Annotated in this window: 186 protein-coding genes, 2 pseudogenes and 1 riboswitch (1 of these 189 running past the window's edge); of the genes and pseudogenes, 67 read left to right on the top strand and 121 right to left on the bottom strand. The window is 43.3% G+C overall.

Annotated elements, in window-relative coordinates; all coding sequences use genetic code 11:
- Together BHV73_RS13745 and BHV73_RS13750 are read left to right on the top strand one after the other, a co-directional pair.
- Positions 1-497 carry the 3' portion of an indolepyruvate oxidoreductase subunit beta gene (locus tag BHV73_RS13745; RefSeq protein ID WP_009120647.1) on the top strand. 85 nt of this gene lie to the left of the window's left edge, so the window shows 497 of its 582 coding nt (coding positions 86-582); the start codon falls outside the window, past its left edge; its stop codon occupies positions 495-497.
- 18 nt (positions 498-515) lie between these two features.
- A complete protein-coding gene (locus BHV73_RS13750; protein ID WP_022217720.1) occupies positions 516-1823 on the top strand; it encodes a phenylacetate--CoA ligase family protein in 1308 nt (435 codons plus the stop codon).
- A 466-nt stretch (positions 1824-2289) separates the two neighbouring features.
- Here BHV73_RS13750 and rplT read toward each other — a convergent pair.
- The 16 genes and pseudogenes from rplT to BHV73_RS13830 form a co-directional block, all read right to left on the bottom strand.
- Positions 2290-2610, bottom strand: a pseudogene (rplT, locus tag BHV73_RS13755) (50S ribosomal protein L20); the annotation flags it as partial.
- Between the two features lie 80 nt (positions 2611-2690).
- Positions 2691-2888 (bottom strand): 50S ribosomal protein L35, encoded by a 198-nt coding sequence (rpmI, locus tag BHV73_RS13760; protein ID WP_009120644.1) that lies wholly within the window; start codon positions 2886-2888, stop codon positions 2691-2693.
- 35 nt (positions 2889-2923) lie between these two features.
- The gene (gene infC / locus BHV73_RS13765; RefSeq protein ID WP_087413032.1) at positions 2924-3526 is read right to left on the bottom strand and encodes a translation initiation factor IF-3; all 603 of its coding nucleotides are present in this window, start codon (positions 3524-3526) and stop codon (positions 2924-2926) included.
- Positions 3527-3644: 118 nt separating this feature from the next.
- Positions 3645-5585 (bottom strand): threonine--tRNA ligase, encoded by a 1941-nt coding sequence (thrS, locus tag BHV73_RS13770; RefSeq protein WP_022217719.1) that lies wholly within the window; start codon positions 5583-5585, stop codon positions 3645-3647.
- A 79-nt stretch (positions 5586-5664) separates the two neighbouring features.
- Positions 5665-7710 carry a tetratricopeptide repeat protein gene (locus BHV73_RS13775; protein WP_009120641.1) on the bottom strand — a complete coding sequence of 682 codons (2046 nt, stop codon included), beginning with the start codon at positions 7708-7710 and terminating at the stop codon, positions 5665-5667.
- 117 nt (positions 7711-7827) lie between these two features.
- The gene (def, locus tag BHV73_RS13780) at positions 7828-8382 is read right to left on the bottom strand and encodes a peptide deformylase (RefSeq protein ID WP_009120640.1); all 555 of its coding nucleotides are present in this window, start codon (positions 8380-8382) and stop codon (positions 7828-7830) included.
- Positions 8383-8426: 44 nt separating this feature from the next.
- Positions 8427-8852, bottom strand: a complete 426-nt coding sequence (gene ruvX / locus BHV73_RS13785) for a Holliday junction resolvase RuvX (protein WP_005654996.1) — start codon at positions 8850-8852, stop codon at positions 8427-8429.
- Between the two features lie 146 nt (positions 8853-8998).
- Positions 8999-9964: a PCMD domain-containing protein gene (locus BHV73_RS13790; protein ID WP_286738603.1), complete on the bottom strand. Its 966-nt coding sequence runs from the start codon at positions 9962-9964 to the stop codon at positions 8999-9001.
- Positions 9965-9987: 23 nt separating this feature from the next.
- Positions 9988-11094 carry a cholesterol-responsive sulfotransferase gene (locus tag BHV73_RS13795; protein WP_009120638.1) on the bottom strand — a complete coding sequence of 369 codons (1107 nt, stop codon included), beginning with the start codon at positions 11092-11094 and terminating at the stop codon, positions 9988-9990.
- Between the two features lie 98 nt (positions 11095-11192).
- A complete protein-coding gene (gene cysN / locus BHV73_RS13800; RefSeq protein ID WP_009120637.1) occupies positions 11193-12653 on the bottom strand; it encodes a sulfate adenylyltransferase subunit CysN in 1461 nt (486 codons plus the stop codon).
- A 32-nt stretch (positions 12654-12685) separates the two neighbouring features.
- Positions 12686-13597, bottom strand: a complete 912-nt coding sequence (gene cysD, locus BHV73_RS13805) for a sulfate adenylyltransferase subunit CysD (RefSeq protein WP_022217715.1) — start codon at positions 13595-13597, stop codon at positions 12686-12688.
- 6 nt (positions 13598-13603) lie between these two features.
- Positions 13604-14212: an adenylyl-sulfate kinase gene (gene cysC / locus BHV73_RS13810; protein ID WP_009120635.1), complete on the bottom strand. Its 609-nt coding sequence runs from the start codon at positions 14210-14212 to the stop codon at positions 13604-13606.
- A 7-nt stretch (positions 14213-14219) separates the two neighbouring features.
- Positions 14220-15773, bottom strand: coding sequence for an SLC13 family permease (locus BHV73_RS13815; RefSeq protein ID WP_009120634.1), 1554 nt, complete (start codon positions 15771-15773; stop codon positions 14220-14222).
- 16 nt (positions 15774-15789) lie between these two features.
- Entirely contained in the window at positions 15790-16605 is an 816-nt protein-coding gene (gene cysQ, locus BHV73_RS13820) for a 3'(2'),5'-bisphosphate nucleotidase CysQ (protein ID WP_286738607.1), read from the bottom strand.
- Between the two features lie 248 nt (positions 16606-16853).
- Positions 16854-17357, bottom strand: coding sequence for an SPOR domain-containing protein (locus BHV73_RS13825; protein ID WP_009120632.1), 504 nt, complete (start codon positions 17355-17357; stop codon positions 16854-16856).
- A gap of 49 nt (positions 17358-17406) precedes the next feature.
- Positions 17407-17859 carry a lipocalin-like domain-containing protein gene (locus tag BHV73_RS13830; protein WP_195500769.1) on the bottom strand — a complete coding sequence of 151 codons (453 nt, stop codon included), beginning with the start codon at positions 17857-17859 and terminating at the stop codon, positions 17407-17409.
- Positions 17860-18059: 200 nt separating this feature from the next.
- Between BHV73_RS13830 and BHV73_RS13835 the strand changes: the two genes are divergently transcribed.
- Genes BHV73_RS13835 through BHV73_RS13845 form a run of 3 tightly spaced genes read left to right on the top strand, consistent with a single transcriptional unit; the run spans position 18060 to position 18928 of the window.
- Positions 18060-18269: a YtxH domain-containing protein gene (locus BHV73_RS13835; protein ID WP_039950201.1), complete on the top strand. Its 210-nt coding sequence runs from the start codon at positions 18060-18062 to the stop codon at positions 18267-18269.
- 29 nt (positions 18270-18298) lie between these two features.
- Positions 18299-18661 (top strand): phage holin family protein, encoded by a 363-nt coding sequence (locus BHV73_RS13840; protein ID WP_118467861.1) that lies wholly within the window; start codon positions 18299-18301, stop codon positions 18659-18661.
- A 6-nt stretch (positions 18662-18667) separates the two neighbouring features.
- Entirely contained in the window at positions 18668-18928 is a 261-nt protein-coding gene (locus BHV73_RS13845) for a hypothetical protein (protein ID WP_009120627.1), read from the top strand.
- Positions 18929-19039: 111 nt separating this feature from the next.
- On the opposite strand, the gene BHV73_RS13850 is transcribed toward BHV73_RS13845, so the two are convergent.
- From BHV73_RS13850 to BHV73_RS13970, 25 genes are all read right to left on the bottom strand, one after another.
- The gene (locus BHV73_RS13850) at positions 19040-19141 is read right to left on the bottom strand and encodes a smalltalk protein (RefSeq protein ID WP_022217707.1); all 102 of its coding nucleotides are present in this window, start codon (positions 19139-19141) and stop codon (positions 19040-19042) included.
- Positions 19142-19208: 67 nt separating this feature from the next.
- Positions 19209-19697: an HU family DNA-binding protein gene (locus BHV73_RS13855; RefSeq protein ID WP_009120625.1), complete on the bottom strand. Its 489-nt coding sequence runs from the start codon at positions 19695-19697 to the stop codon at positions 19209-19211.
- A gap of 185 nt (positions 19698-19882) precedes the next feature.
- Entirely contained in the window at positions 19883-21082 is a 1200-nt protein-coding gene (locus BHV73_RS13860) for an ATP-binding protein (RefSeq protein ID WP_195500770.1), read from the bottom strand.
- 180 nt (positions 21083-21262) lie between these two features.
- A complete protein-coding gene (locus BHV73_RS13865) occupies positions 21263-21484 on the bottom strand; it encodes a hypothetical protein (RefSeq protein WP_009120622.1) in 222 nt (73 codons plus the stop codon).
- 14 nt (positions 21485-21498) lie between these two features.
- Positions 21499-22308 (bottom strand): glycosyltransferase family 2 protein, encoded by an 810-nt coding sequence (locus tag BHV73_RS13870; RefSeq protein ID WP_286738610.1) that lies wholly within the window; start codon positions 22306-22308, stop codon positions 21499-21501.
- A 71-nt stretch (positions 22309-22379) separates the two neighbouring features.
- On the bottom strand, positions 22380-23459 hold the full coding sequence (locus BHV73_RS13875; protein ID WP_087413042.1) for an EpsG family protein: 1080 nt from the start codon (positions 23457-23459) through the stop codon (positions 22380-22382).
- A 12-nt stretch (positions 23460-23471) separates the two neighbouring features.
- Entirely contained in the window at positions 23472-24659 is a 1188-nt protein-coding gene (locus BHV73_RS13880; protein ID WP_196052351.1) for a glycosyltransferase family 4 protein, read from the bottom strand.
- Positions 24646-25692: a hypothetical protein gene (locus BHV73_RS13885; protein WP_286738611.1), complete on the bottom strand. Its 1047-nt coding sequence runs from the start codon at positions 25690-25692 to the stop codon at positions 24646-24648. Before BHV73_RS13885 ends, BHV73_RS13880 begins: the two co-directional genes overlap by 14 nt.
- 1 nt (position 25693) lies before the next feature.
- On the bottom strand, positions 25694-26545 hold the full coding sequence (locus BHV73_RS13890; RefSeq protein ID WP_087413045.1) for a LicD family protein: 852 nt from the start codon (positions 26543-26545) through the stop codon (positions 25694-25696).
- A 17-nt stretch (positions 26546-26562) separates the two neighbouring features.
- A complete protein-coding gene (locus BHV73_RS13895; protein WP_286738612.1) occupies positions 26563-28086 on the bottom strand; it encodes a lipopolysaccharide biosynthesis protein in 1524 nt (507 codons plus the stop codon).
- Between the two features lie 33 nt (positions 28087-28119).
- A complete protein-coding gene (gene pseI, locus BHV73_RS13900; protein ID WP_087413047.1) occupies positions 28120-29133 on the bottom strand; it encodes a pseudaminic acid synthase in 1014 nt (337 codons plus the stop codon).
- 6 nt (positions 29134-29139) lie between these two features.
- Positions 29140-30279, bottom strand: coding sequence for an ATP-grasp domain-containing protein (locus tag BHV73_RS13905; RefSeq protein WP_286738614.1), 1140 nt, complete (start codon positions 30277-30279; stop codon positions 29140-29142).
- Between the two features lie 2 nt (positions 30280-30281).
- Entirely contained in the window at positions 30282-31223 is a 942-nt protein-coding gene (locus tag BHV73_RS13910; protein WP_286738615.1) for a hypothetical protein, read from the bottom strand.
- Positions 31210-32211, bottom strand: coding sequence for a hypothetical protein (locus BHV73_RS13915; protein WP_286738617.1), 1002 nt, complete (start codon positions 32209-32211; stop codon positions 31210-31212). Before BHV73_RS13915 ends, BHV73_RS13910 begins: the two co-directional genes overlap by 14 nt.
- Entirely contained in the window at positions 32198-32881 is a 684-nt protein-coding gene (pseF, locus tag BHV73_RS13920) for a pseudaminic acid cytidylyltransferase (RefSeq protein ID WP_286738619.1), read from the bottom strand. Before pseF ends, BHV73_RS13915 begins: the two co-directional genes overlap by 14 nt.
- Positions 32878-34041 carry a UDP-4-amino-4,6-dideoxy-N-acetyl-beta-L-altrosamine transaminase gene (gene pseC / locus BHV73_RS13925; RefSeq protein ID WP_286738621.1) on the bottom strand — a complete coding sequence of 388 codons (1164 nt, stop codon included), beginning with the start codon at positions 34039-34041 and terminating at the stop codon, positions 32878-32880. The genes pseF and pseC overlap by 4 nt, the downstream gene beginning before the upstream one ends.
- Entirely contained in the window at positions 34038-35060 is a 1023-nt protein-coding gene (pseB, locus tag BHV73_RS13930) for a UDP-N-acetylglucosamine 4,6-dehydratase (inverting) (RefSeq protein ID WP_087413052.1), read from the bottom strand. Before pseB ends, pseC begins: the two co-directional genes overlap by 4 nt.
- 45 nt (positions 35061-35105) lie before the next feature.
- Positions 35106-36107 (bottom strand): glycosyltransferase family 2 protein, encoded by a 1002-nt coding sequence (locus BHV73_RS13935; protein ID WP_087413053.1) that lies wholly within the window; start codon positions 36105-36107, stop codon positions 35106-35108.
- 103 nt (positions 36108-36210) lie between these two features.
- Positions 36211-37551 carry a Gfo/Idh/MocA family oxidoreductase gene (locus tag BHV73_RS13940; protein WP_286738624.1) on the bottom strand — a complete coding sequence of 447 codons (1341 nt, stop codon included), beginning with the start codon at positions 37549-37551 and terminating at the stop codon, positions 36211-36213.
- Between the two features lie 14 nt (positions 37552-37565).
- The gene (locus BHV73_RS13945; RefSeq protein ID WP_195621939.1) at positions 37566-38603 is read right to left on the bottom strand and encodes a pyridoxal-phosphate-dependent aminotransferase family protein; all 1038 of its coding nucleotides are present in this window, start codon (positions 38601-38603) and stop codon (positions 37566-37568) included.
- 32 nt (positions 38604-38635) lie between these two features.
- The gene (locus BHV73_RS13950) at positions 38636-39358 is read right to left on the bottom strand and encodes a phosphocholine cytidylyltransferase family protein (RefSeq protein WP_195621940.1); all 723 of its coding nucleotides are present in this window, start codon (positions 39356-39358) and stop codon (positions 38636-38638) included.
- Entirely contained in the window at positions 39351-40631 is a 1281-nt protein-coding gene (locus BHV73_RS13955; RefSeq protein WP_195621941.1) for a DUF5690 family protein, read from the bottom strand. The genes BHV73_RS13950 and BHV73_RS13955 overlap by 8 nt, the downstream gene beginning before the upstream one ends.
- 31 nt (positions 40632-40662) lie before the next feature.
- Positions 40663-41298, bottom strand: coding sequence for a sugar transferase (locus tag BHV73_RS13960; RefSeq protein ID WP_009120610.1), 636 nt, complete (start codon positions 41296-41298; stop codon positions 40663-40665).
- 53 nt (positions 41299-41351) lie between these two features.
- Entirely contained in the window at positions 41352-41813 is a 462-nt protein-coding gene (locus BHV73_RS13965; protein WP_022217688.1) for a UpxZ family transcription anti-terminator antagonist, read from the bottom strand.
- 49 nt (positions 41814-41862) lie between these two features.
- Complete coding sequence (locus BHV73_RS13970) at positions 41863-42465, bottom strand: UpxY family transcription antiterminator (RefSeq protein WP_229116312.1); 603 nt, start codon at positions 42463-42465, stop codon at positions 41863-41865.
- Between the two features lie 815 nt (positions 42466-43280).
- Here BHV73_RS13970 and BHV73_RS13975 point away from each other — a divergent pair.
- The 3 genes from BHV73_RS13975 (at position 43281) to BHV73_RS13985 (ending at position 44822) form a co-directional block, all read left to right on the top strand.
- Entirely contained in the window at positions 43281-43475 is a 195-nt protein-coding gene (locus tag BHV73_RS13975) for a hypothetical protein (protein ID WP_009120607.1), read from the top strand.
- Positions 43476-43661: 186 nt separating this feature from the next.
- Positions 43662-44012 (top strand): SH3 beta-barrel fold-containing protein, encoded by a 351-nt coding sequence (locus BHV73_RS13980; protein WP_370762356.1) that lies wholly within the window; start codon positions 43662-43664, stop codon positions 44010-44012.
- A gap of 30 nt (positions 44013-44042) precedes the next feature.
- Entirely contained in the window at positions 44043-44822 is a 780-nt protein-coding gene (locus tag BHV73_RS13985) for a DUF4373 domain-containing protein (RefSeq protein ID WP_195622065.1), read from the top strand.
- A 137-nt stretch (positions 44823-44959) separates the two neighbouring features.
- On the opposite strand, the gene BHV73_RS13990 is transcribed toward BHV73_RS13985, so the two are convergent.
- Positions 44960-45934: a type I phosphomannose isomerase catalytic subunit gene (locus BHV73_RS13990; protein ID WP_087413059.1), complete on the bottom strand. Its 975-nt coding sequence runs from the start codon at positions 45932-45934 to the stop codon at positions 44960-44962.
- A 201-nt stretch (positions 45935-46135) separates the two neighbouring features.
- Here BHV73_RS13990 and BHV73_RS13995 point away from each other — a divergent pair, with 201 nt between their 5' ends.
- From BHV73_RS13995 to BHV73_RS14060, 14 genes are all read left to right on the top strand, one after another.
- Positions 46136-47233 carry an aldose epimerase family protein gene (locus BHV73_RS13995; RefSeq protein WP_087425816.1) on the top strand — a complete coding sequence of 366 codons (1098 nt, stop codon included), beginning with the start codon at positions 46136-46138 and terminating at the stop codon, positions 47231-47233.
- A gap of 52 nt (positions 47234-47285) precedes the next feature.
- The gene (locus tag BHV73_RS14000) at positions 47286-48596 is read left to right on the top strand and encodes an MFS transporter (protein ID WP_195622067.1); all 1311 of its coding nucleotides are present in this window, start codon (positions 47286-47288) and stop codon (positions 48594-48596) included.
- A gap of 47 nt (positions 48597-48643) precedes the next feature.
- Positions 48644-49798, top strand: a complete 1155-nt coding sequence (gene galK, locus BHV73_RS14005; protein WP_087413060.1) for a galactokinase — start codon at positions 48644-48646, stop codon at positions 49796-49798.
- 559 nt (positions 49799-50357) lie between these two features.
- On the top strand, positions 50358-52367 hold the full coding sequence (locus BHV73_RS14010) for a transketolase family protein (protein ID WP_039950197.1): 2010 nt from the start codon (positions 50358-50360) through the stop codon (positions 52365-52367).
- A gap of 88 nt (positions 52368-52455) precedes the next feature.
- Positions 52456-52893, top strand: a complete 438-nt coding sequence (gene rpiB, locus BHV73_RS14015; RefSeq protein ID WP_039950196.1) for a ribose 5-phosphate isomerase B — start codon at positions 52456-52458, stop codon at positions 52891-52893.
- A gap of 409 nt (positions 52894-53302) precedes the next feature.
- Positions 53303-55777: a glycosyl hydrolase 115 family protein gene (locus tag BHV73_RS14020; RefSeq protein WP_195622069.1), complete on the top strand. Its 2475-nt coding sequence runs from the start codon at positions 53303-53305 to the stop codon at positions 55775-55777.
- A gap of 44 nt (positions 55778-55821) precedes the next feature.
- A complete protein-coding gene (locus BHV73_RS14025) occupies positions 55822-58626 on the top strand; it encodes a glycoside hydrolase family 98 domain-containing protein (RefSeq protein ID WP_195622071.1) in 2805 nt (934 codons plus the stop codon).
- Between the two features lie 117 nt (positions 58627-58743).
- Positions 58744-60147 carry a glycoside hydrolase family 28 protein gene (locus tag BHV73_RS14030; RefSeq protein WP_087425749.1) on the top strand — a complete coding sequence of 468 codons (1404 nt, stop codon included), beginning with the start codon at positions 58744-58746 and terminating at the stop codon, positions 60145-60147.
- Between the two features lie 171 nt (positions 60148-60318).
- Positions 60319-60594: a tetratricopeptide repeat protein gene (locus tag BHV73_RS14035; protein WP_009120597.1), complete on the top strand. Its 276-nt coding sequence runs from the start codon at positions 60319-60321 to the stop codon at positions 60592-60594.
- Between the two features lie 17 nt (positions 60595-60611).
- Entirely contained in the window at positions 60612-60839 is a 228-nt protein-coding gene (locus tag BHV73_RS14040) for a 4Fe-4S dicluster domain-containing protein (protein ID WP_009120596.1), read from the top strand.
- Between the two features lie 11 nt (positions 60840-60850).
- On the top strand, positions 60851-61936 hold the full coding sequence (locus BHV73_RS14045; protein WP_009120595.1) for a 3-methyl-2-oxobutanoate dehydrogenase subunit VorB: 1086 nt from the start codon (positions 60851-60853) through the stop codon (positions 61934-61936).
- A 61-nt stretch (positions 61937-61997) separates the two neighbouring features.
- Complete coding sequence (locus tag BHV73_RS14050) at positions 61998-62171, top strand: hypothetical protein (protein ID WP_009120594.1); 174 nt, start codon at positions 61998-62000, stop codon at positions 62169-62171.
- A gap of 12 nt (positions 62172-62183) precedes the next feature.
- Entirely contained in the window at positions 62184-62945 is a 762-nt protein-coding gene (locus BHV73_RS14055; RefSeq protein WP_009120593.1) for a thiamine pyrophosphate-dependent enzyme, read from the top strand.
- A gap of 22 nt (positions 62946-62967) precedes the next feature.
- Positions 62968-63510 carry a 2-oxoacid:ferredoxin oxidoreductase subunit gamma family protein gene (locus BHV73_RS14060; protein ID WP_009120592.1) on the top strand — a complete coding sequence of 181 codons (543 nt, stop codon included), beginning with the start codon at positions 62968-62970 and terminating at the stop codon, positions 63508-63510.
- A 118-nt stretch (positions 63511-63628) separates the two neighbouring features.
- Here BHV73_RS14060 and BHV73_RS14065 read toward each other — a convergent pair whose 3' ends face one another.
- The 5 genes from BHV73_RS14065 to BHV73_RS14085 all read right to left on the bottom strand — a co-directional run bounded on the left by BHV73_RS14065 (position 63629) and on the right by BHV73_RS14085 (position 68833).
- The gene (locus BHV73_RS14065) at positions 63629-64597 is read right to left on the bottom strand and encodes a hypothetical protein (protein ID WP_087413064.1); all 969 of its coding nucleotides are present in this window, start codon (positions 64595-64597) and stop codon (positions 63629-63631) included.
- Between the two features lie 14 nt (positions 64598-64611).
- Positions 64612-65373: a hypothetical protein gene (locus BHV73_RS14070; RefSeq protein WP_022217794.1), complete on the bottom strand. Its 762-nt coding sequence runs from the start codon at positions 65371-65373 to the stop codon at positions 64612-64614.
- A 34-nt stretch (positions 65374-65407) separates the two neighbouring features.
- Entirely contained in the window at positions 65408-66145 is a 738-nt protein-coding gene (locus tag BHV73_RS14075; protein ID WP_009120589.1) for a hypothetical protein, read from the bottom strand.
- Positions 66146-66173: 28 nt separating this feature from the next.
- Positions 66174-66827 carry a response regulator gene (locus BHV73_RS14080; protein WP_286738636.1) on the bottom strand — a complete coding sequence of 218 codons (654 nt, stop codon included), beginning with the start codon at positions 66825-66827 and terminating at the stop codon, positions 66174-66176.
- A gap of 104 nt (positions 66828-66931) precedes the next feature.
- A complete protein-coding gene (locus BHV73_RS14085; protein ID WP_087413065.1) occupies positions 66932-68833 on the bottom strand; it encodes a tetratricopeptide repeat-containing sensor histidine kinase in 1902 nt (633 codons plus the stop codon).
- Between the two features lie 185 nt (positions 68834-69018).
- Here BHV73_RS14085 and BHV73_RS14090 point away from each other — a divergent pair, with 185 nt between their 5' ends.
- Together BHV73_RS14090 and BHV73_RS14095 are read left to right on the top strand one after the other, a co-directional pair.
- Entirely contained in the window at positions 69019-71103 is a 2085-nt protein-coding gene (locus BHV73_RS14090; RefSeq protein ID WP_022217798.1) for a putative porin, read from the top strand.
- Positions 71104-71117: 14 nt separating this feature from the next.
- The gene (locus BHV73_RS14095; protein ID WP_087413066.1) at positions 71118-71933 is read left to right on the top strand and encodes a transporter substrate-binding domain-containing protein; all 816 of its coding nucleotides are present in this window, start codon (positions 71118-71120) and stop codon (positions 71931-71933) included.
- A 74-nt stretch (positions 71934-72007) separates the two neighbouring features.
- On the opposite strand, the gene BHV73_RS14100 is transcribed toward BHV73_RS14095, so the two are convergent.
- Entirely contained in the window at positions 72008-73939 is a 1932-nt protein-coding gene (locus BHV73_RS14100; RefSeq protein WP_087413067.1) for an NAD(+) synthase, read from the bottom strand.
- Between the two features lie 194 nt (positions 73940-74133).
- Here BHV73_RS14100 and BHV73_RS14105 point away from each other — a divergent pair, with 194 nt between their 5' ends.
- Together BHV73_RS14105 and BHV73_RS14110 are read left to right on the top strand one after the other, a co-directional pair.
- Positions 74134-74568 carry a Fur family transcriptional regulator gene (locus tag BHV73_RS14105; protein ID WP_087413068.1) on the top strand — a complete coding sequence of 145 codons (435 nt, stop codon included), beginning with the start codon at positions 74134-74136 and terminating at the stop codon, positions 74566-74568.
- A 26-nt stretch (positions 74569-74594) separates the two neighbouring features.
- A complete protein-coding gene (locus BHV73_RS14110) occupies positions 74595-75152 on the top strand; it encodes an NADH peroxidase (protein ID WP_009120582.1) in 558 nt (185 codons plus the stop codon).
- Positions 75153-75303: 151 nt separating this feature from the next.
- Here BHV73_RS14110 and BHV73_RS14115 read toward each other — a convergent pair whose 3' ends face one another.
- Both BHV73_RS14115 and BHV73_RS14120 read right to left on the bottom strand, forming a co-directional pair.
- Entirely contained in the window at positions 75304-76968 is a 1665-nt protein-coding gene (locus tag BHV73_RS14115) for an OmpP1/FadL family transporter (RefSeq protein ID WP_009120581.1), read from the bottom strand.
- Positions 76969-77000: 32 nt separating this feature from the next.
- Positions 77001-78338 (bottom strand): hypothetical protein, encoded by a 1338-nt coding sequence (locus BHV73_RS14120; protein ID WP_164470635.1) that lies wholly within the window; start codon positions 78336-78338, stop codon positions 77001-77003.
- A 204-nt stretch (positions 78339-78542) separates the two neighbouring features.
- Between BHV73_RS14120 and prmA the strand changes: the two genes are divergently transcribed.
- Positions 78543-79385, top strand: coding sequence for a 50S ribosomal protein L11 methyltransferase (gene prmA / locus BHV73_RS14125; RefSeq protein ID WP_087413070.1), 843 nt, complete (start codon positions 78543-78545; stop codon positions 79383-79385).
- Between the two features lie 124 nt (positions 79386-79509).
- Here the strand turns inward: prmA and BHV73_RS14130 are convergent, their stop codons facing one another.
- The 6 genes from BHV73_RS14130 to BHV73_RS14155 form a co-directional block, all read right to left on the bottom strand.
- A complete protein-coding gene (locus BHV73_RS14130; protein WP_087413071.1) occupies positions 79510-80379 on the bottom strand; it encodes a glycoside hydrolase family 25 protein in 870 nt (289 codons plus the stop codon).
- A gap of 126 nt (positions 80380-80505) precedes the next feature.
- Complete coding sequence (locus BHV73_RS14135; RefSeq protein ID WP_009120576.1) at positions 80506-82152, bottom strand: diphosphate--fructose-6-phosphate 1-phosphotransferase; 1647 nt, start codon at positions 82150-82152, stop codon at positions 80506-80508.
- A gap of 137 nt (positions 82153-82289) precedes the next feature.
- Entirely contained in the window at positions 82290-85046 is a 2757-nt protein-coding gene (locus BHV73_RS14140) for a DEAD/DEAH box helicase (RefSeq protein ID WP_087413072.1), read from the bottom strand.
- A 178-nt stretch (positions 85047-85224) separates the two neighbouring features.
- Positions 85225-86604, bottom strand: a complete 1380-nt coding sequence (locus BHV73_RS14145) for an efflux transporter outer membrane subunit (protein WP_087413073.1) — start codon at positions 86602-86604, stop codon at positions 85225-85227.
- A 35-nt stretch (positions 86605-86639) separates the two neighbouring features.
- Positions 86640-89750: an efflux RND transporter permease subunit gene (locus BHV73_RS14150; protein ID WP_009120574.1), complete on the bottom strand. Its 3111-nt coding sequence runs from the start codon at positions 89748-89750 to the stop codon at positions 86640-86642.
- A gap of 7 nt (positions 89751-89757) precedes the next feature.
- Positions 89758-91008, bottom strand: a complete 1251-nt coding sequence (locus BHV73_RS14155) for an efflux RND transporter periplasmic adaptor subunit (RefSeq protein WP_009120573.1) — start codon at positions 91006-91008, stop codon at positions 89758-89760.
- A 303-nt stretch (positions 91009-91311) separates the two neighbouring features.
- Between BHV73_RS14155 and BHV73_RS14160 the strand changes: the two genes are divergently transcribed.
- The 3 genes from BHV73_RS14160 to BHV73_RS14170 are packed head-to-tail and all read left to right on the top strand — an operon-like array spanning position 91312 to position 93011.
- Positions 91312-91581 (top strand): hypothetical protein, encoded by a 270-nt coding sequence (locus tag BHV73_RS14160; RefSeq protein WP_009120572.1) that lies wholly within the window; start codon positions 91312-91314, stop codon positions 91579-91581.
- 5 nt (positions 91582-91586) lie between these two features.
- Positions 91587-92141, top strand: a complete 555-nt coding sequence (locus tag BHV73_RS14165; protein WP_009120571.1) for a 1-acyl-sn-glycerol-3-phosphate acyltransferase — start codon at positions 91587-91589, stop codon at positions 92139-92141.
- A gap of 30 nt (positions 92142-92171) precedes the next feature.
- Entirely contained in the window at positions 92172-93011 is an 840-nt protein-coding gene (locus BHV73_RS14170) for an amidohydrolase (RefSeq protein WP_087413074.1), read from the top strand.
- Here BHV73_RS14170 and BHV73_RS14175 read toward each other — a convergent pair.
- Positions 92983-93684, bottom strand: coding sequence for an SIMPL domain-containing protein (locus BHV73_RS14175; protein WP_009120569.1), 702 nt, complete (start codon positions 93682-93684; stop codon positions 92983-92985). The two genes, BHV73_RS14170 and BHV73_RS14175, sit on opposite strands and share 29 nt — an antisense overlap.
- Before the next feature lie 631 nt (positions 93685-94315).
- Between BHV73_RS14175 and nagA the strand changes: the two genes are divergently transcribed.
- The 7 genes from nagA (at position 94316) to BHV73_RS14210 (ending at position 104081) form a co-directional block, all read left to right on the top strand.
- On the top strand, positions 94316-95482 hold the full coding sequence (nagA, locus tag BHV73_RS14180; RefSeq protein WP_009120568.1) for an N-acetylglucosamine-6-phosphate deacetylase: 1167 nt from the start codon (positions 94316-94318) through the stop codon (positions 95480-95482).
- A 101-nt stretch (positions 95483-95583) separates the two neighbouring features.
- Positions 95584-97575, top strand: a complete 1992-nt coding sequence (locus BHV73_RS14185) for a glucosamine-6-phosphate deaminase (protein WP_009120567.1) — start codon at positions 95584-95586, stop codon at positions 97573-97575.
- 89 nt (positions 97576-97664) lie between these two features.
- Positions 97665-100592, top strand: coding sequence for a golvesin C-terminal-like domain-containing protein (locus BHV73_RS14190; protein ID WP_195621687.1), 2928 nt, complete (start codon positions 97665-97667; stop codon positions 100590-100592).
- A 117-nt stretch (positions 100593-100709) separates the two neighbouring features.
- Positions 100710-101033, top strand: a complete 324-nt coding sequence (locus BHV73_RS14195; RefSeq protein WP_009120564.1) for a DUF8442 family protein — start codon at positions 100710-100712, stop codon at positions 101031-101033.
- Positions 101030-101242 carry a sulfurtransferase TusA family protein gene (locus BHV73_RS14200; RefSeq protein WP_009120563.1) on the top strand — a complete coding sequence of 71 codons (213 nt, stop codon included), beginning with the start codon at positions 101030-101032 and terminating at the stop codon, positions 101240-101242. The genes BHV73_RS14195 and BHV73_RS14200 overlap by 4 nt, the downstream gene beginning before the upstream one ends.
- A 26-nt stretch (positions 101243-101268) precedes the next feature.
- The gene (locus BHV73_RS14205) at positions 101269-103074 is read left to right on the top strand and encodes a YgiQ family radical SAM protein (protein WP_009120562.1); all 1806 of its coding nucleotides are present in this window, start codon (positions 101269-101271) and stop codon (positions 103072-103074) included.
- A gap of 374 nt (positions 103075-103448) precedes the next feature.
- Positions 103449-104081, top strand: coding sequence for an HU family DNA-binding protein (locus tag BHV73_RS14210; protein WP_009120560.1), 633 nt, complete (start codon positions 103449-103451; stop codon positions 104079-104081).
- A 1-nt stretch (position 104082) separates the two neighbouring features.
- Here BHV73_RS14210 and mfd read toward each other — a convergent pair whose 3' ends face one another.
- Positions 104083-107469: a transcription-repair coupling factor gene (mfd, locus tag BHV73_RS14215; RefSeq protein WP_039950187.1), complete on the bottom strand. Its 3387-nt coding sequence runs from the start codon at positions 107467-107469 to the stop codon at positions 104083-104085.
- A gap of 109 nt (positions 107470-107578) precedes the next feature.
- Between mfd and BHV73_RS14220 the strand changes: the two genes are divergently transcribed.
- The 13 genes from BHV73_RS14220 (at position 107579) to BHV73_RS14280 (ending at position 119680) form a co-directional block, all read left to right on the top strand.
- Positions 107579-108331: a polyprenol monophosphomannose synthase gene (locus BHV73_RS14220; RefSeq protein WP_009120558.1), complete on the top strand. Its 753-nt coding sequence runs from the start codon at positions 107579-107581 to the stop codon at positions 108329-108331.
- Between the two features lie 4 nt (positions 108332-108335).
- Positions 108336-109697 (top strand): dihydroorotase, encoded by a 1362-nt coding sequence (locus BHV73_RS14225; protein WP_087413077.1) that lies wholly within the window; start codon positions 108336-108338, stop codon positions 109695-109697.
- 437 nt (positions 109698-110134) lie between these two features.
- Entirely contained in the window at positions 110135-111028 is an 894-nt protein-coding gene (locus BHV73_RS14230) for a vitamin B12 dependent-methionine synthase activation domain-containing protein (RefSeq protein ID WP_087413440.1), read from the top strand.
- Between the two features lie 69 nt (positions 111029-111097).
- Positions 111098-111583: an RNA polymerase sigma factor gene (locus BHV73_RS14235; protein WP_087425725.1), complete on the top strand. Its 486-nt coding sequence runs from the start codon at positions 111098-111100 to the stop codon at positions 111581-111583.
- Positions 111584-111586: 3 nt separating this feature from the next.
- Positions 111587-112213, top strand: a complete 627-nt coding sequence (locus tag BHV73_RS14240; protein WP_087413442.1) for a GtrA domain-containing protein — start codon at positions 111587-111589, stop codon at positions 112211-112213.
- Positions 112201-113430 (top strand): metallophosphoesterase, encoded by a 1230-nt coding sequence (locus BHV73_RS14245; protein ID WP_281960718.1) that lies wholly within the window; start codon positions 112201-112203, stop codon positions 113428-113430. Before BHV73_RS14240 ends, BHV73_RS14245 begins: the two co-directional genes overlap by 13 nt.
- Before the next feature lie 47 nt (positions 113431-113477).
- Positions 113478-114239, top strand: a complete 762-nt coding sequence (locus tag BHV73_RS14250; protein WP_009120551.1) for a lysophospholipid acyltransferase family protein — start codon at positions 113478-113480, stop codon at positions 114237-114239.
- A 92-nt stretch (positions 114240-114331) separates the two neighbouring features.
- The gene (locus BHV73_RS14255; protein ID WP_143269499.1) at positions 114332-114511 is read left to right on the top strand and encodes a hypothetical protein; all 180 of its coding nucleotides are present in this window, start codon (positions 114332-114334) and stop codon (positions 114509-114511) included.
- A 341-nt stretch (positions 114512-114852) separates the two neighbouring features.
- Positions 114853-115068 carry a hypothetical protein gene (locus BHV73_RS14260; RefSeq protein ID WP_087413445.1) on the top strand — a complete coding sequence of 72 codons (216 nt, stop codon included), beginning with the start codon at positions 114853-114855 and terminating at the stop codon, positions 115066-115068.
- Positions 115069-115099: 31 nt separating this feature from the next.
- Positions 115100-116647: a hypothetical protein gene (locus tag BHV73_RS14265; protein ID WP_286738653.1), complete on the top strand. Its 1548-nt coding sequence runs from the start codon at positions 115100-115102 to the stop codon at positions 116645-116647.
- 99 nt (positions 116648-116746) lie between these two features.
- Entirely contained in the window at positions 116747-117025 is a 279-nt protein-coding gene (locus BHV73_RS14270) for a PqqD family protein (protein WP_009120546.1), read from the top strand.
- A 266-nt stretch (positions 117026-117291) separates the two neighbouring features.
- Entirely contained in the window at positions 117292-118599 is a 1308-nt protein-coding gene (locus BHV73_RS14275) for an AAA family ATPase (protein ID WP_087413448.1), read from the top strand.
- A complete protein-coding gene (locus BHV73_RS14280) occupies positions 118586-119680 on the top strand; it encodes an RloB family protein (RefSeq protein ID WP_087413449.1) in 1095 nt (364 codons plus the stop codon). The genes BHV73_RS14275 and BHV73_RS14280 overlap by 14 nt, the downstream gene beginning before the upstream one ends.
- Here BHV73_RS14280 and BHV73_RS14285 read toward each other — a convergent pair.
- The 6 genes from BHV73_RS14285 to BHV73_RS14310 all read right to left on the bottom strand — a co-directional run bounded on the left by BHV73_RS14285 (position 119635) and on the right by BHV73_RS14310 (position 127107).
- A complete protein-coding gene (locus tag BHV73_RS14285; RefSeq protein WP_241148722.1) occupies positions 119635-121305 on the bottom strand; it encodes an ABC transporter ATP-binding protein in 1671 nt (556 codons plus the stop codon). The two genes, BHV73_RS14280 and BHV73_RS14285, sit on opposite strands and share 46 nt — an antisense overlap.
- Positions 121306-121315: 10 nt before the next feature.
- Positions 121316-121756: a S24/S26 family peptidase gene (locus BHV73_RS14290; protein ID WP_087413450.1), complete on the bottom strand. Its 441-nt coding sequence runs from the start codon at positions 121754-121756 to the stop codon at positions 121316-121318.
- Between the two features lie 191 nt (positions 121757-121947).
- On the bottom strand, positions 121948-123702 hold the full coding sequence (locus tag BHV73_RS14295) for a hypothetical protein (RefSeq protein ID WP_143269501.1): 1755 nt from the start codon (positions 123700-123702) through the stop codon (positions 121948-121950).
- Between the two features lie 48 nt (positions 123703-123750).
- Positions 123751-125157: an undecaprenyl-phosphate glucose phosphotransferase gene (locus BHV73_RS14300; protein WP_087413452.1), complete on the bottom strand. Its 1407-nt coding sequence runs from the start codon at positions 125155-125157 to the stop codon at positions 123751-123753.
- A 97-nt stretch (positions 125158-125254) separates the two neighbouring features.
- Positions 125255-126325 carry a nucleotidyltransferase family protein gene (locus tag BHV73_RS14305; protein ID WP_087413453.1) on the bottom strand — a complete coding sequence of 357 codons (1071 nt, stop codon included), beginning with the start codon at positions 126323-126325 and terminating at the stop codon, positions 125255-125257.
- An 11-nt stretch (positions 126326-126336) separates the two neighbouring features.
- On the bottom strand, positions 126337-127107 hold the full coding sequence (locus BHV73_RS14310; protein ID WP_087413454.1) for a glycosyltransferase family 2 protein: 771 nt from the start codon (positions 127105-127107) through the stop codon (positions 126337-126339).
- A 482-nt stretch (positions 127108-127589) separates the two neighbouring features.
- Between BHV73_RS14310 and BHV73_RS14315 the strand changes: the two genes are divergently transcribed.
- On the top strand, positions 127590-129713 hold the full coding sequence (locus BHV73_RS14315) for a VapE domain-containing protein (RefSeq protein ID WP_286738660.1): 2124 nt from the start codon (positions 127590-127592) through the stop codon (positions 129711-129713).
- 246 nt (positions 129714-129959) lie between these two features.
- Here the strand turns inward: BHV73_RS14315 and BHV73_RS14320 are convergent, their stop codons facing one another.
- A complete protein-coding gene (locus BHV73_RS14320) occupies positions 129960-130202 on the bottom strand; it encodes a DUF4248 domain-containing protein (RefSeq protein WP_087413486.1) in 243 nt (80 codons plus the stop codon).
- Between the two features lie 189 nt (positions 130203-130391).
- Here BHV73_RS14320 and BHV73_RS14325 point away from each other — a divergent pair, with 189 nt between their 5' ends.
- The 3 genes from BHV73_RS14325 to BHV73_RS14335 all read left to right on the top strand — a co-directional run bounded on the left by BHV73_RS14325 (position 130392) and on the right by BHV73_RS14335 (position 131541).
- Positions 130392-130925, top strand: coding sequence for an HU family DNA-binding protein (locus BHV73_RS14325; protein ID WP_022219746.1), 534 nt, complete (start codon positions 130392-130394; stop codon positions 130923-130925).
- A gap of 63 nt (positions 130926-130988) precedes the next feature.
- Positions 130989-131093 (top strand): smalltalk protein, encoded by a 105-nt coding sequence (locus BHV73_RS14330; RefSeq protein WP_022219745.1) that lies wholly within the window; start codon positions 130989-130991, stop codon positions 131091-131093.
- Between the two features lie 4 nt (positions 131094-131097).
- On the top strand, positions 131098-131541 hold the full coding sequence (locus BHV73_RS14335) for an N-acetylmuramoyl-L-alanine amidase (protein WP_087413455.1): 444 nt from the start codon (positions 131098-131100) through the stop codon (positions 131539-131541).
- Positions 131542-131548: 7 nt separating this feature from the next.
- On the opposite strand, the gene BHV73_RS14340 is transcribed toward BHV73_RS14335, so the two are convergent.
- The 29 genes from BHV73_RS14340 to BHV73_RS14480 form a co-directional block, all read right to left on the bottom strand.
- Positions 131549-132676: an SDR family oxidoreductase gene (locus tag BHV73_RS14340; protein WP_087413456.1), complete on the bottom strand. Its 1128-nt coding sequence runs from the start codon at positions 132674-132676 to the stop codon at positions 131549-131551.
- Positions 132652-133074, bottom strand: a complete 423-nt coding sequence (locus BHV73_RS14345) for an NUDIX domain-containing protein (RefSeq protein ID WP_162609580.1) — start codon at positions 133072-133074, stop codon at positions 132652-132654. The genes BHV73_RS14340 and BHV73_RS14345 overlap by 25 nt, the downstream gene beginning before the upstream one ends.
- Positions 133067-135766 (bottom strand): amidohydrolase family protein, encoded by a 2700-nt coding sequence (locus BHV73_RS14350; RefSeq protein ID WP_087413458.1) that lies wholly within the window; start codon positions 135764-135766, stop codon positions 133067-133069. Before BHV73_RS14350 ends, BHV73_RS14345 begins: the two co-directional genes overlap by 8 nt.
- A gap of 60 nt (positions 135767-135826) precedes the next feature.
- Positions 135827-138787 carry a hypothetical protein gene (locus BHV73_RS14355; RefSeq protein WP_087413459.1) on the bottom strand — a complete coding sequence of 987 codons (2961 nt, stop codon included), beginning with the start codon at positions 138785-138787 and terminating at the stop codon, positions 135827-135829.
- Between the two features lie 4 nt (positions 138788-138791).
- A complete protein-coding gene (locus BHV73_RS14360) occupies positions 138792-139469 on the bottom strand; it encodes a hypothetical protein (protein ID WP_087413460.1) in 678 nt (225 codons plus the stop codon).
- Positions 139470-139500: 31 nt separating this feature from the next.
- Positions 139501-140550, bottom strand: coding sequence for an acyltransferase family protein (locus tag BHV73_RS14365; protein ID WP_087413461.1), 1050 nt, complete (start codon positions 140548-140550; stop codon positions 139501-139503).
- Between the two features lie 11 nt (positions 140551-140561).
- The gene (locus BHV73_RS14370) at positions 140562-141467 is read right to left on the bottom strand and encodes a glycosyltransferase family 2 protein (protein ID WP_087413462.1); all 906 of its coding nucleotides are present in this window, start codon (positions 141465-141467) and stop codon (positions 140562-140564) included.
- A gap of 289 nt (positions 141468-141756) precedes the next feature.
- Positions 141757-142320 carry an LbetaH domain-containing protein gene (locus BHV73_RS14375; RefSeq protein ID WP_239419884.1) on the bottom strand — a complete coding sequence of 188 codons (564 nt, stop codon included), beginning with the start codon at positions 142318-142320 and terminating at the stop codon, positions 141757-141759.
- Positions 142321-142332: 12 nt separating this feature from the next.
- A complete protein-coding gene (locus BHV73_RS14380) occupies positions 142333-143433 on the bottom strand; it encodes a glycosyltransferase (RefSeq protein WP_087413463.1) in 1101 nt (366 codons plus the stop codon).
- Positions 143434-143680: 247 nt separating this feature from the next.
- Positions 143681-144091: a hypothetical protein gene (locus BHV73_RS14385; protein ID WP_286738667.1), complete on the bottom strand. Its 411-nt coding sequence runs from the start codon at positions 144089-144091 to the stop codon at positions 143681-143683.
- Positions 144092-144490: 399 nt separating this feature from the next.
- On the bottom strand, positions 144491-144625 hold the full coding sequence (locus BHV73_RS14390) for a transposase domain-containing protein (protein WP_143269502.1): 135 nt from the start codon (positions 144623-144625) through the stop codon (positions 144491-144493).
- A gap of 602 nt (positions 144626-145227) precedes the next feature.
- Positions 145228-146337, bottom strand: a complete 1110-nt coding sequence (locus BHV73_RS14395; protein ID WP_286738669.1) for a glycosyltransferase — start codon at positions 146335-146337, stop codon at positions 145228-145230.
- Between the two features lie 59 nt (positions 146338-146396).
- Positions 146397-147455: a glycosyltransferase gene (locus BHV73_RS14400; protein ID WP_241148725.1), complete on the bottom strand. Its 1059-nt coding sequence runs from the start codon at positions 147453-147455 to the stop codon at positions 146397-146399.
- 17 nt (positions 147456-147472) lie between these two features.
- Positions 147473-148417: an acyltransferase family protein gene (locus tag BHV73_RS14405; protein ID WP_087413466.1), complete on the bottom strand. Its 945-nt coding sequence runs from the start codon at positions 148415-148417 to the stop codon at positions 147473-147475.
- A gap of 33 nt (positions 148418-148450) precedes the next feature.
- Positions 148451-149605: a glycosyltransferase gene (locus BHV73_RS14410; RefSeq protein ID WP_087413467.1), complete on the bottom strand. Its 1155-nt coding sequence runs from the start codon at positions 149603-149605 to the stop codon at positions 148451-148453.
- Positions 149606-149612: 7 nt separating this feature from the next.
- Positions 149613-150890: an O-antigen polymerase gene (locus BHV73_RS14415; protein WP_239419879.1), complete on the bottom strand. Its 1278-nt coding sequence runs from the start codon at positions 150888-150890 to the stop codon at positions 149613-149615.
- Positions 150891-151003: 113 nt separating this feature from the next.
- Complete coding sequence (locus BHV73_RS14420; protein ID WP_087413488.1) at positions 151004-152533, bottom strand: lipopolysaccharide biosynthesis protein; 1530 nt, start codon at positions 152531-152533, stop codon at positions 151004-151006.
- Between the two features lie 50 nt (positions 152534-152583).
- Entirely contained in the window at positions 152584-154419 is a 1836-nt protein-coding gene (locus BHV73_RS14425; protein ID WP_087413469.1) for a DUF2264 domain-containing protein, read from the bottom strand.
- A 6-nt stretch (positions 154420-154425) separates the two neighbouring features.
- Positions 154426-155574 carry a Coenzyme F420 hydrogenase/dehydrogenase, beta subunit C-terminal domain gene (locus tag BHV73_RS14430; protein ID WP_087413470.1) on the bottom strand — a complete coding sequence of 383 codons (1149 nt, stop codon included), beginning with the start codon at positions 155572-155574 and terminating at the stop codon, positions 154426-154428.
- A gap of 44 nt (positions 155575-155618) precedes the next feature.
- On the bottom strand, positions 155619-156884 hold the full coding sequence (locus tag BHV73_RS14435; protein ID WP_286738674.1) for a nucleotide sugar dehydrogenase: 1266 nt from the start codon (positions 156882-156884) through the stop codon (positions 155619-155621).
- A gap of 26 nt (positions 156885-156910) precedes the next feature.
- Complete coding sequence (gene gmd, locus BHV73_RS14440; RefSeq protein WP_087413472.1) at positions 156911-157975, bottom strand: GDP-mannose 4,6-dehydratase; 1065 nt, start codon at positions 157973-157975, stop codon at positions 156911-156913.
- 13 nt (positions 157976-157988) lie between these two features.
- Positions 157989-160421, bottom strand: a complete 2433-nt coding sequence (locus tag BHV73_RS14445; RefSeq protein WP_087425704.1) for a GumC family protein — start codon at positions 160419-160421, stop codon at positions 157989-157991.
- Between the two features lie 13 nt (positions 160422-160434).
- Entirely contained in the window at positions 160435-161229 is a 795-nt protein-coding gene (locus BHV73_RS14450; protein ID WP_087425703.1) for a polysaccharide biosynthesis/export family protein, read from the bottom strand.
- Between the two features lie 39 nt (positions 161230-161268).
- Positions 161269-161694: a BT0820 family HAD-type phosphatase gene (locus BHV73_RS14455; protein WP_129618941.1), complete on the bottom strand. Its 426-nt coding sequence runs from the start codon at positions 161692-161694 to the stop codon at positions 161269-161271.
- Between the two features lie 6 nt (positions 161695-161700).
- Positions 161701-162570, bottom strand: coding sequence for a hypothetical protein (locus BHV73_RS14460; protein ID WP_286738676.1), 870 nt, complete (start codon positions 162568-162570; stop codon positions 161701-161703).
- Between the two features lie 26 nt (positions 162571-162596).
- Positions 162597-163175, bottom strand: a complete 579-nt coding sequence (locus BHV73_RS14465) for a helix-turn-helix transcriptional regulator (RefSeq protein ID WP_286738678.1) — start codon at positions 163173-163175, stop codon at positions 162597-162599.
- 27 nt (positions 163176-163202) lie between these two features.
- Positions 163203-163745 (bottom strand): UpxY family transcription antiterminator, encoded by a 543-nt coding sequence (locus BHV73_RS14470; RefSeq protein WP_087413477.1) that lies wholly within the window; start codon positions 163743-163745, stop codon positions 163203-163205.
- A 564-nt stretch (positions 163746-164309) separates the two neighbouring features.
- Entirely contained in the window at positions 164310-165224 is a 915-nt protein-coding gene (locus BHV73_RS14475) for a tyrosine-type recombinase/integrase (RefSeq protein ID WP_022219718.1), read from the bottom strand.
- Between the two features lie 70 nt (positions 165225-165294).
- The gene (locus BHV73_RS14480) at positions 165295-166047 is read right to left on the bottom strand and encodes a DUF4369 domain-containing protein (RefSeq protein WP_009120537.1); all 753 of its coding nucleotides are present in this window, start codon (positions 166045-166047) and stop codon (positions 165295-165297) included.
- A 132-nt stretch (positions 166048-166179) separates the two neighbouring features.
- Here BHV73_RS14480 and BHV73_RS14485 point away from each other — a divergent pair, with 132 nt between their 5' ends.
- The 5 genes from BHV73_RS14485 to BHV73_RS14505 all read left to right on the top strand — a co-directional run bounded on the left by BHV73_RS14485 (position 166180) and on the right by BHV73_RS14505 (position 172797).
- On the top strand, positions 166180-167412 hold the full coding sequence (locus BHV73_RS14485; RefSeq protein ID WP_009120536.1) for an anaerobic sulfatase-maturation protein: 1233 nt from the start codon (positions 166180-166182) through the stop codon (positions 167410-167412).
- Positions 167413-167446: 34 nt separating this feature from the next.
- A complete protein-coding gene (locus tag BHV73_RS14490; protein ID WP_286738683.1) occupies positions 167447-169606 on the top strand; it encodes a S46 family peptidase in 2160 nt (719 codons plus the stop codon).
- Positions 169607-169746: 140 nt separating this feature from the next.
- Positions 169747-171918 (top strand): S46 family peptidase, encoded by a 2172-nt coding sequence (locus BHV73_RS14495; protein WP_286738685.1) that lies wholly within the window; start codon positions 169747-169749, stop codon positions 171916-171918.
- A 103-nt stretch (positions 171919-172021) separates the two neighbouring features.
- Complete coding sequence (gene trxA / locus BHV73_RS14500) at positions 172022-172318, top strand: thioredoxin (protein WP_009120533.1); 297 nt, start codon at positions 172022-172024, stop codon at positions 172316-172318.
- Between the two features lie 8 nt (positions 172319-172326).
- Complete coding sequence (locus tag BHV73_RS14505; RefSeq protein ID WP_009120532.1) at positions 172327-172797, top strand: thioredoxin family protein; 471 nt, start codon at positions 172327-172329, stop codon at positions 172795-172797.
- A 133-nt stretch (positions 172798-172930) separates the two neighbouring features.
- Here the strand turns inward: BHV73_RS14505 and BHV73_RS14510 are convergent, their stop codons facing one another.
- The 6 genes from BHV73_RS14510 to BHV73_RS14535 form a co-directional block, all read right to left on the bottom strand.
- Entirely contained in the window at positions 172931-173782 is an 852-nt protein-coding gene (locus tag BHV73_RS14510) for a histidinol-phosphatase (protein WP_148359969.1), read from the bottom strand.
- A gap of 481 nt (positions 173783-174263) precedes the next feature.
- Positions 174264-176153 carry an ABC-F family ATP-binding cassette domain-containing protein gene (locus tag BHV73_RS14515; protein WP_286738686.1) on the bottom strand — a complete coding sequence of 630 codons (1890 nt, stop codon included), beginning with the start codon at positions 176151-176153 and terminating at the stop codon, positions 174264-174266.
- A 78-nt stretch (positions 176154-176231) separates the two neighbouring features.
- On the bottom strand, positions 176232-177041 hold the full coding sequence (locus BHV73_RS14520) for a DUF3805 domain-containing protein (RefSeq protein ID WP_286738687.1): 810 nt from the start codon (positions 177039-177041) through the stop codon (positions 176232-176234).
- Positions 177042-177300: 259 nt separating this feature from the next.
- Positions 177301-179271 carry a SusD/RagB family nutrient-binding outer membrane lipoprotein gene (locus BHV73_RS14525; protein WP_022219697.1) on the bottom strand — a complete coding sequence of 657 codons (1971 nt, stop codon included), beginning with the start codon at positions 179269-179271 and terminating at the stop codon, positions 177301-177303.
- Between the two features lie 24 nt (positions 179272-179295).
- On the bottom strand, positions 179296-182493 hold the full coding sequence (locus BHV73_RS14530; protein ID WP_022219696.1) for a SusC/RagA family TonB-linked outer membrane protein: 3198 nt from the start codon (positions 182491-182493) through the stop codon (positions 179296-179298).
- A 399-nt stretch (positions 182494-182892) separates the two neighbouring features.
- Positions 182893-184095, bottom strand: a complete 1203-nt coding sequence (locus tag BHV73_RS14535) for a hypothetical protein (protein ID WP_195621884.1) — start codon at positions 184093-184095, stop codon at positions 182893-182895.
- Positions 184096-184287: 192 nt separating this feature from the next.
- On the opposite strand from BHV73_RS14535, the gene phoB reads away from it, so the two are divergent.
- The 4 genes from phoB to BHV73_RS14555 all read left to right on the top strand — a co-directional run bounded on the left by phoB (position 184288) and on the right by BHV73_RS14555 (position 188995).
- Complete coding sequence (gene phoB, locus BHV73_RS14540) at positions 184288-184977, top strand: two-component system response regulator PhoB (RefSeq protein WP_087413701.1); 690 nt, start codon at positions 184288-184290, stop codon at positions 184975-184977.
- On the top strand, positions 184952-186748 hold the full coding sequence (phoR, locus tag BHV73_RS14545) for a two-component system sensor histidine kinase PhoR (RefSeq protein ID WP_009120524.1): 1797 nt from the start codon (positions 184952-184954) through the stop codon (positions 186746-186748). Before phoB ends, phoR begins: the two co-directional genes overlap by 26 nt.
- 34 nt (positions 186749-186782) lie before the next feature.
- Positions 186783-186991: riboswitch (cobalamin riboswitch) on the top strand.
- Positions 186992-187266: 275 nt separating this feature from the next.
- Positions 187267-188640 carry a tryptophanase TnaA gene (gene tnaA / locus BHV73_RS14550; RefSeq protein WP_087413700.1) on the top strand — a complete coding sequence of 458 codons (1374 nt, stop codon included), beginning with the start codon at positions 187267-187269 and terminating at the stop codon, positions 188638-188640.
- Positions 188641-188695: 55 nt separating this feature from the next.
- Positions 188696-188995: a GNAT family N-acetyltransferase gene (locus BHV73_RS14555; protein WP_009120522.1), complete on the top strand. Its 300-nt coding sequence runs from the start codon at positions 188696-188698 to the stop codon at positions 188993-188995.
- A 4-nt stretch (positions 188996-188999) separates the two neighbouring features.
- Here the strand turns inward: BHV73_RS14555 and BHV73_RS14560 are convergent, their stop codons facing one another.
- From BHV73_RS14560 to mutY, 4 genes are all read right to left on the bottom strand, one after another.
- Positions 189000-189629 carry a 4'-phosphopantetheinyl transferase family protein gene (locus BHV73_RS14560; RefSeq protein ID WP_087413699.1) on the bottom strand — a complete coding sequence of 210 codons (630 nt, stop codon included), beginning with the start codon at positions 189627-189629 and terminating at the stop codon, positions 189000-189002.
- A complete protein-coding gene (gene gldE / locus BHV73_RS14565; RefSeq protein ID WP_087413698.1) occupies positions 189629-190981 on the bottom strand; it encodes a gliding motility-associated protein GldE in 1353 nt (450 codons plus the stop codon). Before gldE ends, BHV73_RS14560 begins: the two co-directional genes overlap by 1 nt.
- A 23-nt stretch (positions 190982-191004) precedes the next feature.
- Positions 191005-191460: a single-stranded DNA-binding protein gene (locus tag BHV73_RS14570; protein WP_009120519.1), complete on the bottom strand. Its 456-nt coding sequence runs from the start codon at positions 191458-191460 to the stop codon at positions 191005-191007.
- A 72-nt stretch (positions 191461-191532) separates the two neighbouring features.
- Complete coding sequence (gene mutY, locus BHV73_RS14575; RefSeq protein WP_087413697.1) at positions 191533-192585, bottom strand: A/G-specific adenine glycosylase; 1053 nt, start codon at positions 192583-192585, stop codon at positions 191533-191535.
- A 185-nt stretch (positions 192586-192770) separates the two neighbouring features.
- Between mutY and BHV73_RS14580 the strand changes: the two genes are divergently transcribed.
- Together BHV73_RS14580 and BHV73_RS14585 are read left to right on the top strand one after the other, a co-directional pair.
- Entirely contained in the window at positions 192771-193046 is a 276-nt protein-coding gene (locus BHV73_RS14580) for an HU family DNA-binding protein (RefSeq protein ID WP_004290360.1), read from the top strand.
- Positions 193047-193353: 307 nt separating this feature from the next.
- Entirely contained in the window at positions 193354-194928 is a 1575-nt protein-coding gene (locus tag BHV73_RS14585) for an Rne/Rng family ribonuclease (RefSeq protein ID WP_022219685.1), read from the top strand.
- Between the two features lie 47 nt (positions 194929-194975).
- Here BHV73_RS14585 and BHV73_RS14590 read toward each other — a convergent pair whose 3' ends face one another.
- The 7 genes from BHV73_RS14590 to BHV73_RS14620 form a co-directional block, all read right to left on the bottom strand.
- Entirely contained in the window at positions 194976-196148 is a 1173-nt protein-coding gene (locus BHV73_RS14590) for an iron-containing alcohol dehydrogenase (protein ID WP_087413696.1), read from the bottom strand.
- 10 nt (positions 196149-196158) lie between these two features.
- Complete coding sequence (locus tag BHV73_RS14595) at positions 196159-197091, bottom strand: phosphoinositol dihydroceramide synthase (RefSeq protein WP_087413703.1); 933 nt, start codon at positions 197089-197091, stop codon at positions 196159-196161.
- A complete protein-coding gene (locus tag BHV73_RS14600; RefSeq protein WP_009120513.1) occupies positions 197091-197741 on the bottom strand; it encodes a CDP-alcohol phosphatidyltransferase family protein in 651 nt (216 codons plus the stop codon). The genes BHV73_RS14595 and BHV73_RS14600 overlap by 1 nt, the downstream gene beginning before the upstream one ends.
- Positions 197742-197752: 11 nt before the next feature.
- Complete coding sequence (locus BHV73_RS14605) at positions 197753-198259, bottom strand: GtrA family protein (protein ID WP_009120512.1); 507 nt, start codon at positions 198257-198259, stop codon at positions 197753-197755.
- Positions 198244-198717, bottom strand: coding sequence for a phosphatidylglycerophosphatase A family protein (locus BHV73_RS14610; protein ID WP_009120511.1), 474 nt, complete (start codon positions 198715-198717; stop codon positions 198244-198246). Before BHV73_RS14610 ends, BHV73_RS14605 begins: the two co-directional genes overlap by 16 nt.
- A 146-nt stretch (positions 198718-198863) precedes the next feature.
- Entirely contained in the window at positions 198864-200153 is a 1290-nt protein-coding gene (locus BHV73_RS14615; protein ID WP_022219682.1) for an inositol-3-phosphate synthase, read from the bottom strand.
- A gap of 107 nt (positions 200154-200260) precedes the next feature.
- Entirely contained in the window at positions 200261-202798 is a 2538-nt protein-coding gene (locus BHV73_RS14620; protein WP_087413695.1) for a DUF5686 and carboxypeptidase-like regulatory domain-containing protein, read from the bottom strand.
- A gap of 178 nt (positions 202799-202976) precedes the next feature.
- Here BHV73_RS14620 and aspT point away from each other — a divergent pair, with 178 nt between their 5' ends.
- Both aspT and aspD read left to right on the top strand, forming a co-directional pair.
- A complete protein-coding gene (aspT, locus tag BHV73_RS14625) occupies positions 202977-204671 on the top strand; it encodes an aspartate-alanine antiporter (protein WP_087413694.1) in 1695 nt (564 codons plus the stop codon).
- Between the two features lie 516 nt (positions 204672-205187).
- Entirely contained in the window at positions 205188-206807 is a 1620-nt protein-coding gene (gene aspD, locus BHV73_RS14630) for an aspartate 4-decarboxylase (RefSeq protein ID WP_087413693.1), read from the top strand.
- Between the two features lie 80 nt (positions 206808-206887).
- Here the strand turns inward: aspD and BHV73_RS14635 are convergent, their stop codons facing one another.
- The 10 genes and pseudogenes from BHV73_RS14635 to BHV73_RS14680 form a co-directional block, all read right to left on the bottom strand.
- Entirely contained in the window at positions 206888-208201 is a 1314-nt protein-coding gene (locus BHV73_RS14635; RefSeq protein ID WP_087413692.1) for a sensor histidine kinase, read from the bottom strand.
- A 167-nt stretch (positions 208202-208368) separates the two neighbouring features.
- Entirely contained in the window at positions 208369-209727 is a 1359-nt protein-coding gene (locus BHV73_RS14640; RefSeq protein ID WP_087413691.1) for a sigma-54-dependent transcriptional regulator, read from the bottom strand.
- 118 nt (positions 209728-209845) lie between these two features.
- The gene (locus BHV73_RS14645) at positions 209846-211333 is read right to left on the bottom strand and encodes a TolC family protein (RefSeq protein WP_009120504.1); all 1488 of its coding nucleotides are present in this window, start codon (positions 211331-211333) and stop codon (positions 209846-209848) included.
- Between the two features lie 346 nt (positions 211334-211679).
- Positions 211680-212828 carry a bifunctional histidinol-phosphatase/imidazoleglycerol-phosphate dehydratase HisB gene (hisB, locus tag BHV73_RS14650; protein WP_087413690.1) on the bottom strand — a complete coding sequence of 383 codons (1149 nt, stop codon included), beginning with the start codon at positions 212826-212828 and terminating at the stop codon, positions 211680-211682.
- A 10-nt stretch (positions 212829-212838) separates the two neighbouring features.
- Positions 212839-213879, bottom strand: a complete 1041-nt coding sequence (hisC, locus tag BHV73_RS14655) for a histidinol-phosphate transaminase (RefSeq protein ID WP_087413689.1) — start codon at positions 213877-213879, stop codon at positions 212839-212841.
- Between the two features lie 70 nt (positions 213880-213949).
- Complete coding sequence (hisD, locus tag BHV73_RS14660; RefSeq protein WP_087413688.1) at positions 213950-215242, bottom strand: histidinol dehydrogenase; 1293 nt, start codon at positions 215240-215242, stop codon at positions 213950-213952.
- Positions 215243-215253: 11 nt separating this feature from the next.
- Positions 215254-216105, bottom strand: coding sequence for an ATP phosphoribosyltransferase (hisG, locus tag BHV73_RS14665; RefSeq protein WP_009120499.1), 852 nt, complete (start codon positions 216103-216105; stop codon positions 215254-215256).
- Positions 216106-216360: 255 nt separating this feature from the next.
- The gene (locus tag BHV73_RS14670; protein ID WP_087413702.1) at positions 216361-216852 is read right to left on the bottom strand and encodes a PaaI family thioesterase; all 492 of its coding nucleotides are present in this window, start codon (positions 216850-216852) and stop codon (positions 216361-216363) included.
- Between the two features lie 22 nt (positions 216853-216874).
- Positions 216875-218320, bottom strand: a complete 1446-nt coding sequence (locus tag BHV73_RS14675) for an RHS repeat protein (protein ID WP_087413687.1) — start codon at positions 218318-218320, stop codon at positions 216875-216877.
- A gap of 155 nt (positions 218321-218475) precedes the next feature.
- Positions 218476-218585, bottom strand: a pseudogene (locus BHV73_RS14680) (MFS transporter); the annotation flags it as partial.

Below are 218585 nucleotides of genomic sequence, written 5' to 3' on the forward strand. Positions count from 1 at the left end.
ACGGGTTATACATGAAACAAGCCGAAGTACACGGAATGAGCCAGCGAGGCGGCGACGTACAGTCCAACCTTCGCATCAGCGACCGCCCCATCGCTTCCGACCTCATCCCTACGGGCAAATGCGACCTTATCATATCCCTGGAACCGATGGAAGCGTTGCGTTATCTCCCCTACCTCAGTCCCGAAGGTTGGCTGGTAACCAACGAGGCTCCTTTCATCAATATTCCCCGCTATCCTGCCGAAGAAGCGCTCAAGGCCGAACTTGACAAGCTTCCTCACAAGATTGTGCTGAACGTAAACGAAGTAGCCAAAGAAACAGGTTCTCCCCGCGTAGCCAACATCGTGTTGCTGGGAGCTACCATTCCGTTCCTCGGCATTGATTACCAGAAAGTACAAGACAGCATTCGCGACATCTTCCAGCGTAAAGGCGAAGCTATTGTAGAATTGAACCTCAAAGCGCTGGCTGCCGGTAAGGAAATCGCAGAAAACCTGATGTAAATCCAAATTTCAATAACCATGAACGACAAATACTGGGAAGAAGAGATAGAAACCATGCCGCGTGAGAAGTTGCGTGAACTGCAACTTCAGCGGCTTAAAAAGACAATCGGTATTGCTGCAAATTCTCCCTATTACAAACAAGTATTTCAAGAACACGGTATTACGGCGGACAGTATCCGGTCGGTAGAAGATATCCGGAAAATCCCGTTCACCACCAAAGCGGACATGCGCGCCAACTATCCTTTCGGACTTGTGGCAGGTAATATGCACGAAGACGGCGTACGCATCCACTCTTCCAGCGGAACCACAGGTACCCCTACCGTCATTGTCCATTCCCGGCACGACCTGGACTCTTGGGCGAATCTCGTGGCACGCTGCCTGTACACAGTCGGCATCCGTAAAACCGATGTGTTCCAAAACAGCTCCGGATACGGTATGTTTACCGGCGGATTAGGTTTTCAATACGGAGCCGAACGCCTCGGGGCGCTGACCGTACCCGCAGCGGCCGGTAACAGCAAGCGGCAAATCAAATTCATCATGGATTTCAAAACCACCGCCCTGCATGCCATCCCCAGCTATGCCATACGTTTGGCGGAAGTATTTCAGGAAGAAGGTATCGACCCGGCATCGACCACACTGAAGACGCTTGTCATCGGAGCCGAACCGCATACGGACGAACAACGCAAGAAGATTGAACGGATATTAGGCGTCAAAGCTTATAACAGTTTCGGAATGACCGAGATGAACGGCCCCGGCGTCGCCTTTGAGTGTGCCGAACAAAACGGCATGCACTTCTGGGAAGACTGCTATCTGGTTGAAATCATCAATCCCGAAACCGGCGAACCCGTTCCCGACGGCGAAATCGGGGAATTGGTACTGACCACCCTCGACCGTGAAATGATGCCGCTGATACGCTACCGCACACGCGACCTCACCCGCATACTTCCCGGCAAATGCCCTTGCGGACGTACACACCTTCGTATCGACCGTATCAAAGGCCGCAGTGACGATATGTTTATCATCAAGGGCGTCAACATCTTCCCCATGCAGGTGGAAAAGGTATTGGTACAGTTCCCCGAACTGGGCAGCAACTACCTCATTACTTTGGAAACCATCAACAATCAGGATGAAATGATTGTAGAAGTGGAACTCAGCGATTTATCTACAGACAACTATATAGAACTGGAGAAAATACGCAAAGCCATCTCCCGTCAGCTGAAAGATGAAATCCTTGTCACTCCTAAAGTGAAACTCGTCAAGAAAGGCTCCCTGCCTCAAAGCGAAGGAAAAGCCGTCAGAGTAAAAGACTTACGAGACAATAAATAACATTTTGCCAATACTTTCCGCGTTATTATACTACAATATTAACAATGCGGAAAGTACCGCGGCAAAAGCAAAAAAAGAAAGAGGAACGGTAGTCAACCAAGATTACCGTTCCTCTTTTATAGAAAGCCGCACCGATGATGTGATGAAACTCCGTATGACATGATTTGAGTGCCCGTCCTCTTTGTAATCCACCGACTCAAGAGTTACCCCGAAGGGCGTGGCCCGCCATTAAGAACTGAAGCTTGTCTCGGTATTTCATTAAAATTGATGAGTTTCCCGATCCAATCAATGCGGCTATTTTTTCTACTTCAAAGGTAGTGAGTTTCTATGAAAGAAACAAGAAAAACAAGAAAATTGTTTGCCTGCATCCAATGTTTTCACACTTCCTCACTATCGCTAAAAACAAAAAGCGCCGATTACGTAGTTGTAATCAGCGCCTTGCAGCTTTTTTATTCTTTACCTCAGCTTATGCAGCTTTTGCTTTAGCAACAATAGCTTTGAAAGCTTCCGGGTGATTCATTGCTAAATCAGCCAAAACTTTACGGTTGATTTCAATACCGGCTTTGTGCAGAGCGCCCATCAGTTTAGAATAAGACATACCTTCCAGACGTGCGGCAGCGTTGATACGTTGAATCCACAAAGCGCGGAAGTTTCTTTTCTTATTCTTACGGTCACGGAACGCATAAGTCAAACCTTTTTCCCAAGTATTCTTGGCAACGGTCCAAACGTTCTTTCTTGCACCAAAGTAACCTCTGGTCAATTTCAAAATTTTCTTTCTTCTTGCTTGTTAGCGCCAATGCTTCACGCAGCGGACTTAAAGCTAATGCATTCGGTTAATAACTTTAATAATACTTCGTACGCTTTTGGTTACTTCATAGCTAAGAGTTCCTTAACCTGGCTTACATCTGTCGGGCTGACAAGTGTAGAGTAACACAGATTTCTCTTTTGCTTCTTGGTTTTCTTAGTCAGAATGTGACTGTGAAAAGCGTGCTTTCTTTTGATTTTACCTGTTCCGGTAAGAGTAAATCTCTTTTTAGAACCGGAGTTAGTCTTCATCTTTGGCATCTTAACGCACTATACCTGCGGCGTTGCTCATTTCTTTAGTCTTCGCTTTGTTTTTCAGCCGGAGCGTTCTTCGGAGCCTCTGCGGGTTTCGGTGCGGCAGGCTTCTTGGGAGCGGCGCTCTTCTTGGGAGAAAGCTGAATAGTCATTCTCTTTCCTTCCAGAATCGGCATCTGATCTACTTTCGCATAGTCTTCCAAATCATTGGCGAAACGCAGCAATAAAACTTCGCCTTGTTCCTTGAATAAGATAGAACGGCCTTTAAAGAACACGTATGCCTTTACCTTGTCGCCATCTTCCAGAAATCCTTTGGCGTGTTTCAGTTTGAAGTTATAGTCATGGTCGTCTGTCTGAGGACCGAAACGTATTTCCTTCACATTGACTTTAACCTGCTTCGCCTTTTGTTCCTTCTGACGCTTCTTTAACTGATAAAGAAATTTAGAGTAATCAATAATACGACAAACAGGGGGTTGTGCATTTGGAGAAATCTCTACGAGATCCGCTTCCATTTCCTCGGCTATCTTCAAAGCCTGCGCTATCGGATATACTTTTGGTTCCACTTCGTCGCCCACAATGCGGACTTCTTTGGCACGGATTTGCTCATTAATCCGATGTTGCCCTTTTAAGCTGTCATTCTTCATTAAATAACGTTTACTTCCAGTTTGTTTCTTGTTTATTACTACCAAATTATTTTTTGTTAAGTAAAAGCTGTCTTTAGAACATCGTATGTATGCTATGCTTTTACAATTGGGCGCAAAGTTACCATTTATTTATCATATTTTGAACTTCTTCGTTCACTTTTTTAGCAAAATCTTCAAATTTCATGGTTCCTTGGTCGCCTTCGCCTTGTTTGCGGACGGAAACCTCTCTGTTTTCAGCCTCTTTCTCGCCTACAATCAGCATGTACGGAATACGTTTCATTTCGTTATCGCGAATCTTACGTCCGATTTTTTCGTTACGTTCATCCACGATGGCGCGAACATCGTATCTCTTCAGATAGTCTTTCACTTCCTGGGCATAGTCATTGAATTTCTCGCTGATAGGCAGGATGGCTACCTGGTCGGGTGTCAGCCACAACGGGAATTTACCGGCGGTATGCTCGATGAGTACAGCCACGAAGCGTTCCATAGAACCAAACGGAGCACGGTGAATCATTACCGGACGGTGCTTCTGGTTGTCAGCTCCCGTATATTCCAGCTGGAAGCGTTCGGGCAGGTTGTAATCCACCTGGATAGTACCCAACTGCCAACGGCGGCCGATAGCATCTTTCACCATAAAGTCCAGTTTGGGACCGTAGAAAGCGGCTTCACCGTATTCCACCTTGGCCTTCAATCCCTTTTCTTCGCAAGCCTCGATAATAGCCTGTTCCGCCTTTTCCCAGTTTTCATCGCTACCGATATACTTTTCGCGGTTCACCTTGTCGCGCAGAGAAATCTGCGCTTCAAAGTTCTCGAAGTGCATAGACTGGAATACGATTGAGATAATATCCATTACACGCAGGAATTCGTCCTTCACCTGGTCGGGACGGCAGAAGATGTGCGCATCGTCTTGCGTAAAGCTGCGTACACGGGTCAGCCCGTGAAGCTCGCCGCTCTGCTCGTAACGGCAAACCGTACCGAACTCAGCCAGACGCAAAGGCAGGTCCTTATAAGAACGGGGCGAGTTCTTGTAAATCATACAGTGATGAGGACAGTTCATCGGTTTGAGGAAGTACTCCTCACCCTCTTCCGGCGTATGGATAGGCTGGAACGAATCCTTACCGTATTTGGCATAGTGTCCGGAAGTGATATAGAGCAATTTGTTGCCGATAGGCGGACACATTACTTCCTGATAGTCGTAACGAGCCTGAATGCGACGCAAGAACTCCTGCAAACGGATACGCAGTGCGGCGCCCTTCGGCAGCCACATCGGCAGACCCTTACCTACCGTATCGGAGAACATGAACAAGTCCATTTCCTTGCCGATTTTACGGTGGTCGCGTTTCTTGGCCTCTTCCAGCAATACGAGATATTCATCCAGCATTTTCTTTTTCGGGAAAGTGATGCCGTAGATACGGGTCATCATTTTGCGGTCTTCCTGTCCGCGCCAGTATGCGCCGGCAACGGAAGTCAGTTTGATGGCTTTGATAGGTGCGGTAGTCATCAGGTGAGGACCACGGCACAGGTCGGTAAACGCGCCTTGCGTATAGGTGGTGATGTGACCGTCTTCCAGCTCCGAAATCAGCTCGCATTTATAAGTTTCGCCACGGTCGCCGAACATCTTCAAAGCATCTGTCTTTGAGATGCTCTCTCTGACAACCGCCTCTTTTCTGGCAACCAGCTCGGCCATTTTCTTTTCGATGGCGGGCAGGTCGGCTTCCTTGATGGCAGCTTCTCCCGGGTCTACGTCATAATAGAAACCATTCTCGATGGCCGGACCGATACCGAACTGAATGCCCGGATACAGTTCTTGCAGGGCTTCCGCCAGCAAGTGGGCGCTGGTATGCCAGAAGGCATGCTTACCCTGCTCGTCTTCCCATTTGTAGAGAACCACTTCGGCGTCTTCATTGATAGGACGCCCCAAATCATAAATTTCTCCGTTCACGCCGCAAGCCAGCACATCCTGTGCCAAGCGCGAACTAATGCTTTCTGCTATTTGCAGTCCTGTTACTCCCTCGTTGTATTCGCGAACGGAGCCGTCTGGAAATGTTATCTTTATCATAATGTTATGTATAGTTCAAATTTTAGAACGCAAAAATAGCTAATTCTTTATTGATATTCTATTTTTTAGCAAAAAAATGTTATTGCTGCGTATTCGTAAATCGCTTGATAATATTGTAAGCGGAAACGATACCCCGCTCTCCGGCCTTGCTCAAGTCCGAAATGCCCTGCCTGTTGTTACCCAGGAAGATATGCGTCAGCCCGCGATTGAAATACGCTTCGGCGAAGTCGGGATTCAGTTCGATTGCCTTATCGTAATCAGCCAGCGCCGCACGATAGTCTTTCAGCATGGACGATACATTGCCGCGGTTATAATAACCGTAAACGAAGTCCGGAGCCAACCGGATGACGTGATCCAAATCATTCTTCACGATATCGTAATCCATCGCTGTCACTTCCGCCTTCTTCACCTCTTGCGCACCGGAAACAGCTCCCTCGCTCATGCCGGCTTCCGCTTTCTTGTACTCCAACTGCTTGTAGCGTACCAAAGCACGCATAAAGTACGCCGGGAAGAAAGTATCATCCAGCAGGATACTCTGCGTGAAGTCGTCTATGGAGCTCGCAAAGTCCTGCACCAGATAGAAATCCAGTCCGCGCATAAAACGTTTCCCGGCATTCTTGCCGTCCGCCACGATATCCGATGTATGGGCGTCTATCAACGCGAAGTGGAAACGCACCTGCTCTTCCGTCAGCGGAGACTCCATATTGGTGATACGCAATGGCTTGGGGAGCATCTTCGAGTGATTGAGCTCGTCGATGTATTTATGATAATGCACCATACGTTTCACATCACTCAGTTTTTCATAATAAGTCAGCGCATACATAGGCTCGAGCTTGATAGTCACGTTACGGTCTTGCACACGTCCGCGATAATCGCTCTTGTAACGCTGGTCGGCTTCCGAATCATCCGCAATCACAATCTTGCGGTAGTTCTCCATGTTCTTGTCGGACTTCTTACGGGTTTTGCCGTTATCTTGTCCGGAATTACCGTCCGTATTATCCGCCACATCCTTGTCATTGCCGCCGGTCGTCACACCGTTGCGCTTGTCGAGTTGCATCTTCATGACTTTGAACTCGTCCTGCTCGGCTCCCTTACGGTCGCCAATCTTCTTGCGGGCTTCGGCACGGTGATAGTAACCCGCCATAAAGTTGGGGTATTCGTCTATCACTTTGGAGTAATCGCTGATAGCGCCGCGATAATCGCCCGTCTGCGCACGCAACAAGCCACGGTTGAAAGCGGCCATCATATTGTCCGGTTCCATCTTCAGCACAAAATCGAAGTCTTCTATCGCACGGTTATCGTCGCCTACCTGCGCACGCAGCAAACCACGGTTATAGTGTCCGAGGAAGTTGTTGGGGTCAATGTCCAGCGCCAGGTCATAGTCGCTCATCGCGCCTCTCAGATTGTTCTGGTGGAAACGCGCCAAGGCACGGTTAATGTAGTTGCCCGAATTGCGCGCGCTCAAATGTATCGCCTGATCCAAATCGTTTTCGGCTTCCTTGTACTTGGATTGCTGAAGCCGGACAATGGCACGCGCGGCCCAACCGTCAGGGTCGTAACGGTCCATGTCGATAGCCGTATCAAAATCTTTCAGGGCCTGTATCGTATCGTTCTGCTTGAGGTTGACCTCACCGCGCATCAGGTACGCACGCGTATAGCGGGGCGCTATGGTCAGCAGCTTGCCCAAGTCCTCTTTGGCGGAATTGAAATCCTCTTTCTGCATGTGGCAAAGGGAAAGGTTATGCCAAAGCACCACATTCTCCGGGTCGTACTTCAAAGCCGTCCTGTAATCCTCTATCGCACCGTCGAACTTATCCTGACGGATACGCGCCAACCCCCTTATCTGATAAGCGCCTACAACAAAAGGATTGCGCTGGATAGCCAAATCGCAATCCGCTTCCGCCCCTTGGAAGTCGTCCAGATTGATTTTGGCCAGCGCACGGAAGAAATAAGGCTCGTATAAATAAGGCTTCGCATTGATTACCTGATTGAAATATTGGATAGAAAGCACGTAGTCCTCGAAATACAATGCGTTCCGGGCAATGGTCATCACCCGTTCCGTATTGATTTGCGCATATAACAACGTGGGCAATAACAGAATTGCCAGCAATATCTTTTTTATCATCTTGTCTTATAAATGCTTGTAAACAAAACAAAAGTAACGTTTATTCATTTACATATCAGGATATGCGGAAGACTTTTTATATTTTTTGAGCCTTTTATACCTTATTATATGGTTTGCTTACTTAATGGTTTTCACTTTATAAGAGCAGCGCGCCTTACCTTTCAGCATGGCATTCAGCTTTCCCTTTATCATCTGCTTGCGCAAGGGTGAGATATGGTCGATGAACATCTTTCCGTCCAGATGATCGAACTCGTGCTGCATCACACGCGCCAGATAACCTTCTACCACCTCGTCATGCTCCACCAAATCCTCATCCAGATATTTCACACGTATTTTGTTACCTCTTTTCACCGACTCATGGATACCGGGCAGGCTCAGGCAACCTTCTTCCATAGACACCTCTTCGCCCGATACTTCCAGAATATGCGCGTTGATATACGCTTTGCGGAACCCTTTATATTCGGGATAATCTTCCGACAACACATCCAGGTCTACCACCACCACACGAATCGGCAAACCGATTTGCGGAGCCGCCAGTCCCACGCCGTCGGCATGGTCCATTGTTTCAAACATATTCTGAATCAGTTCTTTCAAGTTCGGATAATCAGGAGTAATATCCTCTGCCACTTTTCTCAATACGGGTTGTCCGTATACATAAACAGGTAAAATCATTTCTTTAATTATGAATTATCAATTATGAATTATTGTCTATACACTTATAAAGAAGAGAAACGTCTGTTCTCCAAATAAGTTTGCAGGATAATAGTCGCGCTGATTTCGTCCACCAACGCCTTGTTCTGCCTGTCTTTCTTTTTCAGTCCGGCTTCCAGCATGGTACGGTGCGCCAGAACCGAGGTGAAACGCTCGTCCACATACTCTACCGGCATATCGGGCAACCTTTTTTGCAGGGAACGCACGAACGGTTCTATCCGTTTCATATTCTCGGATGCCTCGTTGTTCATCTGCTTAGGCAATCCGACGAGAATCCGCTCCACCGGCTCTTTGGCCACATAATCCATGATAAAGGCGAGCAGTTCGTGGGTAGGCACGGTGGTAAGCCCGTTGGCAATCATTTGCAACGTGTCGCTGACGGCTATGCCCGTACGTTTTTTACCGTAATCAATAGCTATTATTCTACTCATAATGGGCTACAAAATTACGATTTATATTTGAACTCTTTTTCATACGTATCAAAAAAGATTTTGCCTATGGTGAAAATCTCATTTGATGTACATCAAACAAGTTTCGCGCCATAGGCAAAATCAGATATGCCGGTATAGGAATGAAATCAATATACCAGCTTCACATTATCCACATAAAACGAGTTGCCCGGAGAACCTATGTATGCCCCGCCGTGGCTGGATGTAAACTGTAACTGGATATGGGTGGGGATATCGTCTTCCGTGCCCCATGCCACTTCTTTGATAGGCACGCTCTCGCCCTTACTGTTCACGGCATAGCGTTCCTGTACCTGCAGGCGCATCATGTGCGCTTTGTATTCGGGATTGCCCGTGATGTCGCCGTACATGATGGAGTAAGTGGCATTATTGCGCCAGTCGTCCGTCGTAGTGTAATAACGCACCACCGCCGTACCCACACGTTTGGCGTAGATATTTCCGTCCTTGTCTTCCCAGCGTTTCTGCAAAAAGAGATTCATTTCGGGGAAGTCCTTTCCTTCCACATCGGTTATCTTGCTGAAACCGGTGGCATGGACACGCTTTTCACGGTCGGACATCTTCACCTTATAGTCAAATTGAACGGCAATCGGCTTCTTGGTGAACGGAATACCGGAGTTCAGTATCTTTTGCGGGTTCTTCGTTCCCTTGATAGGCTCGTGCACGTCGCCGAGGAAAATGGAACCGGCCGCCAATACCGTAATATCCACGATGCCCAGCACCTTTACACTTTCCATGCGGGTATCCAAACGGGCGCAAAAGCCGTCACCGCGCTTCTCCGGAAACACCGAAGTATTGGTTTTGGTGATACCGGCCACACGCGCCATTACGTTGGAAGTAGCCCAGGGCGAACCACCCATGTTCTTATACGGCTTATTCTCGCGGATAGTTGCCGTGGGGCCGATAGCGTACACATTCTTGGTGGCGCCACCGATAATTCCCGACTCTTTAATTTGACGGTCAATCCATTGATCCATATTTCCGAAAGGAATCATCTCAACCTTATGCTGCGCCGATACCGCTACACTGAAGAGCATTACGGACAGCAAACTCAACAAACAAAATCTTTTACGAATCATTTCTTTATTCTCCTACAAATCAATTAAAGTTCATAATTCCACTGTTTCAGCGCAAAGTCCCAGTTGTCCTGAACCAGTTGCACCGTACGGTCGTCATATTTATATTTATTCTTCTTATAGCCTTTCTTACCGCCTACATACTGTTCAATGGCAGCACGGGCATCCGCAAAACCGGGGATGGACAACGCGTCGTAGATGTGTTCCGTCATTCCCATCGCATCGGCTTCAAAATCTTCGAACTTCACTTCAATCAGATTACCCGCCGGGATACTTGCCTTGTCCGCTTCGTACTTATGGTAAAGCTTGGCGTAGACAGACAAAATATTCCGCTCCAACTCCGCCGGAGTAATATCCTGGAGCTTCAACGGCTGGATGGTATTCGTGAAGAAACTGCGCGTACTTTCAAATACCGTGTAAGGATTACGCATCAGGTAGATGAACTTGGCGTTGGGGAACATCTTCACCAATTCCTTCACACGTCCGGTATGCGGCGGGTTCTTGCTGAGGAACTGCGTGCCATGCGTATTCCACAAGGAAATCTTGATGAGCTTGGTAAACGTCTCCTCAAATACTTTCAACTCCGCCTCGCTTATATCGTCGAACAACAGATATTTGTCGGCATACTCCTGCTGGTGTTTGGGCAGGAACCAGAAGTTATAATAAGTATAAGGCATCATGTTTGCCAACGCGAACTCCTCTTCCTGCGGCAAGTCCACAGCCAACTCCATATTGTCCGTAGGACGCTTGTCGGGCATCAGCCAGCTCATATTCTTCTTGAAGAAAGGCTGCCCCCACATCATCAGATGCGGAAATACGGTCTGATAAGTTGTGTTATAGCCGAAATGCTTGTCACAAGAGAACACATTATGCACGAAAGTTGTTCCGCTGCGCCAGTGACCGAGGATAAATACTGGGTCGTGTTCCAGCGGTTTGTCCGCCAACAGCTTCTCGTAGCGTTTGTCCTGCAAAGGAGCCAATGTGGAAAGCAGGCGGCAAACGGCTTTCGTCAGCCGGTATTTGCCCTTGTATGCGGCATCTATCTCACGCCCTTTCGTAATGGCATTGAAAGTTTTCCAGTCTGCACCGACAAGCGTATTGATCGGCAGTTTGTTGAATTCTAATAAACCCATTCTTGTTTAATTGAGAATTGAGAATTGAAAATCGGGAAATAGCCTTTCGGACTAATGCGATAATTCCTATCCAACTCTTATTTGTTAATGTTTAATTTTCATTTCTTAATCATCACTGCTATTCCCTGACGCTCCAGTTCCTTGGCGGCTTTCTCTATGGCCTCGTAATGCTCGGGAGCGATTCCCAGTTTCGGCAAGTCAAGAACGGGAAGTTCTTCGGAGATATGCATGTCCTTATCTTCCACACGGTCGATAATCATACCTACGGCGCTGGTATTATTGGTTATCGGGTCTATCAGGATGAAAGAGCCGGTGGCTTTGTTGGCTTGGTAAGGGTCGAAGAACAGCTCTTTGGCGGTGGTCAACACTACGCGGGCAATTTGGTTCAACTGCATCGGTAGGGTCTCTTTCGTCAACCGGCCGTTCTCGAGGGAGAGTTTCTCCATGGTATTGACATCTACTTTATACCTGATGTTGTCAATACGCGTACGGCTCAAATTGGTGGTTTGCTTGATGAAGAAAGATTTGTTCACATCCATCGGCTCCTCGTCCATCCATACCACCATGGCTTCGAAGTTACGCTCCATCATCGGAAGATTGTCGGGGTGCACCAGCATTTCTCCGCGCGAAACGTCGATTTCGTCTTCCAGCGTCAGCGTAACGGACTGCGGCGGGAAAGCGTAATCCAATTCTCCTTCGTACGTAACGATGCTCTTGACATGCGATTTCTTTCCGGACGGTAAAGCCATCACCTCGTCTCCCTTGCGAATGATACCCGAAGCCACCTTGCCGCAGAAGCCGCGGAAGTCGAGGTTGGGGCGCAGCACATACTGCACGGGGAAACGGAAATCCTTCAGGTTATGGTCGTTATCGATGTGTACGGTTTCAAGGAAGTCGAGCAAAGACGTACCGTTATACCAGGGGGTACGCTCCGATTTCTCCACCACGTTGTCACCGTCAAGCGCAGAAAGCGGAATGCAGGTCACATCGGGAATACCCAGCGGAGCGATAAACTTCTTGTATTCGCCTACAATCTCATTGAAGCGTTCTTCGGAGAAGTCCACCAAGTCCATTTTATTAACGGCAAGCACCACATGCTTGATACCCAGCAGAGACACAAGGAAAGTGTGACGGCGTGTCTGCGTAATGACACCCGTGCGGGCGTCTACCAGAATAATCGCCAGGTTGGCGGTAGAGCCGCCGGTAATCATGTTGCGCGTATACTGTTCGTGTCCCGGAGTGTCGGCAATGATGAATTTACGATTATTGGTGGAGAAATAGCGGTAAGCCACGTCGATAGTGATACCCTGCTCCCGCTCCGCCTTCAAGCCGTCCAGCAACAAGGCGTAGTCGATGTGGTCACCGGCATTACCCATACGCTTGCTGTCACGCTCCAACGCATCCAACTGGTCTTCGTACAATTTCTTACTATCGAACAACAGACGGCCGATAAGTGTGGACTTTCCGTCATCCACCGAGCCGGCAGTAAGGAATCTCAATAAGTCTTTCTGTTCGTCCTTATCAAGGAAAGCCTTTATATCAAGTCTTGAATCATTCATTTCTTAATTCTCAATTTTTAATTCTTAATTTCCTAAAAATATCCCTCACGCTTCTTCTGCTCCATACTCGCTTCCTGGTCGAAGTCGATAACGCGGGTGGTACGCTCGCTCTTGGTGGTGGTCATCATCTCTTCCACAATCTTCTCGATGGTGTCGGCGCCGCTTTCCACAGCTCCGGTCAGCGGCCAGCAGCCCAACGTACGGAAACGCACCATACGCATCTCAATCTTTTCACGGTATTGCTCCGGCAGACGTTCGTCATCAGCCATAATCAGGTTACCGTCAATCTCTACGCAAGGACGCTCCTTGGCAAAGTACAAAGGTACGATGGGAATATTCTCCAGACGAATATATTGCCAGATATCCAGCTCCGTCCAGTTGCTCAACGGGAACACGCGGATGCTCTCTCCTTTATGGACACGCGCATTATAGATGTCCCACAACTCGGGGCGCTGGTTCTTCGGGTCCCACTGATGGAATTTGTCACGGAAAGAGAAGATACGTTCCTTCGCACGCGACTTCTCCTCGTCACGACGGGCGCCGCCGAAAGCCGCATCGAATTTATACTTATCCAACGCATGCAGCAGGGCTTGCGTCTTCATCAAGTCAGTATGTACCTTACTGCCATGCGTAAAAGGGCCTACACCGGCTTCGAAAGCTTCCGTATTACTCTCTACAATCAGGTTCCAGCCATATTTCCTGGCATACTCGTCACGGAATTGAATCATCTCCTTGAACTTCCACTTAGAGTCGATATGCATCAACGGGAAAGGAACTTTACCCGGAGCAAAAGCCTTTTCGGCCAGACGTACCATAACCGATGAGTCCTTACCGATACTATACAGCATCACCGGATTCTCAAATTCCGCAGCCACTTCGCGGATAATATGAATAGACTCTGCTTCGAGTTCTTTCAAATGGCTCAGTTTATATTCTTCTTTCATTATATATTATTTCTTCTGAATTCTCGGTAAAATTAATTCCAGTAACTTATTGACGGATTCTTCCAGGCTCAATGCGGATGTATCCAGCGTCAACGCCGGATGCGCGGGAGCCTCGAAGGGGGCGGAAATACCCGTGAAGTTCTTAATCTCGCCGCGGCGCGCCTTTGCATACAGGCCTTTCACATCCCTGCGTTCGCATTCCTCAATGGGCGTGCTGACGTACACTTCCAGAAAATCATCCTTTCCGATAATATTCGCCGCCATTTCACGGATGTCGTTACTGGGACTGATAAAAGCCGCAATCGTTATAATGCCCGTATCTACAAACAGCTTGGACACTTCGGCTATACGGCGGATATTCTCTATACGGTCGGCTTCCGTAAATCCCAAATTGTTATTGATACCGCTGCGGATGTTGTCTCCGTCCAAAATGCGGCAGAGCAATCCGCGTTTATGCAACTCACGCTCCAAAGCGATGGCTATCGTACTCTTGCCCGAACCGCTCAGTCCGGTAAACCAAATCATCACGCTGCGCTGCTTCAAGAGTTCTTCCTTGTCCTCGCGTGCCAGCATACGGTCGAAGATAGGATAAATATTATTGTTATTGTCAGTCATAATTCAATTAAAACGGCCAAATTAAGGGAATGAGAAAGATGGATATAAGGAAAGTGATAATGTTCAGCGGAAGTCCGATACGGACAAAATCCGTGAACTTATAATTACCGATACCCTGTACTATCAAATTGGTCTGATAACCGATAGGCGTCGAGAAGCTTGCCGATGCAGCCATACAGATAACCACGAAGAAAGGCATCGGGCTTACTCCCAGCTGTGACGAGATGGAAAGAGCCAACGGGAAAGCAAGCGCGGCGGCGGCATTATTCGTTATCAACTCGGTAAACAGGTTCGTAATGATGAATACGGCGGCCAGCAACACCTGAGGGCCGTAATGCTCCGTCAGGCCGATGATGTACTTAGCCACAGCGTCCGCCACACCGGAATTTACCATAGCCTTGCTGATAGCAAAAGCGCAGGCAATCGTTATCAGAATATCCCATGATATATATTTGGTATATTTACGGGCCGGGAAGATTTTCGTCCACGCCATTATAATGGTCGTAACGGACACGAAGAAGAACATATCCAGCTTAATATCCGGAAAAGCCTCTTTCACCGCAGGCAGTTCGCCCACCGTAGCTCCCGTAATCATCAGAATCAGCAAAGCGAGCGCAAACCAGCGTTTACCCTTGCTCGCAACAGGTTCCGTATCCTTGCCGTTGGCAAGCATCACGAAGACGGAAGACTCTCCCCAGGTCTGCACAAAGGAATCGTCAGCCATGACAACCACCGTATCGCCTTCCCTGAAATATTCATTTTCCAAATCCTGCGTATAACTCTGACCGTTACGCTTTATCTCTTTCACTTCAGCGCCATAATGGCGTTTAAAGTTGAAATCTTTCAACTTCTTGTTGATACCCGGGAAGCGAGGTCCCAAAACGGCCTCTACCCGATGCAGGTCGCTATGTTCTTCCGGCTCGTCATCCAGTTTCACCGCATCTTTACGAACATCCGGCAATAACCTGGAAGAGAACAGAAACAAATAGACAATACCGGCTACCGCAATAAAAATCCCCACTTTTCCAAGCTCAAACATCGTAAATCCCTCATAACCGGCTTCCAGTATCATGCCATGCACGACCAAGTTTGTGGAAGTCCCGATCAACGTACAGATACCGCCCAAAATCGTTACATACGAAAGAGGAATCAGGAATTTGGTAGCCGGAAGTTTTACCGACTCGGCCCAACGCTTTATAATCGGAGCAAAAATTACAACGACAGGAGTATTGTTCAGAAAAGCCGAGATAAAGGAGATTGTCGGCAACATGCGGAGTTGCGCCTTGAAAACGGTGGTTTTACCTTGCGGAAGCAGTTTCTTGATAAGTTGTCCCAATGCACCGGACTGGCGAATACCCTCGCTGACCAGAAAAAGCATGGCTACCGTAATCATGCCCTTATTGCTAAATCCTTCCAGCATCTCTTTAGGTGTCAGGATTCCTGCGCAAAGGAACAATACCACCACCGAGAAAAGCACCATTCCCGGACGCATCTTGTCCAGAATCAAGGCTATCACCATGCCCAGCAGCGCTAAAAGCACAAATATGATTTCAAACGTCATATATACGAGTCGTTATTTAATTACGCCCGGGCTCTACTATAAACCAGGGGTTCAACAAATCTTCTTTATTATACCGCAACGGTTCTTCTTTTCCGGCTTGATACACTTCCATCCCTGCGGCACGTGCAATGGCATGCCCCGCCACCGTATCCCACTCCATTGTCGGAGCAAAACGGGGATATACATCTGCTTTACCTTCCGCCACCAAGCATATTTTAATGGAGCTTCCGCTGGAAATCAATTCCACATCCGAATGACAACGCTTCATCTCTTCAATGTAGTCTTCAGTCTCGGGAGACAGATGTGAACGGGATGCCACAATCACAAATTTATCGCGGCTATCCTTTATCGGCAAACGAACGGCTTTCGCCGTTAATTCTTCCAGCGACGCCCCGCCGCGGGCTGTTACATCCGAAAGCTTGTAAGCGCCCAAAGTCTCTTCGGCAAAATAAAGCTCTTTCTTTACCGGAAGATATATAATTCCCATTACCGGAACGGAATTACGTACCAAAGCGATATTGACGGTAAACTCGCCATTCCGCTTGATAAACTCTTTCGTACCGTCCAGAGGGTCTACAATCCACAAAGTCGTCCATGCGCATCGTTCCGTATAGGGCAAATGCTTTCCCTCTTCGCTCAATAACGGATAAGGTGTATTCTGCAGATAACCGGCAATAGTCGCGTGCGCTTTTTTATCAGCAATCGTCAAAGGGGAATTATCCGCTTTCTTTTCTATTTGAAAATCTGATGCCGGATCGTTATAAATAGAGAGGATATCTTTGCCGGCACAGAGTGCTGCATCAATCGCGTCAAGTATATATTGTCGTTCCATATTGTATTCTAAAAATATACAAGGTGCAAAATTAAAAACTTTTTTACCGCCAAAAGTTTTTAATTTTGTTTTATAACTTCTTTTAAACGAAAAAGAGAGATTTATAAGTACTTTTCACAATCACTAAAAATAGAGTTTTCATAATCATTTCCAACAGATTATGAAAAAGGCAGTAACTTCCCAGTTACCGCCCTATCTTGAAAGGAGGGAAATACCCCTTTCTTATGAATTACCAAAAAGAATTCAAATTAATTAATGCGATACAGCAGCCAAGCACCCTGGAAATCCTGACGGTTAGGGTATTTAGCCTTGAAAGCGTCACGAGCGCTGGCAGCAGAATTCCTGTCTGCGTATGTGCTTACAATCACGCGATACATGGCAGCATCCGCATTAAATGCAATGACCGCATTATAACCTTCCTTATCCAAGAAGTTTTTCAGGTTCTCCGCATTGGCTTTCACGCCGAAGCTACCGCATACCACACTATAATCTTTCAGTCCGTCAACACCTGACACTACCGTCACCTTTTCCTGACGTATCGTACCCACAGGTGCACTTTCCACCACTTTAGCTTCTACCGGAGCGCTAACCACAGGAGCAACTTCCTCTACCGGCGCGGTAGTCTGCGGCTCTGCCAGTTCCTGCTGTTTAGCCTTTTCGTATGCTTTCTTGTAAGCGCTTTCACTTGATTTACAAGAAGAGAATGCCAGTACCATACATACTCCCATTCCTAACACTGCCAATTTTTTCATCTTTTCTTTTTATTTTTTGTTAGTAACTATGTCTATTCTCAAATTACACTCAATATTTACGAAAAACGTATTTCGTTCCTTCATAGTTCAATCGCATCTTCTTATTCGTCAGCTCTTCCACCTTGAACGTCCTCTCACCGGTGTCTCCCCAGCCAAAGAATTTCTTATAACTTGCCGAATTCACCAACTCTTCATGCGCAGCCTCGTTTCCGGAACTGTTATCCGGCCACAAAGTTATAGAAATTTCATCATCTTTCAACTTATAATAACCATAAAAAGATTCATAGTTTCCACTTTCATTCATACAATACGCCAGAAAGCTGCCTTTTTGAAAACCATAAAAGATACTGTCCACTTTCTGCACTTCACCATCGGGATACTGATATTCGCGCAACTGCCATTTTCCTACCCAGTCGGAACCGCCGTCATTCATACAAGACGCCAATCCCAGCACCGCACACATCAAAAGCAATAGTATTGTCCCGTTCAGCAATTTTTTCATATATCTCTTTTTTATTTAGAGAACAAAAGTACGCCGAACCGCTTATCTTATGGCCTCTAATGCCGTTAAATATAATTAAAATGTATATTTTGTCGTTTTTCATGGTACAGATTTCTAAAAAACAAGAATCCATGAACAATCATTCAAAATATTTTGTTAGCTTTGTCATATCAGACCTAATAAAAGAAAGGAGTATTATTATGAAAGGATTAAATGTTTTAGCAGCTTTTTTGGGTGGTGCAGCGGTAGGTGCAGCCATCGGTATTTTGTTTGCCCCGGAAAAAGGTGAAGATACACGTCACAAGATTGCGGAAATTCTCCGCAAGAAAGGCATCCGGTTGAACCGTAATGAAATGGAAAACCTCGTTGATGAGATTGCCGCAGAAATTAAAGGCGAAGCAAACGACTGATTCAAACCACATTTCAAAACAAAGCCACTATGTTCGCAGACGACAACAGCATTGAGAATATCCAGCAGTTATTTTTCGATTTCAAGAAATATCTGGAACTACAAAAGAAATATACCCAACTGGAAGTAGCGGAGAAATTAACCATATTACTCTCAACGCTCATACTCGTATTGTTGGTCGTCATTCTCGGCATGGTGGCTTTGTTCTATCTCTCCTTCACCCTGGCCTATATATTAGACCCCATAGTAGGCGGATTAATGGTAAGTTTCGCCATGATAAGTTGTTTCCACATCTTATTGATTGTGCTAATCGTTGTATTCCGCAAGAAAATCATTATTAATCCAATGACCAAATTCATTGCAGGATTATTCATAGATAACAATAAGAACTAAAATATCATGAATATGAATGATACCGTCCAAACAGAGATTCTCACACTGGAAGACCTTCAGCAACAAAAGGCCGAAGCATTAGAGGAATTGCGCGCCCAACAGCAAATTATGGCCGATACCGCCCGGAACCTGTTTGCTCCGATTGCTCCCGCTGCGGACAAAGGAACAGCTATCATGCGTGCGTTTAATACCGGCATGGCCGTATTCGACGGAGTTATGCTTGGAGTAAAGCTGATGAGAAAAGTCAGAAAAATATTCAGACGCTGAAAATCAACCGGCCTATAAAATTATAAATGAGGATGCTCAAAACTCTGCCTGACATATCATGTCTGTCATTCAAAGTCTTAACGCACCCCCATTTTCATTATCAGGTGGACTTTATATAGCCATCACTTGCCCGCCAATCACGCCTGCAATGGCACTTGCCACCGCAATAATCACTTTCAGAATCTTATCCCAAACCGATACTTTGATACTCATTATCTTTTGATTTTAATTATTACTTTATCTTTCATCGCAAATCGTAATTTATAAACCACAACTTGGCTTATCCTAACGGATTTTCCTCTTCTCCGCTATCCGGGCCGCCATTACCATTACCGGAAGAATTATCATCGGCGGTTGTGCCTTTCCACTTCTCAAACTCCACTCCCTGTATCAATGCACGAGTAGTGCCAATAGCAGCCGGACGCGTATATTCCGGAGTAAACTGACAACGTAACGCCGTCACCTGATTCGGATTTACATCTTCCGCTTTCTCCGTTCCCTTACCACGTGTACGGGCTTTCATCGTAAATGTACCCAAACCGTTCAAACGTACCGTACGGCTATTCAGCAGGTGCATCCGCATTGTCGACATCAAATTACGGATTACATTCTGTACATCACCCGGCGTCAGTGAGGACTTCTCGGCAATACTTTCCGCCAGCGACTGCGTATCCACCGCTTTTCCCACTTTTTTCAAACTCAAGTGCCATGTTTTAATACCGGCTTTCGTCGCCAGTTGCGACTGTCTTGCATAATAAAATAGAGGCATACTATCTCTCCTTTACATTTTTAATTAAACTTCATTTTAATTCTTGTTTCGTTGATCAACAGTGCAAAGGTGATGATATATACGGGTATAAACAAAGAAAACAGCCTATGCGGGGCTGTTTTCTGAGAATGATCTATAATACGTTCATTTTCTTATGGTTATATCTTTCCGATTTTACAGTTCATCTAATACACCATTCCCACTATCCACAAAGGTAACTTCTTCCCCGTAGCAAATTCTATATTATCGGCAAGAATAAAGGAATCCGGCAGATCGGCTATTTGCTTAAAAGTCTTATCCGCTCCACCCACCTCGAAAATATATTTATGGTCGACTACAAAGTCCCCCTGCGCCTTTCCATACTCCACCTCATGATTTACGGACAATTGATTCACCGCAAACGTCTCCCGTACCGTACCAATCTGCACCGGTGCCGAAGCTACAGCATAAAGCAAGTTCGGATTCTGGAGATATATTTTATCCGGTTTTTGCATTTTCTTGACAGAAGTCAAATCAGAATACAACAGTGTAAGTAACTCCGCCCTATTCAAATTTTGCAGATAAGTGATAACTGAATTCCGGGTCAGCCCTATCATGCCTGCCAATTTCGTAATATCCACCTCATAAGGCACGGACGATGCAAGTACACCCAGCAAAGCTTTCAGCTTCCTTATATATGCAGGATCCACACCACACAACAGAGGCATCTCTTGTTCAAGAATGAAATTCACCACATTCTCAATGTTCATGTAATAATCCTCGCGATTGCCGGTAAAGAAAGGATAATATCCCTCACACAGATATTCATTGAACATTTGCACCGGCCGGCATTGTGCATTCACATCCTGACAGATACTTCCGGCATTCTCCAGCACTTCCGGCAACGTCATCACCGGAAAGCGGATATTCTTATAAAACATCAGGTATTCGCGGAATGACAATCCGTACATGTTATATGCCAGACATCTTCTTGAAAGGTCTGCATCGGCATTCAATATGTTGAGTAGCGACGAGCCGCTAAACACCACCTGCAGCGACGGGTACAAATCATAGATTTCTTTCAATTCCTTGCTCCAAGTGGGATATTTATGCACCTCATCCAAAAACAAATGCTTACCGCCTTGAAGATAAAACTTTTCCGCTAACTCCAATAGTGTATGATTACTGAAATAAATACTATCAAGTGTACAGTAAAGTGCTATTCGGCTTCCCGGCGGATAGTTTAGTTTGATATATTGCAACATCAATGTTGTTTTTCCCACACCGCGAGAACCCCGAATGGCAATCAGACGATTATTCCAATGAATCTTATTCATCAATTCTCTTATAATATCGGTGCTTGTCTGCACCAACATTCTTTCTTGTTTTAAAAACAGACTATCCATAACTGAAATTGATTTTGTTACAAATATAGCAATTTGTTTAGAGCAGAAAGCAAATTATAGGGAAATTTGTTTAGAGCAGAAAGCAAAACACCGTAAAATTCATACCACAAAAACAGCCGAAATCACTTTAAAAGTAATTCCGGCTGCGCCTAAAACAAAGTAACCGCTGTTACCTGTCGTTTATTCAACTTTCTTTTTACGAACTATCAATGGAGCCCCCAGTTCTTCACGCTCTACCACTTCAAGAAAACCATTTTGTTCCAGTTCGAACAAGGCAGGATATACGCGTAATTTGTCAGCATTAGAATTCTTCAAAATAGAGTCAACCTCAATAGCATCAGAAAAAGAATTGATATAATCTATGATTTTCTGCGTGTCAATAGCTTTGTAATTATCATTCATACAGTAAGTAATTTCTATCTAATCAATTTCGTATATATAATTGCTCGCAAAGAATTAGGTATTAATCTAATAGAGAAACGGACAAACAGATTTTGCATGAACTCAGAAAAAGAAATAAAATGCATTTGTCTCATCTTTTGTAAAAAATGCAATTCACTTATCACATATCTCCATCCTCCTCTTCTTCTAAACATTTCCGGAGAAAAGCGGAAATACAGCAAGCTTTCCTGAATATTATAAAACTTAGCCCCATTCATCAACATGCGTATCCATAAATAGTAATCTTCAAATAAAGGAAAATGTTGATATCCACCGGCAGCCAATACCGCACTCTTTCGAAACATCACAACCGGATGATTTATAGGATTACGGCGTTTTGCAAATTGTCTTATATCATCAGGCAACTCCGGCAACTTTCTTACAGATTTTACTTCCGAAATATCATCTTCAAATTCATCAATCCAAGCTCCAACCACGTCTATATCTAAATACTTTTCAAAAACAGCCAATTGTTTCTCAAAACGATCCGGTTTAGCAATATCATCTGTATCCATTCGAGCTACAATGTCATAAGAACAATGTTTAAGACCTTCATTCAAGGCTTTTCCCAAACCTTGATTGGTTGGCAAAGGGATAATTTTAAGGGTTGGATACTTTGCAGAATATTCTGATATTATATCATTCAAATCACTACCTAAAGGACCATCTTCTACTAAAATTACCTCGTCAGGACATGTAGTTTGTGTAAATATACTATCCAAACTTTTGCAAAAAGCAGAATAGGACTCTTTATAATATACAGAAAGAAGTACTGAAAACCGCATCTACAGATATTGATATATAATTTCCCATGGAACAACCTATAATATTACCCTAATAATAAAATTATAGAATATTAGAATATAAACTGGTATGGTATATAATAACCTGTTTCTTTTGTCAATTCCCTCCAAAACATCAATATACCATATAATACAGCAAATAAGAAAAAACAAAAACGCCATTTTGAGATACGAACTTTACTCATCAAAGCCGGTACTAAAAATATATTTGCTATATAACAAACACTGGCTAATCGCTGAGATAAAGCTCCAAAAGAATTAAAAACTAAAAAAGAAACTATACCTACAAACAGCATATTAGAAAGGAAGAATCTTTTCCTATCAGTAAAACTAAATAAGGAAATGAAGCATATGAAAATATTAAAAAATAATCCTATAGAAAACGTAACTTCATTCAATTCTCCTTCATGCCCTCCACTGAGATAAAAAGCAAGCCGATTATCTGTACCAACAAGTGGTACCAACAACCGATCAAATATTTGAAGAATGACATCTGGATATTTTGCTATAAAAAAAGAAAAAATTAAGACTAATATATATATGTATATAGGATATCTTTTTGAAGAACAGCAAATAGGAATAATCAGTAGAAAAGTTAAGCTCAATACATGAAATAAAGCACCTAAAACAAGCAAAAAAATAGCACTAACCTTTTTACTTTCCAGCCAATAATGACATGCATTCCAAACAAATGCTGCCATTACCCCATGGCGAATTACATTAAAATTAAACGATAAAAAGAATAAAGCTACATACAAAAAAAAAGATAAAGACAAATTACTTGAAAAATATGGGAATACTTTCTTAAAGTTCAGAATTATAATAATTAACAAAAGGAAAGATAAGATTTCAAATGGTGCATGTAAATATCGCAGTATAGCAGAAAGTATTACATAACCAGGTTCTAAAAGAAGAAAATCAGAAGTAGTAAGTTCTGTAATATCAGATGTATTCTGAAAATGCATTACATAAGTAAAATAATCCGCACCTATACCATCTCTAAAAACAACCAAAATAGTTAGAAATAATAAAAAGCAAAAAAGAAGATATTCTCCGAGTTTCCTAAACTTACCATCTTGACAAAGTAAGGATGCAAGAACACCTTCTATCAGTAAATATATATATATATACATAAAAAAATATTCTTATATAGAATGAAATAATTTTGAATAGGCAAAAATCATTTTCTCTTTAGTAAACTTCTGTTCAAACAGACTCTTTGACCGTTCTCCCATTCCAATTAAGTCAACATTCTTTTCCAATAAATCAAGTAAAAGTAAAGATAGTTTCTGATAATCAGGTGGTATCAAATAGCCACTTTTCCCATCTTCAATCATTTCAGGAATTCCAGCAACTTGAGTAGATATGATAGGAAGAGAACAGCGCATTGCCTCAAGAATAGAAATAGGCAAACCTTCATCCTTACTTAATAAAATAAATACATCTGCAGTCAATAAATAAGAGGTTACATCCGCTACACTACCAACAAACTTAACCTCTGTATGTATATTCTTACGACTAAAATTCTCTAATTCATTTCTAACATTTCCGTCTCCAACTAATGTTAATGAATATCTTTTCTGTAAATCATTAGGTAAAGATGCTAATGCTTGAAGAATACCCATTTGATTTTTTCTGTCGCAAAGAGTTCCGACACAAACTAATTGAATAATAGAAGATTTAATATCTCTATCCTTCTTAATAAATGGCTTTGTTTCCAACCCATTATAAACAAAAAATGTTTTATCAAAAGGAAATTCTGGATACAATTCTCCAAATTTCTTACGCGGATAATCTGCAACGAATCCCACTCTATCGATACGCGAAAACGTGTAACGTTCTAAATATCTAAATAATGGTCGTAACCATACAACATTCAATAAAGGAAATGTCTCAAAAAACATTCCCCATATATCTCCACTGGAATGTAATGATAGCAAGATAGCCTCTTTACCTTTTTTTTTCCTTCTTAAATATGCATAACAAGTAAAAAACTCATGAAAATAAACTATATCAACAACTCGATTTTCTTTTTTATATTTATTTACTATATAAACATGGTTCTTCAAATATAAAATATAGAGCAACAGCAATGAGCCTACAGTGGTTCTTTTAGCCATTGAAAAAATACGTGTTCGTAATGTTTCCTTACTTTCAACTTTTCCAAAGTTATAATTCGTGCTCCACGCTTTATAATCCCCTTTAGAAATAATATTCATATCCACATTTAAATCCGAGAAGCTATCAGCTGAACACTTCAAACCACTAAGAAATTTAGAAGCACCATTAGGAGCTTCTAACCAGCCAGAGTATACAATATCAACCTTTTTCATTACAAAATTCTTTTAATAACAATTCTGTTGACTTGATCTCTGAAATTCCCCAATATTTTTCCACAACCTCTCTCTGAGAATCTTTTATTTCAAGCCGATATTCAGAAAAAGCATTTTCTATTTCTTGTGTCTCTTCCATCTCAGTTTCAATTTCTTGATTTTGATTACGTACATTTTTAATGCGTTTTTCTTCCATAGTTGAATTTGCAATATAATTTACAGATTGCGAAAAAATATAATGAGGACGATTTAAATAGATGCAATATCCAATATGTGTACCTACCGCATTAGAAATAGTCATATCTGCTAACTTTATCAAACTTTTCAACCTTGAAAGGAAGCACACATCAAAGCGATTCCCCGCAGTTACTATAACACAATTACTATTTCGATATAATGAAACTATTTCTTCATTCAAAGCATCCAACCAGTATAGCGATACCAATACCGTATCAAAATCATTACGTTTAGAATTAATAAAAGTAATAAACTCCTGAATATCATAATCAGCTGTTACATTTTTTATCGAATGAGAAGGAAACACTAATAAAGTCTTTCCTATTTTAGCTTTCATGTGTTTTAGCTCTTCCTCATTAAGAAAATCTTTAGCATAATGAATATAAGGCCCTATTTTTATTATAGGAAGCCCTATTCCACCTTGCAATAAAAATTTCTTTCGATTCTCTGAAAATGTAATTATTCTAGAAATTTTCCATAAACGCTCATTTTTAGGTATTACAGAACCTAAAAAGACCCCATGTTCAATATAAGCATCTAAATCTCCCTTATAATGCATATATTCTTTTAAAGCATTAGATATACCATAATAATTATTATCCGTAACTTTATCATTTGGATAATATGGCAGGGGAGTTGCTAAAGAAGAATAATCAAAAAGATTCAATCCACTCCTTTTTTCTATTTCTTTCTTATAAATATGCCCATTTTTTATTTTTATAAGGCTATTCATCAAAAATATTAGAAACTCGGAACGAATAATCAAACTACGGATAGTATCTAAAAATATTTTCATGTCACACTATATCTCCACTTTTCCAATAAAGTATTTCTTTATGATTACAAGGTTTAAAAGGTTCTATTCCAATATGATGAGTACACCTCATATTTTCAGGCGGCAATTGCATATAGTCTCCAAAATACTCTCTCAAATAAGCGTCATAATTATTGGGGATAAAAAAAGTATATCCTTCAAAGACATGTTCCTTTAAAGGAAACACAAAATGTTTAGAAAACTGAAATGTTTCATTAATCTCCATTCTATAGGCTAACTTTGATGCCCCTAAATAATCTGAATGAAATAATTTATTGAAAAATTGATGTATAGGTAGATTCAGTAAAGAAATAATTTTTCTATTTATTCGTCCGATTGTCTGTTGAATCAATGATTTTATAGGAGAGTGTAATTCTGAATAATTGGTACCATGCAAAAATAATTTCAAATTTCTTTGCATAAAAGGGTATCGAATATAATCCATTGGGAATATATCAATAAAAATACCTTTATGACAATTTAAACGAGCAACATTTTGTTCTTCATAGGTGCTGTATTTATCCCTTAATTTAGTGATATACAACGGATACTTTTTATCCGTCTTTCTTGTCTGTAAAAAGACATCATCGGGAAGTTCTTGTTGTGCAATTTCTATAAATTTTTCATAATCATCACTCAACATAGCAACATCAATATCATCATCCCATGGAATAAATCCATTATGTCTAATTGCTCCGATTAAGGTTCCACCATCCAACCAATACTTAAGATTATTCTTACGACAAATGTCGTCAAAAACACGAAGTAACTTTAACATTACTAACTTAGCTTGTCCTAGTTCATCACAACCTTCTTCTCTATTATCTAATATCATAATATATTATAAATAAACTACATATTTTTTTTACGTTTTATTAGACTGTATAAAAGCCCCTTTTCATTTCTTGTTAAGCCCAATAACAAAACTGTTATTCCTAAAAACAGGATAAATAACCCTGTAGTGACAAATAGTTTCATCCACCCCTCATCCATATATAAAGCAACATAAATAGGTAATGGCAATGTTATAACTGTAACTACAAATATTTTAACAACAACTTTCACAAAATACTCCCATAAAGGTAATCTGATCAGATTTACCATATAAATTGGTCTCACTACAGAACAGACAAAATTTAATATCGCTTTAAGAGCTAACGCAGTCCATGCATCACAACCAACTTTTAATAAAAAATAAGCTAAAGGAATATTGAATAATTTTATGATAGACATTAAAAGTTGATGATTCCTCAAATTACCTGTTGCATAGACAGAAATCCATAAAGGTGCCGAATAAGAGTCAACAAGTGAATACAATACAACAAAAAAGATAAATAAAGAAGTATCAGTAGGTACCTCACCTAACCATAGATGCAAAACAAAATCAACATTTAATAAGACTGGTACAGATACTAAAAATAATAAATAGTAAGAAATCTTCGATGTTGAATAAATTAAGTTTAAAAAATAGATTCTATCCCCCTTTGCATAAGTTTTGATTATCTGTGGTTCAAATGCTTGCGTAAAACTATGCAAAAATGCATTTAATTGTCCATTAACACTGTTAGCTATACCTAATGCAGCATTAGCAACTACCCCGACAAATATATTAAAAAATATAACTATTGATTGAGTTATTCCAACATCAACAGCACTTACCAGTAAGCTCCAGCCTGAGTATTTTATCATTTTAGCCAGCAAAGAAGAATCCCAACAAAAATGATAATTACATTCTTGAAACGTTCGTTTACAATGCCAATAGTACCACAATAGAATTAACAGTCCCACTAAAAAAGTAAGAAAGGAATATAAAATCAATTTATCAAAAGATAAATTGATTAATAAATATAGTGTCCCTAACTTTAATAGCACTTCTATAATACTGGTATAAGCAAAAAAATTCATTTGCTCATGTGCAATAATAGAAGAATGATATGGAGTCTTTATAATACTTACAACAAATGAAAATATTGCAAATTGATACGCCCAATTGGCTGCAAACAAACGACCATCCGGCAACACAATTTTGGTATTAAGAAACCATAACCCTACTGTCTCTGATAATATAAAAATAATAACAGCAAGAATCCAATGGGTATTAATACTCATAGAAAAGGTCTTTTTCAGCCTTTCCTTATCATTTAAACCTAAATCATATGCTAAAAACCTATATGTCGCATTTGTCAATGCACTTTGTAAAAATGAAAAAAGGACAACAACACTTCCTATTACATTATAAACACCATAATCCTCTATTCCTAATGTTCTAAGTACAACTCTTGATGTGTATAGGCCTACACACATCACTATAATCATTCTTAAAAACAAGAAAAAAGTATTCTTTGCGACCCGTTTAGTGTTTTCTGAATTATCCATTTAATTATCCTATTTTTCTTGCTAGTGTATTCTTTAACTAATGTAACTTTGCAAGAAACGGCTTCCTTTCTCTAAATCTTGATTCACTTGCTTACCTAATACTTCCTTCAAATATTTGGGGGGTAATCCAAATCCCGGCCTTACAGAACGTACATTTTGTTCAGTAATAAGCTCCCCTTCTTTCATATTTTCTGCTACATATAAAGAACGGCAAAATTCTCTACCAGACCTCATTTTATCTGTCAATTCATAAGAAACCATACCAATTGACGCCTCTGCCATTCGCACATCTTTAACCATTTGGGTAAACTCCTGTTCATTCATTGAAAAAGATGCATCAGGTCCCCCTATTTCACGATTAACAATAAAATGCTTCTCAATCATTGTTGCTCCCATCGTAACAGCTACAATAGGAGAAACGCTACCAATGGTATGATCTGATAACCCTGATTGTACGTGAAAACGCTCAGATAAATTTTTAATCATACACAGGTTAGCTTCTTCGACAGGTGCAGGATACGAAGACGTACATTTCAATAAGGTTATATCATTATTACCAACTGAACGGCAAGTATCAACTGCCAATTGTATATCATCCATTGTTGCTATACCAGTAGATATAACAACAGGCTTCATTTTACTCGCAACATATTCTATCAAGGGCGTATCGGTAATTTCAAATGAAGCTATCTTATAAATCGGATTATTCAATGATTCAAGAAAATCGACAGCTGTTTTATCAAAAGGCGATGAAAAACAAATTAATCCTTCTTCTTTAGCTACATGAAATAATTCTTCATGCCATTCCCAAGGTGTATAAGCTTCCTGATATAAATCATATAGAAATTTTCCATCCCATATAGTACCCTGTTTTATCTTAAAGTCTTCTGCATGGCAATTTAAAGTTATTGTATCAGCAGTATATGTTTGCAACTTTATAGCATCTGCACCTGCCCTTTTAGCAGCCTTTATTGTTTCTATCGCAATTTTTTTCTGACCATTGTGGTTTGCAGACATCTCTGCAATAAGCATACATCTATTTTTCATTTTCTCTTATTTTATCATTCTCAATATTTCTTCCATTTTCCCCATCGTATCTGTTTGAAGAATTATATATCCTAAACGATCCAATGAACTCATAATTACCGCATCCGAATACGGTTTTATATCGTATCTAACAACAGCCAAAGAATATGATGACTTTACAAAATTGACACAACGTTCATAATTCAATGTATTAAGAAATTGTATAGCTGAACATTTATGGTATTTATGAACAATATCAATAGGCATACCTAATGAACAATTTATTAGATTTCCCAACATATCTACACCTGTAGAAAGAGGTACTAAATCTGATGTAATATAATCTCCACCCAGGCGACAGGCGATTTCTATTATATAAGCACCAGTATCATTCAATTTAACTTCTGTATGAGAAGGACAATTGTCCAATCCGATTAACTTGATAGCATTTAAAACTGTATCAGCAATGAGTTTATATTCCTGTTCGCTTATCCGTGCAGGTTCTATATGTGTATCTTCGACAAAATACCCCTGTTTCTCACCTATTACCATTTTTTCTGTTATCGCAACAATACTTGTTTCATTATTTTGGGTAAAAGTTTCTACACTGAATTCACGTCCTACTATAAAGTCTTCTATTAAAACTTGATGATGACGAGAATATAACATAGCATTTTCAAAAGCCTTTCGTAATTCCTCCATACCATTCACCAACTGAACTCCTCGACTGGCAGAGGAATCTACCGGTTTCACAACATAAGGGAAATCACAAAAAGAGCTCAATTCTGTACTTTGATTACATAAATAAAAAGAAGGTGTCAGGATTTGATTTTCTCGGAATAATTTTCTTTGAAGATACTTATTTGTACAAATAGAAGCAACATTTGATGACATTGCAGGCAAGCCAAATTCTTCAGATATAGATGCTACAATATTAACAGGGGCATCGGAAGTCGTAAGAATGCCATCAATATCAAGCTCCAAAGCGTATTGCTTCAGCATATCTAAATCCATTGTACTTACAACTAACGCTCTATCTGCATACTGCATACCAACAGCAGAAGCATTCATATCTGCAACAATCGTATAGACACCTAACGATTTAGCTTTCTCTATTATTGGAAGCTGCATTTCACCAGCTCCTAGAATCAGAAGTTTTTTTTTCATATTTACCTTATTGCTAAATTAATTATGGAACATATACGATATGCAAAATCTTCATCAACACGAAAATCATTGAATAAATTGATTATTCTATTTGATTCTTGTTCTGCTTCTCTCATATGTACACCTTTAAAAAGCATAGATACTGAAGGAAAATTTTTCCCTACAAATAAATTCTCATCAAATATTTTATTAATCACATAGTCGCGATTATCTACTTCAATCATGAAACGCCAATTTGCATAGTCTAAATCCCATTGCAATTCTGTGGGCAAATACTCATAATAAATATTATTGATGATTTCTTTATGCGCTATTGTATCTTGAATTAAATTATCAATTTTAGACAAATAAGTATAAGCGTCTTCGTTTAACGGACTGGGATCAAGCCAAGGAACATTTTCCCAACTATATTTTTTATCTGATAGTAAACATTCTTTTAAATAAATATCTTGCTCGTTTTGAAATTCTTTATCATACTCCCAATCATAATGCTTATATTGAAATCTCTCATTTATTATTCCCCAGCCACCATAAGATAATTCTACATATTTAGCATATCCTGTACTGTACAATTCTAAATCAACATAAGGAGCTAAATCTTCTCTTAAATCAGGAATACATAAACACCTATCATCGATGATACAGAAGGCACTATCTACAGATTTTAACTCTGCATAAAATTGTTCATTATTAAAAGCCTTACCATACGCATTAACAAATAGAACACCACTATAACTACCATTTTTTACCCTTCTTAGGCATTCTCTTATATTCATTGCATGCGTCTTGTCAATGTCTATAAAGTCAAATTCGACTTCAGCCTTCATAAAAGATAAAGGTACTACCGGACACACGTTAGCAGGTAATAAAAAAGGCTTATCAAAATGATTACTCTTCAAAAAATTACATAATACTGTTGATGCCCTATTTTCAAAAACCCTCATGAGTAAATTGCTTTATTGCAGTCATTATTTTATCAAAACCTCTCCCTATTTCAGATGATTTAAAAGAAGACAAATATTTTTCTCTTTCATTTATATCAACCAAAGAAGATATTTTTTGATTTATTTCTGTACATAAGTTTGAAGAATCCCAATAATATATTGTATCAAAAAAGCCCAAATCCTTTAACCCTCGTAAATCTTCTTTTTGATTATCCACTACTTGAATAGGGATAGTGGGTACTCCAATTGCAGCCAACTCAAATATAGTTTGACCGCCCGCAGATACCACTACATCTGATAACATAAATAAGCTTTTGATTTCTGAAGCATTCAATGATTTATATATATGAATATTATCAAACTGCGAGGTAAACGTCTTTGTACCTGGTCCAAGTATTACATGAATGTTTTGAACATGATAGACACTTGCTATACTTTCTGCAATATCCCGGGAGAGTTCTCTAATATCAGTTCCTCCCATTATAATAGTAATATTTTTCAAAGCACGAAAAGAGTACGTATCATTACTAGTAAATTCCTTACGAAGTATAGAATAATCAAGCCCTAACAATAAAATATTTTTCAAACCAATATTATGTTTATGCTTCCCTGTAACCTCTACATTAGGTGTCCAATCAATAATTAGAGCATGGTTATAACTACGTCGTTTGTAATCATCAATAATTATAAAAAAGTTGGTTAATTGTTGGCTATAATCCACAACCTCTTGGGTTGCAGAAATAGAATCCATAAAAATAATCTCATTAAAGTTTATAAATGACAGTAACTTAACATTTTCTTTCCAATGAAGAAGTTGATAAGTTCGTCCAGCCAATATCTGAGAGCACTCCTCATCTGTGTCTATTATGAAACAAGGTTCATATTCGTACGAAATGAATTGATCATAAAAAGACAAACATCTGTATAAATGTCCCATGCCTACTTGTTTGCTACATTCTGTTACAATATAAACTTTAGCCTTTTGCATGAAGCATCTTATATTTTAATTCTGCTAATTTCCAATCTTTCTCTGTATCTATATCCTGTACTTCCAGTTCAGAAAGCTCATACATTGCAGTACTACTACTAAAGATTTCTTTTTCTTTCAAAAACGAAACAACTTTCATCCAATAAAATAAGCCAGCATCATGATACATAGGCTTTAAATCCTGAGAACGGGTGTGTATATACTGCTGTTCGCGCATCACCAAATTTCCATCTACTACATGTAAGGCCCTTTGTATAGGATATGAATAACGTAATACAGGTACTAACGACTCACGATTGCTTGATATAAAAATTTTAAAACTATCTTGTAAAGAAGAGGCAGATAAAAAAGGGGCGGTTGGCAATAAACAACAAAAATTATCAAAAGAAACAGTATACTTTAATAATACTTCTTCTATGACATTTTCCATAGTAGCATGGTCATCAGCAGTCTCTATACTACGCATAAATGGTACTTTAGCACCATATTTACAAGCAATCTCTGCAATCTCCACATCATCGGTAGAAACCATCACCTCATCAAATAATCCGCTTCGTAAAGCAGCCTCTATGGAATATGCAATAATAGGTTTGCCCATAAAAGACTTGATATTTTTTCGTGGAATGCGCTTACTCCCACCACGAGCAGGAATAATGGCTAAATTTTTCATCTCTGAATAAATTCAATTACTTTATTAATCACATATTCCTGCTCCTCATCCGTCAATGTAGGATACATCGGCAAACTAAGACAATGTTCATAATACTCCTCAACTATCGGTAAATCTCCTTTCTTATTACCTAAATGCTGATAGTATGGCATAAGGTGAAGAGGCACATAATGTACTTGGGCATAAATATTATTTTCATGCAAATAGTTATATAGGCCTAAACGGTCTTCCACCTGAATAACATACAAATGATAAGCATGATAAATATTATCTGCACTATAAGGAGTAGTAATACCTCTAATTTTTGAAAAAGCTTCATTATACCTGTCAACGAGTTGATGACGACGATTTAATCCCTCTTGAGCACGTCCCAATTGAGAAATACCTAAAGCAGCTTGAAAATCGGTAAGACGATAATTATACCCTAACTCTTGCATTTCGTAATACCAGCCACCATGATGTTCGTGAAGCTTATCATCATCTTTGGTTATGCCATGAGTACGATACAAGCAAAGCTTATCATATAACTCCTTATCATTGGTTGTTATCATACCTCCTTCACCAGTTGCAATATGCTTTACCGGATGGAAAGAGAAAACCGCACAATCTGCGAAATTACCATTTCCACAATATTGTTTTTCTCCTTTACTGTCAATGAAAAATCCTCCGGGAGCATGACAAGCATCCTCCATAATCCATAAACCGTACTCATCGGCAAGTTTTCTAAAAGCCTCCAAATCCAAAGGATAGCCTGCAAAATCAACAGGAACAATACCCTTATAAGTTCCTTTGGGAGCTGCTTTCAACATTGCTTCCAACTTATTGATATCCATCAGGTATGTATCCTTATCAATATCACAAAAAACAACATCACCGCCACAATAACGAATGCAATTAGCACTGGCTGCAAAAGTCATGGGAGTTACTATCACTTTATCTCCCGGTTGTACGTTCAATGCCGTAGCTGCAAGGTGAAGTCCAGAAGTAGCATTATTCACAGCTACAGCAAACTTTGCACCAACATATTCAGCAAACTTTATTTCAAACTCTTTTATTTTAGGCCCTTGAGTTAAGTAATCGGACTTCAGCGTTTGGATAACTGCCTGAATATCGTCATCTGTAATATATTGACGTCCATAAGGGATAGATTTATCTATCATTTTACTTCAAAATTAGGATCTACAAACCTTTTAATATTCTCACGCATAGATTCTACTGTTTCCCATTCTGTATTGTTATCCGAACTATAATGAAAGCCCTCCGGAACAGGGACAGCATGATGATGTTCTATAAATTCTTCACGTGTATGCTTGAAGGAAACAGAAGGAAGAATCACATAATACTTACCTAAATCAATCGTATCCAACGCATCCGTCACGGTTATCATTTCTTCATGCAGTTTTTCACCCGGCCGAATGCCAACCTCCACTTGAGGTAAATTGGGAGCAATGGCTATCGCCACATCCTTAATATGATATGAAGGAATTTTAGGAATAAATATTTCACCACCTAAATGATGTCCTATAGCATACATCACTAAATTAACACCCGCCTGAAGAGATATATTAAAACGAGTCATACGCATGTCTGTAATAGGTAATTCTTTAGCTCCGCTATCCCGTTTATTAATAAAAAACGGAATTACAGAACCACGAGACCCCATAACATTTCCATAACGGACTACCGAAAAGCGAACATCCTTTGAACCGCTGATATTATTAGCTGCAGTAAACAATTTATCTGAAGTCAACTTAGTCGCACCATACAGATTGATAGGTGCACAAGCTTTATCCGTAGAAAGTGCCACTACATGGTGGACGCCGGTAGCCAAAGCCGCTTTTATCACATTTTGAGCACCATGTACATTCGTTTTAATACATTCTTCCGGATTATATTCAGCCGTATCCACTTGTTTTATGGCAGCAGCATGAATAATTACGTCTACTCCTTCGCAAGCTCGAGTTAAGCGTTCCAAATCGCGTACGTCACCTATGAAATAACGCATCTGTGGATACTTTACTTCCGGATACTTTTGCTTGAGCTCGAACTGTTTGAGTTCATCTCTCGAATAAATTATGATTTTTTTTACTTGTGGATAGTCACGAAGAATAGTTTCCACAAACTTCTTACCGAAAGAACCTGTTCCTCCAGTTATTAATACAGATTTGTTATTAAGCATTATAATGAAAATTAGTTAAGACAAATACAATTAATAAAAACTCCCCTATTCGTTATATGTAATATATTTACGGTGTGGATAATTAATCTTTCGATAAATAGATAATAGCCCATTAGCAACTGAAAGCATGTTTAGAGAAGCAAGTAATACAAATATTTTCGTAATATTAGAAGGATAATACTTTACCACAGTCCAAAAAGAGATATCCGAATAATGCTGATTATATTTTTTCTGCAAACGACCACCACTATAACAAAGAAGTCTCTGCCAATTTCTCATTCTCAATAGTAATAATTCCCTATATAAAGTCTGAGACAGCCCAACATCTGTATAAAAATTCAATAGATTCTTTTCCACTAATAGTATATCAGATAACGATTTACGAGAAACAGAAGAACTGTATGAATTCGGATTATAACAAACATAGTGTACAAAAGCTAATGGTAAATATACCACCTTATCTGCATAATAGAATAGTTTATGAGAAACTAATTCATCCTCTCCCATATCTATGCCAGGTATAAATCTAATATTATTATCTTTATAAAGATTATGTCGAACTAATTTATTCCACACAGCTACCATAGCATTAGTTAGAAGAGCTTCAACGTACTCTCTTTTAAATTTGGGAACATAATCCGCACTATAAACTTCTTTTTCTGGATAATTTATATAACAATCTGCCACTACAATATCTGCATTTTCCTCTATAGCTTTTGAATACATTTTTTCAAGCATATCAGGTTCACAATAATCATCACTGTCAATATGAAGAATATAATCACCCGTAGCAGCACTCATTCCTGTATTACGAACTGCGGCCAACCCGCAATTTTGTTTATGGTAAAGCAATTTAAAACTGATAGTACCAGTATAATCCGCTATAAGCTTTTCTACAATTTTCATACTATCATCTGGTGTACAATCATTTACAATTATACATTCCACTCCCTCTGTATAAGTTTGATTCATTATAGAACGTACGCAACGCTCTACAAATTTTTCAACTTTATAAACAGGAATAATAATAGATATATTCATCATCATATTTTATTAAGTATACACAGTAATCAACATAATAAACTCAAATATCCTGATCATTAAGCTATTATTTTAGATTATCATATTTTCAAACAGCTTTACAGTCTTTTTAAAATAATGTAATGTGCTCTCCATTACGAAAGCATTCAATCACACCCGCACTGGCTACCATTTCAGATGTTGTCAATCTGTGAGAAGTAAGAATACGCTTGTTTATGCAAGATATGAACTCCTGCAGCTCATAACGAAGCCCCTCACCCGCATATGAATAGAAATACTTTCTGTTCATGTTTATATCCTCATAGCGAAGCTCGAAATAATCAGTTTTCCACCAGGGAGCCGGAACATAAGCGTAACCGCGGGTACCGGAAATAACCAGATTGCCTTCCGTCTTCACTCCTAACCCTATCTTAAACGAAGCCACGGCAGAAGAGTACTGCAAAATCCCTTTGGTGTAAATATCAACACCACCTCTGAATGAGGAAAAGAACATGAGATCCTTATAGCCGGTACCAAGAAATTTAAATATCGGCAATAAAACAAAGGAGATATTCTCCGTCACACTTCCTCCGGCTTGAGAAGGGTCCATTTCACGAAGCCCCTCCTGTCGGAGTGTAGACAGGGAAGCGTCAATATCGACAATCGTACCTATCAGACCGGATTTTATCAGGCTTATCAAATGATTGAAAGCCGGAAAATGGGCCGTCTTGTTTGCTTCCATCAATGTAAGATACCGTTCACGCGCGAGTTCTATGAGAGAAACAGCTTCTGTTGAAACTAAAGTTAACGGCGTTTCACATAAGACATGCTTATCATTCTCCAACAGCCATTTCACATAAGAATAATGCGTCAGGTGAGGAGAAGCCACATAAACGGCATCGACACTATTCAGAAACTCTTCCGGTTCAACAGTGGAAACCGGTATGGAATATGTATCGGCAAATGCATCGGCTTCCGTCGGATTGGCAGGATTGTAAACAGCCGTAACCCGAACACCGTTTACATGTTGTACCTCCGGGAAAAAACGGTTAGCAATACGACCTGTACCGATAATACCCAGGCGGACAATATCTTCATTACGAAGTTGGGTACTTGAAATACCCTCTGTTCTTTCCAGATACACAACCTCGCAGTATTCCTTTAGATAATCAAAATGTCCTTCCCAATCCGAGCCTATGGCAAATATGTCGACATTATATCTCTGTATGTCGTCAATCTTTTGACCAAGATATTCCTCTATGATTATCTCATCGGCAAGCCCGGTTTTACGCACATTTTCAATACGCTCCATTACATTGTTGCGTACATTCAGCTTGCCGCGATCCAAATCAAAATTATCGGTAGTTACCCCTACTATCAGATAATCGCCCAAAGCTTTGGCACGCCGGAGCAGATTGATGTGTCCCTGATGCAACAGGTCATAAGTGCCGTATGTAATCACACGTTTCATCTATCACAAACTATCTAAAGTAATTCCACCTGATGAATTGTTTCCGCCAAAGCAGCAAGAGACTTCTCATCCTGAATTCCCAAATGGGAAACTCGAAAATAGCCGGGAGTTCCCCCAGGCATTATATAGATGCCTTTTTCCATCATCTTTTCAAAAAGGATATCACCATTTCTTTTTACAAAAAAACCGGTAATGCAATTGGAAGGGGTTTCTGCCGGTACTTCCCAGCCATACTTTTTACACAGACCTCTGAAATATAAAGCCCGTCCCCGGACAGTGGAGATTATCGCATCAACACCGCATGCCACATCCCTCTTCAAGCGTTCATGCAATTGTAAAAAGAGGGTAGTAGCCGGACTATAAGGAGTCTGGCCACGCTGAAGATTGTTCAGGTTCTCTTCAAAATCAAAATAATATCCGTTAGCATTGAAAGAAACGGAAGACAATTTATCAGACAGTATTACAAAAGAAAGGCCGGGAGCTATATTCAGACCTTTCTGGCTGCTGGTTATACAAATGTCAATACCCAATTCAGCCATATTTAAAGGGTCTGCTAAAAAAGAACTGATGGCGTCAACAACAAGAGACACATTATATTTTTTACAGAGGACAGATATCTTTTCCAAATCAAACAACTGTCCTGTAGATGTTTCGTGATGCTGGCAAAGAAATATTTCCGGTCGTTCCGATGCAACTTTTTTTTCCAAATCCTCATAATCGATATCTTTAGCGAAGGGAATCTTATATAAGGTAGAAGAAAGGTTATAATAATCACATATGTTTTTCCAACGATCACCGAAAGAACCGCCGGATATAATAAAAATTTTCTTATAGCGGGAAACGTAATTAGCAACGACAGCATCCATTGCTCCTGTACCCGAAGCGGTATAAAAGATAACCTTACCGGTCGGACAGCCTATCAGGTGCAAAAGCATTTGTTCTGAAGATTTCACTACTGCAGAAAAAGCTGCCGTACGCATATAAGGTATAGGCCGGGATGCTATCAAGGAAATTTCAGGCTCTATATTGCCCGGAAAAACAAATGATTCCATAATTTATAATTAATTAGAATAATCTACAAGACCTACCGACAGTAAGGAAAAACGTATTGTTCCGCATAAAGAAGGTCGCTCTCGTCATCTATCTCATACCACTTCAAACCGGGAACATTCAATACATAAACAGGAGATACGGAACGTGACATACGAAGAAGTTCGTATTCATAACCCAGTTTGGGCTGTTCGGAAAGGATGACCTCGTAATCCCTGCACATCTTGTCATAGAAAGCATGGGATAGCTTATGAATACCCACAAGCTCACCTTTCACATCAACATCATCTTTATTGACAGAACAGTTGGTGAGAGTATGCTCCGAATCGTATTCCACATAATACTGGTCCTGAAACTTGGTTACAGGAGTTATCAGCATCACATCTGAAAATGCACAGTCAAGCAGACTGCGGATCGCCTTCGGTTCAAATATCAGATCGGATTCAAGTAACAGAAAATCATCGTCACCTAAAACCTCACGCGTATTATAAAGCGTATACATGCTGTTCGTTTCAGCATAAAGAGGACTGAAACAAGTTTCTATCATCGGATAATCCTTCTTCAGCTCCTCGTATACCTCACATCGATATCCCGTACCGATAACAATACGGGTGATTCCGCAAGAAAGAAGAACTTCTATACTGCGTAATATCATCGGCTTATCGCCGATGGAAACAAAACCTTTGGGAACAAGGTCGGTATAGTGACCAAAGCGGGTACCCATGCCCGCGGCCATTATCATTGCCGTCTTAATCATTTGTATGAGGTGTCAGGTCTATAGAATTGAGTTGTTTACGGAAATAACGGTAAATCAGAATAATGGTCAGGACAGATATGGCGCCTACAACGATAGAGGTACGGATAACCATCGAAGTCCAGGACACGTCCCAATCACTGAAATTCTTCACCAGAAAAACCACGGTAGTACCCAGATAGCCGAAAGAATCGGCAAGGTATATCAGGAAGACGGTGGTACTTACCACTTTCAAGGAAGCAATCAACCGTTCGACCAGATAAGTAAAGGGGATATATCCCATATAAAGTCCCAAGCCGGTAAGGATCATCCAGGGAATGGAAGATATGTATCCCCAAACATAAAGCAGGGTGGCAAATATCATCAATACTCCCCCAAGCAAGGTTATCACATAGATGATATTCAAGGCAAGCCTGTTATTGCGGACAAAGACTATGAGCGACATGAGCAGAAGCACAAAAAAGGCTATGGGAATCTCTGTCTGGGTAAAAACGAAAGCACCGTTCACATGAAGCTCGCTCCAAATGTCGGCAGCGAAAGAATCACGAAGTTCACGAAAGACTGTCAGCGCACCGTAAAAAAGAATCAGAAGGCAGATACCACCGAAAAAACGGCGGAGAAAAAGACGACGTTCCGCACCGTTCATAGGAAGACGTTGCGAGCGGAGCTTGATATCCATTGCAGTGGGAGCGGGCACCTGATTCAAAAGGTAGACACACAGAAGCATGAACGGAAAGCAGACAGCACCGGTTACAAAAGGCATCCAATACTCGGTGACGGGAAAAGCGTCGAGGATGAACTGCCCCATAGTCTTGACAAGACCCGAAGAGATAATCAACGCGACACTCAAACCCACATTCAGCACCTCACTGATACGCCGACCCTCAATGTAACTGAACAGAACACCCCAAACCATACCGAGGGGAAGACCGCTCAGAAAAATCGAAAAAACTTTCAGATACGGAGGCAAAACGGCAAAACCCAAAAGCGCAAGCTCGGAAAAGCTCATCATACCGATGATGTAATAAATGCGCTGGTGGGACTTCATTCCGGGAAGCAGACGAACGCCTATGAACTTGGACAGTGCATAACCGATTATCTCGAAAAGGACATAAAGAATCTTGATGTCAAAGCCCCACAATGTTTCACCGGAATACAAACCGACTGTGAAAGGTTTGCGAAAGGCATAGGCACAGGTATAAACCAGAAATATCAAAATACTGGCATACAAGGCCAAAACATAAAGAGGAGAACGGGAAAGGTAACGCTTAAGCATCAAAATTATATTTCAAAATAGATTTATTGATTCAGAACTTTTTTCCGAACGCAATATTCATAAACGTCATAAAAAGTATCTTGGTATCAAAGCCCCAGGAACGATGCTCCAAATAGAATAAATCATAACGCAAACGACGGATCATTTTTTCCAAAGTATCGGTATAGCCATTGTAAAGTGTAGCATACGAAGTGACTCCCGGACGAATCTGGAATAAATAACGATAACGGGGATCTACCTCCATAATCTGGTCTATAAAGAACTTACGTTCGGGACGGGGGCCGATAAAGGCCATATCACCGCAGAATACATTCCAAAGCTGGGGAAGTTCGTCCAGATGATGGTCACGAAGAAACCTGCCGACTTTCGTCATACGAGGGTCTTCAGCACCGGCATAGAGGGCAGGGCCATACTTCTCCGCGTCCAACTTCATGCTGCGGAACTTATAGATATTAAAGGGACGACCGAATCTGCCGATACGCTCCTGCTTGAAAATAGCAGGACCACCATCTTCACGTTTCACGGCAATATAGCAAATCAAAAACAGAGGAGAAAAAACAATAAGCGCGCCAAGGGCAAGAAAACAATCACCTATACGCTTCACATTGCGCTCGAAAGCATTCATTCCGTCGGGAATGAAATGGTCATCTTTCTCAATTGGTTCCATAAAATAAAAAGTCTTAGTTTAGATAGTCGAATAGTTTAGGTTGATGAGTGAAATTATTCTATCACTTCATAGGGGTATTGGTTTTCTTCAAAGCTCTTTAGCTCTTCTATTATATCCACTTGCTCCAAAGTCAAATCCGCCTTATTCCAAGTGGCAATAATGTCATGAGCTTGCCTTGCCAGTTCTTCATCATAAACTTCGCTATAACAATAGACAAGAAGTTGAACTTTGAGCAAAGATGCAGGCAGTTTAGGAAGAACTTCCCAACTACGGTCCAATACCTGCTGAATGTATTGCTGCTTATGACCATTATCATAAATGGTAGCGGCAAAAGCAGCTAAAAGACCGAGGCAAAGCTCAGCTTCAGACTCTACAGTCTTGCCGCGAGTGCCATAAAGCTCCAGTGCCTGCTCGTAAACTTCACGGTTCAAACGTGTAAATTCGTCTACATAGATAGGGCTCCCGTCAAGCCCGTAAGTGAGAAGACGATGGGCTAAGGAAAATAATGAATCCATTGATTTGTGAATTATGATTTGTGAATTATAATACTTAGAAAAAAGAGAATTACTCTTTTATGGGTTCTACCAGAGAAGGCGGAATAAAGGTAGTAGCTACGGCCATGACACCCTCAATATTAACTACTACACGACGGTCATGGCGAATACGGACAAACTCGCCGATTACTCCCTCAAAGACACCACCGGTAATACGTACTTTCTGCCCCTTAACCAAATGCAATTCGGCCGGCTCTACATAAAGAACCGCTTCGTCACAATTGCCTGCCACCAGAATAAAACTACGCATTTGCGCCTCGGGAATTACAACCGGACGGCAATGCTCGCGATTCATAATAAAACGTATAGGCATAGACGGTTCGAGTTTATCTTTCAAAACATCTATACGCTTACGGGTGGAGTAAACAAAAACGAGATTGTGAATAGCCGGAAGCAGTTTACGGACGCGTTTCCCCGATTTCATGATATATTCATAGCGCATCGGAATGAAGTTCTCAATATTCTCGGCATCCAGAATTGCTTTCAACGCTAATTCGCGGCTATAAGAAACACGAATCGCAAACCAACATTTATCTACGTCATTTTCAGTAGATAATTGTCTACCGGGTTTACATTGTATCTCAGAAGATTTATTTGCTGATAAACGGGGCATTAATCTGTGATAATCGCAAGATTGGGAATAACATGAAGCCTTGTGAAAAGGGTGTTCTTTAGGGACACCGGAGTAGCGTAGTACCTACCGGTCAAGTCATGTAATGCAGTTATTTCCAATAGTTTAGTTAGCATCCATATTGTTTTAGAACTTCCTACCATCACGGAAAAAGAAGTAGAAAAACAGTTATGTTAGTTATTAGCTTACAAAAAGCTGAAAACGAATAGTCTAAAAAGAAAAAGCATCTTTTAGACGTTCGTTTAAAAGACACTCTTTTTAGGGGGATTTTTTAAAGCATTATTTATATAAATAATAAAGTAATAATGAGGTCTTTTTAAGTGTAGATAATAAACTGGTTTAAAGATATTTATCTAAATAAGAACTTCTATTGGGAAATATTCTTATTAAACATTTTGCCCGTTTGAGAAATAGGTTGTATCTTTGTGCACAATAAACGAACGTCTAAAAAACACTTCCCCCTTCCAGGTATAGTAAATTAATTACCAGCCCATTACCTCTCCACACGCCTCTACCAAAGAAAATACATAACTCAATTTGTTTGTGTATATCACCGATAAAAACTACTTTCGGCCTCGATTATTTTTTCATCATTAATTATCATAGGGCATAAAAACAAAGAAGACGATGAAAAAAGCTATAGAGAACAACAAACTAAAAAAAACAAAAGTGTAAGTAAAGCATTTAGTAAATCAACAATAAATCAAGGCATTAAGAAAAAGCGGGGAGCCAAGCCCGGTGCTCCCATCACAGGTATAAAAGAACATCGGGAAATCATTGAAAAAGCCTTTCTGGAAATGTATCTGAAAGAATATTTGGAAGTGGCTCCCACAGCCGGAATAACCACTTTAGCAAAGTTCCTTTTTGAGAAAAAACTATTCTTAACCAAGAGTAATAAACCCATAGCAACCAATACTATCAGAGGCGAACTTACCGATTTGCTAAAGGATATGAACTGCGCAAATCCCAGAGGAAAACAGAACAAGAAATAAGTAAAAAAACGCCCGTAATTAATGATGAACAACCTATCAGGAAAGGCTCTACCTTTGCCAACTATTAGTAAGGATTAAGCCACACTGCAAGGATGCTGTTTCTTCCTCAAGAGAAGCAGCATCTTTCTTTTTTCCACTACTTGAACCCCACTGAATATTACCTGTTTTTTAAATCTACAAAATTAAATGATGATGAACCGAAAAAAGCCTGCTTCACTTCACGAAGCCATTCGTAATCTATGGAAAATCCGTATCATGCTGGAAAAGAATTACACGGAAAACTGCGCCACATGGATGGCAAAACGTATTGAAAGTCTCATAGACCACATGCAATACGGACATGCGCTCATTGCCTATCATAGGCAGGACGGAACATTCAGACTCGTCAGGGCAACACTGCTTCCCTACAAAAACATGTTCAGACAAGACTATGACATCGCAAGAGTTACAACTACCATTGCATATTGGGATATCGAACAACAAGCATGGAGAACTTTCCAACTTGAGAATTTCCTTGAATGGAGCCCCGTATGTTGATTATTAATCACTCAAAAATTAAAACAAACTATGGCAATGAATTATGGGGGAATCATGTATTTCCCATTGACTGTGAATTTCTTTGATGACGCACCGATAGAACTCGTAGAAGCCAAATGCGGACTGGCAGGAATTACTGCCGTAATAAAACTACTGTGCAAGATGTACAAAGAGAAAGGCTATTATCTGTTGTGGGACAAAGAGCAATGCACGCTCTTTGCCCATAAAACAGGCATTGAAGAAACAAACATGGAAAAGATAATCTGTATCCTCATAGACAAAGGATTTTTTGACCGTAAGTATTACGAAGAACAATACGTGCTGACGTCCGCCACCATCCAAAGGGTATGGCTGGAAGCTACCAAACGAAGAAAAAGGGACTTGAACACCCTACCCTATTTATTGGAAAGCTGCATACAGGACGAAGAAAACAGTATACCAAACAAAGAATATTGCATGCAGCCTGCAAACATTTCATCCCAAAATGCAGACATTTCCGAACAAAGTAAAGTAAAGCAAATAAAAGCAGAAACAGAAGAAGGGAGTTCCGACGAGCATTCTCTTCTGCCTGTACCGGGATATGCCTACAACAAGCAAACGCATAATTATGACGGATTGATATTCACCCTACGGCAAATGAAAATCACAAAAAACGAAGAAGTGAATGCCATTTTGCGCCTGTCCGACTATGGAAGGCTGAAAGGTTACGTATGGCAAGTGATACACAACACGCGCTGGAGTGAAATTGTAGCCAAGGGGAAATACCTCATCGCCGCATTAGTCAAAGAGAAGAAAAAGACAGGGAATTAATATCCGGAAATTAAAGAAAAAACAGCAAAAAAATGAAGTTAACATCATTGGCCGCATGATGTTAACTTCATTGCAACTACGATGTTAACTAACTGCATGGCACACAGTTAACTTCATCGCAGCAATACTATCAACTCTTACACGTAAGTCTCAAGCAGTTTCACTCTCCCGCCTTCCGGCACGATTGTTACTTCCTGAACAGCAGCAGGCAAAAGCACCGTTTCCCCCGCACGCAGAGTTATTTCGTTCTGATTGTCATCCGTCAGACGGCAAGAGCCTTCCACGCAAATAAAGATAACGAATGAGTCCAGTTCCGAATAGTCACAAGTGATTTCTTCCGTCATATCATATACGGAAGTAGTGAAGTAAGGACTTGCTACCATTTCAACGGGCTCATTCTGGATACGCTCGTATTCCGTACGGAAATCGTCTTGCACATCGGAAAAATTAATGGCATCCATCGCCTGGCTGGTATGCAAATCACGGGATTTACCATCCTTATCTTTGCGATTGTAATCGAAGATGCGATAAGTTATATCGGAAGTCTGTTGAATTTCCGCAACAAATGCTCCGGCTCCGATACCATGTACGCGACCGGCAGGTACATAAAACACATCCCCCGGTTCTATTGTGCAAGTCTGAAGTACTTCGGCAAACGTTCCGTTGTGCACTCTGTCTTTATACTCCTTCGGAGTTATCTCCTCGGAAAAGCCGGAAATCAGTTTCGCGCCTTTGTCCGCGGCAATCACATACCACATCTCGTTTTTACCGAAACTGTTATGACGCTTCTTGGCAAGTTCGTCACCCGGATGCACCTGAATGGATAAATCCAATTTGGCATCAATAAATTTTATCAATAGCGGGAATTTACTTCCAAACCGCGCATAGTTTGCTTCACCCACCAACTCGTCTTTATATTTACGAACCATTTCGGGCAAAGTATACCCTTTGTCCGCACCATTGGCTACTACCGATTCACTACCTTCTACCGCTGAAACTTCCCAACTCTCGCCTACATTCGGCAGAGTTTCATCCAAGTGTTTGAATGGGATAATCTTGTCGCCACCCCAAAGTGTCTGTTTCAGGATAGGCTCAAATTTTAGAGGATACATTCGTTGTTTTTAATTAGTACAATTCAATACTGTTACAATACTTTTTCAGATTAACGCGACAAACATACAAAAAATATCAATTTGTATTCTAATTGTTAAACGCTAAACTTTCATAAAATGTTCTCTACATTTCTTCTCAATTACTTGGGGGAACAAAAGAATTTCTCTTTATTTGCAAGAAAATTAAATAATACCATGAATATGATAGACACTGCTCCAACAGAAAGTAATTTGTCCGGTTTGGACAGAAAAAACTTTCAGAAGAATATAAACAGCAAGAAAACAGATTTATATATCCTCAAAAACGCTTTGGGCATGGAAGTGGCGGTAACCAACTACGGTTGTGCAATTCTTTCGATTATGGTGCCCGACAAAAACGGAAAATATGCCAATGTTATTTTAGGCCATGACAGTATAGAGCATGTAGTCAACAGTCCCGAACCTTTCTTAAGTACCACGGTAGGCCGTTACGGTAACCGAATTGCCAATGGAAAATTCACTTTATACGGCGAGGAGCATCAATTGACCGTTAACAACGGCCCCAATTCGCTGCACGGCGGACCAACCGGCTTTCACGCCCGTGTATGGGATGCGGTTCAGCCCAATGAATCGACCGTCATTTTCAATTACACATCCGCCGACGGCGAAGAGGGCTTTCCCGGAACTTTGGAAGTAGAAATGACCTATCGTCTGGAAGATGAGACAAACGCCCTGGTTATAGAATACCGGGCTACAACCGATAAAGCTACTGTTGTTAATTTAACCAATCACGGTTTCTTCAACCTCGCAGGTATTTCCAACCCCTCGCCTACCGTTCTGAATAACATCCTCACTATCAACGCCGATTTTTACGTTCCTATTGATGAAGTGTCCATTCCCACCGGAGAGATTCTGAAAGTGGAAGGTACTCCTATGGATTTCCGTACTCCTCACGCCATCGGCGAGCGTATTGATGATAAATTCCAACAATTGGTAAACGGAGCCGGATATGACCATTGCTATGTATTGAATAAAACGGAAAGTGGTGAATTAAGCCTCGCCGCCACTTGCACAGAGCCCGTAAGCGGACGTACGATGGAAGTGTATACCACAGAAAACGGCGTGCAGCTCTATACAGGAAACTGGCTGGGTGGATTTGCAGGCGCTCATGGAGCAACTTTCCCCGCAAGAAGCGCCGTGTGCTTTGAAGCGCAATGTTTCCCCGATACTCCCAACAAGGCGCATTTCCCATCGGCAGTATTGCTTCCCGGAGACGAATATCAGCAAATTACCATCTATAAATTCGGTGTACAAGAATAGCGCATCAATGAAATAACTAACCTAATTATAAACTTATAAATTTTTCAAAACCATGACACAACAAAAACAGAACGGGAACATCGTTGCCATCATCGTAATGATTTTCTTGTTTGGTATGATTTCATTCGTAACAAACCTGGCTTCACCAATGGGTGACATTTTGAAATTTCAATTTGGCGTACCCAACTGGATGGGCACTCTCGGTGTATTTGCCAACTTCATCGCCTATGCTGTAATGGGATATCCGGCAGGCAATATGCTGCAAAAAATGGGATATAAGAAAACGGCTCTCATTGCCATTACGATAGGATTCATAGGAGTAGGTATCCAGACGCTTTCCGGTGTGGCCGGCAGCTTCGGTATTTACTTGTTGGGAGCATTCATTGCAGGTTTTTCCATGTGTTTGCTCAATACGGTAGTAAACCCTATGCTTAACTCCCTTGGCGGCGGTGGAAACAAAGGCAACCAGCTTATCCAGCTCGGCGGCTCATTCAACTCATTGGCAGGAACTTCCGTAATCATCCTGACCGGTATTCTGATACCTTCCATTACCAATGCCAAAATCAGCGACGTATTCCCTCTGATGTACGCAGCTTTGGCTATATTCGCATTCGCATTCATCGTTATCTTCTTCTCCACCATACCTGAAAAAGAAAAAGCAGAGGTAAAAACCGATTCCACTCATTCTCAATACGGACCTCTGTCATTCCGCCACTTCATATTCGGCGCCATCGGTATCTTTGTTTATGTGGGAATAGAGGTGGGAGTACCCAACGTATTGAACAAATGGTTACAAAATCCGGATTTGGATGTATTGGGTGTAAATGGAGCAGGAGCAGAAGCCATTGCAGGTTCCGTTACCGCTACATACTGGTTGCTGATGTTGGTAGGCCGTCTTATCGGCGCAAGTATCGGTAGCAAGATTTCAGCCAAAGCGATGTTGGGAACAGCTTCTGCCATAGGAATTATCCTGGTTATCTCCGCCATGTTCGCGCCAACAGACTCAATGGTAAATATGCCGGTATTCAAGAACAGTTCCGAAGGAATGTTCGGACTCGTACATGTGCCTGTCAATGCGATGTTCCTTGCGTTAGTCGGACTTTGTACATCCATCATGTGGGGTGGAATCTTCAACCTTGCCGTAGAAGGATTAGGTAAATATACGGAAAAAGCTTCCGGAATCTTCATGGTTCTTGTTTGCGGCGGTGGTATCCTGCCTCTATTGCAAAACGCCATTGTTGACTGGAATGACGGAATCGGCTACCTCACAAGTTATTGGCTGATTGTAGTGGCCCTCGCCTATCTGCTTTATTATGCACTGATAGGTTGCAAGAACGTAAACAAGGATATTAAAGTTGATTGATAGATAAATACAGGTAATTAGATTTATTCACCTTAAAAAACAATATCATGGATATAGAATACGTAAGAAGCCGTTTCATCAAGCATTTTGACGGAACAACAGGAGCTGTTTATGCTTCTCCGGGTCGCATCAACTTAATCGGTGAGCATACCGACTATAACGGTGGTTTTGTATTCCCCGGAGCAATCGACAAAGGTATGATTGCAGAAGTGAAACCCAATGGCACAAACACAGTCAAAGCTTATTCCATCGATTTGAAAGATTATGTGGAATTCGGTCTGAACGAAGAAGACGCTCCCCGCGCCAGCTGGGCAAGATATATTTTCGGTGTATGCCGCGAAATGATTAAACGCGGTGTAGAAGTGAAAGGATTCAATACCGCTTTTGCAGGCGATGTGCCTTTGGGTGCAGGTATGTCCTCTTCCGCTGCATTGGAAAGTACTTATGCTTATGCATTGAACGACCTGTTCGGCGACAATAAAATCGACAAATTCGAATTGGCTAAAATAGGTCAGGCTACGGAACACAACTACTGCGGCGTTAACTGTGGCATCATGGACCAGTTTGCTTCCGTATTCGGTAAAAAAGGCAGCCTTATCCGTCTGGATTGCCGCTCGCTGGAATATCAGTACTTCCCGTTCGAGCCGAAAGGCTACCGCTTGGTACTGGTAGATTCCGTAGTAAAACACGAACTTGCTTCGTCCGCATACAATAAGCGCCGCCAAAGCTGCGAGGCTGCCGTTGCCGCTATCCAGAAAAAACACCCGCATGTGGAATTCCTGCGTGACTGCAACATGGAAATGCTCGAAGAAGCCAAAGCCGAAATCAGCGCGGAAGACTTTATGCGCGCAGAATACGTGATTGAAGAAATCCAACGCGTGCTCGATGTTTGCGATGCTTTGGAAAAAGGCGATTACGAAACGGTAGGCCAGAAGATGTACGAAACACATCATGGCATGAGTAAGCTGTATGAAGTAAGCTGCGAAGAACTCGACTTCCTGAATGACCTTGCTTTTGATTGCGGCGTAACCGGTTCGCGTGTTATGGGCGGCGGCTTCGGCGGTTGCACCATTAACCTCGTTAAAGAAGAACTGTACAGCACCTTTATCGAAAGAGCCAAAGAGGAATTCAAGAAGAAATTCAACAGAAGCCCGAAGGTTTACGATGTCGTAATCAGCGACGGTGCACGCAGATTAGAATAAACAAATCAAAAAACGATAAAGCGATAGGGTGATAAAGTGGTTTTCCACAGTATCACCCTATTTTTGTCGCTTGCATCTATCCTGCTACCTTATCACTATACGCCCTTTTTTATGCAGTGCAACAGTTTCCAAAGAGCGTACCCCACATTTTAACAATAAAACGTTGATGTAAATAACAAGCGGAAAGTTATTGTACATCCGCCGGGAGCACAAGCCCGAAAGGCCGTAGGAAAAATTATTACTTCCTTACGGATAACAGGCCTTAATTCCTTTTAAAACCCCGGCAAAGTGAAATCAGTACCTCTCAAAGAGATAAAAATCAATAAAGAAGTTCTGAAAATAAAACTCCCCGCCCAATCGGTTGTTACCCTTGAGTTACAGTAAATCAACCGCAAAGACTTATTGTAATTAAAACAAGAAGCGGGTGACGGGTGCAAGAAAAAAGAGCGACTTTCTATGTTGCGGATTAGACATAAAGAGTTATCTTTGTCCTGTTAAAATTAACAAGCAAGAAATCAACCCGCTTAAAGAGTATTCAAATTATAATTATTTTAATAATATGAACGACAAGAAACTTATGAACCTTGCAGCGGACAACATCCGTATCCTTGCTGCTTCTATGGTCGAAAAAGCCAACTCCGGACATCCCGGTGGCGCTATGGGTGGTGCCGACTTTGTGAATGTACTCTTCTCCGAGTTCTTAGTATACGATCCTGAGAACCCCGCCTGGGAAGGTCGCGACCGCTTCTTCCTTGACCCGGGACACATGTCACCGATGCTTTATTCCACATTGGCGCTGGCAGGCAAGTTCACGCTGGATGAGCTGAAAGAGTTCCGTCAATGGGGCAGTCCCACTCCGGGACATCCCGAACGCGACATCATGCGCGGCATTGAAAACACTTCCGGCCCGTTGGGACAAGGACACACCTTTGCCGTCGGAGCAGCCATCGCCGCCAAGTTCATGAAGGCTCGTTTTGAAGAAGTAATGAACCAGACTATTTACGCATATATCTCCGACGGTGGTATTCAGGAAGAAATTTCACAGGGCGCAGGCCGTATTGCCGGTGCGCTGGGTCTGGACAACCTCATCATGTTTTATGACGCCAACGACATCCAGCTTTCCACCGAAACGAAAGATGTAACCATCGAAGATACCGCCAAGAAATACGAGGCATGGGGCTGGAAAGTCATCAAAATCGACGGTAACGACGCAGATGCCATCCGCGGTGCACTCAACGAGGCTAAAGCCGAGGCAGAGCGTCCTACACTGATTATCGGCCATACCGTTATGGGTAAAGGCGCGCGCAAGGCGGACGGCAGCAGCTATGAAGCCAACTGCGCTACCCACGGCGCTCCTTTGGGCGGTGACGCTTACGTAAACACAATCAAGAATCTGGGTGGTAACCCGGAAAATCCGTTCACAGTCTTCCCGGAAGTGGCCGAACTTTACGCTAAACGCGCTGCCGAATTGAAGAGCATCATGGCAGAGAAATATGCAGTCAAAGCCGCATGGGCAAAAGCCAATCCTGAAAAGGCGGCCAAACTGGAACTGTTCTTCTCCGGCAAGGCTCCCGAAGTGAACTGGGCTGCTATCGAACAGAAAGCCAACGTGGCTACACGTGCCGCATCGGCCACCGTGCTCGGCGCTCTTGCCACTCAGGTAGAGAACATGGTTGTCGCTTCCGCCGACTTATCCAACTCCGACAAGACCGACGGTTTCTTGAAAAAGACTCACGCCTTCAAGAAAGGCGATTTCAGCGGCGCATTCTTCCAGGCAGGCGTATCGGAACTGACAATGGCATGCTGCTGTATCGGTATGGCGCTGCACGGCGGTATCATCCCCGCTTGCGGAACGTTCTTCGTATTCTCCGACTATATGAAGCCTGCCGTACGTATGGCTGCCCTGATGGAAATTCCCGTAAAATTCATCTGGACACACGACGCATTCCGCGTAGGAGAAGACGGTCCTACTCACGAACCGGTAGAACAGGAAGCCCAAATCCGCCTGATGGAAAAACTGAAGAACCACAAGGGACATAACTCTATGTTGGTACTTCGTCCCGCCGATGCGGAAGAAACAACCGTAGCATGGAAACTCGCAATGGATAATATGTCTACTCCGACAGCTTTGATATTCTCCCGCCAAAACATCGTCAACCTGCCCGCAGGCAACGATTACAGTCAGGCGGCCAAAGGCGCTTACATCGTAGCAGGCTCGGACGAGAATCCGGACATCACCCTCGTCGCTTCAGGTTCCGAAGTGGCTACGCTGGTGGCAGGTGCGGAACTGCTGCGTAAAGACGGTATCAAACTGCGTATCGTATCCGCTCCGTCCGAAGGACTGTTCCGCAGTCAGGCTCCGGGCTATCAGGAAAGCATTATTCCGGCAGACGCAAAAGTATTCGGTCTGACCGCCGGCCTGCCCGTTACGCTGGAAGGCTTGGTAGGTGCACACGGTAAGGTTTGGGGACTGGAATCGTTCGGTTTCTCCGCTCCTTACAAAGTATTGGACGAAAAACTGGGCTTTACGGCAGAGAACGTATACAAGCAGGTAAAAGCAATGATTTAATAAACAGGCGATAAAACGGTAAGGTGATAAAACGATGGAACTGTCACCTGCCGTTTTATCACTTATCACTCTATCACTTTATTTTTATATGAAAACTATTGGACTTTGTTCCGACCACGCCGGATTCGAACTGAAAGAGTACGTTCGCGGTTGGCTGGAAGTAAAAGGCTGGCCTTACAAAGATTACGGAACCTACTCCGCCGAGAGTTGCGATTATCCCGACTTCGCCCACCAATTGGCACAAGCTGTCGAGGCAGGCGAATGTTATCCGGGAATTGCCATCTGCGGTAGCGGAAACGGCATCAACATGACACTCAACAAACATCAAGGCGTTCGTGCCGCCCTTTGCTGGACTGCGGAAATCGCTCATCTGGCACGCCAGCATAATGATGCCAATGTCCTTGTCATGCCGGGTCGTTTCATCGGCACGGAAGAGGCGGATATGATTATGACCGAATTCTTCAACACCGCGTTTGAGGGCGGACGTCACCAACGGAGAATAGACAAGATACCGGTACAAGGATAATCTCCGGAATAAGGGAAGCCCTTAACCTGTTATTTTCATCTCGCGAGACGGAATTATTCATCCCGTGAAATGAAAAAAATCATCCTGTGAGACGATTTATTTCCTCTCACAGGATGATTTTTTTCATCTTAGGGGACGGATTTCCTATCATTCTTAAATCATAATAAAGTCTTCTGAATCCCTAAGATTTACCGATAGAAAGATTTTTATATCAATAATGTATATCCAAAGATTGTTTTCTGTAAAAGGAAAAGTAATGTAACATATAAAACACGATATGGAACATCAGGAATACCTGTTGTTACGTACAATCATGGAATAGAATCAAATAATTCACTGTTTATGCCGAGGATGGCTTACCTTTGCCATTAGAAAAACGAATCGTGATTAACCATTTTACTTGTAAACCATGAAAAATTTTTTTTTATCATTCTGTCTCTCATTCATCAGCCTTATGGCTTTCTCGGCAGACCGATTTATAGTATTTAAACCGACCGGCGACTGTTTCCCGTTAGCAACCGATGGAAAGCCTTGTCCCATTATCATCGATGCTGATGAAGACCCGGGAGTAAAAATGGCCGTAGACAACCTGCAACAGGATATCTTCAGCGTATGCGGAACTAAACCCGAGATTAGTACACACGTAAATAGCCGATATGCCGTTTTAGTCGGAACATACCGGTCTCCGCTGATACAACGCCTTTTGTCTTCCGGCAAATTAAATAAAAAAGAATTGGAAGGCAAGAGAGAAAAGTATCTCCTGCAGACCGTATCTTCTCCTTGCGACGGAGTGGAAAAAGCACTTGTCATTGCCGGCAGCGACAAACGCGGAGCTATCTACGGCATTTACGAACTATCCGGACAAATAGGCGTATCCCCCTGGTATTGGTGGGCGGACGTACCTGTACACAAACACAAACATATCTATATAAAACCGGGTATATATACAGACGGTGAACCTAAAGTAGAGTACCGTGGTATTTTCATTAACGACGAGTGGCCGTGCATGGGAAACTGGGCAAAAGAAAAATTCGGCGACTTCAACAGCACGTTTTATAAGCATGTTTTCGAATTGGTATTACGTTTGAAGGGTAATTTTATGTGGCCTGCAATGTGGGGAAGCGCTTTTTATGACGATGACCCGCAGAACGGCGTATTGGCCCACACCATGGGGGTCGTGATGGGAACTTCTCATCACGAGCCTATGGCCTTGGCGCAACAAGATTGGAAACGGCGCGGCAAAGGAGCATGGGACTATACACAAAACAAGAAAGGTCTCAATGATTTCTGGACTTACGGCATAGAACGCGCCAAAAACTGGGAATCCGTAATCACCATAGGAATGCGCGGCGACGGCGATGAACCGATGAGCGAAGGCGCCAATATCTCATTATTGGAGAATATAGTGAAAGACCAACGCGAAATCATTGAGAAAGTGACAGGCAAAAAGGCCGATAAAACGCCACAGGTATGGGCGCTTTATAAAGAAGTGCAAGACTATTATGACAAAGGAATGCGTGTTCCGGACGACGTTACCCTGCTGTTGTGCGATGACAACTGGGGCAATGTACGAAAACTGCCATGCCCGGATGAGAAGCCGCGTACCGGCGGATACGGCATGTACTACCATTTCGACTATGTGGGCGCCCCCCGAAATTCCAAATGGATTAACATCAACCCCATTCCCCGTATCTGGGAACAAATGCATCTGACTTATGAATATGGCGTACGCAAGCTATGGATAGTCAACGTAGGTGATTTGAAACCTATGGAATACCCCATCACCTTCTTCCTGGACATGGCATGGAACCCCGACAAATTCAATGCCCAAAACCTGCAACAGCATGCAGAAGAATTCTGCGCCCGGCAATTCGGCCGCACATATGCCAAAGAAGCGGCACGCATTCTTTCTCTTTATGCCAAATACAACCGCCGGGTCACTCCCGAAATGCTGAATGTCAAAACGTACAGCTTCAATTACGGCGAATGGGAACGTGTCGTCAATGAATACAATACGTTGGCGCTGGATGCGCACAACCTCGGTTTCTTGTTGCCATCAGAATACAGAGATGCTTACGACCAGCTTATTTCGTTCCCGGTTCAAGCATGTTCAAACCTATATAATATGTATTATGCCCAAGCCAAGAACCAAGCGTTGGCAGCCAAAAAAGATCCGGAAGCAAATTACTGGGCGGATAAAGTGGAATCCTGCTTTCAACGCGACTCCATCTTGACCGATTATTATCATAAGACAATATCCGACGGAAAGTGGAATCACCTTATGAGCCAGATTCATATCGGCTATACTTCCTGGAACAATCCGGAAAAACGAACCATGCCCAAAATAACCCGTGTACCCGAACGTTCCGTTCCTTATACGTTTAAAGAAACGAAAGGATATGTATCTATCGAAGCCGAGCACTTCACACGCGCCGTCAGTGAAGGTAAAACCACATGGAGCATCATTCCTGGATTCGGAAAGACACTATCGGGCATCACCACCCTTCCCGTCACCCTGACACCGGAGAAGATGTATCTGGAGTATGACATAGAAATGGAAAAGACCGGAAACGTACGGGTAGAACTCTTACTTGCCCCTACCCTGAACTTCAACGAGAACAAAGGATTGAGTTATGCAGTCAGTTTTGACGGCGGGAAAGAGCAAATCATCAATTTCAACGGTCATTATACCGGAGAGTTGGGCAAATGGCAGTCCAATCCGATTATCGAATCCCGCTCAATCCATCAATTAACTAAAAAAGGCATACACACGTTGCGTATCCGTCCGTTGAATCCGGGTATCGTTATCGAAAAGATTCTGATTCACGCAGGCGGACTGAAACCGAGCTATCTGGGTGCACCGGAAACGCGAAAGCCCCTTTGAATACCTATATAAACCAAAAAGGACATTACAAAACATCTGATACTATGAAATACACAAAAAAAGGAATATTCAAACCGGGAATACTTTTTCGCACAGCCTTATTTTGCATCTGTATACTGACCGGGTGCAAGGATGACGAACTTCCTGACAAGGCACCGGACATAACCGGCAGGCAAGAAACTTTAAATGACATAAACAACAATATAAAAGCGTTACAACAACTCATAAAAGCCGAAGAAAACAACGTAGGAATAAAAACATGCACACCATCCGGAAACCGGACCGGCTATCAGATTGAACTGACAAACGGCACGCTTATTACCGTATGTACGCAAATCGCCGCACTGGACGGTGAAACCAATCAGACGGTCTATGCTCCCCTGATAGGAGCCCAAGAAAGAAACGGCGTCTATTACTGGACTATAGGTGGCGAATGGCTTTTTACCAACGGCGTCACCGGCAGCAAAACAAAAGTAACAGGTTCCGACAGCGTCTTGCCCGAAGTCGGTATCGCAGAAGAAGGTTATTGGAGTATCGATTATGGAAACCGGACATATACATTGGATGAAAAAGCGCAAAGCGGACGTATAGAGAGCGTCTTCCGCAATGTCGACCTTTCAAACAGCGGATACGTTACCTTTACATTTACCGGGAACACATCTTCCATAGTCCTGCCTATCAAGGAAAACGATGGGAACAATCCTGTTACGGGAGCGTTACGCCGCCCAATCTCGCCCAACCGTCCTATGTGGCTCATTCATATCGATTCCTGGACTTATCCCGATCCGGAAAAAATCATTGATATGATACCGGAAGATATACGTCCGTTCGTAGTCTTCAACATTTCATTATCTACTTCGCCTCATGATGCCGCCAATTTTGAACGTGTAGAATACGGCTACGAAACAGCCAAATCCTGGTTGAGAGTTTGTGCGGAAAAAAACGTATGGGCAATGGTGCAACCGGCAAGCGGGGCGAAATGCCATTTCCCGGACTTCACAGACTATGCGGAATTGGAAACCAGTATGTATGATGAGTTTTACAGAGACTATCCCAATTTTCTTGGTTTCAATTATAGCGAACAATTTTGGGGATTCGACAACAGCCTGTTTAATGTACGTTATGAAGACCGGCTCACTCATTGGAGTAATCTGATGAAGTTAAGCCACAAATACGGCGGATATCTGGTAGTCAGCTTCTGTAATGCTTATTGGGGAGCTTCCCACAATCCGATAGCCATGTTCAAGCGGAGCGGCAGTTTCAGAGAAGCTTGCAGCCTGTATCCGGAGCACTTCATTTTATGCGAGAAATATACCTCTCAAAACGGTTTCTTCGATGTGGAAAGTACTTGTCTCGGCGCTTACTTATCCGGATATGCCGGGCAGTATGGCATACGTTTTGACGAATGTGGCTGGAACGGACTATATGGCGATACCGATTTTCCTGTGGCTGCCGGAGCCATCCCTGCTTTGGAACATATAACGCTGACCGGACAAACCGTAATCGACGGTCCAGAGCTGATATGGCGTCAATGTTATAAAGAGGGGAGTATTACAGACAACGGCGGTTACAAACAGAGAAATTGGGAGATGTTCCCTCAATTCGAGAATATCAATCTCGATATCTTCCGTAAAATACTGGACGGAACCGTATATATACCCGGCCGGGAAGAAGTAATAGAACGAACCAAAGCTGTCATTGTGCACGATGTAAATTCCGGTAGCAACATGCAGAAGTACAGTGCACCTGTCGGTTTGTACGAAGGGCTTTATCGAATGGATGACGACGGAAACAATCAAAGCGAACAAGATTATAACAAGAATTACTTCAAGAAAACCGGGCGTTACCCTACCATCCCCATTGTGTATGGCTTGAGAGATGCCATAGCCAATACATTCTCCGTACAAGTGAACATGTCCGAATATGCAAGCCGTTGGGGAGACAAGGATAAAAAGGTACAGGAGTTCAAGACCCTGTTTCCCGAAGAATATACGGGTAATCTCTATGCCGGCCGTAGCGATAACCGTTGGGTGACTTATAATCCTACCGGACAAACAGCCTCGGCCACCCTTCCTCTGAAGTACAATACATGTGACAAAATAGAGCTTACCTATGCAAAATATACAGCGGGAATAGTCAAGGAACATACCGACAAATTGACTTTCTACCTCACCAATTACAGCAATACCAACACTTCATTGAAAAGTGAGGTTATCAGGATTTTCGGCAGCACACAGAAACCGACCTACACTTACAATGATAGAGGCAGCCGTACCGTTGCTCCGCAAATCAGTGAAACATGGAATAACAACATACTGACTTTAACGGTAAAACATAACGGTCCGCTGGACATTACGGTAAATTGTGCCGGTGATGCGATGCAGCGTGAAACCGGTTATCGTACGGCAACGATTTCCACACCTGCATCTCCGCAATCTTATTCGGGGCCCCGCCAGCATGAAGCCGAGAACTTCGATTACAAAAATATCAAAGCACATGTAAAGAATGCAGCCGGCGGAAGTATACGGAACTATACGGCATTGGGTTACATAAACTTCGGTTCAAGCTCCGCTGCGGCCGTCAGAGATATGGTAAGTGTTTTAAACGAAGGTCCGTACACATTGAAGATTAGATATAGAGCGCCGTCAGCCACCGTTTCTACCGTAGAATTACACATCAACGGTAAAACGAGCGGTTTTCCCGAATTTACCCAAACCGGTAATGATGATTGGCGAGTGAGCATGCAGCAAGTGTATTTGAACAAAGGAACGAACACCATCGAACTACGCGCCAATGGCAATGCGGCAAGCGAACTTTATTTGGACAATATCATCATAGAGGGTGTATAACCATTTCAGTCAATTATTACACACTTTCAATCAAAAACTAACCTTTGTCATTTGGAGAGTTTTCCTACTTTTGTCAACGTAATCTAATTACCATTTAAGAACATAAAAGAAAAACGCATGAAGAAAGTAATCGGAATCATCTCCCTGCTTCTATCGGTAACTTTGGCAACTGCCAATCCGATAGATTTTGACAAAGCCTTCAAAGAAAGCGCCAACATCGAAAAACAAATCAAGAGAACGTCTTTCCCCGACCGCACCTATCTCATCACAGATTTTGGCGCAAAGCCCGATACGCCGGATGAACCTTGTCATGAGGCTATCAACCAGGCCATCGTAACATGCAGCCTGAACGGTGGCGGAACAGTTGTAGTACCCAAAGGGACTTTCCATACCGGCCCTGTCACCTTAAAGAGCAATGTGAATTTTCATGTGGAAGAAGGTGCCGTATTGAAATTCTCTACCGACCAAAGCCTTTACTTTCCCGCCGTCATTACCCGCTGGGAAGGTTTGGACTGCTATAATGCCCGTCCGCTGATATATGCGTACGGCGAAACCAACATCGCCATCACCGGTAAAGGTACAATTGACGGACAAGGTTCCAATGAAACCTGGTGGTCTATGTGCGGCGCTCCACGCTACGGCTGGAAGGAAGGGATGGTTGCCCAACGCAACGGCGGACGCGAACGTCTGTTGATGTATGGCGAAACCTCTACTCCCATATACAAACGCATCATGAAGCCCGAAGACGGTATGCGCCCGCAACTCATCAACCTCTATTCCTGCAATACGGTATTAATAGAAGATGTAACCCTGCTGAACTCTCCGTTCTGGGTTATCCACCCGTTGTTTTGCGAAAGCCTCATCGTACGTGGTGTACACGTTTTCAACCGTGGTCCCAACGGAGACGGCTGCGACCCGGAATCTTGCAAAAACGTGCTGATAGAGAACTGTACTTTCGATACGGGTGACGACTGTATAGCCATTAAATCCGGACGTAACCAAGACGGCCGCAAATGGAACATCCCCAGCGAGAATATCATAGTACGCGGCTGTTTCATGAAAAACGGTCATGGCGGTGTAGTCATCGGCAGCGAAATATCCGGTGGTTACCGTAACCTGTTCGTAGAGAACTGCCGCATGGACAGCCCGGATTTGGATCGCGTAATCCGCATCAAGACCAGTACTTGCCGAGGCGGACTGATAGAAAATGTATTTGTGCGTAACGTCACTGTCGGCCAGTGTCGCGAAGCCGTACTCCGCATCAATCTGCAATACGAAAACCGTGAAAAGTGTAACCGTGGCTATGCTCCTACCGTACGCAACGTACACCTCAAAAATGTAACCTGCGAAAAGAGTAAGCTCGGTGTCCTCATCATCGGACTCGACGATGATAAACACGTTTATAACGTAAGTGTGGAAGACTCCCGCTTTAACAATGTGGAAAAAGGCGGTAATCAAATAAAAGGAGCAAAAGACATTACGTTCAAGAATTTGTATATAAACGGAGAACTTGTAAAGTAAGACAACCACATTTTCATATAGTTCAGCCCGGAACCTTTACATTGTGACAAAAAGCAATAAAGATTCCGGGCTATTTATTCCCCTTGTTTTCTTATTTTTAGCAAATAAGTTGCATATTGTCTTTAAATAAAAACTATCTTTGTACTTCAATAATCCGGAACTCAGAATGATATGGAGCAATTAAATACCATAAAAGAGCTTATCAATCAGGGAAATGTAGAGCAGGCTATCCTCCAGCTTGACGAAATACTTCAAACCGATTTTCCCGAAAAAGACGAAGCCTATTACCTCCGGGGGAATGCTTACCGCAAGCAGAGCAACTGGCAGCAGGCGCTGAATAACTACCAATATGCCATTGACCTCAATCCGGACAGTCCCGCCCGGCAAGCCCGCAACATGGTGATGGATATTCTGAACTTCTTTCATAAGGATATGTACAATCAATAAATAAAAGAACGTAAATTATGGCAAAAATCAAAGGAGCAATCGTAGTAGACACCGAACGTTGCAAAGGCTGCAACCTGTGTGCCGTGGCTTGTCCGCTCAATGTAATAGCCCTCACCAAAGAGGTGAATGTAAAAGGGTATAACTATGCCCACCAGATATTGGAAGATACCTGTAACGGATGCAGTTCTTGCGCAACCGTATGTCCGGACGGATGTATCTCGGTTTATAAAGTAAAAGTAGAATAAATAAGAAGAATATGGCAGAAGAAGTTGTATTAATGAAAGGAAACGAAGCCATCGCCCACGCAGCCATTCGCTGTGGTGCCGACGGATACTTCGGCTATCCTATTACTCCCCAATCGGAAGTATTGGAAACACTTGCCGAACTGAAACCCTGGGAAACCACCGGCATGGTAGTACTCCAGGCAGAAAGTGAAGTGGCAGCTATTAATATGGTATACGGTGGCGCCGGAAGCGGAAAAATGGTAATGACCTCTTCATCCAGCCCCGGTGTCAGCCTCAAGCAGGAAGGAATTTCCTACATTGCAGGAGCCGAATTGCCGTGTCTGATTGTAAACGTGATGCGCGGCGGTCCCGGCCTCGGAACCATTCAGCCGAGTCAGGCCGACTATTTCCAGACCGTAAAAGGCGGCGGTCACGGTGACTATCGTCTCATCGCCCTTGCCCCTGCTTCCGTGCAGGAAATGGCGGACTTCGTAAGTTTGGGTTTTGAACTTGCCTTCAAGTACCGTAACCCGGCTATCATCCTTGCCGACGGTGTAATCGGTCAGATGATGGAAAAAGTAGTGCTCCCCGTACAGAAGCCTCGCCGTACGGATGCCGAAGTTATCGAGCAATGCCCGTGGGCCACTACCGGCAGAACCAACGGCCGCAAGCCCAATGTCATTACCTCTCTGGAACTGAAACCGGAAGAAATGGAGAAAAACAATATCCGTTTCCAAGCCAAATACAAAGAAATCGAAGAAAACGAAGTACGTTTCGAAGAGATTCACTGCGACGATGCCGAATACCTGATTGTAGCGTTCGGCTCTATGGCACGTATCGGCCAGAAGGCCATGGAACTGGCTCGTGAAGAGGGTATCAAGGTCGGAATGCTTCGTCCTATCACCCTGTGGCCGTTCCCGACCAAAGCCATTGCCGCCTATGCCGACAAAGTAAAAGGCATGCTGGTCACCGAGTTGAATGCAGGACAGATGATTGAGGATGTCCGCCTGGCCGTAAACGGAAAAGTGAAAGTGGAACATTTCGGACGCCTCGGCGGTATCGTCCCCGATCCGGATGAGATTGTTACGGCACTTGCCAAATTAAAAAATGAGAATTGAGAAGTAAGAAATCTCAGTAACTCTATTTGTATTTTTTAATTTTTAATTCTCAATTTAAGAAATGAATCCTGATAAAATAAGAAACGTACTGAATATTCTCTTCATGGTACTTGCCCTGGCAGCCATCATCGTATATTTTGTGGCAAAAGACGACTTCAAGCTGTTTATATACGTTTGCGGCGCTGCCATATTCGTCAAGCTCATGGAGTTTTTCATACGGTTCACCAACAGATAAGGAGAAGTGATTATGACAAAAGAAGATATTATCAAACCTGAGAACCTGGTTGCCAAGAAACCGACTCTGATGAACGATAATCCCATGCATTACTGCCCGGGATGCAGCCACGGTGTGGTTCATAAACTGATTGCCGAAGTAATCGAAGAAATGGGACTGGAAGATAAAGCCGTAGGTATCTCCCCTGTGGGATGCGCCGTATTTATCTACAACTATATAGATATCGATTGGCAGGAAGCCGCTCACGGACGTGCTCCCGCACTTGCCACCGCTATCAAGCGCCTGTGGCCGGACCGTCTGGTATTTACCTACCAGGGCGACGGTGATTTGGCCTGTATCGGTACCGCCGAAACAATTCATGCGCTGAACCGCGGCGAGAATATAACCATTGTTTTCATCAACAACGCCATCTACGGTATGACCGGCGGACAAATGGCTCCTACTACCCTTGTGGGCATGAAGACTTCTACCAGCCCCTACGGACGCGACGTGCATTTGCACGGTTATCCTCTGAAGATAGCCGACATTGCCGCCCAACTGGAAGGTACGGCTTACGTCACCCGCCAAAGTGTGGAAACCGTTCCCGCCATCCGCAAGGCGAAGAAAGCTATCCGCAAGGCATTCGAGAACTCCATGGCAGGCAAAGGCTCCAACCTCGTAGAGATTGTTTCCACCTGTAACTCCGGCTGGAAGATGTCTCCGGAAAAATCAAACAAATGGATGCAGGAGAATATGTTCCCCTTCTATCCGTTAGGTGACTTGAAAGATAAATAATGATGCTAAAAACAGAAGAACAATGAAAGAAGAAATCATTATAGCAGGCTTCGGCGGACAAGGTGTATTGTCCATGGGCAAGATTTTGGCATACTCCGGACTGATGGAAGGCAAAGAGGTTACCTGGATGCCGGCATACGGTCCGGAACAACGCGGCGGTACGGCAAACGTAACCGTGATTGTAAGTGACGAGAAAATCTCCTCACCCATTCTGAGCAAATACGACGCGGCTATCATCCTGAACCAACCCTCGCTGGAGAAGTTCGAGAGTAAGGTAAAACCCGGCGGCGTACTTATCTACGACGGCTACGGCATTATCAACCCGCCCACACGTAAGGATATCCACATTTACCGCATCGACGCTATGGATGCCGCCAATGAGATGAATAACGCCAAAGCATTCAACATGATTGTACTGGGCGGTCTGTTGAAGATTGCTCCGATCGTGACTTTGGAAAACGTTATCAAGGGATTGAAAAAGACACTCCCCGAACGTCATCACCACCTGATACCGATGAATGAAGAGGCCATCAAACGTGGTATGGAGCTGATTAAAGAGGTATAAAGTACCTAAACTATAAACGGATGATGCTTTCTTAAAGGAAACATCATCCGTTTTTTCTTACCCGCCTATTCGGGGAATTTTATAATAATAGTCAAGTCTGGTACGTTAATGGCCGACATCAGTTATAAGGACAAACTCCCGTATCACGCATCTTGCATCTGGAGTTTGTAATCTTACATATTCCTCTTCCGTTGATTACATCATCTGTCAGGTTATCGCAAGTCACTTTATACTTGTCCTTACCACCTGTATTGCCGGTAGCCGCAAGCACTACATAAAGAATAAGAAGCGCGATCGCCACAAATATCAATATCCAGGTAATGGTGAAAACGGCATACGTAGTCAATATCATATAACCCCACCGCCACATCAGTCGCTTCCTGTCCTCGGGTACCGCGCTACGTATTTGATACAAAGCGTAACCAATCAATGCAAGGGCGGAAATCCCCGCCAGCCAGCCAATCATATCCTGGCTATCCGAACCGAGCCACTGCGAAAAGACCGCGACAACGCCCAGTACGGCACCTATCCAGTAATAACTCTTTGACTCCGGCACGACATCCACTCCCGACATTTCGTACAAACGGTTGGGAACAAAATTACTCCATTTGGTGAATGACAAGATTACGGCAACAAAAGACAAGACGACAAGTACCAATAATCCGCCGCACAGCGCAGCAAGATTTACCGCTATGTCATAAAAAAGACGCCAGGTTTCCGCTTTCTTATTTTCCGCCCGGCCACAACTCAGAATACGGCGTACAATGCGCCAAACGGGATAGACCAGGGTCAACGCCACACATATCCCCGCAACCCAATAAAGCTGCGTATCCGCAGGAGTCTCGTCCATAAAAAGCAATGCGCCGGAAAGCAAACCTGCCATCATCATTATAAAGCCCAGCACACCTGTTATAATCAATGTACGAAGAGAACGGAAACTGAATGAAGAGACAATCTCCGTACCCGCTTTCTTATTGAACCAACTTTTTATCTTACCGAACCTCAAAAACAAGAGGCATGAAAAAACAAAGCCGCACAACCCTAATATTTGGGAAAGTAAAGCCAACAATACGATTAAAATTTCCATATTACTTCATTCTATTATTCGTAATAAGTAATGCTACGTTCCGCAATACCATAAGGCTGCCCGTTAAGGGTTATCACCATGCGTGTCCAGTTGCCCCGGTCGTCTGTTTCCGTATAGTCATAGGAAACTTCATTATCATCGGACGATACGCAGGTTTCCAACCATCCTTTTTCATTATAGGTGTACTCTTTAACGGTCAGGTATTCATCCATCTCACTGTAAGCGGATTCTTTAAGTACGCGTCCCCGAGCGTCTTTCACTACATAATCACGTTCCGTATCTCCATGCTCTATGCGATTACCGTCCGCATACTCTATCTTTGAGGCATCCGCCGGATACTCATTGGTAATCTTATCACCGTCTATATACATATCTTCGATTGTATTCGCCAAATTACCGCCTTGATAGATATACTTACGGTCGGTAACCATTTCACCGTTCCGGAAGAGTTTCTCGTTGCTGACATTTCCGTCTTGGTAATCATAGACTGTGATGTACTTAACGGCATCCACCACGCTTATTACAGAGTCGAGCTGTCCGGCTGCGCTATAAATCCGGGTGTCTTCTTGCGGAAAGAAATCCGTCTCCCGATAAACGTCCGGTTTGCCGTTCTTTACTATTTTATCGCCTTGCGCCTTCGCGTTATAAATCAAAGTCTGAACCTTATGTACCTTACCGTTCAGTCCTTCCCGGCCCGTACTATTTCCGTTTTGTGTAGATACGCCACCGCAAGCGGTCAGCGCAATGGCTGCCGCCGTCATTAAAAGTCTGTTCATATTTGCCTGCTTTTTTTATTAAGTAACCGTACGTTTAGAAACCATAGGCTTGTTTACGTATCGCCATATAGTCTTTCTCCGCCAGAAACACAATCTTGGCAAACTCCGTAAAGTCGTAAGTATGACAGTTAATGTAAACGGGAGCGCCTTCACTATGGCAGGGCACACCGGCTTGAATCATCTGTCCGGGAGCATACTCGGCCTTCAAGGAACTGTTATAAGAATTACTGTTGAAAGGGTTCAACTGTCCGAGTTCAATCAAATGGTCATTGGCTTTCATCAAGGCGAAATACAGACGGGTGTCTTTCAACGGATATTCGCCTTCGGCGCATTTACGTTTGGTTTCGCGTACTACAATATCCCGTTTGGGAGTTACCGTAACCCGTACAATTATACTGCCAGCCTCTCTGCCGGCATGATATTCCGCCACTTTAGCACCTGTTACCTGAAAGTCGGGATATACGTCTCCGGTACAAACGATTTCGCGTCCCACGAGTTTCTCACCCTCTTCCGCCGCCTTCTGATAACTCCTGGCCGCATATTCATCAAACTCTTTCAGTTTCTTTTGATAACGGTCTAAATCATCCTCTTTGCGCAAGCTTTCATCCAACGCTTTTTTCTTAGCTGCCACCTCTACGAATATGGCGGGTACACGCCCCAAAGGCGTATCACTACTTGCGGCCGAACCCGAAGCGGCACCACCGCACGCTGACAACACAACCAGTCCGCAGAACATTGCGGACAAAGTTATAACCGTAAACTTTTTCATCATATCAAACTATTTTAAATGAGTAATGTCGTCAGCATTTACGGATAGGGATAATCCCTTTGGAGATAGCCGTCATAATCAGGTCTGCCACATTCCGGGCATCCAGTTTATCCATCAGATGGCGCCGGTGTGTATCGACCGTATTGGTAGAGACACAAAGTTCCTGAGCTATCTCCTGCGTATTCTTACCCTCGGAGATGCATTTCAGCACATCGAGTTCACGCAAGGTCAGCTCTTCACGCCGCCCTTCGTCCGAACGCTTCATCTGTGCGCGCACATGTTCGGCATAAGGGCAATAGTACGTTTCGCCATCCAGCACACGGCGAATGGCTTCGGCTATTTTTGTAGAATCAATGGATTTAAACAGAATACCGTCTACCGAGCACTGTATCAAGTTCTTGATAAACCAGATTTCCTCGTGCATGGTATTCACAATGATACGCGCTTGCGGGTCTTTCTCCCGTATTCGCACAATGATATCCATCCCTGATATGTCGGGCAACTCCATATCCAACACGAAAAGATTGAAACGTTGAGATGCGATAAGAAGCAAAGCCTCCTGTCCCGACGATGCAGTACATACGTTTTTTATTTCCGGTAACGAACATTCCACTATCCGCTTCAAACCTTGAAGCACCAAATCATGGTCATCCACCAACAAAATGCGTATCTCTCTTTCTTTCATCAACCTATCTTTGTGTTCTAAATTATGTTGCAAAGAAATAGCATTTATTAATATGCGGCATCATCAAAAATAGTGATTTTACTCTCCGGCATAACGGTTTTCTATTAAATGGATAATGGTATTTCAAGCCTGAACTTTTGGCTTCCGTCCTGAATATTTACAGTAAACAAACCACCGACGGTCTTCGCGCGTTCTTGGATGGTAGTAAGCCCGATACCCTTTGCCCGCACCTCACTACCACGATAGTTTTTACCGTTGTCCGAAACTTGCAGAGTCAGCAGTCTCCGTTTCAATGTGAGGGTCACATCTATCTCCGTAGCTCCGGAATGCTTCAGGATATTGGACAGTAATTCCTGCATGATACGGTACACCTCATAAGACACTTCTTCGGGTACTTGACTCCACTGCGTTTCTTCACTCTCTTTACTGAATGCGAGTTGTACGGATGCAGGCAGGACAAGCCGTTCCACATAAGCCTCTATCGTCTCGGCAAGAGTGGCAGACCGGAACTTAGGCGGCATCAATTCGTGGGAAATACAACGGACATCGCTACGTACCTGCTCCAGCAAAGCCAGGATTTCTTGTTTCGACTCGTCTGTGGGTTGCATGCATTGCATATTCATGCCAATGCCAAGCAGGTCGTTACATACGCCGTCGTGCAACTCCTTGGCAAGGCGCGTACGTTCGCGCTCCAATCCCTCTATATAACTTTGGGCAAGTTTCAATTCTTCCTCTTTCTTAATGCGCTTACGGCGGAAAACATAATAAAGCAGAAAGAGTATCAATATAAAAACCACGACAACGGTTGCCATAATCCACCGCATGGTCTGCGCTTTCTGTTCCAACTGAACTTGATTCAAACGGACTATTTCAAGCTCCTTTTCCCTGGTATCGTATTTCACGGTCAGGTCGGACAGCTCTTTGCTGATATGCTCCGAATGCAGACTGTCACACACCCGGTAAGCCATATCGTAGTAATACATGGAGTTTTCGGGTTCCTGCAGGTCGCGATAGTTACGCGCCATCATCAAATACAGTTTGTCCATAGGCAGATGCAATCCGGCTCCGCGATACTTCAACAATTTCTTCTGAATATTCAGGCTCTCGCGATACCTGCCTTGAGACATATAGATTAGGAACTGCTCTTCCAAAAATCCGAATACTTCCGTTGACTCTTCAGGTAATTGCGGTATGACAGCTTCCGCTTTTTCCATATATACGTCCAACGAATCACGATTGCCCAACGCCTTAAACATCTCAAGCATCACCGTATAGGCTTTCAGCACATATCTGGGCTTCTTCTGCCGGATACCTTCCGTCACTACGGCACGCAACATGCCTATTCCCTCGTCATGACGCCTTTGCAGAAAGTAAATGCTGCCACAGGAATAGTTGGCATATAATATCATATCCAAATCCTGACTTTTTGCCGCCGCCTCAACAGCACGTTTACCATAAGCGATTCCCTCATCCAAACGACTTTGATTGGCATACAAAAGGGCAATACCGCACAAAACCTGCGCCTGCTCGGAATAGTATTCGCGCCCTTCAAGCAAGTCCAAAGCCTCGTTATAATAAATAAGCGCGGAGTCCAGTCTTTCTTTTTGGCGACAGACCACTCCAAGGTTGGCGCTGACCGTTGCCCAAAGAGCAGTATCCCTCTGGCGAGCCGCTTCATCGTGAGCCATCGAAAAATAATGAAACGCCTTATCCAGATTGCCCGAAGAGAAATAAGCGTCGCCTAAATTACATAGCAACGACGCGTACAAAGGGGAGTTCTTGGTCTGCAAAATTTCCAACCCTTTTTCTGCATAATAACGGCAACTATCCACCGAACGGTTCGAGTAATATTCACTCAACTCGCTGTATGCAGCGGCAATGCTGTCTTTGTTATTCAATTTCCCGGCACTGATAAGTTTTGCCTGATATTTTTCTAATTCCGCATCCTGGGCATACAAAAAAGGAGTAATGGCAAATACTCCCAAAAGAATAAACAGTGTTTTCATATAACGAATGGATTTTATCAAGCTGTCAACAATCAATTATAAAGCCAATACACATAATCAGATTGTACTATCTGTGCAAATATAAAAAACTCGGAACATACGACACTTCTGTTTACAAGAAAAAGAAGCAAAAAAGACTGAATTCCGTAAGCGAATAATTTTTTATTGTATCTTTGCGCCTAATTATGAGACGAATCGTACTGACATATATATTTCTATCTATTATAGGTATCTTGGGCGCCGTGGCGCAGACGACTCCTTTCAACCGTATGGATCCTACAACGGGACGCGACCAGTTCGGCAATCAGGTAGACCCCAACACGCTGCCGGATAACTTGGAAGACAGCACCAATACGGAAATCCAAAGTATTCCGCCCAAACTTTATATGTGGCGTCTGAGTGAGACCCTGGGTGACCGTACCATTATTCCCGCCGATACCGCCAATCTGAATTTCCAAAATACCAACCTGGTGGAAGGCATGTACGGACATTACAATTATTTGGGTAACCTGGGCTCTCCCCGCCTTTCACGTATCTTTTTCGAACGCAGAGATAATGAGCCGACCATCTTCATGGAACCTTTTTCCAGCTTCTTTGTCCGTCCCGATGAAGTAAAATTCACCAATAGTAACGTACCTTTCACCAACCTTACTTATTATAAAGCGGGAAATAAAGTCAACGGTGAAGAACGTTTCAAATCTTATTTCTCGGTAAATGCCAACAAACGCCTGGCTTTCGGCTTCAACATCGACTACCTGTACGGACGGGGATACTACCAGAATCAGTCCACATCAAACTTCAATGCCGGAATATTTGCCAGCTATATCGGCAATAAATACCAGATGCAGGCGGTGTACAACAACTTCATTATGAAGATGAACGAAAACGGCGGTATTCAGGACGACCGTTACATCACACGTCCGGAAGACATGGCGGAAGGCAAGAAGGAATACGAGTCTACCACCATCCCCGTTAATTTGGAACAGACGGCAAATAAAAACAAAGATTTCTATGTATATCTGACACACCGTTACCGGCTTGGTTTTACACGTGAGACAACAACCGTAGAAGATGCCAAAACTCCCGGTATAGCGGCGGCCAACGATAGCGTACCTCTGCCCAAGGATACGATTATAACCGAAGAGTTCGTTCCCGTCACCAGCTTCATACATACCATAAAGGTAGAACGGGCGCGCCACAAATTCTCATCCGCCAAAGAAACGGAAGGACAATATCCCAATGCTTATTTCGATGAAGTGGCCAGCCGGGACTCAACTACGGCTTTTAGTGTAAAGAACGTATTCGGCCTCGCCTTGCTCGAAGGTTTCAACAAATATGCCAAAGCCGGACTGACAGCCTACATATCACATAAATTCAGCCGTTATGAATTAATGGATACATTGTCGCGCACCCGTTTTGACGAACAGGAGATATTCGTAGGCGGTGAACTTGCCAAACGTCAGGGCAAAACGTTGCACTACAACGTAAACGGTGAAATAGGCATTATGGACAAGGCGCTCGGACAATTCCGTGTCAATGCCGACCTCGATTTGAATTTCCGCCTTTGGAAAGATACCGTGAATTTCTATGCAAGAGGTTATGTAAGCAATACGCTGCCTTCTTTCTATATGCGTCATTACCATTCCAACCATTATTATTGGGACAATGAGAATATGAATAAGGAGTTCCGTACGCGTGTGGAAGGCGAATTGAACATAGACCGCTGGAAAACGAACCTGCGCGCCGGCGTAGAAAATATAAAGAACTACACTTATTTCAACCAAAGCGCGATGCCTGCACAAGAAAGCGGTAACATACAGGTACTCTCCGCCACTCTGAAACAAGATTTTCGTTTAGGCATCCTGCACCTGGATAATGAAGTGACCTGGCAGAAATCGAGCAATGAAACGGTACTGCCTCTGCCGCAACTCTCCTTATATCATAATCTGTATCTGCTTGCCAAAATAGCCAAGAAAGTACTGACCGTACAGCTTGGAGCGGACGTTCGGTATTTCACTAAATATAATGCGCCCGCCTATACTCCCGCCATCCAGCAGTTCCATCTTCAGGCGGCAGATGACCAGGTGGAGATTGGCGGTTATCCGATTGTAAACGTATACGCCAATCTGCATCTGAAACGGACTCGTATCTTTGCCATGATGTACCACGTCAATGCAGGAATGGGTAAAGGCAATTACTTCCTGGTACCGCACTACCCTATCAACCCTCGCTTGTTCAAGATTGGCGTTTCATGGAATTTCTATGACTAATACCGTTCTTTTATATGAAAAAGACCAAACTATTGAAGTATATCATTTTGGGCGCAGTAGCTGCACTTGTCGCCACATTCCTGCTGCCCAAGAAAGAAATCCGTAAAGGACATCCGCGTGATTATGCCGAAATAGTAGCGGACGGTACTCTCCGCGCGGCTACGGAATATAATTCCATCAGTTTTTATGTGGACGGAGACACTCTGTCCGGATTTCATTACGAATTGATAGAGGCTTTTGCCCGCGACCACGGTTTGAAAGTAGCCATTACTCCCGAAATGAGTTTTAATGAACGTCTGGAAGGTTTGGCAAACGGTAAGTTTGATGTCATAGCCTATGGCATCTTGGTAACCAGCGAATTAAAGGACTCCTTGCTCCTTACCTCTCCGATAGTCCTGAACAGGCAGGTATTGGTGCAGCGAAAAACAGCCTCTCCCGATGACTCCCTATTTATCAAAAGCCAGCTGGATTTAGCGGGAAAGACGCTGAACATAGTAAAAGGTTCTCCTTCCATCCTGCGCATCCGCAACTTAGGAAACGAAATCGGCGACACCATCTATATAAAGGAAATAGAGAAATATGGTTCCGAACAACTTATCGCACTCGTTGCGCATGGTGACATTGATTACGCAGTATGCGACGAAAGCATCGCCCGTGCCGCCGCCGACAGCCTGCCGCAAATAGATATAAACACTGCCATCAGCTTTACCCAGTTCTACTCGTGGGGCGTAAGCAAACAATCTCCGGCACTTTTGGATAGCCTGAATACTTGGTTGGAGAAGTTTAAGAAAGGAAAAGAGTACGAGACAATCTACAAGAGATACTACTAAAGAGCGGCAAGCCGATTATTAAGCGTAACCGCTCTATATATACACTTTACGCGTCCTATCCATTATCACGGTTTTCAATCGTTCAATGCATCAATCTCCCTCAGCCACATCTCCGAAGATGCATCGCTCGGCATTCTCCAATCGCCGCGCGGACTGATGGAAATACTTCCCACTTTAGGGCCGTCCGGCAGACAGGAACGTTTGAACTGCTGATTAAAGAAGCGGCGGCAGAAAGTCTGCAACCATTTTTTTATGGTTTCTTCATCATAAACGTCCTTAAACGTACGTGCGGCAAGGAAGAAAATCTTGGAAGGACGGAAACCACAACGAAGGAAATAATAAAGGAAAAAATCGTGTAGTTCATACGGACCTACCAAGTCTTCCGTTATCTGCCTGATATTGCCATTTTCGTCTGCCGGTATCAATTCCGGGCTGATAGGAGTATCTACAATATCCAGTAGTGTAGCCCGGGATGTCTCGTCCATATCATTCTCGGCCACCCACTTCACCAAGTGTTTTACCAATGTTTTGGGAATACTTCCGTTAACGCCGTACATAGACATGTGGTCGCCATTGTATGTAGCCCATCCCAAAGCGAGCTCCGAAAGGTCACCCGTACCGATCACCATTCCCCAAGTCTGGTTGGCTATATCCATCAATATCTGCGTACGTTCACGCGCCTGCGAATTTTCATACACCACATCATGTACGTTTATATCATGGTCTATATCTTTAAAATGCTGTATACAGGCATCCTTTATACTGACTTCGCGCATGGTGACACCCAACGATGTCATCAGGTCGACGGCATTGGTATGCGTACGGTCGGTCGTGCCGAATCCCGGCATAGTCACGCCAATAATCCCTTTACGGTCCCAGCCCAGCTTATCAAAAGTTTTCACGCAAACCAACAATGCCAGCGTAGAGTCCAAACCGCCGGATATACCTACCACTGCACTCTTGGCATTGGTATGCACCAACCGCTGCGCCAATCCTGACACTTGTATAGAGAATATCTCCTCACAACGTTCATTCAAAGCAGGGCCTTGAGGAACAAACGGATGAGGGTCAAAAGTACGTGTCAGATTCAAATCTCCGGAGTTGACATATTCCGTAGAGATACGTACCGGCACTTCCGGCGCGCAATTAGCGTGACAAGCTGTAAATGTAGTATTTACCCTGCGTTCCGTACGTATATGCTCCACATCAATCTCACTGATAATCACCTGCTCTCCAAAAGAGAAGCGTTCGCTGCTTGCCAGCAACGTACCGTTCTCATAAATCAATCCGTTGCCTGCAAAAACCACATCCGTAGTAGACTCTCCAAAACCGCACGAACTGAACACATATCCCGCAATACAACGAGCTGACTGCTGGCTGATAAGCGAACGGAGATAAGCGTGCTTGCCTATTCCCTCATTATCCGCCGACAGATTGAAAAGGATTTCCGCCCCCTGTAATGCCAGAGAAGAACTCGGCGGAATGGGAGCCCATAAGTCTTCACAAATCTCAATACCGAAAGTGGTATCCGCCGTCTCAAAAAGCAGATTTCGCCCCATGGGAACTACTTGTCCGCACAGACGGGCGGTGGTTTCCGATACCTCACGCGCGGAAGTAAACCAACGCTTCTCGTAAAATTCCTTATAATTAGGAAGATAGGTTTTAGGAACGATTCCCAAGATCTTGCCTTTCTGTATAACTACCGCAGTATTCAGCAACACACCGTTCAAGGGTACAGGCATACCGAGAATAGATATTATATCCATCTGACGTGTATTGTTCAAGATTTGTATCAGCCCCATTTCGGCCTCTTCAAGCAGAAGTTGCTGAGCAAAAAGGTCAGCACATGTATATCCGGTAATGCACAACTCCGGAAAGGCTATTATCTGCACTCCTTTCCCATCGGCAATGATTATCTCTTTTTCAATTTGTCCGGCATTGAACTTACAGTCCGCTACCTTGACACGGGGTACAGCCGCCGCTACTTTGACATATCCGTAATTCATAAGAATCCAATTAATATTAGGGCACAAAAATACGGCAATTTATCAATAAACACAAAATAATCAGCTTTTTCGCTTTACACTGTTACAATTCTGTATAAAAAAAATCTCTAATTTCTTTTGGATAAATCAAAGAAGTACCTATCTTTGCAAGAGAATTAAAAATGTAATTGTTACAAGTTTGAATTACAGATGATATGGATGTAATAAAGCGATTGCAAAATCATAATATCAAACCGTCAGTACAGCGCATAGCCATTATGAACTATCTGATGGAGCATTGTACGCATCCCACGGTGGACGAGATTTATACGGCGCTTTCCCCTTCCATTCCTACATTGTCTAAAACAACTGTTTACAACACTTTAAAGTTACTCAGTGAGCAAGGTGCTGCACAAACATTGACAATTGACGAACGAAATACCTGCTATGATGCGGATACCACTCCTCACGCCCATTTTTTGTGCAAGCATTGCGGAAAAATATATGATTTGGAATGCAACGCCAACATCAAACAGGTAGAGGACATGGATATGGGCGGGCATGAAGTGCAAGAAATCCATTATTATTATAAAGGTATTTGCAAAAGCTGTTTAGAAAACGAACAATTAACCAAAATAACGAATAACTAATTCAACTAATTAAAATCTGAAGTAAAATGAAAAAGTTTAGATGTACTGTCTGCGGTTACGTATATGAAGGAGACGCAGCTCCTGAGAAATGTCCTTTGTGTAAAGCTCCTGCAAGCAAATTCGTTGAAGTAGAAGAAGCGCAGGAAGGCGGTCCGTTGGTTTTTGCCGACGAGCACGTTATCGGCGTAGCCAAAGGATGTGACGATGAAATGATTAAGGATTTGAACAACCACTTCATGGGTGAATGTACTGAAGTAGGCATGTATCTTGCTATGAGCCGTCAGGCAGACCGTGAAGGTTATCCCGAAGTAGCTGAAGCTTTCAAGCGTTACGCATGGGAAGAAGCAGAACACGCTTCTAAGTTTGCTGAATTGCTGGGCGACTGCGTATGGGATACTAAAACCAACCTCGAAAAGAGAATGAACGCCGAATCAGGCGCTTGCGAAGACAAGAAACGCATCGCTACCCGCGCTAAAGCATTGAATCTGGATGCTATCCATGATACTGTTCATGAAATGGCTAAGGACGAAGCTCGTCACGGTAAAGGTTTCGAAGGCCTGTACAACCGCTATTTCAAGAAATAATCCGAAATACAGATATATGGGAAAGGACTTGCAGAATCTGCAAGTCCTTTTTTATGCACAGAAATCCCCGCTACAGAATCATAGCGGGGATTTCTTCATACCCTAAGGTATTGAATGAAAGGTTATTTTGCTCTGAAAAACAATGTTTTTTTTAGAAACGCAAGCCCAGTGTCAACAATACTTGACTACGGGTGTTCTTTACTTTCGTTACAGCGGGAGTACCCTGAAGTACTCTATACTCCACTCCGTTTTCCACTTCGCGCTCCATTTCCACGAACGGATAGAAATTCTCTTTATAAGAAGAGAACTTATATGCCAAATCCGCATAGAACATAGAACCACGGTAACCTATACCCAAAGTATAGTTGCTCAACGCCTTTGTATTGGCAAAATCCGTATCGGTCTGAATGGAATTTAAGGGCAGGTCTTTATAAGCATCATTATTAAAAATGGCAGTGCTATAATTATATCCCGCACGCAAAGCAAATTGAGGAATCACCTTATACTCCGCGCCTAAGCGAATCGTACTTACACCTTTCATCATGGGCGTGGTACTGTTTTCGTATTCGAAAAGATCGGAAAAACCGTCATCCGGATTCTTAAACTTCATTGACGAGTAGTCCTCGTATTCATATTCCGCACCCAGCGCCCAACTATTGCCTATCGTATATCCCAAACTGACATTGTATGTCCACGGAGTTTGAAGACGGAATTGGCGAATCATATCACCGTTAATCATATCAGGAGTATAAATATCATACTGCTCGATATTTCCACTTACCTCATTACGTACGTCCGCCTGTACCAAAGCGCTTGTCTTATAATCCAAGCTATAGAAAGTAGGAGTATGAACAGCCAAACCTATACGTAACGGAGAATATTCGAACGGGCGGACAATGGCTCCGAATTTAAAATCGAATCCCGAACCCTGTATTCTATTCCAAGAAGTCAGATTATATCCCTGACCGGCGTAATCTCCCGTATAATTCTCATCATAGAAAGTATATTTATTATAATCTATGGCATAAGCTCCGATAGTCAAACCCAGATATACACGGTCGTTTATATTAAAGGAAACATTAAAATCGTATTGTTCGATACCGCCACGTTCTTCCGAACGGAAAGTGGCATCGCCATTCTCATACATCCCATAATAGAAACCGGGCATCTCATAAAGCGGCGTACCGTCACTGTTCTTTATCTGATTTCCATCTTCATCTTTATATGGCATACCCGTATTATCTGTTGTCAGATTAGAAATCAGCCAACTGTCATAGCCCAAAATGGACAGCCAACCTACATTATCGTCATTATAAGGATGACTTCCCCAGCTTTCGATACCTCTGGCTTGTTCTGCCATTTGGAAGGTTTGGGAGTATGCTCCCAAGTTACCGCCCATTGACATATTCTTATAAAAAGATTTAGCCTTATGGTAATTAAAACCGAAATTCACATAACGCAAGGCTGTGGCATTACCTATCTTTGAAGAGAGTACAAAGCCCGCATTATCAAAGGAAGCCCTTGTTTTATCTGAATTTATTTTACTTCCCATATAGTTACTTTCCGTACCATAAGAAGAAAAACTGAATGACATCATCGCATCATTACTACGGTAAATACCTATACCCGCAGGGTTTGTCCCGATAGTGGAAATATCACCGCCCAACGCTCCCATGGCACCACCCATACCTACAAAACGTGCCGTTCCATTCAAATCCTTATTCGCTATCTTAGCAGCATCGTACACAGTCTGCGCACTCACCGGGACTGCTGCAGCCAGCAGCCCCCAAGCAGCCAAAGTTATTATCTTCTTCATATCCTTTTAATCTTTTTCTATTAATACTATACCTATCTTCTTCTTGAAGAACCGCCACCTCCGCCACCGGATGAACGAGTGGAACCGCCACCGCTACTGCCGCTGGAATAGCTGCGTGAACCGCTACTGCTACCCGAAGAAAAACTCCGGGTTGAAGAATTGTTTTGTACGGGCGTATAAGAACGACGGCTGCTGCTTCCCGTAGAATAGTTACGGGGCGCCGATGTGGAACTGCCACGATTATAAGTGGAAGAACTTCCGCTGCCTGAACGCCTTACTCCGGTAGAATTTACACTGCTGCCGCGAGATACGCCTGTAGAAGCAGAGGAACCCACACGTGTACTGCTTGGGCGGGTATATGCGCTACGTCTTGTAGAAGAGGCATCCGTACGTGTAGTTACTCCGCTACGTGTCCCGGATGAACGTGTACCTACCACACGCCTTGTTGTCGTTGCGCCGCTTTGCGCATTCCGTCTGTAAGACGAAGTACCCGAAGAACGGACAGTAGAGCTTGAACCGCCACGAGTCACGCTTGAACCCGACCTGCGAACCGCAGAAGAGGAAGAAGGATTTCTATAACTGCTTGTTCCCGAAGAACGACGGTAGGTATACGTATTGCGCGGGTAATACCCCCCACCCCAGTGTCCGCCACCGGGATAATATCCGGGATGATAATGGTGGTGATGTCCCCACCAACCGCCGCCATACCAGCCGCCCCATCCTACACTCCAGCCAAAGCCCCAGCTTGGACCATACCAACTGTTCCAACCCCAGCCATAATAGGGATAACCACCCCAACCGTAAGAGTTATAGCGCCAATCCCACCACAGGCGGTTGGTAAACGTCGGGAATGCATACGCATACAATCCATCCGTATATACATTCCAGTCCCATGAGTTCAGGCCATAGACCACATCCCAATAAAGCGGACTGCCGATACTGATGGCATAACGAGGATTGCGGAAACGGATAATACGCGTAGCATATTCATAATCATCTTCCGAACCGTCAAAACCGTTTACCCATTCTCCGTCCAGACCATCATCTTCCTTTTCGTCTACATAAAGCGTATCATTCTCTTGTGAAAAGTCATAGTCTTTAGAATCATAGCGGCGATTATACTCGTCTACATCACGGATATTCCCTTTACGGTCTTTCACTACAATTGTCGTGTTGCCCGGCGACGCATAAACCGTAGTCGGCGCATTCGTCTTTACTACAACCGCATCGGTAGCCGGAGTTTTTTTCTTCTCCGTCTTTTCCTCTTTTTTCTTGGAAGGAACGTAGTAAAGGTCGTCATCTATACTTTGAGCCGAAAGCACCCATGGAAGGCACAAAGCAAAAAGCGATAAAAAAACAATCTTTTTCATATTCATTTGGTTTACGGGTTTACAATTCCATACTTTTCCACGTCACAAAGATAACGCAGGGATTTACCCCATACAGAAGATTTTCCCCAAAGATTTATAGGGATTTCCCTAAATGCACCTATCTTTGTATCCAAAACAAATATACGCAGAAATAGGTTTCTCTCCTATGTCTGCCTTTTGCATTTAACAAACAATCATATTCCAATGAAATATTTAGAATTTGCTTTTCATACCACTCCTTGTACGGAAGTCGTCAACGATGTTTTATCGGCAGTGTTGGGTGAAGTAGGCTTTGAGAGTTTTGTAGAGCAAGCTGACGGCATAGCAGCCTACATTCAAAAGGATTTATACAGTGAGAATGCCCTCAAAGAAGCTCTTGCCTATTTTCCTCTGCCCGATACACAGGTGGAATATACTTATCAGGAAGCGGAAGACAAAGACTGGAATGAGGAATGGGAGAAGAATTTCTTCCAACCCATTATCATTGGCGACCGCTGTGTCATTCACAGCACCTTTCACCACGACATTCCTCAAGCAGAATACGATATCGTCATTAACCCGCAAATGGCATTCGGTACAGGCCATCATGAAACGACCAGCCTCATTATCGGTGAATTGCTGGACAACAATCTGCAAGGCAAATCCTTGCTTGACATGGGATGCGGAACATCCATTCTCGCCATACTGGCACGTATGCGCGGCGCCGTACCCTGTACAGCTATCGACATAGACGAATGGTGCGTACGCAACTCACTCGAGAACATAGAATTAAACGGTGTAGACCGCATTTCCGTTTTTCAAGGAGACGCTTCCGCACTGAAGGGTAAAGGACCTTTTGATGTAATTATCGCCAACATCAACCGTAATATCCTGCTGAACGACATGAAGCAATATGTTAGCTGCATGCACCCGGGTTCGGAACTATACATGAGCGGTTTTTATGTGGACGACATCCCTGTAATACAAGCCGAAGCGGAACGTAACGGACTGCATTTCGTACATCATAAGGAGAAGAATCGTTGGGCTGCGGTAAAGTTTGTATCATAACAAACAGGTAAACGGGAGAAAGCGGAAAGTTAACTTCAGAAGCCTCATGATGTTAACTAAGCAGATGTAAGGAAGTTAACTTAGTAAACGATAACAAGTTAACTTCTTGCATCCATGAAGTTAACTATCGCAAAGTCATGCCAAGCAATTCTTCTAATGTACCGTTAAATACATTCAAATCGACTTCTTCTTCAATACCGGGGACATCACCCACATCGGTGTGCTGCCAGAAATGCCATTTACCCTCGTATTTTACGGAATCGACGTAATAGTGGGCTATCCAGTAAGGATAAGAATTAAATATGGAATCGTTGAGGTAACGTTTCTTGAATTTGTAAGAAGTGTAAAGAATCGGCTTTACTCCATAATGCGCCTCTACCCTGTCGAGCCATGTTTTAACGGCAAGTTTCAGTTCTTGCGGTGACTTCTTTCCCGTAGTTTCCACATCAAGAACAGGCGGAAGATCCCCCTTTGACAATTGTACGGTGCTAATAAAGAAATCAGCCTGCTTATGCGCATCCGTCTTAGGCAGAAAATAGTGATAAGCCCCCCGGATAAAACCGTGTTTCCGTGCCTGGCCAAAATTCTCGGTAAAGTTCTCATCGCCATAATCACCGCCTTCGGTGGCTTTCATAAAGATAAAGTGTATGGGAAATTTCGCTTCTTTATTATGGAGAAGCTTATCCCAGTCTATAATACCCTGATAGTGGGAAACATCAATGCCATGCACTTCGTAATTGCAAGGCATACATACTCCATAGCCTTTCAGCCCGTAACAGGGTTTCCAACGATAAGCGTAAGGACGGATAAAGAACCAATAAAATCCGGCGGAAAATATTGCAATAATACAAAAAGCCAATAAATTGCGTACCCATACAGGCATGGTACGAGATACCGCCTGTTTCTTTTTCCGGGAAGAAGCGATGCCGCGAGAAGCAGGCTTACGACGAGAGGCAGGTTTGTGGCGAGCCACAGTATCGGTTTTAGCAGGCATATGCGTGTAGTATAAAATTCAGGCACGGATTACACAGATATCACGGATTATATTTTATTCTTTCTCCGTGAAATCCGCGCAATCCGTGCCTAAAAAAATCAATATCTGGTTCTTAAGGAACTTCAATTATTTACCTTGTTCCAGTTGCAAAGTCTTGGTAGGCTGGTCACAAACTTCCGTAGGACCGAAGTACTGGATAGGACCCGGATAAACATAGTCTGTTTCCACAGCCCAACGGTCACGCTGAGCAGCGAACGCCTTGAAAGGAGCGCCATCGAGTTTCACCAGAGCCTTTTGGATAACAGGCTTCATTTCACCATGACGACGTTCCATGTTCATCATCATTGTGATAGGTACACCGCCTGCAATCCAATCTTCGGCGGGAGCGGTCGTGTTGCGTACGGAAGACATATAACCGGTCTTGCCGTTAGCAATCAGTGCGGATGCCGCGTAACCCAAAGAGTAGCAGTAATCGGCATCGAAATTAGACGGAGCGGCGCAACGTCCTTCGTAACCGAAGAAGTGGTGCTGTGCAGCAAATTTACCTACGTATTTACCTTCTTCTTTCCACTGAGCCAATTTAGCGGCTACCATTTCAGACAACAACTTCTCTGTTTCGATGAGCGATACCTGTACGTTTCCATGCGGGTCACGGTCTAATGACAACTGACGTGCAACGCCCTCAGGAAGGCTTGCATAGATAGCGGCATTTTCCGGAGACAGTTTGCGGATGATATAATCGCGTTGGTGTGATTTCTTAATTTGAGAGAATTCTTCAGCATTGGCAGCCAAGAAGTCATTCAGTTCGGCAATAAGACGTTTCATAGCCGGGATGAACTCAACCAGACCTTCGGGGATAAGAACCGTACCGAAGTTATTGCCCTGTGCGGCACGATTAGCCACTACCTGAGCGATGCCGGTTACGATATCATCCAAAGACATATCCTTAGCTTCCACTTCTTCGGAGATAATACAGATATTAGGCTGTACCTGCAATGCGCATTCCAAAGCGATATGAGAAGCGGAACGTCCCATCAGTTTGATGAAGTGCCAGTACTTGCGTGCAGAATTACAGTCACGTTGGATGTTACCGATTACTTCAGAATACGTCTTGCAAGCCGTATCGAATCCGAAAGAAGTTTCAATCATTTCGTTCTTCAAGTCACCGTCGATAGTTTTCGGACAGCCGATAACCTGTACGCCGCAATTCTTGGCAGCATAATACTCAGCCAATACGCAGGCATTTGTATTAGAGTCGTCACCACCGATGATAACCAGCGCTTTAATGTTCAGTTCTTTCAAGATTTCCAAACCTTTTTCAAACTGCTCTTCTTTTTCCAACTTTGTACGACCTGAACCGATAATATCAAAACCACCGGTATTGCGATATTCATCAATGATATCAGCAGTCAGTTCCATATAATTATGGTCTACCAAACCACCGGGGCCGAGGATGAAACCATACAGTTTACTGTCTTTGTTCAACTTCTTGATACCGTCAAAAATACCGGAAATCACATTGTGACCACCGGGAGCCTGACCGCCGGAGAGGATAACACCCACATTCATAGCGGGGAAGTTAGCAGCCTCATCGGTAGTTTCGAACTTAATCAAAGGCATTCCGTAAGTGTTAGGGAACAATTTTTTGATATCTTCCTGATCGGCAACCGACTGAGTAGCCGCACCAGCCACTGCTTTTACAGTACCTTTCAGCCCTTTCGGAAGTTTGGGCTGATAGGCAGCCCTTGCAATTTGCAATGCACTTTTAGTCATTTCTCTTCAATATTTAAAGGTGTTAATAAAGTTTCGTTTAAAAGCGTCGCAAATTTCGCTCTTTTCCGCAAGAAATGCAAACCGAAAAGGGAAATAATTAAAAGTGAGCGCTAAAACAAAACAAGAGAGAATATCACTTATATCTCTTGAAGCGCTTTCATCAATTTTTCTTCTTCGCCGCTCCCCACGGTTGAAAGCCGCAAAATAGGAATCTCATATAATGCAAGAATATGATCTTTCTTTATATCTCGTTGATACTGCAGTGTTTTCTCATTATGATAGGAATAGCCATCCGTCTCCACTACCAATATTGGTTTCTTGCTGACATGGTTAATTATAAGAAAATCCACGTGAGTATTATAATTAGCGGCATATGTCCGTTCATCTTCATTTAAAAGGATAGTATCTTTGATGAGATGACGTAAAGGAATATGACATAATACTCCCAAATGATGAAACTCCCGATATTTTTTTAAAACCGTTTGTATAAAAGCAAAAGTAATATTTTCCGAATCATACTCAGATATTTTCGGATGTGCCTGAATAAAAGCCAAACGTTGACGGGTATATTGACTATACAGATAGTCAAAAATAGAATGTATCCTACTTTCACTGACTGTGAAGTTATTGTATTCAATATAAGACAACAATTCACTGATATTACCCTTCAAAAGCTGTTCGTTACCCGAGACAACCAGACAGAACCGCTCTTTGGCCCTTGATATGGCAACATTCAGCAGGTTCGGATCATCGCTGAATTCGGTTATCTGATCATCCACCACACTCATAATAATAGTATCCTTTTCCCGTCCTTGAAACTTATGAACAGTAGCAGATTCTATTTCAGGCAATTGCCGAGACAATTCATTGACTTGAACATTATAAGGAGCGATAATTCCAATATCCGTCTGTTCGGGTAAATGAGCTATCACTTCATCACGAATTACATCAATTTCTCGCTGATTGTAGTGTTTACGCGCATGATGTCCCGGCACTGTCTTGATTGCGCGCAATGTATCAGGTTTTCCATCATCCTCGGTCATAATGAGCAAACCACCGCCATAAAACTTACGATTACAAAAGTCAATAATACGAGGATGGCAACGGTAATGTTCCCGAAGCAATGTTTGCGGGGCATCGGGCAAAAGAGTACATACGGACTGTAAAAAGCTGTTTCCGGCACAATCATAACCGGAAGGGATATCGAATTCCGCGACAATAGCATCAAGCTTTTCTTTATCCTCACCTGTCACTACATTGGGTAGCTGCAAAGTATCTCCCACGATAACAACATTTTTTGCACATGTCAGCGCCAAAGCACCCGTTTCAATAGAAACTTGCGATGCCTCATCCATAATCAGATAGTCGAATTCCGCTTGATCGGACAAGCAAATACGTGAAGAGAATGTAGTACTCAGCACTACCGGATATTGTTCCAGTACACTCTGATAATCCACTCGCAAATCCCTAACAGAAGAAAATACCTTACGCTTTTCCTTGCCGTATTTCTTAAACAAGGATACTTTGAATAGCTGCATAGATACTTCTGTTAATCTATTCAGTTCAGTTTTGGCATCATAGGTTTTCAATTCGGCTTGCAAGTTCGTTATCCGTTCGTTTAATTCCTCAATCTTCCGATGGTAATACAAAGTTTGCAGTTCCGTGATAATAGCAGATAGATTATGCTTATCAAACTTAGAGTTCAGTTTTAATACATATCGTCCTATCAAATTCATCCACCACCATTGAAGAGCCGCCAAACACTTATTCCACCATTCTTTGGGAACAATGACATCCTTCTCTGCATATGCCTGAAACTGCAACCACAAATTTAAAAGACGCGTGGAAGATAGAGAGTTAGCACTATTGAAAGAAGTAAACTCAAATATTTGATCCCGTTTGAAATGATTATACTCTAACTCTACAGCCTGAAGCTCTTGTTTGGACAAAGCCAACCCCTCTTGTACTGTAAAAATCCTGTCAAGCTTCCTCAAAAGATTCTCCGCCTCTTCCTCTTTCCGGAGTTTTTCCTCTACATTGCACTCCCAGTCTTGAAGTTCATCGGGTACAGCAGGCTGATTACCTATAAACGCCTCTTTATTTCCTTTCCTGCCCAATGGCGCCACTATAAAGCCAAGTCCTGCCTTATCCAGCTTCTCAAGAACATTGGTCGTAGCTGAATTGTTGTTTGAAACGACTAAAACAGTCTTTCCTTTTCGTATAATATTAGCTATAATATTGAGGATAGTTTGTGTCTTCCCCGTTCCCGGCGGACCTTGAATGATACTTATCTGATGTTCAAAAGCACAAACTACAGCTCGTTTCTGACTGGCATTGCATCCAAAAGGGTATATAAGCCGACCGCTCTTATCCTTTTTCAATGCTTTCTTTGGATTTAAATATGGAGCGATAGCTCTGCTATCATCAATAAAATCAATCTTTTCATAAAGTTTGGAAAGCAATCCGGTATTATCTTTTTCTTCCTCTTTACCGAGAATATTAGTAGATGCCACCGCCTTCAAATATTCAAATACACTTTGCGATTTACCATCACTCAAACATGAAGTCTTGATTATCAATTCTTCATCCAAGAGATACTGTGAGTAATTGGAAGTGTAAACTACATACCAATAAGTACTACCCTTATATTCAAAAGAAAATACTTCTTTTAAATCGTACACTCTACGCTGACGAATGAATATTCGATTATGATCGATGTCAATTTGTTTTGCGCACGTCAGCCATACAACTTTCTCACTGCCATATCTATATACCTTAGAAGAACCGCGATACTTCACATTAAAGCGACCCGCGTCATCCCGACCTATTTCTTCTATTTGTAAGGTCTTATTTTCTCCATTAATCAGAATAAGGTTTTGAGTAGCATCAATCATACTTCTTTTGTGTTTTAACCTAATATCAGTTCGAATAAATCCTGCGGTTAAAGTTACGGATATTTATAATATGACAGGTGTTTTCTGAAAACGAAATCTTACATACCCGTTAAAAAACCAAGAGTACTCCCGCAACCAGCAAGAGCGCTCTTGGTTTCTATCGTAGACAGTTTACGGTTTATTCCTCTATCTGCCAGCCTCCGCCCAGTGCCTTATAAACATTTACTACTGCTATCAGTTCATCACGGATGGCATTGCTGACGCCGATTTGCGCATCAAAGTATCCACGTTGGGCATCAAGAACATCCATATAATTAATGACACCGTTAATATATTGCAACTGCGCTAAATCCACGTACGTTTTGGCTGAACGTTCCAACTTGAGACGCAACTGATACACTTCCTTTATTTTGTTGAAATCCACTATCGCGTTCTTAGCTTCCTTGAAAGCGTTCAGCACCGACTTCTCATAGCTATGTACTTCGGCTTCAAAGGAAGCCTTCTGCGCTTTTAACGCGGCCCGGTTCTTTCCCCAATTGAAAAGCGGCGTCAGTACCGCACCATTCAGCAATGAATAAGGAGATTGAAGGAAGTTGGACAGGACATCACTCTCCAAACCGAACTGACCGGTAAGCGAAATACGGGGAAACATATTGGTATAAGCTACCTTTACACGGGCATGTTCCGCTATAAGTTGCTGTTCTGCAGCACGAATGTCGGGACGGCGCTCCAATAAATCGGACGGCAAGCCTACGGGCAAAGATTCCGGTACATCCAGTTCCTGTAAGAAACGGCTACGTTCGATACGCGTAGGAAACTCCCCGGCAAGAAAGGCGATGTCATTCTCCTTTATGGAAATCTTGCGTTCCAAATCCGGAACAAGCGTAGCAGTACGCGCCAACTCCACCTGTGCCTGTTGATAGGAAGTCTCCGAAGTCAGTCCGCCTTCAAAACGGATGCGGGCGAGACGCACGCCTTCCTCACGGGCTTTCTGCGTCTGACGGACAATCTCCAATTCGGTATCAAGCGCCACCAGTTCATAATACGCCTGCGCTACTTCGGAAACAATCGTCATTCGCAGGGCACGCTGTGCCTCCACACTTTGCAGATAGTCGGCAACCGCAGCGACTTTCTTCCAACGCAGATTCCCCCAAAGGTCAAGTTCCCACGACAAAAGTGCCTTGGCCTCATAGCTGTTTCCTACATCACGGCTATGACCGCCATAGTTCTCAACTTCACGTTCCGCCCCTATCTTTCCATTCAACTGAGGCAGCAGATTGGCTACACTGATACGTTTCTGAGCCGCCATTTCCTTTACACGGGCCGCAGCTATGAGCATATCCTTGTTATACTCCAGCGCACGGGCTATCAAACTGCGTAAGGTGTGATCGGTATAAACCGCCTGCCACTGCTCATCGGCAATGCTGATACTGTCCTGCTGTTGCGCCAGACTGTCGGGCAACACCATTTCGGGGCGTACATAGCTCTTACCTACCTTACACGATGCAAAAAGAACCGAGGTGAGCAACAGAAGTATATATATCTTTTTTCTTTTCATAAGTATGTAATCAGAATTCGTTTACAATATAATCATCAGTCTTTCTTGATTTTGTGCTGCACTTTCGCCTTTGCCTTATAAATCAGGACAAAGAAGAACGGTACAAGTACAATACCGAATACAATGGCAAAAATCATTCCGAAGAAAACTCCCGTACCGATTGCCTGACGGCTTGCAGACCCCGGTCCGCTTGCCAGTACCATAGGAAGCATACCCAGCACGAAAGCAAGGGAAGTCATCAAGATAGGACGGAAACGAAGTTGGGCGGCATGAATGGCCGACTGTACCAAGTCTCCCCCGTTATCTACCTGCACCTTTGCAAACTCTACGATAAGGATGGCATTCTTCGCCGCAAGTCCCACGAGCATTACCAAACCAATTTGGAAGTAGATATCATTCTCCAACCCACAGACGGCAACACCCAAATAGGCTCCTAAAGCGGCTACCGGCAAAGAAAGCAATACTGCGATAGGCACTGTCCAGCTTTCGTACTGCGCAGCGAGGAAAAGGAACACAAAGAGGAACACCAGCGTCAGTACCAATCCGGTTTGCCCGCCGGCTTGCTTCTCCTGATAGGAAAGTCCGCTCCACTCGATACCGATGTTATCCGGCAAATGCTCGCGCGCTATCTGTTCCATAATCTCCATCGCCTGGCCGGAACTGTAACCCTGCGCAGCCGAACCGCGAATAACGGCAGTGGTAAACATGTTGAAACGTTTGATACTACCCGGGCCTGTGGTATAGGATGCATTACCCAACGAGGTCAACGGAACCATTGCGCCGTTGGCGGCCTTTACAAAGAACAGGTTAATGTTCTCCTTATGCTCACGATACGGAGCTTCCGCCTGGATATACACCTTATATATACGGTTGAACATATTGAAGTCGTTTACATATACGGAACCTGTATAGGCTTTCATCGTGGAGAACACATCCGCCAACGGCACACCCAGCATCTTCACCTTGTCACGGTCCACATCAAAATAGAGTTGCGGAATCTCGGATTGCAGAGAAGAAGAAAGTCCCGTCAGTTCCTTATGCTTCTGCGCATAATACATCAACGTATCCGCTGCCTGTACCAGATTGTCAAAGGTAGCCTCACCGCGAGCTTCGAGTTGCATTTCAAAACCGCCGGATGTTCCCAATCCCGGAATCACAGGCGGAGTGGAAAGATAGACTTTACATTCGGGATATTCCGTCAGGTCCTTTTCCACCTTCTCCATTATTTCGTTAATGGTAGTATTCTTGCGGTCTTCCCAAGGTTTCAAGATAACGGTCAGTTCACTGCGTGCCTGATTGCTTCCTACACGCGGGCTGCTACCCGTTACGTTCTGCACATAAGCTACATACGGGTTCTTTTCCAGATACTTCACCGCACGATCGGTCACTATACGGGTACGCTCCAGTGTAGCGCCTTCCGGCAGTTCCAGCTCCACCTTAAAGTATCCCTGGTCTTCGGCCGGCAAGAAGCTGGTCGGTATCAAACGGTGAATAATGAAGATAGCGATCAGCACCATTCCGAATGCGCTCATCAAGCGTCTGGGATGTTTGATTACACGGCTGATGACGCCTATGTATTTATGATTGCTGATATTCAGCCATTCATTAATCTTACGGAACACGATATTCTTTTTCTTTCCGCTACCGGGTTTCAGGATAAGCGAGCACATCACAGGACTGAGCGTCAGCGCCACAACCGTAGAAAGCAATACGGATACCGCAATAGTGATGGTAAACTGGCGATATAACTGCCCGGTGATACCGCTTAGGAAACTCACCGGAACGAATACGGCGCAGAGCACCAATGAAGTGGCAATCAAAGCGCCCGTCAAACCGCTCATAGCCTTCTTGGTGGCCTCATAGGGCGAGAGTTTTTCCGTCTCCATTAAATGTTCCACATTCTCCACCACCACAATGGCATCATCCACCACGATACCGATAGCGAGAATCAATCCCAGCAAAGTCAGGATATTCAGCGAGAAGCCGAAAATCAGCATGAAGCCGAAAGTACCGATCAAGGATATGGGCACCGCGACAACGGGAATCAAAGTGGCACGCCAGCTCTGCAACGAGAGGAACACCACCAATACCACAAGAATCAACGCCTCGAACAATGTTTTATATACCTCGTGAATAGACTCCGAAATATAAGTAGTCATATCAAACGGTATCTCGTAGCTCATTCCTTCGGGGAAATTCGCGCTGATTTCTTCCATAGCCTTCTTCACGTTGTCCGCCACTTCCATGGCATTGGCTCCCGGAAGCATATAGATGCCGAGAACGGCTGCGTTTTCGCCATTGATACCGCTTTCCGTACTGTAAGAAGAGGCTTCGAGCGATACGCGCGCCACATCGCGGAGACGGATGATAGACCCGTTGGCATTGGCACGGACCACAATATCCTCAAATTGTTTAGCGGAACTCAGACGGCCTTGCGTCGTAATAGGAATGGTGATGTCGAGGCCTTGCACCGGCTGTTGTCCCAATACGCCGGCAGCCGACTCACGGTTCTGGTCCTTCAATGCGTTCTGCAAGTCCTGCACGGTCAGACCGAAGTTCGCCAACTTGTCCGGCATAGCCCAAATCTGCATGGCATAGTAACGGCTTCCGATATTGGACACACGGCCCACACCGGGAATACGACGCAAGAGGTCGAGCACGTTGATGGTAGCAAAATTACTCAGATAGATTTCATCGAACTTCGGGTCACTGGAAGTCAGGCAGATGGTCATTAACTGGCTGGGCGCCTGCTTCTCCACCGAGATACCGTTTTGGATAACCTCGGCAGGCAGACGGTTTTCCGCCAGCTTCACACGGTTCTGAATTTCTACGGCAGCCAAATCGGGGTCGGCAGACACATCAAAAGTCACCGTTGCCGAAAAGCCGCCGGAGTTTGAACTGTTGGACTCCATGTACAACATGCCCGGAGTACCGTTTATTTCCTGTTCGATAGGAGTCGCCACCGCTTGCGATACGGTCAGCGCGCTTGCTCCCGGATAGGATGCGCTGATTTTCACGACGGGCGGCGTTATCTGCGGATATTGATCCACCGGAAGCATCGTCAGACCGATGATACCGACAATTACAATCACAATCGATATCACCGCCGAGAATACCGGGCGGTCTATAAAGAAACTTACTTTCATACTGTCATTACTTTGAGAGGTTGTTATCCTTTGCTTTATTCTCGGAAACGGCTTTCTTGTTCAGGGAATCTGCCGGCTGTTCTTCTTCCTCTTTTGGAACCGCCGCCTGCGCACGCACTTTCATACCCGGAGTGAGTTTGTGGAAACCTTCCGTCACTACTTGCTCGCCCGCCACCAGTCCGCGCTCAACAACCATATTGTTGCCAAACTCCGGTCCCAGTTCGATGAAACGTTTCTCAACCGTAGAATCGCGGCGCATCACATAGATATAGGCGCCGCCCTTTTCAATGGTAACCGCCTTTTGGGGAACCGCTACCGCACCTTCGCGCACATCCAGCAGCAGCTTCACTTTCGTAAACTGTCCCGGCAGCAAGACCCTGTTCGGATTGGGCATCTCGGCGCGAACGGAGAATGTACCCGTTTGCGGGTCGACTTGCGGTTCGGCAAAGTCTACATAACCTTTATAGGGATAGACAGTGTTATCAGCCAAAGTAATCGTAATATTGGGTTGCCAGGAACGGGTAGAATCCTGACGGCCTATCTCGATATTGCGTTCCTTGCTTTTAAGATAATCCAATGCGGTCATACTGAAGTCCACCAATACGGTATCGCTCTTCACCACGGTAGCGAGCAACGATTTGGCTCCCGGACCTACCAATGTTCCCAAGTCCACGTTTCTTTCACTGATATGTCCCGACAAGGGGGAACGCACGATTGTATACCCCAGTTCCAGTTCCGCCTGATCCAAATCGGCCTGGCTCATGGAAACGGAAGCCTCGGCGGTTTCATAAGCGGCCTGCGCATTATCCAAATCCAATTGGCTGGCGGCATTCTGCGCATACAAAGGGCGAATACGCTCCAGGTCACGTTTGGCCTTCAACGCCTGCGCCTCGTCTTTCTTCAACTGCGCGCGGGCCTTATCAGCCTTTGCACGGTACTGGTCCTGATTGATGACAAACAAGACTTGATTCTTTGTTACATACTTACCTTCGGCGAAAAGCATACTCTCCAGGTATCCCTCTACGCGCGCACGAACTTCTACAAACTGCTGCGCGCGGATACGGCCTACATATTCGCCAAAAATTTCCACATCACCAACTTCGGCAGGCTCCACAATCACAGTGGGCGCTTCCGGCTGAACTTTCTTCGGCCAGGTCAATATCAGATAACCGGCAAGCAGTACCGCCATACAGGCTATCATCATTATTACCCTTTTCTTTCTCAGCTTTAATTCTCTTTTCGTAAAAAATAGTCTCATGCTTGTTTGTTTATTAAAATTAACCCTGTTTCTCTTTTCAAAGCAAACGCGATGCCAAAACACAACAAAGGCTATATTTGTTATATAATAGTTTAGTTATCAGCTATAAGCATACGCATAAAGTATCCCCGTCACATTCATCTTCCACACTTGCATTGTAGAAAATCTCCACAAATGTAGAATTATTCTACGAACTACTTCTCATTAAAAACACATAAAATCCCATTTTTCCTCTCCAGTCATTGAGAAAAACACTATCTTTACCGAAAATAATTCAATTTATTCACATAAAAAGTAAAGATTATGGCAAGTAGAAAAGTATTGAAGAAGAACGTCAACTATATCGCCGGTGAGTTATTCACCGAATGTCTTGTGAACAGCCTGTATGTACCCGGAACAGACAAGAAGAAAGCCGACGAGCTAATGAGTGAGATTCTGAAAATGCAAGATGAATTCATCAGCCGCATCAGCCACACCGAACCGGGAAATGTAAAAGGTTACTACAAAAAATTCCGTTCTGATTTTAACGCAAAAGTAGACGAGATCATTGAAGCTATCGGCAAACTTAAATAATAAGAATGAAGAAAAGACTATATAGTTTTATCTATTATCGCCTGTTAGGCTGGAAAACAAATGTAACAGTGCCCAACTATGACAAATGCATCATCTGCGCGGCACCGCATACATCCAACTGGGATTTATTTATCGGCAAACTGTTTTACGGCGCCATCGGACGGAAGACCAGCTTCATGATGAAAAAAGAGTGGTTTTTCTTTCCTTTGGGATTGATATTCAAAGCCGTCGGCGGCATACCGGTAGACCGGAGCCGGAATACTTCCTTGGTAGACCAGATGGCCAACAAATTTGCCGAAAGCAAACAGTTCCATTTGGCCATCACCCCGGAAGGAACGCGTAAACCCAACCCTAACTGGAAAAAGGGATTTTACTTCATTGCATTGAAAGCGCAAGTTCCCATCATGCTCATCGGTATAGATTATCCTTCCAAGACCATAACTTCCACCAAGGCAATAATGCCGACGGGAGATTTTGAAAAGGATATGCATGAGATAAAACTCTATTTCAAGGACTTTCATGGAAAGATTCCCGAGAACTTCTCAATCGGAACGATTTAAAAAAACGGTTTCCGACAACCGTTCGTCACAATGAACCGACTACGTGTCAGTATCCTGCAAACGGATATTGCTTGGGAAAATAAACAAGACAATCTCCGTCGTCTTCGCGAAAAGCTGGAAACACTTCGCGGAGCGGCGGAGATTGTTGTTTTGCCGGAGACTTTTTCTACCGGATTCAGCATGAATACCGATAAACTGGCGGAACCGGTAACGGGCGACACCATCACCACGCTGCGCCAATGGGCGTCTGAATACCGGATAGCCATCGCCGGAAGCTACATTTCCTGCGAGGAAAACTCCGTTTCATCCGAAGATAATTCATTATCCCGCAAACATCCCGCCTATTACAACCGCGCCTTTTTCCTCACTCCCGAAGGAGAAGCCTATTTTTACGACAAGCGGCACTTGTTCCGCATGGGCAACGAAACGGAACATTTCACGGCGGGCAATCGCCGTACCGTAATCCCTTACCGGGGCTGGAACATACTGTTGCTTGTCTGCTACGACCTTCGTTTCCCGGTATGGAGCAGGAATGTAAACAACGGATACGACCTGTTGATTTACGTCGCCAACTGGCCTGTACCCCGGCGAAAAGTCTGGGACGTTCTTTTGCAAGCGCGTGCGCTGGAGAACATAAGTTACGTCTGCGGCGTAAACCGTGTCGGTAAAGACGGTAATCGATTCCCTTACGACGGCGGCAGCGCAATCTACTCATACAAGGGCGAACTGATGGCTCAAGTACCCGACAATGAAGAAGGGGCAGCCACCGTACCCCTCGAACTTTCCGCACTGCAAGCATTCAGAAACAAGTTTCCCGCATGGAAAGATGCGGATTCTTTCACTATCGTTTCAGATAATAGTTCACGGTAGTCACTACGCGTATGCTCTTAATATAAGGTGTATTGGCATCTCTGTCCGAAATGGAGAATTGTCCCTGCGAAGCATTCCGTATTTTACCCAGACTGCTGTCCGAGTCTTTTGCAAACTTCTCGGCTGCGGCACGGGCATTCTTCGTAGCTTCTTCTATCATTTGCGGTTTCACGTCATTCAAGCCCGTAAACTCGTATACCACGTTATAGCGGTAATCGCCCCCGCTGATGGCAATACCCTGTTTCAGCAGCTCGGCTTGTTCCGACATCAACTTCCGCACCTTGTCTACATTCTTTGAAGTGACCGTAATGACCGATGTGGCATTGTACCGATAAGCTATATCACGGTTCCCGTAACGTTCGGCCTGCATGTCTATCACTTCGGGCGGAGCAATGCTGATTTCTTCTTTAGCGATGCCGTTACTTTCCAGAAACTTCACAATAACTTTATTCTTCTGCTCCATATTGGCATAAAGCAAAGACGGGTCGTTCCCGATATCCTTATACATCAAAGGCCATATTACCTTATCGGCGGGGACTTCCATCTCAGCCAGTCCTTTTACGCTGACAATACGCTCCTTATCTATAAAATCGTTTATACCCCATTTTATTACCACTCCCAACAAAACCATACCGACAGCAATAATGGCGGCTTCTGCTTTCCATGTTTTCATAATCAATCGTTTTTATTATTAATGCGAATCAAGAGTTAATAATAGAGTAACCTAAGGCTGAAAGGCTTTTATCTCTCAGCCCGGGGTAACACCCCGGGAATAAATGTTCTCTGCACTCACGCCTTATAATGGCAAAATCTTTGAATATCAAATTTTGCCCTTACAGGGCGCAATGGTAATCATATTCGCATTCCCGGGGTGTTACCCCGGGCTGAGAGATAAAAGCCCTTCAGGCTTAGAATTTGTCTAATCAGTTAATTATCTAATCAGTTTAATCAATTTAATTATCTAATCAATTTAATCATCTAATCGGTTTAATTGCTCAATCATACTTAGCTATTTGCTGTTTAAACTCCTGATTCGTCTTATTAAGGAGTGACAACTCCCTCTAACTCTCTTTAATTCCTATTTTCTTCAAAGTAACGAAATTAAAGTTTTCGCTGACCGTCATCCCGATTAAAAGATATTAAATAGGTATTTCTTTAAACATTACGCATCAAATTTTAGAGTATTTAATGAAAATACCTAAATGCATGGAGTGCATCTTACCCAAAAAGTAGTTATTTTTGTCCTTTGAAACGATGTCTGACGACTGAAACAATTAATTTATTAACACTAACCCCTAAATCCTATGTTGACTCAACTTATCAACGCACGCATCCTGACCCCGCAAGGTTGGCTCAAGGATGGTTCCGTACTCATCAGAGACGGGAAAATTTTAGAAGTAACCAATTGCGACCTTGCCGTTATCGGCGCACAACTGATTGATGTAAAAGGAATGTATGTACTGCCCGGCGGTGTAGAAATCCATGCACATGGCGGCGGCGGACGCGACTTTATGGAATGTACCGAAGACGCTTTTCGCGGTGCCGTAAAAACTCACATGAAATACGGAACCACCAGCATATTCCCCACCCTGTCCTCTTCTACCGTACCGATGATTGAACAGGCGGCAGAAACTTGTACGAAGATGATGGCGGAAAAAGACAGCCCGATACTGGGTCTGCACCTCGAAGGCCACTATCTAAACATGGCGATGGCCGGCGGACAGATGCCCGAGAACATCAAGAACCCCGACCCCAACGAATATATCCCCATCGTAGAAAACTGGCACTGCATCAAGCGTTGGGACGCCGCTCCCGAATTACCCGGAGCCATGCAGTTCGGTAAATACATCACCGGAAAAGGCATCTTGGCCTCGGTAGCCCATACCCAAGCCGAATTTGAAGATATACGCACCGCCTATGAAGCCGGATATACGCATGCCACGCACTTCTACAACGCGATGCCCGGATTCCATAAACGCCGTGAATATAAATACGAAGGTACCGTGGAGAGCATCTACCTCATGGACGACATGACCGTGGAAGTAGTGGCCGACGGTATCCACGTACCGCCCACAATCCTGCGCCTGGTCTACAAGATAAAAGGCGTGGAACGGATGTGCGCCATCACCGATGCTCTGGCATGTGCCGCCAGCGACAGCAAGGAAGCTTTCGACCCGCGTGTCATCATCGAGGACGGCGTATGCAAGCTGGCCGACCACTCCGCCCTTGCCGGCAGCGTGGCAACGATGGACCGCCTGATACGCACAATGGTACAGAAGGCCGACATACCATTGGCGGACGCCGTGCGTATGGTGTCCGAAACACCGGCTCGCATTATGGGCGTATACGACCGTAAGGGTTCGCTCCAAAAAGGAAAAGACGCCGACATTATCGTAATGGACGAAGATTTGAAAATCAGAGCGGTATGGGCAATGGGCAAATTAGTGCCTGAAACCGATACTTTATCATAAAATTTATTTCAACATAATGCGAATGAACTTTGTTTTTCGTATTTTTGTTAAGTTTTGAACAAGCGAACAGCTTTAATCATTTATTAATAACCAATTATTGTATGAAAACCAATCTTAGTTCTCAAATTACTCTGAACAGAGTATCCCCCAGGTACTATCGACCTGAGAACGCTTTCGAGCGATCGGTACTGACACGTCTCGAAAAAATTCCGACAGACATTTACGAGTCTCCCGAAGAAGGAGCCAACCAGATTGCTTTGGATATCGCACAAGTGATTCGTGACAAGCAGAAAGCCGGACGTTTCTGCGTATTGGCGCTGGCCGGCGGTAACTCGCCGCGCAATGTCTATTCAGCCCTCGTGCGTATGCATAAGGAAGAAGGACTGAGTTTCCGCAATGTAGTGGTATTCAACCTGTACGAATATTATCCGCTGGCTTCGGACGCAGTCAACAGCAACCTCAACGCATTGAAGGAAATGCTGCTCGACCACGTGGACATTGACATGCAGAACGTATTCAGCCCCAACGGTACTATCGCCAAAGACACCATTTTCGAATATTGCCGCTTGTACGAGCAACGCATCGAAAGCTTCGGCGGTATCGACGTAGCCGTATTGGGTATCGGACGTGTCGGCAACATCGGTTTCAACGAACCGGGTTCGCGCCTGAACTCCACCACCCGTTTGATTTTGCTGGACAGCGACTCACGCAACGAAGCGTCCAAGATGTTCGGAAGCATTGAAAGCACTCCGGTAAGTTCCATTACAATGGGTGTAGCCACAATTCTCTCGGCCAAGAAAGTATATTTGCTGGCATGGGGTGAAGAAAAGGCCAAAATGGTAAAAGAGTGTGTAGAAGGCAACGTAACAGATACAATCCCCGCATCTTACCTGCAAACGCACAACAATGCCCATATCGCCATCGACCTTTCGGCAGCCGCCAACCTGACACGTATCCAACGTCCCTGGCTGGTAACTTCCTGCGAATGGAACGACAAGCTGATTCGCAGCGCCATCGTCTGGTTGTGCCAACTGACCGGAAAACCGATTCTAAAGCTGACCAACAAAGACTACAACGAAAACGGTTTGAGTGAACTGCTTGCCCTTTACGGCTCTGCATACAACGTAAATATCAAGATTTTCAACGACCTGCAGCATACCATCACCGGTTGGCCGGGCGGCAAGCCGAACGCAGACGACACCTATCGTCCCGAACGTGCTAAACCGTATCCCAAACGTGTCGTTGTATTCTCTCCGCACCCGGATGATGACGTCATCTCTATGGGCGGTACTATCCGCCGTCTGGTAGAGCAGAAACATGACGTGCATGTGGCATACGAGACTTCCGGTAACATTGCCGTAGGCGATGAAGAAGTAATCCGCTTCCTGCACTTCATCAACGGCTTCAACCAGCTCTTCAACAACAGCGAAGACCAGGTCATCAACGAGAAATACACCGAAATCCGCAACTATCTGAAAGATAAGAAAGACGGCGATATGGATACCCGCGATATCCTGACCATCAAAGGGCTGATTCGTCGCGGCGAAGCGCGTACGGCATGTACTTATAACAATATCCCGTTGGATCACTGCCACTTCCTCGACCTGCCGTTCTATGAAACGGGTAAGATTCAGAAGAACCCTATCAGCGAAGCCGACGTGGAAATCGTACGCAACCTGTTGCGCGAAGTAAAACCCCACCAAATCTTTGTCGCCGGTGACCTTGCCGACCCGCACGGAACACACCGTGTTTGTACGGATGCCGTATTTGCCGCTATCGACCTTGAAAAGGAAGAAGGCGCCAAATGGCTGAAAGACTGCCGCATCTGGATGTACCGCGGCGCATGGGCAGAGTGGGAAATTGAAAACATCGAAATGGCGGTGCCCATCAGTCCCGAGGAATTACGCGCCAAACGTAACTCCATCCTGAAGCACCAAAGCCAGATGGAAAGCGCACCATTCCTCGGTAACGACGAACGCCTGTTCTGGCAGCGCAGTGAAGACCGCAACCGCGGTACAGCCGCACTGTACGACAGCTTGGGGCTGGCATCTTACGAAGCCATGGAAGCATTCGTAGAATACATTCCGCTGTAAATGTTTACTAAATAGCGATAAGAGAGTGGGAAGCGATGAACTTCCCACTCTTTTTTTGTGTATTTTTGTACGGTACTTAACTATTGAATATGAGAAAGCTATATTTACCCATACTGCTCCTGTCGGCAGGAGTTACTTCCCTCTTTTCACAAGAAATAGAACAGGCCGTCCGGGAGCGGTTGCAAACCTTCTTCCAAGCATATGCCCCTGCCGATGTCAATATCGGTACATGCCGGCTCGACAGCGTACGCGTAGACTTCCGCCGAAAAACCATCAGCATCTACGCCGATGATAAATTCTCCTACCAGCCCTTCCGGCCTGAAACGGTGGAAAAGACTTACCGGGACATCAAGAAGATACTCCCCGGCCCCGTTACCTATTTCGACATCACCGTCTTTACCGGCGGACGTTCCATCGGCGACCTTATCCCCAACGCATACAGAAACGGAAAGAAAGATAAAAACCGCCTGTTTACGGACATACATTACAAAGGCGCCCCCTGGGTGACCCGCGCATCCCGTCCCTTTGAAATAACCCGGGGACTGGAAGGACGGCACATCGCCCTGTGGCAAAGTCACGGAAGGTACTACATCAACAGCAAGGACAAATGGGGCTGGCAGCGTCCCCGCCTGTTCTGTACCTCCGAAGACCAATTCACGCAATCGTTCATCCTCCCCTACCTCATCCCGATGCTGGAGAATGCGGGAGCCAACGTATTCACCCCTCGCGAACGCGACACGCAGAAACGGGAAATCATCGTAGACAACGACGGCAACCGGAACGGTACAAACTCCCTCTATCTCGAAGTGAAAAGCAGGAAAGCACGTTGGGAAAAGACCTCTCTGCCGGGATTTGCACAGCGGAAGCGCATCTATGCGGAAGGAGAAAACCCTTTCCTTGACGGCACGGCACGCTTCGCGCAGACCGAAAAGAAGAAAAACAAAGCCTTCGCCGAGTGGGTTCCCGATATTCCGGAAACCGGAGAATACGCCGTATACGTTTCCTATCAGAGCCTGCCGAACAGCGTGAGCGATGCCAAATACCTCGTATTCCACAACGGCGGTGTCACAGAGTTTAAAGTTAACCAGCGCATTGGCGGCGGCACATGGGTATACCTCGGTACTTTTACTTTCGACAAAGGAAGCAATGACTACGGTATGGTGGTATTGAGCAATGAAAGCCGGGAGAAAGGAGTGGTATGCGCCGATGCCGTACGTTTCGGCGGCGGCATGGGCAACATTGCGCGCGGCGGCAAAACCAGCGGTCTGCCCCGCTATCTGGAAGGCGCCCGTTACTCCGCGCAATGGGCGGGTATGCCCTATCCCGTATATGCCGGATACAAAGGCAAGGACGACCTCTCGGACGACATCAATGTACGTTCGCGTGCCATCAACTATCTGTCGGGCGGCTCCGTATTCAATCCCGGCGAACAGGGATTGGGAGTACCGTTTGAAATGAGCATGGCACTGCACAGCGATGCCGGCTTCAAGACCGACGACCGGATCGTAGGAACACTCGGCATCTATACCACCGATTTCAATAACGGCGAATTGGCGGCGGGAACAGACCGTTACGCCTCGCGCGACCTTGCCGACCTGTTCCTCACCCGCTTGCGGCAAGACATCCGTTCCATTTTCAATACGGACTGGACACGCCGCAGCATGTGGAACCGCAATTACAGCGAAACCCGCCTACCCGCCGTTCCTTCCGCAATCGTGGAGATTCTCTCGCACCAGAACTTTGCGGACATGCGTTTGGGACACGACCCCAATTTCAAGTTCACGGCCAGCCGCGCCCTGTACAAATCCATCCTGCAATATATCTGCACGCAGCATAAGAAAGAATACGTTGTGCAGCCCTTGCCCGTCAGCAATTTCGCCATCCGCTTCGGCAAGAAGAAAAATACGCTGGAGCTTTCCTGGAAAGGAGTGAACGACCCACTGGAACCCACCGCCACACCCCGCGAATACATTGTCTACACACGTATCGGACGGGGCGGATTTGACAACGGCGTACGTGTAAACAATCCGTTCCATACCGTAAAGATAGAACCGGGCATCGTCTATTCTTTCAAAGTAACGGCAGTGAACCGGGGTGGAGAAAGCTTCCCGTCCGAAATCCTCGCGGCCTACAAGTCCGAACACGAAAAGGCGCGTGTACTTATCATCAACGGCTTCGACCGCATCAGTGGTCCCGCTGTGGTAAACACGCCCGACGAAGCGGGATTTGACATGGTTCAAGACCCCGGCGTACCTTATCTATACGATATATCCCTCTGCGGCATCCAGCAGAACTTCAACCGTAAAGAAGCCGGAAAACGTTTGGGAGAAAGCGGCAATGAATATGAAGGCATGAAAATAGCCGGGAACACCTTCGACTACCCCTTTATGCATGGCAAAGCCATACAGGCGGCAGGCGGCTACAGCTTCACTTCATGCAGTGACGAAGCTGTGGAAAGCGGCAGTGTGGCATTGGAAGACTATCCGATAGCAGACTATATTCTGGGATTGGAAAAAGCGGACGGCAACCTGTCACGGACAGCCTATTACAAAACTTTCTCCTCGCCCATGCAGCGCGCCTTGGCAGCCTACTGCCGGTCGGGCGGCAACCTGTTGGTCAGCGGCGCCTACATAGGCAGCGACATGAACGATTCGCAAGGCAACCGGGAATTTACCCAAAACGTCCTGAAATACCGCTTCGGTAACAGTTTACAGACATCCGGCGGGCAAATCGGCATACAAGGCTTGGGGCGCAGCCTCAGCATCCCCCGTCTGCCCAACGAGCAGGCCTATCCCGTAACGGCCCCCGACTGTATCCTGCCTATGGCAACCGCTTTTCCAGTCATGACCTATGCAGACGGGAACCAACCGGCCGCCATAGCCTATAAAGGTAACGACTACCGTACTTTCGTCATGTCATTTCCCTTTGAAAGCATTCGGGAAGAAGCAAACAGAACAGCGGTTATGGCATCCATACTGCACTTCTTTACGGCAGATAATACGGGTATGAACAGATAATAACGACAATCTTGATAAATAATCTGTGGAAATATGCATAATCTGTGGTGAAAAACTTATCTTTGCTTTTACAGAAAACATCGATTACTAAACATTAATCATTAAAACATTAACGCCATGTACACTATACAAGCCAATCCCAGCGGAACCCGCAACCTGGAAATATCGGAAGAGAATCTCGCCACCATCGAGAAATACGGCCTCTTCCGTCATCTCATCGACAGCAACGGCATCGTGGACGAAACCGTGCTCGACAAGCTCAAGCTGAATATCCGTTCCCTCATCGCCGCTCAGGAAGAAGACAGTAAAGACCTGCTCGACCTCTGCATCGACGTTATCTATCACAACAACATGAAAGCCTTCGGGCTGCAGCAGCTTATCAAGCTCTACCTGCAATGGCTTTCCCGGCAAGAAACCATAGAAGAGGAAGAAGATAAATGAAAACCATCGACACACGCGGACAGAAGCTTTACAGCCCTCTCATCCCCGCCGTAAAGGCCATGTGCGAAGCCGGGAAAGGCGAGAAACTGGAAATCATTATGGACGACGCAACCGCCTTTAATGACCTCAAGGAGTATCTCGCCGAACAGCAAATCGGCTTCCGTGAGATTTATGACGGAGAGGAAATGCTGGTGCAGTTCTGTAAGTAATTAAAACTTTCCGTATCTTTGCACCCATGAAAGAATACAGACTGACTGATTGGTTGCCTACAACCAAGAAAGAAGTGGAACTTCGCGGGTGGGATGAACTGGACGTTATTTTGTTCAGCGGTGACGCGTATGTAGACCATCCATCGTTCGGGGCAGCCGTCATAGGGCGCATACTCGAAGCGGAAGGACTGCGTGTGGCGATTATTCCCCAACCCAACTGGCGAGACGACTTACGGGATTTTAAGAAACTGGGGCGTCCCCGCCTCTTCTTCGGCGTCAGCGCAGGCTGTATGGACAGTATGGTCAATAAATACACCGCCAACAAACGTCTGCGCAGCGATGATGCCTATACTCCCGACGCACGTCCGGACATGCGCCCCGAATATCCCTCGATTGTCTATACCCAAATCCTTAAAAAACTATATCCCGATGTGCCCGTCATATTGGGCGGTATCGAAGCGAGCATGCGCCGGCTGACGCATTACGACTATTGGCAAGACCGCGTGCGTCCCAGCATTCTTGCGGACAGCGGCGCCGATGCGTTGACGTACGGTATGGGTGAGAAACCCATTGTGGAGCTTGTAAGAAGATTAAAGCGGCAGCAACCTATTCTCGACATCCCCCAACTGGCTTATCTTACTAAAGAAGTGCAGCCGCAGGAAGGGGACATCACCCTTTTCTCGCACGAAGAATGCCTGAAAGACAAGAAGAAACAGGCCGCCAATTTCCGCCATATCGAAGAAGAGAGCAATAAATACGCCGCATCGCGCATCCTGCAGACCGTAGGCAGGCAAACCGTCGTTGTCAATCCGCCTTACCCGCCCCTGACGGAAGCGGAACTCGACCGTTCTTTCGACCTCCCCTATACCCGCCTTCCACATCCCAAATACAAGGGAAAGCGCATACCCGCATACGATATGATTAAGTTCTCCGTCAACATCCATCGCGGATGTTTCGGCGGTTGCGCTTTCTGTACCATCTCGGCGCATCAGGGCAAGTTTATCGTCAGCCGCAGCAAGGAAAGCATCTTGAAGGAAGTAAAGGCCGTAATGGAATTACCGGACTTCAAAGGGTATCTCAGTGATTTGGGCGGCCCCTCCGCCAATATGTACAAGATGCGGGGACGCAATGAAGCCGTATGCAAGAAATGCAAACGCCCGTCGTGCATCCACCCCAAAGTGTGCCCTAACCTGAACACAGACCACAGCCCGCTACTCGATATTTATCATGCGGTAGACAGTCTGCCGGGCATCAAAAAGTCATTCATAGGCAGCGGTGTGCGCTACGACTTGCTGCTGCACCAAAGCAAAGACCCCAAAACCAACAAAAGCACGCAGGAATATACCCGCGAACTCATAGCCCGTCATGTAAGCGGCCGCCTTAAAGTCGCGCCGGAACACACCTCGGAACGCGTGCTCGACATCATGCGCAAACCGCCGTTCAGCCAGTTCGGAGAGTTCAAAAAGATATTCGACCGAATCAATCGTGAAGAAGGCCTGCGGCAGCAGCTCATCCCCTACTTCATCTCCAGCCACCCAGGCTGCAAGGAAGAGGACATGGCGGAACTTGCCGTCATTACCAAGCGTCTGGACTTTCATCTGGAGCAGGTACAGGACTTTACTCCCACCCCCATGACCGTCGCCACCGAAGCGTGGTACACAGGTTTCCACCCCTATACCCTGGAACCCGTGTTCAGCGCCAAAACACAACGCGAGAAACTGGCGCAGCGTCAGTTCTTCTTCTGGTACAAACCCGAAGAACGGAGAAATATCATCAATGAACTGCGGCGGATAGGACGGAAGGACTTGATTGACAAACTGTACGGGAAATAGGAAGATACGGACAAGTAAAGTACTCCGTCCCAATCTTCCCAACAACCGCTGTCAAACAGCGAATTGCCAACCATTCATAAAGAAGCACTCACACTCCCCGTATCAAGTACTCACTTCTTAGGAGAAAGGCTTGCTCATATAGGAAATAAGCCGTATCTTTACGCTCAAGATGAACATCTTTAGGTTAAAGACCGCCATCTCCAGCCTAAAGATACATATCTTTAAACTGAAGATACAGTTTAAAGCATAGGTTAAGTCTCCCCGGTAAGCAAGTCCGCCTACTTTCGTCCCTACCCCATGCCACTTCTTCCTTAGCCCCATGCAGGACGGACATCCATCACCGAATTATCAACCCGTAAACAACAAAAAACATCATGGCAGAATATCAAATGCAGACCTCTAATCTTCCCAACGAAGACGGTGAAAAAATACTCTTCCCCCGTATCAAGATTTGGGGACAGGTAGATTTGGACTACCTTGCCCAACGCATCAACTACGCCAGTACCTTTACTCCCGGCGACATCATCGGACTGGTAAAATCACTCACCCAGGCCATAGCCCGTGAAATGGGCGAAGGACACTCGGTGAAAGTGGACGGACTGGGTGTATTCACTCCCTCGTTAGGGTTGCGCGAAGGTTTTGAACGGGAAAGCGCCGAACAGGGCGGACAAAAACGCAACGTAAGAAGTATCTGTGTAGATAACATCAACTTCCGTGCAGACAAGGATTTCATCTACGAGACAGGACGAAGTTGCATACTGGACCGCTCTAAATGGAAGTTCCGGCACTCCTCCTCACGCTACACCGCCGGACAACGGCTGAAACTGGCGCAAGACTATTTAGAGTCGCATCCGTTGCTGAAAGTAGGTGACTACTGCGAACTGACAGGACTACTGCGCAACGCCGCCGCACAAGAGCTGAAACAGTGGAGCGAAATGCCCGAAAGCGGAATCGGCCATACGGGCAGAGGGTCACACAAAATATATATCAAAGCAACAACAGACTGACCTATTCTTCCACCTGCATCGCCACAATCTCCTGTAACGCCGCCACAGCCTCTTCCACGGTAGTGACGTCTTTCACTACCATGCTCCGCTTGTTATTCTGCTCCCGCAGGTCGCAACGGCGGGTATATTTCATCATGTAGGCAATGACTTTGCCGAAAGCCTGACTCTGATAGTAAGGGCTGTCCGGATTGGAAACAAAGAACAGCGTCATGCGGCCGCCTTTGAGGAACACCTTTTCCGTTCCCAGACGTGCCGCAAGACGGCGCAGGGGAACGATACGGAGCAATTCTTCCGTCTCGGGGGGGATAGGTCCGAAACGGTCTTCGAGACGGGCGCGGAAAGCATCCACGTCCTTGTCCAGCGTCAGGCCGTCCAGTTCGCGATAGAGCAACATACGCTCGCTGCTGCCGGTGACGTAGGTGGCGGGCAGCAACAGCTCAAGGTCGCTCTCCACCTGGCATTCGTCTACAAATTGCTCACCGCTGATAGTACCGTCGCCTTTCAGCTCGTCGGCATAGAGGTCGGCAAACTCATCGGTCTTCAGCTCGTGCACGGCTTCGGACAATATCTTCTGATAGGTTTCGTAACCCAGGTCAGCAATGAAGCCGCTTTGCTCTGCGCCGAGCATATTACCCGCGCCGCGAATGTCGAGGTCCTGCATGGCGATGTGGATGCCGCTGCCTAAGTCGGAGAAGTTCTCGATAGCCTGCAAGCGGCGTTTGGCTTCCGGCGTAAGCGAGGACAAGGGGGGAGCCAGCAAATAGCAGAAAGCCTTTTTATTGCTGCGCCCCACACGGCCGCGCATCTGGTGCAGGTCGCTCAAGCCGAAATTCTGCGCCTGGTTGATGATGATGGTATTGGCGTTCGGTATGTCGATACCGCTCTCAATGATGGTAGTGGCGAGCAATACGTCATAATCATAGTTGACAAAGTCGAGAATAATCTTTTCCAGTTCGGCGGGTTCCATTTGCCCGTGACCGATGCAGACACGGCAATCGGGAATGTTGCGCTCTATCATCGCTTTCAGTTCGGAGAGATTGGAGATACGGTTGTTTACAAAGAACACCTGCCCGTTGCGGCTCATTTCGAAATTGATGGCATCGGTGATGATATCGTCGCTGAAAGTATGCACTTCCGTCTGAATGGGATAACGGTTGGGCGGCGGTGTCTGGATGACGCTCAAGTCGCGCGCGCCCATCAGGGAGAACTGCAAGGTACGGGGAATGGGCGTGGCGGTCATGGTCAGGGTGTCCACGTTCACTTTCAGTTGGCGGAGCTTCTCCTTGACGGAGACACCGAATTTCTGTTCTTCGTCGATAATCAGCAAGCCGAGGTCTTTGAACTTAACGTCTTTACCCAAAATGCGGTGGGTACCGATAAGGATATTCACCTCACCGTCCGCAAGACCCTTGACAACGGCCTTGGCCTGTGCCGCCGTCCGGGCGCGGCTCAGATATTCCACACGGCAGGGCAGGCCTTTCAGGCGCTCCTTGAAAGTCTGGAAATGCTGATAGGCAAGAACGGTGGTGGGAACGAGGACGGCCACCTGCTTGTTGTCCGCCACCGCCTTGAAAGCGGCACGCACGGCAACCTCGGTCTTGCCGAAGCCTACGTCGCCGCATACCAGCCGGTCCATGGGGCGGGCGCTTTCCATATCCGCCTTTACGTCGGCGGTCGCCTTGCTTTGGTCGGGGGTATCCTCGTAAATGAAAGACGCTTCCAGCTCCCGTTGCAGGAAACTGTCGGGGCTGTATTGAAAACCTTTCTCCTCGCGCCGTTGCGAATAGAGCTTTATCAGGTCGCGGGCTATATCCTTAATCTTGGTCTTGGTACGGTCTTTCAGTTTCTCCCATGCGCCGGTACCCAGCTTGTTGAGACGGGGAGCTTCGCCTTCTTTGCCTTTGTACTTGGAAACCTTATGCAAAGAATGGATGGAGACAAAGACCACATCGTCATTCTGATAGACCAGACGCATCACTTCCTGCGTCGTATCTCCGTTGGGAATACGCACCAATCCCGTAAAACGTCCCACGCCGTGGTCGGTATGCACCACGTAATCTCCGGGAGTAAACTGATTCAACTCTTTCAGGCTCAAAGCCACCTTGCCGCTGCGGGCTTTATCGCTTTTCAGGTTGTATTTGTGAAAACGGTCGAACAACTGGTGGTCGGTAAAGATGCAGAGACGCAGAGTATCGTCGGCAAAGCCCTCGTGCAAGGTACGCTCAACGGGGGTAAAGGAGATGTTATCTCCCCGGTCTTCAAAGATAGCGCGGATACGGTCGGTTTGTTTCAGGCTGTCACTGCATATATAGAGGGTATAGTTGCGCGCCAGGTAGTCCTGGAAGCTTTCCGCCACCAGGTCGAAATTCTTATGGAAGATAGGTTGCGCTGCGGTACTGAATGATACTGTCGCGTCCGGTGTTCCGGTAGGCTTCGTTCCGAATTCCATGCGGCGGAAATCGAGGGCGCGCAAGGTAAACTCTCCCCCGTCAATCAACTTTCCTTCCAGAGATATCGCACCGTTTTCCTCGGCTTCGCGGGCGGCAATGGCCGCGGCGGTCAGCGATTCGTCGTGAACGGCCTGAATACGCTCGCGCAGCCAGAGGAAATCACGCATCGCCAGCAAGGTGTCCGGCCGGAGAAAGTCCAGGAAAGATACCATGCCGCCATTGCCGCCCTGCTCCAGGCTACGGCTCAAATCGGGGACAATGACGATATCCTCTTTCTTCTCTTTGGAAAGCTGGCTCTCCACCTCAAACGTACGGATGCTCTCCACCTCATCTCCGAAGAAATCGATACGGAAAGGACATTCGGAAGAAAAGGAAAAGACATCGATGATACTGCCGCGCACGGCATATTGCCCCGGCTCGTACACATAATCCACGTACTCGAAGCCGTAGCTGCGCAGCACTTCCGTCACGAAGTCCATATCCACCTTTTCGCCCGTATGGAGTTTCAAGGTTTTATCTCCCAGCTCCTTACGGGAAACGACTTTTTCCGCCAGCGCATCCGGGCTGGTAACCACGCAAAGCCCTTCCTCGCCTTTCTGCAGGCGGCTCAGCACTTCCGTGCGGAGAATCTCGTTGGCGGCATCTTTCTGTCCGTACTTTATGGCGCGGCGGAAGGAAGAGGGGAAGAACAACACCCGTTCGGCTCCCAAAATCTGTGTCAGGTCGTGATAGAAATACCCGGCTTCTTCCAAATCGCCGAGAATAAAGACAAACGGACATTCAGCCCGCTGTACCAGCACGGACGAAAACAGCGAAGCGGCAGAAGCGCACAGGCCGCTGCAGTAGAGGTGACGGACGGAATTGTTCTTTAGCAGCCTGCACATGCCTTCTACATTGGGATGGGCGGCGTATAATTGTTGCAGTTCGGTAATAATCATTGTTACGGTGAATTTCCGTTGCAAAAATACATAAATAATCCTTAGTTCTATCTGTAAGTAATAGAAAAGCACTACATTTGCTCCCATTAATAAGCCCCATATATTTTCAATGAATATGCAGACATCAGACAGTATTGTCATCATCCCTACCTACAACGAACGGGAAAACATCGAGAATATCATCCGTGCCGTTTTTGCCCTGGAGCACGGATTCCACATACTTATTATCGAAGACGGTTCGCCCGACGGTACTGCCGCTATCGTAAAAGACTTGCAACGGGAGTTTTCCGACTGCCTGTTTATGGTGGAGCGTAAGGGAAAGCTGGGACTGGGTACGGCCTACATAGCCGGATTCAAATGGGCGTTGCAACGCGACTATGAATATATATTCGAAATGGATGCCGACTTCAGCCATAACCCCAAAGACCTGCCCCGCCTCTACCAAGCCTGCGCCGAAGAAGGGGCGGATGTGGCTATCGGCTCGCGCTACGTCAGCGGCGTGAATGTGGTGAACTGGCCTATGGGACGTGTGCTCATGTCTTATTTCGCTTCCAAATATGTACGTATCATTACGGGGCTCCCCATTCACGATACTACCGCCGGCTTTGTGTGCTACCGCCGCAGGGTATTGCAGACCATCAATCTGGACGGCATCCGCTTTAAAGGCTATGCTTTCCAAATAGAGATGAAGTTCACCGCCTACAAGTGCGGAGCGGATGTGAAGGAAGTACCGGTTATCTTCATCAACCGGGAACTGGGAACGTCCAAGATGAACAGCAGCATTTTCGGAGAAGCCGTGTTCGGAGTAATCCGGCTGAAATGGGACAGTTGGTTTCATAAATATCCAAACTTGAAAAACTAAAGATATGAAAAGAACGCTGATACACAATGCGACGATTGTCAACGAAGGACAGTCTATCCAAGGTTCGGTAGTGATAGAAAACGGACGCATCGCCGAAGTTCTTACCAACTGGAAACCGCTCTCCGCCCCTTGTGAAGAAGTAATCGATGCAACAGGCTGCTACCTGCTGCCCGGCATCATCGACGACCACGTGCATTTTCGCGACCCGGGCCTTACCCACAAAGCGGATATCCTGACGGAAAGCCGTGCGGCTGCCGCCGGCGGGGTGACTTCCATTATGGATATGCCCAACACCAATCCGCTGACCGTAACGCTGGATGCCCTGAATGCCAAGTTCGACCTGCTGAATGAGAAATGTATCGTCAACCACTCCTGCTATTTCGGCGCAACCAACGATAACTATACGGAATTTGACAAGCTGGACAAGCATCGCGTTTGCGGCATCAAGCTGTTTATGGGTTCCAGTACCGGTAATATGCTGGTGGACAAAATGAACAGCCTGCTGAAAATATTCAATGGTACGGATATGCTGATTGCCGCTCATTGCGAAGACCAGGAAACGATAAAAGCCAATATCGAGAAATACAGGCAAAAATACAAAGGAGCGGATGACATTCCTGTCAACGCCCATCCCGGTATCCGTTCCGTTCCGGCCTGTTACGCATCTTCCGAGCTGGCCGTCCGTCTGGCGAGAATTGCCGGAGCGCGCCTGCATATTCTGCACGTATCCACGGCCAAAGAGCTGCAACTGTTTAGTGACGAGCCTCTGGAAGACAAGAATATCACATCCGAAGCATGCGTGGCGCATTTGCTCTTTACACTGGCGCACTATAACAGTCTGGGCGCACGCGTAAAATGTAACCCCGCCGTCAAACGGAAAACAGACCGGGAAGCTCTGCGGGCTGCCGTCAACTCAGGGCTGATTGACGTTATCGCCACCGACCACGCTCCTCATCTGTTGAGCGAGAAAGAAGGCGGAGCGCTGAAAGCGATGTCAGGTATGCCTATGATACAATTCTCTCTTGTCAGCATGTTAGGGCTGGTGGATGAAGGTGTTTTCTCACTGGAAACGGTTGTACAGAAAATGTGTCATGCGCCTGCCCGAATATACGGTATTTGCCAACGCGGATATATCCGTGAAGGCTATCAGGCGGACTTAGTGCTGGTACGCCCCGACTCTCCCTGGGAAGTTACCGCCGACAAGATTCTGAGCAAATGCGGCTGGAGCCCTTTAGAGGGACATACGTTCAACTGGAAAGTAGAAAAAACGTTTGCCAACGGACACCTTATTTATAACGGCGATATGGTAGACGATTCTTATCGCGGTGAAGAGCTGAGATTCGATTATCCGTCGGCGGGAGCGTAATACATAACCGATTCAGAGAATAAATAAATGTTGAAATATTGAAATTTAATTTATATCAGTAGCAATGAATGTATATAAGTAACGATGAGTGTATATAGGTAACAATAATGTAGCGTAACCTAAGGCTGAAAGCCTTTTTATCTTATAGCCCGGGGTAACACCCCGGGAATAAATGTTCCCGACATTCTGCGCCCTGAAAGGGCAAAAGATTAATCTGCAAATATATTGCCCTTACAGGGCGCAATGTTATTCATATTCACGTTCCCGGGGTGTTACCCCGGGCTATAAGATAAAAAGGCTTTCAGCCTTAGGTTACGCTACATTATTGTTACTTATATACACTCATTGTTACCGATACAAATTAAATCTAAACATTTACTTATTTACTTAACTTATTATATATACATTATCAACACTTATTATATATACATTATCCATTGTCAACCATCAATTATAAAATACATGAAGTAAGTCCCTACATCAACTGGATTTATTTTTTCCATGCCTGGGGCTTTCAACCCAAGTTTGCGGCAATAGCCGATATCCACGGTTGCGATTCCTGCCGTGCCATGTGGCTTGCGGCTTTTCCTCAAGAAGAGCGTGCCAAAGCCGCCGAAGCCATGCAACTGTTTAAGGAAGCCAACAGAGTACTCAACCGATTGGATGAGGTAATTACGGTGCAATGCATTTACAGGTTGTGCAGCGCCAATGCGGAAGGGGACAATCTCCTTATCGAGGATACGGTATTCCCTCTGCTCCGTCAGCAGACCCCTCACCCGGACGGAAGTCCGTTTCTCTGCTTGAGCGATTTCATACGGCCTCTCTCGTCCAGGGTGGCAGACACGATAGGCCTTTTCGCATCTTCCGTCAGTGCGGAAAATGAAAACTACTACAAAGACGACCCTTACAAACATCTCCTCGTACAGACCCTGACAGACCGGCTTGCCGAAGCCGCGACAGAAAAGATGCACGAACATGTGCGCAAAGCGGTCTGGGGATATGCTCCCGACGAATCGCTTTCCATTCCAGACTTGCTGGCTGAGAAATATCAAGGTATCCGTCCGGCGGTAGGCTATCCTTCCCTACCCGACCAATCCGTAAACTTCATATTGGATGAACTGCTGGATATGAAACAGATAGGTATCACACTCACCGAAAACGGAGCCATGTATCCGCATGCTTCTGTATGCGGTCTTATGTTTTCACATCCCCGGTCACACTATTTCGCCGTAGGCAAGATTGGTGAAGACCAACTGGAAGATTATGCCCACCGACGCGGTAAGCCGATTGATGAAATGCGAAAGTTTCTTGCAGCCAACCTGAAGAGTTAAGAACCGGGAGTGTGATTTTCCGGTTTCCGTTACGACAAACAAATAAAAAGCGATTCGAGAAACAATACAATGGAAAATATAGAACAAGAGTTTATGTCCGTCATACGGGAATATGAGCGCGTCATCTATAAGGTGTGTTACCTGTACACCACTCCGAACGCGACTCTTAGCGACCTGTACCAGGAAGTAGTACTCAACATCTGGAAAGCTTTTCCTAAATTCAGAAAGGAATGTAAAGTCTCGACGTGGATTTACCGTATCGCCTTGAATACCTGTATCAGCTTCATACGGAAAGAAAAGAACATTCCGGAGATTGTAACCCTCACACAGGAAGCCGACCGCAGCGAAGAGGACGACGAGACACAAGCCATGTTACGGCAACTCTACCAGATGATAAACCGGCTGGGGCAACTGGAAAAGTCTATCATCCTGCTTTATCTGGAAGAGAAGAGTTATGAGGAGATTTCCGAAATCACCGGACTGACCGTAACCAATGTGGCTACCAAACTCAACCGTATTAAAGATAAACTGAAAAAGATGAACAAGGAGGAATAATATATGGAACTGGACGAACTGAAAAAATCATGGAATGCATTGGATGCACAGTTGCAAAAGGAACCTATCGCCGATGAAAAACAAATAAAGGAACTGCTTGCGAGCTATAAAACAAATACCCGGCGCAGCCTGAGGCGGCTCGTTGTCCTGCAACGCTTCTCGCTTGGAGTAGGTGCGGTGGGGCTGGCCGTCATCCTGCTGATATGGCTTTTGCTACCTACTTTCGGCTTCAATGAGCACTTGCAAAACAAGACTGCCATATTTCTGGCTTTCATCACCGTCACCATCCTCGGCGGTATGTGGTGGGACCGGAAAACTTATCTTTGGAACAGGAATACCCGGGTGGATGAGATGTCCGTAGCCGAAGTAAGCCGGCGCATGGCCACGTTCCGTTACTGGACCCGCTACGAAGTGTGGGCAGTGGCTGTCTGGGCCGTTATCTTCACCGCACTATTCTACTGGGTAATGGATTACTACACGATGCCTCTCATAGCGCAAGCCGCCATGCTGGGATTCTGCGTCATCTGGGACGTAATTCTTATTTATTTCATCTATAAAAAGGTTGTTTATAAGCATCTCGACAGTATTAAAAAGAATATAGAAGAACTCGAAGATATATGCACCGAATAACTCTTATACTCATTTTATTCCTGCTTCTGCCGGATATGTACATCTACCTGGTGTACATTGTAAAGAAAACGCGTAACATAGTCTGGCGCAGTACGTATTGGCTTCCCACCGCTATGTTGGTGGCCATATACATGTATTATATCTATATGACAGGGGATAATGCCCTTTCACATCATCCGCAAGGCATCGGCAGGCTGGCAGTGGCCGTGATGCTGTTTGCCGTTCCGAAAACGGTGTTCATGCTTTGCTCGCTGCTGGGTATATTGATGCGGGGAATCAGCCGGCTTCTGTCGCTCGTCATTTTCCGTACGCCGTTCAGAAGCCCCCGCTCTCCTTTCGTCGCACACCGGCTTCCTTACACACTGCTCGGATTGATATTGGGGGTAATCAGTTTTGCCAATATTCTTTACGGAGCCATTGCGGGTATCACACGCTTTGAGGTAAAGGATGTCGAGTATCGCTCGGCCAACATACCCAAAGGCTTTGACGGTTATCGCATCCTTCAGCTGTCGGATATACATATAGGCAGCTGGCTGGGGAATCCGGAAGCAGTCCGGCATTTGGTGAAACTGGTGAATGAGCAGAAAGCAGACCTTATTGTCTTTACCGGTGATTTGGTTAATCAGCAAAGCCACGAGCTGGACGGTTTCAAGGAGATACTTTCCCGGCTCCATGCTCCCGACGGAGTATATTCTATTCTCGGCAATCATGATTACGGGACTTACTACCGCTGGCGTAACCGAAAAGAGGAAACGGCCAATTTGGAGTATTTAATAGAACAGCAAAAAGAGATGGGCTGGAAAATGCTGAATAACGAACATGACATTTTATATCATAAGGGCGACAGCATAGCATTGATAGGTGTCGAGAACGATGGGGAGCCGCCTTTCTCACAATTCGCCGATTTGCCCAAAGCCATGCAGGGCACGGAAGGCATGTTCCGTATCCTGCTCAGCCACAACCCTACGCACTGGCGACGCGAAGTCCTGCCGGGCTCGGATATAGAGTTAACCCTTTCCGGACATACGCATGCCATGCAGATGGAAATGTTCGGACATTCGTTAGCTTCTCTCATCTACCCGGAATGGGCAGGCATGTACTACAAAGGCAAACGAGCCTTGTATGTCAATGTCGGCATAGGATACGTGGGACTGCCTTTCCGCTTCGGTGCATGGCCCGAAATCACCGTTATAAAATTAGTTAGCGAGAATGAGTGACAAAATCTAAAAAAGGTCTATCTTTGTGGCAATAAAATCCAAAACCTATGAAGATACTCTATAATATTTATCAGATTTGCTTTGCACTGCCTATATTATTGGTGCTGACTATTCTTACCGCACTGGTCACAATTGTCGGTTCCTTATTGGGTGGCGCTCATTTCTGGGGATATTATCCGGGTAAAATATGGTCACAACTGATTTGCTATCTCCTGCTTATTCCGGTAAAAATAAACGGACGGGAGAAGCTCCATAAACGTACTTCTTATGTATTTGTCCCCAATCATCAGGGTTCTTTCGATATTTTCCTGATTTATGGCTTTCTGGGAAGAAACTTTAAATGGATGATGAAGAAAAGCCTGCGTAAGATTCCATTCGTGGGCAAGGCTTGCGAAAGCGCCGGGCATATTTTCGTAGACCGTTCCAGCCCCCGGAAAGTACTGGCTACCATGCGTCAGGCAGAGGCTTCCTTAAAGAACGGAGTGTCATTAGTGGTATTCCCCGAAGGTGCACGCACATTCACCGGACATATGGGGTACTTCAAGCGAGGGGCTTTCCAATTGGCAGACGAACTGCAATTGGCGGTAGTGCCTGTGACAATTGACGGTTCGTTCGAGATACTTCCCCGTACCGGCAAGTGGATACACCGTCACCGCATGATACTGACGATTCATGAACCGATTGCTCCCAAAGGACAAGGGGCGGAGAATATCAAAGCGACTATGGCGGAAGCTTATACAGCGGTAGAAAGCGCATTGCCAGAACAGTATAGGGGGATGGTGAAGAATGAAGACCAGGACAAATTATGAGCAATAATTCATCCATATATACCCTCAAAAGTCATTATATTCCTAATTCCAAATGCTTTGGTCCGGACATTATCCCTTGCAAAGGGAGTTGTATGTATCCTAAAAGAAAAAGGGCTGTAGCAAAATTCAAACAGCAATTTACACCCAGCGATGAAAATTTATCTACCGAATTAAAAGAAAGAGAGAAAAAATTATTACCGACACAAGAAGACAACATTACTGATTTCATCAAAAACAATTCAGGACGATATATCAATTACTTAGATAAATAGCTGTAACCAAAGTTTCACAACGAGAGATTGTTGTAGTTTTTTATAAAACATCGGAAGATGAAACTAAAGAGCGAGGTTGAATTCAGTGATGAAGAATAAAGAGTATACATATAACTTTCCACTTTTTTTCTTGCTTAAAAACGTTCTTTTCTATACCCTTTTCTAAGCTAAACAGAGTATAACCCCATTTCACTGCTATTTTCTAATATCAACAGACATTTCATAAGGACTATTTGTCACTTCATCATGACTATTTATTCAGTCAGTCTTCTTCTATAACCGTACTTTTGTGCGCAAAAGGAAAAAGAAAGTTTTAAAATAACAAGACAACAATTTATGATATGATGAGAAGAGAAAAACAAAGGTATGAGAAGCCTGCAATAAAATTCGTAGAAATAGACTTGAATAGTTGTATCGCAGTCCAAGCATCAGCCTATCCAGGTAGTAACAGCAGTATGCTGTGGGGTGAAAACAGTTATCAGGAGAAAGACGTTACAGCTGGAAGTACAGATTTAAGTAATACATGGGATACGGATTGGAACAGGCGTGATCGCTAATAATTAACAACAAAACGAAACAATTATTCAAATGGAAAAATTCAAATGGATGTACTTACTTGTTTTAGTAAGTGGATTAATATTAGGAGGATGCTCCTCTGAAAACGACATTATCGACAATATAGATGGAGAACCCGATATTGACAATACAGATAAAAGACCTGATTTTGATTTCTCCAAACTGACATGGACAAAAAGAACCATATCTTCTCAAATCGAAGCTGGCAACAATACAGATATTAGTACAAGAAGCGCTGAAGATATCGGTTTTGGTGGAAATCCTTCGAGTGTGCTTCCGGATGATCTAAACTATTATATTAATGTATATAATGAAGGAGTAAAAAATTATATAGAAGATGATTTTCTTGAACTCACATATGAAAACAATGAGATTATTTACTTTACGACTACTGCTACCAACAATGGAAAGCAGTATGTACTAATCAACAATATTCCAGATGTAACAGAAAATGCGGACTACCTTTACTTTGAAATTGGGGATAATATAAGTAGTGTTCCTGGCAATAGAATATTTTTCTTTACGACTTATAATTTAGCTGATAAAAAAAATGACTCTAAAATAAAATTGCCGAAAGCTATAGATGTTGACGGACAGGATTTATATTATAATGGGAATGGCTATGCAGAATATGGTGATAAACTATTTGCTACAGAAGGACTTTTTTTTATTAGGAACAGTGAAAACAGCGATAAAATAGACCTCTATTATTTAAATACAAATAATAGACCAGTACTTGCTGACGAATATAAAATAAAAATGAGGCGATTAACGGGAGTGATTACGATATACACAATAGTAATAGACCGTTATGAGGATAATACGCCTATAAGTATTACAGGAGTAGATGGTGGAACAACTACTGTTAGTGCTATTTCCCTTACAAATGATGCCTTGGCAGAAGCTTTTACTAAACTAAAAGAAACCCCTGAAGATTTTTTCTCCTCTGAAGAACTCGCAGCTAACAATAACGCTTTAAGAGACTTTATCTCAAACAAATTCGATCAAGGATATGGTGTAGACGACTACTTTATTCGTAAAAAAGTCATTGAGAATTTTCCTGTTGAATATGACTTCCTTGCCGCAACGGTAGACTACCAAACAACAGGTCCTCTCTATTTATGCAATCTGAACTTTCCTGCTTGGATGAATGAAAAATCAGTTTTTCATTGGGGTTCGGACGCTACAGAGCGAGAGTTTTATGGTGTAAGCAGTTCTTGTGATAATTATCCGTTCCTTCCTATTGGTCACTATTTGTCTCTTGACTATACTAACTCATTAATCATATACATGGGAATGTCAAAGCGAGACACGGAAAACACTACATACGCTCCGCCTTCACACTTATTACAAGTTAAGATTGCGATAAAAGAACAGGGGATATTGCTTCAGCCCAATATCAACCATAACATGTATGTTGTGTTCACAATCAAAGACATGGTTCAAATGTTGGTAAAAGCACAGATGAACGATGCGGTCGGCACTCCTTCCCCTACGACCCGTTCAGCCTTAGAAGAGCCTGTCTTAGAGTTGCCCTCAAACAGACTAATTTTCAAATAATCCAAATAATATTCAAAAGGCTACATCCGTCAACAGCGGTTTGCAGCCTTTTGAACATTTATTTTATTCCCAAACAACAGACGTAGACTATCCCACATAATGAAAGCCACCCTGAAACCCGACTTTATACTACACAGCATCGCCAACGAAAAAGTACTCATCGGTGCAGGCCAGCAGATTGACTTCTCCAAAATGCTAATGCTCAATGATACCGCTGCATGGATTATCGCAGAGCTCCAAAAACAGCCCGCCACACCGGAAGAACTCACTTTGAGATTAACAGAAATATACGATGTCAGCCAAGAAAAAGCGCAAAACGACATAGAAGAACTGCTCCGTCATTTAGAAGAACAAGGGATAGTAATCATTGAAGAATAAAGCAAGAACACAATCGCTGAAACAGCGTTCTTCCAAAGGTCTACTTTAGTCCCGCAAAGCAGACCTTTACAAGCATACACCCCTACCTTACAAACAGAACATACAATAATTTACAGTAAAATAGTTCAGTCAGGAAAGAGCTTTTTTGTTCGTAACAGAAAATAAGCTTCCCAGAGACAGAATCATTGCCCCTACATAATTCTACTGGAAAGACGACATTTTTCCAACCATTTCATTATCTTTGCAATATTCTAAGATAAAGTGCAATGATAATAGATTTCAAGATAAAGAACTTCAGGTCATACAAAGACGAAACCGAGTTTTCATTCGAGGCATTGGACATGGATTTCCGAAGTGAAAACACCACGGCTATCGAACTGGAGAACGGAGAAACAATTCGTTTGTTGAAGACAGCCGCAGTGTTCGGTGCCAACGCTTCCGGAAAAAGCAACCTTATTTGGGCATTGTACAGTTTGTCCCACATGGTGGCAGGTTCTTTGAAGTACGATGTCAACACCCCTATACCCTATACCCCCTACGTTCTTAACTCAAAAACAAGAAATCAACCTACGGAATTTACTATCAACTTCATTGTAGATAGAAAACAGTACCGATATGCAATAAAGTTCGATAAAGTTATCCATCAAGAAACTTTATCGACAATGAAATGCAATAAAGCCGAAAATATATTCAATGTCGAGGTAAACGAAGAAACACTACAAAGGCACGTATCAATCGGAACAAGTTGGGAAAGCACTTTATTGGATATTTCAAACGCCCAACTGCTGCCTAACCAATTGTTATTGTCCATGTTGGGAACAAGACAGGCAAACGGACTGCAAAACGTATATTCATTTCTCGCCACATTGCAGGCGCAGCCGGTAGGAGATGCCATCGACCTGAAGTTCAACAGTTTCGACGTTGCAGAACGGATATTGAAAAGCAACGATTCAAAGCTATTCCAAAGGCTACGCCGATTGATACATATTGCCGATATGGGGATTGAAGACATTACAATGCAAAAACATAGTGATACCGAGTTCAAATTCCCGGATTCGGTTTCAGACGATGTCAGACAAACATTTATCAAACAAAACAAGTGGGAATTTGGAATGGTACATAAAGTAGTGAACGATGAAGAGGCACTCAATGTCACGCTCCCGATGCAGTTTGAATCTACCGGAACAAAAAACTTCTTCGGCATAGGTGCCCGGGTACTTGACATCCTGGAAACGGGAGGTTTACTTGCTTATGACGAGATAAATATTGCCATTCATCCTGCCTTGTTCAAATTGATAGTATCGTTGTTCAACAATAATAAATCCAATCCTCATAACGCCCAGTTGCTATTTACCACCCACGATGCCTCCATTGCGGGAGACGGGATGTTGCGCGCCGACCAAATATGGTTTGCCGAAAAAGAAGACGGAGCTTCCCAGCTTTATTCTGCACAAGATTTCGATGACATAAGCATCAACATTCCGTTTGACAAATGGTACAAGTCCGGCAGATTTGGAGCTTTACCAAAATTCGGTAACATAGACTACATATTTGGAGATAATGGCACGCTGTAAACGAACAACACACAAAAACAACATCGTCATACTATGCGAAGGCTCGGACACGGAAGTAAAATATTTTTGCGACCTGAAAAGTTATGTTGAAGAACTGCATCCCGACAGCTTCTCCGATATTAAAATACTTCCGGTAGCCGATGAGATTATCAGGGAAAAGAAAGGAAGTAGACGCAAGAAGACATTACGGCAACCCATTCCAAGTCTGCATTCAGATAAACACTACTGGTGCAAATGGGAGCATACAGATGAAGAATATGAACTGTATAAAGCACAACCTACCCGATATGTACGTGAAACCCAACTGTATATGGAAGAAGACGGTTATGTAGAAGGTTGGGCTGTATTCGATAAGGATACATTTACCGACCACCAAACAGCCTTTAAGCTGGCTGAAGAGATTGAAGGGCTTCACATTGCATTCTCGTCGCATTGTTTCGAGGAATGGCTACTTTTACATTTTGAGAGGAATCCGCATCTTTTCAGCGCCTCCGTCTGCAAAAATGATGATAAAGACCGGGGATGCGGAACAAATGTACCTGGGGACTGCCACGGTACAGTATGCTTGGGTGGATATATACGCGAGAAAAGATATATACCCGATTATGCCAAAAGCCAAGAATCCATATTCACTACATATACCCTGCCACATATTCCTCTCTGTTATCTGAATGCGGCATGGACCAGAACATTATCCGACAATCCCCCATACGAATGTAATCCGTATACAAACATAGACATGTTGGTGAAACGGCTATCAGGTGATACCCGTATATTCCACTGGTATCACACAAACGAAAATATAGCATTATGCGGAACCACCATTCGTGTATCAATAGCCAATCGTACCGTCACTATCGAAAATACAGGAAACAGGGCATTGATTCTGAAAGCCGATACCTGCATGTTGTGCAACGAATATGCTGAAGTAACAAGAAGGCTATCCTTAGATATTTTGGAACCAAAAAGCAATAAAGAAATACAACTTGCGGAAAACGAATATTTTCTGCATTTAAGAGCAGGAAATGATTGGAGTTATATTCTCACCACCTCATCGCACTCCTCTGCCACCACCGGATGATGCGTAATAAAGATAAACGTCTTCCCCCCACAATCCCGGCGTAAATTCCCTAACAGCAATCGCTCCGTTTCCGAATCGAGTGCAGAGGTCGCTTCATCCAATAGCAGAATATGGCCCGGACGAAGCAGTGCACGGGCAATGGCAATACGCTGTGCCTGTCCCTCACTGAGTCCGCCGCCTTGTTCGGTCAGCAGAGTATCTATCCCATCCGGAAGTGAGAACACAAAATCGGCCACTGCCGTACGTAAAGCATGGTTCATGTCTTCTTCCGTAGCTTCAGGATTGCCCATCAAGAGGTTTTCACGAATAGTACCGCTAAACAGAGTATTCCCCTGGGGTACATAAGTAAAATTGCAGCGCGTGGACGGAGAAACGAGGCAAACCTCTTCCTGCAACTGTGAATGCGTACGAAGTACAATGCTCCCCTCTTCCGGCAGTGCAAGAGCAAGCAACATACGCACCAAGGTTGTTTTCCCTCTGCCGGTTTCCCCCATTACAGCCGTACAGCTACCCGCCGGAAACTTACAGGAAAAATGGCTGAATACAGGTGCCTCGCCTTCCACATAGCGAAACGTAATATTATCGATTTCCACATCGGGAGTTTCAGCAAAGCGCATACTTTCCTCACCGCTTTCTTCCGGCAACCGCTCCAGCTCTTCCAATCGGTCTATGGCCACAAATACCTGTGCAAAGGAAGGTATCAGCCGGGACAGGTCCAGCACAGGACGCTGTACTTTCCCCACCAGCTGAAGAAAAGCGGCCATTGTACCGAAAGTTATAGCCCCCGTACTGAGACTGACACTACCCCACAGAAAAGCGGTAAGATACCCTCCGGAAAAGGCCAACGATACAAAAGAACGTGCGGCAAGCGAAAAGCGTGTACGCCCCAGAACCTGATTGCGTAGCGTATCTTGCCACTCGTCCAGCTTACTGACACGGTTACCACTCTGCTCCAATGTCTTGATAACCGTCCTATGTTGCAAACTCTCCTGAATAACAGCCTGTATCAGGCTGTCACTTCTGCGAATTTTATGCGTATAGCGATGAATACGTTTCATATAATAACGGCTACCCAGCAGAAACAACGGAAAGACGGCTACCACAATCCACGGCAGAAACGGGTCTAAGTAACAAAAGAATAAAAAGGCCGCCAGCAACTGCACTCCGGTCACCACCAGTGATGGAAAAGACCCGGTAAGCAACCCCACTACTGATGAAACATCCTGCTCCACACGATTCACAATATCTCCGGTATGGAACCGTTCCAGTTCATTCCAGCGACTATGCAGCAGGCGGGTAAAAAGACGGCGTCTCAGCGTATTTCCCAGCTCAATCTGCATACGTATGCCCACCCAACTGTCAACAATATTACAAAGCAACTGCAATACAAGCAAAGCGACCAGCAACAGAGACGCCCCCGGCAAACTACCCGTAACCGTCTCCGTAGCAATATCTATCACATATTTAGACACCCCGATAAAGGCCAGGGAAAACAATACGGACAATGCTCCCAGCGCGCAGCTCACCAAAACCGCCCAACGCTGTCCGGCAGAAACTCTCCACAAATAGCAGATTTTATCTTTCAGATTCTTCCCTGTAAGAGCAGGTATCAAGTCTTCTTTCATCACTCAATATTTATAATCGTCTATACAATGCCAGCAAATACCGGCGACAAGGCGCCAGCCTCACCCAACAATAAGAATACGTGCGCCACAACACACCGCCGGCGGCATACCTTTTGCCTTTCCGTATCACGGCAATCACCTTCCCTGCAACTTGTGCAGGAGTAGTTTCTTCGGTTTGTCGCAGGTTGCCGTCACCTTGCAATATAAGTCTATCATCCCTGCGGGCTATAATGCGATGCAACACAAACCGCCCTTCCGCATCCTTTGCCAATACGGTAACTCCGGTTTGCAGCTCCTCAGGAATAAAACCACCCAAAGTAACACGGTCACGACCATCCGCCAAAAAAGGATTCATACTGTTTCCCCGCACAGGAATAGTCACCGAATGTCCTTGCTCAATCAGCCGTGCCACCTCCGGCAATATCACTTCATTATCAAAAACCTTTTTCATCCTCTGTACACGTTCAGTTCTAAAAAAAGAGTATCCGTTGAAAAAAGAAGGCCGCCTCATTAAATCCTGAGGCGGCCCGCAAACAAACAAAACAAACAAGAAAGTCTTTTATGACTTTCCGTTCAGGCATTCCCGCTTCGCTAAGCAGGAATGCGAACTCGTCTCACGACGACATAGGACGTTATGTCTATTTATTTGTCAACCACATAGTGTATTTTAACTTTCACACAGCGATTCAATTTTGCATCCAGTCCCTGTGTACTCTTATCATTCACGGTGGCAATAGGATCGGTCAGCGTGTTGAGAGAGAAATTGCTTCCCACCACTTTCTTGAACCGCTCATTTTCCTTCAGCCATTTGATAACCGAATAAGCACGGTTGTGAGCCAATGTCTTATTACGTTCCAAACCAACATTGGCAGCATCCTTACCCGTGTAGTTGTCCTGGCTGGTAGCCAATCCCTCAGCCTGTACGTGCAGTATTCTTCCCTCTTCAAAGATTCTCTTCAGGGCACTCACGGCCGCGGAGTCGGCAAACTGTCCGGTATAACCTTCGTTACCCTCGATAGCTGCATATATATCGGCAAAGCTGAACAACTCGGCATCAGTATCCAGTTTCATGTTTTCTTTCACCAATCCGAGGCCGGCATGCGCATTCAAGCCATAAGAAGTACTCTCTTTATAATTGTCTCCACTCATCAGGCTTTGATTCTTGGTAGCATTATCCACACGATAGTACCAAGCCTTGTTCCCGCTGTATACAGGAGCATAGTAATATCCGTTTTTCTCTTTAAAGGCATTCATGCTTTCGGCGTCCATATCCAGTGAAATAGGTGAGGAAGATATTTCATAACCGCGTGAAACACCTGCCATACCGGCCGACTCACCGGCTTCATCCGTAGCCACATCCGTAGTACGCAATGTCGACAGTGAAGCGCCCGATGCCAGACGTGCAGCTACCGCATCATTGTCCTCGAACTTCTTCTGAGTGAAAATACCCGATGCCAAGTAATCGATGGAGTTCACCGCAGCATCAAACACTACCGGAGCATCATCCCGTCCTGAATAGTTGTTCGGGAAGAACACATAAAATACCATTGACTTATATTCAGGACAATCGCTGATAATCTGATTGATAACGGGACGGGTAATATACACCGGTTTCGCACAAGGCGCACATCTCTCCCAACCGCGTTTCTTGAAGTAATAAGTCATACCGATACGGATACCCGTATTGTTGTCGAACCACTTGCTGCTCTCACCGGTAGCCTTTAATGTCACTGCATCAAAATTAGTTTGGAACAACGTTGTGTACAGTTTCAGGTCCAAAGACAGATTTTTCTTTTTGGAGAAGAAACGGCTGTACTGCATTTCCAGGTGTCCGCTCCACTCATTACGTTGAGGACCGATATCTCTGTGATGCAAAGCGCCGATACCCGCAGAAAAGATAAACTGGTTCATCAGCTTGTCGGAATCGATACCTTCGTATCCGCAGAAAAGACGGGACAGGTTGAACATAACATTGGCATTCAAATCCCACCATTTGTTCTTCGTCTTCCAATAAGGAACACCGTCACTATTTATTAGAATCTGTCCGTATGTAAAGGGAGTCGGTTCCTTGCTATATCCGCGGGAGTTACCCATACCGAACTGAAGTTTCACACCGATGCCCGGAGTAAACCACTTACCCACACCCACATTAAAGTCGGGAGAAAGTTTTCCTGCAAAATCTTCTACCTTGCCATAGTCACCAAAGAAGGCATGGTAGCCCACACTTCCCAGTACAAACCAGTTATCCCAGAAACGGTTGGTCACCACACGATATTCATCATCGGTAGGCTGCGGATTTTCAATCATGTCGATGGAATCCTGCTCCACCGTTTGTGCGCCGATACTACCGCTCCAAAGCAGGGAGAAGAGCATCATGCAAAATGCTAATTTTTTCATTTTCTCTTAGTATTGAATATATTAATTATTGTTATTTGTCTTTTCCGTCTAATAAGCGTTTTTTTCACCATGAACAATGTTGGCAACCGTTTTATAAATGATATATACATCCAGCCCGAAACTCCAATGCTCGATGTACCATATATCATTCTTGATGCGGTTTTCCATATCACTCAACTGTTTCGTCTCGCCACGAAAACCGGACACCTGGCTCCACCCCGTAATGCCGGGCTTCACAAAATGCCGCACCATGTATTTATTTATCAGTTGCGAATACTCTTCCGTATGCTTCAACATATGAGGGCGGGGCCCCACAATACTCATATCCCCCAACAACACATTGACAAATTGCGGCGTCTCGTCAAGGTTCGTCTTGCGCAGTATGCTTCCCCAACGCGTCACGCGGGCATCCCCTTTGGTGGCCTGCATCCGGTCGGCATCACTGTTCACTTTCATACTCCTGAACTTATAGCAATAAAACTCCTTGTCATTCAGTCCGTTCCTTTTCTGTTTAAAGAATACGGGCCCCGGCATGGTACACCACGTCACAATGGCCACCACTACATAAATAATAGGAAACAAAGTACATAGGAACACAAGCGAGAACACAATGTCAAACCCTCTTTTAAGCACCTTGTTGCCTAATTGGTTCAGCGGTTCCTGCCGCAGGCTCAGATAAGGCACAGTGCCCACCATATTAAGATACATCTGATTCTGCAAATAATTATGCACATCGGGCACACTGTAAAAATGTACCAGATTATTCTCGCAATAATTAATCATCGGCACAATGACATCCTTATGCTCCGAAGACAAGCAGCAGAAAAGACTGCGTATATAAGTACGTTTCTTCAGAAATCCGACGACCTCCTGCGGCTTGCCCAAATATGTACACTCCTCAGGAAAAGCCGGATTGGGCTGATAATCGAAATACCCCACAACTTTATATCCCGACCAAGGCTGTGCCGTCAATTCATAATACAATTGCAGATTATTCTCCGTACTGCCCACCAATACCACCGAATGCAGGTTATTACCTTTCAGACGGGAATTCTTGATGAAAAAACGCAAAAGCAATCTGAAAGACACGATACAGACAAACAGTACGACGATATAGCCCAAAAAGAAATAAGACCACACATCCATATACTGCCCTATGGCAAGAATCGCCCCGGACAAAACGGCAAAGTAGAATACGTTAAGGAATACAAGCGTTACAATCTGATAAGCATACACCTTTCTTTTATACAGAATAACCGACCTCTTCATGCTACACAGCACGTAGCACAGCAACAAGGTCAGTATAATCTGAGCTTTCGGAGCGCTCAGTATTTTCTCCCAATGCGTACCTGCCAGAAAGAAGCAGAACAATTCAAAGATAACGCCACATAATAAAGTGTCTCCAATAATTACCGTAGCCTTTATCAGTTTACTATATGATTGTATTCTTACCATTCTTCGTTATCTGCTTGTTTCTTTTTATCAAGCTGCAAAAAAAGAGAAAAAACGGGTAAGCAAATAGACATTCGGTCACCAGTATGTGATAAATTGTCTATAAGGCGGCATTCACAGACTTCACGGAACTGCCTTTCAGCCTTCTCCACACCATATAGAAAGGGAAACAGCAAGCTTCGTCGGGCATCAGGCCAAACAGTAAGGAACAGCGTTTCAGCCAAAAGAATCCGTTCCCCATCACCCTGCCGGCAACTGTTCGTTTGTTCTCACTGCACTGCTCCCGCTCCATTTTCAACAGATAGCCGTCTCGCCAGATGATATTTCGCAATAACTGCATATTCCTGTCATGCAAAGGTCGTAGCGGAAACTCCCTGACGCCCTTGATATAGACATCGATAAAGCCGAAAAGCACCCTGCTGAACCTTATCATATTCAGCTCACGCAGTATCCCCACCAGTTTTTTCCTATCGAGCGAGGCATTGCGCAGCATCACCGCCACATCACACACCTGCTTCAACCCAATTCCGTAGGTCAGCACATGGCGGCGTAAATGGAGAATCAGACAGGCAAGATACAGCTCATACCCCTCTTTATCCGCATGCAACAGCTGCGTCAGCCTGTTATGCACCACCGGATTATACAGATATTCCCGCTGCCGATGGAATTCAACGAACACTCCCCTGTTCCGGAGCACAACATCTTCGTGCTCCACCCGATAAGGCAATTTCCACTTTTGCAGCACCTCTTCCAATCTCTCCCAGCCCGCATGCACTACAATATCCAAATCGCCATAGCTGCGATACATCGGCCTATTGTACCAATGCGCCACCGACGGCCCTTTAAAGACCTCCGCCTCTATGCCTGCCTCTTCCAGACTTTCCAGCCAGAAAGAGCCCTCATTGGCTATGCGGCTGTTCATCCGTTCCATATATATCAACTGTGCAATCCACTGCCCCCACAACTCTCCGTCCGGACGCACGCCACAATGCGCGATGCCGTCCGTCACAATGCCCGACACTGCCTGCCGATGCCCCATATCGTATATCCGGCACCAATCATCCCGTGTCAGTCCGGTCATGTCATATCCGGGTTCATCCGGCTCCTCTCCCCACAATCCCAGTCTCAGAAAGTGGAAGAAAAGTTCCTCATCACGCCCCATATTTTCCATATCCCTGGTATTTACCTTCCCGCACCAATCCGTTTAATCCTTGCTCCGATAAACTGCGGTACTTTCCAGCTCATCTTCATCAGCTTTGCAGGTACTCCCGGAAAACCGTGCGCCCTGTATATGCCCACATCTTCCTTCCACATCTGCTTCCGTCTGGCACTGTCGGTGGACAAACCGCCCATACGCATCCTCACGATGTACTTGTTCAGATACTCCACACGCAAATCCGCCTCATACAGATACCTCACCAGCAGGTCCGTGTCCGCCGCTATCTTATAGTTCTCGTTATACAATCCCCACCGGCCCATCACCTCGCGCCGGATGTACACCGTAGGATGCAGCGGCAGCCAGCCGCATTTCACTTTCCATTTCCGATAGTTCCCGCTAATCCAGTCGCGCACGGGCCTGTCCGTGTGCTCAAAATCTACGAACAATCCGTTGCCATATACCAGTTCGGCTCCTGTTTCACTGAATTTTCGCACAATATCCGAAATGACATGCCTGTCGAACAGAAAATCATCCGAGTGCAACAGCCCTATGATATCTCCGGTTGCGGCCTGCACTCCTTTATTGATGCCCTCGTACATACCTTTATCGGGCTCCGAAATAATTCTGGTAATCCGGTCCTTATATCGGTTTATCACTTGCAAAGAGCCGTCTTTGCTTGCCCCGTCCACAACGATATATTCTATATCCGGATAGTCTTGCGACAACACACTTTCTATGGCCTGCCCTATGGTCGCCTCTCTGTTAAAGCAGGAAGTGATAATGGATACTTTCATTTAATAATAAAACAACGCGCTCCTTTACACATTATTGAAGTAATCATTTTCCAATCTATCGAACACATTCCGTATTAAATGCCATCGTTCCTCTTTGTCCGCGGCATGCACGTAGATACGTAGAATACGGTAATACTGGTTTATATCTACGCTAACCCCTTTTTTACCTTATAGTAAGTGCGGGTACTCATAGAGGCCATTTTGCATACCTCATTTATAGTCAAAAACTTACCACCCACCATATAGCTATAGCGAAATAGTTCCAAAAGGTCTCCCAATTCCAGGTTAGGCCCGAAATCCGCAGCTTGCTTGCTTTTCTTCATTTAGTTTAAATTTATTAAGAATGTTAAATCACGTACGGTTCATGACCGCCATGACGGTCATGAAATTTTGTTGCAACAAAAAAATATTGTGAACTTCGACACTTTTTAGAACCTGCCCCAAAGGATGCAGGCTCTCATTTATCAACGAAATAATTTTATATGAAAGAACTTCAACTCAGCCTTTTCAAAGGCTATCCGGATACCGTACCGGACACCATCACCCTACAAGGTATAATCAATCTGATTCAGAACGACCCGTCCGTACGCGACCATACAGAGAAATACCGTTACTACCATGAGCAAGGAAGCCTGTCTGCAGCTGCCCGCGAAAAGTCCTCATGCCCCTGCTTTGCCGTTGCCGTCACTTTTGCGGGCGGCAAGCAGCAAGCCCATATCCAAAGCTGGACTTCTTTGGGCATTGTAGACATAGACAATGTACCCACGGAGAAACTGCCGGAAATAAGAGAACAGATTACCGGCAGTCCTCACACTCTCCTTTGCTATACTACCATAAGCGGCAGGGGCATCCGCATCATTTTCCCGATAGACGGCTTGACCGACGATACCGAACAAAACATAAAACTTTACAAGAAGGCTTTTGAACAAGGGAACCGTTATTATGCCGACCTCACGGGATGTACATGCGACTTGAAATGCAAAAATGCCACCCGCCTGAGCGGACTCGCCCATGATACCGGTGTCTATTTTAATCCCGACGCAACACCGTTCCACATCGCTATCCCTCAGAAACGCACGCCCGGCAATGCAAAACCTGCCGGAAAACGATTATTGAAGAAAGCTCTGACAGCCGCCGGACGTATTCTGAAAAAAGAGGGTATCGCCTACGAAGCCCATCACCGTAACGAGTACATCATGCGAATGGGATATCTGCTCAACACCTACGGCATCCCCCTGCAGGAAACCGAGGAATGGGCCGCCCGGCAGTTTGCCGACTACGACGGCGATGCGGCAGGCATCATCCGCTCATGCTACCGCCACACCGACGAGCACAACACACGCCCGCTGACAGGAAACGGCTCCGCCCCATCCGAAGAAGAGGGATACGCCAATGTAGCAGAAATAGAAAAGTTTCTGGCCTCACAGGCCCTTTTCCGGCAGAATATCATCACACGGCAATGCGAAGTGGCCTTCAAAACCCTTGACGACTTTTCCGGCAAGCCTGCATATACCTCGCTCACCGACCGAGACGTCAACACGCTGTGGAGCCGCATGAACAAAGAAATCAGCCGTGTCCGTCTGAACGATATTTATAATGTGCTGCACTCCGAATACGTGCTTCAGTTCAATCCGTTCCGGGAATTTCTATTCAACCTGAAGCCATGGGACGGCATAACCGACTATATTGGAGAACTGGCCGACACCGTCCGTGTCAAAGGAGATCAGCAGCGCTTCAAGCACTATTTTCGGAAATGGTTTGTCAATATTCTCCCGACCTTGTTCGAGGAGCATTCTGTCAATCATGAAATACTGGTGCTCATCGGTCCGCAAGGCAGCTACAAAACCACTTGGTTCAACCATCTGCTGCCGCCCGAACTGCAACGTTATTTCTATACCAAGATGAACAGCGGCCGCATCACCAAAGACGACCAGTTTACACTGACCGAATTCGTGTTAATCTGCCTGGAAGAAATCGACGAGATGCGCCCTGCCGAACTTAGTCAGCTCAAGGCATTAGTCACCATGAAAGGCATCAATGAACGCGCCGCTTACGGACGCAACAAAGAACACCGCACGCACATCGCCAGTTTTTGCGGTACAGGCAATAACATTCAGTTTCTGAACGACCCCACCGGCAATCGTCGTTGGCTGCCCTTTGAGGTAGAGGAGATTAAAGACCCCAATCTCTATCCTTTCAACTATGAAGGGATATACAGCCAGGCATTCGCCCTTTGGAAAAGCGGCTTCCGGTATTGGTTCAATCGGGAAGAAATAGACGTACTAAATGAGCATAACCGGAATTTTGAGACTCCCAATCTGGAGAAAGAGCTGATATTAACCCATTTCCGCCGGCCGCTGCCCGGAGAAAACGGCATTTTCATCACTACAGCCCATATCCTGAATCGTATCAACGCTCTTATCAAGCATCCGCTCAGCTCCACTAAAATCGGCATCATCATGAAGCAACTGGGGTTTGAGAACATCCGTTGCGGCGGTCAGCGAGGATACAGAGCTGTGGAATACAATGCCGAAGAAATCTATCGCAATCAATGCGCCGCCGCCCGCTACGGCAGCGACTCTTCAACCGCAGCCGAGCAACCGTAACAAATGACACCTTGACACCTTTGACACTTACTTTTTAAAGTCGTATGCAGAATTTATATATATAAAATCCGTTTTCACCATCATGCATTTATTAACAAACCATTATATCTAAAACTTCCATATATAAGTGTCAAAGGTGTCAAGGTGACAAAATCGAGACTACTTTCACTGCCTGTCGAGACTATCCTCGGAGCCCTGTGAGAGTAGTCTCATCCGTTCACGAGACTACTAATGCCGGTCCCCGCTTCAAGGCCTGCCCAAATGTGCAAAAATCAGTTCTACCTGCCATGAAGTAAATACGTGCTGACGGGAGTAATATCCCGCATTTTGTAAAGCCTCGCTGAGTGCCTTGTTCAGTTTAATCCAGCGTGCCAAGCGGTTCAGCGCCGATGTCGGCGCTATATCGGGAGCATAGGCCTGCGCCAGTTCCTGCTTGGAATAAGGTTTGATTTCCCAACATTTCTCTAAAGCCGTTCTCTCTGTATCCATAGTTGTTTTCATGTCCATAACTTTTTGATTTTTAGAGTATAAAGTTACAAAAATATTCTTACACAACCATCACTTTCCGTCCTTGTTTTTCATCTTATTTCCTATCCGCTCACGCTCTTTCCGCCATATTCATTTTCGCCCTTACCGCAGGTTGTATCTTTGCTTCGTAACCAATTAATAATTTATTTTATGGCATTAAATTACAGTATTTCCATGCTTTCCAACCCCATGAAACCGGGTGAAGCTAAAAAAGCCTATGCAAAGGCACAAATCAGTCAGGAACTGACGCTGAAAGAGCTGAGCCGCCTCGTGGCCGGTCAAACCACCGTGAGCCGCGCCGATGTATCTGCCGTGCTGATTGCTACCGTGGACAACATGATAGACAGTCTGCGTGCAGGAGAACAGGTGGATTTCGGAGAACTGGGAAAGTTCCGTCTTCAAATCACCAGCCGCGGAGCTGAAACAGCCGAGAAATTCACCGCAGCCAACATCACCGGGGTCAACATTCAGTTTGTGCCCGGTGAAGATTTAAGAAACATCTTTGCAGGTATGGGCTTCACCCCTGTGCCGACACGCGCGGCAGCCCGTGCCGTGCTCAAAGCCCAAAAGGCCGGGGAGACAATGGTAGATATTTCGGGAAAAGACACTTCCGGCGGCGGTTCCACAGGTGGTGGCGGCAATAGCGGCGGCTCCGGTGAAGAGGAAGAAAATCCGTTAGGATAAAACCGTCATACGGGCCTATTTCCCTTTTATCATCACATTTAAAATTTCAAATCAACAATTATCATGAAGAAAGAATCAAAATCAATCTGGGGAGTTATCCTCAAAGTAGTTATCGCCATCAGCACCACGTTGGCTGGTATATTCGGTTTAAGCGCCTGTACCAAATAGACGTATGAAATCAGGCAGTTTCTATCAAAACTATCGGGAGGTTCGCCTCCTGATAGTTCATTGCAGCGCCACACGCTGTAATCGTGACTTTCCGCTCGATGCCTTGCACCGCAGCCATCTGTCACGCGGTTTTGCCAGTATAGGTTATCATTTCTACATTACCCGCGAGGGCAAGGTGCATATCTGCCGCCCCGCACATCAAATCGGGGCACATGTCACCGGCTGGAACGACAAAAGCATCGGCATTTGCTATGAGGGCGGGCTCTCGGAAAAAGGCGTGCCCGCCGATACACGTACGTATGCACAAAAGTGCTCGTTGCTGGACCTGCTACGGCAATTGAAGGCAGATTATCCGCAGGCAAAGATACTGGGGCATTATCAGGTCAGTCCGAATATCAAGAAAGCGTGTCCTTGCTTTGATGCAAAGGAAGAGTACAAATTCATCTGAAAAACCACTACCATTTTATCCCATGATAATCTTTCAAAAACAATCCGGACTTCAAAAACTCCTTTTTACCGGAATAAAAATAAGAGAGAAAAGGATCGCACACTCTTGCCGCTCCGTCAGCTACAGTAAGAGGGGGCGTAAAACCACTTTCCAAATTTCTCTTTGCTATCGGATAAGGGTTTTCATCCGTAATCCACCCGGTATCAACACTATTCACATAAATTCCCAAACGCAGATAGTCCTCTGCAACAGTTCTGGTAAGCATATTCAAAGCAGCTTTGGCCATATTGGTATGAGGATGAAACGGATTTTTATTTTTTTTGGAAAAACAACCTTCCATTGCAGAAACATTTACTATGAATTTTTCTTTAACAGGGGCTTTCTTCAATAATCCCACCAACCGCGAACAGAGCAAGAAAGGTGCTGTCACATTGACTAACTGTACTTCCAAAAACTCTCTAAGCGACACATCCCAAGCTTTTGATATCCAACTGTTATGCGTTCTCAAATCTTCCAAAAAACCATCTTCATCGACTTTATCCGGCATAAAAGTCCTCTCAATATTCCCACAGTTTTGCTTCTGTTCCAAATAATACCGCAACAATTTACCCTGAACGGGAGACAATCTATGGTTTTCATGCTTTTCCAAATCTCTCAAGTGCCGGTAATATTCTTCCGGACGTGCAATAGTTTGAGCAGCATTATTAATAATAATATTCAAATAAGGAAGCTTTGCATTCATCCAAGCAATCATTTCTTCCACTTTCCTAATGTCCCGAAAGTCTATCCCATAAATCAACAGACGATCGGACCATTCCGCAAAGTCATTTTCCTTACTATACTTTTCCGCTGCATTTGCAGGAAAACGAGTGGTTATAAGTACCGTTGCCCCTTTACGCAACAAGGACAATCCGACTTGATACCCAATCTTTATGCGCGCTCCCGTAACCAGCACCATCATTCCTGCCATAGTAGTGTCCCTACACTGAAGTTGTTGTAACTTACGTTGATTGGCAGCATAACATTCGGAGCACATTGAAAAAGGAATTTCTTCCTTTTTTAATGGACGATGACAGATATAGCAATGGTCAAAATGACGACCTTTTGCTATCACGGACAATTTTCTTCGTACCATTTTCTATATATATTTAAAGCTCTCTGCGTATTTTGTGACAAGTTTTCCGGCAAGTCATCCCAAGCAAACCAACCGATTTTTTCATGCTTATCCGGTTCCCGGTTCACTGCCCATTCTGTATTACAGCTATGCATAGCGAAAAACAAAGAACACCAATGAGCATTTTCCGAAGGCAGGATATAGTCAGTGTACCCTATAAACCTGGCTGTACAATCCGCAAGTCCCGTTTCTTCACCAAATTCACGAATTATCGCTTCCTCTACTGTCTCACCATATTCCACCGCCCCACCCGGAATCGACCAGCAGCCGACTTCCGGCGCTTTCTTCCTTTTCAACAAAAAAAGCCTGCCTTTGTTGTCTTGCAATACCCCGCCTACACCTACTCTTACACTATTCATATTTGCTTCCATTATGTTTACGGAACTGTTGTTCAAACCCTTGTCTACGAATATTGTTCAACCATTCATAAACTTCCTTCGGTGCATATCGCTTTTTTCCTTCCAAATCTCTTTCTTTTTCAAGAGCCAATGCCAAGAGGGCATATTCATCTTCGATGGAAGTATCAAAAATACCCCGGTCGTCCGTATTGACAGAAACCGATACTTGCGGACACAGTTCTTCTTCACCTATTGAGGGTAATCCCAAGCGGTACAATTGTGTAATGGGGTGTTGCGCATAATGTTTAAAACTCCCAATCAGATGATTGGAAGTGATATTGGCTTCAACACTTATATACCTTGAAGCAATCTCCTTGCGCATGGCATGCTGCACTTTCTTTATCAAGCCTATGATTTCCGATGACAAACATATTTCGCATCTTTCCTCTCCTCTTCGCCGAACACCGCTGTCATAATGATAATAATGATATAACCATACAGCAATCTTGTCCTTTCTCACATGAGCCATATCAGCAGTCAATGTATTCAAGGCTGTAATTTCCCACCAAGTGTGATATTGATATTCAGTAAGTTGACTTATCGGGTTTAGGTAATATGCAGGATCATCTCCACGCAACAGCCATGAATAGTAATAAGTAGTAAGGTTTCTGCCAGGATCCAACAATTCATCTTCAACAAATATATTTTCTCCTTCCCGCTCCTTTTTTCCTAAATAAATTTCATCATAAAAGTTCTCAAAAATATTTTCCAGTTCTAAAGCGACATTAACAGAAAGCTGTATCCCCAATTCACGTGCCTTGTGATGGAGCCAAGCCGCATTGTCCAGCATATTCTGCTTAGACATGACCACCCGATGATTACGATGTTTATAATATAAATCCACATCAATTCCCAAAGCCAAAGCATGTCCGATACGATCTCCGGCCTTCAAATTCAAAAATAACACCGCCTCGTCTATAGCTCGCAATCCATCCGTAATATCCCAAAAGTCCTCACCGACATGATAAGTAAAATTCAAGGAACGGAGTCCTTTATAATGGTCATATCCCAACTCATGAAAATCCGGACTATAATTACAGAAACATTTCATATAACGATAAACCGGTCCGAACACTTCCGGACGACAATACAATTCAGAGTTAGCAGCATCCACTCCTACAATCAATTCTGCCATACGCGGTCTCTCTCTCACCGTTTCCAGTATGGCCTCTCCCTGTTTTTTTATTTTCCGACGAAATCCATAATGCCTATAATCTACCATCACACACGGGTACTCGATCAAAGAATTCAACCTATTGTCCGATTCGGCATCACGTTGTTTAATAAAATGCAGTATGTAATAATGCTTCCTACCTTTCTTTTGCTTTTCTCTATTCTCTTCACTTGTTCTCTCTCCTGGCAACCGTCTGTTAATCTGCCGTTCAAGTAGCTCAATAGAATGAATCAGCTGGGAACTGGTATCCTTAGGGGTAATCCGACATTCCAAATACTTAAGATACTCTTTGGAAAAAGCCATATCTACCGCCAGTTTCGGTATGAGTTCCTGATATCCCCAACGTCCTTCTATAAATATCTCCTTACGTCGTTCATAATCGGAAAAGTTACTAAATCCCGCCTTTTCATTCAGTTGTATCAGTTCTCTCCTAATTTGTCCTTTCTGTAATAAATAAGCGTAAAATAACCATTTATCTTCGGCGGAAGCATTTCCTGAAAAGATGAAATAGAACATATTATACAAAAGACAACGTTCTCCCGATAAGATTTTCTCTGCAAGATTCCAACGTTCCACAGTTCCGAAACTGTCCAAAATCGCATAATCCGGATAAAAAGATTTATCGCCGATTTCCAACTTGCTTCCTTCCGTAAATTTATAACTATCTATCAGGCCATTTACTTCCATAATAGCCCCTACTGTTTGGATAGCCATCTCATCCTCGCATTGTAAAATCACTAACAGTACCGGAAAAAAAGCTTCCGCCTTTTTTTTATTTGTAATTCTCATAAACAAATAATAGCGGATGGCATACGCTTTTATAGTAGTCAAATGAGCTGTTTCCCACTTTTCATTATCTGTCGTAATTGTTTTATGCGAAAGACATTTCTTTAATTTTTCAAACTCTGCCTGCCGACCAGACATATCATTCATCAAAGAGAGCCAATTCAATTCATAATTCAAGGAAGAACCCCGCAGATGAAAATGCAGGTCACACACACCTTTCCGCAAAATGTGAGCAATGGAAGGATTATCTTGCATCAATACCACAGGCCAGAAAAAAGAATCCCGTTTTATATTGGCATTGAAATTATTAAAAGCCAAATAGGAAGTCGTAAACAAATCCTCCCCCAACTTATAAGTGAGCATGCGCCATCTCAATAACTCCTGAAATCTGCAACATGGCTGAAAATCTTTTTCAATCAGTACCTTTTGACTGAAATGCAATAACACATAGAAGAAGTCGGGCTGTCTATACTCCAAGCACTCTGTAGGAAAGGATATCCAATCCGACCTCAGCAAATAATATAATTCCCTTACCTGGTCTATCGTATAGCATTTGTTCTCTATCATAAACTTGCTGCAAAACATATCCTCCGTCACTCCTAAAGTGGCATCCCAGTCTTTTTTGTGATGTAGGATCTCCGCACTGTTTATTTGAGAGAACAAAGTATCGATAACCGCACGAATATTATCCATGACTTATTAAATAAAATCTATATTATTGCTTTTATTGATTCTCAAGAAGGGATATTGTCTTTAAGAGTCTGCATATATTTTATCAAAAATCGCCTTATACTCCTCATTTCCAGGACTTAATAGCTCTGCCATAAAATCACGAATAACACCGAAGAATTCATATTTTATATTAGCTTGTAATCCTTGTCCATTCCTATAAGTTGAGATTTCAATCTCAGCAAGATTGTCAAACATTTTTTTGAATAGTCTTACAGTATCACCACTTTTATCAGGTCTTTGACGCTGAAGTCGATAAGAAATCTGCTCCAACAAATCAATGTTTCTTAAACTCACTTTATAAACAAGTCTCTTATTAGCCCACTCATGATCACGCTTCTCGTTAGCAGATGCTTGTAAAGGCTCATTACCTATAATGTAGTCTAACATTGCTAAATATAACGGATATTTAGCTTTATTTGACAACATCTCATCTTTAAATTTCTGCTTTGCACTCTTTTCCAGTTCGCTATCTTCTTCATCTTTCTTTGGATTTTCATCTACCTTTTCTACTTCACCAGAATTCTGAGCTTCAATAGGTTGCTGCCCCTCATTTAAATTCTGTTCTTGTTCTCCACTCTGTTGCTGTTTTTGTTCCTGCTCCTCTACCTGTTCTCCCTCTTGTCTTTGCTCTTGTTCTTTTATTTGCCCCTGTTCTGCATCCTGTTCTTTATTTAGCTCTTTTTCCTCATTTGCTTTTACCTCACGACTATTTTCCAAAACTAATTTATCAAAACGGCCATAGCTTTGAGCTACATTCACCAAATTATAAAATATGGAAAGTACATCAAAACAAATATATTTACGGGATTGAGCTATATTCTTTTCATAGTACACTTCATTACGTTTCCTATATTGAGAAAAAGAACTGTTGCTTTCTTTTTCCTTAGACTCCACCACAAAAGAGGTTGTAAGTAAAAAGAACTCTACAATCTTTCTTAGAAGTTCTTCTTTAAAATTCTCTTTAACAATTTTACTACAAATATCCGTTTTGGGTTCCCTACCAGAAATGTACTTAATCAAATCACTTATTGCTTCATTATCAATAACTCTTCTACATCTTGAAACACTTCCCTTATCCTTATCTATCTTCTCATAAGGAGCTACATTCAAATACTCAGAATTCAAAAAATTACCATTAACAATATCTCCATAGACAATCTCATTATTAGTCAATATCTCCTTATTTATAACTTCCTTTTGAGTCAATTTTTTCTTTTCTTCTGCTATCTCCTCTCTTTTCCGGAAAGTCTCATATAAAGAAAAAGTATAAAATGTTTTCATAGCAAAGAAAAGTTTCCGATCGTCTTCTTGGTATGAAACTTTACCCAGCCAATCCAAACATGCCAGTACATCTCCCAATGATATATTATACATCATATTCTCTTCATCAAGAATATTCTGCAACTCTTTCATACTGCTATCACTCAATCTACTTTCTTTGGTCTCTTTTTTATCTTTTGCAGCATCTTTAGGGTCATTACTGATTTCTATATTCCTTAAGACTTCAAACCTCCGTTTCAAATGCTTTATTACCGTCTGATTGATAAGCCCATAATCCTGTATATCCCGCAGCTTTTGTATAATTGAGAGTCCGCCTTTATCCAAATTATTCGTACACCATACTCCATAGAAATATTCCTTAAAAGGAATAAGATTGGGTAATGCTCCCTCATGACTTTCCACGTCATCCAGATTATACAGCAAATGCAGCAAGTTACAAAACTCACGTAAATTATAGGGAATGATATAATTGACTTGCGATTTTGTATTATAAAATAACAAACGGGTCTTTTTGTAGATTTCCTCCAATATACCGTTTTTCATCGGAGAGAGTATGTTGACTTTCCTTACTTTCCCTCCTTGCTTACGGCAAACCTGAATATCTTTGTCAAATAAATCCTTTACAGAAGGCATTATAATACGTTGGTTTAGAGGAAGCAGTTTGGTAATATACCGTTCTACTATATGATTCACCACCTCATTATAATTATCATCCCCTTTAACAGTCTTATTTTCAATATATTTTTCCTCTCTCTCAAGCAATGGACGAAAATCTTTTGTATATTTAATCCGAATCACATTCCCCAACTGCTCCAGCTTAACCGCCATCAAAATAATCAACTCTGGCATATTGAGATAACGACGAATGCACTCCACTAATCCATAACCATCTTTCATATCCAAATCTATATCGTCAATGCACAACACCAATTTGCCATTCGTATCTTTATAAACATATTCCAGATAGTCCCGTACCAGCTCTCTAAGAACTTCTTTCAATTCAAGGGATGCACTCAGATCTTTCAATTGCTCAAGGTCGCCAAATTCAGAAAATTCAAGTTTTTTTCCCAACAATGGAAATATCCGTCTAATCTCTGCAAAACGGGACAAAAGCAACTTCCTGTCATGTCTATATTGTGGTTCCTTTTCTTCCTTTTTCATCAAATCACGGAACAAAGTCCCAATAAACAATTCCAAGATATTATGGTTACTGTCAAAGAAGAGCGGATCAATCACCTCACATCTATAAAAAGAAGTTTCTTTCAAAATATCTTTCAAAATATCTTTATAAATATCTATCTCCTTTTCCTTTATTTTTGCTTTATCTTGGTTTTTCTTTACACTATCTTCAATTTCAAACAAATCATCAAGCACAACCTTATGATCCCGTTTCTGCATACACAGTAGTTCCCTCGCTGTCAACATACACGAAGTTTTACCCGAACCTCTTTCTCCTGCAAAAACAAATATATTATTGGGAAATTCCCAAGAAGAATAAATGGCATCCTGCTTCTCTCCTTCCTTACAAAGCAAGAGATGCTCAGCAATGGCAGACAAGATCTGACGATATTGTTTGTAAAAGATAGAATTCTTTACTGTTATGTCGCTATCTTCTTGAGTAAAAATTTCTATTTTAGGCCGAGTCTCTTCTCCTAAAATAAAGCTATGATCATACATCTTTTTTTCATTCTGTTCTCCCATAATATTATTCTTTTAATTTAAAGTATCTATATGCTATTACAATTTCCTTTATTTGTACTTCCGCATAACGGGTTCCCTCGTGGCAACAAAAGCAACAGGCAAAACCTGAAGCTAAAAAAAGCAGGATACAAACAAGACCGAACCCACCTTGATACAATATGAATCCTACTATCAATCCTATCAAGGAAGATGCTATCAGCCCTTCATAAACCGCCTGCATTACCCAATATTTATTGATAAATGCCATCGTAGCAGCGGCATTTTCACATTCCCGCAAGTAGGTCCACATTTCCGTATAATACATTTTACAATCATCTTCGTCAGTATAATCTGCCAAAATTTTCTCTTTTTTATTAGCATACCTTACCGCTTCTTTAAAGCAGGTCATGAATCTTGTTTCTTCCACTTTCACCAATAGCACATAATGCTTCCGCCTATACATTATGACTGTCGCTCTAATAGTCTTACCAATAGTAAACGAAAGTAAACCACATAAATAAGTAAAAATAATAGCAGCAATCACATTCAACGAAGTGCTACCAAGGCTACCTAATAAATCATTCTGCCATAACCCATAACAAATAATGGAGAACGAAGCTATGCCCGAAACGATATAAGAGAAATCAAAGACTGTGAATATTTCACCTATCTTATCAATGATTTTAGTTACACTTGATATCATATTTCACCTAACAAATTATTTACAAAGTCATTCAATTCCTACTACCTACTAAAAGCATATAGAATCGTGGTAACCATCTTTTCAGTAATACAGCTATCGGTATTGCTATCAAGATAAACAACCAAGGTGATAATAAATATGCAACCGCAAAACCAAAAGAAGAATTTCCCAATATAACAACCTGTAATTTTCTAACAATATTCAGAGTAGGTTCATGGAACAGATAAATGAAAAAAGTAAAACCGCATACCATTTTCAGTAAAGAATGTTCCTTCAACTTGAAATTCACTCCTACCAAACAATCATATAAATTCCATAAGCCTATAACTCCTAACGCCGTAATCGGTATATTCAACCATCGCCAAGCCACACTATCATAACTTAATTCCGCTATAGAAAAACCAAGGAATAAGAATAAGATAATTATTGATTTATGCTTTTTCAAATCAATTAGTAAAGCATCTCCTACCATAAACCAAAATGCTGCAAAAACAGGAACATATTGTCTGATTTCTGTTAAGGTCAGTAAAAATAAGCACCCAACAATCAATCCCTTATGTATATGCTTACGCAGATAATACAAAATAGGAGAAATACAAACCAACAGAATCAAATCCCGCAAAAACCAAAGGTGAAAAGCATAAGGAGAACCGCCGTCTTTTACTTTATAAAAAAGAGAACATAGAATATCTGCTATCGGTTGTTGTAGTTGTTCTGAGAAAGAAGCACTATTGACAAACTGTTTAGTTCCAGGAACAACTTCTAAAAGCAGATAAAATAATGGGAAGAACAAGCATGCTACCACATAAGGAATTAAAAGAGTATGCACCCTTTTTCGCATCTTATGATAAACATCATTGATACTCTCCACATTCAAAAAGAACAAATAACCGGATATCATATAAAACATAGGCACTGCGCACCGTCCTATTTCCCCCGATATAATATCTTGCAGCAAGAAATTGAATTGCATTCCTGCTATTTCATGGGGATAATCATGGAAACCGGAATGAATATATAAGACCAAGATTATAGAAAAGAAAGATACTACTTTTATCTTTTCACTGAAATATTGATTCATAAATGGGATATTTAATCTTTGAAATAGTTTTCTTTCAAATATCTTCTCACTTTTTCACTGTCAAAGTCAAACTGTTTTTTGATTTCATAAATCTTAGCATCTACTAGAAAACGATACCAGAAACCTTGCAAAAAATGCCAGATGAAACCTTGTTTGCCATCAAGAAACCCAGCTTTCAGAATGTATCGAATAAAGAAGTTGATGAAAGGACGTAGGAAGAGAGGAGCTTTGATGTATTTCATTTTAAGCCAGCGTTTACGCTGCTCCTCTGTCCCCCAAAATTTAGCTTGCACTTCTTTGCCTTTATCATCCATTCCATACTCCATCATCAGCATATCCACCATTTCACGAGTGGCATATCCGTTATGTTTCTCCGTCCACCAAGTAAGGTCATTCAGATTGGCATCCACTTGATTGCCTTCTTCTACAGTAATAGTTATTCCATCAAAAATACGAATATGCTCATCCATCCAACGGTTTTCACACTCACCATGACCTCTACGGAAAACTTTCAAATGATAGGATGGATACCAACCGCCATGAAGCAAGGGCTTTCCCATGAAATCAATGCGTTTACGCACGTATACTCCATTGACTTCACTACTACATTCAGCTAATGTATATTTCATTGCCTGACCTAAATTTCCTTCCAGAAACTCATCGGCATCAATACGCCATATCCATTCGGAAGTTATCGGACAGTTCATCACTCCCCAATTAAATTGAGTTGCATAATTTTTCCAAGGATTTTGATAAACTTTGGCTCCTAACTGCTTTGCAATTTCTAGTGTCCGGTCTTGGCTGAAAGAATCAATAACAAAGATTTCTTCACAAATACCTCTTAAAGAGTTGATGCAACGAGCTATATGCTTTTCTTCATTATAAGTAAGGATAATAGCGGAAATAGTATTATTCATAATATAATTATTAGACCTGATATATCCCTTTTCTATCAAAAGGTTCGTTTCCAAATATCTGTGAAAATAGATGAGAAGCACATTTCAATAAATATGCAGCAATAAATATGATTATGTAAATTATTAAGATATTAAATGGGAATATACCATTAAGTTTATCTGTAAAAATAGCATATTGCACCATATAAATCTCCAATGTCAAAGCTGAAATAAAATAAATAAATTTTCCTCCAACTCTATATTCTAAAATACGATTAACAGCCGGTGTGTCACGAAAACATTTTCCATATCAAGTGTTATCAGCTATTTTTCTTGTTTTAATATACATTGCCGGATTGCCACCGACTACCATCCATGGTTCCACATCTTTAAAAACAGCGGCTCTTGCACCGACTACAGCTCCTTCTCCTATGATGATTCCCGGAGCAATAAAGGCTTCTGCCGCTACCCATACCCTATCTTCTATGATAATAGGTTTTTCTATTTGTTCATGCCGAGATGAAGATATATTATGTGAAGCTGTGCAGAGATAAGCCCTCTGTGAAACAGTAGCATTTACACCAATAGTTATCGGAGCTGCATTATAACAGTCTACCCCCGATGCTATACAAGCATAATCTTTCATTTCCAAATTCCAAGGCATAAAGATTTTTGCAGAAGCATACACATTTACCGTACTTGCAATTTTCGCCCCAAACATACGAAGCAAAAAACGCTTCCAAGGCATTAGTGTACTTTTAGGAAAAGGACGAGCCAATAGAGTCCAACATACCTCCCATAGCATCCGTTTAATACGATTGGTTGTGGTATATGGAGATACAAAATGCATGTAATCTATATTTTCTTTTAGCATTTCAATTATATATTATTTCCGAATTATAGTATTATATACCTCTACCATACGTTTTGCAACAACATTACTAGCAAAATTTCTAATTATCAAATCTCTGCCTCTAAGTCCCATCTCTTTACGTTCTTGAATAGGAATACGAATTGCTTCTTGAATAGCGTTTACAAGATCATCAATGGTTCTATCAATCCACCAACCACAATGATTTTGTTCAATTATTGACCACGGAGCACCTTTTGTGGTGATAACTGGTGTCCCACAAAGGAATGATTCTGCAATGACAATACCAAAATTTTCATTTAGAGTAGGAAGAACAAATACATCAGAAGAACGGTAAGCCTCCCATTTATCTTCACCATATAAAGCTCCAACAACATCAACAACAGAAGATATTCCAAGATCATTAGCCATGTTTTTTAAAACTTCTACCGTATAATCTGATTCAATTCCTGCTACTACCACTTTCCACCCGACTAATTGTTCTTTAATTTGAGCAATAGCTTGCATTAAAAAATCAATTCCCTTGTTTCTACGGTATAGTGCTAAAAAAAGAATCTGTTTCTTTTCATCCCAAGATTTCTTTACTTCTATGCCATCAATCATTAGCCCATTGGGAACAATTACAACATTTGAATTATAATCTAATGACAATAGATTGTTTTTCTCAGACTCAGCAGTTGCTATCAAAATATTACTCATCTTAACACTACGCTTTTGATAAAGCAATAAAGCCGGCAACTTCTTTGTCCAGTAGTTCTTCCGAATATCCCAAGGTTCCAACATACCATGGGGAGATAAAGCCACAGGATAGCCTTTCGCTTTTGCCCAAAACACAACCCAAGAACATTGTAACATCCAACAACCATTAACGTGAACTACATCAGGTTTAAACTTATCAAGAATGGCACAAAATTCGCATTTCATTTTAAAAGGACGTCGGATATTCCCTTCAATATAATGAATTGTGCAATTGGTAAATGTAAGTTCATCGGACGTATGATGACACACAATCTTTAAATCAACTAACTGCCCCATGTCATGTGAAAGAAGTTGAAGGTAAGAACTCACTCCTCCCCCCATTTTACCTACTGAAGGAATATAATGTAATATCTTCATTTCTCTGTTTATTATAGAGTATACAAACTGAAATAAAATAATGGAAATGATATTATATTTTTATAAAATTAATTTAAAAGTACCATAAAAAGCCAACATTTGCATCCCATGAACTGAATTTATGATTTATAGAAAGATATGTATATCCCCCGCCAAAAGCGATACAATAATATTCAAATCTATCCAATGGAATCAAAAACTTTGTGCCTAAACGAATAGCAGGACTCCATTTAGTATTTTGTTTATGCTAACGGCTCCTATCTTGCTTAATATATTTATAAATAAGATCACACACAAATTCTCCTGTCTGAGTATTAGATACAGCATGAGCTGTTTTTTTCTTTAACATCGGACATGCTATCCGCACACTATCATGATTCACAAATACAAGTTTGTTCATTCTTTCAAGAAGAGAAAACAATACATCATCATATTCTGTGATATGATCTTTATCAAACATAATATCCATAAGTACATATTTATATCTTTGACTCTTGTTCAACAATTCAAGAAACTTATAAAGCTTTCGCCTATCAGTGATAACATTACTACCAACAATATCATCAGTTCCTTCTCCCTGCTCCAGAACCAACTCTTTGCCATAAGAAACATTTATAAATATTGCATCATCATAATCTATCTTCTTACTCCATCCCAAACACTCACACACTTTCTGCGCCAACAAATACTGATTAAAATTTTCGCCGGCAAATAAAAGAAAATTATTTGTAAAGTAACAGATACATGTTAATATCAGCGTATTAATTACAGAAAATGCTATATAACATGTAATTATATATTTCTTTAGCGTCAATAAACTTGTTTATATTTGCATTCTATTACTACAAAGTATTTATTGTTACATTTTCCTTTTGCCATCACCTCAATCTTTCGATTATATCCCAACCTTAAACAAGTTTCCTTGTTCACTTTCAGCAGTAGCATAGGATAATCCGCCTTTACTATGTAAACGTCCCACAAACCACCGTATGACAGATAATCGCGGGAAATCAGGCGTTACTAGTCATATGGTCAAATTGTAAAAACTAAGTTTTAGTTATTTTATATAGTAGCACGACAGATATGCCAGCTTTTCCTCTTCTTTTAAATCCTTGTGCTTTCTTAATAAAGTTACCAGATACTCGTATGGGTGTAGTCCATTCAACGAACAGCTTTCTATCAGGGAATGCATAAAAGTATGCCGCTTGGCAGCAGCTTCGCTGCCGATATTCTAGCAGTTCATATCCAGCTTAATCGTCTTCATTCTTTATTCGGCCAAATTGTTCAAGAATTGCAGGCTTATGCAAATCAAAAACAGATTAAATACCTAACCATCAGCTAATTACCAATACCAACCGGCATTTGCAATACGCATGGAAGTCATCTCGATACTCTCTGTAAAACAAACCATATCAGACCAACTGATTTGATATTTTTGAGAAACAACGTCAAATATAGACTTTCCCTCTACGGGTTTGCCGATTTTCTCATTCCAAAGTTGCTCGCTTTGCCAAGCCTGAAGCTTCTAATAATTGACACCTTGTTGCGAACAGAATTCTTCAAATCCTATTCCCGCAGTACAAAACTCATAGAAAGCTTGAACATCGCAGAAATTGACCTTAGCATTTGACACAATTCTTCATTTTTTAATTCTTCAACTAAAGTAGGAACAGAATGGATAGCAGAAAAGGCACTATTTGGGGACGTTTACCCTTAAAATATTGAACCAACTCTACATATATTCCTAATAGAGCACATCCTTAAATCTTCTTCTACCACTTATATATTAGAGAATCAAATTTTCCAAGGTTCTTTCACAACTATTCCCTCTAGACAGTCTACCATATATGAGGCAATAACGCTACCACTAATACGTTCTTTAGCCCAAGTAATTCGGTGCTGACAAGTATTTCTGATCTCATTAATATTGTCTATACAATATTTCATCTTTTTTGATAAATCCACAATATTTCCACTCTCAAAGACAGAACCACACAAAGAATTACACAATAAATCCTTTGCACCACATTTATCGCTACAAATAACATAAAGCCCTGCTTGCAAGGCTTCATTTACAACAGCACCCCAGCCATCATAACTACTTGGTAATATCAAAACATCTTGTTCTGCCAAAAGCACTGGAATCTTGTTCATATTCTGAAAACCAAGTATCTGAACTTTTAGATTCTGACGATTAGCTATAAACTTTCTAATTTTTCCCTCTTCCTCTCCTCCACCGATGTATGTAATATTCACATTTTCATGTAGCATATCTGCCGCTTTCACAATACATTTTGGCGATTTCCGACAAGACAAACTACCTACAAAGCAAAAATTTACATTAGCCTTAGTTCTTTTATTAACGACATATTGAAAATCAGTACAATATATAAAAGGAGTAACACTCCACCCATTATAAACAGACTTAAAATATTTTACGGCATCATCCCCCATAGCAAACACTTTATCTATATATTTAGCATATTTCTGGTCTTGAAAAAAGAACCTTAATCTATGAAGCCAAAGTGGTTTACCATTTGAACAACCAAACGCAAAGGTATAAGGACGCTCAGTTATTAACCCACGCTTAACATTATACTTCAAACTCATTTTAAATACTAATGAAATATAAGGAAACGCATTAATCCCACTGAAAAGATGCCAAGTTTCTTCAGATTTCTCTGATAAGATATATTCTATCAAAGTATTTTTTGGATGAATATAAACCTTAAATGAATCAGAATTTTGCACTGAGTTATTATTCCATCCCATTTTTCTCCGACTGGATATCAATTCCTTATCAGAAATAACAATAACTTCATCCACCCTCTTATCATACAAAAGTTGTGTTATATATGGCATTTGATGAGAAGTAATACAGTTCTGCCAAAATACTATTCTCATAAAAAATCACTTTATTGTTCAACCAAGATGATAATATTTCTCTATACCCATTAAAAAGCCTATTCTGAATCAACAGCTTGTATTGTCTGCTTCCATGACTCCACTGAAAAATTCTGCCGAATAAATAAAATATTATCAGAATACTTTAATAGCTCACTATTATCTATAACAAGAATCTCTTTAATACTCCTAATAAGTGCCTGTTCTTCGAAAGGAATATATATATAATTTGCACCGTCTATTTCAGGATATTGCATAGTTGAAAGCACTATTTTACCTTTAGAAAAATAATCAAGAATCTTAGAAGGAAAATTATTGTTATTTTCTAATAAATAAGGATTTCTTAGATTTAAGCAGATTGTTGACTTATCAAGAAGTTTAAGATAATCTTCATATTGCATATTTCCCATAAAATGTATATTTTCATATTTTCTATACTGCTCTGGGAAAGAGCCATTTCCTGAAATATACAGTTGTGCTTGAGGTATTTGTGCAAAAACTTTCAAAGCCATATCGTATCCTGTAACAGACGCCAATGTTCCAGAGAACAAGAAAGTTACTCTATCTATATCTGACACTTTTTTATTTCTAATTAGCATTTCATTATCAATAATGCCGGCTTTCACTTTTAGTTTTTTTACATTCTTGAAACAAGAACGTCCTGACAAAGAGATCATTCCCTCGCATCTTTCCAATAACCAACCTATAATTCCCTGTAATGAAGTTCTCGAAGAGGCTGGTGTATAATCTGCCATAATTACGTATATCCTTTTTAAAAAAAGGAATCTCAAGATAACGTATGCCAGAAGAGAAGAAATAGATAAATTATAAAACCATATCCGATCACATCTACGAACATCCCAAGCCAATTTTACATTCAATACAAAATACCTAATTATTTTTCCAAGATACCCTCTTCCATTATTTATATAAAAAATAATTTCCTTATAAGAAATATCTTTGGGTAATTTATAACTAAACGGAGTTATTGATCTAACATCATCAAAACATCCTCCATCTATAAGTCGTTCACAAAAATTAAAAGCAGCCTGTGATGCCTTCAACTTCACAAGATAATCAGGAGGAAGTATATTACAAATAAGTGCTCTGTTCATCATCTATCTTCTAATTTATGTCATCTATCTCTTTTTTGCCCAATCACTTCAGGTAAATATTTTCTAATTATAACTGACAATAACCATAATATTATCCATAAAGAAAAATGCCTTATTATAAAATTTATAAATTCAGGCATTGGCATATTTTCCATTACAAATTTAAGTTGTACATTAACAACTTGTGAAAGTCCCAAAATAACAAGAGTATTCTGTCCAGCCCAAACAAAAAAAGTCCGTACAATATTATTCTTTTTCAAAACATCTTTTTTTGCAATCATAATAATTGCAAGAGTTCCTAAAAGTGCATTGAAAGCATTTAATCCATACCAACCACAAGTGTTACTTGCCATATCTGTTCGAGGACAAATTTGCGACAATACAATATTTAGAAACAAGATTCCAAATATAAGAAACCAATTACAAAACAAACCTTGCTTCAATCTATTGCGCAAAAGATACCCTATCAGATAGAAGAAGCAAGCATAAAAAGAGACATCTACATTATACCAAAAACGAATACCATAAAAAGATAATAGATATCCTGTTGAACCTATAATACCTGCCCAAAATAATACCTTTTTTACTCCATGCCCATAATGAATAATAAAATAGGAATATATCTCCGCAAAAAATAATACCGGTATAAACCATAGTGCATATCCATTATTCCAACCTTTATATAACCATTCAACTATAAGTACATTGTCATTTATCAACAATACAACAAACGACAATATAATATATGGAATAACTAATGTATGAACTCTTTTCAGCAAAAAACAGGAAAAGTTAGGATATTTAGTAGCATTAAATAAAGCACCTGACATGATGAAAAACAAAGGCATATGAAAAGACCAAATCCAATTACTTACAGACTGTGGTATACTTGTATGCCCACACACCATCAAAAAGATTGCAATACCCTTAGTTATGTCAACCCATTCTATTCTCTTAGTTACCATGTTATTAAGATAAAGGTACAATCTTATAATTTCTTAAAAACACCTATGCAATTTATGTAAAAACGATGCCAATAAACTTTTAAAACCTATTTTATGTAATATTGCCAAAATACTATGTATTCGATATCTATATAAAACTGTTTGTAACGTTACAGATTCTTTATTCATTTTTTCCGGCAAACTCAAATCATATAAGTATATCCCCTCACCCCAATTATTCATTATTATATTCAATTCTATTGGTCTAAACTCCAGCGCAAACTTCTTAATGATATGAAAGTTCATTTTTTTTACAGTTAACAAATAACGTCTACCGTCAAATCGCTTTGTATTATCACAAAGATCCAAAACCAGATTTTCAGAAGACATATTCAATATCTTATATAAACTTACATTTTCATTATATGAGTCATAAACAACTCCATTGGGAAATATCGGAAATTTATATCCATATTTGCTGCCTCCCCACTTTAATGATGTATGAAAAACAGACAAATTAGAAGCAATATGTGTACCTTTATCTGCACAATTAGTGCTATATGAAAAATAAGGATACACAAAATATTTATTTTGCTCAATACAATATGCTATATGATACTTCAGCCAAGACTTTTCACCCCAATCTTTAAAACAATATATATCTACAATATTTTCTAACTGTATATGACAATTTTTCTTATACCACTCATAAAATTGTTTCCACGAATCTCGCATCCATACTTGTCCCCACGACATAGCTATTTGCATAAAATATACATCATATTCCGTTTTAAGAGCTTCAAAGGGTTCAAATGTTTGATAGTTAAATTGATAATTATATAATGATATTCCTGCAATATTCTTATCTTTATGATAATATGAATAAGCAGAAACTGCATATCTATAAAAACCAGGTGTAACAACAATATCATCTTCTAACACTATTATAGCATCATACATATCAAGCCAATCTCCAACAGAAAGAATATGAGTACGCAATCCCAAATTCTTATCATGAGTTATGACTTTTTTCTCTCCAAACGGCCAAATAAAATTATTTGCAAATCTCTCGACAGTATCCGTATTACTCTTATCTATACTGATAATAAGAGGAGCATCTTCAACATCAGCCTGCAATAAAGAGTTAAGCAAACGATTTAACGATGTCACTCTATTATAAGCAACTACAACTATAGCTATATTTTTCATTAATTTATTATTTATACAAGGATAAACGTTTCTTTCTGGAACAATATGTTATACCCAGCAATATTAAAAGATAGAAAAATGGTCCTGTTTCTTGTGTAAAATAAAACATTGCAAAATAAAACATTCCAGCACAATTTATATAGTTCAATTGAAATGTGATATAATTAGGGTATTTAAAAAAGAAATTATAGAGATACTTAGAGACTTTTCCTACAAAGAAAAATATAATTAATCCCCCTATTATCCCAAAATATTTTATATTTAAAAATGCAATTGTTCCCCAATTAGCATTTCCAAAATAGCCCTTAGTTTGCTTTTTTATAGTAGCAACTCTATCGTCAGGATAGATATCTTGATAAAAAGGAAAAATCTTTATTATCTGACGCTCCAAAAAAGTAAAAGGAGCCAATAACCGTGGAAATCTAAAATAACCATACTTCAGCTCAAAATTCTCTATATCCCATCTTTCTGCCACATATGGCAACTGATTACCATAATAACCAAAAAATTCTGCAAAATTATTCTGAACGACTGGCGGTAAATATTCTCGAGAGACATCAACAAACTCCTTTGAAAATGCATCAGTATTCAGCAACTGTCCATCATATTTCACGTTGTGCCTACCCAAGGTAAGAAAAGAGAGGTACAAAATAAAAAAATAGAAACATCCTAAAATCACAAATTTAACGAACCAAGATACTTTAATTGTTACTCTATAATATTTATGAAATAAATATATATACACAAGTATCAACAATACAAATAATATACCTTGCTTTCCTGCAATGGCCATTGAAGACAGCGCCAATGCAATAACATTCAATAATCCTAATATTACATTAACCTTTGAGCCACCACCAAAGATTGAAAATATACTAGGAAAACTTCCACCTAGTAAAATAACTCCTATAGGGGTTAAAGTCAAAAAAGGAAATAGGTTCTGAAATTGACTACGACGTTCCCCGCCATCATCAAGTGATACACCAAAGATTATAAACATTTCGAAACAAATCAATATTGCTCCTAAAATTCCAACAATTCCTAATAATATATGTACTCTATTACTCAAATTTGAATAAGCACAGAACACCATCCGAAACTTACTAATAGATTTGCTATCCTTTAAAGGAAGTTTTCCAAAGCCTAAATGAAAAGATATTACTGTAAGAAGTACATAAATAATAATCTTTTCTATTTTAATATAAGCCGGAACATATAAAACCCCAGAAAAACCATTCACCAACAAAATATTCACACCTAAAAATAACCAAAATCTTGGATCCATTGGGTCCTTCTTCAACAACCCTAAAATGATCAGAATATACCCAATACACCAAATAGAAAAAGGGGGGAAAAATGTCTTAAAGATTACAATATCTAATAAAACAAGTACATATGCTAACCAATATGACATAGCGATTTACTTATCATGTTCTTAATTTTACCTTTTTCTTTTTTATCTAGACAAACTATATATATAGTGCAAACTGATAAAAATAGAACTAAAACAAAATACACCAAGTATACTATAAATGTTTTTCCAAACAAGCATCTCAAATAGTATGCAATAACATAATCAATACACATTACTAATATACATGGAAAGACTACAGCTTTCATATACGATGAAATCGTAACGAGTGAAATGTGATGACTAAGGATAACTAATCTGACAAAAAGTCCCAAAAGAGAAGTTATAATAGATATAAACATAACACTATAGCAAGAAGCACCCAATTTGAATAACAACATGGCAAAAGGAATGTCTAAGCACATGATAATACAGATACTTATTTGGAAAAAACGTATCTTACCTGTAGCATCTATTCCTTTACCTAATGGAGTTGCCATACAATCTATCAACGAAACTAATATAGCCAATTGCAAAAAATAGTCAGAATATAATGGAGGATCACCTAACCATAGATCAAGAAGTGGCTGAGGATATACCAAAACAGGCAAAGAAATAAAAAAAAGAAGGCAAAAAGAATACTTAGAAGATTTATAAATCAAAGACTGCATTCGCTCGATATTTCCATTCGCACAGTTTTTTGTTATCTGGGGGGTTGCTGCCATTTGAAAATTTCCAGCAAAGGAAGCCATTTGAGAGGAAACTTGATAAGCAACACCTCTTGCTGCATTAATAGCAGGACCAAAAAATATATTTATAACCAAATTTACCCCTTGATTACGAAGAATAAAACCAATATTTCCGATAAAACTAAAACTTGCAAAAGAAAGCATTTTTTTTATTCTCGTTTTATCCCTATTAAATTTAAACTGACACTCCTTATATTTATATTTACTATATGAGACAGCCCCCCCCTTGCTAATTAAAGTAACAATAAACAATAAACAACCATATACAATCAATCTATCTAAAGAAGACATTGAATATATTAAGTAAGCAATAAATAATTTTAGAATAGCTTCAATCACACTTATATATGCATAAATATTAAAATCTTCCTTTGAAATAATCAAAGCATCAAAAGGTACAGCCCAAACCATTATAAACAATGCTCCCACACTCGCCTGAAAAACTAAATTTGCAGCAAATATTCTTTCATGTGGAATAGTCATAACTGAATTTAAGAACCAAACGCCAAATACTTCTGCCATGAATAAAATTACGATAGAAATTATAGCGTGGATAGAAAGAGCAACTCCAAAGACCTCTACAAGTTCAGACTGTTCCCCACGCCCTATTTCATAGGCAAAAAAACGTTGTGAAGCTTGTATCATACCAGCATTTATAACACCAATAACTACAATTAAACCACCAACAACATTATAAATTCCATAATCCTCTATTCCTAAAGCACTTAAAACAATTCTCTGAGTAAAAAATGCTATGAATATAGTAATAATCAATCTTATATAAAGAAGAACTGTATTTTTCGTTATACTCTTATTCGCTGTACCCATCATCCCAAATCATTATTCACTTTATATATCATGCACATTGATTAATTCACTTACTGGAAATATTTCATTATTAGTTTAAATTTTCTGATAATTCCTATAAATGAAGAATATACAGAACCATTTGAATGAGGAAAATCATTAAAATGATATTTTCTTCCTCTATAACTAATTCCACCACTATCTACCTCAATATCATCAAGAATACCATTCCCTACTGATATATCATTATAACAGCAATTTATAATATAATACGATCCAGAAGTAAAATCAGAACATGAATATGGAATAACAACTTTTGGATATTGCAAATTCACATTAGGAGAACAAATACAAATATCCGCCAGTCCTTTATCTCCAAGAGTATATATAGAACTAGCTTGATTCTTGTTACAACAAATCGCTCGATTTTCCTTTATACTTATCTCCAAATTCCTATCATTTCTAACAGCAGACCCAAAATCATATAATTTTAAATTTAAGTTAGTTCTAACAACATGAACTCTATAGTGATAAGGAACACCTGGAAAAACATAAGTCTGTATGGATAAACCTGCTATCGGATTCCATATAGATATCAGAGCTTTTTCACTATTTTCTATAACCTGACAATGCTTACGAACTAAAAATGTTTCTCCCATTTGAACTACTAAACTATTATCATACGCCAAATTTTCAATCCCATACGGAGATCGACTTACACAAGGTGCACAAACAGTAGAGTACATAAATTTCTCATACTTTGCCGCAGTATTGCCAAATTCGTTATTACTATTTTGTCCATTCATAAATAAATAGGATTGACCATTATAAGTAAGCAATGTAGAGAACAATGCGGGAATAAAAGAGTTATAATCTTCTCTTACCATTTCCAGTGGCTTAATATTAAAAAAAGCATCAGACTTGTTCAAAAGGAATATAAATGCTTTCAAACACCAATATGAAGAGCCTTTTGCATTATAATATTCTGTCATAAATTGATTACTATATGAATAACCAATATTAAGAAAGCCATTCGAATCAACAATATCTTGGGCCAACCACCATTCTATATTTCTATTAATAACTCCTTTTATAATAGACAATTCGTATTCATCTTCAATAAAATTACTATACATTGCCCAAAAAGCAACTTGAGCAAATTTATATGTCAAACTTCTTCCAAAAGGAATTGAATTACCGTCTTTCGAAAAAAAACGTATATAATACTTAGCAAACAACTTACTTCTCTCAAGGAAAACTATTGCACGTTCATCTTCTGGACAATATTTAGAATACAATAACGAATAATAATGCAAAGCAAATGGAATATAGTAATCACGTTGAAATGTCTCTCCATCACTATACCATCCGTCACCTATATACATCCTTTCTATTTGTTTAAACGACTCATCTATTGCTTTTTTTGAATAGTTCAGTCCCAATAATCGTAAGAAGGTATTAACTAATACAATAAAGAATTGCCAGTTATTTAAAGGGATATGGACTTGATTAATCTGTAAGAACCATTGTTGCATATTCTCACGAGCGTCATTATCAAAAAGTTTTTCATAAAGATTTTTATTTTCTACACAAAACAACAATATTGGAAACATCTCAACTATTTTTTGATCATTGTCTTTAATTTTTCCCCAATACTTATCACTTTGTCTATTAATCCCATTCTTTATCATCATAAAAATAGTTTCTTTAATCTCATCATCACCATCTAACATTGCCCATCCTAACAAGCTCCGAGAAAATGATTCTAATCTCATCGTACTATTTTCATATGAAGCTTCTATTTCACCTGGGATTATAATGGTGGATTCTTCTTTATGATACAAAGAAATAAAGGGTAAAATGAATTTCCGCAATAACGTCTTATAATATATTTTAGTATACTTCATTATCCCTTACTTTTTTATTATATTATGCAAATAACGCAATAGCCGATATTGTTTTAGATTCTTTTTGATTTCATAAACCCTATATCTCAAATTCAATACAGAATTAACCGCCACATTAAAATTTCCTTTCTTCCTATATTGAACACGAAATTTAATAACATCCTTAGTTTTTTCTGCAGGTGATAATAGCCTTGGATTACATTCCAGTGTTTCCAAAATCGAATGTTCTCGCAAAATAAAATTATGCTTATAATGGTCTATAAAAGATTTCCCTTTTTCTGTTGAGCATATAATAATCGAAATGCCATCTTGGAAAGCTTTAAAAAAAGGATCATCTTTCAATCCCCAAAAATCACCAATTGTAATATCCCCTACACGTTCCCGACATGCAAATTTACAATTATAGCAAGAGTTTCTTAAACTCAGTTTATTGTCAAATGCCCGAAAATATTGACTATAAAACCGCTCCAAATAAATATCTTCCCTATTATCACTCTCAATCCAAAAACCATACTCTTTACCATTTCTAAATCTAAGTTTTTTCGCTCCACTTAAAAAACCATTCAAACTTTGCTTCAAAAATTTCACAGAAGGAACTCCACCACAAATAAAACTTATAGTTATAAGATTCTTTTTATATAAAGAGGGTATATAATTTAATAATCCTGCAACTTGACATGGGGTTCCAATAAATAATACTTTCTTTGTAGAGAGTTCTTCCTTGATTTTCTTAAAGGATTCACCTATATAGCTTTGCACATACTTAGAGCCCTGAAACGCATCCAAATTATTTATAGAATTAGCACACTGATGCTTCAAATTAAACTTGTTATCAAAAGCAGCTCCATATACAATACCATTATCTTCAATCATAGACTTTGATAAAGTTGTCGCAACACCACCCGAGGTCGAATTTACATATATGGAACTATTTCTTGATACAGCCGCATATACTATAATTTCCTTATGAAAATCTGAAAAACGAACAACTGGGCATACGTTCCTACACGCTCCACAACTAATACATATATCTTGATTTATTTGAGGATGCATAAACCCATAGTCATCTTCAATCATAGATATAGCATTAATAGTACATTTATTCAAACAGGCACAACATCCTGTGCAAAGATCTTCATCACATATTTTTTGCATTCTATGATAATGTAAGAGTAAAAAAGAAAACTATTTATATCGTATTAATCTCTCCTAAAAATATCTCGTGTATATACTTTCTCTTTTACTTCATCTAAACAAGCATCATACCGATTTGCTATAATCACATCACTTTGCTCCTTAAAATTCTCTAAATCATTAACCACACGGCTTCCGAAAAATGTACTTCCACTGTCTAAGGTCGGTTCGTAAATAATAACCTCTGCACCTTTTGCCTTAATCCTTTTCATAACCCCCTGAATACTACTTTGACGAAAATTGTCTGAATTACTTTTCATAGTTAAACGGTATACCCCTACTACACAATGCTTTTCTTCACCTACCTTAAAATCGCCACGGCTATAATAATCATAATAACCAGCCTGACGAAGTACACGGTCAGCTATAAAATCCTTGCGAGTACGATTACTTTCTACGATAGCCTGAATTAAATTTTCAGGCACATCTAAATAGTTGGCTAAAAGTTGTTTAGTATCTTTAGGCAAACAATAACCTCCATATCCAAAAGAGGGATTATTATAATGCACACCAATACGAGGATCTAGGCATACACCATTTATAATAGCAGTAGTATCAAGACCTTTTATTTCAGCATATGTATCGAGTTCATTAAAATAGCTCACACGCAAAGCCAAATAGGTATTAGCAAACAATTTTACAGCTTCAGCCTCGGTAAATCCCATTAACAATGTAGCAACATCCTCTTTATTGGATGCCTCTCGTAACAAAGTAGCAAAAGTTTGTGCAATCTCTACCAGATAAGAATTATCCATGTCTGTACCTACAATAATACGATTTGGATAAAGATTATCATAAAGAGCTTTGCTTTCTCTCAAAAATTCAGGAGAAAAAAGCAAGTTTAATTTAGGAAAACCTTTTGCCGCATATTTATCATAAAGCGAATGGCAATAGCCTACCGGAATAGTACTTTTAATAACCATCACGGCATCGGGATTCACCTGCAATACTAGATCAATAACCTCCTCCACATGACTTGTATCGAAGTAATTTTTCACTGAATCATAATTGGTAGGAGTGGCTATTATCACAAAGTCAGCATCTTTATAAGCACTCGAAGCATCTAATGTAGCTATTAAATTCAGTTTTTTCTCTGACAAATAGTTCTCTATAAATTCATCATGAATAGGAGATTTTCGATTATTTATCAATTCTACTTTTTCTGACAACACATCTACAGCTACTACTTGATGATATTGGCTTAACAAAACTGCCATGCTCAAACCTACATAACCAGTTCCTACCACTGCTATTTTTATAACTTCTGCCATACAATTACCTCACAATAAGTAAAAAATTAACAAAAGGACCTTACCACCCATTGCATATCATGCTCCATCATTATATGCACTAATTCCTCAAAACTTGTCTTTATAGGATTCCAGCCCAATAATATTTTTGCCTTTGTAGGATCACCCAATAATTGCTCTACCTCACACGGACGGAAATACTTAGGATCAACTTCCACCAATACTTTACCGGTTTTTATGTCAATACCTTTTTCCTCAACACCTACTCCTTCCCAGCGAAGTTCCATACCCGCCTCGCGGAAAGCCAATGTGGCAAACTCACGAACTGTATGCATCTCGCCTGTGGCTATCACAAAGTCTTCAGGAGAATCGTGCTGAAGAATCATCCACATACACTCCACATAGTCACGAGCGTATCCCCAATCACGACGAGCATCCAAATTACCAAGATACAGTTTATCCTGCTGTCCATGTGCGATACGAGCAGCTGCAAGAGTTATTTTTCTCGTTACAAAAGTTTCACCACGACGTTCACTTTCATGATTAAATAGTATGCCATTCACAGCAAACATACCGTAGCTCTCGCGATAGTTTTTTGTTATCCAAAAGCCATACTGCTTTGCCACACCATAAGGACTACGGGGATAAAAAGGAGTAGTCTCTTTTTGGGGAACTTCTTGTACTTTACCATACAGTTCGGATGTGGAAGCCTGGTAGATTTTGGTTTTATGAGTTAATCCAAGAATCCGAACAGCTTCCAGCATACGGAGTGTACCTACCGCATCGGCTTCCGCCGTATATTCAGGAACATCAAATGACACTTTTACATGGCTTTGTGCTGCCAGATTGTATATTTCATCCGGCTGTATTTGTTGGATAATACGAATCAGTGAACTACTGTCCGTCATATCGCCATAATGGAGATTTATCAATCGGTCTTTCTTCATATCGCGCACCCATTCGTCCAAATAGAGGTGCTCAATGCGCCCTGTATTGAAAGATGACGAACGGCGGAGAATGCCGTGAACCTCATATCCTTTGTCTATCAAAAACTCGGCAAGGAATGAACCGTCCTGCCCTGTAATACCTGTAATTAATGCAACTTTCTTCATTTTTCACTTTTTATTATTTATTGTCTTTTCCATAACCATAGCCATAACCATAGCCATACTTCTTGCCATAGCCGTATTTTCCATACTTGCCATACTTGCCGTAGCCATAATAGTAGCCATTCTTGCGCTTATCCATGTTGATACCATTGATCAGTGTACACAGATTAGGCAGTTTTTCATCATGCTTCAGTTCGTTAATCAGTTCGTAATCGCTCTTATGCGTATAGTCGGCACGGCAGACATAAACACTTAAATCTGCCACACGAGCTATCAATCGGGTATCGGTAACCATACCAATAGGCGCCGTATCAAGAATGATATAATCGAAATGTTCTTTCAATATCTCAATAGCTTGATCGAGGGATTGGCGTGCCACCAGTTCTGTAGGATTAGGCGGTATCGCTCCACCCGGCAGGATATAAAGATTGGGAGAAATGGAAGATTGCTGGCAAAGTGACAGCAAATCCGTATCTTTGGGAGATGCCAAATATTGAGTAATTCCTCTTTCTTTATGAGATAGGGCAAACATGCGGTTTAGTCCCGGTTTACGGATATCCATACCGACAATAACTGTTTTACGGTCCATAAAAGCAAAACTGACAGCAAGATTTGCCGCATTGAAGCTTTTACCTTCTCCGGGAGTAGTAGAGGTGAAAAGAATTACCTTTTGGCCTTCTTGCAGCATATACTGAATATTGGTACGTACGCTACGGAACACTTCTTCCATCAGCCCGTTCTTATTCTCATTCACTACAATGGGCTGCCCTTCCGGATATTTGATTTGGGGCACATCGCCTACTATTGTGACATTGGTGATACGCTCCACATCCGCACGCCCCTCTATTTTGAATCGGAGCAGGCGAGAAAGATAGACACATCCTATGGGAAACGCCAAACCCAAAACCAGTGCCATCATATAAATCTTCCGGCCATTGGGAGCAACCGGTCCTTTAGCCCGCGGCTCCTCGACAACACGTCCGTTATTGGCTACGGCAGCTAAAGTAATAGCATTTTCTTCGCGCTTCTGCAAAAGCATCAGGTAAAGATTTGCCTTGATTTCCTGCTGACGAGTGATACTGATAAGTTCACGCTCCTGCTGCGGGGCATTGCTGATACGGGCCTGATACTTACGTGCTTCCAAATCCAGATTATTGCGGGTAATCTGCAGTCCTTTCTCTACACTTTCCACAGTAGTGAGCACAGTGTTACGGGTAGCGGAGATGGAAGTGTCCAGATTGATGAGCATCGGATTATTCTCATTGGAACTGCGCAACAAGCGTTTACGCTCAATGAGCATTTCATTGTATTGGGCTATCACATTAGTCAGTCCGGCATCTGTCAAACCGACATTGGCGGGGATTACTTCATACTTATTGTCCGGATTGTCAATATAGCTTCGCAAGAAATTTATCAGACGTAGCTGATTGGTGTTTTCGGCACGCTTCTGGTCGTACTCGGAACTTCCCTGCAGAGCAAGCTGTGCATCGGCACTCAGATTGGTGAGACCGGCACGCTGCTTATAATCCGCCAGTTCACTTTCCGTAGTGCCGAGTTCCGTATTGATGATATGGATACGCTCGTCAATGAACTGGGCGGTGCGGCTTGCCACCTGATTCTTATCATCGTTGGCATCACTATTATAGAGAGCTACCAACATATCAAGATAATCCATACCGCGACGGATACTACTGTCATAGAAAGTGAGGCGTACGATAGAAGTATACTCGCTTGTAGGTTCCGCACTTAAACGTTTCTTATATCCATCGGCTGCTACCGATGGGGGGATAATTGTAGCAGTCAGTGTACGAGGAGTAGATATATGAGCCACAACACTGTCCGAAGCAGCAGAGAAGTTCAACGTTCCTATAGGAGTAATGAATACGGCCGGCAGTTTATCGAATGACTTACCGATGCTTCGCTCTTCTTCTTCCACAGAATAAGTAAGCGTAGCTCCTACTTTACCATCGGGTGTACAATCCAGCTTTACCTGCAGAGCGGAAGGAAGTTTTTCCGCTTCATCGGGAGCCATCCATACCTGTACCGGCGAAGTCTTATAAAGAATATGGTCGTAACCAAAATTGCCATCTTCCTTATAGGTGATGTAGAGATTCAAGGCATCCACCACCTTTCGTGCCAATGTATATGATTGGAGTATTTCCAACTCATTATCAAAATTATTGGCCATGGAAAGCATACCCAAGTCTTGCATGGAAGCCAAGGATGAAGATGCGCTGTACTTCGTTTTATCTCCCTGCTTTATCAGAACCGTGGAACTGACACTATAAACCGGTGCTTGATAACGGAGATATACATAGGCTCCCGCTAAAGTAACTACAAGAAAAGCAAGGATAACAGGCCAATAAAGCAGATATTCAAAAATAATAGTTTTATAATCGACTTTTTTATCTTCGTCCTGAAGGAATTCATTAAATTGTTCTTCTTTCATCTTAATAGAATACTTATTTGACAATTACTACAATTAGAGAGGCAAGAGTAGTAGCCAAACTCAACAGGCTAATCCAAATAGATGAATTATTGCTGAATGTATTGGAACGTACTTTTGCTTTAGTGGGCTTTACATAAACCACATCATTTTGCTGAAGATAATAATAAGGAGAGAGAGAGATGTCGGCAGCAGTAAGGTCTAAGTGAATGACACGGCGTCTGCCCACAGAATCTTCACGCAGGAGTTGCACATCATCACGGACAGAAAAAAGAGTCATATCTCCCGCCTGTGCCAATGCTTGGAAGATAGTGACTTTTTCATCACTGATAGTATAAGTACCCGGTTTGCCTACTTCACCCAATACACTGATTTGATAGTTGGAAGTACGTACCGTAACGTTAGGGTCTTCATTGAGATAATGGCGAAGTTTCTGGCGCAACAAAGCCTCACATTCTCGATTGGTAAGTCCCACGACCTTAATCATGCCTAATATGGGAAAATCAATATAACCGTCGTTATCGACCAGATAAGCCAACAGTTTCGCATTTTCCATACCTTGATTTGTAGAAGCCTGGTCTTTCGTCTGCCCGAACTTCCGATAGAACGGTGCGGAAGCTTCGGGAGCGGAAGTACTGACCAAGATAGTCAGTTCATCCTTAGGCATAATGCGATACTCGTAAAGCATACCCTTTTGAGGCACCATCTCCAAGACTTCGTCGTCTCGAAGATACAATGACTTTTTATAAGACGTACAAGCTGAAAATAACAGCGGGAGCAACAGTAACAGAAGAATTCTTCTAATATTCATATACTTGTTTTGTTTAATGTTTCGTTTGATTCGGCCTACTTATCCCAAGAGTCGTTTTATAAAACTTTTGGGTTTGGGATGCTCTGCCGAACGGCAGGCTTCCCGATATATATCTTCATAGTTCAGTTTTTCGTGTATCATACGGTAGATAAGTCCCCAATCGGGCAGTCCGCCCACATTACGGTCGTCGATAAAGAGGTCGGCTTTCAGCTTACGGGAGAAGTTCTCATGGTTCTTGTTCTCTTCCGGATAGTTACTGTTGACGGCATAGAACTTCAGCCCCCGGTCGCTACAAAAACTGACAGCCTCTTCCAGCAATTTGCCCTCGCGAACGCTCCACAGAATAAGCCGGTGGCGCTCCTCGGAAAGGCGCTTCAACGTTTCGATGGCAAAAGGTATTTCGTTACCTATAGCCGGATAGCGATGCTCGACGATAGTTCCGTCAAAATCGACAGCAATAATCATATATTCCTATTTATCTTTAAAGATATTATAGCTCAGCAAGGCAGCCTCTTGTTCGGGCTTATTGTATAAAGTAAATGTCGGGATACTTCCTGCAATCTGTGCAAGCGTACCGCTGATAACGGCAAAGCTCAAACTATCCCGCCCGATAAGGGAAGTGGAACTCAGCAGCATACGGAAAGCTTCTATCCCGTCCATGCGAACCGCACGGTTTTCATCTGCCTGCTCCATACGGAAAATGGTTTCCAGTCTGACACCTTCATTGATATAGCAGGAAGTCTTTCCACTCCAGGGAGAGCCGAACAGCATTACTTCTCCCCCCGGCATCAGGCGCAGTATAGGTTGGTCGTCGTTCAACAAACGCGCGCCGGGTATATGTTTCAGCCATAACTGCGAGTGAGTACTTTTGCCAATGCCCGATGGTCCCACAAAAGCCACTCCCTTATCATCGATGGCTATACAAGACGCGTGTATCAATGCTCCCCCATGAAACGCTGCGCTATAAATAAAAGAAATCATGATAAAATCATTCAGGAGCGCATAATCCTCAGAAGTTTCCGGAAGCAAATCGGTTTGTACATTTCTCCACCGGCGGTCGGTACGCAACCAATAGGTATGAGGGCTCCCGTAAGGAGTTAACGCAATGTAGCAATAATCGGCGGTAAGCCATATATGTATTGTCCGTCCATCCGGATGGTTCACTACATCGGGAGCAGTTTCTTTAATGGGAAACTTGCAACCCAACTCCAACCGGCATATATGGGAACGGGAACATACGGGCATATCCGGCAGGAGAAACGGCTTCAGGTTCTGTAATCGGTCTGCGACTTCATTGCCACACGATACCTCCATCAGCCAATCTGCTATTTGTAATATCATATAAACTTAGTATATAAAAATCAACATCAAGATACTCCGTGAAGAGACTCTTTATATTCAGCCGGAGTCATTCCATACTTCTGCTGGAAAAGCCGGTAAAACGTACGTGAACTATTGAAACCGGAATCTATGGCAACAGCCTTGATAGGTATGTCCGGTTGGGTCTGTATCAGCTTCGAAGCATATTCCAAACGCAGGCTGTTGATATAGCCGTTGAGATTGGTATTGGCGTATTGCTGAAGTAACTGCGCCACTTTATTCTTATTGATGAGTCCGAGCCTGATAAACTTCTCCCTTGAGAATTCCGGGTCGAGAAATAATTGTTCTTCAATAATAGTGCGGTTTATCCGCTCAAAGAGTTTCTTGTCCTTTGCAGAATCCGTTACTTTAGTTTCACCATCAGCTTTCGGTTCTGCACTCTTATTCTCCGGTTCCGTCTCTTGGATAACAGGTAGAGGAGTATCCAAAGTTTCTTTTAGATTCGGTTTATCCGGTGAAGAACTCCGGAGTTGCTTCTTCAAGCGATCCATCTTACGTATGATACGAATATTGTATACCGCCAAATAAATAATAATAACCGCTTCTAACAAAGTAATGAATGTCATGGTTTCATTTCTTTAAAACAACAGTCATCAGCCAATGACTTCTATAAGATCAGGTTTCACTTCCGCAACGACAACAGCAAGAATACCTTGTATGAGTATGACAACACGTTTGCTCCTGCAGCCTCTTACCTTTACAAATACTCCCTCTACACCGTCAAACGGACCGCCCAACACACGCACCCGCGTACCTTTAGCCAAATTAATTTCTTCCGGAGTAAGATAGATTAAACGTTCATTATGCAGTCGGGATACAGAAATAAACTGCTGCATCTGTATATCCGGCACAATTATAGGAGAGTTTTTACCGGCATCCGGCATCGTGATGTATTGCAGAAACGGAACTGTTCTTTTGGTTTCCCTGATAATCCGCCGGGTGGTACGAACGAATATCAAATTGTGAACGGCGGGCACCAGTTCTTTCCTTTTCTTGTTATTCTTCTCAAATACTTTATAGCACATGGGAACAAAGTTTTCTATAGCCTGTTTATCCAACAGCCGCTTTGCCTCCAGCTCCTTGCAAAAAGGAGCGCGCATAGCAAACCATACTATATTTTCTTCATCATTATTCATGTAAAGTATTTATCAAAACAAGAAAAGCGAATATACTCTTGGCTCCTCAATATCAAACTAATATTCTATATATCAATTGATTATGAGATAAGTTTATTCAATACATCCGTTATACCATTTCTATACAAGAAATAGCACATGTCAATAAATTACTAATAATCAACCTTATACAAAACGTGTGGATGCATTTTGTACTATTAATAAATGATAATTCCGCATGCTTTGTACACCGAAGTCACAGAATAAGACATCGATTGGCTAAGCAGTTATAACCCTCTTCCCGAAAATCACAAAACAGGAGCGTTTTACTTAACGCTTTCAGCTCGCCTCTGCCAGCTAAATCTCTATTAATCAATAATAAGCAGTCCTATAAATTTTGTCCAAAAATCACTTACAACAAATTATCAAGCAATCTTGTTTGTTAATGTATCAAAAAATACCTTTCAATTACTCTCATCTTTATCAGAAAAGGTTTACTTTTGCCGATAAATCCGTAACGTCTCTTGTATAGAAACGATATAGATTTATACATTATATCGAACAATACAATGTATGGCCGCAAGCCTATACCAAAGCTGATAATATGCTTTGATTAGCCTGATCGATAACGGAACTTTCCAAACTGGCTAAATAGATTTGTGTTGTTTTCTCCGTAGTATGTCCCATTCCTGCACTAATAACCGAAATCGGCACATTATGATTGCGTGCCGCCGTAGCCCATGAATGGCGCGCGGTGTAGGAAGACAGCGATATATCGAGGTCAAGAATCTTGGAAATCCTCTTCAACAGCTTATTGTAATACCCCAGCGCCGTCTGATACTGGGAAAAAGCTATCACCGGATCTTCCGAGGAAATGATGGGAAGAAGGTATTGCGAACGCTTCGTTTGTCCGGCATACCGGCTGATAATTTTCTGGATAAGAGGCTCGACACGGATGACAAGTTGCTGCCCGGTCTTTTTACGGGTATAGCAGATATAGCCGTTGTGTATATTCTTTTTACACAGGAACGCCATATCGACAAAAGCCATTCCCCGTGTACAATAACTGAAAAGAAACAGGTCGCGGGCCAAGGCCAATGGAGATAATGCCGGTAAACTCAACTTACACAAATCCAGTATGTGCTGTTCGTCTATCGCCCGTTTACGGGTTTTATCCACTCCCGTATATACATTTTGAAAAGGGAAAGTTTGCTTGACCAGCCGCTTTGTAACCGCCTTATTATATACGGAACGCAAAACCCTCATATAAAATGAAGAGCTGTTACGTAAAACGCCTCTCGACCGGAGCCAGCTTTCATACCGGATAACCAGCGGCTCATCGAGCAGCCTAAAAGGAATATCCCTGCCTTCCAGAAACAGGGAAAAGCTACTGAGGGTGCGACGGTAATTCCTTGCCGTACCCAATTTATTGCTCGATTCGAGCAGTGTAATCTGTTCTTTAAAAAACGAAAGAACATTCGTACTTTTTATTCTTGCCATACTTCTACTTAATTTGTTAGTTACATAAATGTAACAAATCTCTCGAATATCGGCAAGATGAGTGAAAGTACTAATGTTGCATGGCCGTGGTTTCCGAACTCTGCTGCAAGCGCTTATGTTCTTCCAGCAGCTGCATGTTTTGTTTGGCTTTGGAAAGGAAATCTTTTACAAAAGCGTTTTCCTTAAAAATCAGGGGAGCGGTTCTCATTATATCTTCAATCTGGGGTGTCATTATAGGATACGGCAGTGTGCTGCACATCATCATAAACACTCCCGGACCAAGCACATTCTCATAATTTTCAATGATGAAGTCTTTCACATAATCATTCATCTCTTTGGCTAATGTTTCTTCCTCCTTAGCCAATTGTTCGTGTACATCTTCCAAGTTGGCGCCATCCAACACCATACGCGCTTCTTTTCGCTCCAGTTCTCCCATTTCAACTTCCATTGCATTACGCTTCTCTATAAACTCATACAACGCGTTGTTCAACAAGGTTCCCTTAGCCGACAGCTGTGAATTGGAAATGATTATCTCAATCCTGCCATCTTCCAGAATCAAAGGCATAATACCCTCGTCATCCATATACAGCGTCACCATCATTACCGAATCTACGGGGCCTTTCATCGAAAATAGTCCATGAACCACCTCGGACGAGTCAATTGTTACCCACTGCCCGTTTTGCAGTGTTTTAAGAAATAACATTTTACCATCGAGACTGGTTACCGAAGAATTTCCTTCAATCTTATATTTGCGACTACAAGAAGAGAAAGACACAAGTAACAACAAAAAAGGCAAGATATAGTTTACATTCATTCTAATCATGCAGGAAACGATTTATGAATTACACGCGGCAAAGGTATTAATATTCCTTATAAACCGGATAGAAAGAAAGGAATTTTCATTTGGTTTACGTATTTTTGCACAATCATAAATCATAAAACCGGAGAAATATACATGTCAACCTATGCTCCTTTCGCCAAACCTCTTTATGTAATGCTCAAACCCGTAGGGGCTGTATGCAACCTGGCATGCGATTATTGCTATTATCTGGAGAAGTCCAAACTGTATGTAAACAATCCCAAACATGTGATGAGCGATGAACTGCTGGAAAAGTTCATTGAAGAATATATCAATTCGCAAACGATGCCGCAAGTATTATTCACCTGGCATGGCGGAGAAACCCTGATGCGCCCGTTGGCCTTCTACAAAAAGGCTATGGAACTGCAAAAAAAGTACGCCAACGGCCGGACGATTGATAACTGCATACAGACAAACGGTACGTTGCTTACCGACGAATGGTGCGAGTTCTTCAAAGAGAACAATTGGCTGGTAGGCGTGTCCATCGACGGTCCGCAGGAGTTTCACGACGAGTACCGCAAAAACAGGCTTGGAAAGCCTTCTTTCGTCAAAGTGATGCAAGGTATCAACCTGCTGAAAAAACATGGGGTGGAATGGAACGCGATGGCGGTAGTGAACGACTTCAACGCCGACTATCCCCTTGAGTTCTATAATTTCTTTAAAGAGATAGGTTCCCGCTATATCCAGTTCGCTCCTATCGTAGAACGGATTACACCGCATCAAGACGGACGTCATCTGGCTTCACTGGCCGACAAGGAGAAGGCTGCCGAACTGGCTGATTTCTCCGTCAGTCCGGAACAATGGGGAAACTTCCTCTGCGCCCTGTTCGATGAATGGGTGAAACAAGATGTGGGGACTTATTATATCCAGCTCTTCGACTCCACCCTTGCCAACTGGGTGGGTGAGCAACCGGGCGTATGCTCTATGGCAAAGACCTGCGGGCATGCCGGCGTAATGGAGTTCAACGGTGATGTATATGCCTGCGACCACTTTGTATTTCCGGAATATAAATTAGGAAACATCTATCAGAAAACACTGGTTGAAATGATGTACAGCGAGCAACAGCAGGCTTTCGGACTGATGAAACAAAAATCACTCCCTACCCGGTGCCGGGAGTGCGAATGGCTGTTCGCCTGCAACGGCGAATGTCCTAAAAACCGCTTTGCACATACCGCAAACGGTGAGCCCGGACTGAACTACCTTTGTGCCGGTTACCGGAAATTCTTCAAGCATGTGGCTCCTTACATGGACTTTATGAAACAGGAATTGCTGAATCAGCGTCCGCCTGCCAATATCATGGACGCCATCCGGGAAGGAAAATTCAAATAACATCATAGTAAATTAATTAATAACAATAACAAGGATGAAATTAACGAAGTATTTGATTGCGGCTATTGCCGTGCTGACAGTCTGCTCCGTACGCGCAGACGAAGGAATGTGGTTACTGCAACTCATGAAGCAGCAGAACTCCACCGACATGATGAAGAAACAGGGATTAAAACTCGAAGCCGATGATTTATATAACCCGAACGGTGTATCACTGAAAGATGCCGTCGGTATCTTTGGCGGCGGTTGTACCGGTGAAATCATCTCACCGGAAGGATTAATCCTTACCAATCACCACTGCGGTTACGGAGCAATCCAGCAACACAGCTCGGTAGAACACGATTACCTGACAGACGGTTTCTGGGCTAAAAGCCGCAGTGAAGAGCTGCCTACTCCGGGATTAAAATTCCGTTTCGTACATCGTATCGTAGACATCACCGACCTCGTAAACGAGAAAATCAAAGCCGGAGAAGTGACGGAAGTCAATGCGCTGACAGCTCCGTTTCTCAACAAACTCGCCAAAGAAGAACTGGAAAAGAGCGATTTGAACGGCAAACCGGGTATCGAGGTAAAAGCACTGCCCTTCTATGCAGGAAATAAATTCTACCTGTTCTATTATAAGGTATATAGCGATGTACGGATGGTAGCCGCTCCCCCCTCCTCAGTAGGAAAGTTCGGCGGTGAAACAGACAACTGGATGTGGCCTCGCCATACGGGCGATTTCTCCATGTTCCGCATCTATGCCGACAAGAACGGAGAACCTGCCGAATATTCCAAGGACAACGTACCTTTGCAAACTCCTAAATATCTGCCGATTTCCATCAAAGGCCTGCAAGAGAACGACTATGCCATGATTATGGGCTTCCCCGGCAGAACCAGCCGTTACCTCACCCAATCGGAAGTGAAAGAACGTATGGAAGCAGACAATCAAGCCATGATTGACATGCGTGGCGTCCGCCTCGATGTGTTGCGCAAATATATGGATGCCAGCGATAAAACCCGTATCCAGTATGCCAATAAGTTTGCCGGAAGCAGCAACTACTGGAAGAACTCCATCGGCATGAACAAGGCAATCATCGACAACGACGTATTGGGTACCAAAGCGGAACAGGAAAAGAAATTCGCCGAATTTGCCAAAGGCAAACCTGAATACGAAGGCGTGGTAGACAAGATGGACGGTATCATCGCCAAAAGAATGCCCGTTACCCGCCAGCTCAATTACCTGTACGAGGCATTGAGCGGCGCCATTGAATTTGGCAGCCCGTACATGATTATGGACAAGATTAAAACCGCGCTGGAAGAGAAAAACGATTCACTGCTCACCGCAAGCACGGCGCAACTGGAAGAAGTATTCAACGACATCCACAACAAAGACTACGACCATGAAGTAGACCGCGCCGTAGCCAAAGCCATTTTGCCGGCTCTCGCCCAAAAGCTGAAACCGGAAGAGCTTCCCGCTTTCTATCTGACCGTTCAGAACAAATACAAAGGCGACTACAACGCTTTTATAGATGATATATACGACAACTCCATCCTCTCCAACCGTGCCAACTTTGACAAGTTCATGAAAAAGCCAACCATAAAGACTATCGAGAAAGACCCCGCCACAGCTTATTCCCGTTCAAAAGTAGAAAAGTTAAGAGCTGTCGCCATGGAAGAAAAAGCGTTGAGTGAAGGTCTTGACCTGCTGCACAAAGCATATATCCGCGGTTTAGGTGAAATGAAGCTGCCCGTACCGTCTTATCCGGACGCTAACTTCACCATCCGTCTGACTTACGGTAACGTGAAATCATACAGCCCGCGTGATGCAGTGCACTACAATTACTACACCACCACAGACGGTATTCTTGAAAAAGAGAATCCCGAAGACCGTGAGTTCGTAGTACCTGCCAAGCTGAAAGAGCTTATCCTTAATAAAGATTTCGGACGGTATGCCATGGCGGACGGCACAATGCCCGTTTGCTTCCTGACGACCAACGATATTACCGGCGGTAACTCCGGCAGCCCGGTCATCAATGGTGAAGGCCAACTTATAGGCTGCGCGTTCGACGGCAACTGGGAATCCCTGAGCGGTGACATCAATTTCGATAACAACCTGCAACGTTGCATCGCACTGGATATCCGCTACGTACTCTTTATTCTGGAAAAACTGGGAGACTGCGGACACCTGATAAAAGAAATGAACATAGTCGAGTAACCGTTATTTTCCCGGCTACACACAATACGACTGAGGTACCCTAAGTATACGACTGAGATACCCTCAGTCGTATACTTAGGGTACCTCAGTCGTACACAGAGACTCCCCCCTCTCATAATACCTTCTAACGCACATTTATTATGAAACATTTAAGACTATCAATACTATCATTATTCCTTACATCGGGAGTTCTTTCCACCTATGCCGATGAAGGGATGTGGATGCTGACCGACCTCAAACAACAAAATGAAGTCGCCATGACGGAGCTCGGTCTGCTGATTCCTGCCGAGCAGATATACAATCCCGGCGGTATAGCCCTGAAAGATGCGGTAGTACACTTCGGTGGCGGCTGCACAGGCGAGGTTATCTCGGCAGAAGGACTGGTACTGACCAATCATCACTGCGGTTACGGAGCTATCCAGCAACACAGCAGTGTGGAGCACGACTATCTGACCGATGGTTTTTGGGCAATGTCACGCAACGAAGAACTTCCCTGTAAAGGACTTACCGTTACCTACATCGATGAGATAATGGACGTAACGGATTACGTCAACGACCAATTGCAGATAGATTCCGATCCGAACGGCACGAATTATCTGTCGCCCAAATACCTCACCATGATAGCCGACCGCTTTCTTTCCGAACAAGGCATCACACTGACATCCGGCCGTAAAGCGGAACTGAAAGCGTTCTATGGCGGAAATAAATACTACCTGTTTCTCAAGACTACTTACAGTGACATCCGTATGGTGGGCGCTCCCCCTTCTTCCATCGGCAAATTCGGCGCCGATACGGACAATTGGATGTGGCCCCGCCACACAGGAGATTTCTCTTTGTTCCGCATCTACGCCGACAAAGACGGACAACCGGCAGCTTACAACCCGGACAATGTGCCCCTGCGGGTAAAAAAGCACCTTACTATCAGCCTTGCCGGCTATCGTGAAGGCGACTTTACATTCGTCATGGGATTCCCCGGACGCAACTGGCGCTACATGATTTCCGATGAAGTGGAAGAACGTATGCAGACCACCAACTTTATGCGCCACCACGTGCGCGATGTCCGTCAGAAAGCCCTTATGGAACAAATGCTGAAGGATGATGCCGTACGCATTCACTACGCAAGCAAGTATGCCTCATCCGCCAATTACTGGAAGAATGCCATCGGCATGAACGAAGGACTTGTACGCCTGAAAGTACTGGATACGAAACGCGCGCAACAGGAACAACTCCTCGCACGCGGTCGCGCCTTAAACGACAGTTCCTATCAGAAAGCTTTCGACCAAATACGCAGTATCGTGAAGCATCGCCGTAATGCTCTCTATCACCAGCAAGCCATTCAGGAAGCATTGATTACAGGTCTTGACTTTATGAAGATTCCGAATACCACCGCATTGGTCACAGCCTTACAGAGCAAGGACAAAGCCAGGATAAAAGCCGCTTCCGACAGCCTGCAAATTGCAGCCGATAAATATTTCGCATCCGTCCCCTTCCCCGAAGTAGAGCGGATTGTAGGAAAGAAGATGTTGCAAACCTACATGAAATATATTCCCGCCGAACAACGCATAGGTATCTTCAAGGTTATCGACAAGCGTTTCAAGGGTGATAGTGATGCCTTTATCGATGCCTGCTTCAAATATTCCATCTTCGGCAGCAAGGAAAACTTTGCCAAGTTTATCCGTAAACCTAGTTTGTATAAGCTCGGTAACGACTGGATGACATTGTTCAAGTACTCCGTTACCGACGGTCTGCTACAAACCACCATCGCCATGATGGATGCCAACCGTAACTATAACGCCGCCCATAAAGTATGGGTCAAAGGAATGATGGATATGAAACAGGAAGCCGGCACCCCCATCTACCCGGATGCCAACTCCACCCTGCGCCTGACCTACGGACGCGTATTGCCTTATAAGCCCGCCGACGGTGTGGAGTACGGCTGTTACACCACTCTGAAAGGAGCGATAGAAAAGGAAGATCCCAACAATTGGGAGTTTGTAGTTCCGGCTAAATTAAAACAATTATATCAGGCCAAGGACTTCGGACGATATGCGATGCCCGATGGAGAAATGCCCGTCTGCTTCATCGTAAATACGGACAATACGGGTGGCAATTCCGGCAGTCCGGTGTTCAATGCCAAGGGTGAATTGATAGGTACGGCTTTTGACCGTAACTATGAAGGGCTGACAGGTGACATCGCTTTCCGTCCCTCTTCACAGCGTGCAGCTTGTGTAGACATTCGTTATACTTTGTTCATCATAGACAAATATGCCGGCGCTTCGCACATTATCAAAGAGCTGACGATTAGTGATTAGTACATAGCAATGAGTAATTAGTTATTACTAATTTACAATCGAACGTGAACAAATCTCCCGTTTATCTGTTATATACTCATAAACTATTATAAAAACAAAGATTATGGAAAAGTTTGAAGAATTAATACAATCAGAAAAACCTGTCTTGGTGGATTTCTTTGCTACCTGGTGCGGACCTTGTAAAGCCATGCATCCTGTATTGGAAGCATTGAAAAGTGAGATTGGCGACAGAGCGCGTATCGCAAAAATCGATGTAGACCAACATGAAGCATTAGCTGCAAGCTATCGTATACAGATGGTTCCGACTTTCATCCTGTTCAGAAAAGGTGAAGCCGTATGGCGTCATTCGGGTGTAATCAGCGGTAAGGAGCTTAAAGCCATTATCGAACAAAACTCATAATTAAGAAAATGAAGAAAATTATAGCTATGACCGCTCTCATCTTTTCAAGCATACTGACTTATGCCTGTACCGATGGAGCCAAACAAAAACAAGCGGAAACGCAAGAAACTACTCAAGACGGCAGCGTAATCGTAATGAACAAAGATATGTTTATCAAGGACGTATTCGATTACGAGAAATCCAAAGAGTGGAAATATAAGGGTGACAAACCTGCCATCATCGACTTGTACGCCGACTGGTGCGGACCCTGCCGAATGACGGCTCCTATCATGAAGGAACTGGCGAAAGAATATGCCGGGAAAATCGTGATATATAAAGTCAATGTGGATAAGGAGAAAGAACTGGCCGCTTTGTTCAATGCCACCAGTATTCCTTTATTTGTCTTTATTCCGATGCAGGGCGAACCTCAGTTGTTCCGCGGAGCTGCCGATAAGGCAACTTACAAGAAAGCGATTGATGAGTTTTTATTGAAGAAATAATTAGCACCAACAAGGAGTTAACTGTATTATAAGCAATAAATTAATATAATTGCTTCCTATAAGTTAACATTATCAAAAGAGCAAGTTAACATCATCACAATAATAATGTTAACTTGCTCTTTTGATAAAGATACTATAAGATTATCGGCATCTCTTGCCATGCGCCGTCATACATTTCCATTACGGTGTTATAACCGGCTTTCTTCAATGCCTGTAATGCTTCCGGACGACCGCTATTAATCCGTTCCGGATAGTGAGAGTCACTATTTACTTGAACACGGATCCCCAAACTGTGCAATAACGGGAAATAGCGTTCGTTGGGATAGAAAGTACCCAGTTCATGATAAGACTTGGTATTGATTTCCACCTGATAACCACGCGCGGCAATGTCCTCAAAATACTCTTTTACAAGCATATCATACCAAGGCTCATCCAGCAAACCGGGGCGATAACAAGACGCGTTATAATGCATCTTATCCGCATGCCCTACTATATCGAAACCTCCTAACTCCAACATACGCCTCAACCGTCCGTAGTACAAACGCACTACATGTTCCAAGTCACCACCAAACTGTTCATCCACTATTTGTTTGAAGATATCAGCCGGAACATCCACATCTACAACCTCCGATTTCTCATTGTACAACATATGTACGGAACCGATACGATAATCCAATGGCAACTCCCGGAAGCGGAGAATAGACGGATTACTCTCTTCATTCAGGTAATCTATTTCCAAACCGAGATAAAGTTCTATCCTCCGAGCATATTTCTGTTTCATCCGATGAAATTCTGCCAGATAGTCGTTCATACGGTCCCACTCCATGGTCCATGCCGTAGAAAAAGGCAGTGGGGCATGGGATGAAAAGCCATACGAAGTAAATCCCTCGCTCAAGGCAAACCGTACAAAGTCTTCCATACCGGCACGTCCGTCACAATACAGACTGTGACTATGATAATTCGTCAGATTTTTACTCCTGCTCATCTGCTTATTCTTTAATTAAATTATTAAATAGGTGTTGAAAATTAGATTGTATCAGTAAAGCTGAGTTTATACCAGTAATAATCAGTTTATATCAGTAACGATGAAATAGCGTAACCTAAGGCTGAAAGTTTTTTTATCTTTAAGCCTGAAAGGCTCTTATCTTATAGCCCGGGGTAACACCCCGGGAATAAATGTTCCCGGCATTCTGCGCCCTGTAAGGGCAAAATATTTGCAGATTCATCTTTTGCCCTTACAGGGCACAATGTTATTCATATTCGCATTCCCGGGGTGTTACCCCGGGCTATAAGATAAAAAGGCTTTCAGCCTTAGGTTACGCTATTTCATCGTTACTGATATAAACTGATTGTTACTGATATAAACTAAATTTCAATATTTACTTATGCATGTTTACTGATACATATTTATTATACATGTTTACTTATTACACGTTTACTTATACATACTTACTTATTCCCGAACTTCAGTTAGACTCTATTTCGCTTAATTCCAGCCAGCGCATTGTCTTTTCATCAATCAAATCCGCCAATTCCGGCAAACGTTTCGACTTCTCCGTCAATTCATCTACGGACAGCGCGCCGCTACACAGAGCTTCTTCAATGGATTGCTTCTCTGCTTCCAACGCCGCTATATCTTGTTCGAGTTGTTCAAATTCGCGCTTCTCCTTGAAAGACATACGGCGTTTTTCATTCAAACGCACTTTCGCCGTCTTCTCTTCCTGAGCTTTTGCCGCTTCTTTTTCCTTCTCTCGCTCCTGAGCGGCTTTCGCATCCTTCCAGTCGCGATACCGGGTGTAATTGCCGGGGAAATCGCGAATATCTCCCTGACCGTTGAATACCAATAAATGGTCTACTACCTTATCCATAAAGTAGCGGTCGTGGCTCACCACAATGACACATCCCTTGAAATTCCGCAAATATTCTTCCAGTACATTCAATGTAACGATGTCAAGGTCATTGGTGGGCTCATCCAACACCAGAAAATTAGGATTACGCATCAATACCGTACACAGATAAAGACGGCGACGTTCGCCACCGCTCAATTTATAGACATAGCTGTGCTGCGTTTCGGGTGTAAAGAGAAAATGTTGTAAGAACTGTGATGCCGTCAGACGCTTGCCGTTACCCAACTCTATCACTTCCGCAATGTCCTGCACTACATCTATGACTTTCATCTGTTCGTCAAACTGCAACCCGTCTTGAGAATAATAACCGAAACGAACGGTTTCGCCGATGTCCAACGCACCCCTATCCGCCTGTTCATGTCTCATCAGTATCTTGATGAAAGTAGATTTTCCCGTACCGTTATTTCCCACAATACCCATCTTCTCATAACGGGCAAAGATATAAGAGAAATCATCCAGTATCTTCAAATCACCGAATGACTTATAAAGATGGTCTGCCTCAAATATTTTACTGCCGATATAAGATGCTTTTACATCCAGCTTTACATTATCATTGTTGAAGCGTTGCTTGGCTACCTTCTCCAACTCATAAAAAGCGTCTTCCCGATAGCGCGCCTTATGACCTCTGGCTTGCGGCATACGTCGCATCCATTCGAGTTCCGTACGATACAGATTATTGGCGCGTTCTATCTCTACGGTTTTGGCTTCGATACGCTCTTCACGCTTTTCCAGATAATAACTATAATTGCCCTTGTACTGATATATCCGACGGTTGTCTATTTCAATAATCTCCGAACAGACACGGTCAAGAAAGTACCGGTCGTGTGTCACCATCAACAGGGTAAGGTTGGTACGACGCAGATAGTCTTCCAGCCATTCGGTCATGTCAAGATCCAAGTGATTGGTGGGTTCATCCAATATCAAAAGATCGGGTTCGGTGATAAGTGTATTGGCAAGCGCTACGCGTTTCAATTGTCCGCCGGAAAGTGATTTCACCTGTTGATTGAAATCACGGATTTTGAGTTGGGAAAGGATCTGTTTGGCTTTTTGTTCATATTCCCAGGCTTTCTCATGATCCATACGCGCCAGAATCCCGTCCAAACCGGGATGTCCGTCCGTCTCCATGCAACGTTCATATTCCTTAATCAATTCCACGGTACTGTTGCCATGATGAAAACAAGCTTCCAATACGGTCAGTTCTTCCGGATATTGAGGGTCTTGTTCCAGATAACCAACTCTTATATCGCGTCTGAAAGAGATTGTACCGCTGTCATAACCTTCTTTTCCGGAAAGGATATTAAGCAATGTAGACTTGCCGCTTCCATTCTTGGCAATAAGCCCTACACGCTGCCCTTCGGATAGACCAAAAGATATATTCTCGAATAGTACCAAGTCGCCAAATGATTTGGTTAAATTTTCTACTTGGAGAATTGAATTTACTGCTGCCAAAACTTATTAAATTAAGAATTGAGAATTAAAAATTGAGAATTGCCATACGGACGGCAAGGAGTATCAAAACAAGGGCTGTTATGAAAGCAGGTTCTTATAAACCTCTGCAAGATTGCAGGTTTCTCCGGCTTTCACTTTGCTCCATACTAATTTCATCGGGTCTATCATAGTATTGCTTGCGATATTCATTAGAACAGGCGCTTCGCGATTACCGTCAATCAGCGTGTACCATTCCAAGCCGTCTACTTCATTGGCTAAAATAACGCAAAGTGTAATGCCGAGTGCAAGCCATGCCTCTTTCTTTTTGGCGCTGATACTGCCATTATCCATTATCTGCTGCATATTGGCTATATCTTCTTCTTGTCCTTGAAAGTCTTTCTTCAGCAATTCCTTCACTGTGGTACTTACCCACTCGTATGCCTCGTTTATCTGATAAATTTCAGAAAGGCGTACCGGGATTATTTCTGCCGGATATTTCTGATTGGCTCTGCGGACTTCCAATGAAGCTATGATATCTTCAGCCTCTACCACTGATTCGCCTTTGCGCACTGTAAACGAACATTCAAAAGCGACATCGTCTATTCCTGCAATCCAAAGATGGGAAGTATAATATGTACCCTCTTCTTCGAACATTTCCTTACTGTACGCACAGTTTAAATGCCCTACCATTACAGATACAGCCGAAGTATTCTCTTTTAATTCCTGCTTAACGGCTTCTTGACCATACGTTGTATCGCCCTTATAAGCAGATATACGGAAATTACCCGTCCACTCATTAGGATTATAAAACAGGAAAGAACCTTCCCCGTCTTCAAATTCGTTCCAGTCTGCCGGATAAACCATAGAGAACCATGCTCCCGGAGAAATAAATTTCTTACCTTGTTTCATATTTCATTGACTAAATGAGTTCTTTCTTGCAAAAGTAACATTACCGCTGTTGATATGCAAACAATCCAAACAAAAAACAGCCGATTCTCACGAACCGACTGTTCCAATCATCATCTATGAATGAAGACTGTTTAGGTCTCCAATATTTTAATATTCTTATAAATCTATTTTCGAGTGCAAAGATAATCAATGAAATAATATGCACATCAAGATTTTAAGATATTTAATTTAACATTCTATAAACTAACGAATTTATCGCTTACTTAATGTAACCATAATATTCATTATCTGTTGCGCAATCCCACCAAACCGGACACGACCAAATCGGGTCTGTCATAGCTTGCTTGTTGGATGCTTTCAACTGAGTTAAGTTATAGTTACTTTCGTGAGTACTCTGGCTGAAGCGACGGAACCAATAAGTAGGATCATCCTTAGAAGTACCTATAATCTTACTAACAGCGGAAAAATCATTTGGACGGTCATAATCTACATAGTCATAATCCAAACGGCGCATATCATTCCAGTTTTCAATATTAATACCCAATGCTATAATTTTTTGACGCATGATTTCGAATAAAGTCAGATTGGCTGCATTTTGGCATACGGCATTACTTGCCATATAAGAACTTTTGGCATTATCAGCCATAGGTTTCTGATCCTCGTTCTGCGTACCTTCAGCCTCCCATGATTTCAGTTTTTCCTGCATACGGTCAAAGTTTGCCTCTATACCTTTCTTATAAGCACTCAACGCTCCATCAGTATCTCCTTTACGGAAAAGAACTTCCGCTTTAATAAAGCACATTTCCGAATAAGTAAGGATATCCGTATCCGAATTAGGACGTGCATAGAATGTACCCGTACCACCTACATAATCATACTTCGCATCTGTATAGTAATACATATCCGTAGTATTCCGCCCGCTATTGGCCATACCATTGGAACGTAAGTTCACATAAATAGTATCACCCGCACGTTTATAGTCTGTAGTATTACAGTAAGCAGAGCCTTTCTGATATAGAATAGTCACTTTATCCCCATCAACCGTAGTTTGATGTATGGCTTGGGCATTGGTAATAAATTCCGTCTTTACTGTATTATCCGCCTTGGACAAATCATAAGTTATCACAAAACCTCCTTTATCCTTATTATAGCCGGTTTCTCCACCCGTTACAAATAAAGCGGCTACCGGTCCACCTTCTGCACGAGTAGTGGAATGTATTACATCTACTCCGGCATCACGTGCCCATTCCTTGGAAATTATTTTGCCATCAGCATTCAATTTTACATTTTTCATCATAGCTGGAACCAGCTTTGTCAAACGGGGATCTTCCGTTCCCGAACCACCTGTAAATTCATTGGTCAGCAGATTAACATACCAACGCGTCAGGCGTTGCGTTCCTCCATATCCGGTACAGTCCCAAACAACGGAAGCCTGATAAGGATCGCTTACTGTGAAATTGACTTCATCTCCCTCTACGTTATAATGTTTCATAATAGTATTATCATCATTCGATTGAGGCGCGGAATTCAATGCTGTCAAAATAGCCTCCGGATCATACAAATCCGCCTTCTTTGACAATTTCAATAAATAGCGGGCTTTCAAACCATAACATAATTTCAACCATTTGGAAACTTCTCCCCCATTCCACAAATCACCGGCGCTCAGTGCCGGAGCAATGGGATTCTGTTGTTTGCCAAAGTTCTCAATAGCTTTATCCAAATAGCCCATACAAAGTTCATACATGGCCTTACCATCGTCATAAGCCGGGTCTGTCTTACCGATGAATGCCTCTTGAACAGGTAATTCTCCATGTAAATCGAGCATCATCATGAATCCCATTGCCTTAATGCAATACGCCGCACCTTCATAATGATAAGCTCCCTCTGCTTCCGCCTTATCAATCAAAGCCTCAATATTCACACCCGCACCCAGATAGAAATTCTGGTAGATGGTAGTACATGAGCTTTGGGCCGGATTCCATGATGACAGCAGACTGTTGGCAGCCGTACCACCCGTCTGTGTCATAATACCGGCAATCGTATTGGTACGCATGCTGGCCGTACCCCACGCATAAGCGTAATAGTTCTGTATCCACGGCAAACGAAGCTGCGGTGATACGGTTTCGGACACCGGATTATCCGGATCTGTATTCACATCCAAGTAGTCCTCACAAGAAGACATTCCGAACACAAGCGCCAAGCCAAGTGCAATATGTATTAGTTTCTTCATACTCTTATCTTTTTAAATCCGTTATTAGAATGTAAGATTAATGCCAAACGACATGCCGGCTGTAGCCGGAACACCGCAATAGTCAATACCTGCAGAGCCGGAACCACCTGTACCGGAACCGGAAACGCATGTTTCGGGGTCCATACCTTTATAGTTTGTCCAGACAAACAGGTTGGTTCCTGTAATCGTGGCAGTCAGTCCCTTGATTATATTTTGTTTCTTCAACAGATCCTTGAAATCGTAGGACAAAGAAATAGAACGCAAACGCAACCAATTGGTATCGGTAATAAAGTTGTAAGCATTCTTTGCGTAGTTCTTATAATATTCCTGAATCATATACTTACCGGAACGGGTAGAATTACCAACCTGATAAGTTTCATTGGCATTATAAGTAATAGTTTTGGTTTCATAAGCAGGTTTCGCCGTAGTACCTGTATTGACAACGCCTGTAAACGATACGGACTCTCTGTTTATTGTCTTCGTACTCAGTCCTTTCGTTACGAGGTAGTATTCGGTACCGTTATAGATATCGCCACCCAAACGTATATCGAACAAGAAGGAAAGATTGAAATTCTTATAACTGAAACTGTTGTTAAAACCACCTATCAGCTTCGGCTCACGGTTACCCACAATATTGGTTTCAACTTGCGTATCTTTATATAAGCCGGTAGAGGCATCGATTACATTATACATCTTACCATCAGGTCCTTGAGCCGTTTCGTACTTATTACCCGTCAATCCTAAGAAATAACCGCCATTCGGTATTGAACCGGCTTTAGCCGCACCAATCTGCGCATCTGTCACATAGAAAATATCTACGCCGTCGATAAAGTCACCCAAACGTCCGCGATTACCGGAAAGATTTAATGTTGTTTCCCATTGGAAATCTCTTGTTACAATAGGCTTACCCGTAATCGAGAGTTCCATACCCTTGTTCTCTACCGATCCGCCATTCAGTGTAAGGAAGATATATCCGGTAGACTGTGCTAAACGCGGTGCACAGATTTGGTCTTTCGTCTTGCTTTGATAGTAGGTATAATCAAATCCTAAACGTCCGTTAAAGAAACGCATTTCCAAACCTAATTCATAAGAATCCTGTATCTCGGGCTTCAAACCGACACTACCGCCTGTCCAACTATTACCCATACCGTACTTGCCGCCATTCAGTGTAGCCACAGGCCACATATAATAACCTAAAGAATACGCATCAGCGTCCTTACCGACCCGTGCCCAGGATGCGCGAATCTTACCGAATGAAAGTACATTATTCTTCGGCAACAATTCGGTAAATACGAATGAGCCGCTTACAGACGGATAAAAATAAGAACGATTATTTACCGGCAATGTAGAAGACCAATCATTACGTCCGGTCACCGTCAAATAAACAAGGTTCTTGTAAGAGGCACGGAATTCTCCATAAAGACCTACCATACGTTTACGTACCGTACTCTCCTTGAAATACTGATTGGCTTTAATGATATTATTGAAGCTGTAAAGTCCTTCCGTTACAAAGTTATATCCCCAACGAGTATTATTCGTGGTCTTTGTAGCTTCCGTGGTGGTACCTACCAAAAGGTTCAAGTCGAAATCCCCGAAAGTCTTATGGAAGTTAGACATTACGTTCGTTGTTATATATTGATAGTTCACATCACCCTTAGACATATAACCGTTCTGATATATCTGCTTAACCGCACCGCCTGCGCGACGAAGCGTATTGGAACTGGTAGTATATTTATCAATACCTGCGCGTGCCGACACATCCCACCAGTCTGTCAGTTTCAAACTTGCGTTAAGAGCACCTGTAAAACGGGATGTTTCGTCTGTCAAAGTATTCTTATTCAGAATCCAATACGGGTTTTCTATATCATCTTCCAAATCCTGCAAGCCTTCCAATATACGGTATTTGCTACCATCATCATTCAGATAACGGCTCATTTGGTCATCGATAGGCCATCCGTAAACAGCGGTCATCGCGCCGTTACCTCCTTGTCCGTACAAGCCCGCGCTGGTCAACGTTTTATCGGTACTTGCCTGTGAATAAGAAACGTTGGCTCCTACTGTCAAGATACCGTATTTTTGTTCGCCATTAAAACGGAAAGTCGTCTTGTCATAACCTGTTGTAGGAATAATACCGGACTGATGATAATTGGAACCGGACAAATAGAAAGAACCGTTTTTGCTACCGCCGGATACACTGACACTGTTATCCCAAACACTGCTTCCCTGGAAGAAGTCACCTATATTATCATAAGCGGTCCCATCGATTCTGTCTCCCCAGGAATCCATTGTCTTATCAATAAAGGCACCGGAAGTATTATATTCTCCACGGCCATACAGATTCTGAACTTCCGGTAATTTATTAGCCCATGAATAGGTATATTTACTGCTTACATTTACTCTTACAGCGCCTTCTTCTCCTTTTTTGGTAGTGATGATAATAACACCGTTAGCGGCACGGGAGCCGTACAATGCGGCAGCCGCAGCACCTTTCAATACAGACATGCTTTCGATATCTTCAGGGTTAATATCCATTACACGGTTACTGAAAGTCGTCGCCGTTTTCGTCATACCATCGGTACCGGAATTACCGGTATTAACCGTAGAGTTATCATAGATAATACCGTCTACAACAAACAAAGGCTGATTGTCACGAGATTCACTGGCAGAATTACCACCACGAATTACGATATTGGAACCGGCACCGGCGGCACCACCGGCCTGCGTAATATTTACACCGGGAATTTTACCGGCCAAAGAGTTTACCACATTCGTTTGTTTATTCTTCATCAACTCTTTGGAGTTAATATCTGAAACCGAATAACCTAAGGCTTTTTTCTCTTTTTTAATACCCATCGCCGTTACAACAACCTCACTCAATGACTGGGTGTCATCTTTCAGGGTAACGGTATAGTCGCTTGCCGCTCCTACTTTCACTTCTTCCGTAGCATATCCGACAAATGAGACTACCAATGTGCTACCCACTGGAGCTTCTACCGAGAATTTTCCATTGATGTCAGTAACAGTACCCGTACCGGAACCTTTCACCAACACACTGGCTCCAATAATCGGTTCACCTGCAACATCCACTACTTTACCTGTGATTGTTTTAGCTTGCTGAGTACTCTGGGAACTTAGCACATTATCAGCGGCAACAGCTGAATATGGCACAGACACCCCAAACAATGCAAGCAACACTAATGATAAGCAATAATTTCTTTTCATAAGCTCTATTTATTTGGATTTGTTTGCAAATTTATAAATTAATTCAGCAAATCAAATAGTAGCCAGTTTAAAATATATTAAATAAATATTAATATATTTGCTTTTATGATTTTGTAATATTACCAAATACAAAATAACAAAATTCATTAATCCCTATCAAAAAAGCGTTATACACGACAGGTGAATACTCCTTTATTACCATGCGATTAATAATTTTATAGCATTTTCAAAAAGCAGGATTTTATTAGAAGGACAGTAATAGCATTAACTATTAAAAACAAATATTTAAAATAATAAAATATAGAAAAGGAAAATATATCAAAAATGAGACAGAACTTAATTACATAGAGTAAAAAAGTTCCCAGAGTACTTATAACCTTACAATTAACTTTATTTTAGTTATTTCCCTATTGGCTGTATCCGTCTTCTTACATCCTTGGATATTTCCAGAAACATATAATTCAATCTGCCTGAATGAATCCCCTTTTCATTCTCTTGATATTTCCGACTTGCATATTCCTTAGATTTATCAAAAGTTATACGGGACATTTGATTCTGTGTTTTCCCCACCATAGTAGAATCCAACTGTTCATCAGGAAAGAAATCATCCAAATCGACATCTCCAATCATAGTAGTCTCAAGAAATTTCATATCCTTATGATTCGCGTCAGTATAATAACCTACAAACATATGTCCGGGCGTACGTACCAGTATCGGCTCGATATTGATGGCACGGAGCAAAGAAGCAAACAAAACACTGCCGTCTACACAGTTAATCTGCGATGACTCCAAAGCATCATCAAACGTCCGGACTCGTTGCGAGAATACCACATTACTGGATAAACTCGTATTAGAAACAGAGCTATACCGGAAATTACGTTTCTGTAAAACATTCCACAATGCATAAACCTGATTATCGACAGCTTCAGGACTACCTTGATAACCAAGAAAACGGTTCACAATACGAGTATTCAATGCTTCACGCAATAGCTGGTCTATCATAGGGTTTTCTTCATTTACATACGCTGCAAAGAAAATGCCGGTATCATGAAATCTTGTACCTCCTGTAACATATCCCAATAAACACTCATTGATACTGCGCACCGAAAAAGTACGCACCCGTTGCCCCAGCTCTTTCCCGTTCATTTCTACCGTAATGGCAACACTAATCGGCTCCGCTTGATTATTATTCTTCAAAGCTTCATAATTCCAAATAACATCGGGATAGATTACATATTCAGTACGCGGTTTTGCCAATACAAATTCTGAAACAGAACGAGAGAAGAAAGGGGTTTCCGCAACTTCTATCCTCACCCGGCTATAAGCCTTTGTAGAGCGGACTTTCACTGCAATACAAGATTTGGGGTTCCCTACAAACATTGAGTCAGCCGGTACAATCACTTGAGCGTCTGTTGTTGCGACAGACAAAATGCTGGAAGGAAAAATATTACCGCCCAATTCATCCGTTATCTCAAAACCGGAACGGAAAGGAACGACGTTCAACCAAACCGAACCAATGATTACAACAGCCAATACAGCCACTATCAATGACATACGCCACTTAGATTGCCCCCACCTTGTTATATTCATTAATTCTTTCATATAGTCACCCTTCTTAAAACAACACAAAGATAATATTTAATTAACTGAAATAGAGATTTTGTAATCACAATGTAATACTTGTTTCATTCCATCGTAACAAAAACGCCGCAATTTTGTCGAAGAAAAGAAATAAAGTTTAACTTTGTAATAAAGAGACGCCGTATGTCTCTCTTTACATTAATAAGAAGTACAATGAACGAATACCGGATTTTAGTAGTAGACGACGAAGAAGATTTATGCGAAATCTTAAAGTTCAACCTTGAGAACGAAGGCTACGAAGTAGATACCGCAAATTCTGCCGAAGAAGCCTTAAAAATGGATATCAGTGCTTACGACTTGTTATTATTGGATGTGATGATGGGAGAAATCTCCGGATTCAAAATGGCAAGTATGCTAAAAAAGGAAAAGAAAACAGCCAAAGTCCCTATCATTTTCATTACTGCCAAAGATACGGAAAACGATACGGTAACCGGATTTAATTTAGGCGCGGATGACTATATTTCCAAACCATTCTCTTTACGAGAAGTAGCAGCACGCGTCAAAGCCGTGTTACGTCGTACACAGCAAGCTGAAACCGAACGCGCGCCGGAACAAATCGTCTACAAATCATTAGTGCTCGATATCATAAAAAAGAAAGTAAGCATAGATGGAGAGGAAGCGCCTCTTACCAAGAAAGAGTTTGAAATACTGCTCTTGCTACTGCAAAACAAGGGACGTGTATTTTCCCGTGAAGACATATTAAGCCGCATCTGGAGTGACGAAGTATATGTGCTGGACCGCACCATAGACGTAAACATCACCCGCCTGCGCAAAAAAATAGGAATATATGGCAAATGCATTGTAACTCGTTTAGGATATGGTTATTGCTTCGAAGCCGAATAATGACAGGCATTTTTTGTCATTCAGCCGGAAGTTATTCCTTTCGGTAATCTCATTGTTTCTTGTTTTTGCAACCTGTTTTATTGCTTATCAATATCAACGGGAGAAAGAGTATAAAGTCGAGCTACTTGACACGCAACTCCAAGACTATAACGAACGCCTGCAACAAGAGCTGCGAAATATTCCGGACAGTTTATGGACATCTGCCTTAAACCGGTATATAGCCAAAGGTCCACACAAAGACCTTCGTGTTACTATCGTAAATCTGCAAGGTCACGTGCTTTACGACAGTTGCGATGAAACTTCCCAAGAAGTATTCAGCAATCACATCAATCGTCAGGAAGTCCAAGAAGCATTAAAAGACGGTAAAGGATATGATTTAAGACGTACCTCCGAAACTACAGGTATACCTTATTTCTATTCGGCAACTCTCTATCCCGATTATATCATCCGCTCGGCATTGCCCTATAATGTAAACCTTATAAACAGCCTGGCTGCCGACCCGCATTACCTTTGGTTTACAGCCATCGTAACCTTATTGCTGATATTCGTCTTCTACAAGTTTACATCCAAACTGGGTACCGCAATCAATCACCTGCGCGAATTTGCCAAGCGTGCCGACAAGAACGAACCGGTGGAAACCGATATACAATCCGCTTTTCCGCACAATGAGCTCGGCGAGATTTCCCAGCACATCATACAGATATACAGACGCTTGCGTGAAACTAAAGAAGCGCTGTACATTGAACGCGAAAAGCTTATCACCCATCTGCAAACCGCCCGTGAAGGATTGGGAGTGTTCACCAAAGACAAGAAGGAAATTCTTGTCAATAACCTTTTCACCCAATACGGCAACCTCATTTCCGACTCTAACTTGCAGACCACAGAAGAGATATTCTCCATCTGTGAGTTCCAGAAGATTACCGACTTCATCAGCAAGGCGCAAAAACGGCCTTCGGATAAAGAAGAAAAACGGCTATCCATCAATATTAATAAAAACGGACGCATATTCATTGTAGAATGTATCATCTTCCAAGACTTGAGTTTTGAAATCTCCATCAACGACATCACTCTGGAAGAAGAACAGATACGCCTGAAACGGCAGCTCACGCAGAACATCGCCCACGAGCTGAAAACTCCCGTAAGCAGCATTCAGGGGTATCTGGAAACCATCGTCAACAACGAGAACATCTCGCATGAAAAGATGCAGACCTTCCTCGAACGCTGCTATGCCCAAAGCAATCGCCTCAGCCGCCTGTTGCGGGATATCTCCGTACTGACACGTATGGATGAAGCCGCCAATATGATTGATATGGAAAAGGTAGACATCAGCATGCTTGTCACCAATATAGTCAATGAAGTATCATTGGAACTGGAAGAAAAGCGTATTACGGTAGTCAACAGCTTACAACCCAAAATACAGTTAAAAGGCAACTACTCACTGCTATACTCCATATTCCGCAATCTGATGGATAATGCCATAGCCTATGCCGGCACCGATATTCACATCAACATCAATTGTTTCCGTGAAGATGAGAACTTCTATTATTTCAGTTTTGCGGATACAGGAATAGGAGTTTCACCGGAGCATCTGAATCGTTTGTTCGAACGCTTTTATCGCGTAGACAAAGGACGTTCGCGAAAATTAGGCGGTACGGGCTTAGGACTTGCCATCGTAAAAAATGCCGTCATCATTCATGGCGGAACAATTTCCGCCAAAAATAATCAAGGTGGCGGACTGGAGTTTGTATTTACATTGGCAAAGGAGAAATAAATTCTCTTATTCGGTTTTGTTTGTTACTTTTTTCATTATCTTTGCAATGCATTGGTTTGCCCCTTTTTTCAAAGGGGGCAATTAAAAGGGAATCAGGTGTAAGTCCTGAACAGTCCCGCTGCTGTAAGTTTCACATAATGTTGCAGACAATAAATTCTCTCTCCATGCCACTGGATATGTTGTCCGGGAAGGCTGTCTGCAACAGAAACAAGTCAGAAGACCTGCCATGCGTTATCTTATCATTGCTTTCGAGGAAAAAGCGTTGAGTCTAATGAGCCGGATAAATTCTATCCAATCATTTCATTCATCAAAACTCTTTCAAAGAAAGTAAAAAGAGAATAAACTCTGCCAAGTTTATTTAAATGATGTCCGGCCGAAGTGATTCGTCCGGACATTTGTTTTACAAAAAGTCACAAAAAACATTGCCAATCATCCATAAAACCCCTATATTCGGCACATAAAACGCAAAAACGGATTCATCCGTTGACCTATTGTCGAACTTATAAAAAAAAGAATCTATGGAATTACCATTCGCCGAATCATGGAAAATCAAAATGGTGGAGCCTATCCGTAAAAGCACCCGCCAGGAGCGTGAACAGTGGTTGAAAGAAGCTCATTACAATGTTTTTCAACTAAAATCAGAACAAGTTTATATTGACCTTATCACCGATTCGGGAACAGGAGCCATGAGCGATCGACAATGGGCCGGTATCATGCTCGGAGATGAAAGTTACGCCGGCGCTTCCTCTTTCTTCAATCTGAAAGAAGTTATTACCCGTCTGACAGGTTTTGAATATATCATTCCTACACATCAAGGACGTGCCGCCGAAAATGTTTTATTCTCTCATCTGGTGCACGCTGGAGATATTGTACCGGGAAATTCGCATTTTGATACCACCAAAGGGCATATTGAAAGCCGAAAGGCAATCGCACTGGACTGCACAATAGACGAAGCGCGACAAACACAACTGGAAATTCCCTTTAAAGGTAACGTAGATCCTGCAAAACTGGAAAAGGCCTTAGAAGAACATAATGACCGCATACCATTCATCATTGTTACCATCACCAACAATACAGCCGGCGGGCAACCGGTTTCCATGCAAAACTTGCGCGAAGTCCGAAATATCGCGGACAAGTACAACAAACCTGTTCTGTTCGACTCTGCCCGTTTTGCCGAAAACGCCTATTTCATTAAAACACGCGAGGAAGGTTACAAAGACAAGAGTATAAAGGAAATAACCAAAGAGATGTTCGCTCTTGCAGACGGTATGACCATGAGTGCCAAGAAAGACGGCATCGTAAACATAGGAGGATTTATCGCAACCCGCCGTCAGGACTGGTATGAAGGAGCAAAAGGATTCTGTGTACAATTCGAAGGTTACCTTACTTATGGCGGTATGAACGGCCGCGATATGAATGCACTCGCTATCGGCTTGGATGAAAACACCGAATTCGATAATCTTGAAACCCGTATTCGCCAAATAGAATACCTGGCTAAAAAATTAGATGAATACGGAATACCGTATCAACGTCCCGCCGGAGGACATGCGATTTTTGTAGATGCTCCCAAAGTTTTGACACATGTTCCTAAAGAAGAGTTTCCTGCGCAGACTTTGACCGTCGAGCTATATCTGGAAGCCGGAATACGCGGGTGTGAAATCGGTTATCTACTTGCCGACCGTGATCCCGTTACCCGTGAAAACCGCTTCAACGGATTGGATTTACTCCGACTGGCCATTCCACGCCGCGTATACACGGATAACCACATGAATGTAATCGCCGCCGCGCTTAAAAATGTATATGATAGGCGTGAAACAATTACCAGAGGAGTACGCATCGCCTGGGAAGCTCCGTTAATGCGTCACTTCACAGTGCAGTTGGAAAGGCTGTAAAAAAACTTTTCTGCCATAATGAATGTTATATGACTAAACATCAGCATTTACAATTATGGCAGAAAATTATGAATTAATAGACAACAAGGAGCGCCATCAGTATGAGTTCCATGTCGAAAAGTATACCCCAAGAATAGAGTATATTAAATCAATTAATGGCGAAATATTTCTAACGCATACAGAAGTTCCCGCCGGTTTAGGCGGCAGAGGTATTGGCAGCCAGCTTGTTGAAAAAACATTGCAGGACATTGAAAGGCAGCAACTCCGCTTGGTTCCTTTATGTCCATTTATAGCGGGTTATATTCACAAACATCCGGAATGGAGACGGATTGTCCTAAGAGGTGTTCACGTTTAATAAGCTACAAGCTCAACGTTAGTACAAAATCCGGAAACAAGTAGTAGTGAATCTGAAAATTCCGTTTCTCCGCTGTACGATATTCCGCAGCGGAGAATACTCCTTGTTCGTCAATTATAAAAGGCATTACATGCAAATGTTCCCGAAAATCGACATCGAAAGCATTCATACATTTAAACATGGTTTCTTTTGCAGACCAGTGAAGTAACAACGACCAAGTTTCCGTACCCCTGAATAGTGATTCTTGTTCGTCCGCACGCATAAATTTATGCGCCACTTTCCGTACCCGTCCGCTATAATACTCGATATCAATACCTACTTCTTTCTTTGGCTCACCTAATAAGACAGCGACATAACCTTTTGTATGCGAAATACTGATAGAAAAAGAGCCGTCTGCCAAATAAGGCTTTCCATTAGAATAATAGCGTATTTCTTTCTCCTCACCAAGCATTGTATACAACAACACACGCACAGCCAGCCACTCCAATCTACGAGAACCGGCTGCAAATTTCCCGATCCCCTCTTCATATTTCCCTTTATGAGGAAGTAAGGCAAGCATTTCTTCCAGGCTTTCACTTGTTTTCCAGATACCCCATCTGTATGAATTCTCTGTATATTGTTTAAAAACGGGCATTATTTCTCTGTTTCAGTACCTTCCCGAACCGGCTCATTAATTGTAAACTTCACCTTTAAGATACGGCGGTTATCCATTTCAAGAACCTCAAATTCATAACAATCATAGGTCACTTTCTCATGAAGTGCCGGGAACTCCCCTTTCAACTCAAGCAAAAGCCCCGCCAAAGTATCGGCGTCACCTGCCACCTCATCAAAGGTTTCTTCATCTATCTTGGTTATCTTATAGAAATCCGTCAGTTGTGTTTTAGCCTCAAACACCCATGTATGGTCATTGAGTACAGCATATGTACGCTCTTCATCATCGTATTCATCACGAATCTCGCCCACAATCTCTTCAATAATATCTTCCATCGTAACAATACCCGACGTTCCTCCGAATTCATCCACCACAATAGCGATATGAATCTTGTTTGCCTGAAAATCACGCAACAAATCATCAATCATCTTGGTTTCCGGAACAAAATACGCCGGACGAATCAATGACTGCCAACGGAAATTATCCCCCTTATTCAGATGAGGGAGCAAGTCCTTGATATAAAGCACCCCCTTTATATTGTCACGCGTCTCCGCATAAACGGGAATACGCGAATAAGCATTCTCCACGATACACTTCAACACATCCTTAAAAGGAGTACGGATTTCCAAGTCAACCACATCCAAACGCGATGTCATGACTTCCTTGGCCGTTTCACCACCAAAGCGAATGATGCCCTCCAAAATATTATTTTCTTCCGAGAGCTCGGCTTTATCCGTCAACTCCAACGCATGCGAAAGTTCATCTACTGAAATATTATGATTCTTACGCACAAAATGCTTATTAAGAAACGAAGTAGAGCGTACCAGTATTGACGATAACGGATAGAATATGGAACGGCATGCCATGATACCGGGAGCTGCAAAACGGCAAAAAGCCAATGTTTTTTGCGCCGAATAAATCTTCGGCATAATCTCACCGAAAAGCAGCAACAGGAAAGTCAACACAACCGTCAGGATTAAAAACTCCGCAATGGCTGAATGGAATTGGAACACATTCATAAAAAAGAAATTGCAGAGCATGATAATCGTTACATTCACGAAGTTGTTCGTAATCAGTATCGTGGCTAACAATCGTTCTGTATCATCCAATAGATTTTTGATTTTCCCGTCAGAAGGGTGTTTCCCCTCTTCAACAGAATTCAAATCGGACGGCGAGAGTGAAAAGAATGCTATTTCGGAAGCCGAAGCAAAACCGGAAGCAAGTAAAAGCACACCTGCCAATACAATGGCTATAATAGCCGAAACAGAAGGAGCATGTACGGTTATACCGTTAAATATATCCGCCAACTGGCATAAATAAGCGTCTGGGTCCAAAGATTTTGGTTTTAGTTAAACAATTAGAACGGTAAATCGTCCGTCGGATTATTTTGCGCAGGAGTAACCTGCGATTGTGTTGACTGTACGGGAGCACCCGTTTGTCCGGGCATACCGGCCTGCGGCGCGGTTCCGGGCACTGCGCTTCTCGCAGAGAGCATTTCCATGTTATCCACAAAAATTTCTGTTACATAGCGTTTCGCACCGGTCTGATCATCATACGAACGAGTCCGTATTTTACCTTCCACATAAAGCTTGTCTCCCTTATGCACGTATTTCTCAGCCGTTTCCGCCAGTCCGCGCCAAAGGACAAGATTATGCCACTCCGTACGTTCAGGAACTTGCGTTCCATTTGCCAATGTATAGGCACGGTCTGAAGTAGCCAAAGGGAAAGTAGCGACAGCTACACCGGTATCAAGGTATCTCACCTCAGGGTCTCTGCCTACATTTCCTAATAATATCACTTTATTTACTGACATACGCTTTCAACTTTAAAATTTGTTGCCAAAATTAACGAGAATAACAACATCATGCAAGAATACAGCCAACTTTTATACATACTTCTCCAAAAAAGCATGTACTAAACGAGATACCGGATATTGCTCCAAATCTTCCATTCCGATACACTGATATTCCGAAAAAGAACGGGAATTCTCCGGCAAAACAACTTCATAAAAGTTAGCATAAATCACACGATGAGACAAAACATGTTTCACATTCCGAAGCACCGAACGTACTTCCGGTATCTCCCCCTCCACCATAAGTGAGCGAAAGGAAACCGATGACAAAAACTCCTCTTCCGATAAATCCCTGTCTGTTTCAACCAATGGCAACTCAAACAAATTTTTCCAAATATCATCGGCCGTTCGTTTATGTATAAAGGTACACGCGCCCATGCGTACATATATATAATTAAAGTAACGGTTAGACGTCTTTATCCTATGCTGCTTCACGGGAAGCTGCATAACCAGCCCTTTCGATAAAGCGGTACAACTATCCGCCAAAGGGCAAAACATACAATTAGGCGACTGTGGCGTACACTGAATAGCCCCGAAATCCATTATGGCCTGATTATACGCAGCCGGCCGGGATTTATCAAGCATTTCATCGGCTAAAGCTGCAAAAAGTTTCTTCCCTTCCGTAGAGTCAATAGGAGTGTCGATACCCCAATAGCGGGAAAGCACACGATATACATTTCCGTCCACTACCGCATAAGGCATATTATAGGCTATGGAACAAATAGCGGCAGCCGTATAGTCCCCTACTCCTTTCAAGGCACGGACTTCCTGATAGCTTTCCGGAAACTTACCGTTCATACTCTTGGCAGCGGCATGCAGATTACGGGCACGAGAGTAATATCCCAATCCCTGCCAATATTTCAAGACCTCGTCTTCCGAAGCCGAAGCCAAAGTTTCCACATCAGGAAAACGGCGGATGAAACGAAGGAAATACTCATATCCTTGCGCCACTCTCGTCTGCTGTAAAATAATCTCAGAAATCCATATCCGGTAAGGATCGGCAGTATCCCTCCAAGGCAAATCGCGTTTATTGTCCGCATACCAATCCAATAAAATTTCAGTCAATCTATTCATATATAGTTCCATACCCCAAAAGGATGCAGTCCTTTTTTCGAAAGAACAAAAATACAGTTTTTCAGTCTAACAAAGCTTAATGCTTTGACTTTTTTCAAAAAATGTCCAGAATATATTTTTTAGAGCCGCCAAAAAGCTATATATTTGCAGTCCAAAAAATTAGAAAACTATAGTAATAATATTTTTTTTAAGAAAAAATGACTAAAGCTGATATTGTAAACGAAATTACAAAGAACACCGGAATTGACAAAGTCACAGTACTTACAACCGTTGAAGCGTTCATGGACGCAGTGAAGGCATCTTTATCTAAAGATGAAAATGTTTATCTCCGCGGGTTTGGTAGTTTTGTAGTGAAGAAAAGAGCTCAGAAAACAGCTCGTAACATCTCAAAGAACACTACTATCATCATTCCGGAACACAACATTCCGGCTTTTAAACCTGCCAAGACATTCACCATTGCTGTGAAAAAATAATAAACAATTAGTATTAACCCATAAAATTTTGAAGCTATGCCAAGCGGAAAGAAGAAAAAAAGACATAAAATGTCTACGCACAAGCGTAAAAAAAGACTAAGAAAGAACAGACATAAAACAGACATAAAAGCAAAAAGTAATTTTTAGTCTGAAGGACAAAATAAAGAACAAACTTGTGAAGCTAATTGTCTCGCGGGTTTGTTCTTTGTTTAAGTATCAAACCGATACATCAATACACAACTATTGATGTATCGGTCAATCTGAACAGAAAATATCTGTATAATAAAAATGTAAAAAGCAAATTATTGTGACAAGCGAACTCGTTGTAGACGTACAGCCCAAAGAGGTCTCCATAGCTTTACTCGAAGATAAAAGCCTGGTAGAGCTTCAAAGCGAAGGAAGGAATATTTCCTTCTCTGTGGGCAATATGTATTTGGGACGCGTCAAGAAATTGATGCCGGGCCTGAATGCCTGCTTCGTGGACGTGGGTTACGAGAAAGACGCTTTTCTTCATTATCTGGACTTAGGTCCTCAATTTAACTCGTTAGAAAAATACGTAAAGCAGACTTTAAGCGATAAAAAGAAGCTTAATCCAATTACCAAAGCAACCATACTTCCCGATCTTGAAAAGGACGGAACAGTATCCAATACACTCAAGGTAGGACAAGAAGTAGTGGTGCAAATCGTAAAGGAACCTATCTCGACCAAAGGACCGCGCCTGACTTCCGAACTCTCTTTTGCCGGACGCTATCTCGTGCTAATTCCTTTCAACGATAAGGTTTCCGTATCACAAAAAATTAAATCGAGCGAAGAACGCGCCCGTCTCAAACAACTGCTGATGAGCATCAAGCCTAAGAATTTTGGTGTCATCGTCCGCACTGTCGCCGAAGGAAAACGCGTAGCCGAGCTTGACGGGGAGCTTAAAGTATTACTGAAACATTGGGAAGAAGCTATTACCAAAGTACAAAAAGCGACCAAGTATCCGACACTGATTTACGAAGAAACCAGCCGTGCCGTAGGTTTATTGCGCGACTTGTTCAATCCTTCCTTCGAAAACATCTACGTGAACAACGAAGCTGTCTTCAACGAAATCAAGGATTATGTAACACTCATCGCCCCTGAACGGGCAGGAATCGTAAAACTGTACAAAGGTCAACTTCCCATTTATGACAATTTCGGTATCACCAAGCAGATAAAGTCATCATTTGGCAAAACCGTTTCATACAAAAGCGGAGCTTACCTGATTATTGAGCACACTGAGGCGCTTCACGTAGTAGACGTGAACAGCGGTAACCGCACCAAGAATGCCAACGGGCAGGAAGCCAACGCACTGGAAGTGAATCTGGGAGCCGCTGATGAGCTGGCACGCCAATTGCGGCTAAGAGATATGGGTGGTATCATCGTGGTGGATTTCATTGACATGAATGAAGCCGAAAACAGACAAAAGCTTTACGAACGTATGTGCGCCAACATGCAGAAAGACAGGGCACGCCACAATATCCTGCCGCTCAGTAAATTCGGATTGATGCAAATCACGCGTCAGCGAGTACGCCCGGCAATGGATGTGAATACTACGGAAACCTGTCCGACCTGTTTCGGCAAAGGCACTATTAAATCGTCCATCCTCTTTACGGACACCTTAGAGAGTAAAATTGACTACCTTGTCAACAAACTGAAGATAAAGAAATTCTCGTTACACATCCACCCGTATATCGCTGCCTACATCAATCAGGGAGTTCTCTCACTGAAACGGAAATGGCAGATGAAATACGGATTCGGAATCAAGATTATTCCAAATCAGAAATTAGCGTTTCTGGAGTATATCTTCTACGATCCGCAAGGAGAAGAGATTGATATGAAGGAAGAAATCGAAATCAAATAAAAAAACGGCGAAGTCAGATAAACACTTCGCCGTTTTTTTGTTCATTATCACAATGCCAGACGGTAGATTTCCTTGCTGTCCTGTTTTGTCAGTTTCACATAATTACCCACAAACTCTCCTTTATTGCGATGCAGGCTATCCGCCAGGCGGTCTATATCGGGCTCCTCAATACCCAGTTCCTTAAAATTAACCGGTAGTCCTATAAAGCGGAAAAAATGCTTCAAACGGGACACTCCGGCCAAAGCCATCTCTTCCAAATCCTCCGATTCGGGAATACCGAAAACACGGTTGGCAAATTGGGCTATCTTTTTCGGATTATGTCCGGCCATAAAAGTCATCCATGCCGGAACTATCACAGACAATCCTGCTCCATGCGTAACGTTATAAATCGCACTGACTTCATGCTCCAAAAAGTGCGAAGCCCAGTCTTCCTCACAACCTACGCCGCAAGTTCCGTTATGAGCTATCGTTCCGCACCACATTATATTGGCGCGTGCGCCATAATCTTCCGGATTCCGCTTGATACGATAAGCTTCTTTAATGATAGCCGTCAGCGTACCCTCACAAAGACGATCGCTTATTTCCACATCCTGCGTATTAGTGAAATAACGCTCCATGATATGCACCATCATATCGGCGATACCGCAAGCCGTTTGAAAAGGCGGCAATGTATAAGTCAATTCGGGATTCATAATGGAAAAAACCGGACGCAACAGTTCCGGCACACGCAAGCTCAGTTTTTGCAAGGTATCCACTTTCGTGATAACCGAGTTGCCCGAACCCTCGCTACCCGCAGCGGGAATCGTCAGAACAACGGCAACTTTCAACGCTTTCACCACTTTCGCCTTACCTATAAAGAAATCCCAAAAATCACCTTCATAAGGCGCACCGGCAGCAATAGCCTTTGCTGTGTCAATCACAGAGCCGCCTCCTACGGGGAGCAGTAAATCAGCCTGTTCACGACGGCAAAGTTCAATCCCCTCATACACCTTTGTATCCACCGGATTAGGCTGTACGCCACCCATTTCACAATACTGAATACCGGCTTCCCGCAAAGATTGCTTCACCCTGTCCAACAATCCGCTTCGCACCACGGAACCGCCGCCATATACAATCATCACTTTCCGTGCTCCATACTTACCGGCCAAAATACCGACCTGCATTTCCGTCTCCTTGCCGAAAACAAACTCCGTAGGACTGTAAAAGACAAAATTATTCATACTTGTATTATCATTTTATATATTGACTGTATCTCTCAAAGAAACGTTTGAACGCCCCCCATTTCATCAATCCCCGCTCAAATAGCAGAATCCCCAGCAGAGCACAGGAAATGCCCAACATCACGTCAATCAGATAATGATGACCGGAATAAACGGCCGTCCACCAGATACCCACCATGATAACAGAGAACAAAGCTACCAGCCATTTTTTACGACGCCCCATAACAGCATACGCTACCGCTACCACCATATAAGCAGCATGCAATGAAGGAACAGCGGCAAACACATTGGCATTCCGCCCATAAATGGAATGAAAGACAGAACATCCCAGCAGTTCGTCAAAACGTCCCAACCCCGCTACATTACCCGGAGTATCGAGAATCGGCTCAAAGCCGTAGTTCATGGCATACCAGGGTGGTGCTGCCGGATGGATGTAATATCCGGCAAATCCGATAAGATTTACCAGCAGAAAGACCATGGCAAAACGAAGGTACACCTTACGCTCGCCTTTCAGATAAAGCCACAAGCCGAACGCAATAGGAACAGGAACCCAGCAAAGATAGAATATACCTGCAAGGAAATCGCCTATCGTACAGTGATTCTGCGCAAAATACTCACAGGGAATCAACGTTGCTCCATCAATCGAGATACCGAACAATGACTTCTCCGCCTCATACAATCCCTGTACATCAATAGGATTCACCTCATAATTGGGATATACCCGCATCCAGTCGTAAGAAATGCCAAAGATGATAAAAGGAAGTAGCGCCACCGCCAATTTACGGGTTGTTTTCCCCGCAAAGAAGAGTACCAGAAACAGACCCGCCATCAGAAGATGCTCTGTACGGAGCCCTATACACACGGCCGTCAACAACAAGAACAGCACCGTAACGACAGCAACGGGCAGCACTTCTTTGACAGAAGGAAAAATATTCTTTCTCATCATTGCTTCTTTAATAATTTATGGCAATGCGCAATACGCGCAAATGCCGTCAAATTGGCAAGAACAGCTATCACAGCCATCGGAACAATCAGTATCAACATGGGGTCGAATGCCTTGCAATCTCCGAAAATACCGCAGAACAAAGCGCCAAGACTGGTCAGCACCACACGCTCGGGGCGTTGCATGAAACCTACTTTACACTCCAGCCCCAGTCCTTCGGCACGTGCGCGCACATAGCTCACCATAAGCGAACCTATCAACGCGACAAAAGTTATCATCGAGCCCCACAGATAACCTTGCAAAATCAGATAATAGAAGATACCGAACAACGTCACCATCTCGCTATAACGGTCGAGCACCGAGTCATACAATGCGCCAAACGTGGAAGACATATTGCCTACACGCGCCACACGCCCGTCCATCATGTCGAACAAACCGGCAAAGAGAACGATTCCTCCGCCCCAACCCACATAGGCCGGTTCACCCGGTTTATACACACCCGCATACACAAATACGCACGCAGCCACAATGTTCATCACCAGTCCGGTGGTAGTAATAAAATTAGGCGTAATGCCCACCTTAATCATGCCATGCACAACCGGATTTATAATCTTATAAATCAACTGTTGCAGCCAATCTCTATAATTCATATCAGTTCTATTTAGTCTCTAAAATATTGTCGTATAAATTTTCTGAAATTATGATTGCGATATACGAATACCCGTTGCAGATGATAGTTCCAGAAAAACGCCACCAGAACGGCTACGATTACTTTGGACAGGATAAACACATCGTTTATGTAATGTCCCAGCAATCCGTCCACCCAGTGCATGCCCGTCAGCCACTCCGTCAGGGCAAATGTGCCCCATGTATTCAATAAAATACTACCTCCCCAGACAAAAAGATATTTCAGCGCAACGTGCGTTTTTTTACAGTCGTCCGCATGAAACACCCAGCCGTAGTTAATGACGCAATTCACCATGCCGCCGGCCACGGAGCCTAAGAAAGTAGCGTACAAATAAAAAAGTCCGGATAGTTTAACCAGCAGAATGGTCACAAGAAAATCCACAAGACTTGCCACATACGACGAAAGCTGGGCCTTCACAAAGACCCAAACAGCATGACGCCAACCTGCAAATCCCGATATTTCTTTCAGCCTATCAGCCATCTTACTCCGATTAAGACTACAAAGCTATAAATTCCCGCCAAGATATCATCCATCATCACTCCAAATCCGCCAGGAAAACTTTCCATGCGACGGATTCCCAACGGCTTAAAAATGTCGAACAGGCGAAAAAGAGCAAAAGCTCCCAACGCATACCACACATTCCCTGACGGTGCAGCCAGCAATGCAATCCATACTCCCACCATCTCGTCCACCACCACACGCGAAGGATCTTCCCCCCAGCAAGGTTCAAGACGATTGGTGGCCCATATCCCCATTACCGTAAAGACAAGAACAAGAACTACCGTCAGCCATATCAGGCATATTTCCGAAACAATGAAAGATAATCCGAACCAGATAAGCGCAGCCAGCAAAGCGCCCGCCGTACCCGGAGCGAAAGGAGAAAAGCCCGAACCGAAGCCCGTACCGATGAGAACCGGGAGAAAAGAGGGTTTCTTCATTGATAAAAAGATGATAAAAGGGTGATAATGTGATAGGGTGATAAAGCGATAAAAGTGGTAAGGCAGTAGAGTGATGAAATCTCAAAACGAAACTTACTTATCACCCTATCGCCTTATCACTTTTATAACCTTACCACTTTCTTATTTTAGTCCAAATAGCTCGGTGCAGTTTCACCTACCATGTTACGGAGAGTTTCTTTCACCATTCTCCACTGTTGGAACAAGTCGTGTACCGGCTCATGTTCAAAGTCGTGCATCGGGCTCTTGCAGAAGAATGACAGCCAAGTCTGGATACCGCACATACCGGCACGCAAAGCGAGGTCGCTGAAGATAACCAGGTCGAGTGCGATAGGAGCCGCCAAGATAGAGTCGCGGCACAGGAAGTTAACCTTGATTTCCATCGGATAACCCATCCAGCCGAAGATATCTATATTATCCCATGCTTCCTTGTTGTCCTTACGGGGCGGATAATAGTTGATACGTACTTTGTGATATACGTCACCGTACAAATCGGGGAATTTCTCAGGTTCGAAGATATTGTCGATAACAGACAGTTTGCTGACTTCTTTTGTCTTGAAGTTTTCCGGCTGGTCAAGAACTTCGCCGTCACGGTTGCCCAAGATATTGGTAGAGAACCATCCGCTTACACCCAGCATACGGGTCTTGAACATCGGAGCGAGTACAGTCTTCATCAAAGTCTGGCCGCTCTTGAAGTCCTTACCGGAAATAGGCACATTCATTTTCTTGGAGAACTCCCACATGGCCGGAGTATCTACGCACAGGTTAGGAGCGCCCATGATGAACGGAGCGCCTTCTGCGATTGCAGCGTAAGCGTAGCACATACTCGGAGAAATAACTTCCGTGTTGTTTTCCTTCATGGCTTTTTCCAAAGCGGCGAGAGACTTGTGCTCTTCCGACAGAGGAACATAAATTTCAGTACTTGCAGCCCACAACACAGCGATACGGTCGCAGTTATTGTTTGCCTTGAAAGTACGGATATCCTCGCGCAGCTGTTCCACCATGTCCCAACGTGTAGCGGCATTCTTGATATGCGTACCGTTCAGACGTTTTGCGAAATTGTGGTCAAAAGCGGCAGGCATGGGTTTGATGGCCTTTAACTCATCTTTTACGAGGTTCAAGTCCTTTTCTTTCAAAACCTCCGCGTACATTGCGGCTTCATACGCATCGTCAGCGAAAATATCCCAACCGCCGAACACGATATCGTTCAAATCAACCAAAGGCACCACATCCTTAATCAGATGTTCTTTGCCGTCCTGCATACGCATAGTAGCCATTTGTGCGATTGAGCCTATAGCTTTTGCCAAACCCTTACGGGCTGCTAATGTACCTGTAATCATAGTGGTTGCAACCGCACCACCTACTCCGACTACCAGTACGCCTAAACGACCGGTTGCCGGCTTAATGTTTTCTTTCATTGCCATTGTATTATTTAGAGTTTAAAAAATTGCTCAAATTTAGGGTATTTTGCCCAATTTGGATTAGTCATTTTATCCGATTTAATGTTCTGTTAGTAAGATTTAAGTTAAAATGTCATGTGCAGACTGATTCTAAGCCCGGATTTATCTATATTCGGTAAATCCCGGTAAGTTAAACGCCATACATAATCCACCCGGAGCACTTTCAAAATGTTCTCTATACCTACTCCGACTTCTACATACGGAGTATGTCCCATGGTAGTGCTTCCTGCCGGAAAGGCGAATAATCCTTCACTGAATTCCGGATTGTTTTTGTCACTCAGATTTCCATAAATTCCCCGGCAGGACAACACTTCACGCCATTTCAGTTTTTTCAACAACGGAATGCGGTTGAAAAGAAAACCGTTCAAGAAGTAAGTCACGTCCCACGAAGCGTATTCATCGTTCATAAATTCCATTGCATTCATCAGCGAGTAAGACTCCGGCTGAATAGTGTAAGACAGGTTGGCATTGGGAATGATTAGCAGCGGGAAAGGCACTTTATTCCACACCTTGCCTGCTTTCAGTATAACATCCGTATAGCCGAAAGCCGAAAACCAGAAACGTTTCTGGAAGCCCGCCTCCGTATAATGATAAGCATAATCTCCTCCCAGCACCCCTTTAGCCGCCATGGTATGCGTCAGCGTAAAGACCGGAGCGTCCAAAGACACCGGAAAACGGTTCCATTGCGTCTGGAAGAATTTTTCGTTAGGGGCATAGCGTAACTTCAGTTCCAGTTCGCTGGTAGAAATACTTTTTACAAACTCATCTTCGGCATCCTGCTTCACGAAAGGAATAAGACGCGAAGACTCATCTTTCCGCAAACGCGTGGTCAGCTGAAAAGAAAAGCCCGAATGAAACTCGTTCGTATACGTCAGTTCCGCTTTCCGCTGATAGCCGATACGGTCGTCCTTCTGGCGTTTCAAGGCCAGAAAGACATTATCCTGACTGGTATAGAGATAATGTTGCCCGTACTGGTTGACATCGGACAGATAACGAAGTTTCAAGGAGTGAATCGGAAACTCGTTGGCATACTCTTTTTTCTTATGGAAAGAATATTCCAGTTCCGCCAATCCTTTCACGCGTTCATCACGAAAGCCGTACGCCACATATCCCCTGCCGAACAAATACGGATTAAGCCAGGCTGTCGTCATTCCGCCGGCACGCACACGTACTCCTTCCAGCGCATTGCCGCTGATGGTGGTATTCATCATGCCGATATAGAACAACGGAGCTTTCTCTTTGGGAGCCGGGATATAGCCCGTAAACAATACTTTCAGCACTTTCTCCGTCCAATAATAAACCGGATAGCTACGCAGTTGCGCCATCATCTTGTCTACGGAAGTCTCCTTCCTGCTCACTTCCGCAAGCCGGTTGGCATCCCAGTAGGCATCGGAATGAGCGGAAGCGTCCATACCCTCAATCACTTTCTCGGGCTTTCGGAATGCCTGTAAAGCATCGGCGGCGGGTTCGTAGGCATAGTCCTGATAATAGACATCCCGCTTGGCATAGATACCGTCGCTGTTATCCACCAATTTGAACTCAGTCGTGATACTTTCATTCATAAGCTGCCTTGTACCGTCCTCAGCACGGTCAAAATTCTGTTCTATCTTCATGTAGTCCACAAAGTTCAGATTGATTTTCTGAGGAAAGTTCATCACGACGCGACGCACGAAATACGTACTGTCCAGCATGACGTACAGATGTCCCGTAAAGCCGAACGACTCGGAATTGAAGGGCACGAAAGTCAGGTCTACGCAAGGCTTCCCGGCAACGGTCAGCGTATCCATCAGGTAATACTTGTAGAACGAAGGCCCCATAGAGGATAGCGGACTGACGAACTTATTGGTAAACAGCGTTATATTGTTCCGGTAAATATCCACATCCGTCATGGTGACGCTGATAGCCTGCTCCATACCTTGCTGTGACAGCATTTCGTCCACTCCCGCCTGCCGCCGCGCCTTTACCCATTGCTTTTCGCTATGGGGCGACTTACGGTAATAATCCGTGGCCAGCAGCTCACGGTTGGACACCGCCAATACGGGTTTTCCGGTAACGGCGGAGGTATCTACATAATCGGTCAGGAACTTAAACTTGCGGTACAGCCACTTCTGTTGCTTCACGCTATCGAAGTTGTTGATGGCAAATGTCATTTTTTCATAACGCTCGCGCTGCCAGAAGTCGCGCTCATCCGGAGAATAATCGTCCTTATGCTCTATCATCTTCTGCACAAACTCCACAGCCGGGTTATCCTTCTTTTTGTAGCGCTCGCGCTTCGGCTTCACCAACACCTCGTTCAGCGCGTAAGTGGCAGGAGCGAGCGCAACTTTTATACGCTCCCCGCGTGCCGGATGAATCAACCGGGTGTATTCATTGTATCCCACAGCCGAGATTACCAGCCGTGCTTCCGGGCGATAGGTTTTGAAAGAAAATACTCCCCTGTCATCAGTCATTCCCCCCTCTGTGGTTCCTTTCAGATAGACCGAGGTATACGGCAACGGTTCCCGCGTCAGCGAATCAGTGACAACACCTTGCACCACATATTGCGCCCTCAAGGGAACCGCAATTATCTGCATCAGCAGAAATACCCTAATAAACAACCTCATACCTTACCTATCTATCATTCAGTGCGCAAAGGTACGGAAGAAAACTTTTTCTAAAAGTTCGGTTTTGCGGAATAAATGTTCTAAAAAACCACTTTTATTCAAAACACTTCCCGTTAAAACCCGTTGTATAGCAAAAACGACTTGCAAAAGACGTACAAACAGACCTAAATACTTAATTATGGAATGGATTTTCAATCAACTCAGGGAACGTCCCGAATTAGCCATTTTCCTCACCATCTTCCTGGGGTTCTGGCTGGGCAGGCTGCGCATCGGCAAGTTCACTTTAGGAACCGTCACCAGCGTGCTGTTGGTAGGCGTAGTGGTAGGCCAGCTGGATATTGCCGTACCCGGCCCGATCAAGTCGGTATTTTTCTTGCTGTTCCTGTTTGCCGTAGGCTACAAGGTAGGTCCGCAGTTTTTCCGCGGACTGAAGAAAGACGGATTGCCGCAAGTGGCCTTTGCAGTGCTGATGTGCGTATCCGTTCTGGGAGTGACCTGGCTGCTTGCCTTGCTCATGGGATATAACATGGGAGAAGCGGCGGGGCTGCTTGCCGGCTCGCAAACCATATCCGCCGTCATCGGCGTAGCGGAAGATACAATGGCCAATATGGGGCTGGACGAAGCTCAACGGCAGAGTTACGTCAACATCATTCCGGTGTCTTATGCCGTAACCTACATTTTCGGTACCGCCGGCTCGGCCTGGGTGCTGTCGTCCATCGGACCGAAAATGCTGGGCGGGCTGGATAAGGTAAAAACCGCCTGCAAGGATTTGGAAGCCCGCATGGGTAACTCCCAGGCAGGCGAGCCCGGCTTCATGCACGCCGCGCGCCCCGTCACTTTCCGCGCCTACCGCATCGAAAACGAATGGTTCAAAAACGGGAAAAGGGTCATAGACCTCGAAGTATACTTCCAGCAACAGGACAAGCGTCTGTTTGTGGAACGAATACGCAAGGCGGGCACTATCTGCGAAGTCAGTCCCAACGTGCAACTGGAGATAGGAGATGAAGTCGTACTGAGCGGACGCCGGGAGTACGTCATCGGTGAAGAGGACTGGATAGGGCCTGAAATACAAGACCAGCAATTACTGGACTTCCCTGCCGAAAGACTGCCCGTCATGATAACCAAAAAGACTTTTGCCGGAAAAACCGTTTCGGCAATCCGCGGTGAGAAGTTCATGCACGGCGTCAGCATCCGCAGCATCAAGCGTGCGGGCATCGATATCCCCGTCATGGCACAGACCACAGTAGATGCCGGCGATGTGGTAGAAGTAGTGGGAACCAGACAGGAAGTGGAAGCCGCCGCCAGACGTTTGGGTTATATAGACCGTCCTACCAACCAGACAGATATGATTTTCGTAGGGCTCGGCATCCTTGCAGGCGGACTGTTCGGCGCATTGTCCGTTCATATCGGCGGAGTGCCAATCAGCCTGAGCACCAGCGGCGGAGCATTGATAGCGGGATTGGTCTTCGGTTGGCTGCGCAGTAAGCACCCCACTTTCGGACGTATTCCCGAACCCTCGCAATGGGTACTGAATAATGTGGGGCTGAATATGTTTATCGCCGTAGTAGGTATATCGGCAGGTCCCAGTTTCGTACAGGGGTTCCATGACGTAGGCATCAGCCTGTTCCTTGTGGGCGCGGCAGCCACCACTCTCCCCTTGATTATCGGACTGTTGCTGGCAAGGTATCTGTTCAAGTTTCACCCTGCCATCGCGCTGGGGTGTTGTGCAGGCGCAAGAACTACCACGGCAGCCCTCGGAGCCATACAAGATGCCGTAGAGAGTGAAACGCCCGCACTGGGCTATACAGTGACGTATGCAGTAGGCAACACCTTGCTGATTATATGGGGAGTGGTTATCGTCCTACTGATTTAACGTATCAAAGCGCTATGAATCAACGGCCTGCAATTAGGATACTGATCTGCAAAACAATGCAATCTTATCTTACAACGGCTGTTGTAAGATAACTTCACAGCTGTTGTATGATAATTCAACAGCCGTCGTAAGAAAACAACCCGGCTGTTGTACGAATAGTTTTCAGTTATTGCATGAATTATTCTCAGCGTAAGTATTAGTGAATAAATAAATGTCCTCAGCATTCTGCGCCCTGTAAGGGCAAAAGATAATATTCAAAGATTTTGCCCCTACAGGGCGCAATGTTAGCCATATTCACATTCCCGGGGTGTTACCCCGGGCTGCATGATAAAAGGCTTTCAGCCTTAGGAATGACAGACGTGCAACAATTTATCGGAACAAAGAGAGCTGATTTTCGAAACAAAGAGAACTGATTTTCAGAACAAAGAGAGCTGACTTTCAGAACAAAGAGAGCTTCTTATCAGAATAAAAAGAACTTATTTTCAGAATAAAGAAAACTTAAAAACTTCAGATTATATGGATACAAAACTTTTAGAAAAAAAGATGGAGAATATCAGCCCCTTCGAGCTGAAAAACCGTCTTATCGACATGGCAGATGAAAGTCTGAAAAAAACAGCCCGTACCATGTTGAACGCCGGGCGCGGTAATCCTAACTGGATTGCAACCACTCCACGCGAGGCCTTTTTCCTCTTGGGAAAGTTCGGGCTGGAAGAATGCCGTCACGTCATGTTCCTTCCCGAAGGTATTGCCGGCATCCCCGAAAAACAAGGCATTGCCTCTCGTTTCGAGCAATTCCTCAAAAGCAACACCTATCAGCCCGGAGCCAAATTGCTGGAACAAACCTACAACTATATGCTGATGCAGCATGCTGTCGACCCGGACAGCCTTGTTCACGAATGGGCGGAGAGTGTCATAGGCGACCAATATCCTGTGCCCGACCGTATCCTAAGATTCACCGAAATGCTGGTATGCGACTACCTGAATCAGGAAATGTGCGACAACCGTCCGCCACGCGGAGCTTTCGACCTGTTTGCCACCGAAGGCGGAACAGCCGCCATGTGCTATATCTTCGATTCCCTGCAAGAGAATTTCCTACTGAACAAAGGTGACGGCATCGCCCTCATGGTTCCCGCCTTTACACCTTATATAGAGATTCCCCAGCTGAACCGCTACCGGTTTAAGGTGACCGAACTGCATGCCAACCGCATGAACCAAGACGGGCTACACCTGTGGCAATACAGCGACGAGGATATTGACAGGCTGAAAAATCCGGCGATAAAGGCATTGTTCGTCACCAATCCGAGCAACCCGCCCAGCTATACGCTCAGTCCCGAAACAATGGCACGCATCGTAACCATCGTAAAGGAAGACAATCCCAACCTGATGATTATTACGGACGATGTGTACGGCACCTTCAGCCCGCATTTCCGTTCCTTCATGGCAGAAATTCCGTACAACACGCTTTGCGTGTATTCTTTCTCCAAGTATTTCGGAGCCACCGGCTGGCGCAACGCCGTCATAGCGTTGCACGAGTACAATGTATTCGACAGGCAGATATCCCGATTGCCGAAAGATAAGCGCGAAGCACTCAATCACCGTTATGCCACACTGACCCTGCATCCCGAAAAGTTGAAGTTCATTGACCGCATGGTAGCGGACAGCCGTCAGGTAGCCTTGAACCATACGGCAGGGCTTTCATTGCCGCAACAGATGCAGATGAGTTTATTCGCCGCTTTCGCCTTGCTGGACAAGGAGAACAAATACAAGCAGAAGATGCAGGAAATCATCCGGCGCCGTTTGCAGACTCTTTGGGACAATACCGGATTTACATTAGTGGAAGACCCCTTACGGGTGGGCTACTATACGGAAATCGACATGCTGGTCTGGGCCAAAAAGTTCTATGGAGACAAGTTCGTGGAATACCTCAAAAAGACGTACAGTCCGCTGAACGTGGTATTCCGCCTTGCTCAAGAAACCTCTTTGATACTTCTGAACGGTGGCGGCTTCGACGGACCTGAATGGAGCGTGCGTGCTTCCCTTGCCAATCTGAATGAGAACGATTACATCACAATCGGCCAAGGCATCAAGCGGATATTGGATGAGTACGCAAAAGAATGGGAGAAAAATCTTATTTAATTGAGAATTGAGAATTAAAAATTAAAAAATACTATGCAGCATGACAGCGCAGCCATTTCTCAATTTTTAATTCTCAATTCTCAATTAAATAAGATTCGGAAGCGGGTCAATCCATCATTGTACGTGCGCAGGGAGAATGTACAACCATGGCGGCTCAGCACTTCCCTGATAAACACCAGGCCAATCCCCTGCCCGTTCGGCTTGGTGGAGAAGAAGGGACTGAAGAGTTTAGCTTCGGTCTCTTTGCTGATTCCGGGACCATTGTCAACGATTTCTATGAAAGCGGGGGCAGTGGTCCTTACCGTTATTTCACCTTGCTTGCCTGCCGCTTCGCCGGCGCCCTCTATACTTTCGGCAGCATTCTTGATGATATTTACCAAAACCTGCTCGAACAGTGAAGCATCCAGACGAACCTGTCCTACTTCGGGGTCGCATTCCAAGCGGAGAATAATGTTACGGTCGTTGCACATTCCTTCCATGAAACGCTTGCACATGGATACCAATTCATTCAGCTGAACCGGCGCCACCGTAGGCTCGGGAATCTTCACCACATCTGCAAAGCGGGTAATGAAGCGGCTCATAGAAAAACAACGTTCCGTACATACACGCATTACATCGCAAATGTCATCCATGCCTTCTTCCGTAGAGAGTGCCTGTTCCACCGTATCCAAAGTAGAGGTAATGCCGGCCGTGGTATTGTTCACTTCGTGGGCAATCATGCGGATAACTTTTTCGTATGCGCGCTTTTCCGCTTTCATCACTTCGTCCGTCATACGTTCTATCAGAAAGAAAGGATGTTTGAATCCTCGGTCGATAAACGAGGAATGGGTACACTTATAAATATTCGAGTCGTTCAGCCGCACTACGGAAGTTGCTTCTTTAGGAATGGATGCCAGCTCTTCCGCCAAAGGCGAATCAATCTTCTCCAGTTTCTTGTTCTGCGCTTCTTCCAACCGAACGCCCAGCATTTTCACGGCCATCGGATTGAGCTGCGATACCTCACCGTCCAGCGTCATAATGATAACGCCCATAGGCGATGCCTGAATCAGCAAATCAAGAAAATGGTTCTGCTCGCGCATACGCAGACGCTCGTTCTTAAGTTGCTCCATCATACGGTTGAAGACGTTCACGATACGGTCGGCCTCATACTGTCCCACCTGACTGAGCCGACTGCTGAAATCCTGTTCGCGCAACAACTCCATACCGCTTCCTATCGTGTCCATCGGCTTGACAATCTTACGGTAGAACACCACCAGATAGATAAGTATAAACGCGATGATGCCCTCCACAACATATAGATGAGCGGTTTGCATTTTGCCTGCCAGGTATATCAACACTCCACCCAGCCCGAACAAAAACAATACAAGAATAAAAAAGTAAAATTTAATACGCACGTAAGTAAGAGATTAGGGGTTAGCGGTTAGGGATTAGTGATTAGGGATTAGTGATTAGGGATTAGCGATTAGCGATTAGGGATTAGAGGTTGGCAGTCAACGATTAACTGTTAGGATTTAAACGAATAAACACTTATCGCTAATCACTAACCGCTAATCCCTATCCCTTAATCGCTAACCGCTATTTTATATTTTTCCAACCGCCTGTACAGTGCGGCTCTGCTGATGCCCAACGCCAATGCAACTTGGCTGAGATTACCTTTATGCTGTTCCAAAGCCTGCAGGATAGTCTGCCGTTCTATTTCGTCCAGCGTCATGCCGGCAAAGGACGTACCCTCGGCGGCTTTTACGGGTTCGTCATGGCGTTGATATTGCGATTCAAAATCAGAGGCGTCCAAAATCTGTTTTCCGCTGACAAGAATGGTACGTTCCACCAGATTTTTCAATTCACGGATATTACCCGAATAAGGCAGGCGGGAAAGGAAGTTCAGCGCGTCCGCCGAAAATTCGGTACGCGGCAAACCGTTTACGGCAGCCTGGCGATCGGCAAAGTGGCGTGCCAGCAGAGGAATATCCTCACGGCGTTCGCGCAAGGCGGGCAGTTTTACGGTTATCAGATTGATACGGTAGAAAAGGTCTTCACGGAATGTACGCTCGGAAACCATTTTACGCAAATCGGCATTGGTGGCGGAGACTACACGTACATCCACTTTGCGCGGACGGCTGTCGCCCAGCACTTCAAATGTCTGGTCTTGAAGTACACGCAACAGTTTAACCTGACAGGACAAATCCAAATCACCTATTTCATCCAGAAAGATAGTACCTTTGTTGGCCAACTCAAAACGACCTATACGGTCGGCGCTCGCATCGGTAAAAGCGCCTTTCTTATGACCGAACATCTCGCTCTCGAACAAACTCTGCGAAATACCGCCGAGATTGACTTTCACGAAAGGCTGTTTGGTGCGCTGGCTGTTGATGTGGATGGCCTCGGCTATCAGCTCCTTACCTGTACCGCTCTCACCGGTAATGAGTACGGAAGCGTTGGTACGGGCTATGCGGGCCACGGTATTCAGCACCTCCATCAACCCTTGTGATTTCCCTATGATGTGGCTACGGTTCAAACCTTCCGCCTGCTCCTCCGGCACGTCCTTCGGAGCGGCGCTCAATTCCAAAGCGGTTTCGATACGCTGCAAAAGAGCGGCATTGTTCCACGGCTTGGTAATAAAGTCGAAAGCGCCCGCCTGCATACCCTGTACGGCAAGTTGGATGCTTCCCCATGCCGTCATCAGTATAACGGGTACGTCGGGACGGAACACTTTTACCTGTTTCAATAGCGTAAGTCCCTCTTCGCCGGTAGTGGAGAGCGTAAAGTTCATATCCATCAATATCAGTGCGGGAGATTCCGCACGAACCATATCCATTGCTTCACGGGGACCCGGAGCTGTTTTTACCTCATAACCGGCACGCTTCAACATAAAACTGAGCGAAGAACGTACGGCACTATCATCATCGACTATCAGTATCATAGCATTTTGTAGTTAATTGCTTGCAAAAGTAAGTTTTTTCACCACAGCTCATACAGATTTGCACTATTTTTTTGTTTTTTCCCTTATAATCGTACAATTCGGTATGGTTTGACCGGAATCAGCCTTTGATTATATCTTCGAAGTCGGCTTCCAACTCCGCGTTCCGTTCAAAATCCCAAAGAGTCAGGCTGCGGAGTTGATAGAAATAATACCAATAGTAATAAAGTTCGGAGATGTGTTTCTGCCGGGCTTCGTCTTTGGAGTTCTGCGCATCGTTGAGGTCGAGGGTACTTATTTTACCAATCATAAAAGTCTCCACACTGGTCTTGTAACGTTTCTCGGCTATCAGGTCGGCTTCTTCGGCTATTTCCAGTTGTTGGGCTTGGTTATTGAAGTTTGCCACCAGCAAGAAGATGTCTTGATTGAAATCCATTTGTTCCTGACGGATTTTGGAAAGTACCACTTCACGGTTGCTCTTGGCCACCCTCACCTTGCCACGACGTTTTCCCCAGTCGAGGATAGGTATTTTTACACCGACTTTGACAATCTGGTTATCCAGCAAATTCTGATAGGCAGAGGAGAACTCATAGTTTTGTCCTGTATAGCCAACGCTGGCAAACAAGTCTATACTCCTTAAATTTCCACGTGCCGTAGCCACTTCATAATCTGCTTCCAACTGGCGGCGGCGTATATTCTGAGCAAACGAGTTGCGTTCCAAAGCTTTGTTCAGGACACGGTCATAGTCCATTTTAATACCCGAAACGGAAGCGGGTATCACGGGGTTCAGTCCCTCGCTCTCCGACACGCCGAGGAATGAACGCAGCTGGAACATTTTAGCGTTCAGGGTGCTTTCGGCTTCGGTTACATCGGCTTTGCCTTGCAGGGAGTTCAGTTTGAGCTGCAACAGGTCGTTTTCTGAAATCTGTCCCATTTTGCGTTTGGCAATGGCCACTTCATAAAGGCGGTCTGAGTTCGCTTTGTTTTGCTGCGCTGTGGCAAGCGCTTCCTTGGCCAATAATAGCTCGAAGAAATAAGTAATGGTTTTCATCGTTACTTCTTCCGTCGCGGAAATAAAGGAAGCTTTTGCCTCCGCATACCGGACCGGCTCGATACGGCGGTTCCACTTCAAACTGTTCACGCCGAATATAGGCTGCGTCAATTCAAGGCTTACGGGCACGGACATAAACTGTTTGTCACCGCCGGAGCCCAATTGCTTGATGTAATCAAGGGAAGAGGCCAACGACAGTTTACCGCCTGTGAACCAGATATTCTGGTCGATAGAAAGTGCACCGGACAGCCCCAATGTATTGTTACGGACAAAGCTATAAGAACCGTCAGAATTCTGATAGGTGCTGTACGACTTGTTATAATTGGGTAATGTTCCTGTAAAGTTTACTTCAGGCAACAGGTCTGCACGGAAGGTACGGTATTCCCAATAGGCTGTTTTCAACTCGTTGAGCGCCACCGCGGCATCTACAGACTGGGTACGTGCCAATGCGATGGCTTCTGCCAGAGTTATGTCGCGTTCGTGCGTCAGAGTATCATTTTGTGCCGATGCAATCAGAGGCATCAAGAAACAGGCGGCGAGTAAAATATTCTTTTTCATGTTCGGTCTTTAAAATTATCGCTGATAGAAAAGCAAAGAGTGTGCCAAGCGGACAGGAAGGTATTACGCAAGGGGGAGTGTCCGAAATCGGACACTCCCCCTGTTCGTTTGCGGACGGTTAATAATGATCCGGCAGTCTTTAAGGTTGAAAAGCTTTTATCATGCAATTCCGGGTAATGCACCGGATAAAAGTTCCTTTACATATTCTGAGTCTTGTAAGAGTAAAAGCTATGCATATAAGTCTTTTGCCCTTACAGGGCGTAACATTAACCGTACATATATTCCCGGGGTGTTACCCCGGCTGTATGATAAAAGGCTTTCAGCCTTGAACTCACTAAAATAGCGTTTACAGCACCCCCTTCGAGCTTGGTAATTCATAGTGATAGATATCACGTTTCACAGCCATTTTCAAGGCTCTTGCCAAGGCTTTGAAGATTCCCTCTATCTTATGGTGTTCATTCTGTCCTTCCGCTTTGATATTAAGATTCATCTTAGCTGCATCGCTTAACGACTTAAAGAAGTGCAAGAACATTTCCGTAGGCATCTCTCCTATTTTCTCACGCTTGAACTCGGCATCCCATACCAACCAGGGGCGCCCGCCGAAATCCAAGCATACCTGACACAGACAATCGTCCATGGGCAGTGCGTACCCGTAACGCTCTATACCGCGTTTGTTGCCCAAAGCCTGGTACAGACACTCGCCCAAAGCGAGGGCGGTATCTTCTATCGTGTGGTGCTCGTCCACTTCCAAATCACCTTTTACATGAATCGTCAGGTCCATACCGCCATGCTTGCCTATCTGTTCCAGCATATGGTCGAAAAAGCCAAGCCCGGTGTGAATATCACAATGGCCGTTACCGTCTAAATTTACAGCTACATAAATATCAGTTTCTTTCGTGGTACGGCGCACTTCCGCTTTCCGTTCGCCCGCAAAAAGAAATTCAGCGACCTTATCCCAATCCTTTGTCGCCAACACACAAACATCTTCCAAACCCTTACAGGCAGCTTCACCACCGGATGATTTCGGTTTCAGCATATTCGTATCTTCCTGCAAGAGGATGGCACGGCACCCCAGGTTCTTCGCCAACTCCACATCCGTAGGACGGTCACCTATCACAAAACTATTTGCCAAGTCGTATTCGGGACTGTCGAGATACTTCGTCAGCATACCGGTACGCGGCTTACGGGTCGGCGCATTATCTTCGGGCATGCTACGGTCTATGCAGATATCATCAAACGTAATTCCCTCCCCTTCCAACGTCTTCATCATCAGATTATGTGCCGGCCAGAAAGTTTCTTCCGGGAAAGATGCCGTACCCAACCCGTCCTGATTGGTAACCATTACAAACTCAAAATCCAGTTTGCTGCGAACAAAACCAAGATTACGCATCACTTTCGGATAAAACTCCAGTTTCTCCAACGAATCCAACTGATAATCTACAGGCGGCTCGATAACCAACGTTCCGTCACGATCTATAAAAAGTACCTTCTTCATACTTTATACCTTATACTTTATATTTCTTCAACGCCTCAATCAACCTCTCATTCTCGTTTCTTGTACCTACCGTTACCCGCAGGCAGTTTCCGCAAAGCGATACGGAATTACGGTTACGCACAATGATGCCTTCGCCTACCAGATAATTATAAATCTTCACCGCATCCGTCACGCGGACCAAAAAGAAATTGGCATCAGAAGGAAACATTTTCACCGTACAAGGCAATTTCGCAAACTCCTCTTCCAAGTTTCCGCGTTCCTCTTTCAATGTTTTTACCCAACGCTCTATTTCATAGTAACGGTGTAACATTTCTATCGCCTGTTTCTGCGTCAGCTGGTTCACATTATAAGGATACTTTATTTTGCTGAAAATCGAAATGATTTCCTGCGAAGCAAAAGCCATGCCTAAGCGTATGGCAGCACATCCCCATGCTTTGGAAAAGGTTTGGAGCACAATCAGATTAGGATATTTGTCCAGTTCTTCCAAGAAAGAAGGCGCTTCCGAAAAGTCGTTATAAGCCTCATCCAGTATCACCAGCCCGTCGAACTCACGGATGATTCGCTCAATCTCACTACGAAGCAAGTCGTTTCCCGTGGGATTATTGGGAGAACAAAGGAAAATCAACTTCGTATGCTCATCCGCAGCCGCCAGCAGCTTATCTGCCGAAAAGCGGAAATTTTCATCCAGCAATACTTTGCGGTACTCCACATCATTTACTTCCGCACATACCTGATACATACCGTATGTAGGATCTATAGCCACCACATTATCTATACGCGGCTCGCAAAAAGCACGGAATACAAGGTCTATCGCCTCATCACTGCCATTTCCCAAAAAAATATGCTCGGGACGTACTTTCTTTATTTTCGACAGTTCTTTCTTTAGCTCCCGTTGCATCGGATCCGGATAACGATTGTGCGGCATATTATACGGATTTTCGTTTGCATCGAGAAAAACGGATGCGGCAGCGCCATTATATTCATCACGTGCCGAAGAGTAAGGCTTCAGGCGCCACACATTCGGTCGGGTCAGTTCTTCTAAAGTTCTCATGGACAGAAAGAATTTATTTACGGATTATAAATTATGAATGATGAAGTATTATTTTTTTAATTTTCAATTTTCAATTCTCAACTCTCAATTTATCAAGTCTGACGGTTACCGCATTCTTATGCGCATCCAGATGCTCGTTGGCAGCCATTTCCTCTATAGCCGGACCAATCGTGCGTATTCCTTCCGGTTTAATCTCTTGGAAAGTAATCTTGCGTATGAAGCTATCGAGACTGACGCCGCTATATGCTTTGGCATAACCATTGGTAGGCAGCGTATGGTTGGTGCCCGAAGCGTAGTCTCCTGCGCTTTCCGGAGTGAGAGAACCCAAGAATACCGAACCGGCATTAATCACCCGCTCCGCAACGGACATATAATCCGCCGTTTCGATGATGAGATGTTCCGGTGCATAGGAATTAGTCAGTTCGATGGCTTCGTCCATATCACGTACTACAATCAGCTTACTGTTGGCAAGAGACTTTTCCGCAATATCCTTGCGGGGCAACAAAGCCAACTGACGCTCCACTTCTTCTTTCACCGCCTGCTGCAATGCCCGGGAAGTGGTAATCAGTATCGCCTGGCTGTCTACACCATGTTCTGCCTGGCTCAGCAAGTCGGCAGCCACAAAAGACGGATTGGCAGTTTCATCCGCCAACACTTCCACTTCCGAAGGACCGGCCGGCATATCAATAGCTACATCACGCAAGCTCACCAACTGTTTGGCAGCCGTTACATATTGATTACCCGGACCGAATATCTTATATACTTTCGGCACGCTTTCCGTACCATAGGCCATTGCCGCAATGGCTTGCACACCGCCGGCTTTGAAAATACGGTTTACTCCCGCCACCTTAGCCGCAAACAAAACGGCAGGGTGTACTTTTCCATCCTTACCCGGAGGAGTACAAAGCACTATCTCCTTACATCCTGCAATCTTTGCCGGAACAGCCAGCATCAACACGGTAGAAAAAAGCGGAGCCGTTCCGCCGGGGATGTACAACCCGACTTTCTCTATGGCAACCGCCTTCTGCCAACAAGTAACTCCCGGTTGAGTTTCCACCCGTTTACCTTCGAAGCGCTGTGCCGCATGAAAGGTCTCAATATTCTGTTTGGCCAGACGAATGGCTTTTTTCAGTTCCTCGCCCACCAATGTTTCCGCTTCCGCCTGCTCTTCTTCCGTCACAGCCAATGTGGTCAACGCCACTTTATCAAATTTTTCTTCGTATTCCAATACGGCGCGGTCGCCTTCCGCTTTCACACGGTCTATAATACTCCGTACCGTATCGAAGAGATTTTCCGTGTTCATCACCGGACGTTTCAGCAATTCCGTCCATTGAGATTTATCAGGATTAGTTATTAAGTTCATACCATTAGCGTTTAAAGTATCATTTTTTCAATCGGCAACACCAAAATGCCTTCTGCACCCAATGCCTTCAGTTTACCGATAATTTCCCAAAAACATTTCTCATCCAGCACCGTATGTACGGAACACCAGCCCTCTTGCGCCAACGGCATCACCGTAGGACTTTTCATACCCGGCAGTACGGCTATGATTTCATCCAGTTTTTCTTTCGGCGCATTCATCAACACGTATTTCTTGTCTTCCGCCGTCTTTACCGCATTCATACGGAACAACAACTCATTCAGAATCTCTTTCTTCTCCTCACTCATATTCTTGTTACCAATCAACAGAGCTTCGGACTTCATCACCACTTCCACTTCTTTCAGGCGGTTGCTCACCAAAGTAGAACCGGAACTTACAATATCAAAAATCGCATCGGCCAGACCGATACCCGGAGAAACCTCTACCGAACCGGTAATCACGTGTATTTCCGCTTTCACTCCCTGTTCTTTGAGATACCGGGAAAGAATGCCGGGATACGAAGTGGCAATCTTCTTACCCTCAAACCACTGCGGACCCGAATATTCAATATCTTTAGGTAAGGCCAGTGACAAACGGCATTTGCTGAATCCCAAACGTTTTACAATCTCGGCATCTTCCGCCTTTTCCATGAACTCGTTTTCACCGACAATACCCAAATCGGCAACTCCCGTAGCTACTGTTTGAGGAATATCATCGTCGCGCAAAAACAATACTTCCAAAGGAAAGTTGGAAGACTGTACCAGTAACGTGCGTTTCGTTGCGCTTAGTTTAATATCCGATTCTTCAAGGAACGACATTGTTTCGTCAAAAAGACGGCCTTTGGCCTGTACTGCAATTCTTAACATGATATTATTTATATTTTATGGTTTGCTAATAAAAAAACGAGGTTTACCAATGTTCGGTAAGCCTCGTTAATTATATGTTCTTCGTGATACACATATCCTCATACGCCCACCGAATTATTCGTCAGGATGATAATGGTGATGATGTGCAACGATATTCTTCATGTTTTTTCTATTTTTCAATGCGACAAATGTAAACGATTTGTTTTAAACAGCCAAAGATTTATCACAAAAAGTTCATTTTTTCTTTCATTTTTATCAAATAAGCGGTAAGATTTCATCCGGTTCTACATCACAATGATGAAAACACATTTCCTTTTCCGCCTTTTCCTGCGGGAAAGTAAAGTAGGTGCATGTAGTTTCCGTACAGAGTTCGCCCATGCTGTTATACAATCTCGCTTCTATAATGGCAATATTACGTTTCTGTTCACGCAGCGACGCACGCAATACCACATGCGTATCATTGGTCGATATGGACTTACGAAAACGGGTTTCCATTTTAGAGGTCACTCCCCCGGTCTGCAACTTACGGAATACCACCCAACCGCAAATCTCATCCAGCAATACGGACTGGATACCCCCATGCAACGTATTCAACCATCCCTGATACTCCGGACGGGGCTTCCAGATACTCACTACTTCATCACCGTCCTCATAGAATTCCATTCTTACACCTGCCTCATTATCGGGAGAACAACCAAAGCAATTATAGCCTTCCATGTTTTTCCATGGGTTGATAATCTTCTTCATACCATATTTTTTAATTGATGACTTATTCTTCGTAGTAAACATATTTTCTTTCCTCATACAAGACCGGAATATTATCCACATACTTGATTCGTATCTTCCAGTTTCCTTTCTCGTCCCTGTGAAATTTATAAACAAACTTCTCTTCGGGCTGTCCCGCAGGCTGTTCCGTTCCGGAAATCACTTCGCCTTTTTTATTATACTGATAGGTATATCTGTCGAGTTTATCCTCCGGCAGCAGAATCTCCTCGCTCGTCATACGTTGCCTGAAATTCCAGGTACGGCGATAAGGATAGACATTTTCGGTAGACGAAGTTATTACTTTTCGTCCAATCCGTTGTCCATAAGAATCATAAAAGTAACGATAGTCCTCACTTTTTGTTCCATCCTTCTCATATACAGTTTCCTGCATACGATTCCCTTCCCAATCATGACGGTAAACGACTTTCCCCGTCTGTTCGGACTTTTCATTATATATCGCGCCGCTTTTGCAATAACCTTCATCACCGTATTGGTACTCTATATACTTCGTCAATGCACCTGCGGGTGTCCGATGTTCTTCCTTCTGCAGCTTTCCATTCTCACCGTACTCATACTTCACTGTTTTTACAGATACGCCTTTTTCCGTGAAAGCTTCATCACTGATAATCCTGCCTTGAGCATCAAACTCATAAGCAAAAAAATGTCCTTGTTTTTTGCCTCTAAGAACAGTTTCCACTCCCATGGGAACAGCAATATATGAATACTGTCGAACACTCTTCACTTTATCCTGAAGCGCCAATCGCTCCCAATCGCTTTCCATTCCTTCATAAATAATACTGCGCTTGGTGATGTAGGTAGGATGACCGTCCAATGCAAAACCCGTTCTTTGCGTCCAATTGCCATATTCATCCTTTTCCACGATTTTCTGCATCGGCCTCTTTGCTTTCCGCCAGGACTTCATATAGTTGAGCGACTCCCTTTTAAGCTTTGTCGTATCATCCAGCTCCACAACGCAAGCTTCACTTGTTCTTCGGTCATCAAATATTTTCTTTTGCACTTTTCCATCGGTATCATATATAGCTGTCACTATCCCAATCGTATCTTGCCGACCATTCATAGTAGTAATAGTACTCAATCTTCCCTCCGCATCATATCCATATCCCCATACATAACAAAGCAGACCTTCCCGTTTTGTCCCTACATATATTTCTTTCACAACTTTTCCGTCCGCATCATATCTATAAATAATTTTATGCAAAGGAGACCTGTCGGGAGCCAATAAATTCTCCACAGACATACGTCCCTCGTTATCATATTTCACAAAATAGATATTATCCACTATATTTCCGGTCGTCCATATCGTATCTTTCTGTACAGCCTTGTATACCGTTATACGTGCACTTCGTATAATTGGGGTATCTTGCGCATAGGTGGTAATAAAGCCGGATAGCAGAATTCCGATTAATAGGCATATTCTATGAAAATTCATACTCTTGTTACGTGTTTTTCATTTATCATTCTTCTTACAAAGATAAGAATTCTTTAAATGAGACAATTATAGGGGTACAAAAAAAACGGTGTAAAATCAAAAAAGCTTAACCATCTTTTCTGATTTTACACCGTTATTCGATATAACAAGATATTCTACTCTTTACTGCTTGCATTCCACACCAGCAACGCCAATAACACGGACAGCAATGCCGCACCTATCCAGAACCAATTGATATAGGTAAAATCATAGACCTCCACACCAT

It is taken from the genome of Bacteroides sp. 44_46, from assembly GCF_001915465.1.
Classification (GTDB): domain Bacteria; phylum Bacteroidota; class Bacteroidia; order Bacteroidales; family Bacteroidaceae; genus Bacteroides; species Bacteroides clarus.

What these genes read in the sequence shown, in the direction of transcription:
- cysQ (WP_286738607.1), bottom strand. Translation starts at nt 16,605, where the DNA reads ATGGAACGACAATATATACTTGACGCGATTGATGCAGCACTCTGTGCC.
- BHV73_RS14505 (WP_009120532.1), top strand. Translation starts at nt 172,327, where the DNA reads ATGAAGAAAATTATAGCTATGACCGCTCTCATCTTTTCAAGCATACTG.
- BHV73_RS13815 (WP_009120634.1), bottom strand. Translation starts at nt 15,773, where the DNA reads ATGACGTTTGAAATCATATTTGTGCTTTTAGCGCTGCTGGGCATGGTG.
- BHV73_RS14045 (WP_009120595.1), top strand. Translation starts at nt 60,851, where the DNA reads ATGGCAGAAGAAGTTGTATTAATGAAAGGAAACGAAGCCATCGCCCAC.
- BHV73_RS14535 (WP_195621884.1), bottom strand. Translation starts at nt 184,095, where the DNA reads ATGAAAGAATTAATGAATATAACAAGGTGGGGGCAATCTAAGTGGCGT.
- BHV73_RS14270 (WP_009120546.1), top strand. Translation starts at nt 116,747, where the DNA reads ATGAAAGCCACCCTGAAACCCGACTTTATACTACACAGCATCGCCAAC.
- BHV73_RS14305 (WP_087413453.1), bottom strand. Translation starts at nt 126,325, where the DNA reads ATGGAAAATATGGGGCGTGATGAGGAACTTTTCTTCCACTTTCTGAGA.
- BHV73_RS14560 (WP_087413699.1), bottom strand. Translation starts at nt 189,629, where the DNA reads ATGCCCGTTTTTAAACAATATACAGAGAATTCATACAGATGGGGTATC.
- BHV73_RS14460 (WP_286738676.1), bottom strand. Translation starts at nt 162,570, where the DNA reads ATGATATTACAAATAGCAGATTGGCTGATGGAGGTATCGTGTGGCAAT.
- trxA (WP_009120533.1), top strand. Translation starts at nt 172,022, where the DNA reads ATGGAAAAGTTTGAAGAATTAATACAATCAGAAAAACCTGTCTTGGTG.
- BHV73_RS14670 (WP_087413702.1), bottom strand. Translation starts at nt 216,852, where the DNA reads ATGAAGAAGATTATCAACCCATGGAAAAACATGGAAGGCTATAATTGC.
- BHV73_RS14030 (WP_087425749.1), top strand. Translation starts at nt 58,744, where the DNA reads ATGAAGAAAGTAATCGGAATCATCTCCCTGCTTCTATCGGTAACTTTG.
- BHV73_RS14640 (WP_087413691.1), bottom strand. Translation starts at nt 209,727, where the DNA reads ATGATACTGATAGTCGATGATGATAGTGCCGTACGTTCTTCGCTCAGT.
- BHV73_RS13940 (WP_286738624.1), bottom strand. Translation starts at nt 37,551, where the DNA reads ATGAAACGTGTGATTACATACGGCACTTATGACCTGTTGCATCAGGGA.
- BHV73_RS14310 (WP_087413454.1), bottom strand. Translation starts at nt 127,107, where the DNA reads ATGAAAGTATCCATTATCACTTCCTGCTTTAACAGAGAGGCGACCATA.
- BHV73_RS13840 (WP_118467861.1), top strand. Translation starts at nt 18,299, where the DNA reads ATGTTCGCAGACGACAACAGCATTGAGAATATCCAGCAGTTATTTTTC.
- BHV73_RS13955 (WP_195621941.1), bottom strand. Translation starts at nt 40,631, where the DNA reads ATGCTTAAGCGTTACCTTTCCCGTTCTCCTCTTTATGTTTTGGCCTTG.
- BHV73_RS14415 (WP_239419879.1), bottom strand. Translation starts at nt 150,890, where the DNA reads ATGGATCCAAGATTTTGGTTATTTTTAGGTGTGAATATTTTGTTGGTG.
- BHV73_RS14590 (WP_087413696.1), bottom strand. Translation starts at nt 196,148, where the DNA reads ATGAATAATTTTGTCTTTTACAGTCCTACGGAGTTTGTTTTCGGCAAG.
- BHV73_RS14155 (WP_009120573.1), bottom strand. Translation starts at nt 91,008, where the DNA reads ATGAGACTATTTTTTACGAAAAGAGAATTAAAGCTGAGAAAGAAAAGG.
- BHV73_RS14450 (WP_087425703.1), bottom strand. Translation starts at nt 161,229, where the DNA reads ATGAATATTAGAAGAATTCTTCTGTTACTGTTGCTCCCGCTGTTATTT.
- BHV73_RS14055 (WP_009120593.1), top strand. Translation starts at nt 62,184, where the DNA reads ATGACAAAAGAAGATATTATCAAACCTGAGAACCTGGTTGCCAAGAAA.
- BHV73_RS14430 (WP_087413470.1), bottom strand. Translation starts at nt 155,574, where the DNA reads ATGCAAAAAATATGTGATGAAGATCTTTGCACAGGATGTTGTGCCTGT.
- BHV73_RS13855 (WP_009120625.1), bottom strand. Translation starts at nt 19,697, where the DNA reads ATGCCTCTATTTTATTATGCAAGACAGTCGCAACTGGCGACGAAAGCC.
- ruvX (WP_005654996.1), bottom strand. Translation starts at nt 8,852, where the DNA reads ATGAGTAGAATAATAGCTATTGATTACGGTAAAAAACGTACGGGCATA.
- BHV73_RS14295 (WP_143269501.1), bottom strand. Translation starts at nt 123,702, where the DNA reads ATGAAAAAATTAGCATTTTGCATGATGCTCTTCTCCCTGCTTTGGAGC.
- BHV73_RS14105 (WP_087413068.1), top strand. Translation starts at nt 74,134, where the DNA reads ATGGATGTAATAAAGCGATTGCAAAATCATAATATCAAACCGTCAGTA.
- BHV73_RS13870 (WP_286738610.1), bottom strand. Translation starts at nt 22,308, where the DNA reads ATGCGGTTTTCAGTACTTCTTTCTGTATATTATAAAGAGTCCTATTCT.
- BHV73_RS14510 (WP_148359969.1), bottom strand. Translation starts at nt 173,782, where the DNA reads ATGAGCAGGAGTAAAAATCTGACGAATTATCATAGTCACAGTCTGTAT.
- BHV73_RS14150 (WP_009120574.1), bottom strand. Translation starts at nt 89,750, where the DNA reads ATGAAAGTAAGTTTCTTTATAGACCGCCCGGTATTCTCGGCGGTGATA.
- BHV73_RS13885 (WP_286738611.1), bottom strand. Translation starts at nt 25,692, where the DNA reads ATGAAAATATTTTTAGATACTATCCGTAGTTTGATTATTCGTTCCGAG.
- BHV73_RS14600 (WP_009120513.1), bottom strand. Translation starts at nt 197,741, where the DNA reads ATGAATTATAGAGATTGGCTGCAACAGTTGATTTATAAGATTATAAAT.
- BHV73_RS13990 (WP_087413059.1), bottom strand. Translation starts at nt 45,934, where the DNA reads ATGTATCCTCTAAAATTTGAGCCTATCCTGAAACAGACACTTTGGGGT.
- BHV73_RS14035 (WP_009120597.1), top strand. Translation starts at nt 60,319, where the DNA reads ATGGAGCAATTAAATACCATAAAAGAGCTTATCAATCAGGGAAATGTA.
- pseB (WP_087413052.1), bottom strand. Translation starts at nt 35,060, where the DNA reads ATGCTTAATAACAAATCTGTATTAATAACTGGAGGAACAGGTTCTTTC.
- BHV73_RS14605 (WP_009120512.1), bottom strand. Translation starts at nt 198,259, where the DNA reads ATGGCTGATAGGCTGAAAGAAATATCGGGATTTGCAGGTTGGCGTCAT.
- BHV73_RS14060 (WP_009120592.1), top strand. Translation starts at nt 62,968, where the DNA reads ATGAAAGAAGAAATCATTATAGCAGGCTTCGGCGGACAAGGTGTATTG.
- BHV73_RS14570 (WP_009120519.1), bottom strand. Translation starts at nt 191,460, where the DNA reads ATGTCAGTAAATAAAGTGATATTATTAGGAAATGTAGGCAGAGACCCT.
- BHV73_RS14620 (WP_087413695.1), bottom strand. Translation starts at nt 202,798, where the DNA reads ATGAGGTTGTTTATTAGGGTATTTCTGCTGATGCAGATAATTGCGGTT.
- BHV73_RS13970 (WP_229116312.1), bottom strand. Translation starts at nt 42,465, where the DNA reads ATGCCCCGTTTATCAGCAAATAAATCTTCTGAGATACAATGTAAACCC.
- prmA (WP_087413070.1), top strand. Translation starts at nt 78,543, where the DNA reads ATGAAATATTTAGAATTTGCTTTTCATACCACTCCTTGTACGGAAGTC.
- BHV73_RS14170 (WP_087413074.1), top strand. Translation starts at nt 92,172, where the DNA reads ATGAACCGACTACGTGTCAGTATCCTGCAAACGGATATTGCTTGGGAA.
- BHV73_RS14365 (WP_087413461.1), bottom strand. Translation starts at nt 140,550, where the DNA reads ATGAATCAATATTTCAGTGAAAAGATAAAAGTAGTATCTTTCTTTTCT.
- BHV73_RS14070 (WP_022217794.1), bottom strand. Translation starts at nt 65,373, where the DNA reads ATGAACAGACTTTTAATGACGGCGGCAGCCATTGCGCTGACCGCTTGC.
- BHV73_RS14135 (WP_009120576.1), bottom strand. Translation starts at nt 82,152, where the DNA reads ATGACTAAAAGTGCATTGCAAATTGCAAGGGCTGCCTATCAGCCCAAA.
- BHV73_RS14395 (WP_286738669.1), bottom strand. Translation starts at nt 146,337, where the DNA reads ATGAGAATAGTATTTTGGCAGAACTGTATTACTTCTCATCAAATGCCA.
- BHV73_RS14195 (WP_009120564.1), top strand. Translation starts at nt 100,710, where the DNA reads ATGTACACTATACAAGCCAATCCCAGCGGAACCCGCAACCTGGAAATA.
- BHV73_RS14235 (WP_087425725.1), top strand. Translation starts at nt 111,098, where the DNA reads ATGGAAAATATAGAACAAGAGTTTATGTCCGTCATACGGGAATATGAG.
- mfd (WP_039950187.1), bottom strand. Translation starts at nt 107,469, where the DNA reads ATGATTATTACCGAACTGCAACAATTATACGCCGCCCATCCCAATGTA.
- BHV73_RS13910 (WP_286738615.1), bottom strand. Translation starts at nt 31,223, where the DNA reads ATGAGGGTTTTTGAAAATAGGGCATCAACAGTATTATGTAATTTTTTG.
- BHV73_RS13985 (WP_195622065.1), top strand. Translation starts at nt 44,043, where the DNA reads ATGGCAATGAATTATGGGGGAATCATGTATTTCCCATTGACTGTGAAT.
- BHV73_RS14065 (WP_087413064.1), bottom strand. Translation starts at nt 64,597, where the DNA reads ATGGAAATTTTAATCGTATTGTTGGCTTTACTTTCCCAAATATTAGGG.
- BHV73_RS14275 (WP_087413448.1), top strand. Translation starts at nt 117,292, where the DNA reads ATGATAATAGATTTCAAGATAAAGAACTTCAGGTCATACAAAGACGAA.
- BHV73_RS14300 (WP_087413452.1), bottom strand. Translation starts at nt 125,157, where the DNA reads ATGGTAAGAATACAATCATATAGTAAACTGATAAAGGCTACGGTAATT.
- BHV73_RS14520 (WP_286738687.1), bottom strand. Translation starts at nt 177,041, where the DNA reads ATGAAACAAGGTAAGAAATTTATTTCTCCGGGAGCATGGTTCTCTATG.
- BHV73_RS14240 (WP_087413442.1), top strand. Translation starts at nt 111,587, where the DNA reads ATGGAACTGGACGAACTGAAAAAATCATGGAATGCATTGGATGCACAG.
- BHV73_RS14200 (WP_009120563.1), top strand. Translation starts at nt 101,030, where the DNA reads ATGAAAACCATCGACACACGCGGACAGAAGCTTTACAGCCCTCTCATC.
- BHV73_RS14250 (WP_009120551.1), top strand. Translation starts at nt 113,478, where the DNA reads ATGAAGATACTCTATAATATTTATCAGATTTGCTTTGCACTGCCTATA.
- BHV73_RS14530 (WP_022219696.1), bottom strand. Translation starts at nt 182,493, where the DNA reads ATGAAAAGAAATTATTGCTTATCATTAGTGTTGCTTGCATTGTTTGGG.
- BHV73_RS14100 (WP_087413067.1), bottom strand. Translation starts at nt 73,939, where the DNA reads ATGAATTACGGATATGTCAAAGTAGCGGCGGCTGTACCCCGTGTCAAG.
- BHV73_RS13880 (WP_196052351.1), bottom strand. Translation starts at nt 24,659, where the DNA reads ATGAAAAAGGTTGATATTGTATACTCTGGCTGGTTAGAAGCTCCTAAT.
- BHV73_RS14205 (WP_009120562.1), top strand. Translation starts at nt 101,269, where the DNA reads ATGAAAGAATACAGACTGACTGATTGGTTGCCTACAACCAAGAAAGAA.
- BHV73_RS14265 (WP_286738653.1), top strand. Translation starts at nt 115,100, where the DNA reads ATGGAAAAATTCAAATGGATGTACTTACTTGTTTTAGTAAGTGGATTA.
- BHV73_RS13935 (WP_087413053.1), bottom strand. Translation starts at nt 36,107, where the DNA reads ATGATGATGAATATATCTATTATTATTCCTGTTTATAAAGTTGAAAAA.
- galK (WP_087413060.1), top strand. Translation starts at nt 48,644, where the DNA reads ATGGATATAGAATACGTAAGAAGCCGTTTCATCAAGCATTTTGACGGA.
- BHV73_RS14445 (WP_087425704.1), bottom strand. Translation starts at nt 160,421, where the DNA reads ATGAAAGAAGAACAATTTAATGAATTCCTTCAGGACGAAGATAAAAAA.
- BHV73_RS13825 (WP_009120632.1), bottom strand. Translation starts at nt 17,357, where the DNA reads ATGAAAAAATTGGCAGTGTTAGGAATGGGAGTATGTATGGTACTGGCA.
- BHV73_RS13980 (WP_370762356.1), top strand. Translation starts at nt 43,662, where the DNA reads ATGATGATGAACCGAAAAAAGCCTGCTTCACTTCACGAAGCCATTCGT.
- BHV73_RS14495 (WP_286738685.1), top strand. Translation starts at nt 169,747, where the DNA reads ATGAAACATTTAAGACTATCAATACTATCATTATTCCTTACATCGGGA.
- aspD (WP_087413693.1), top strand. Translation starts at nt 205,188, where the DNA reads ATGGATACAAAACTTTTAGAAAAAAAGATGGAGAATATCAGCCCCTTC.
- BHV73_RS14290 (WP_087413450.1), bottom strand. Translation starts at nt 121,756, where the DNA reads ATGAAAAAGGTTTTTGATAATGAAGTGATATTGCCGGAGGTGGCACGG.
- BHV73_RS13975 (WP_009120607.1), top strand. Translation starts at nt 43,281, where the DNA reads ATGTATCTGAAAGAATATTTGGAAGTGGCTCCCACAGCCGGAATAACC.
- BHV73_RS14355 (WP_087413459.1), bottom strand. Translation starts at nt 138,787, where the DNA reads ATGGGAGAACAGAATGAAAAAAAGATGTATGATCATAGCTTTATTTTA.
- BHV73_RS13860 (WP_195500770.1), bottom strand. Translation starts at nt 21,082, where the DNA reads ATGGATAGTCTGTTTTTAAAACAAGAAAGAATGTTGGTGCAGACAAGC.
- BHV73_RS14140 (WP_087413072.1), bottom strand. Translation starts at nt 85,046, where the DNA reads ATGATTGATGCTACTCAAAACCTTATTCTGATTAATGGAGAAAATAAG.
- BHV73_RS14210 (WP_009120560.1), top strand. Translation starts at nt 103,449, where the DNA reads ATGGCAGAATATCAAATGCAGACCTCTAATCTTCCCAACGAAGACGGT.
- BHV73_RS14595 (WP_087413703.1), bottom strand. Translation starts at nt 197,091, where the DNA reads ATGAGAAAGAATATTTTTCCTTCTGTCAAAGAAGTGCTGCCCGTTGCT.
- BHV73_RS14160 (WP_009120572.1), top strand. Translation starts at nt 91,312, where the DNA reads ATGGCAAGTAGAAAAGTATTGAAGAAGAACGTCAACTATATCGCCGGT.
- BHV73_RS14120 (WP_164470635.1), bottom strand. Translation starts at nt 78,338, where the DNA reads ATGAAAAAGATTGTTTTTTTATCGCTTTTTGCTTTGTGCCTTCCATGG.
- rpmI (WP_009120644.1), bottom strand. Translation starts at nt 2,888, where the DNA reads ATGCCAAAGATGAAGACTAACTCCGGTTCTAAAAAGAGATTTACTCTT.
- BHV73_RS14335 (WP_087413455.1), top strand. Translation starts at nt 131,098, where the DNA reads ATGAAATCAGGCAGTTTCTATCAAAACTATCGGGAGGTTCGCCTCCTG.
- BHV73_RS14390 (WP_143269502.1), bottom strand. Translation starts at nt 144,625, where the DNA reads ATGCATTCCCTGATAGAAAGCTGTTCGTTGAATGGACTACACCCATAC.
- BHV73_RS14075 (WP_009120589.1), bottom strand. Translation starts at nt 66,145, where the DNA reads ATGATGAAAAAGTTTACGGTTATAACTTTGTCCGCAATGTTCTGCGGA.
- BHV73_RS14325 (WP_022219746.1), top strand. Translation starts at nt 130,392, where the DNA reads ATGGCATTAAATTACAGTATTTCCATGCTTTCCAACCCCATGAAACCG.
- BHV73_RS13960 (WP_009120610.1), bottom strand. Translation starts at nt 41,298, where the DNA reads ATGGAACCAATTGAGAAAGATGACCATTTCATTCCCGACGGAATGAAT.
- BHV73_RS14405 (WP_087413466.1), bottom strand. Translation starts at nt 148,417, where the DNA reads ATGGTAACTAAGAGAATAGAATGGGTTGACATAACTAAGGGTATTGCA.
- BHV73_RS14455 (WP_129618941.1), bottom strand. Translation starts at nt 161,694, where the DNA reads ATGATTATTGCTGTCGATTTTGACGGAACTATCGTCGAGCATCGCTAT.
- mutY (WP_087413697.1), bottom strand. Translation starts at nt 192,585, where the DNA reads ATGGAACTATATATGAATAGATTGACTGAAATTTTATTGGATTGGTAT.
- hisG (WP_009120499.1), bottom strand. Translation starts at nt 216,105, where the DNA reads ATGTTAAGAATTGCAGTACAGGCCAAAGGCCGTCTTTTTGACGAAACA.
- BHV73_RS14400 (WP_241148725.1), bottom strand. Translation starts at nt 147,455, where the DNA reads ATGATGAACAGAGCACTTATTTGTAATATACTTCCTCCTGATTATCTT.
- BHV73_RS14190 (WP_195621687.1), top strand. Translation starts at nt 97,665, where the DNA reads ATGAGAAAGCTATATTTACCCATACTGCTCCTGTCGGCAGGAGTTACT.
- hisC (WP_087413689.1), bottom strand. Translation starts at nt 213,879, where the DNA reads ATGAGAACTTTAGAAGAACTGACCCGACCGAATGTGTGGCGCCTGAAG.
- BHV73_RS14410 (WP_087413467.1), bottom strand. Translation starts at nt 149,605, where the DNA reads ATGAAAAATATAGCTATAGTTGTAGTTGCTTATAATAGAGTGACATCG.
- phoR (WP_009120524.1), top strand. Translation starts at nt 184,952, where the DNA reads ATGGTTATTGCTTCGAAGCCGAATAATGACAGGCATTTTTTGTCATTC.
- BHV73_RS13945 (WP_195621939.1), bottom strand. Translation starts at nt 38,603, where the DNA reads ATGGAATCATTTGTTTTTCCGGGCAATATAGAGCCTGAAATTTCCTTG.
- aspT (WP_087413694.1), top strand. Translation starts at nt 202,977, where the DNA reads ATGGAATGGATTTTCAATCAACTCAGGGAACGTCCCGAATTAGCCATT.
- BHV73_RS13915 (WP_286738617.1), bottom strand. Translation starts at nt 32,211, where the DNA reads ATGCAAAAGGCTAAAGTTTATATTGTAACAGAATGTAGCAAACAAGTA.
- BHV73_RS14645 (WP_009120504.1), bottom strand. Translation starts at nt 211,333, where the DNA reads ATGAAAAAGAATATTTTACTCGCCGCCTGTTTCTTGATGCCTCTGATT.
- BHV73_RS14345 (WP_162609580.1), bottom strand. Translation starts at nt 133,074, where the DNA reads ATGAATAGTGTAAGAGTAGGTGTAGGCGGGGTATTGCAAGACAACAAA.
- BHV73_RS14375 (WP_239419884.1), bottom strand. Translation starts at nt 142,320, where the DNA reads ATGCTAAAAGAAAATATAGATTACATGCATTTTGTATCTCCATATACC.
- hisB (WP_087413690.1), bottom strand. Translation starts at nt 212,828, where the DNA reads ATGAAGAAGGTACTTTTTATAGATCGTGACGGAACGTTGGTTATCGAG.
- BHV73_RS13865 (WP_009120622.1), bottom strand. Translation starts at nt 21,484, where the DNA reads ATGAATGATAATTACAAAGCTATTGACACGCAGAAAATCATAGATTAT.
- BHV73_RS13850 (WP_022217707.1), bottom strand. Translation starts at nt 19,141, where the DNA reads ATGAGTATCAAAGTATCGGTTTGGGATAAGATTCTGAAAGTGATTATT.
- BHV73_RS14010 (WP_039950197.1), top strand. Translation starts at nt 50,358, where the DNA reads ATGAACGACAAGAAACTTATGAACCTTGCAGCGGACAACATCCGTATC.
- BHV73_RS14340 (WP_087413456.1), bottom strand. Translation starts at nt 132,676, where the DNA reads ATGGTACGAAGAAAATTGTCCGTGATAGCAAAAGGTCGTCATTTTGAC.
- BHV73_RS14470 (WP_087413477.1), bottom strand. Translation starts at nt 163,745, where the DNA reads ATGAATAATGATGAAGAAAATATAGTATGGTTTGCTATGCGCGCTCCT.
- BHV73_RS14175 (WP_009120569.1), bottom strand. Translation starts at nt 93,684, where the DNA reads ATGAAAACATGGAAAGCAGAAGCCGCCATTATTGCTGTCGGTATGGTT.
- BHV73_RS13750 (WP_022217720.1), top strand. Translation starts at nt 516, where the DNA reads ATGAACGACAAATACTGGGAAGAAGAGATAGAAACCATGCCGCGTGAG.
- BHV73_RS14050 (WP_009120594.1), top strand. Translation starts at nt 61,998, where the DNA reads ATGAATCCTGATAAAATAAGAAACGTACTGAATATTCTCTTCATGGTA.
- BHV73_RS14360 (WP_087413460.1), bottom strand. Translation starts at nt 139,469, where the DNA reads ATGATATCAAGTGTAACTAAAATCATTGATAAGATAGGTGAAATATTC.
- BHV73_RS13845 (WP_009120627.1), top strand. Translation starts at nt 18,668, where the DNA reads ATGAATATGAATGATACCGTCCAAACAGAGATTCTCACACTGGAAGAC.
- BHV73_RS13875 (WP_087413042.1), bottom strand. Translation starts at nt 23,459, where the DNA reads ATGTATATATATATATATTTACTGATAGAAGGTGTTCTTGCATCCTTA.
- BHV73_RS14145 (WP_087413073.1), bottom strand. Translation starts at nt 86,604, where the DNA reads ATGAAAAGAAAAAAGATATATATACTTCTGTTGCTCACCTCGGTTCTT.
- BHV73_RS14085 (WP_087413065.1), bottom strand. Translation starts at nt 68,833, where the DNA reads ATGAAAACACTGTTTATTCTTTTGGGAGTATTTGCCATTACTCCTTTT.
- BHV73_RS14130 (WP_087413071.1), bottom strand. Translation starts at nt 80,379, where the DNA reads ATGCCTGCTAAAACCGATACTGTGGCTCGCCACAAACCTGCCTCTCGT.
- cysC (WP_009120635.1), bottom strand. Translation starts at nt 14,212, where the DNA reads ATGACTGACAATAACAATAATATTTATCCTATCTTCGACCGTATGCTG.
- thrS (WP_022217719.1), bottom strand. Translation starts at nt 5,585, where the DNA reads ATGATAAAGATAACATTTCCAGACGGCTCCGTTCGCGAATACAACGAG.
- BHV73_RS14370 (WP_087413462.1), bottom strand. Translation starts at nt 141,467, where the DNA reads ATGAATAATACTATTTCCGCTATTATCCTTACTTATAATGAAGAAAAG.
- BHV73_RS14315 (WP_286738660.1), top strand. Translation starts at nt 127,590, where the DNA reads ATGAAAGAACTTCAACTCAGCCTTTTCAAAGGCTATCCGGATACCGTA.
- BHV73_RS13965 (WP_022217688.1), bottom strand. Translation starts at nt 41,813, where the DNA reads ATGGATTCATTATTTTCCTTAGCCCATCGTCTTCTCACTTACGGGCTT.
- BHV73_RS13895 (WP_286738612.1), bottom strand. Translation starts at nt 28,086, where the DNA reads ATGGATAATTCAGAAAACACTAAACGGGTCGCAAAGAATACTTTTTTC.
- BHV73_RS14225 (WP_087413077.1), top strand. Translation starts at nt 108,336, where the DNA reads ATGAAAAGAACGCTGATACACAATGCGACGATTGTCAACGAAGGACAG.
- BHV73_RS14285 (WP_241148722.1), bottom strand. Translation starts at nt 121,305, where the DNA reads ATGAAAGAAGACTTGATACCTGCTCTTACAGGGAAGAATCTGAAAGAT.
- BHV73_RS14165 (WP_009120571.1), top strand. Translation starts at nt 91,587, where the DNA reads ATGAAGAAAAGACTATATAGTTTTATCTATTATCGCCTGTTAGGCTGG.
- BHV73_RS13905 (WP_286738614.1), bottom strand. Translation starts at nt 30,279, where the DNA reads ATGAAAAAAAAACTTCTGATTCTAGGAGCTGGTGAAATGCAGCTTCCA.
- BHV73_RS13950 (WP_195621940.1), bottom strand. Translation starts at nt 39,358, where the DNA reads ATGATTAAGACGGCAATGATAATGGCCGCGGGCATGGGTACCCGCTTT.
- BHV73_RS14465 (WP_286738678.1), bottom strand. Translation starts at nt 163,175, where the DNA reads ATGACATTCATTACTTTGTTAGAAGCGGTTATTATTATTTATTTGGCG.
- BHV73_RS14485 (WP_009120536.1), top strand. Translation starts at nt 166,180, where the DNA reads ATGTCAACCTATGCTCCTTTCGCCAAACCTCTTTATGTAATGCTCAAA.
- BHV73_RS14320 (WP_087413486.1), bottom strand. Translation starts at nt 130,202, where the DNA reads ATGGATACAGAGAGAACGGCTTTAGAGAAATGTTGGGAAATCAAACCT.
- BHV73_RS13830 (WP_195500769.1), bottom strand. Translation starts at nt 17,859, where the DNA reads ATGAAAAAATTGCTGAACGGGACAATACTATTGCTTTTGATGTGTGCG.
- hisD (WP_087413688.1), bottom strand. Translation starts at nt 215,242, where the DNA reads ATGAACTTAATAACTAATCCTGATAAATCTCAATGGACGGAATTGCTG.
- BHV73_RS14490 (WP_286738683.1), top strand. Translation starts at nt 167,447, where the DNA reads ATGAAATTAACGAAGTATTTGATTGCGGCTATTGCCGTGCTGACAGTC.
- BHV73_RS14580 (WP_004290360.1), top strand. Translation starts at nt 192,771, where the DNA reads ATGACTAAAGCTGATATTGTAAACGAAATTACAAAGAACACCGGAATT.
- BHV73_RS14615 (WP_022219682.1), bottom strand. Translation starts at nt 200,153, where the DNA reads ATGAAAGAAAACATTAAGCCGGCAACCGGTCGTTTAGGCGTACTGGTA.
- BHV73_RS14555 (WP_009120522.1), top strand. Translation starts at nt 188,696, where the DNA reads ATGGCAGAAAATTATGAATTAATAGACAACAAGGAGCGCCATCAGTAT.
- cysN (WP_009120637.1), bottom strand. Translation starts at nt 12,653, where the DNA reads ATGAATGATTCAAGACTTGATATAAAGGCTTTCCTTGATAAGGACGAA.
- cysD (WP_022217715.1), bottom strand. Translation starts at nt 13,597, where the DNA reads ATGAAAGAAGAATATAAACTGAGCCATTTGAAAGAACTCGAAGCAGAG.
- BHV73_RS14115 (WP_009120581.1), bottom strand. Translation starts at nt 76,968, where the DNA reads ATGAAGAAGATAATAACTTTGGCTGCTTGGGGGCTGCTGGCTGCAGCA.
- BHV73_RS14090 (WP_022217798.1), top strand. Translation starts at nt 69,019, where the DNA reads ATGAGACGAATCGTACTGACATATATATTTCTATCTATTATAGGTATC.
- gmd (WP_087413472.1), bottom strand. Translation starts at nt 157,975, where the DNA reads ATGAAGAAAGTTGCATTAATTACAGGTATTACAGGGCAGGACGGTTCA.
- BHV73_RS14425 (WP_087413469.1), bottom strand. Translation starts at nt 154,419, where the DNA reads ATGAAGTATACTAAAATATATTATAAGACGTTATTGCGGAAATTCATT.
- BHV73_RS14280 (WP_087413449.1), top strand. Translation starts at nt 118,586, where the DNA reads ATGGCACGCTGTAAACGAACAACACACAAAAACAACATCGTCATACTA.
- BHV73_RS14525 (WP_022219697.1), bottom strand. Translation starts at nt 179,271, where the DNA reads ATGAAGAAACTAATACATATTGCACTTGGCTTGGCGCTTGTGTTCGGA.
- BHV73_RS14350 (WP_087413458.1), bottom strand. Translation starts at nt 135,766, where the DNA reads ATGGATAATATTCGTGCGGTTATCGATACTTTGTTCTCTCAAATAAAC.
- BHV73_RS14480 (WP_009120537.1), bottom strand. Translation starts at nt 166,047, where the DNA reads ATGATTAGAATGAATGTAAACTATATCTTGCCTTTTTTGTTGTTACTT.
- rpiB (WP_039950196.1), top strand. Translation starts at nt 52,456, where the DNA reads ATGAAAACTATTGGACTTTGTTCCGACCACGCCGGATTCGAACTGAAA.
- BHV73_RS14110 (WP_009120582.1), top strand. Translation starts at nt 74,595, where the DNA reads ATGAAAAAGTTTAGATGTACTGTCTGCGGTTACGTATATGAAGGAGAC.
- BHV73_RS14220 (WP_009120558.1), top strand. Translation starts at nt 107,579, where the DNA reads ATGAATATGCAGACATCAGACAGTATTGTCATCATCCCTACCTACAAC.
- BHV73_RS14435 (WP_286738674.1), bottom strand. Translation starts at nt 156,884, where the DNA reads ATGGCAGAAGTTATAAAAATAGCAGTGGTAGGAACTGGTTATGTAGGT.
- BHV73_RS13795 (WP_009120638.1), bottom strand. Translation starts at nt 11,094, where the DNA reads ATGGGTTTATTAGAATTCAACAAACTGCCGATCAATACGCTTGTCGGT.
- nagA (WP_009120568.1), top strand. Translation starts at nt 94,316, where the DNA reads ATGTTGACTCAACTTATCAACGCACGCATCCTGACCCCGCAAGGTTGG.
- BHV73_RS14420 (WP_087413488.1), bottom strand. Translation starts at nt 152,533, where the DNA reads ATGGGTACAGCGAATAAGAGTATAACGAAAAATACAGTTCTTCTTTAT.
- BHV73_RS14245 (WP_281960718.1), top strand. Translation starts at nt 112,201, where the DNA reads ATGCACCGAATAACTCTTATACTCATTTTATTCCTGCTTCTGCCGGAT.
- BHV73_RS13790 (WP_286738603.1), bottom strand. Translation starts at nt 9,964, where the DNA reads ATGATTCGTAAAAGATTTTGTTTGTTGAGTTTGCTGTCCGTAATGCTC.
- BHV73_RS14020 (WP_195622069.1), top strand. Translation starts at nt 53,303, where the DNA reads ATGAAAAATTTTTTTTTATCATTCTGTCTCTCATTCATCAGCCTTATG.
- BHV73_RS14255 (WP_143269499.1), top strand. Translation starts at nt 114,332, where the DNA reads ATGTATCCTAAAAGAAAAAGGGCTGTAGCAAAATTCAAACAGCAATTT.
- BHV73_RS14025 (WP_195622071.1), top strand. Translation starts at nt 55,822, where the DNA reads ATGAAATACACAAAAAAAGGAATATTCAAACCGGGAATACTTTTTCGC.
- BHV73_RS14260 (WP_087413445.1), top strand. Translation starts at nt 114,853, where the DNA reads ATGATGAGAAGAGAAAAACAAAGGTATGAGAAGCCTGCAATAAAATTC.
- BHV73_RS14330 (WP_022219745.1), top strand. Translation starts at nt 130,989, where the DNA reads ATGAAGAAAGAATCAAAATCAATCTGGGGAGTTATCCTCAAAGTAGTT.
- pseI (WP_087413047.1), bottom strand. Translation starts at nt 29,133, where the DNA reads ATGAAAAATAGATGTATGCTTATTGCAGAGATGTCTGCAAACCACAAT.
- BHV73_RS14080 (WP_286738636.1), bottom strand. Translation starts at nt 66,827, where the DNA reads ATGAAAGAAAGAGAGATACGCATTTTGTTGGTGGATGACCATGATTTG.
- def (WP_009120640.1), bottom strand. Translation starts at nt 8,382, where the DNA reads ATGATTTTACCTGTTTATGTATACGGACAACCCGTATTGAGAAAAGTG.
- infC (WP_087413032.1), bottom strand. Translation starts at nt 3,526, where the DNA reads ATGAAGAATGACAGCTTAAAAGGGCAACATCGGATTAATGAGCAAATC.
- BHV73_RS13995 (WP_087425816.1), top strand. Translation starts at nt 46,136, where the DNA reads ATGATAGACACTGCTCCAACAGAAAGTAATTTGTCCGGTTTGGACAGA.
- BHV73_RS14675 (WP_087413687.1), bottom strand. Translation starts at nt 218,320, where the DNA reads ATGAATTTTCATAGAATATGCCTATTAATCGGAATTCTGCTATCCGGC.
- pseC (WP_286738621.1), bottom strand. Translation starts at nt 34,041, where the DNA reads ATGATAGATAAATCTATCCCTTATGGACGTCAATATATTACAGATGAC.
- pseF (WP_286738619.1), bottom strand. Translation starts at nt 32,881, where the DNA reads ATGAAAAATTTAGCCATTATTCCTGCTCGTGGTGGGAGTAAGCGCATT.
- BHV73_RS14185 (WP_009120567.1), top strand. Translation starts at nt 95,584, where the DNA reads ATGAAAACCAATCTTAGTTCTCAAATTACTCTGAACAGAGTATCCCCC.
- BHV73_RS14000 (WP_195622067.1), top strand. Translation starts at nt 47,286, where the DNA reads ATGACACAACAAAAACAGAACGGGAACATCGTTGCCATCATCGTAATG.
- BHV73_RS13890 (WP_087413045.1), bottom strand. Translation starts at nt 26,545, where the DNA reads ATGATATTAGATAATAGAGAAGAAGGTTGTGATGAACTAGGACAAGCT.
- BHV73_RS13835 (WP_039950201.1), top strand. Translation starts at nt 18,060, where the DNA reads ATGAAAGGATTAAATGTTTTAGCAGCTTTTTTGGGTGGTGCAGCGGTA.
- BHV73_RS14095 (WP_087413066.1), top strand. Translation starts at nt 71,118, where the DNA reads ATGAAAAAGACCAAACTATTGAAGTATATCATTTTGGGCGCAGTAGCT.
- BHV73_RS13775 (WP_009120641.1), bottom strand. Translation starts at nt 7,710, where the DNA reads ATGATAAAAAAGATATTGCTGGCAATTCTGTTATTGCCCACGTTGTTA.
- BHV73_RS14040 (WP_009120596.1), top strand. Translation starts at nt 60,612, where the DNA reads ATGGCAAAAATCAAAGGAGCAATCGTAGTAGACACCGAACGTTGCAAA.
- BHV73_RS14380 (WP_087413463.1), bottom strand. Translation starts at nt 143,433, where the DNA reads ATGAAGATATTACATTATATTCCTTCAGTAGGTAAAATGGGGGGAGGA.
- tnaA (WP_087413700.1), top strand. Translation starts at nt 187,267, where the DNA reads ATGGAATTACCATTCGCCGAATCATGGAAAATCAAAATGGTGGAGCCT.
- BHV73_RS14475 (WP_022219718.1), bottom strand. Translation starts at nt 165,224, where the DNA reads ATGGCAAGAATAAAAAGTACGAATGTTCTTTCGTTTTTTAAAGAACAG.
- BHV73_RS14610 (WP_009120511.1), bottom strand. Translation starts at nt 198,717, where the DNA reads ATGAAGAAACCCTCTTTTCTCCCGGTTCTCATCGGTACGGGCTTCGGT.
- phoB (WP_087413701.1), top strand. Translation starts at nt 184,288, where the DNA reads ATGAACGAATACCGGATTTTAGTAGTAGACGACGAAGAAGATTTATGC.